This is a genomic window from Methylorubrum sp. Q1, assembly GCF_004683995.1.
Lineage (GTDB): Bacteria > Pseudomonadota > Alphaproteobacteria > Rhizobiales > Beijerinckiaceae > Methylobacterium.
The window spans coordinates 1-212,063 of record NZ_SRHQ01000006.1 but is presented as its reverse complement, the minus strand read 5'-3'; the positions used below and the strand labels follow the sequence as shown (position 1 = coordinate 212,063).

General features: G+C 69.2%; 194 protein-coding genes, 1 tRNA gene and 5 pseudogenes. 101 read left to right on the top strand and 99 right to left on the bottom strand.

Translation table 11 applies throughout. The features are described from left to right. Positions 1-128: 128 nt before the first annotated feature. From E4V01_RS08510 to E4V01_RS08495, 4 genes are all read right to left on the bottom strand, one after another. The gene (locus tag E4V01_RS08510) at positions 129-404 is read right to left on the bottom strand and encodes an RNA-binding S4 domain-containing protein (protein ID WP_135298052.1); all 276 of its coding nucleotides are present in this window, start codon (positions 402-404) and stop codon (positions 129-131) included. A 76-nt stretch (positions 405-480) separates the two neighbouring features. Next, positions 481-3,894 carry a helicase-related protein gene (locus tag E4V01_RS08505; RefSeq protein ID WP_135298051.1) on the bottom strand — a complete coding sequence of 1,138 codons (3,414 nt, stop codon included), beginning with the start codon at positions 3,892-3,894 and terminating at the stop codon, positions 481-483. 86 nt (positions 3,895-3,980) lie between these two features. Then, on the bottom strand, positions 3,981-4,268 hold the full coding sequence (locus E4V01_RS08500; protein ID WP_245517475.1) for a hypothetical protein: 288 nt from the start codon (positions 4,266-4,268) through the stop codon (positions 3,981-3,983). A gap of 198 nt (positions 4,269-4,466) precedes the next feature. Continuing rightward, positions 4,467-5,363: a DUF3108 domain-containing protein gene (locus E4V01_RS08495; RefSeq protein WP_060771667.1), complete on the bottom strand. Its 897-nt coding sequence runs from the start codon at positions 5,361-5,363 to the stop codon at positions 4,467-4,469. 264 nt (positions 5,364-5,627) lie between these two features. Between E4V01_RS08495 and E4V01_RS08490 the strand changes: the two genes are divergently transcribed. The 3 genes and pseudogenes from E4V01_RS08490 (at position 5,628) to E4V01_RS26135 (ending at position 7,726) form a co-directional block, all read left to right on the top strand. After that, positions 5,628-6,173 (top strand): heme NO-binding domain-containing protein, encoded by a 546-nt coding sequence (locus tag E4V01_RS08490; RefSeq protein ID WP_135298060.1) that lies wholly within the window; start codon positions 5,628-5,630, stop codon positions 6,171-6,173. A gap of 7 nt (positions 6,174-6,180) precedes the next feature. Continuing rightward, positions 6,181-6,834: pseudogene (locus tag E4V01_RS26140) on the top strand (diguanylate cyclase domain-containing protein); the annotation flags it as partial. Positions 6,835-6,955: 121 nt separating this feature from the next. Beyond that, entirely contained in the window at positions 6,956-7,726 is a 771-nt protein-coding gene (locus tag E4V01_RS26135) for an EAL domain-containing protein (RefSeq protein ID WP_245517474.1), read from the top strand. A gap of 95 nt (positions 7,727-7,821) precedes the next feature. Here the strand turns inward: E4V01_RS26135 and E4V01_RS08480 are convergent, their stop codons facing one another. From E4V01_RS08480 to otsB, 3 genes and pseudogenes are all read right to left on the bottom strand, one after another. Next, positions 7,822-8,823 (bottom strand): glucokinase, encoded by a 1,002-nt coding sequence (locus tag E4V01_RS08480; protein ID WP_135298049.1) that lies wholly within the window; start codon positions 8,821-8,823, stop codon positions 7,822-7,824. 939 nt (positions 8,824-9,762) lie between these two features. Further along, a pseudogene (locus E4V01_RS08475) lies at positions 9,763-10,024 on the bottom strand (IS110 family transposase); the annotation flags it as partial. A gap of 161 nt (positions 10,025-10,185) precedes the next feature. Further along, entirely contained in the window at positions 10,186-10,953 is a 768-nt protein-coding gene (gene otsB / locus E4V01_RS08470; RefSeq protein WP_060771672.1) for a trehalose-phosphatase, read from the bottom strand. Between the two features lie 86 nt (positions 10,954-11,039). Here otsB and E4V01_RS08465 point away from each other — a divergent pair, with 86 nt between their 5' ends. The 8 genes from E4V01_RS08465 to E4V01_RS08430 all read left to right on the top strand — a co-directional run bounded on the left by E4V01_RS08465 (position 11,040) and on the right by E4V01_RS08430 (position 22,258). Continuing rightward, positions 11,040-11,534, top strand: coding sequence for a DUF427 domain-containing protein (locus E4V01_RS08465; RefSeq protein ID WP_135298048.1), 495 nt, complete (start codon positions 11,040-11,042; stop codon positions 11,532-11,534). Positions 11,535-11,606: 72 nt separating this feature from the next. Further along, complete coding sequence (locus tag E4V01_RS08460; RefSeq protein WP_135298047.1) at positions 11,607-12,824, top strand: serine hydrolase; 1,218 nt, start codon at positions 11,607-11,609, stop codon at positions 12,822-12,824. A gap of 219 nt (positions 12,825-13,043) precedes the next feature. Next, entirely contained in the window at positions 13,044-14,972 is a 1,929-nt protein-coding gene (locus E4V01_RS08455) for a BCCT family transporter (RefSeq protein ID WP_371688514.1), read from the top strand. Positions 14,973-15,427: 455 nt separating this feature from the next. Further along, positions 15,428-15,901: a formate dehydrogenase subunit gamma gene (locus tag E4V01_RS08450; RefSeq protein WP_135298045.1), complete on the top strand. Its 474-nt coding sequence runs from the start codon at positions 15,428-15,430 to the stop codon at positions 15,899-15,901. Beyond that, positions 15,898-17,457, top strand: coding sequence for an NADH-quinone oxidoreductase subunit NuoF (locus E4V01_RS08445; protein WP_060771677.1), 1,560 nt, complete (start codon positions 15,898-15,900; stop codon positions 17,455-17,457). Before E4V01_RS08450 ends, E4V01_RS08445 begins: the two co-directional genes overlap by 4 nt. A 12-nt stretch (positions 17,458-17,469) precedes the next feature. After that, entirely contained in the window at positions 17,470-20,322 is a 2,853-nt protein-coding gene (gene fdhF, locus E4V01_RS08440) for a formate dehydrogenase subunit alpha (RefSeq protein ID WP_135298044.1), read from the top strand. 208 nt (positions 20,323-20,530) lie between these two features. Then, complete coding sequence (locus tag E4V01_RS08435) at positions 20,531-20,821, top strand: formate dehydrogenase subunit delta (RefSeq protein WP_135298043.1); 291 nt, start codon at positions 20,531-20,533, stop codon at positions 20,819-20,821. A 501-nt stretch (positions 20,822-21,322) separates the two neighbouring features. After that, on the top strand, positions 21,323-22,258 hold the full coding sequence (locus E4V01_RS08430) for a LysR family transcriptional regulator (protein ID WP_060772404.1): 936 nt from the start codon (positions 21,323-21,325) through the stop codon (positions 22,256-22,258). 72 nt (positions 22,259-22,330) lie between these two features. Here the strand turns inward: E4V01_RS08430 and E4V01_RS08425 are convergent, their stop codons facing one another. The 8 genes and pseudogenes from E4V01_RS08425 to E4V01_RS08390 form a co-directional block, all read right to left on the bottom strand. Further along, on the bottom strand, positions 22,331-22,777 hold the full coding sequence (locus E4V01_RS08425) for a hypothetical protein (protein WP_060771680.1): 447 nt from the start codon (positions 22,775-22,777) through the stop codon (positions 22,331-22,333). A gap of 67 nt (positions 22,778-22,844) precedes the next feature. Beyond that, the gene (gene obgE / locus E4V01_RS08420; protein WP_060771681.1) at positions 22,845-23,879 is read right to left on the bottom strand and encodes a GTPase ObgE; all 1,035 of its coding nucleotides are present in this window, start codon (positions 23,877-23,879) and stop codon (positions 22,845-22,847) included. Between the two features lie 36 nt (positions 23,880-23,915). Further along, positions 23,916-24,395, bottom strand: coding sequence for a hypothetical protein (locus E4V01_RS08415; RefSeq protein ID WP_135298042.1), 480 nt, complete (start codon positions 24,393-24,395; stop codon positions 23,916-23,918). Continuing rightward, complete coding sequence (locus E4V01_RS08410; RefSeq protein WP_135298041.1) at positions 24,392-24,991, bottom strand: GNAT family N-acetyltransferase; 600 nt, start codon at positions 24,989-24,991, stop codon at positions 24,392-24,394. Before E4V01_RS08410 ends, E4V01_RS08415 begins: the two co-directional genes overlap by 4 nt. Before the next feature lie 188 nt (positions 24,992-25,179). Further along, entirely contained in the window at positions 25,180-25,446 is a 267-nt protein-coding gene (rpmA, locus tag E4V01_RS08405; RefSeq protein ID WP_003603089.1) for a 50S ribosomal protein L27, read from the bottom strand. Positions 25,447-25,578: 132 nt separating this feature from the next. Beyond that, positions 25,579-25,887, bottom strand: a pseudogene (gene rplU / locus E4V01_RS08400) (50S ribosomal protein L21); the annotation flags it as partial. A gap of 263 nt (positions 25,888-26,150) precedes the next feature. Then, the gene (locus E4V01_RS08395) at positions 26,151-27,083 is read right to left on the bottom strand and encodes a pirin family protein (protein ID WP_135298040.1); all 933 of its coding nucleotides are present in this window, start codon (positions 27,081-27,083) and stop codon (positions 26,151-26,153) included. A gap of 46 nt (positions 27,084-27,129) precedes the next feature. Further along, positions 27,130-28,689 (bottom strand): helicase HerA-like domain-containing protein, encoded by a 1,560-nt coding sequence (locus E4V01_RS08390; RefSeq protein WP_135298039.1) that lies wholly within the window; start codon positions 28,687-28,689, stop codon positions 27,130-27,132. A 147-nt stretch (positions 28,690-28,836) separates the two neighbouring features. Between E4V01_RS08390 and E4V01_RS08385 the strand changes: the two genes are divergently transcribed. The 5 genes from E4V01_RS08385 (at position 28,837) to E4V01_RS08365 (ending at position 32,527) form a co-directional block, all read left to right on the top strand. Continuing rightward, on the top strand, positions 28,837-29,223 hold the full coding sequence (locus tag E4V01_RS08385) for a DUF2267 domain-containing protein (protein WP_135298038.1): 387 nt from the start codon (positions 28,837-28,839) through the stop codon (positions 29,221-29,223). 212 nt (positions 29,224-29,435) lie between these two features. After that, positions 29,436-30,434, top strand: a complete 999-nt coding sequence (locus E4V01_RS08380) for a GNAT family N-acetyltransferase (protein WP_135298037.1) — start codon at positions 29,436-29,438, stop codon at positions 30,432-30,434. 76 nt (positions 30,435-30,510) lie between these two features. Continuing rightward, positions 30,511-31,680, top strand: a complete 1,170-nt coding sequence (locus E4V01_RS08375) for an MFS transporter (RefSeq protein WP_135298036.1) — start codon at positions 30,511-30,513, stop codon at positions 31,678-31,680. Between the two features lie 101 nt (positions 31,681-31,781). Further along, a complete protein-coding gene (locus tag E4V01_RS08370) occupies positions 31,782-31,910 on the top strand; it encodes a hypothetical protein (RefSeq protein WP_060771687.1) in 129 nt (42 codons plus the stop codon). Between the two features lie 368 nt (positions 31,911-32,278). Next, a complete protein-coding gene (locus E4V01_RS08365) occupies positions 32,279-32,527 on the top strand; it encodes a hypothetical protein (protein ID WP_135298035.1) in 249 nt (82 codons plus the stop codon). A gap of 12 nt (positions 32,528-32,539) precedes the next feature. Here E4V01_RS08365 and E4V01_RS08360 read toward each other — a convergent pair whose 3' ends face one another. Next, the gene (locus tag E4V01_RS08360) at positions 32,540-33,733 is read right to left on the bottom strand and encodes a patatin-like phospholipase family protein (RefSeq protein ID WP_060772406.1); all 1,194 of its coding nucleotides are present in this window, start codon (positions 33,731-33,733) and stop codon (positions 32,540-32,542) included. Between the two features lie 354 nt (positions 33,734-34,087). Between E4V01_RS08360 and E4V01_RS08355 the strand changes: the two genes are divergently transcribed. The 5 genes from E4V01_RS08355 to E4V01_RS08335 all read left to right on the top strand — a co-directional run bounded on the left by E4V01_RS08355 (position 34,088) and on the right by E4V01_RS08335 (position 37,439). Continuing rightward, positions 34,088-34,639, top strand: a complete 552-nt coding sequence (locus tag E4V01_RS08355) for a helix-hairpin-helix domain-containing protein (RefSeq protein ID WP_060771689.1) — start codon at positions 34,088-34,090, stop codon at positions 34,637-34,639. 212 nt (positions 34,640-34,851) lie between these two features. Continuing rightward, positions 34,852-35,067 carry a hypothetical protein gene (locus E4V01_RS08350; protein WP_060771690.1) on the top strand — a complete coding sequence of 72 codons (216 nt, stop codon included), beginning with the start codon at positions 34,852-34,854 and terminating at the stop codon, positions 35,065-35,067. Next, positions 35,064-35,582: a DUF3016 domain-containing protein gene (locus tag E4V01_RS08345; RefSeq protein WP_135298034.1), complete on the top strand. Its 519-nt coding sequence runs from the start codon at positions 35,064-35,066 to the stop codon at positions 35,580-35,582. Before E4V01_RS08350 ends, E4V01_RS08345 begins: the two co-directional genes overlap by 4 nt. A gap of 76 nt (positions 35,583-35,658) precedes the next feature. After that, a complete protein-coding gene (locus E4V01_RS08340; protein ID WP_135298033.1) occupies positions 35,659-36,558 on the top strand; it encodes a diacylglycerol kinase family protein in 900 nt (299 codons plus the stop codon). Continuing rightward, the gene (locus E4V01_RS08335; RefSeq protein WP_135298032.1) at positions 36,555-37,439 is read left to right on the top strand and encodes a metallophosphoesterase; all 885 of its coding nucleotides are present in this window, start codon (positions 36,555-36,557) and stop codon (positions 37,437-37,439) included. The genes E4V01_RS08340 and E4V01_RS08335 overlap by 4 nt, the downstream gene beginning before the upstream one ends. Positions 37,440-37,462: 23 nt before the next feature. On the opposite strand, the gene E4V01_RS08330 is transcribed toward E4V01_RS08335, so the two are convergent. The 10 genes from E4V01_RS08330 to E4V01_RS08285 all read right to left on the bottom strand — a co-directional run bounded on the left by E4V01_RS08330 (position 37,463) and on the right by E4V01_RS08285 (position 51,687). After that, on the bottom strand, positions 37,463-38,923 hold the full coding sequence (locus E4V01_RS08330; RefSeq protein ID WP_135298031.1) for a sodium:solute symporter: 1,461 nt from the start codon (positions 38,921-38,923) through the stop codon (positions 37,463-37,465). Further along, positions 38,920-39,123 carry a DUF3311 domain-containing protein gene (locus tag E4V01_RS08325; RefSeq protein WP_135298030.1) on the bottom strand — a complete coding sequence of 68 codons (204 nt, stop codon included), beginning with the start codon at positions 39,121-39,123 and terminating at the stop codon, positions 38,920-38,922. The genes E4V01_RS08330 and E4V01_RS08325 overlap by 4 nt, the downstream gene beginning before the upstream one ends. Before the next feature lie 218 nt (positions 39,124-39,341). Continuing rightward, complete coding sequence (locus E4V01_RS08320; protein ID WP_135298029.1) at positions 39,342-41,384, bottom strand: ATP-binding protein; 2,043 nt, start codon at positions 41,382-41,384, stop codon at positions 39,342-39,344. A gap of 205 nt (positions 41,385-41,589) precedes the next feature. Next, entirely contained in the window at positions 41,590-42,039 is a 450-nt protein-coding gene (locus E4V01_RS08315; RefSeq protein ID WP_135298028.1) for a tellurite resistance TerB family protein, read from the bottom strand. Between the two features lie 76 nt (positions 42,040-42,115). Continuing rightward, positions 42,116-42,862 (bottom strand): nucleotidyltransferase family protein, encoded by a 747-nt coding sequence (locus tag E4V01_RS08310; RefSeq protein WP_060771697.1) that lies wholly within the window; start codon positions 42,860-42,862, stop codon positions 42,116-42,118. Between the two features lie 33 nt (positions 42,863-42,895). After that, the gene (gene tsaE / locus E4V01_RS08305) at positions 42,896-44,533 is read right to left on the bottom strand and encodes a tRNA (adenosine(37)-N6)-threonylcarbamoyltransferase complex ATPase subunit type 1 TsaE (protein ID WP_135298027.1); all 1,638 of its coding nucleotides are present in this window, start codon (positions 44,531-44,533) and stop codon (positions 42,896-42,898) included. Positions 44,534-44,687: 154 nt separating this feature from the next. Next, positions 44,688-47,231, bottom strand: coding sequence for a PAS domain-containing sensor histidine kinase (locus E4V01_RS08300; protein WP_135298026.1), 2,544 nt, complete (start codon positions 47,229-47,231; stop codon positions 44,688-44,690). 490 nt (positions 47,232-47,721) lie between these two features. Continuing rightward, positions 47,722-49,128 carry an adenosylhomocysteinase gene (ahcY, locus tag E4V01_RS08295; protein WP_060771700.1) on the bottom strand — a complete coding sequence of 469 codons (1,407 nt, stop codon included), beginning with the start codon at positions 49,126-49,128 and terminating at the stop codon, positions 47,722-47,724. A gap of 168 nt (positions 49,129-49,296) precedes the next feature. Next, entirely contained in the window at positions 49,297-50,919 is a 1,623-nt protein-coding gene (locus tag E4V01_RS08290; RefSeq protein ID WP_371688513.1) for an AMP-binding protein, read from the bottom strand. A gap of 156 nt (positions 50,920-51,075) precedes the next feature. After that, positions 51,076-51,687, bottom strand: a complete 612-nt coding sequence (locus E4V01_RS08285; protein ID WP_060771701.1) for a nitroreductase family protein — start codon at positions 51,685-51,687, stop codon at positions 51,076-51,078. Between the two features lie 244 nt (positions 51,688-51,931). On the opposite strand from E4V01_RS08285, the gene E4V01_RS08280 reads away from it, so the two are divergent. From E4V01_RS08280 to E4V01_RS08270, 3 genes are all read left to right on the top strand, one after another. Further along, on the top strand, positions 51,932-52,723 hold the full coding sequence (locus E4V01_RS08280; protein ID WP_135298024.1) for an enoyl-CoA hydratase: 792 nt from the start codon (positions 51,932-51,934) through the stop codon (positions 52,721-52,723). A gap of 204 nt (positions 52,724-52,927) precedes the next feature. After that, on the top strand, positions 52,928-53,704 hold the full coding sequence (locus E4V01_RS08275; RefSeq protein ID WP_135298023.1) for a hypothetical protein: 777 nt from the start codon (positions 52,928-52,930) through the stop codon (positions 53,702-53,704). 307 nt (positions 53,705-54,011) lie between these two features. Next, positions 54,012-54,806, top strand: coding sequence for an endonuclease/exonuclease/phosphatase family protein (locus E4V01_RS08270; protein ID WP_135298022.1), 795 nt, complete (start codon positions 54,012-54,014; stop codon positions 54,804-54,806). On the opposite strand, the gene E4V01_RS08265 is transcribed toward E4V01_RS08270, so the two are convergent. Continuing rightward, positions 54,697-56,133 carry a phospholipase D-like domain-containing protein gene (locus E4V01_RS08265; protein WP_135298021.1) on the bottom strand — a complete coding sequence of 479 codons (1,437 nt, stop codon included), beginning with the start codon at positions 56,131-56,133 and terminating at the stop codon, positions 54,697-54,699. The two genes, E4V01_RS08270 and E4V01_RS08265, sit on opposite strands and share 110 nt — an antisense overlap. Before the next feature lie 225 nt (positions 56,134-56,358). On the opposite strand from E4V01_RS08265, the gene addB reads away from it, so the two are divergent. Continuing rightward, positions 56,359-59,502, top strand: coding sequence for a double-strand break repair protein AddB (gene addB / locus E4V01_RS08260; protein ID WP_135298020.1), 3,144 nt, complete (start codon positions 56,359-56,361; stop codon positions 59,500-59,502). Then, a complete protein-coding gene (gene addA, locus E4V01_RS08255; RefSeq protein WP_245517473.1) occupies positions 59,499-63,014 on the top strand; it encodes a double-strand break repair helicase AddA in 3,516 nt (1,171 codons plus the stop codon). Before addB ends, addA begins: the two co-directional genes overlap by 4 nt. A gap of 123 nt (positions 63,015-63,137) precedes the next feature. Here addA and E4V01_RS08250 read toward each other — a convergent pair whose 3' ends face one another. Then, positions 63,138-64,424, bottom strand: coding sequence for a PQQ-dependent sugar dehydrogenase (locus E4V01_RS08250; RefSeq protein WP_135298019.1), 1,287 nt, complete (start codon positions 64,422-64,424; stop codon positions 63,138-63,140). Positions 64,425-64,775: 351 nt separating this feature from the next. Between E4V01_RS08250 and trxA the strand changes: the two genes are divergently transcribed. Beyond that, the gene (gene trxA, locus E4V01_RS08240) at positions 64,776-65,096 is read left to right on the top strand and encodes a thioredoxin (RefSeq protein WP_003603560.1); all 321 of its coding nucleotides are present in this window, start codon (positions 64,776-64,778) and stop codon (positions 65,094-65,096) included. A gap of 156 nt (positions 65,097-65,252) precedes the next feature. On the opposite strand, the gene E4V01_RS08235 is transcribed toward trxA, so the two are convergent. The 6 genes from E4V01_RS08235 to E4V01_RS08210 all read right to left on the bottom strand — a co-directional run bounded on the left by E4V01_RS08235 (position 65,253) and on the right by E4V01_RS08210 (position 71,389). After that, on the bottom strand, positions 65,253-66,143 hold the full coding sequence (locus tag E4V01_RS08235) for an outer membrane protein (protein ID WP_060771706.1): 891 nt from the start codon (positions 66,141-66,143) through the stop codon (positions 65,253-65,255). A 410-nt stretch (positions 66,144-66,553) separates the two neighbouring features. Continuing rightward, positions 66,554-67,879, bottom strand: coding sequence for a folylpolyglutamate synthase/dihydrofolate synthase family protein (locus tag E4V01_RS08230; protein ID WP_135298018.1), 1,326 nt, complete (start codon positions 67,877-67,879; stop codon positions 66,554-66,556). Between the two features lie 32 nt (positions 67,880-67,911). Beyond that, positions 67,912-68,835: an acetyl-CoA carboxylase, carboxyltransferase subunit beta gene (accD, locus tag E4V01_RS08225; RefSeq protein ID WP_060771708.1), complete on the bottom strand. Its 924-nt coding sequence runs from the start codon at positions 68,833-68,835 to the stop codon at positions 67,912-67,914. A 136-nt stretch (positions 68,836-68,971) separates the two neighbouring features. Then, on the bottom strand, positions 68,972-69,814 hold the full coding sequence (gene trpA / locus E4V01_RS08220) for a tryptophan synthase subunit alpha (protein ID WP_135298017.1): 843 nt from the start codon (positions 69,812-69,814) through the stop codon (positions 68,972-68,974). Between the two features lie 173 nt (positions 69,815-69,987). Further along, a complete protein-coding gene (gene nudC, locus E4V01_RS08215) occupies positions 69,988-70,959 on the bottom strand; it encodes an NAD(+) diphosphatase (protein WP_135298016.1) in 972 nt (323 codons plus the stop codon). A 10-nt stretch (positions 70,960-70,969) separates the two neighbouring features. After that, positions 70,970-71,389: an HIT domain-containing protein gene (locus E4V01_RS08210; RefSeq protein ID WP_060771711.1), complete on the bottom strand. Its 420-nt coding sequence runs from the start codon at positions 71,387-71,389 to the stop codon at positions 70,970-70,972. A 177-nt stretch (positions 71,390-71,566) separates the two neighbouring features. On the opposite strand from E4V01_RS08210, the gene E4V01_RS08205 reads away from it, so the two are divergent. Then, complete coding sequence (locus tag E4V01_RS08205; RefSeq protein ID WP_193763171.1) at positions 71,567-72,631, top strand: HD-GYP domain-containing protein; 1,065 nt, start codon at positions 71,567-71,569, stop codon at positions 72,629-72,631. Positions 72,632-72,669: 38 nt separating this feature from the next. Here the strand turns inward: E4V01_RS08205 and E4V01_RS08200 are convergent, their stop codons facing one another. After that, entirely contained in the window at positions 72,670-73,797 is a 1,128-nt protein-coding gene (locus tag E4V01_RS08200) for an FkbM family methyltransferase (RefSeq protein WP_135298014.1), read from the bottom strand. 440 nt (positions 73,798-74,237) lie between these two features. On the opposite strand from E4V01_RS08200, the gene E4V01_RS08195 reads away from it, so the two are divergent. Beyond that, on the top strand, positions 74,238-75,944 hold the full coding sequence (locus tag E4V01_RS08195; RefSeq protein ID WP_060771714.1) for a DEAD/DEAH box helicase: 1,707 nt from the start codon (positions 74,238-74,240) through the stop codon (positions 75,942-75,944). Positions 75,945-76,055: 111 nt separating this feature from the next. Here the strand turns inward: E4V01_RS08195 and E4V01_RS08190 are convergent, their stop codons facing one another. Continuing rightward, positions 76,056-76,874 (bottom strand): hypothetical protein, encoded by an 819-nt coding sequence (locus E4V01_RS08190; RefSeq protein WP_135298059.1) that lies wholly within the window; start codon positions 76,872-76,874, stop codon positions 76,056-76,058. 503 nt (positions 76,875-77,377) lie between these two features. Between E4V01_RS08190 and E4V01_RS08185 the strand changes: the two genes are divergently transcribed. From E4V01_RS08185 to E4V01_RS08165, 5 genes are all read left to right on the top strand, one after another. Next, positions 77,378-78,865, top strand: coding sequence for an ATP-binding protein (locus E4V01_RS08185; protein ID WP_135298013.1), 1,488 nt, complete (start codon positions 77,378-77,380; stop codon positions 78,863-78,865). 10 nt (positions 78,866-78,875) lie between these two features. After that, complete coding sequence (locus E4V01_RS08180) at positions 78,876-79,565, top strand: response regulator transcription factor (RefSeq protein WP_003605215.1); 690 nt, start codon at positions 78,876-78,878, stop codon at positions 79,563-79,565. A 9-nt stretch (positions 79,566-79,574) separates the two neighbouring features. Further along, positions 79,575-80,039 (top strand): hypothetical protein, encoded by a 465-nt coding sequence (locus E4V01_RS08175; protein WP_135298012.1) that lies wholly within the window; start codon positions 79,575-79,577, stop codon positions 80,037-80,039. A 39-nt stretch (positions 80,040-80,078) separates the two neighbouring features. Then, entirely contained in the window at positions 80,079-80,741 is a 663-nt protein-coding gene (locus tag E4V01_RS08170) for a TenA family protein (RefSeq protein ID WP_135298011.1), read from the top strand. 176 nt (positions 80,742-80,917) lie between these two features. Then, the gene (locus E4V01_RS08165) at positions 80,918-82,408 is read left to right on the top strand and encodes an amino acid permease (RefSeq protein WP_135298010.1); all 1,491 of its coding nucleotides are present in this window, start codon (positions 80,918-80,920) and stop codon (positions 82,406-82,408) included. A 528-nt stretch (positions 82,409-82,936) separates the two neighbouring features. On the opposite strand, the gene E4V01_RS08160 is transcribed toward E4V01_RS08165, so the two are convergent. The 3 genes from E4V01_RS08160 to E4V01_RS08150 form a co-directional block, all read right to left on the bottom strand. After that, a complete protein-coding gene (locus tag E4V01_RS08160) occupies positions 82,937-83,842 on the bottom strand; it encodes an MBL fold metallo-hydrolase (RefSeq protein ID WP_135298009.1) in 906 nt (301 codons plus the stop codon). 190 nt (positions 83,843-84,032) lie between these two features. After that, positions 84,033-85,223, bottom strand: a complete 1,191-nt coding sequence (locus E4V01_RS08155; protein WP_245517472.1) for a murein L,D-transpeptidase family protein — start codon at positions 85,221-85,223, stop codon at positions 84,033-84,035. A 125-nt stretch (positions 85,224-85,348) separates the two neighbouring features. Beyond that, positions 85,349-87,952 (bottom strand): ATP-binding cassette domain-containing protein, encoded by a 2,604-nt coding sequence (locus E4V01_RS08150; RefSeq protein WP_135298007.1) that lies wholly within the window; start codon positions 87,950-87,952, stop codon positions 85,349-85,351. 419 nt (positions 87,953-88,371) lie between these two features. On the opposite strand from E4V01_RS08150, the gene E4V01_RS08145 reads away from it, so the two are divergent. From E4V01_RS08145 to E4V01_RS08130, 4 genes are all read left to right on the top strand, one after another. Next, positions 88,372-90,312 carry a quinol:electron acceptor oxidoreductase subunit ActD gene (locus tag E4V01_RS08145; protein WP_135298006.1) on the top strand — a complete coding sequence of 647 codons (1,941 nt, stop codon included), beginning with the start codon at positions 88,372-88,374 and terminating at the stop codon, positions 90,310-90,312. Beyond that, a complete protein-coding gene (locus E4V01_RS08140) occupies positions 90,309-91,535 on the top strand; it encodes a hypothetical protein (protein ID WP_135298005.1) in 1,227 nt (408 codons plus the stop codon). The genes E4V01_RS08145 and E4V01_RS08140 overlap by 4 nt, the downstream gene beginning before the upstream one ends. A gap of 58 nt (positions 91,536-91,593) precedes the next feature. Next, entirely contained in the window at positions 91,594-92,415 is an 822-nt protein-coding gene (locus E4V01_RS08135; protein WP_135298004.1) for a class II glutamine amidotransferase, read from the top strand. A 247-nt stretch (positions 92,416-92,662) separates the two neighbouring features. Further along, complete coding sequence (locus tag E4V01_RS08130) at positions 92,663-93,397, top strand: sigma-70 family RNA polymerase sigma factor (protein WP_135298003.1); 735 nt, start codon at positions 92,663-92,665, stop codon at positions 93,395-93,397. A 243-nt stretch (positions 93,398-93,640) separates the two neighbouring features. Here the strand turns inward: E4V01_RS08130 and E4V01_RS08125 are convergent, their stop codons facing one another. From E4V01_RS08125 to E4V01_RS08115, 3 genes are all read right to left on the bottom strand, one after another. Next, positions 93,641-93,874: a hypothetical protein gene (locus tag E4V01_RS08125; RefSeq protein WP_135298002.1), complete on the bottom strand. Its 234-nt coding sequence runs from the start codon at positions 93,872-93,874 to the stop codon at positions 93,641-93,643. Between the two features lie 364 nt (positions 93,875-94,238). After that, positions 94,239-94,769, bottom strand: a complete 531-nt coding sequence (locus E4V01_RS08120) for a MucR family transcriptional regulator (RefSeq protein WP_135298001.1) — start codon at positions 94,767-94,769, stop codon at positions 94,239-94,241. A gap of 370 nt (positions 94,770-95,139) precedes the next feature. Continuing rightward, positions 95,140-95,538 (bottom strand): hypothetical protein, encoded by a 399-nt coding sequence (locus E4V01_RS08115; RefSeq protein WP_060771726.1) that lies wholly within the window; start codon positions 95,536-95,538, stop codon positions 95,140-95,142. A gap of 235 nt (positions 95,539-95,773) precedes the next feature. On the opposite strand from E4V01_RS08115, the gene E4V01_RS08110 reads away from it, so the two are divergent. Beyond that, positions 95,774-96,949 (top strand): VWA domain-containing protein, encoded by a 1,176-nt coding sequence (locus tag E4V01_RS08110; RefSeq protein ID WP_135298000.1) that lies wholly within the window; start codon positions 95,774-95,776, stop codon positions 96,947-96,949. A gap of 219 nt (positions 96,950-97,168) precedes the next feature. Here the strand turns inward: E4V01_RS08110 and E4V01_RS08105 are convergent, their stop codons facing one another. Next, the gene (locus E4V01_RS08105; RefSeq protein ID WP_003604694.1) at positions 97,169-97,489 is read right to left on the bottom strand and encodes a 2Fe-2S iron-sulfur cluster-binding protein; all 321 of its coding nucleotides are present in this window, start codon (positions 97,487-97,489) and stop codon (positions 97,169-97,171) included. Positions 97,490-97,702: 213 nt separating this feature from the next. Then, on the bottom strand, positions 97,703-98,047 hold the full coding sequence (locus E4V01_RS08100) for an Hpt domain-containing protein (protein ID WP_135297999.1): 345 nt from the start codon (positions 98,045-98,047) through the stop codon (positions 97,703-97,705). A gap of 361 nt (positions 98,048-98,408) precedes the next feature. Here E4V01_RS08100 and E4V01_RS08095 point away from each other — a divergent pair, with 361 nt between their 5' ends. Continuing rightward, positions 98,409-106,652: a hypothetical protein gene (locus E4V01_RS08095; protein WP_135297998.1), complete on the top strand. Its 8,244-nt coding sequence runs from the start codon at positions 98,409-98,411 to the stop codon at positions 106,650-106,652. Between the two features lie 154 nt (positions 106,653-106,806). Here E4V01_RS08095 and E4V01_RS08090 read toward each other — a convergent pair whose 3' ends face one another. From E4V01_RS08090 to thiE, 3 genes are all read right to left on the bottom strand, one after another. Further along, positions 106,807-107,436, bottom strand: coding sequence for a helix-turn-helix domain-containing protein (locus E4V01_RS08090; protein ID WP_060771728.1), 630 nt, complete (start codon positions 107,434-107,436; stop codon positions 106,807-106,809). A 176-nt stretch (positions 107,437-107,612) separates the two neighbouring features. Further along, positions 107,613-108,419 carry a bifunctional hydroxymethylpyrimidine kinase/phosphomethylpyrimidine kinase gene (gene thiD / locus E4V01_RS08085; protein ID WP_060771729.1) on the bottom strand — a complete coding sequence of 269 codons (807 nt, stop codon included), beginning with the start codon at positions 108,417-108,419 and terminating at the stop codon, positions 107,613-107,615. 231 nt (positions 108,420-108,650) lie between these two features. Continuing rightward, a complete protein-coding gene (gene thiE / locus E4V01_RS08080; protein ID WP_060771730.1) occupies positions 108,651-109,376 on the bottom strand; it encodes a thiamine phosphate synthase in 726 nt (241 codons plus the stop codon). 385 nt (positions 109,377-109,761) lie between these two features. Here thiE and E4V01_RS08075 point away from each other — a divergent pair, with 385 nt between their 5' ends. Further along, on the top strand, positions 109,762-110,766 hold the full coding sequence (locus E4V01_RS08075) for a hypothetical protein (RefSeq protein WP_245517471.1): 1,005 nt from the start codon (positions 109,762-109,764) through the stop codon (positions 110,764-110,766). A 59-nt stretch (positions 110,767-110,825) separates the two neighbouring features. Here the strand turns inward: E4V01_RS08075 and E4V01_RS08070 are convergent, their stop codons facing one another. From E4V01_RS08070 to argC, 3 genes are all read right to left on the bottom strand, one after another. After that, on the bottom strand, positions 110,826-111,101 hold the full coding sequence (locus E4V01_RS08070; RefSeq protein WP_135297997.1) for a hypothetical protein: 276 nt from the start codon (positions 111,099-111,101) through the stop codon (positions 110,826-110,828). A 384-nt stretch (positions 111,102-111,485) separates the two neighbouring features. Beyond that, the gene (locus E4V01_RS08065) at positions 111,486-112,016 is read right to left on the bottom strand and encodes a MucR family transcriptional regulator (RefSeq protein ID WP_135297996.1); all 531 of its coding nucleotides are present in this window, start codon (positions 112,014-112,016) and stop codon (positions 111,486-111,488) included. A 911-nt stretch (positions 112,017-112,927) separates the two neighbouring features. Beyond that, a complete protein-coding gene (argC, locus tag E4V01_RS08060; protein WP_135297995.1) occupies positions 112,928-113,872 on the bottom strand; it encodes an N-acetyl-gamma-glutamyl-phosphate reductase in 945 nt (314 codons plus the stop codon). A 255-nt stretch (positions 113,873-114,127) separates the two neighbouring features. Between argC and E4V01_RS08055 the strand changes: the two genes are divergently transcribed. Next, complete coding sequence (locus E4V01_RS08055) at positions 114,128-114,667, top strand: hypothetical protein (protein ID WP_060771735.1); 540 nt, start codon at positions 114,128-114,130, stop codon at positions 114,665-114,667. Positions 114,668-114,978: 311 nt separating this feature from the next. Here the strand turns inward: E4V01_RS08055 and E4V01_RS25635 are convergent, their stop codons facing one another. Next, entirely contained in the window at positions 114,979-115,149 is a 171-nt protein-coding gene (locus E4V01_RS25635; protein WP_193763169.1) for a hypothetical protein, read from the bottom strand. A gap of 77 nt (positions 115,150-115,226) precedes the next feature. Continuing rightward, on the bottom strand, positions 115,227-115,427 hold the full coding sequence (locus E4V01_RS08045; protein WP_060771736.1) for a hypothetical protein: 201 nt from the start codon (positions 115,425-115,427) through the stop codon (positions 115,227-115,229). A gap of 302 nt (positions 115,428-115,729) precedes the next feature. On the opposite strand from E4V01_RS08045, the gene E4V01_RS08040 reads away from it, so the two are divergent. From E4V01_RS08040 to E4V01_RS08025, 4 genes are all read left to right on the top strand, one after another. Next, positions 115,730-116,647, top strand: a complete 918-nt coding sequence (locus E4V01_RS08040) for a 50S ribosomal protein L11 methyltransferase (protein WP_135297994.1) — start codon at positions 115,730-115,732, stop codon at positions 116,645-116,647. A 171-nt stretch (positions 116,648-116,818) separates the two neighbouring features. Next, the gene (locus E4V01_RS08035) at positions 116,819-118,657 is read left to right on the top strand and encodes an aminopeptidase P family protein (protein ID WP_135297993.1); all 1,839 of its coding nucleotides are present in this window, start codon (positions 116,819-116,821) and stop codon (positions 118,655-118,657) included. Beyond that, positions 118,654-119,133: a low molecular weight protein-tyrosine-phosphatase gene (locus E4V01_RS08030; RefSeq protein WP_135297992.1), complete on the top strand. Its 480-nt coding sequence runs from the start codon at positions 118,654-118,656 to the stop codon at positions 119,131-119,133. The genes E4V01_RS08035 and E4V01_RS08030 overlap by 4 nt, the downstream gene beginning before the upstream one ends. Beyond that, positions 119,130-119,936: a fructosamine kinase family protein gene (locus E4V01_RS08025; protein ID WP_135297991.1), complete on the top strand. Its 807-nt coding sequence runs from the start codon at positions 119,130-119,132 to the stop codon at positions 119,934-119,936. The genes E4V01_RS08030 and E4V01_RS08025 overlap by 4 nt, the downstream gene beginning before the upstream one ends. Positions 119,937-119,971: 35 nt before the next feature. On the opposite strand, the gene E4V01_RS08020 is transcribed toward E4V01_RS08025, so the two are convergent. The 3 genes from E4V01_RS08020 to E4V01_RS08010 all read right to left on the bottom strand — a co-directional run bounded on the left by E4V01_RS08020 (position 119,972) and on the right by E4V01_RS08010 (position 123,167). Then, positions 119,972-120,355 (bottom strand): nuclear transport factor 2 family protein, encoded by a 384-nt coding sequence (locus tag E4V01_RS08020; RefSeq protein ID WP_135297990.1) that lies wholly within the window; start codon positions 120,353-120,355, stop codon positions 119,972-119,974. 95 nt (positions 120,356-120,450) lie between these two features. Beyond that, positions 120,451-122,565, bottom strand: a complete 2,115-nt coding sequence (locus E4V01_RS08015; RefSeq protein ID WP_060771741.1) for an ABC transporter ATP-binding protein/permease — start codon at positions 122,563-122,565, stop codon at positions 120,451-120,453. Between the two features lie 272 nt (positions 122,566-122,837). Further along, the gene (locus E4V01_RS08010) at positions 122,838-123,167 is read right to left on the bottom strand and encodes a hypothetical protein (RefSeq protein WP_135297989.1); all 330 of its coding nucleotides are present in this window, start codon (positions 123,165-123,167) and stop codon (positions 122,838-122,840) included. Positions 123,168-123,458: 291 nt separating this feature from the next. On the opposite strand from E4V01_RS08010, the gene E4V01_RS08005 reads away from it, so the two are divergent. Beyond that, positions 123,459-124,115: a hypothetical protein gene (locus E4V01_RS08005; protein WP_193763168.1), complete on the top strand. Its 657-nt coding sequence runs from the start codon at positions 123,459-123,461 to the stop codon at positions 124,113-124,115. A 7-nt stretch (positions 124,116-124,122) separates the two neighbouring features. Here the strand turns inward: E4V01_RS08005 and E4V01_RS08000 are convergent, their stop codons facing one another. Then, positions 124,123-125,043 (bottom strand): pyridoxamine 5'-phosphate oxidase family protein, encoded by a 921-nt coding sequence (locus E4V01_RS08000; protein ID WP_135297988.1) that lies wholly within the window; start codon positions 125,041-125,043, stop codon positions 124,123-124,125. Further along, positions 125,040-125,666 (bottom strand): glutathione S-transferase family protein, encoded by a 627-nt coding sequence (locus E4V01_RS07995; protein ID WP_135297987.1) that lies wholly within the window; start codon positions 125,664-125,666, stop codon positions 125,040-125,042. Before E4V01_RS07995 ends, E4V01_RS08000 begins: the two co-directional genes overlap by 4 nt. Before the next feature lie 144 nt (positions 125,667-125,810). Between E4V01_RS07995 and E4V01_RS07990 the strand changes: the two genes are divergently transcribed. Next, positions 125,811-126,716 (top strand): LysR family transcriptional regulator, encoded by a 906-nt coding sequence (locus E4V01_RS07990; protein WP_135297986.1) that lies wholly within the window; start codon positions 125,811-125,813, stop codon positions 126,714-126,716. 20 nt (positions 126,717-126,736) lie between these two features. Here the strand turns inward: E4V01_RS07990 and E4V01_RS07985 are convergent, their stop codons facing one another. The 8 genes from E4V01_RS07985 to E4V01_RS07950 form a co-directional block, all read right to left on the bottom strand. Continuing rightward, the gene (locus E4V01_RS07985; RefSeq protein ID WP_135297985.1) at positions 126,737-128,344 is read right to left on the bottom strand and encodes a sulfite reductase subunit alpha; all 1,608 of its coding nucleotides are present in this window, start codon (positions 128,342-128,344) and stop codon (positions 126,737-126,739) included. After that, positions 128,341-130,131 carry a NirA family protein gene (locus E4V01_RS07980; protein WP_135297984.1) on the bottom strand — a complete coding sequence of 597 codons (1,791 nt, stop codon included), beginning with the start codon at positions 130,129-130,131 and terminating at the stop codon, positions 128,341-128,343. Before E4V01_RS07980 ends, E4V01_RS07985 begins: the two co-directional genes overlap by 4 nt. Positions 130,132-130,142: 11 nt before the next feature. Next, the gene (locus E4V01_RS07975; protein WP_060771748.1) at positions 130,143-131,363 is read right to left on the bottom strand and encodes an NAD(P)/FAD-dependent oxidoreductase; all 1,221 of its coding nucleotides are present in this window, start codon (positions 131,361-131,363) and stop codon (positions 130,143-130,145) included. A gap of 25 nt (positions 131,364-131,388) precedes the next feature. Further along, positions 131,389-132,183, bottom strand: a complete 795-nt coding sequence (locus tag E4V01_RS07970) for an ABC transporter ATP-binding protein (RefSeq protein ID WP_135297983.1) — start codon at positions 132,181-132,183, stop codon at positions 131,389-131,391. Between the two features lie 12 nt (positions 132,184-132,195). Beyond that, positions 132,196-133,059: a nitrate ABC transporter permease gene (ntrB, locus tag E4V01_RS07965; protein WP_060771750.1), complete on the bottom strand. Its 864-nt coding sequence runs from the start codon at positions 133,057-133,059 to the stop codon at positions 132,196-132,198. Further along, positions 133,059-134,354: a CmpA/NrtA family ABC transporter substrate-binding protein gene (locus E4V01_RS07960; RefSeq protein ID WP_135297982.1), complete on the bottom strand. Its 1,296-nt coding sequence runs from the start codon at positions 134,352-134,354 to the stop codon at positions 133,059-133,061. The genes ntrB and E4V01_RS07960 overlap by 1 nt, the downstream gene beginning before the upstream one ends. 331 nt (positions 134,355-134,685) lie before the next feature. Next, positions 134,686-135,702 carry a CmpA/NrtA family ABC transporter substrate-binding protein gene (locus E4V01_RS07955; protein ID WP_135297981.1) on the bottom strand — a complete coding sequence of 339 codons (1,017 nt, stop codon included), beginning with the start codon at positions 135,700-135,702 and terminating at the stop codon, positions 134,686-134,688. Beyond that, positions 135,699-136,286 carry an ANTAR domain-containing response regulator gene (locus E4V01_RS07950; protein ID WP_003603356.1) on the bottom strand — a complete coding sequence of 196 codons (588 nt, stop codon included), beginning with the start codon at positions 136,284-136,286 and terminating at the stop codon, positions 135,699-135,701. Before E4V01_RS07950 ends, E4V01_RS07955 begins: the two co-directional genes overlap by 4 nt. Positions 136,287-136,522: 236 nt before the next feature. Here E4V01_RS07950 and E4V01_RS07945 point away from each other — a divergent pair, with 236 nt between their 5' ends. The 4 genes from E4V01_RS07945 (at position 136,523) to E4V01_RS07930 (ending at position 144,285) form a co-directional block, all read left to right on the top strand. After that, positions 136,523-137,149, top strand: a complete 627-nt coding sequence (locus E4V01_RS07945; protein WP_135297980.1) for a hypothetical protein — start codon at positions 136,523-136,525, stop codon at positions 137,147-137,149. Between the two features lie 219 nt (positions 137,150-137,368). Next, a complete protein-coding gene (locus tag E4V01_RS07940; protein WP_135297979.1) occupies positions 137,369-139,228 on the top strand; it encodes a glycoside hydrolase family 15 protein in 1,860 nt (619 codons plus the stop codon). Positions 139,229-139,278: 50 nt separating this feature from the next. After that, positions 139,279-141,354, top strand: coding sequence for a transketolase (tkt, locus tag E4V01_RS07935; protein ID WP_060771754.1), 2,076 nt, complete (start codon positions 139,279-139,281; stop codon positions 141,352-141,354). Between the two features lie 105 nt (positions 141,355-141,459). Beyond that, a complete protein-coding gene (locus tag E4V01_RS07930; RefSeq protein ID WP_135297978.1) occupies positions 141,460-144,285 on the top strand; it encodes a bifunctional transaldolase/phosoglucose isomerase in 2,826 nt (941 codons plus the stop codon). Between the two features lie 73 nt (positions 144,286-144,358). Here the strand turns inward: E4V01_RS07930 and E4V01_RS07925 are convergent, their stop codons facing one another. From E4V01_RS07925 to E4V01_RS07820, 23 genes and pseudogenes are all read right to left on the bottom strand, one after another. After that, positions 144,359-145,003, bottom strand: a complete 645-nt coding sequence (locus E4V01_RS07925; protein WP_060771756.1) for a DedA family protein — start codon at positions 145,001-145,003, stop codon at positions 144,359-144,361. A 420-nt stretch (positions 145,004-145,423) separates the two neighbouring features. Further along, a pseudogene (locus E4V01_RS07920) lies at positions 145,424-146,862 on the bottom strand (methyl-accepting chemotaxis protein). Between the two features lie 433 nt (positions 146,863-147,295). Continuing rightward, the gene (locus tag E4V01_RS07915) at positions 147,296-148,168 is read right to left on the bottom strand and encodes an MBL fold metallo-hydrolase (RefSeq protein WP_135297977.1); all 873 of its coding nucleotides are present in this window, start codon (positions 148,166-148,168) and stop codon (positions 147,296-147,298) included. An 82-nt stretch (positions 148,169-148,250) separates the two neighbouring features. Then, entirely contained in the window at positions 148,251-149,285 is a 1,035-nt protein-coding gene (locus E4V01_RS07910; RefSeq protein WP_135297976.1) for an SDR family oxidoreductase, read from the bottom strand. Positions 149,286-149,437: 152 nt separating this feature from the next. After that, positions 149,438-152,647, bottom strand: coding sequence for an efflux RND transporter permease subunit (locus E4V01_RS07905; RefSeq protein WP_060771758.1), 3,210 nt, complete (start codon positions 152,645-152,647; stop codon positions 149,438-149,440). Between the two features lie 150 nt (positions 152,648-152,797). Further along, positions 152,798-153,943 (bottom strand): efflux RND transporter periplasmic adaptor subunit, encoded by a 1,146-nt coding sequence (locus tag E4V01_RS07900; RefSeq protein ID WP_060771759.1) that lies wholly within the window; start codon positions 153,941-153,943, stop codon positions 152,798-152,800. A gap of 119 nt (positions 153,944-154,062) precedes the next feature. After that, positions 154,063-154,386, bottom strand: a complete 324-nt coding sequence (locus E4V01_RS07895; protein WP_135297975.1) for a rhodanese-like domain-containing protein — start codon at positions 154,384-154,386, stop codon at positions 154,063-154,065. Positions 154,387-154,434: 48 nt separating this feature from the next. Next, positions 154,435-155,805 (bottom strand): glycosyltransferase family 1 protein, encoded by a 1,371-nt coding sequence (locus tag E4V01_RS07890; RefSeq protein WP_135297974.1) that lies wholly within the window; start codon positions 155,803-155,805, stop codon positions 154,435-154,437. 92 nt (positions 155,806-155,897) lie between these two features. Continuing rightward, entirely contained in the window at positions 155,898-156,503 is a 606-nt protein-coding gene (locus tag E4V01_RS07885) for a hypothetical protein (RefSeq protein ID WP_245517469.1), read from the bottom strand. Positions 156,504-156,618: 115 nt separating this feature from the next. Next, positions 156,619-157,254, bottom strand: a complete 636-nt coding sequence (locus E4V01_RS07880; RefSeq protein WP_135297973.1) for an acyl-homoserine-lactone synthase — start codon at positions 157,252-157,254, stop codon at positions 156,619-156,621. 473 nt (positions 157,255-157,727) lie between these two features. Next, entirely contained in the window at positions 157,728-158,459 is a 732-nt protein-coding gene (locus tag E4V01_RS07875) for a LuxR family transcriptional regulator (protein WP_060771764.1), read from the bottom strand. A gap of 385 nt (positions 158,460-158,844) precedes the next feature. Beyond that, positions 158,845-160,032, bottom strand: coding sequence for a site-specific integrase (locus E4V01_RS07870; RefSeq protein ID WP_135297972.1), 1,188 nt, complete (start codon positions 160,030-160,032; stop codon positions 158,845-158,847). 20 nt (positions 160,033-160,052) lie between these two features. Beyond that, positions 160,053-160,232: pseudogene (locus E4V01_RS26675) on the bottom strand (helix-turn-helix domain-containing protein); the annotation flags it as partial. Between the two features lie 139 nt (positions 160,233-160,371). Further along, positions 160,372-160,740 (bottom strand): hypothetical protein, encoded by a 369-nt coding sequence (locus E4V01_RS25630; RefSeq protein ID WP_193763167.1) that lies wholly within the window; start codon positions 160,738-160,740, stop codon positions 160,372-160,374. Next, positions 160,740-161,477 (bottom strand): hypothetical protein, encoded by a 738-nt coding sequence (locus tag E4V01_RS07860; protein WP_135297970.1) that lies wholly within the window; start codon positions 161,475-161,477, stop codon positions 160,740-160,742. The genes E4V01_RS25630 and E4V01_RS07860 overlap by 1 nt, the downstream gene beginning before the upstream one ends. Beyond that, positions 161,474-161,701 (bottom strand): hypothetical protein, encoded by a 228-nt coding sequence (locus E4V01_RS07855; RefSeq protein ID WP_135297969.1) that lies wholly within the window; start codon positions 161,699-161,701, stop codon positions 161,474-161,476. Before E4V01_RS07855 ends, E4V01_RS07860 begins: the two co-directional genes overlap by 4 nt. After that, positions 161,691-162,092 (bottom strand): hypothetical protein, encoded by a 402-nt coding sequence (locus E4V01_RS07850; protein ID WP_135297968.1) that lies wholly within the window; start codon positions 162,090-162,092, stop codon positions 161,691-161,693. Before E4V01_RS07850 ends, E4V01_RS07855 begins: the two co-directional genes overlap by 11 nt. Beyond that, complete coding sequence (locus E4V01_RS07845) at positions 162,089-162,385, bottom strand: hypothetical protein (protein ID WP_135297967.1); 297 nt, start codon at positions 162,383-162,385, stop codon at positions 162,089-162,091. Before E4V01_RS07845 ends, E4V01_RS07850 begins: the two co-directional genes overlap by 4 nt. Further along, the gene (locus E4V01_RS25625) at positions 162,382-162,822 is read right to left on the bottom strand and encodes a hypothetical protein (RefSeq protein WP_193763166.1); all 441 of its coding nucleotides are present in this window, start codon (positions 162,820-162,822) and stop codon (positions 162,382-162,384) included. The genes E4V01_RS07845 and E4V01_RS25625 overlap by 4 nt, the downstream gene beginning before the upstream one ends. After that, a complete protein-coding gene (locus E4V01_RS07835) occupies positions 162,819-163,208 on the bottom strand; it encodes a hypothetical protein (protein ID WP_135297966.1) in 390 nt (129 codons plus the stop codon). Before E4V01_RS07835 ends, E4V01_RS25625 begins: the two co-directional genes overlap by 4 nt. After that, positions 163,205-163,510: a hypothetical protein gene (locus tag E4V01_RS07830; protein ID WP_135297965.1), complete on the bottom strand. Its 306-nt coding sequence runs from the start codon at positions 163,508-163,510 to the stop codon at positions 163,205-163,207. Before E4V01_RS07830 ends, E4V01_RS07835 begins: the two co-directional genes overlap by 4 nt. A 142-nt stretch (positions 163,511-163,652) precedes the next feature. Continuing rightward, positions 163,653-164,267, bottom strand: coding sequence for a helix-turn-helix domain-containing protein (locus tag E4V01_RS07825; RefSeq protein WP_193763165.1), 615 nt, complete (start codon positions 164,265-164,267; stop codon positions 163,653-163,655). Positions 164,268-164,797: 530 nt separating this feature from the next. Next, positions 164,798-165,079, bottom strand: a complete 282-nt coding sequence (locus tag E4V01_RS07820) for a hypothetical protein (RefSeq protein ID WP_135297963.1) — start codon at positions 165,077-165,079, stop codon at positions 164,798-164,800. Positions 165,080-165,237: 158 nt separating this feature from the next. Here E4V01_RS07820 and E4V01_RS07815 point away from each other — a divergent pair, with 158 nt between their 5' ends. From E4V01_RS07815 to E4V01_RS07785, 7 genes are all read left to right on the top strand, one after another. Beyond that, positions 165,238-165,420, top strand: coding sequence for a hypothetical protein (locus tag E4V01_RS07815; RefSeq protein WP_135297962.1), 183 nt, complete (start codon positions 165,238-165,240; stop codon positions 165,418-165,420). Then, the gene (locus E4V01_RS07810; protein WP_135297961.1) at positions 165,417-166,082 is read left to right on the top strand and encodes a hypothetical protein; all 666 of its coding nucleotides are present in this window, start codon (positions 165,417-165,419) and stop codon (positions 166,080-166,082) included. The genes E4V01_RS07815 and E4V01_RS07810 overlap by 4 nt, the downstream gene beginning before the upstream one ends. 11 nt (positions 166,083-166,093) lie before the next feature. Continuing rightward, positions 166,094-166,378: a hypothetical protein gene (locus tag E4V01_RS07805; protein ID WP_153227043.1), complete on the top strand. Its 285-nt coding sequence runs from the start codon at positions 166,094-166,096 to the stop codon at positions 166,376-166,378. A gap of 71 nt (positions 166,379-166,449) precedes the next feature. Next, positions 166,450-167,301, top strand: coding sequence for an MT-A70 family methyltransferase (locus E4V01_RS07800; RefSeq protein WP_245517467.1), 852 nt, complete (start codon positions 166,450-166,452; stop codon positions 167,299-167,301). A gap of 354 nt (positions 167,302-167,655) precedes the next feature. Next, complete coding sequence (locus E4V01_RS07795) at positions 167,656-168,702, top strand: helix-turn-helix domain-containing protein (protein WP_193763164.1); 1,047 nt, start codon at positions 167,656-167,658, stop codon at positions 168,700-168,702. A gap of 741 nt (positions 168,703-169,443) precedes the next feature. Next, the gene (locus E4V01_RS07790) at positions 169,444-169,722 is read left to right on the top strand and encodes a hypothetical protein (protein WP_135297958.1); all 279 of its coding nucleotides are present in this window, start codon (positions 169,444-169,446) and stop codon (positions 169,720-169,722) included. 203 nt (positions 169,723-169,925) lie between these two features. After that, positions 169,926-170,501, top strand: coding sequence for a hypothetical protein (locus E4V01_RS07785; RefSeq protein ID WP_135297957.1), 576 nt, complete (start codon positions 169,926-169,928; stop codon positions 170,499-170,501). 350 nt (positions 170,502-170,851) lie between these two features. Here E4V01_RS07785 and E4V01_RS07775 read toward each other — a convergent pair whose 3' ends face one another. Then, positions 170,852-171,112 (bottom strand): hypothetical protein, encoded by a 261-nt coding sequence (locus E4V01_RS07775; RefSeq protein WP_135297955.1) that lies wholly within the window; start codon positions 171,110-171,112, stop codon positions 170,852-170,854. Between the two features lie 507 nt (positions 171,113-171,619). Here E4V01_RS07775 and E4V01_RS07770 point away from each other — a divergent pair. The 6 genes from E4V01_RS07770 (at position 171,620) to E4V01_RS07745 (ending at position 174,860) form a co-directional block, all read left to right on the top strand. Beyond that, positions 171,620-171,883 carry a hypothetical protein gene (locus E4V01_RS07770; protein ID WP_135297954.1) on the top strand — a complete coding sequence of 88 codons (264 nt, stop codon included), beginning with the start codon at positions 171,620-171,622 and terminating at the stop codon, positions 171,881-171,883. Next, positions 171,880-172,140, top strand: a complete 261-nt coding sequence (locus E4V01_RS07765; protein ID WP_135297953.1) for a hypothetical protein — start codon at positions 171,880-171,882, stop codon at positions 172,138-172,140. The genes E4V01_RS07770 and E4V01_RS07765 overlap by 4 nt, the downstream gene beginning before the upstream one ends. An 85-nt stretch (positions 172,141-172,225) precedes the next feature. Next, a complete protein-coding gene (locus E4V01_RS07760; protein WP_135297952.1) occupies positions 172,226-173,191 on the top strand; it encodes a site-specific integrase in 966 nt (321 codons plus the stop codon). Positions 173,192-173,209: 18 nt separating this feature from the next. Continuing rightward, positions 173,210-173,431, top strand: a complete 222-nt coding sequence (locus E4V01_RS07755) for a hypothetical protein (RefSeq protein ID WP_135297951.1) — start codon at positions 173,210-173,212, stop codon at positions 173,429-173,431. After that, positions 173,428-173,853 (top strand): hypothetical protein, encoded by a 426-nt coding sequence (locus E4V01_RS07750; protein ID WP_135297950.1) that lies wholly within the window; start codon positions 173,428-173,430, stop codon positions 173,851-173,853. Before E4V01_RS07755 ends, E4V01_RS07750 begins: the two co-directional genes overlap by 4 nt. 155 nt (positions 173,854-174,008) lie before the next feature. Beyond that, on the top strand, positions 174,009-174,860 hold the full coding sequence (locus E4V01_RS07745) for a DNA methyltransferase (protein WP_135297949.1): 852 nt from the start codon (positions 174,009-174,011) through the stop codon (positions 174,858-174,860). Between the two features lie 374 nt (positions 174,861-175,234). Here the strand turns inward: E4V01_RS07745 and E4V01_RS26550 are convergent, their stop codons facing one another. Then, the gene (locus tag E4V01_RS26550; protein ID WP_256371249.1) at positions 175,235-175,363 is read right to left on the bottom strand and encodes a hypothetical protein; all 129 of its coding nucleotides are present in this window, start codon (positions 175,361-175,363) and stop codon (positions 175,235-175,237) included. Positions 175,364-175,526: 163 nt separating this feature from the next. On the opposite strand from E4V01_RS26550, the gene E4V01_RS07730 reads away from it, so the two are divergent. From E4V01_RS07730 to E4V01_RS07600, 27 genes are all read left to right on the top strand, one after another. Next, a complete protein-coding gene (locus E4V01_RS07730; protein ID WP_135297948.1) occupies positions 175,527-175,997 on the top strand; it encodes a hypothetical protein in 471 nt (156 codons plus the stop codon). Further along, positions 175,994-176,686, top strand: a complete 693-nt coding sequence (locus E4V01_RS25510; RefSeq protein ID WP_153227042.1) for an HNH endonuclease — start codon at positions 175,994-175,996, stop codon at positions 176,684-176,686. The genes E4V01_RS07730 and E4V01_RS25510 overlap by 4 nt, the downstream gene beginning before the upstream one ends. 79 nt (positions 176,687-176,765) lie before the next feature. Continuing rightward, the gene (locus E4V01_RS07720; RefSeq protein WP_135297946.1) at positions 176,766-177,221 is read left to right on the top strand and encodes a phage terminase small subunit P27 family; all 456 of its coding nucleotides are present in this window, start codon (positions 176,766-176,768) and stop codon (positions 177,219-177,221) included. A 15-nt stretch (positions 177,222-177,236) separates the two neighbouring features. Continuing rightward, positions 177,237-178,988 (top strand): terminase large subunit, encoded by a 1,752-nt coding sequence (locus E4V01_RS07715; RefSeq protein ID WP_135297945.1) that lies wholly within the window; start codon positions 177,237-177,239, stop codon positions 178,986-178,988. 9 nt (positions 178,989-178,997) lie between these two features. Beyond that, entirely contained in the window at positions 178,998-180,275 is a 1,278-nt protein-coding gene (locus E4V01_RS07710) for a phage portal protein (protein ID WP_135297944.1), read from the top strand. Further along, positions 180,250-181,032, top strand: coding sequence for a head maturation protease, ClpP-related (locus E4V01_RS07705; protein ID WP_135297943.1), 783 nt, complete (start codon positions 180,250-180,252; stop codon positions 181,030-181,032). Before E4V01_RS07710 ends, E4V01_RS07705 begins: the two co-directional genes overlap by 26 nt. Positions 181,033-181,108: 76 nt before the next feature. Further along, positions 181,109-182,362: a phage major capsid protein gene (locus E4V01_RS07700; RefSeq protein ID WP_135297942.1), complete on the top strand. Its 1,254-nt coding sequence runs from the start codon at positions 181,109-181,111 to the stop codon at positions 182,360-182,362. 67 nt (positions 182,363-182,429) lie between these two features. Next, the gene (locus E4V01_RS25620) at positions 182,430-182,717 is read left to right on the top strand and encodes a hypothetical protein (RefSeq protein ID WP_193763163.1); all 288 of its coding nucleotides are present in this window, start codon (positions 182,430-182,432) and stop codon (positions 182,715-182,717) included. Positions 182,718-182,762: 45 nt separating this feature from the next. After that, a complete protein-coding gene (locus E4V01_RS07690; RefSeq protein ID WP_135297941.1) occupies positions 182,763-183,413 on the top strand; it encodes a head-tail connector protein in 651 nt (216 codons plus the stop codon). 3 nt (positions 183,414-183,416) lie between these two features. Then, positions 183,417-183,746, top strand: a complete 330-nt coding sequence (locus E4V01_RS07685; RefSeq protein ID WP_135297940.1) for a head-tail adaptor protein — start codon at positions 183,417-183,419, stop codon at positions 183,744-183,746. Continuing rightward, positions 183,743-184,285: an HK97 gp10 family phage protein gene (locus E4V01_RS07680; protein WP_135297939.1), complete on the top strand. Its 543-nt coding sequence runs from the start codon at positions 183,743-183,745 to the stop codon at positions 184,283-184,285. The genes E4V01_RS07685 and E4V01_RS07680 overlap by 4 nt, the downstream gene beginning before the upstream one ends. After that, positions 184,282-184,686 (top strand): DUF3168 domain-containing protein, encoded by a 405-nt coding sequence (locus E4V01_RS07675; protein ID WP_135297938.1) that lies wholly within the window; start codon positions 184,282-184,284, stop codon positions 184,684-184,686. Before E4V01_RS07680 ends, E4V01_RS07675 begins: the two co-directional genes overlap by 4 nt. A 32-nt stretch (positions 184,687-184,718) precedes the next feature. Then, positions 184,719-185,168, top strand: a complete 450-nt coding sequence (locus E4V01_RS07670; RefSeq protein WP_135297937.1) for a phage tail tube protein — start codon at positions 184,719-184,721, stop codon at positions 185,166-185,168. Then, positions 185,168-185,566 carry a gene transfer agent family protein gene (locus tag E4V01_RS07665; protein WP_245517466.1) on the top strand — a complete coding sequence of 133 codons (399 nt, stop codon included), beginning with the start codon at positions 185,168-185,170 and terminating at the stop codon, positions 185,564-185,566. The genes E4V01_RS07670 and E4V01_RS07665 overlap by 1 nt, the downstream gene beginning before the upstream one ends. Next, positions 185,566-185,739, top strand: a complete 174-nt coding sequence (locus tag E4V01_RS25615; protein WP_210234744.1) for a hypothetical protein — start codon at positions 185,566-185,568, stop codon at positions 185,737-185,739. The genes E4V01_RS07665 and E4V01_RS25615 overlap by 1 nt, the downstream gene beginning before the upstream one ends. Positions 185,740-185,754: 15 nt before the next feature. Then, the gene (locus E4V01_RS07660; protein ID WP_135297935.1) at positions 185,755-188,028 is read left to right on the top strand and encodes a hypothetical protein; all 2,274 of its coding nucleotides are present in this window, start codon (positions 185,755-185,757) and stop codon (positions 188,026-188,028) included. A 15-nt stretch (positions 188,029-188,043) separates the two neighbouring features. Next, positions 188,044-188,415: a hypothetical protein gene (locus tag E4V01_RS07655; protein WP_135297934.1), complete on the top strand. Its 372-nt coding sequence runs from the start codon at positions 188,044-188,046 to the stop codon at positions 188,413-188,415. A 7-nt stretch (positions 188,416-188,422) separates the two neighbouring features. Next, positions 188,423-188,968, top strand: a complete 546-nt coding sequence (locus tag E4V01_RS07650; RefSeq protein WP_135297933.1) for a DUF1833 family protein — start codon at positions 188,423-188,425, stop codon at positions 188,966-188,968. Beyond that, positions 188,965-189,360: a glycoside hydrolase gene (locus E4V01_RS07645; protein ID WP_135297932.1), complete on the top strand. Its 396-nt coding sequence runs from the start codon at positions 188,965-188,967 to the stop codon at positions 189,358-189,360. Before E4V01_RS07650 ends, E4V01_RS07645 begins: the two co-directional genes overlap by 4 nt. A 3-nt stretch (positions 189,361-189,363) precedes the next feature. After that, positions 189,364-193,440, top strand: a complete 4,077-nt coding sequence (locus E4V01_RS07640; RefSeq protein ID WP_135297931.1) for a methyl-accepting chemotaxis protein — start codon at positions 189,364-189,366, stop codon at positions 193,438-193,440. A 12-nt stretch (positions 193,441-193,452) separates the two neighbouring features. Continuing rightward, entirely contained in the window at positions 193,453-193,761 is a 309-nt protein-coding gene (locus tag E4V01_RS07635) for a hypothetical protein (protein WP_135297930.1), read from the top strand. Further along, positions 193,758-194,003: a hypothetical protein gene (locus E4V01_RS07630; protein ID WP_135297929.1), complete on the top strand. Its 246-nt coding sequence runs from the start codon at positions 193,758-193,760 to the stop codon at positions 194,001-194,003. The genes E4V01_RS07635 and E4V01_RS07630 overlap by 4 nt, the downstream gene beginning before the upstream one ends. A 116-nt stretch (positions 194,004-194,119) precedes the next feature. Further along, a complete protein-coding gene (locus tag E4V01_RS07625) occupies positions 194,120-196,279 on the top strand; it encodes a hypothetical protein (RefSeq protein WP_135297928.1) in 2,160 nt (719 codons plus the stop codon). A 69-nt stretch (positions 196,280-196,348) separates the two neighbouring features. Beyond that, positions 196,349-197,149, top strand: coding sequence for a peptidoglycan-binding protein (locus E4V01_RS07620; protein WP_135297927.1), 801 nt, complete (start codon positions 196,349-196,351; stop codon positions 197,147-197,149). 54 nt (positions 197,150-197,203) lie between these two features. Beyond that, entirely contained in the window at positions 197,204-197,596 is a 393-nt protein-coding gene (locus E4V01_RS26130) for a hypothetical protein (protein WP_245517464.1), read from the top strand. Between the two features lie 53 nt (positions 197,597-197,649). Further along, positions 197,650-198,084, top strand: coding sequence for a hypothetical protein (locus tag E4V01_RS07605; protein WP_135297926.1), 435 nt, complete (start codon positions 197,650-197,652; stop codon positions 198,082-198,084). A gap of 231 nt (positions 198,085-198,315) precedes the next feature. Continuing rightward, positions 198,316-198,392 (top strand) — tRNA-Pro (locus E4V01_RS07600). 26 nt (positions 198,393-198,418) lie between these two features. Here E4V01_RS07600 and E4V01_RS26125 read toward each other — a convergent pair. The 7 genes from E4V01_RS26125 to E4V01_RS07575 all read right to left on the bottom strand — a co-directional run bounded on the left by E4V01_RS26125 (position 198,419) and on the right by E4V01_RS07575 (position 201,263). Beyond that, positions 198,419-198,613, bottom strand: a complete 195-nt coding sequence (locus tag E4V01_RS26125; RefSeq protein ID WP_245517463.1) for a hypothetical protein — start codon at positions 198,611-198,613, stop codon at positions 198,419-198,421. A 34-nt stretch (positions 198,614-198,647) separates the two neighbouring features. Then, positions 198,648-199,484 carry an integrase gene (locus E4V01_RS07595; protein ID WP_245517462.1) on the bottom strand — a complete coding sequence of 279 codons (837 nt, stop codon included), beginning with the start codon at positions 199,482-199,484 and terminating at the stop codon, positions 198,648-198,650. Continuing rightward, entirely contained in the window at positions 199,474-199,620 is a 147-nt protein-coding gene (locus E4V01_RS26120) for a hypothetical protein (protein WP_245517461.1), read from the bottom strand. The genes E4V01_RS07595 and E4V01_RS26120 overlap by 11 nt, the downstream gene beginning before the upstream one ends. A gap of 134 nt (positions 199,621-199,754) precedes the next feature. Next, entirely contained in the window at positions 199,755-200,261 is a 507-nt protein-coding gene (locus tag E4V01_RS25610) for a hypothetical protein (protein WP_060771765.1), read from the bottom strand. Continuing rightward, positions 200,254-200,679 carry a hypothetical protein gene (locus E4V01_RS07585; protein WP_135297925.1) on the bottom strand — a complete coding sequence of 142 codons (426 nt, stop codon included), beginning with the start codon at positions 200,677-200,679 and terminating at the stop codon, positions 200,254-200,256. The genes E4V01_RS25610 and E4V01_RS07585 overlap by 8 nt, the downstream gene beginning before the upstream one ends. A gap of 3 nt (positions 200,680-200,682) precedes the next feature. Next, positions 200,683-200,952, bottom strand: coding sequence for a hypothetical protein (locus E4V01_RS07580; RefSeq protein WP_135297924.1), 270 nt, complete (start codon positions 200,950-200,952; stop codon positions 200,683-200,685). Then, positions 200,949-201,263, bottom strand: a complete 315-nt coding sequence (locus E4V01_RS07575; RefSeq protein ID WP_060771768.1) for a hypothetical protein — start codon at positions 201,261-201,263, stop codon at positions 200,949-200,951. The genes E4V01_RS07580 and E4V01_RS07575 overlap by 4 nt, the downstream gene beginning before the upstream one ends. A gap of 122 nt (positions 201,264-201,385) precedes the next feature. Between E4V01_RS07575 and E4V01_RS07570 the strand changes: the two genes are divergently transcribed. From E4V01_RS07570 to E4V01_RS25600, 4 genes are all read left to right on the top strand, one after another. After that, complete coding sequence (locus tag E4V01_RS07570; RefSeq protein ID WP_135297923.1) at positions 201,386-201,820, top strand: hypothetical protein; 435 nt, start codon at positions 201,386-201,388, stop codon at positions 201,818-201,820. Beyond that, a complete protein-coding gene (locus E4V01_RS25605) occupies positions 201,817-201,984 on the top strand; it encodes a hypothetical protein (protein ID WP_158509760.1) in 168 nt (55 codons plus the stop codon). Before E4V01_RS07570 ends, E4V01_RS25605 begins: the two co-directional genes overlap by 4 nt. Before the next feature lie 2 nt (positions 201,985-201,986). Next, positions 201,987-202,676, top strand: coding sequence for a hypothetical protein (locus tag E4V01_RS07565; protein WP_135297922.1), 690 nt, complete (start codon positions 201,987-201,989; stop codon positions 202,674-202,676). Positions 202,677-202,933: 257 nt separating this feature from the next. Then, positions 202,934-204,763, top strand: coding sequence for a hypothetical protein (locus E4V01_RS25600; RefSeq protein WP_193763162.1), 1,830 nt, complete (start codon positions 202,934-202,936; stop codon positions 204,761-204,763). 321 nt (positions 204,764-205,084) lie between these two features. On the opposite strand, the gene E4V01_RS25595 is transcribed toward E4V01_RS25600, so the two are convergent. Next, a complete protein-coding gene (locus E4V01_RS25595; protein ID WP_193763161.1) occupies positions 205,085-205,249 on the bottom strand; it encodes a hypothetical protein in 165 nt (54 codons plus the stop codon). Between the two features lie 189 nt (positions 205,250-205,438). On the opposite strand from E4V01_RS25595, the gene E4V01_RS07555 reads away from it, so the two are divergent. Next, positions 205,439-208,084 (top strand): hypothetical protein, encoded by a 2,646-nt coding sequence (locus tag E4V01_RS07555; RefSeq protein WP_135297921.1) that lies wholly within the window; start codon positions 205,439-205,441, stop codon positions 208,082-208,084. Here E4V01_RS07555 and E4V01_RS07550 read toward each other — a convergent pair. Next, entirely contained in the window at positions 208,052-208,288 is a 237-nt protein-coding gene (locus tag E4V01_RS07550) for a hypothetical protein (RefSeq protein WP_135297920.1), read from the bottom strand. The two genes, E4V01_RS07555 and E4V01_RS07550, sit on opposite strands and share 33 nt — an antisense overlap. Before the next feature lie 155 nt (positions 208,289-208,443). On the opposite strand from E4V01_RS07550, the gene E4V01_RS07545 reads away from it, so the two are divergent. The 4 genes from E4V01_RS07545 to E4V01_RS07530 all read left to right on the top strand — a co-directional run. Further along, the gene (locus E4V01_RS07545; protein ID WP_135297919.1) at positions 208,444-209,670 is read left to right on the top strand and encodes a hypothetical protein; all 1,227 of its coding nucleotides are present in this window, start codon (positions 208,444-208,446) and stop codon (positions 209,668-209,670) included. 4 nt (positions 209,671-209,674) lie between these two features. Then, positions 209,675-210,061: a hypothetical protein gene (locus E4V01_RS07540; protein WP_135297918.1), complete on the top strand. Its 387-nt coding sequence runs from the start codon at positions 209,675-209,677 to the stop codon at positions 210,059-210,061. Between the two features lie 12 nt (positions 210,062-210,073). Next, positions 210,074-210,436 (top strand): hypothetical protein, encoded by a 363-nt coding sequence (locus tag E4V01_RS07535; RefSeq protein ID WP_135297917.1) that lies wholly within the window; start codon positions 210,074-210,076, stop codon positions 210,434-210,436. Between the two features lie 11 nt (positions 210,437-210,447). Then, the coding region (locus tag E4V01_RS07530; RefSeq protein WP_193763160.1) for a hypothetical protein at positions 210,448-212,063 on the top strand (1,616 nt) is incomplete at its 3' end.

Here is a 212,063-nt window from a genome sequence, read left to right as displayed (position 1 = left end):
GGCCATCGTGCAATCCTACCGCGGGACCGGCCATGAGCCGGGCGTAAAGGCGCGGACCGATTAGAGGCTTGTGCGACGATGATCAAGCGGCAGGTTTGCCGGGAGAGCGGATCGCGCCGAATGACGGGTCAGGAGGCGGCCTCGCCGACCGGTTCGTAAAGCCGCTGCGCCTCCGGGGCGCCGCCGCGGTGCTCGCCGAGATCGAGCACCCGCACCAGCATGGTCCCGTGGGGGGCGGCGACGGTGAGCACGTCGCCGCAATGGATGGCCTTGGCCGGCGCGTCGGCACGGATACCGTTCACGCGGACATGCCCGTCGCTCACCAGCCGCGCCGCCATCGAGCGGGTCCGCGCGAAGCGCGCGAACCACAGCCATTTGTCGAGGCGCTGGCGCCCCGCGCTCATCCGGCGGTCACGGCTGCCGGAACCGTCACGGCATCGGTGCGCCTTGAGACCGGCAACCGCTCGTCGGGCGGAAGCGTCAGCGCTTGCCCCCGTCCGATTCGAGCTTCGCCTTCAGCGCGGCGAGCGCTGCGAAGGGCGAATCGGGATCGGGCTGGCGCTCGCGGCGCGGCGGGCGCTGCTCCGCATTGGGGCGGCGGTTCTCGTCGCGGCGGTCGGGGCGGTTGCGGCCGCCCTGATGCTCCCGGCGAGGGCCGCCCTCGCCCTGGCCTTCCCGGCGGCTGTCGCCCCTGCCGTCGGCACGGGCCGGACGTCCGCCCTCCGGACGGTCCTCGCGGGGACGGCGCGGGCCGTCGCTACGACGACCCTCTTGGCGACCATCCTGTCGACCCTCTTGCCTTCCGTCCTGGCGCCCGTCCGGCCGTCCCTGGCCACGGCCGGGCCGCGGACCGGTGTGACGCTGCGGACGGTGCAGATGCCAGACCTCGACGGTCTCGGGCGCAGCCGGCTCGGCGGCAGCGGCGTCCGCCTCCGTGGAGGGCTCATCGGCCGGAATCGCCGAATCGGCCGCGTCCACCGCCTCGACCTCTCCGGTCGCCGCAGCCGCCTGCGCGGCGTCGGCGGTCTCGGCCGGCATCGGCGCGGCGGCTTCGGGAGCCGCGTCGGCCGTCTCGGCCTCGCTCGGTGCCGCTTCCTCGATCGGGTCAGCGGCTTCGACCGGTGCGTCGGCCGCCTCTTCCGAGGCGGGCTCGGCCTCGGCGGCGACCGTCTCGGCTTCGCCCCCGGCCTCGGACGTTGCCTCGGCAGGCGCCGTCTCGTCGCTCGGCTCGGCCGTGGCATCGACCTCGGTCGCGTCCTGCGAGGTCGCCTGAGCCGTCTCCTCGGCTGGCGTCTCCTCGCCCGATGTCGCCTCGGTCGCCGTCGCCTCGCTGGCGGTTTCTTGGACCGCCGTCTCCTGCGGCGCGGCCTCGACGGGGCGCGCGGCGGGCACGGTCGGTGCGGCGGCGACCAGCGGCACGGTGATGGCTGGGCCGGGACGGTTCTGCGCGACGTAGCCGAGGGACTTCAGGATCGAGGCGAAGTCCTCGCCCGAGCAGCCGACCAGCGAGGTCATGTTCACGGTCGCCACGAAGCCGTCGCCGTCCGCGGTGCCGGCCGGCGGCTCGCCCGGGGTCGTGCCGGGGCGGTAGGCGATGGCCGGGCGGATCAGGTCGGCGAGCCGCTCCAGGATATCGACGCGCACCGCCCGCTCGCCACAGACCCGGAAGCCGGCGGCGCGGTAGAGGCCCTTGGCGATGTTCGGATCGACCTTGATCGAGGTGCGGCCGGAACTGGCCAGATGCGCGATCTCGTCGAGGCCGGGCTGGTCGAGGCCGCCGTTCTTCAGCGCCCAGAGCTGGGCGGCGAGGGTGCGCGGGGCCGGCTTCAGCAGCGCGGGCAGGAAGATGTGGTAGGCGCCGAAGCGCACGCCGTGGCGGCGGAGATTCGCCCGCCCGTCCTGATCGAGGGTGCGCATCTCATGCGCCACCTTGGCCCGCTCCAGCACGCCGAGCGCCTCGACCACCTGGTAGCCGATGCCACGGGCGAGGCCCGTGAGGTCGGCCGCCGTCTCGATCTCCATCAGCGGCCCGAGCAGGCGCACGACGTGGGCGCGCAGCCATGCGGCCAGCCGCGTCTCGACCTTCTCGCGCGCGGCGCCGGACAGGCTGTCGTCGGCGATGAGGCGGATGCCAGGCTCGAACAGTTTGTCGCCCGGCGTCAGCTTGGCGACGGGATCGCCGGTCCAGCGGATGATGCCGTCGTGCGAGAGCACCAGCGCGGCGTCCGCGGCCGAGGCGAAGCGGTCGGCCCGCGCCTCGATCTCGCCGGCCAGCGCCTTGTCGGCGGCGGAGCGCAGGGTCTTGGCTTCGTGTCCCTCGGCCTGGGGGTCGGGCACGAATTGGAACCCGTGAAGACGGCCCACATGTTGACCCTCGACGGTGACGTCACCGCCGGAGGTGATTTCGGCTTCCAGCATCGTCTTCTCTCTCAAGCGCCGCATCAGGACGCTGGTGCGCCTATCGACGAAGCGGCTCGCGAGGCGCTCGTGCAGGGCGTCGGACAATCTGTCCTCTACCCGACGCGTCTCGCCCTGCCAATGCAGAGGATCGAGCAACCAGTCGGGCCTGTTTGCCACGAAGGTCCAGGTCCTCCCTTGCGCGATGCGCTGGGACAGGGCGTCGATGTCGCCGTCGGTGCGGTCGATCATCGCCACGTGGCGGGCGAACCAGTCGTTGGGGATGCGGCCCGCCATGCCGCGCATCAGGAAGCGGTAGAGCTGGGCCACGAGGTCGGCATGGGTCTGCGGATGGACCTTGCGATAGTCCGGCACACCGCAGGTGTCCCAGAGCCGGCGCACCGCCGCCGGGCCCTTGGCCATGTCGCGGATGTCGTCCTCGCGCATCAGGATTTCGAACGCCTGCTGGTCCTCGCCCATGGGCGCGCGGGTGAGGCCGGATTCGTGGGGATGTTCGTCGAGGCTCGCCTGCAGCCGTTCCAGCGAGGCGAATTCGAGGTCGGGGTTGCGCCATTGCAGCATGCGCACGGGTTCGAAGTCGTGCGTCTCCAGCGCCTCGATCATCTCCGGCTCGAAGGGCGGGCAGCGCCCCGTCGAGCCGTACGTGCCGTCGGCGATATGGCGTCCGGCGCGGCCGGCGATCTGGCCCATCTCGGCCGGGGACAGCTTGCGGAAGCGGGTGCCGTCGTATTTCCAGTTGGCGGCGAACGCCACGTGATCGACATCGAGGTTGAGCCCCATCCCGACCGCGTCGGTGGCGACGAGGTAATCGACGTCGCCCGATTGATAGAGTTCGACCTGGGCGTTGCGGGTGCGGGGCGAGAGCGCGCCGAGCACCACCGCCGCGCCGCCGCGCTGGCGCCGGATCAGCTCGGCGATGGCGTAGACCTCCTCGGCCGAGAAGGCGACGATCGCCGTGCGGTGCGGCAGCCGCGAGATCTTTTTTTCGCCCGCGAAGGTCAGGCTTGAGAGACGGGGGCGCGTCGTCGTCTGCACGCCGGGGATCAGCGCCTGCACCAGCGGCAGCATGGTCGAGGATCCGATCAGCAGCGTCTCCTCGCGGCCCCGCCGGTAGAGCAGGCGATCGGTGAAGACGTGGCCGCGGTCCATGTCGGCGGCGAGTTGGATCTCGTCGATCGCCACGAAGGCGACGTCGAGGTCGCGCGGCATCGCCTCGATGGTGCAGATCCAGTAGCGCGGCCGGTCCGGCTTGATCTTCTCCTCGCCGGTGATGAGGGCGACGTTCTCGGCGCCGACCTTGGCGACCACGCGCAGGTAGACTTCGCGGGCCAGGAGCCTGAGGGGCAGGCCGATCATGCCGGTCGGATGCAGAAGCATCCGCTCGATGGCCATGTGCGTCTTGCCCGTGTTGGTCGGGCCGAGCACCGCCGTGACCCCGCGCGCGCGGGCCTCGCGGTGAAGGGTGCGGAGCGTCATGCGGGGGCGGCGATCCCTACGGCGCTGAGGGCCGTCGGCGGAGCGGAGGGCAGCCGGGCGCTGGGCCCTGCATCGGAAGGCGGCCGCTAGCGGTACGGGGCGAGCCGCGGCGACCGTCCCTCATATGGGACGCCAGGGCCCTGCCCGCCAGCGGGGGCGCCGACGCCGGGATAGGCGTAGATGTCGATCCGGGGCTGCGGCTGCTGCGGCGTGAGGTCCGTGCAGAGGGTATCGGGCATCGCCGTGAGCGGGCCGCGGCGGGGGGCGCCGTGCTCGATCATCTGGGCGGTGGAGAACGCGTCGGGGCCGCAATCCGGCCCGGCCGTGAGGGGGCCGCCGGCCTGGGCGGCACCGGAGGAAAGAACAACCAGCACGATGCCGATGATTCGCAGATCGTTCCTGCGGCGTGGAGCGGCTGCGGACCGGCACATGGTTGAACCTCCCGACCGCATCGAAGCCTGCCCGATCCTTGCTCGATCCCGCCCGCACCCCTCACCTGAGGTGCCGTCGCGCCGGCCTCGAAGGATGAGGGCGTGAGCGGGATCGTTGCGCCGCATCCCGGTCCGAAAGCTTTAGCGCTGCGACAGGCTCGCATCGGCGACGGCGGCCGGTTGCGTCTCGCCGCCGCTGGCGGTCGCGGTGCCGGTCCGCGTCCAGCGGGTCGCCTCGATGATGTTGGTGCCGAGCGTGGTGCGCACGGCGATCCGCAGCGGCACCAGCACCCGGGTGCCCTCGACGGGTGCGAGCCAGACCGACATGTCGCGGTTGTCTTCCATGAACTTCACCCCCGGCCGGTCGGGCCGGTGGCCGGCGATGGCGACGTAGCGGGCGTTGCAGACCAGAACCGGCCCGCTGTAGCCGGGCTTTTCCACCTGCCGGGTCTCGCCGTAGCTCAAGACCACGTTGAAGCGGGTGGCGCCGTCGAAGACGGGAAGCGTGCGGTTACAGTTCTCGGGGTCGGTGAGGTCGGCGCGGGCGCGGGCCGGCATCATCAAGGCGCTCGCGGGATCGATCACGCCGCGCTTGGCCGCGGCGGTGACGGGCACCCGGTCGCCGGTATCGAGCAGCGGCGGGGTCACCTCGGCCTGGGTAACGTTGCCGTTGGCCAGCGCCATGCGCACGGCGATGCCCGAACTACTGGTACGGGTGGCGATCGAGAAGGCGCTCGGCAGCGGTGACGCGGCGATGCTGCCGGAGGACCGGGCCGAGCCCTGGCCGCCGGTGACCGCGCCGACGAGGCCTGTCAGCACCGCCGAGACATCCATGCGGTAGCGCGCGCCCTCGAAGGCCCCGGTGAGCTGGGCGTTGCCGATCGGAATACCGGCGAGGTTGACGCTGTAATCGACGGCGACGCCCGCGGGGGCCGCCTTGGCCCTGTGGGCCCGCGGCGCGGCCTGTGTCCCGGCCGGAAGGGCGAGCGCCCCGGCGAGAAGCAGGAGGTGGGCGCGAAGGATGGGCTTGGCGCGCATGGTCTGGACTCTGGGCGGCTCCACGCTCCCGCGCCGCTCGGGACGAGACGGCTGGGACGAGGAAGCTTAGCGCCTGCCATGGTTAACAGACCGTTCGGGCGGCGCCAGGGGGCTTTCGGCCGACGGTGCTCTCGGGCGAGCCGACGCACGCCCCACAACAGTCAAGGCACCAGCCTGACGGCAAACCGGTCGCTGCATGAACTTTAATGCGATCGTAACGCCTGTGGACGAGCATCTTTCATGGATCGGGCGCGGCGGGTTCGTATGAAGGGCGTCGTTTTTACGGAGTTCCTGGACTTCGTGTCCGGGGCGCTCGGTTCCGAGCTCGCCGACGACATCATCGATGACGCGGACGTCCCGAACGGCGGCGCTTACACGGCGGTCGGGACTTATCCGTATAGCGAGATGCAGGCCCTGGTGACCGCCCTGTCGCGCCGCACCGGCAGTTCCGTGCCGGACCTGCTGACGCTGTTCGGCCGGCATCTCTGCTTACGGTTCGTGGTGCGCTATCCCGAGTTCTTTACGGTGCAGACATCGCTGTTCGATTTCCTTGAAAGCGTCGACGCTTACATCCACCGCGAGGTTCACAAGCTGTACCCCGACGCCGAACTGCCGGTGTTCCGCCTCACCCGCCACGGCTCGGATGCGATCGATCTCGACTACGAGAGCTGCCGCCCTCTCGAAGCGCTGGCCGAGGGCATGATCCAGGGCGCGGCCGACCACTTCCGGCAGCCCGTCGCCGTCGCCAAGCTGAGGGTCGAGGACCCGGCCGGCCCCTTCGTGCGCTTCTCCATTAAGCACGCGGCCTGATGCCGTGATGCCGGGACCGAACGAAGGCCCGCCGGTCACGGCAAGCCCTGAAATCGACGAGCGCATCCGGCGCCTGGAGCGGCGCGTTGCCCGCGAGCGGAGTGCCCGCGCCGAGGCCGAGGCCCTCCTCGAAGCCAAGTCTCGCGAACTCTACGACCTCAACCAGCAACTCTTTCGCTTCGCCGCGGACCTGGAACTGCGGGTGGACGAACGCACGCGCGAACTGGCCCTGGCGCGCGAGCGCGCCGTGGCGCTGGCCGAGCGCGACCAGCTCACGGGTCTGGCCAACCGCACCCGCTTCGTCCGCGTCCTCGGCGCCGCCGTCGGCCGGGCCGGTCGCGGGACAGGCAGCGAGCGCTTCGCCCTGCTCCTGCTCGACCTCGACCGTTTCAAGGAGATCAACGACAGTCTGGGCCACGAGGCGGGAGACGTGTTCCTGCAGCATGTCGCCCGCCGCCTGAGCGGGGCCGTCGGCGAGGGGGCGGTGGCGGCGCGCCTGGGCGGCGACGAATTCGCGGCCATCGTTCCGCTCGGCCCCCGCAGCGATCTTGCCCGTCTCGGCGATGCCGTGGTGGCAGAGATCGGCCGGCCGGTCGCCTATCGCGGGCGGACGCTGGAGGCGTCCGCCTCGCTCGGGATCGCCGTCTTCCCCGACGATGCCGCGACGGGCCGCGACCTTCAGCGCTTCGCCGACATCGCCCTCTACCGCTCGAAGACGGCCCGGGCCGCCTGGACCCGGTTCGACGCGCGGATGGGCCGGGAGACCGAGGAGCGTCAGGCCCTTGGGGGCCGATCTCGGCGCGGCGATCCGCTCCGGCTCGATCGAGCCGTGGTTCCAGCCGATCGTCGACGGGGCGACCCACCGTCCCGTCGGAGCCGAGGCGCTGGCGCGATGGGTGCATCCGCGGCTCGGCTTCCTCGCCCCGGCCGCCTTTCTCGGTCTCGCCGAGGAGCGCGGACTGATGCAAGAACTGTTCGCAGGCATGATGCGCCGCGCCTGCCCGCCGGCGCGGGACTGGGTCCGGGCGGGGGCGATCCGCACCTTGTCGGTGAACCTCTCGCCAAGCCAGTTCAAGCTCGGCTCGGTCGCCGACGACGTCATCGCACTCCTCGACGAGCTCGACTTCCCGCCCGAGGCGCTGACCGTCGAAATCACCGAGGAGGTGCTGCTGAACGATCTCGATCGCGCACGGGTGCAGTTGGAGCGGCTCGCCGCCCACGGCGTGCGGATCGCGCTCGACGATTTCGGCGTCGGCTATTCCAACATCGGCTATCTCCGCCGACTGCCGATCCAGACGCTGAAGCTCGACCGGCTGCTCACCTTGGACGTGGCGCAGGAGCACGAGGCCCGCTGCATCCTCGGCGCGATCGTCCAGATCGCCCGCACCCTCGACCTGCGATTGGTGGCGGAGGGGGTGGAAGATCCCGGTCAGGCGCTCTGGCTCAGCCATCTCGGCTGCCGCCACCTCCAGGGCTACCTCTTCGGCCGGCCGATGCCGGCGGAGGCCTTTGCCGGCTATCTCGGCTTTGACGGGGCGCGGCGCATCGCCTGAGGCCAGCCGCGCCTGAGTGTCTCTCACAAAACGCCCGCCGCGCCGGCATCGCCAGAACGAGAACGGTCAGAGACCGGGCGTTTTGTGAGGCACTCTTACTTCTGCGGTGTCCAGGCATGCCCGTGATAGACGAAGCGTTCGCTCTCGCTCGCCAGGGCCGCGAGGCCGCTGAAGGCGGGGTCCTTCACGGTGATGACGCTGGTGGGGATGGTGCGCATCTGCTCGGCGAAGGGCGCTTTGCGCTCGAAGGCCTCGCGGAACGCGCCCTCCCGCAGGATGGAGACGATCCGCGGGGCGATGCCGCCGCCGATATACACTCCGCCGGTGGCAAGGAAGGTCAGCGCCAGATCCCCGCACACCCGGCCCAGGAGCTTGCCGAACAGTGCCAGCGCGGCATGCGCGTGCGGATCCTCGCCCGAGAGGCCGCTGCTCGTGATCTCGGCCGGGTCGCACAGCGAACCGTCGCCGCCCGCCCGCACCGCGCGGATCGCCGCGCAGAGCCGGGCGAGACCCGGACCGGAGAGCAGCGTCTCCACCGTGACCCGCCCCTCGACACGCTCGACCGCCGGCCAGATCTCGAACTCCTCCGCGTCGGTCGGCCCGAGATCGGTGTGGCCGGCCTCCGTCGAGACGATGGCGAGGCGGTCCTCGTAGGGGATCAGGGCGGCGGCGCCGAAACCGGTGCCCGGCCCGAGCACGAGGCGCGGCCCGCTCGCGTCACCGCAAGTCGGGCCGATCGGCGTGAGGTCGTCGGGCGCAATGCCGGCCGCGCCCGCGGCGACCGGCACGTAATCGTTGACGAGGGCGACCCGCGCGAGTCCGAAATCGCGGGCGATCGCGGCGGCGTCCACCAGCCAGTCGGCGTTGGTGAGCTGGACCGCCGGCGCATCGACCCGGCCCGCGATCGCCAGGATCGCCGAGCGCGGCGCGGGCCCGCCGCCCTGCGCCAGGGAGACCCGGATCGCAGCACTCGGATCGGGATGGCCGTGCGTCGCCTCGCGCGAGAGGAGACGGGGCGGCGCTCCCCGCGTTTCGATCAGGCCGAAGCGGGTATTGGTCCCGCCGATATCGCCGATCAGCACCGGGAATTCGAACATCCGCCTCTTGCCTCTCGTGGTGCTTTGTCGCGACCTTAACAGAGGGTTCTGTAACCAGCCCTCTGACGTCAAGCGGTGCCTCGCAGATCATCTGGCAGACTGCTTACACATTGTGCAGATAGCGAATATGCTAAAGTCCACGAGCGTGTGTGCCATAAAACTTATCCATGGCCCTACAGTGAGCCAGAGACCGCGGGCCTAGAAACTCAACGACTGTTTCAAAGTCAAAATCCCGATTGTCATCCGCATGCTGAAGGATTTCTAGAAATCCGGATCCCACTGCATCGCGATCTGGATGATTTTCGGCCAATGCCAGCTCACATATCTCAAACACTCGTCGCAGGGATTCTTGGTCGAGTGGGTTGGTTATAAGTGCCATTCCTAGAGATGAGGCCAGTATGGTACGCGGCGGCAGCTCGGGATGCCAGTGTAAATATTCTTCCTCGGCCGCACGCTTTAGGCTTGGCGCGACCTCTGCTATTGCGCGCAAGTGATCTGTGTCCATAATCGCTCCAAATTATGGCCGGCCATTCTCTAAGAAGAAAACTTCGAGCGCGGAAAGATGCTTGAATGGATTATCTCATAGGATTCTCTAATTTCGAAATGAATGATCCGACTTGGTTTCGCACCCACGGGACTCTTGGCTTCTGTCCGTGATCGGCACTGTGCCCACCACATGATCGCGTTCCGATGAGAGGCGAGCCCATATGCGACAGCGGACTTGGCTCAGAGGCCAGCACACCCGTCATTCCGGCTTCACCTCCCGCCCGTCCCCGTGAGGACGATCCTACGAGGCCGGGCGTATCCTGCCCCGATCCCTGCAGGTCGTGAGGTACCTATGTGGCGGTAGTGGCCGGAACCTCAACCGCGCTGAAGCGGAAGGTCGTGCCTTCCACCCCCAATCCGGTGCATCACCAACGCCATCTTGCGCGCCAGCGCCAGCGCCACCGTCGCGGCGCGAGCGTGGCGAGCATCCATGCACAAGACGTTGGGCACGCCGAGTTCGGTCATCTCCTCGCAGAGCCAGCGCGCCGGTCTTCAGGCCGATGCGAGCCAGCGGCAGGCCGAGGTCGCCGAGCCATGTCGCCAGCGTCTCCGATTCACTCGCGACCTTGGCCTCGCGGACGATCCTGCCGTACTCATCGACGACGCACACGGAGGTCTCGGTCAGCGAGACGTCGAGGCCGGTATAGTAGCGTATGAGCCTGCTCCCGGATGGTCGGTCGCGGGCTGATCCCCGGCAGATCGGATGGCACCTCGGGCAGCTTGCCACAATCCGCGACGCGGGGAAGGCTGGCGAAGGCCCGGTTCCCCGATCTGCGCCGGCCGTTCGGCAAGCGGTGAACGAAGCGGTGAACGATGTCAGGCGGCGGGCAGCGTGTCCGGGTCGATCGGCGCGCCCTCGGCCCAGGCGGTGATCAGCGCGCGCACATCCGCGGGCGTGGCGATGCGGCGGCCGGCCACGGTCTCTCCGTCGCCGATGCGCACGCTGAACCCGCCATCCGCGTTGACGGAGGCGAAGGCGATCTCGTCGGTGCGGTCGTCGCCGAGGAAGATCGCGCGCCGGCCGGTATAGGGTGCCGCTTCCAGGAAGGCGCGGATCGCGTGGCCCTTGGTGGCGTCGGCCGGCACGATCTCGCCGACCGCCTTGCCGAGCTGAAGCCGGTAGGCGGAGCCGAGATCGGCCGCCACCGCCTTCACGATGGTCTCGGCCGCCTGCGCATCGCCTGGCGTGGCGAGCCGCCAATGCACGGCGACCGAGGCGCCCTTGTCCTCGATCAGCACGGATTCGTAGCGGGCCGTCTCCGCGTGCAGCCGCTCGACGCCCGCGCGCAGGTCCGGATGATCCTCCGGCCGTCCGCCGCTCAGACGGCCGTCCACCCGGCGCTCGACGCCGTGCAGCCCGGCCACGTCGAATCGGGCAGGGCTCAGGAAGTCGTCGATCACCGTGACGGGCCGTCCGGTGACGATGGCGAGTGCCCCGCCGAGCCGCTCGCGCAGGCGCTCCAGGGCCGGCACGAGGCCGGGATCGACCTGCACCGCGTCGGGGCGCGGAGCGATCTCGACCAGGGTGCCGTCGAAATCGAGGAACAGCGCATAGTCTGCGGTTTGGCGTGCGGCTTCGCTCACGGCATCGTCCTTCTCTCGGGCTCTCGATGCGCTAGCATGAGGGCCGGTTGCGACAAACCAGTGATGCAACATCAACGGAGGCGCCCGTGCGGCCCATCCCCGTCCGCCCCGGTCCGGGGCAGGAAAGCGTCTGGGACTATCCCCGCCCGCCCCGGCTGGAGCCGGTGCCGGAGCGGCTGACCGTCATCCTCGGCGGCCGGACCATCGCCGCGACCACGGCCGGCTTCCGGGTGCTGGAGACGAGCCACCCGCCGACCTACTACGTTCCGCCCGGTGATATCGCCGAGGGCGTTCTCGGGCCTCCGCGCCGGGCCGGAATCTGCGAGTGGAAGGGCCGGGCCGTGCTGTTCGACGTGACGGGCGGCGGAGAACGGGCGCCGGGGGCGGCCTGGGCCTATCCCGACCCGACGCCGGGCTTCCGGCCCATCGCCGGCTACGTCGCCTTCTATGCCGGGCCGATGGATTCCTGCCTCGTCGGCGACGTGCGGGCCGAACCGCAGCCCGGCGGCTTCTACGGCGGTTGGATCACGCCGGGGCTCGTCGGCCCGTTCAAGGGTGGGCCCGGCACGATGGGCTGGTGAGGGTTTTCGGGCTGGCGCCGCCCTGTGCAAGGCCGCTAAACCGGCCGCGGACACGAACGTAAGGAGCCGCGCATGCAGGTCGAGACCGATCCCCGAGACGTCGGCCTCTGTCCCGACCGCCTCGAACGGATCGATGCCTGGATGCGGGGCTATGTCGAATCCGGGCGCCTCGCCGGCCTCTCGGTGAGCGTGCTACGGGGCGGCAAGACCGCCTTCTTCCGCGCCCACGGCCATGCCGACCTCGCGCGGGACAGGCCGTTTGCCGCCGACACCATCACCCGCATCTACTCGATGACGAAGCCGCTGACCTCGCTCGCGGTGCTGATGCTCTACGAGGAGGGCCGCTTCCAGCTCGACGATCCGGTCGCGCGCTTCCTGCCCGAATTCGCCGAGATGCGGGTGATGACCGGCGGCAACCGGGCCAAGATCGAGACCGAGCCGGCGCTCCGTGCCATCACGATCCGCGACCTCCTCACCCATACCAGCGGGTTGACCTACGGCTTCATGGAGGCGACCCTCGTCGACGCGCTCTACCGCCAGAACGAGATCGACTTTCAGACCTCGACCCTGCCGCTCGCCGACCTCGTGGCCAAGCTCGCGCAGCAGCCGCTGCTGGCCCAGCCGGGGGCGGAGTGGAACTACTCGGTCGCCACCGACGTCCTCGGCCATCTCGTGGCGGTGGTGTCGGGGATCGACTTTGCCGACTTCATGCGCACGCGCATCCTGCGCCCGCTCGGCATGGACGACACCGACTTCTTCGTGCCGGAGGAGAAGCACGGGCGCTTTGCGGCGAACTACGCCTTCGACCGCGCGGGCAAGCTGCGCCTCTACGACGACAGCGTCGGCAGCCGCTTCCTGGCGCCGCCGCCGCTGGCCTCGGGCGGGGGCGGGCTCGTCTCCACGGCCGCCGACTACCTGCGCTTCTGCCGGATGATCCTGAATCTCGGCGAACGCGACGGTGTGCGGCTCCTGGGCCGCAAGACCGTCGAACTCATGCTGATGAACCACCTGCCCGGCGATCTCGCCGCCATGGGCCAACCGCGCTTCGCCGAATCCTCCTATGCCGGCATCGGGTTCGGCCTCGGATTCTCGGTGATGCTCGATCCGGCCCGGGCCCAGATCCTCGGTACGCCGGGCGAGGTGTCCTGGGGCGGGGTGGCGAGCACCTCGTTCTGGATTGATCCGGACGAGGACATGGCGGTGCTGCTGCTCACCCAGCTCGTCCCCTCCTCCGCCCTGCCCCTCCGCCGGGAATTGCGGGTGCTGACCTACGCCGCCATCGAGAGCTGAAGGCTCTTCGCCGTCCCGGACGGGTCTCGGGAACGCAAGCGCGGCCATTAACATATGTCGATGTGCTTTTTGCCGGCATCGGAGCGGACCGCATCCGCTCCGATGCCGTGAGGCTGCCTGCGTCCGCCGCGACCGGATCGTTCGAAGACATCAAGGGAAGCCCGACCGGACATGAGCGATCTCACCGCGCAGAACTCTCTGGGCTCGAAAGGCCCGAGGATGCAGGTCAACCCACCGGTCTTCTTCATCTCGGCCGGGCTGACCCTGGCCTTCGCCGGCCTCAGCGCGCTGTTTCCCGCACAGGCCAAGTCGATCTTCGACACCCTGCAAGCGGGGATCGTGCACGAATTCGGCTGGTTCTACATCGCCGCCGTCGCCGGCTTCCTCGGCTTCGCGATCTTCCTGATGCTGAGCCGCTACGGCGACGTGAAGCTGGGGCCGGACGACAGCGAGCCCGATTACAGCTACCTGTCGTGGTTCGCGATGCTGTTCAGCGCCGGCATGGGCATCGGCCTGATCTTCTTCGGTGTGGCCGAGCCGCTCCAGCATTACGCCACGCCCCCCACGGGCGCGGGCAAGACCATCGAGGCCGCGCAGCGGGCGATGGTGCTGACCTTCTTCCATTGGGGCGTGCATGCCTGGGCGATCTACATCGTCGTGGGGCTGGCGCTGGCCTACTTCTCGTTCCGCCGTGGCTTGCCGCTCACGGTGCGCTCGGCCCTCCACCCCCTCATCGGCGACCGGATCAACGGTCCGATCGGGCACGCGATCGACATCTTCGCGGTGCTCGGCACGATCTTCGGCGTCGCGACCTCGCTCGGGCTCGGCGTGCTTCAGGTGAACGCCGGCTTCACCCACCTGTTCGGCTTGCCGAACAACGCGCTCGTGCAGATCGTCCTGATCGCCGCCATCACCGGCTGCGCCACGCTGTCGGTCGCCTCGGGGCTCGACCGGGGCGTGAAGGTCCTGTCCGAACTCAACATCATCCTCGCCGTCGTCCTGCTGGTCTTCGTGCTGGTCACCGGCTCGACGGTGTTCCTGCTCCAGGCCTTCGTCCAGAACGTCGGCGCCTATCTCGGCGCCGTGGTCGAGCGCACGCTCCAGACCTACGCCTACAGGCCCAACGAGTGGCTGGGCAGCTGGACGCTGTTCTACTGGGGCTGGTGGATCGCGTGGTCGCCCTTCGTCGGCATGTTCATCGCCCGCATCTCGCGTGGGCGAACCATCCGCGAATTCGTCACCGGCGTCCTGCTGGTGCCGGTGCTGTTCACCTTCTTCTGGATGACGGTGTTCGGCAACACGGCCATCGAGATGGACCGGTCCGGCGCCGTGGCGCTGACGGACATCGTCAAGGACAACATGCCCGTCACCCTGTTCGAGATGCTCGGGCACCTGCCGTTCGGCACCATCGCCTCGGGGCTGGCGACGCTGCTCGTGATCTTCTTCTTCGTCACCTCGGCGGATTCCGGGGCGCTGGTGATCGACATGATCACCTCGGGCGCGGCCGACAACCCGCCGCTCTGGCAGCGGGTGTTCTGGGCGATCAGCGGCGGCACCGTCGCCGCCGTCCTGCTGGTGGCGGGCGGGCTGGAGGCGCTCCAGACGGCGGCCATCGCCAGCGCCCTGCCCTTCTCCGTCGTGATGATCTTCATCTGCTACGGCCTGCTCCGCGCCCTCCAGATGGAGGGCCGCAGCGGTGGCCTCGATCTGTCCGCGGCCGCTGCCGCATCGGGCGGCCTGTCCTGGCAGGAGAGGCTGGCGGCCATCACCCATTCCTACCGGAAAGAGGATCTGAAGGCCTTCCTCGACGAGACGGTGGCGCCCGCCCTCGAAGCGGTGGCCGGGCAGATGCGCGAGAGCGGCTTGTCCCCCGAGGTGGTGCGGTCGGCCGAGCGCATCGATCTCATCGTTCCCTACGGCGACCGCGGCGCCTTCCGCTACGGCATCCGGGTGCGCGGGCTGCGGACGCCGAGCTTCGCCTGGGCCGAGAATCCGTCGTGGTCGTCGGACGAGCGGCACTATCGCGCCGTCGTCCAGACCTCCGAGGGCGACCGCCCGCACGATGTCACCGGCTATGGCCAGGAGCGGGTCATCGACGATCTCCTGAAGCGCTACGCGCAGTTCCGGGCGGTCCGGGGCGCGGCCTGAACCGACGGGTCCGATGGCCGAGGTCCGGTCCGTCGGTCCCGATCGGCATCGGTGCGGGGTGGGTCCCCACCGTGCCGCCCGCCTCGCAGCGCCGGGGAAACCGACGACCGCGACCCTCCGCGGGGTGCTTGAGACGCATATGGGGGCTGCGGGACGCTCACCGCCCCGGTTCGTCGTGCGTCGGCATTTCCAGCCCCGACGCCGCCCGTATCATCCGGCCGCAACGTCCGCACAAGCCGCTGATGCACACCGCGCCGAGCGACCCAAGCGTCCGGCGCGAGGAAAATTTCGCGTTGATTCAAAATAAATTTGAGATGGCATTGAGCGGATGACGCACTGCAAATGAGCCGTTTTGATCGAAAATTTTTGTCGATCCACGAGACTGCTTGATTGAACTTTAGTGCCGACCCTGTTTGGATCAAGCCTTAGAACAAAACCAAGTTGGGCAGGAAACGATGGTCAGTCCCGAGCCTTGGAACGCGACCCGCGCGGCTGCAATCGTCGCTGGGCTGCAATCCCTGGAAGGCGCGACTCTCCCTATATTGCATGCTCTGCAGGAGACATTCGGCTACGTCGACGCGCAGGCCGTGCCGATGATCGCCGACGCGCTGAACCTGTCGCGCGCCGAAGTGCATGGCTGCCTGACCTTCTATCACGACTTCCGGCGCGAACCGCCGTCCGGGCGCCACCACGTCAAGCTGTGCCGGGCCGAGGCCTGTCAGGCGATGGGCTCCGACCGGCTCCACGGCGAGATCCTCTCCCGCATGGGCTGCGACTGGCACGGTACCAGCGCCGACGGCGTGACCGTCGAGCCGGTCTACTGCCTCGGCCTGTGCGCCAACGCGCCCGCCGCCCTGGTCGATGACGAGCCGCTCGCTCGCCTCTCGGCCAAATCCCTCGACGCCGCCCTCAAGGAGGCCCGCGCGTGAGCATCACCCTCTACGTCCCGCAGGACGCGGTCGCCCTGGGGCTCGGCGCCAACCGCGTCGCCCGTGCAATCTTTGCTGGCGCCGAGCGGCGCGGTCTCGACGTGCGCATCGTCCGCACCGGCACCCGCGGCCTGCTCTGGCTCGAGCCGATGGTCGAGGTCGCCACGCCGGAGGGCCGCATCGCCTACGGCCCGGTGACCCCGGCCGATGTCGAGAGCCTGCTCGACGCGAACTTCGTCGAGGGCGGCGAGCATGCACTCCGCCTCGGAAAGCCGGAGGAAATTCCGTTCCTGGCCAAGCAGCATCGGCTGACCTTCCACCGCTGCGGCGTGGTCGATCCGGTTTCGGTCGAGGATTACCGGGCCCATGGCGGCTATCGCGGCCTGGAAGCCGCGCTGAAGCTCGATGCCGAGGGCGTCGTCGCCCAGGTGCGCGATTCGGGTCTGCGCGGGCGTGGCGGCGCCGGCTTCCCGGCGGGCATCAAGTGGAACACGGTGATGCTGGCCCAGTCGGACCAGAAATACGTGGTCTGCAACGCGGACGAAGGCGATTCCGGCACCTTCGCCGACCGGATCATGATGGAGGGCGACCCCTTCAACCTGATCGAGGGCATGACCATCGCCGCGGTCGCGACGGGTGCCACGCGGGGCTACATCTATTGCCGCTCGGAGTATCCTCAGGCGTTCCGGACGCTGCGCGACGCCATCGCCAACGGCGTGCGGGCGGGCGTGCTCGGCGACGACATCCTGGGGAGCGGCAAGAGCTTCCACCTCGAGGTTCGGCTGGGCGCCGGCGCCTATATCTGCGGCGAGGAGACCTCGCTGCTGGAGAGCCTTGAGGGCAAGCGCGGCATCGTCCGGGCCAAGCCGCCGATCCCGGCGCTGAAGGGCTTTCTCGGCAAGCCGACGCTCGTCAACAACGTGATGACCTTCACGGCCGTGCCCTACATCCTGGAGCACGGTGCCAAGGCTTATGCCGAGTACGGTATGGGCCGCTCGCTCGGCACCCTGCCGATCCAGCTCGCCGGCAACATCCGGCAGGGCGGCCTGATCGAGTACGCCTTCGGCATCACCATCCGTCAGGTGATCGAGGATTTCGGCGGCGGCACGGCCTCGGGCCGGCCGGTCCGGGCGGTGCAGGTCGGCGGTCCGCTCGGGGCCTACTTCCCCGACGATCTGCTCGACACGCCGCTGGATTACGAGGCGATGGCGGCCAAGAAGGGCCTCGTCGGCCACGGCGGCATCGTCGTGTTCGACGACACGGTGGATATGGCCAGGCAGGCGCGTTTCGCCTTCGAGTTCTGCGCCACCGAATCCTGCGGCAAGTGCACCCCCTGCCGCGTCGGCGCCACCCGCGGCGTCGAGACCATGGACAAGGTCATCTCCGGCATCCGCCCGGAGGCTAATCTCAAGCTCGTCGCCGATCTCTGCGAGATCATGACCGACGGCTCGCTCTGCGCCATGGGCGGCCTGACGCCCATGCCCGTGATGAGCGCCATCACCAACTTCCCCGAGGACTTTCGGCGCGCGGGCGATCTGCCCGTCGCGGCCGAGTGAGGAGGCCGTCGCATGACCCTCATCAAGGAAATCGACTACGGCACGCCAATCCGGCTCAACGAGCAGACGGTGACGCTGACCATCGACGGAGAGAGCGTGACGGTGCCCGCGGGCACCTCGGTCATGGCCGCCGCGATGCATATGGGCACCAAGATCCCGAAGCTCTGCGCCACGGATTCGCTGGAGCCGTTCGGCTCCTGCCGCATGTGCCTCGTGGAGATCGACGGCCGCCGCGGCACGCCCGCCTCCTGCACCACACCGGCCGAGAACGGCATGGTCGTGCACACCCAGACCGACAAGCTGCATCGCCTGCGCAAGGGCGTGATGGAGCTCTACATCTCCGACCACCCGCTCGACTGCTTGACCTGCGCCGCCAACGGCGATTGCGAGCTGCAAGATACTGCAGGTCAGGTCGGCCTGCGCGAGGTCCGCTACGGCTATGACGGCGACAATCACGTCAAGCCGGCCTCCGACCGCTACCTGCCCAAGGACGAGTCGAACCCCTACTTCACCTACGACCCGTCGAAGTGCATCGTCTGCAATCGCTGCGTCCGCGCCTGCGAGGAGACACAGGGCACCTTCGCACTGACCATCGAGGGCCGCGGCTTCGACAGTCGCGTGGCGGCGGGCCCGACCAACTTCATGCAGTCCGAATGCGTGTCCTGCGGCGCCTGCGTCCAGGCCTGCCCGACCGCGACGCTGCAGGAGAAGACGATCCACGAGTTCGGCCAGCCGGACCATTCCGAGGTCACGACCTGCGCCTATTGCGGCGTCGGCTGCGCCTTCAAGGCCGAGATGCAGGGCGACAAGGTCGTCCGCATGGTGCCCTACAAGGGCGGCAAGGCCAACGAAGGCCATTCCTGCGTCAAGGGCCGCTTCGCCTACGGCTACGCCACCCACAAGGACCGCATCACCAAGCCGATGATCCGCGAGAAGATCACGGATCCGTGGCGCGAGGTGTCGTGGGAGGAGGCGATCAACCACGCCGCCTCCGAGTTCAAGCGCATCCAGGCGACCTACGGCCGCGACTCGGTCGGCGGCATCACCTCGTCGCGCTGCACCAACGAGGAGGCCTACCTCGTCCAGAAGCTCGTGCGCGCTGCCTTCGGCAACAACAACGTCGATACCTGCGCCCGCGTCTGCCACTCGCCGACCGGCTACGGCCTGATGTCGACGCTCGGCACCTCCGCCGGCACGCAGGACTTCAAGTCGGTCGAGGAATCCGACGTGATCCTCGTCATCGGCGCCAACCCGACCGACGGCCACCCCGTCTTCGGCTCGCGGATGAAGAAGCGGCTGCGTGAAGGCGCCCGCCTCATCGTCGCCGATCCGCGCAAGATCGATCTGGTGAAGTCGCCCCACATCCGGGCCGACCATCACCTGCCGCTCAAGCCCGGTTCCAACGTCGCCTTCATCAACGCGTTTGCCCATGTCATCGTCACGGAAGGGCTGATCGCCGAGGACTATGTCCGCGAGCGCTGCGATCTGGCCGAGTTCGAGTCCTGGGCCCGGTTCATCGCCGAGGAGCGCAACTCGCCCGAGGCCGCGCAGGCGATCACCGGCGTCGATCCGCAGGAGATCCGCGCGGCGGCCCGGCTCTACGCCACCGGCGGCAAGGCCGCGATCTACTACGGGCTCGGCGTGACCGAGCACAGCCAGGGCTCGACCATGGTGATGGGCATGGCCAACATCGCCATGGCCACCGGAAATATCGGCATGGTGGGCGCCGGCGTGAACCCGCTGCGCGGCCAGAACAACGTGCAGGGCTCCTGCGACATGGGCTCGTTCCCGCACGAGCTGCCGGGCTACCGCCACGTCTCGGACGACGCCACCCGCGAGAGCTTCGAGGCGATCTGGGGGGCCAAGCTCGACAACGCGCCGGGCCTGCGCATCACCAACATGCTGGACGAGGCCGTCGGCGGCACCTTCAAGGGCATGTACATCCAGGGCGAGGACATCGCGCAGTCCGACCCCGACACCCATCACGTCACCTCCGGCCTCAAGGCCATGGAGTGCATCGTGATCCAGGATCTGTTCCTGAACGAGACCGCCAAGTACGCCCACGTCTTCCTGCCGGGCGCCTCCTTCCTCGAGAAGGACGGCACCTTCACCAACGCCGAGCGCCGCATCTCCCGCGTGCGCAAGGTGATGGCTCCGATGGGCGGCTACGGTGATTGGGAGGGCACGGTGCTGCTCGCCAACGCGCTGGGCTACAAGATGGAGTACACCCACCCGTCCGAGATCATGGACGAGATCGCGGCGCTCACCCCGAGCTTCGCCGGCGTCTCCTACGACAAGCTGGACGAGTTGGGCTCGATCCAGTGGCCCTGCAACGAGAAGGCGCCGCTCGGTACGCCGATGATGCACGTCGACCGGTTCGTGCGCGGCAAGGGCCGCTTCATGATCACGGAATACGTGCCCACCGACGAGCGGACCACGGGCAAGTTCCCGCTGATCCTCACCACGGGCCGCATCCTCTCGCAGTACAATGTCGGCGCGCAGACGCGGCGGACCGAGAACTCCCGCTGGCACGAAGAGGACGTGCTGGAGATCCACCCCTTCGACGCCGAGATGCGCGGCATCGTCGATGGCGACTTGGTGGCGTTGGAGAGCAGATCCGGTGATATCGCCCTGAAGGCCAAGGTGACCGAGCGGATGCAGCCGGGGATCGTCTACACGACCTTCCACCACGCCAAGACCGGCGCCAACGTCATCACCACCGACTACTCGGACTGGGCGACCAACTGCCCCGAATACAAGGTGACGGCGGTGCAGGTGCGGCGCACGAACCGGCCCTCCGACTGGCAAGCGAAGTTCTACGAGGAGGACTTCTCGCTGACGCGCATCGCCGAAGCGGCGGAATAGTCTTCCGACGGGGCGGGCTTTCGCCCGCCCCCCAGACGTCCGATCCTGTCCCTCATCCTGAGGTGCCGGAGCGAAGTGGAGGCCTCGAAAGGAGGGCTCCAGAACGCGCTATGATCCCTGGACCCCTCCTTCGAGGCCGCTCGCGCGGCACCTCAGGATGAGGGAGCGGGAGGGAGCGCTCTCCAATCAGACACAGCCGAGTGCGGGCATGAGCGCGACCAATCCCAACGACAAGCTGGTGCGGATGGCCAACCAGATCGCTCTGTTCTTCCGGTCCTACCCGGAGGAGGAAGCGGTCTCGGGCATCCACAAGCACATCGTGGCGTTCTGGACGCCGAAGATGCGCCGCGACCTCGAAGGCTACGCCCAAGAGGCCGGCGAGCGACTTGACGCGCTCGTCCATCGGGCGCTTCATGAGGAGCCGAATGTCGAGAGCCCGGTGCGTCCGGCCACCCGTAATCCGCAGCTCGTGGGCGAGGGTGCCAGCGACGCGGGTTGATGCCTGATCCTGCAGGATCCGAGCGGGCCCCGATCATCGCACCCGCACGGCATCCGGACGAAGCCGGGATGCTGCCCCGTTTCAAGCTCATCTCGAACGCGACGCCTCCCGTGCTGCACCTCCGTTTCGGAGGGCGGGGTCGCGTCGCCCTCGGCCGGCGCGGTGACGGAGCGGCACGCCTCGCCGATTGTTGAGAACTGGCTCAGCTGACGGATATGCTCCGATCTTGGCCTGGGCGCCGGTCGGCCTGCCGATCCTGTGGGGCATCTGGATTCGGCTTTCCAAAGCGCTGATCCTGTTCCGCTCAAGCCTCGTCCTGGATACCTGATCCAGGACGAGGCTTGAAGCTCTTGGTTTCGCATCATCTTTTTCCCGAAAACCGGCACCCACCTTTCGGGACGATGCTCCAAGGCAGGGTGTCAGGACGCGTGGTTGCTTGAGCGCGCCGCGCCCCCGGCCTACCGTCCGCCCCGCCCGCACCGCGCGGGCAGGACGGACACCGTGATCGACAAGCTCGAATTCCTCCTGGCGCTTGCCCGCGAACAGCATTTCGGGCGTGCCGCGGAGACCTGCGGCGTGACCCAGCAGACCCTCTCGGCGGGGGTGAAGAGTCTGGAGGACCGTTTCGGCGTGCGCTTGGTTCAGCGCGGCTCGCGCTTCCAGGGCTTCACGCCCGAGGGGGACCGGGTGCTGGTCTGGGGCCGCCGCATCGTCGGCGACGCCCGCGCCATGCAGGACGACGTGGCCGCGCTCCGCAGGGGTCTATCGGGCCATCTGCGGATCGCCGCGGTGCCGACGGCACTGCCGATGGTGGCCGCGCTGACCACCCCCTACCGGGCCCGCTACCCGAACGTGCGCTTCAGCGTCCTGTCCACGACCTCGGAAGAGATCTTCTCGCTGATCGACAACCTCGAGGCGGATGCGGGGCTGACCTATCTCGACAACGAGCCCCTCGGGCGCGTGATCTCCGTGCCGCTCTATACCGAGCATTACCAGCTCCTGACCGCGGCCGGCGGCCCTTACGACGACCGGGCCAGCGTCACCTGGGCGGAGCTGGCGAAGATCCCGCTCTGCCTGCTGACCCCCAACATGCAGAACCGCCGCATCATCGATCAGCAGATGAGGGCCGCGGGCGGCGAGCCGGCGCCGACGCTCGAATCCAATTCGATGGTCGTGCTGATGACCCATGTGCGCACCCTGCAATGGGCGAGCGTGATGCCGGCCATCCTCGCCGACGCGCTGGGGCCGACCGAGGGCCTCCGCGCGATCCCGATCGTGGAGCCGGACCTGCGCCATGCCATCGGCCTCGTCGCCCCGCGCCGCGATCCGGCGACACCCATGGTGACGGCCCTCGTCAACGTCGCCCGCGCCGTGGCCCGGACCCTCGACGGCGAGGATCCGGTCCCGTCGGTACTGCACGGGTCCGGTCCAAGCTGACATTCCGAGACCCCAAAGGGATCATCCCTTCGGCAGGGGGCGGGGCAGCGCCCCGCTTCAACGTCTGGCAGCTCAGGCGCCGGGGCGCTGGATCACGGCGCAGAGGGTGAGCGGACCCTGCTCCTTGCGCATGAAGGCGCAGGTGACGCGGGCGCCGTCCACCTCGACCGTGCTGTGGCGCTTGGCTTGCGCGCTCGCGCGGGCCTGCCGGGTGGCGTCCCGCAGCCGATCCGGTGCGATCCCCGTGACGGCATGGCCCGCCTGCACGAACAGCGTGTCGTAAGCCTCGGGCGGGGTCTCGCCCTTGTACTGCGCGCCGACGGAGGAGGCGTCGGCGCCTGCGCACGAGAGCGTCAGCGAGGTCTGCGGCCCGGCTTCGAACCGGGCGAAGTCGGCGCTCCGCTCGGCGACCGTCGCGCTCGTGGCCCGTTGCACCCGATCGATCAGATCGGTGCAGGAATCCTCCGCCATGGCGGGGGAGGCGGCGAGGGCGAAGAGGAGGGCGAGGGTGCTGCGCATGCATCCGATGTAGGGCAAACCGGCAAACCCCGTCGCCGGGTCGGGCTGAGGCGTAGCGCCGCTCCGCTTACGGGTGCCAGGGCTCGGCGGGCTCCGCCTCCGCTTCCTCTGCGCCCTGCGTATCGAGCTGCGCCTGGATCGCGCGCAAAGCCTCCTGCACCCCCTGCCCCGAGGCCGCCGAGAGCACCAGCGGCTTGCCGCCCGCCGCCCGCTTCAGCCGGGCGAGCTGCTGCTTGAGGGTTTCGGCATCGAGCGCATCCGCCTTCGAGAGGGCGACGATCTCGGGTTTGTCGGACAAGCCCTGGCCGTAGGCCTCCAATTCACGCCGCACCAGCTTGTAGGCCTTGCCGGCATGCTCGGTCGTGCCCTCCACGAGGTGGAGCAGAACCCGGCAGCGCTCGACATGGGCGAGGAACCGGTCGCCGAGGCCGACGCCCTCATGCGCGCCTTCGATCAGGCCGGGGATGTCCGCCAGAACGAACTCGCGCTCGTCCGAGCGCACCACGCCGAGGCCCGGATGGAGGGTGGTGAAGGGATAGTCGGCGATCTTCGGCTTGGCGGCGGTGACGGTCGCCAGGAAGGTCGATTTGCCCGCATTCGGCAGGCCGACGAGGCCGGCATCGGCGATGAGCTTGAGGCGCAGGATCAGCCACATCTCCTGGCCTTCCAGGCCGGGATTGGCGTGGCGCGGCGCCCGGTTCGTGGAAGTGGTGAAGTAGGCGTTGCCGAAGCCGCCATTGCCGCCCTTGGCGAGCCGCACCCGCTGGCCGACCTCGGTCATGTCGGCAATCAGCGTCTCGCCGTCCTCGGCGAAGACCTGCGTGCCCGCCGGCACCTGAAGCACCGCGTCGTCGCCCTTGGCGCCGTGGCAGTTCGAGCCCATGCCGTGCTCGCCCTTCTTCGCCTTGAAGTGCTGCCGGTAGCGGTAGTCGATCAGGGTGTTGAGGCCCTGCACGCACTCGATCCAGACATCGCCGCCCCGTCCGCCATCGCCGCCGTTCGGCCCGCCGAACTCGATGAACTTTTCCCGCCGGAACGAGACGCAGCCGGGACCGCCGTCGCCGGAGCGGACGTAGACCTTGGCTTCATCGAGGAATTTCACGGTGCTTCGCCTTGGATTCTGGACCGGGAGGGCCGGTCAGCTTTCTGTGCGACGGCACTGGCCGTCGAGATTGAGGTACTGGATGCTGCGCAGGCCCGCCTCGAACCATCCGCCGGCATCCGGCTGGCGGCCGTTGGCGCCGCCGTCGCCGTAGAGGTTGATCTGGATCGCGCCGTCGGGCGAGCGCAGGGTCGGCGCCTCGCCGTCCCGAGCATAGGTCCAGGTCGGCCGTTCGTCGAACAGGGTCTGAGACCCGTCCGCCTCCCGCTGGAACAGTTGCCCGTACGCGGTTCCGCCACCCGCCGGGCTGGCGAAGTAGAACCCGACCTTCGGGGTGCGGCCGGCGAAATTGTAGAACTCGCAGTAGAGCCGGGTTTCGCCCCGAGGTCTCGGGGCGGGCGCTGCCGCGGATTCGATCGGCGGCGGCGGCACCTCGCGGGTGATCGCGAAGATCAGGCTGCCGAGGGCGATCGCGGTGAGGCCGGCCCCGAGGCCGGCGACCGTCCGTGTCCTCATGCCGAGCGGCCTCCCACTGCCATCCCGCGCCGGTCGAGCCATGTCCCCCGGTCGAGCCGGAAATCGTAACTCGGAACGGCGCCGCCGCGTGCCTCGAAGACGGGCGCCGATTCCCCGGTGCGGCGGAACCCGCACTTCTCCAGCACGCGCTGCGAGCCGCGGTTCCCGATCATCGCGGCGGAGACGAGCGCCGGCTGCCCCGCATAGGCGAAGGCGGCGTCCACCAGCGCCAGCGCCGCCTCGGTCATCAGCCCCTCGCCCCAGAACGGCGTGCCGAGCCAGTAGCCGAGGCGCGGCTCGGGCTCGTCGGGCCGTCCGGTGACCGAGACCACGCCGATCAGGTTCGCGGGCGCCGCCCGTCGGCACAGGGCCATGATCAGCCCCTCCCCGGCCGTGTTCGCGGCGCGCGCCCGAATCACGAAGCTTTCCGCCTCGTGCAGCGGGAGCGGGCTCGGCAGCCGCGCGGTCATCCCGGCCACCGCGGGATCACCCGCGAGCCGGGAGACGGCCTCGGCGTCGCGGGCCATGGGCCAGCGCAGCCAGAGCCGTCGCGTCTCGATGCGGAAAACGTCGTCGCGGGTGAGATCGGGAAACATCGTGAGCCGGTCATGCGAGGGCGCGCGAGGGCGCCGTCCGGGACGACGAAGGGGGAGGATGGTGCCCCATCCTCCCCCGTGTTCCGATCCGCTCGAAGCTTCGCGTGAAGCCTTAGCGACTCGTCCGCCGGTTCGGTGTGGGACACCGGCGGGACGCTCGCTTCGTCGTCAGCGACAAGCGTCCGCCGTTACTCCGCGGCCTGGGCCAGCGGCACTACGGTTACGAAATCGCGGCCGCGCCGGGTCTCGAACTGCACCTTGCCCGGGACGAGGGCGAACAGGGTGTGGTCCTTGCCCATGCCGACATTCGTGCCGGGGTGCCACTTCGTGCCGCGCTGGCGCACGATGATGTTGCCCGGAATCACGGCCTCGGAACCGAACTTCTTGACGCCGAGGCGCCGGCCGGCGGAGTCGCGGCCGTTGCGGGATGAGCCGCCTGCTTTTTTGTGTGCCATGGGATTGCTCCGGAATTCTGCTGGATCTGCGTTCGGACGGGCGGCTGATTACTCAGCGGCGGCCGGGGCGGACTCGGCGGCCGGCTCGGCCTTCCGGGTCTTGCGCGGCTCGGCCTTCGAGGTCTTGCCGCCGGCGCTGATCTCGGTGATGCGCACGACCGTGAAGTCCTGACGGTGGCCGCGGCGGCGGCGCGAGTTCTGGCGACGGCGCTTCTTGAAGGCGATGACCTTCCGCGTGCGGCCGTGCTGGACGATCTCGCCCGTGACGCCGATGCCCGACAGGAGCGGGGTGCCGACCTGGGTGGCATCGCCGTCGGTGAACAGCAGCACGTCGCCGAAGGTGACGGCGGCGCCGGCCTCACCCTCGAGGGTGGCCACGGTGATGACGTCGTTGGCGGCAACGCGGTATTGCTTGCCGCCGGTCTTGATGACTGCGAACATCGTTGTCTCTCGTGTTCTCTGCCGACCTCCGGCGCCGTGAGGCGCCTGGGCCGTCTTCTTGTTCAGGTCATCCGCGCGGGTCAGGCTGGGCCGTGGGCGCACGAACGCGAAACGCGCGGACTTCGTCGAGGAAGCCGCGCGGTGCCGGCCGGATAGTCGGTGGCGGCCAGCGTGTCAATGCCGCTCGTATCGGCTCGTGACCGTCGCCCGTCGGCGAATCGCCCTGGCGCGGCGTCCCGGACGCGGTCAGGAGCGGGGCGCGTTCAGGGGAGCGGGATGAACTCGGCCCGGTCGTCCGGCGGCAGGTCGAACTGCCCCTCTCCCCAGGCCCCCCGCCGCCATTCCTCCTTGGCCGCCTCGATCTTCTCGCGGCTCGACGAGACGAAGTTCCACCAGATGTAGCGCGGACCGTTCAGGGTGGCGCCGCCGAGCGCCATCAGGCGGGCGCCGGACGGGCCGGCGGCCACGGTGATGCGGTCGCCGGGGCGGAACACCATCATGCGGCCGGCCTCGAACGCCTGTCCGGCGATGGAGACCGAGCCCTCGACCACGTAGAGCCCGCGGTCCTCGTGGTCGTCGGGCAGTGGGAAGCGCGTGCCGGGCGCGAGCACCACGTCGGCGTAGAAGGTGTCCGAGAAGACGTGGGCCGGCGCCCGCTCGCCGTAGGCGTGACCGAGGATGAGGCGCAGGCTCACGCCGCCGTCCTCGATCATGGGCAAGGCGGCCTTGCCGTGGTGCTCGAAGCTCGGCGCCGCGTCCTCGTGGCTCTCGGGCAGCGCGACCCAGGTCTGAATCCCGTAGAGGCTGTGGGGCGCCCGGCGGGTTTCCGGCGTCGTGCGCTCGGAATGCGTCACACCGCGGCCGGCGACCATCCAGTTCACGGCACCCGGCAGGATCGTCTGGTTCGTGCCCAGGCTGTCGCGATGCTGGAACTCGCCGCGATACAGGTAGGTGACGGTCGCGAGCCCGATATGCGGGTGCGGGCGCACATCGACGCCCTTGCCGGTGATGAACTCGGCCGGCCCCGCCTGATCGAAGAAGATGAAGGGGCCGACCGTCTGGCGCTTGGGTGCCGGAAGCGCCCGGCGCACCTCGAAGCCGCCGAGGTCGTGGGCGCGGGGAACGATCAGGGTTTCGATCGCGTCGATCCCGACGGCATTCGGGCATCCGGGTTCCAGGGCCGGGTTCCAGCTCATCCTCACCTCCTCGGTCTTGAGCCGGCCGGCGGCCGGCCCGTGATGGCTACCGCTTCGTCAGCCCGCCCAGCACGTTCCGCAGGATCGCGTCGCCCACCTCCGTGCCGACCTTGCGCGCCATGGAGCGGGCGGCATTGCCGATGACCTGCTCGGCCAGACCCGGCGGCGGGCGGCGGGTGCGCCCGGTTGCCTTGCCGGCCCCTTTGCCTTTGGGAGCCTCTTCGCCGCTGCCAAAGATCCCGCCGAGCCAGCCGCCCAGCATGCCCGAGAGCCCGCCTTCGCTCTGGCCCGCGGCCTCCGCCGGGGCGGAATCGAGGTGCTTGCGCTGGGACAGCATCTCGTAGGCGCTCTCGTTGTCGACCGCCTCGTCGTACTTTCCGCGCAGGGGGCTCTGCCCGATGATCGCGGCGCGCTCGGCCGGCGTCAGCGGCCCCACCCGCCCCTGCGGCGGCGCGATCAGCGCCCGCTCCACGATCGAGGGCGTGCCCTTGGCTTCCAGAAAACTCACCAGCGCCTCGCCGACGGCGAGTTCGGTGATCGCCTGGCCGACATCGAAGCCGGGGTTCTGGCGGAACGTCTCGGCGGCGGCGCGCACGGCGCGCTGGTCGCGGGGCGTGAAGGCGCGCAGCGCGTGCTGCACCCGGTTGCCGAGCTGGCCGAGCACCGTCTCGGGCACGTCGAGCGGGTTCTGCGTCACGAAGTAGACGCCCACGCCCTTGGAGCGGATCAGGCGCACCACCTGCTCCACCGCATCGAGCAGCGCCTTGGGCGCGTCGTTGAACAGCAGGTGCGCCTCGTCGAAGAAGAACACGAGCTTGGGCTTGTCGAGGTCGCCGACCTCGGGAAGCTGCTCGAACAGCTCGGAGAGCATCCACAGCAGGAACGAGGCGTAGAGGCGCGGCCGCTGCATCAGCTTGTCGGCGGCCAGGATGTTGACGAAGCCCCTGCCTTCCCGGTCGGTGCGCATGAAGTCTTCGAGGTTGAGCGCAGGCTCGCCGAGGAACTGGTCGGCGCCCTGGTTCTCCAGCACCAGCAGCGCCCGCTGGATCGCGCCGATCGAGGCGCTCGAGACGTTGCCGTAGGTGGCCGACAGTTCCTTCGCGTTCTCCGACAGGAAGGTGAGGAGCGCGCGCAGATCCTTGAGGTCGATCAGCGGCCATTGGTTCTCGTCGGCGACGCGGAAAGCGATGTTGAGCACGCCCTCCTGGATGTCGTTGAGTTCGAGCAGGCGGGCGAGCAGGAGCGGGCCCATCTCGGTGACGGTGCAGCGGATCGGGTGGCCCTGCTCGCCGAACACGTCCCAGAAGATCGTGGGGAAGCGGTCGGGCTCGTAGGCGATCCCGAGTTCCTCGGCGCGCTTCACGAAATGCGGCTTGGCCTCGCCCGCGGCGGCGAGCCCCGAGAGGTCGCCCTTGATGTCGGCGGCAAAGACCGGGACGCCCGCGTTGGAAAACCCCTCCGCCAGCACCTGCAGCGTCACGGTCTTGCCGGTGCCGGTGGCGCCCGCCACGAGGCCGTGGCGGTTCGCCAGCCGCAGGCTTAGCACCTCGGGCTTGGGTCGCGGCCCCGTGCTCCGGCCGACCAGAATCGTCCCTTCGCCCGCCATTTCCCGACCTCGTTCGAACCGTGACCGTCGTGGCCGACAGGGTATGGCGGGCCGCGCGCCCGATCCAGGGCCCCGGACACCGGCAACCCTTGATTTCGCCGCCGCCGCGTCGGACAGACGAAAAACCTGCCAGAGAGGAAGCGTTTCATGGAAGAGCTGATTGCCCGCGTTATCAATCGCACGGGCCTCGACGCCGCGACCGCCAAGACCGCGATCGGACACATCCTCGCCTTCCTGCAGAAGGAGGGGCCGGCCAACGAAGTGAGCCAGTTGATGGCCGCGCTTCCGGGCTCCGAGACGGCGATCGCCGAGGCCAATGCCGGCGAGGGCGGCGGCGGGCTGATGGGCATGCTCGGCGGCATGATGGGCGGCGGCGTGATGGCGCTCGGCCAGAAGCTGATCTCGGCCGGCGTGCCGATGAACCAGATGCAGCCGCTCGGCCACGAACTCTTCGCCTATGGCCGTGAGAAGGCCGGCGAGGACGTCATGGGTCCGATCGTCGGCTCGATCCCGGGCCTGAACCAGTTCGTCTGAGACGGCAGGATCTTGCCCTAAACCCTTGTGATCGTTAGCCGGTTTTCATTCGCCGGCTACCACGGGAACTTCGCGCGGAGCCTGGCAACGGCTTCGCGCAAGTCTCTGTCAAGGCACGCAGATCTCCGTCATAAAAGCGTGCGGCCTTCGTGATGTTGTCGCCGCGCAAGAGGACGCATCGCGCGGCCTCCCGCGACGGGATCGTGTCGATCATGCTGCCGAATTTTTCCCCGCGCGAGGCCACGGCCGCGTGGAAGGCCGGCTGGGAGACCAAGGTTCAGGCGCCTTTCGCCCGCTTCCGCCAGACCTTCGAAGGCGGCGATCTCGCCCTGCCCGGCGGGGCGCCGATCCTCCTGAAGAACAGGGCCAAGCGCCCTCTGCTCGAACCGGGGCTCGACCCCAGCCTCGGCCGGATCGGTGCGCTGGAAGTGCGGCTCGCCACCACCAAGTCTGAGATCCGCCGGGCGCAGCGCCTGCGCTACCGCGTGTTCTACGAGGAGATGTCGGCGGTGCCGACCGGCATGGCCGCGCTCAAGCGCCGCGATGTCGATGCCTACGACGCGATCTGCGACCACCTCCTCGTCATCGACCACGCCGCGACCGAGGCAAAGCCTTTCCGCAAGGCTCGCCCGAAAGTCGTCGGCACCTACCGGCTGCTGCGGCAGGACCGGGCGGAGGCGCATTTCGGCTTCTACTCCTCGGGCGAGTACGACCTCGCGCCGCTGCTGGAGCGCCATCCGGGCAAGCGCTTCCTCGAACTCGGCCGCTCCTGCGTGCTGAAGCCCTACCGCACCAAGCGCACCGTCGAACTCCTGTGGCACGGCATCTGGGCCTATGTGCAGCACCATCGCATCGACGCGATGCTGGGCTGCGCCAGCCTGGAGGGCACCGACCCGGAGCGTTTGGCGCTGCCCTTGAGCTTCCTCCACCACCACGCCCGCGCCCCCGAGGTGTGGCGGGCCCGCGCCCTGCCGGAGCGCTACGTCGCGATGGACCGGCTGGCGAAGGAGGCGGTGGATCCCAAGGCCGCGCTGACGGCGCTGCCGCCGCTGGTGAAGGGCTATCTCCGGGTCGGGGCGACCTTCGGCGATGGCGCGGTGGTGGACCGCCAGTTCGGCACCACCGACGTGCTCGTGGTGCTGCCGGTCTCAGGCATCGCCGCGCGCTATATCGGCCATTTCGGCGCGGGTGCGGATCGGCACGCCGCCTGACCGCGCCGGGTTGCGGGGCGGGGTGAAGCCGGTTCAGGCCAAGCGCCCTGCAGCCCTCACGCGTTGTTCGAAGGTCATGCCCGCCGTCTCCGCCCGTCCCTCCGATCGCGACCGCCTCGGCGCGATGGCCGCCGCGATCACCTGCGTGGCGGTGGTGGGCACGGGGCTCGGCCTGTCGATCCCGCTCTTGTCGCTGGAAATGGAGCGGATGGGCGCGTCGAGCGTCGTCATCGGCCTCAACACGGCGGTGGCGGGGTTCGCGGCGATCCTCACGGTGCCGTTCGTTCCGCGGCTCGCCGCGCGGGTCGGGGTGGTGCGCCTGCTGATCCTGGCGATCCTGCTCGGCGGCCTGTGCCTGTCGGCCTTCAAGCTGTTTCCGAACCTCGTCCTGTGGTTCCCGCTACGCTTCGTCTTCTCGACGACGATGGGCGTGCTGTTCGTCCTCTCCGAGTACTGGATCAACGACGCGGCGCCGCCCGAGCGGCGCGGGCTGGTGATGGGGATCTACGCCACCGTGCTCGCCATCGGCTTCGCCATCGGGCCGACCCTGCTCACGCTGCTCGGCACCGACGGCTTCGCGCCGTATCTCGCCGGTTCGGCCCTGTTCTTCCTCGGCCTCACCCCGCTGGTGCTGGCCCGCAACCTCTCGCCCGATCTCGGGCACGACAGGGGGGGCGGCATCCTGGCCTACTTGCGCCTCGCGCCGCTCGCCGTGCTGGCCGCGGCCCTCTACGGGGCGGTGGAGGCGGGCGCCTTCGCCATCCTGCCGCTCTATGGCCTGCGCATCGGCCTCGACGCGAAGATCTCCGCCGCCCTGGTCAGTGCGGTGGCGCTCGGCAACGTGCTATTCCAGATCCCGGTCGGCCTCCTCGCCGACCGGGTGGACCGCCGCCTCGTCCTCCTCGGCGCGAGCCTCGCGGGGGCGCTCGGGGCGGCCCTGATCCCGGCGGCTTCCGCCTCGCTGCCGCTGCTCTCCGCTCTGCTCTTCGTCTGGGGCGGGATCGTCGGCACGCTCTACACGGTGGGTCTCGCCCATCTCGGAGCCAGCTTGCGCGGGCCGGATCTGGCGGGCGCCAACGCCGCCTTCGTGATGCTCTACAATGCCGGGCTGATGCTCGGACCCCCGCTCATCGGCGGCGGCATGGACCTCCAGCCGCCGCAGGGCTTCGCCGTGGCCCTCAGCCTGCTCTTCGCGCTCTACGCCGTGCCGGTGGTCCGGAGTCTCGTTCGCGGAGGCGCGGGCTGAGGATCGCTTGCGAAGGGGCACGGAACGCCGCGGCGGCGGTGCTCGTTATCTCGTCGAAGCTGCACCGTTGCCCGTCCTCGCGACGTGAAGGAACCCGACCCATGAGCCTCATCGGACGCCTCGTCACCAAGCTCCTCGGCACCGACGACCGCGTCGTCGCCCGCGACGACCGCAATGCCGGATCGAGCTCCCCGATCGGCCGCCTCGTCACCAAAATCCTGCGCAAGTAGGGCGCTTTCCGGCGAAGTTGATGTCGGATACGGCTCCAGAGCATCGTCCCGAAAGGTGGTTGCCGGCTTTCGGAAAAAGGATGATGCGAAAACAAGAGCCTCAAGCATCGTCCTCGATCAGGTATCCAGGACGATGCTTGAGGTCTCGCTGCCAGGGCGTGAGCCAGGGGCCGGCGGCTTAAAAGGGCCGCGCGGCCCTTTTTCATGCCGGCTTCTCGCCGGTTGCCGGGATCGCAACCCTGGGGACCGGCCTGTGGGGTGGCCAAGGCGGGATGGGGCCTTTATGTCCCCGGCGCTTCTCGGTCTCGAATCCTCACAGGTAAAGGCTCGGGTTCACGCGACTGGACCGCGCGACCCGATCTGCGATCATGTCCTCATTGTACAACGGTGTCCCGGCCGTCCCATCCCCGGCGGTCGAAGTCGATGCGAGCCGAAGCTTGCCGACCTACATCGTCGGCCAGGATGGTCAGGGCCGCTGGGTCGCCCTCGAAAGCCACGGCCTCGGCGGCGGCTATTTCCGCAGCCGCGAGGCGGCGTTCCAGTACGCCGTCGGCGAGACCGGACGCCGTGCGGGCGCGGTGCGCCTCAGCGCCGAGCCGCTGCGTATCACCCTGTGACGCGGGCGGCTTTCAGCGCCCCGCCACCGCCTCCCGCACCACGTTCTTGACCAGCGGCGCCGCCGGCACGCTCGGCTGCCAGAACTGACCCGTGCGCCCGGCCTCGTAGCCGAACTGGTAGAGGCTGCGCATGTAGGCGGTGTCGAAGCCGCGCGCCGTCGTGGTCTGCGGCGCGCTCTCGTCGATGTAGGTCAGGTTGAAGCCCATCCCGTTGCGCCGGGCGAACACGTCGGTCGCCACCAGCGTCGCCCGCGAGCGGGCGCGGCTCGCGGTGGTGAAGGACTTCTCGACGATCGACAGGGTGTTGTTCTTGGTCACCTCGAATTCGGGTTCGAGGCGGCCGTTGATGACCACGTAGATGTCGGCCTTGCCCGCGTTGCGGAAGCGCCCGTCGCGCACCAGGAAGGATTGCGGGAGGGTGAAGACCGGCGTCACCACCGAGCCGTCCACGTGCATCTCCTGGAAGGCGCGGCCCTCGGCCTGCACGTCGAGAAGCTGGGGCGGGAACACCGCCGGAATGCTCGCCGAGGCAGTGAGCACGTCGGTGAACAGTGAGACTGCGTTGGGCGTGCCGCTCGCGGCGATGGCGCCCATGTTCCAGATCACGGCGCGCTGCGTGTCGAGGTTCGTCGTTACCACGAGCAGGCGGCGGCCCTTGGCGTGCTCCTCCGCGACCGCCTGCAGCAGCTCGGGCGTGACGTAGCGGGCAATCAGGTTGCGCAGCCGCCCGTCCCCGAACAGGCCGGAGCCGAACAGTACGTTGGCGATGCTCGGGCTCTGCACCAGCGAGTCGGCGACGCCGCTGGTGTAGATATCGGTGAGGTAGGGATCGTAGGCGGGACCGAGGAAGGCGAAGGGCGCGATCAGGGCACCGGTCGAGACGCCGGAGACGATGGTGAATTCCGGCCGCTTGCCCGAGGCAGTCCAGCCGTTGAGCACGCCCGCACCGTAGGCGCCGTCACCCCCGCCGCCCGAGAGCGCGAGATAGGTGAAGGCCTGGCGCTTCTTCTGCGGGCCGGCAGCCATCGCCACGAAATCGGCGGCGCCGGCATCGGCATAGGCCCGCACGCCGACCATGCCGGGCACGGTCGCGGCTTCCGCCTCGCTCTCCGTGTAGTTCGTCCGCGGCAGGGACGAGCAGGCCGCAGCCTGCCCGGCAACCGCCGCGGCGAGAAGCAGGCGTGACCAGCGGAAACCTTTTAGCATCGACATGACCCGAACAAGCCCGATGGAACAGGGCAAGCTTACACGAAACGAGCTTGGCCGTATTGCGTTCCCGCACGGGCACGTTGCGCCCAGACGCCGGCTGATGCCGTGCTGCCACAACATGAGCGAGGGGCATCGCGCAGGCTCGTGTCTCGATGCCCCCTCTTGCACGCGTTTGCTTGCGCCGGACTGTCGCGGCGGGCCGGTCGGTCGGCCCAAATGGCGGCGTGCCTAAATCTCTCGGATTTGTCATATGTTCGCGCCGTGCCAGCACGTTAGGATGCCAACGATGTCCGGAGCCGCGCACGAGACCCCGACCGCCTTCTGCGTCCGCGTTGCGGGCGGGCGGCGCTCATGCTGAGTGGATCGGCGATCCTGAGGGTTCTCCTCCTGATCCTGGCGGCGGCGGGCCTGGCCTGGATCATCCAGTCGGTCTGGCTGCACGGCCCGGATTCCGAGGCTGCTGCGCCGGCCGCCGCGACGGTGAAACCCGGCCGGCCGGCGGGCGCTGCATCGACGCCGCCCCCACCCGCGCCGGTGCGCGTGGTGAAGCCGGCCGAGCCGTCACCGGAGCCGCCCCGACCGGTCGCCGAGGCGCCGCCGCCGGCCCGACCCGCGTCCCCGCCGGCCGATCCCGCGCCGTCACCCGCCCCCGTCGCGCGGACGGCGCCGCCCGAGACGGACCCGGTGGCCGAGGCGGAGGAGAACGCTCCACCGGCCGCGGTCGCCCTGATCGACCTCAACACCGCCTCTCTTGCCGAGCTGAACGGCCTGAAGGGCGGCGGCGCCATCGGCCGGACGATCGTCCAACACCGTCCCTACGCCTCCGTCGATCAGCTTCTCAGCAAACGCGTCCTCAACCGCGCCACCTACCAGCGCATCAAGGATCAGGTCTCGGTGCGGTGACCGGGTTGATCAGGTTGCAGTGAGGTCGCCGCCGAAGGGCGCGCGTTTCGTGGAAAATCGCCGACCGTGAGACAACCAAGCGACAAGTGCGCTTTGGAAAAACCGGCGGATCGCCTTTCCGTCCACCGGACCCTGCATCCAACCCTGGCACAGCGCGCGCCGAGGCCCTAAACAGGGCAGACGTTCCCGTAAACGAAGGCCGAGGCCGCTCCATGCAAACGACATCCGGCGCACCGATCCTCCGCCAGGATCTGGGCGTCGAGGAGACGGCGGAATCCGACAACATCGTCCGTTGGGATGGTGAGCGGCTCTACGTCGAGCAGGATATCTACCACAACGGCCAGCTCGTTCACCGTAAGTACCGCCGCACCATCACCGAGCCGGTCGCCCGCGCCCTGCAATCGATCCTCAAGCGCTCGCAGCAATGAGGGCGGCGGCGCTCGGCCTGCTCGCAGTGCTGGCCGCCGCGCTGTCCATGCCCCTCGCCGTCTCGCCCGCGGCGGCGCAGGTGCGGGTGACCTTCGTCGCACCCGAGCGGTACACCGATGCCCAGAACCGCTTCGGCTCCGGCCTGTCGCCGCGGGTCGTGCTGGGCGAGATGCGCCGCCTGTTCGAGACGCTCGGCAACCCGGTTCTGGCGCCGGGCCAGACGCTGGACATCGCGGTGCTCGACATCGACCTCGCCGGGCTCGAACAGCCGAGCTTCGGCGCTGCCCAGGGCGTCCGGGTGGTGACCGACATCACCCCGCCCCGCTTCCGCCTGCGCTACGCCCTGAAGGAGCGCGGCCGCACGGTGCTGGCGGCGGAGGAGACCGTCAGCGACATCAACTTCCTGCTCCGCGCCAACCGCCTCTCGTCCGGTCAGACCTTCTTCTACGAGCGCGAGGTGCTGCGGGACTGGTTCCAGGCCCGCTTCGTGCAGCGCCGCCCGCCGCCGGGCTGATCCCGGTTTCGTCACACGCCCGACGCCCGAGTCTGTCATCCCCGCGCCGTCGGGACGCTGGGGAACGTCGGGAGACATGCGGATCGTTCTCGTCGCCAACGCCGCGTCGGGCGCCTTCGCCGCTGGCCTGACGCCGGACGCGATCCGTGCACGGCTGAGGACGGCGGGCCTCGACCTCCTACCGGAGCCCGACGACAGCCTGCCCCTGCCCGAGCGCCTGCGGGCGGCCCTGCGCATGGCGGGCGTCACGGCCGTGGCGGTGGCGGGCGGGGACGGCACGCTCAACTGCGCGGCCGGAATGCTCGCGGGCAGCGGCGTGGCGCTCGGCATCCTGCCCCTCGGCACCATGAACCTGCTGGCCAAGGATCTCGGCATCCCGCTCGACCTCGATGGGGCCATCGCGGTGCTCGCGGCGGGGCAGACCCGTGCCGTCGATGTCGGCCGCGTCAACGGGCACCCCTTCCTCATCAACTCGGTGCTCGGCATGCCCGCCCGCATGGTCCGCCACCGCGAGGCCTTTCGCGGGCGGCGTCTCGGCATCCCGGCGCTGCTCCGGCTCTCGGCAGCGGTGGTGCGCCATCTCGGTCCCTATCCGCGCCTCTCGGCGGTGCTCTCGGCCGGCGGGCGGCGGACACGGCTGCGCGTGCGCCTGCTCGCGGTGGTCAACAACGATTACGCCGAGGGCCTGGGAAAGATTCTGGAACGGAGCCAGGTCGATGGCGGTGAGTTGACGCTTTACATCGCCCGCCGGCTTTCGCCGTGGCGCCTCGCCCGGCTGGCGCTCGGGTTCGGGTTCGGTCGCTGGCGCGATGAGCCGGGCCTGGAGCGCCGCGCCGCGGCTCGCTTCGTCGTCTCCGCCCGGAGGCGCGCGTTACGGGTGATGAACGATGGAGAGGTTCGCTTGATCGCCCCGCCCCTGCGCTACCGCCTGATGCCCCGTGCCCTCACCGTGATCGTGCCGGAGCCGGTCCGGTGAGACGGGTCGCCCACATTTCCGACCTGCATTTCGGACGCACCGATCCGGCGGTGGTCGAGGCGCTCGTGGCCGAGCTGAACCGCGATCCGCCGGACCTGATCGTGGCATCCGGCGACTTCACGATGCGGGCGCGGCGCAAGGAATACGTCGCGGCGCGCGCCTTCCTCGACCGGCTGACCGCGCCCTGGATCGCGGTTCCGGGCAACCACGACATCGCCTATTTCAAGCTCTTCACCCGGTTCTTCCATCCGTTCGGACGCTACCGGCGCTTCATCGCGAAGGACACCGAACCAACCTTTCTCGACGACGAGATCGCGGTGGTCTGCCTCAACACGGTGCGGACCTGGGCGCCGGAGACGGATTGGTCTCAAGGGAAGATCACCCGGGCGCAGATCGCCCGCACCGAGGAGCGGCTGGCGGCGCTGCCGGGCCACGTCTTCCGGATCGTGGTCGGCCACCATCCGTTCATGCCGCCGCCTTGGGACGCGGAGGCCCGCCTCGTCGGGCGCGCCGACGAGGCGCTCGACGCCTTTCGCCGCCACAGCGTCGGGCTGACGCTCGCCGGTCATCTCCACCGCCATTATTCCCGCTTCGCCGAGGCACCCGAGACCGGCATCGAACCCGGCTCGGTGAGCGTGGATCGGGGTACGGCGCGGGCGGGCGGCGCGCGGCTGCTCGCCGTGCAAGCGGGCTCGGCCACCTCGACGCGGCTGCGCGGCAACGAGCCCAACGCCTATAACCGCATCGTCATCGAGGACGGGCGGGCCACCGTCACCGTGCGGGTCTGGACCGGGGCGGCCTTCGAAGATGTGCGGGAGGATGCTTCCGTGTCTGCTCCGGCGGAGGCGCGGGTGGATGAGGCGGAGCCGGCCGGGCGCTGACCGCCCGGCCTCGCCGCCTCCGCTCAGGACAAAGCCGTCTGCCGCGGGCGCTTGCCCGCAAGGCTGACGGCGAAAGCCACGGCGAGGTTGAGGGCGAGTGCCACCACGCCGATGTTGAGATCCTGCACCGGCCCCGGCAGGCCGGGGAAGAGCTTGGCCAGCGTGTAGCCGCCGACCACCGTGATCGCCACGGCGGTCACCCCCGCCAGGATGCCGGCCATCGCACCCGCCCGCGTGAGCGGGTTGTGGGTCCACAGACTGAAGAAGAAGGCCGGGAAGAGCTGCGTGACGACCGCGTAGCCGATCAGCAGGAGCTGCACGATGGTCTCACCGCCGTAGAGGGTGAAGCCGACGCAGGCGATCGCCAGCAGCGGCGCGATCCCCTTGGCGAGCTTACCCGTGGTCGCGTCGGTCGCGCTGCGCGCCAGCGGCCGGTAGAGGTTCTGCGCGATGAGGGTCGAGCCGGCGATCAGGATCATCGAACCCGGCACCAGGGCGGTCAGCACGCCGGTGGCGCCGATGACGCCGACGAACCAGGGTGGGAAGGTCTGGAGCGCGATTCTGAACAGCGAGAGATCGACGTCCGGCCCGGTCAGCCCCGGCACCTGCAGCACGGCCGCGAACCCCGCGAAGAACACGAACAGCAGCATGAGCTGGTAGAGCGGCAGGAACACCGCGTTGCGCCGGAACGTGCGCGCATCGCTCGCGGTGTAGATCGAGGCGAAGATGTGCGGGAACATCCAGCCGCCGAGCGCCGTGAGCACCGTGGTCGAGGCGAACCACGTCGCGCTCTGGCCCCGGTCCGGCAGCGCCAGGAAGCCGGGCTTGGCCGTATCGATCGCGGTGAACATCTCCCCGATGCCGCCGTAGTAGTGATACGGCAGGTAGACGCCTAAAAAGATCACCACGAACAGGATCATGAAATCCTTGAGCACGGCGGTCCAGGCCGAGCCGCGCACGCCGGAGACCATCACGTAGACGGTCAGCACTGCCGCGCCGATCCAGATCGCCAGCGTCTGCGAGATCGCGCCGTAGGAGGCGGTGGCGACGATGATGCCGAGCCCCTTGAGCTGGAGCACCATGTAGGGGACGAGCGCCACGATCCCGACCAGCGCGACCAGGATGCCGAGGCTGCGGCTGTCGTAGCGCGCCGCGAAATAATCGGGCTGCGAGAACAGGTTGCGCTCCTTGGCGAAGCGCCAGGCCGGCGGCAGGATCCAGTAGGAGATGACGTAGATCAGCGTCAGGTAGCAGAGGATGTAGTAGGTCGGCCCACCCTTGCCGTAGGCCCAGCCCGAGCCGCCGAGGAAGGTGAAGGTGGTGTAGATCTCGCCCGCCATCAGCAGGAAGACGAGCAGCGTGCCGAAGCCGCGCTTGCCCACGCTCCACTGCTCCATGTCCATGTCGTGGCCCGACCGTGCCCGCAGGCCCAGGCCGAGCGCCACGATGACGGCGAGCGCGATGATCGGAAGGGCCGCGTTCATGGCTCCTCCTCCGGTTCCCGGTTGGCGGGATCGGTGAGGTAGATCAGCCCCATGATCGCCGAGGTCGCCACGGTGCAGCCGACGAGCCATGCCAGCAGCAGCGGCATGCCGAGCACCAAGGGTTCGACCCGGTTGAGGACGAACGGCCCGGCCAGCATCCCGAGGGCGGGCAAGGCCGCGAGCCATCGGAGCTGCTTCATCGCCGGGCTCTCCCCGGCGATGGCTTGCGGAAATGTTGTCGCGTTTCGGTCATGCGCTTCCCGTTACGTGCCTCGGGAGCATGAGGCAGAATTCGCACCAGCGCGAGAGCTGCCGCGAGGGTCGGCACCGACTTTCCCCCCTCAAGCCGCTCCGCAGACCGCCGCTCAAGCGGCTTCTCTCTTAGGCGCCGCTCAGGCGGCCTCTCTCTTGGCGCCGCTCACGCGGCCTCCTGGCTGCGGTCCAGCAGAGCCGGCAGGGCGCGCAGGTTGAGCGGCTTGGGCAGGAAGCCGTCGAAGCCGGCCGCGGAGGCCGCGGCGACATCCTCGCGGCCGGTATTGGCGGTGAGCGCCACGAGGTGGAGCGGGGTCGCGCCGGTCTCGGCCTCGCGGGCGCGGAGGCGGCGGGCGGTCTCCAGGCCGTCGAGGCCGGGCATGCGGATGTCGATCAGCGCGAGGTCGAACGGCCCCTGCCCCTCCGCCGCTGCCAGAGCCTCGAGCCCGTCGCGGGCGTGGATCACCTGCGCGCCGAGCCGCTCCAGCGCCTTGGTGGCGAGCAGCGCGTTGATCGGGTTGTCCTCCGCCAGCAGCACGCGGCGGCCCGGGGCGGCGGTCTTGGTCGGTATGGGCTGGCTCGTGCCGGTCGTGGCCGTCGCGTCGGCCGTGCTGCGGGCCGGGGCGGGCCGCGGCTCCAGCAGGCGGTCGAACAGCGAGCGGGCGCGCACCGGCTTGATCAGGTAGCTATCGAAGCCCGCCGCATTCGGGGCTCCGAATTCCCGCCGGTCGAAGGGCGAGAGCAGGATCAGGCTGCAGCGTACGCCGCAGCGGGCAGCCTCGGCCGCGAGCCGCCGCACGGCGGTGTCGCCGAGGCTGCGGTCGGCGATGAGCGCGTCGAAGGCCACGCCCGACAGCGCATCGAGGCCGGCTTCCGCGCTGTTCACGACCACCGCCGCCGCCCCGGAGCGGCTGAGCCGCCGGGCCAGGAACGGCGCCTGATACGGCGAGGCCGCCACGATCAGCACCTTTCGCGGCGCGAGGCTCGGTGTCTCGGAACTCATGGCGCCCTCCGCCGCCGGCAGCGGCAGCACGACCCGGAACGCCGAGCCGCGTCCGACCGTCGAGCGCGCCTCGATCGTGCCGTTCATGCGCTCTACGAGGCGGCGGGTGATGGCGAGACCGAGGCCGGTGCCCTCGTGGCTCGCGCTGTCGTCGCCCTGCTCGAACTCCTCGAACAGGATCGGGATGCGCTCCTCCGGGATGCCCGGTCCGGTATCCTCGACCGTGAGGACGAAGCCCTCCCCCGACCGGGCGAGGCTGACGCCGACACCGCCGGTTTGCGTGAACTTGATGGCGTTGCCGGCCAGATTCACGAGGATCTGCCGCACCCGGTCGGCATCGCCGACGCGCAGGGCGGCGAAGTCGTCGGCGAGGTCGAGCGCGATTTCGAGGCCCTTGTCCTGCGCGCGCGGGGCCAGCAGCTCGACCACGCCCTCGACCAGAGCGGCGACGTCGAAGGGCTCGGCGGCCAGATCGAGGCGGCCGGCCTCGATCCGGGAGAAATCGAGGATGCCGTCGACGAGGCCGAGCAGCGCCTTGCCGCTGGTGCGGAACGCCTCGACATAGGTGCGCTGCTCGGGGTCGAGTTGGGTGTCGAGCAGAAGGTCGGCCATGCCCAGAATGCCGTTCAACGGCGTGCGCAGCTCGTGGCTGACGGTGGCGAGGAAGCGGGATTTGGCGACGTTGGCGGACTCCGCCCGGCTCTTCGCCTCGTCGAGGGAGCGCGCCGCCTCGATGCGCGCGGTGACGTCCTGGCCGGCCCGCAGCCAGTTCGGGCCGTCGGCGCTGCCGGCCGCCGGCATCTCGATGAAGGAGAACCAGCGCGGCACGCCGTCCACCGGCACCAGACGCTCCTCGACCACCCGCACGCCGTCGGCGCGCTGCTCGCTCGCGCCCCGCTCGATCACCTGCGGGCTCAGCGTCGAGCCGATCAGATCGAGCGGCTTCACGCCGAGGAGGGCCGCGAATCCCTCGCTGGCGAAGGTGATCCGCCCCTGCCCGTCCCGCTGCACCACGGCCTCGGTCGTGGCCTCGACCAGCACCCGGTAGCGCTCCTCGCTCTCGGCGATCTGCCAGAGCCGGTCCTGGAGCGCCTCCGTCATGTCGGACTCCGGCACGACGGGCTCGCGGCGGCGGAGCGACATCAGGATCGGCGCCAGCATCGCGGCCGCGATGCTCAGGCCCATCACGCTCACCGCAAGGGTCATCGGTTCCACGTCAGTCCCCCAAAGTCCGGCCGAGGCCGGAAGCCGGCTCGTCAGGGGAGCGACAGTGCCAGCCGCGCGTGAAGCGGCGCTTGAGAAAGAGGCTTAAGGGGGGATGAGCGGGATCGGTGGAGTTTTGCCGATCGGTGACCGCCGGGATTGCCCCTCGCCCCGCACGCGCGGGGAGAGGGGATGCTCGGACGCCCGATCACATCTCCGGGAAGCGCTTGAGCAGCCCGTCGCCGTCGAGGCCCAGAGCGGCGGCGACCTCGGACAGGGCCGCGCGCTCCTCGGGGCCGATGCCCTCGTGGTCGGCCACGTCCGTCGCGACGAGAAAGACGTTGCGGCGCTGCTCGTCCGGCCGCTCGGCGATCGCGCCGATCCGCACGAGGTTCTCGGCCCGGCCGGCGCGGGTGCGGGCGCGGCCGAGGGCCTCGTAGAGCGCGTGTTCCAGCATCAGGCTGTCGTAGCCCTTCTCGATGATCGGGTTCGCCCGGATGCCGGCGAGCGCCGTCTCGAACTCCTCGGTCATCAGCTCGCCGTCGGCGACCGCGACGTTGGCGCAGGCCGAGACCGCCGCCTGCATCAGCGTCTCGTCGCCGGCATAGGCCTTGAGGGTGGTGCGGAAGCGCTCGACCGCGTCGTGAAGAAGGCCCATGACCGAGACAAAAACCTCTTGAACGAAACCGTGACCGATAAACCGTGTCTCAGAGCCCCGACAACGGGGATGCCGGTCAAACGATCCGCGCGCTGTCCCGCACCCGCGCCTCGGCGGCTTGAATCGCCTCCGGCGTGCCGACATGCAGCCACTGTCCGTCAAGGCGCAGGCCCTGGAGCCGGTTGCGTTGGATCGCCCGGTCGAACAGCAGGGTGAGCGAGAACGACCCCTCTGGCGTGTCGGCGAACAGCTCTGGCTTCAGGATCGCCACGCCGGCATAGATGAAGGGCGCGACCTCGCGCTCGCCGCGCCAGCTCAGCCGGCCGTCGGAGTCCATGTAGAAATCGCCTGCCCCGTCGTAGCCGAGGCTCGTCGCGGTCGGGGCGACGAGGAGCAGGATGTCCGTCGTGTCGGGATCCCAGGCTTCGATCAGCCGGCCGAGATTGGGCCGCGGCCCCTCCAGCCAGAACGAATCCGAGTTGAACACCACGAAGGGCTCACCGTCGAAGAGGTCGAGCGCCTTCTTCACCCCGCCGCCGGTCTCCAACAGCGCGTCCCGCTCGTCGGAGACGACGATGGCCGGCGCGCCGGTGCGGTGAGAGAGATGGCCCTCCATCAGGTCGGCGAGCCAGTGGACGTTGACCACCGCCGTCTCGATGCCGCCAGCCGCTGCCCGGTCGAGGGCGTGGTCGATCAACGCCTTGCCGGCGACCGCGACGAGGGGCTTGGGCAGCGTCGCGGTGATCGGGCGCATGCGCTTGCCCAGCCCTGCCGCGAGCACGAAGGCGCGGGTGACGTTTTTGGGATTGGGTTCAGCGCTCATGCCGCCTCGACCGGTCCGGTTGAAAAGAAGCGTTCAGGACGCGGCGGGATCGGCGTCCGGCCGCGGGGCGACGAGGCTCGGCAGGTGCGTCTCGTGCCAGGCCCGCACCGAGGCCAGCGCCGGATGGGCGAGGTTGCGCGCGAGATAGCCCTCGATCCGCGGCAGGTGGGCGAGGTAGCCCGGCTTGCCGTCGCGCTTATCGAGACGGGCGAAAATGCCGAGGATCTTGGTGGCGCGCTGGGCCGCCAGCACCGCGTAGGCGCGGGCGAAGGCCTGCATGTCGAAGCCGATATCCCGGCCGCGGCGCTCCCGGATGTAGAGGCCGAGCAGGCGCAGCTCGAAATCGGCGCTGGCATCGACCCGCGCGTCCTGGAGGAGCGAGGCGACGTCGTAGGCCGGATGCCCCATCACCGCGTCCTGGAAGTCGATGACCCCGACACGCTCCAGCCCGGTCCGTTCGGGCAGCCAGATCAGGTTGGGCGAGTGGTAGTCGCGCAGGGTCCAGGTGGCGGGCTCGGCGATCAGGTCTTTCAGCGCGTCGGTCCACAGGTCGCGGAAGGCGCTGCGCGCCTCCGGTGACAGGGTCGTGCCGCGGATCGCGGGGGCGTACCACTCGGGCAGCAGTTCCGCCTCGAACAGCAGGGCTTCGAGGTCGTAGGGCGGAATGACGTGGTCGATCCCCTCGCTCACCGGCACGGCGCTGGGCAGATCGGTGGCGTGGAGCTTCGCCAGCAGCCGGACGGCTTCCGCGTAGCGCTCGGGGCGCGGCGTGCCGTTCTCGGTCACCGGCTCGGCGCCGAGATCCTCCAGGATCAGCAGGCCGGCATCGAGATTCTCGCCCAGGATCCTCGGCGCGGAGAAGCCGATCGCGCGCAGCGCCCGGTCCATGCCGACGAAGGCGTGGACGCTCTCGGCGAGCTTGACCACGGCGCTGTAGGGCTTCCCGTCCTTCACCGGCGGCCCGTCGGGGCGGGGCGGCGAGATCATCAGCACGGCGGTCTCGCCGCCCGGCTTCACCAGCCGCTCGTAGGCGCGCGACGAGGCATCGCCCTGCATCAGCACCCGGTCGGCCTCGTCCCATCCGCTGCGGGCGAGCAGGGCCCGGACGGCGCGGGCGCGTGTCAGCCGCTCCTGCATCTCGGGCGTGCCGTCGATCCGCACGAGGCGGGCCTCGTCGCCGAACTCGGCCCGCAGGGACAGCTCGACGGTGAGCGTCGGGTTGTCGCGCACGCCCAATCGCTCGGGCCACTCGACCAGGGTGATCGCGGTCTCGGAGAGTTCGTCGAAGCCGAGTTCCACCAGCTCGTCCGGGCCGCGCAGGCGGTAGAGGTCGGCGTGGATCACACTGCGGCCGGAGCGGGTCTCGTAGGGCTGGATCAGGGTGAAGGTCGGGCTCGGCACTTCGAGCCGAGGGTCGCCGGCCAACTCGCGGATCATCGCGCGGGCGAGCGTGGTCTTGCCCGCGCCGAGCCCGCCGGACAGGGCCACGAGGTCGCCGGGCCCGAGGATGCCGGCGAGGAAGGCGGCCATGTCCTCGGTCGCGCCCTCTTCGGGCAGCAACACCTCCCAGGCGGCGCGACGCGGCGCCGATGACGCTGGTTGCACCCGGTCCTCGCCCTGCGACGGGCCGGGCTGCGGGCGTCCCGCCATGCCGTCCGGATCCTCGCTCAACGCCCCAATCCTCCGCAACGCCGCGAACGGCCACCCCGATCAGGGTTAAGCCTCCGCCCTTCTAGCGGGGGATGTTTAACCATTTTTAGCCGCCGCGGTGAGCCCTGCCCCTTAGCGGCGGCCAACCGCATCCCGATCCCGTGAACGCCCGGTCCTACTCGGCGGCCTCGGCGAGCCCGCCATTGCCCGGCGGCGGCTCGACCGGGAACAGGCAGGTGACGCGCGTGCCCGTCCCCGGTGCCGAGTGGATCTCGACCCGTCCGCCGTGCAGCTCGACGAAGGAGCGCACGATCGAGAGGCCGAGGCCGACACCGCGATGCTTGGTGCCCAGCGTGTTGCTCTCGAACCGGTCGAACACCCGGTCGATGACCTCGGGTGCGATGCCGCGGCCGCGATCGGTCACCGTCAGCCGCAGCTCCCTCCCCTCGCGCCGCGCCTCGACGCGGACCTGCTGGCCGGGCGCGGAGAAGCCGACCGCGTTGGAGAGCAGGTTGAACAGGATCTGACGCACCCGCTTGCCGTCGGCGAACACGCTGCCGACACCCTCCGGCACGTCGAGGTCGAGGCCGATATCGGATTCCGCCAGCCGGTCCTCGATGCCGCGGACGGCGGCTTCCACGGTGGCGCGCACGTCGATCGTCTCACGCTGGAGTTCGAGCGAGCCGGCATCGATCGAGGCGAGGTCGAGGATGTCGTTGATGATGACGAGCAGCGCGGCCGACGAGCGCATGATGTGCTCGGAATATTCGCGCTGGCGCTCGTTCAGGGCGCCGACGGTCTCGTCGCCGAGGAGCTGGGTGAATCCGATGATGTTGGTCAGCGGCGAGCGCAGCTCGTAGGAGACGTGGTGGACGAAGGTGTCGCGCAGTTGCGAGGCGCGCTCCAGGGCGTCGTTCTTCTCGGTCAGGGCCCGCTCCACGTTGGCGCTTGCGGTGACGTCGATGAAGGTCAGCAGGGTCGCGCCGAGCGGCAGCGGCTGCGAGGAGCAATCGAGTACCGTGCCGTCGTTGATGTCGAGGCGGCAGCCATGGCCGCTGCGGGTCTCGGACAGGCCGGTGACCGATTGGCGGATGCCGGCCCAGGGGCTCTGGTCCGGCGTCAGCGCCCGGCAGGCGGCGATCACCGCATCGACATGCGGCTTGCCCGCCAGCGTCGCCGGGTTGAGGCGCCAGGTCGCGGCGAAGGCGCGGTTGGCCACCGTGAGGCGCCCGTCGGCGCCGAACACCGCCACCGGCTCCTTGAGGGCTTCCAGGGTCTCGGCCTGCTCCTTCATCAGCGCGTCGTAGCGCGAGGCGAGCTTCATGCTCTCCGAGACGTCGTGGTAGAGATAGGTCAGGCCGCCCTGCGGGTTAGGGTCGGCGACGACGCGCAGCGTCCGCCCGTCGGGCAGGTACCAGGGCGTGTCGGTGGGCTCGACCGCGCGGTAGGCGGCCAGGACGTCGGTCTTCCACGAACGGAAATCGGCCTGCTCGGGCAGTTTGCGCGCGGCGCGCAGGCGATCGAGGATCTCGCCGTCGAGCGGGCGGCCTTCGAGGAAGGCGGGGTCGAGATCCCACAGGCGCTGGTAGGCTGCGTTGTGGAAGATCAGGCGCTGGCGCGCGTCGAACATCGCCACCGCGGTCGGCAACTGGTCGAGGGTGCGGACGTTGGCGTCCATCTGCCGCTGCAGGTCGGCCCGCACGCTCTCCAGCTCCGAGACATCGACGGCGATGCCGACCCGGCCGGCTTCCAGCGTGCTCTCGCTGACATCGAGGGTCCGGCGCGCACCCGCCACCACCGCCGAGAGGCGCAAGGCCTGAGCGGGGAGGCCCGGCCGGCGCGCCTGCCGGACGATCTGTTCGCGGGCGCTCCGATCGAGCAGTTCGAGGCCGTGGCTCAGGGCGGCCTCGCGGCTCGGGGCCTCCACGGCAGTGGCGTAGGCCGCGTTGACGAAGGCGAGCGCCCCGTCCGGGCTCCGGTGCCAGATCGGCTGCGGCAGTGCGTCGAGCAGGCCCGCCAGCGCGGACAGGCCGCGCTTGGCCTCCTCCAGCGTGTGGCGCAGCTCGATCAGCTCGCGGCGCTCGTCGGTGGTCTCGCGCAGGCGCAGCAGCGCCCGCCCGCCGACCGCCTGACCCTGCGCCTCGATGTAGCGCCCGGCCAAGCTGCGCAGGTTCATCCGGAAGCCGGTGCCGCGCTCGCGCAGCGTCGCGACGGCGGAGTCGAGCAGCTGCGCGTCCTGCGGCGCGAGCCACGTGCCGAAGGCGAGCAGATGCCGGGAGCCGCCCTGAAGCCCGCGCGAATCCTGACTGCGAAGATCCTGATTCCGAAGATCTTGATTTCGAAGATCCTGGGCAAAGCCCGCATCGCCGACGATCGACGGCTCGCCGCGCCCGGCCCAGGCGACGAGAACCTGACGCTCGGAATGGAGCAGCATCTCGGCGCGGTCATGTGCGCCGCGAAGATGGGCGAGTTCGTCCTGAAGCGCGCGCTCCTTGCGCGTCCAGCCGACGCGCTCGCGCAGGTAGACCAGCGACAGGATGGTCGCGAACAGGATCAGGCCGAGGACGACGGCGAGGCCGGCAACGTTGTGCGTCTGCATCGTTCCCAGCATCGGCCTCGCTTCGATGGGCGGAGCGCCCTCGGCGAGTGCCGCGACCGGTGCCGCGACGACGAGGACGCCGACGCGCGACAGGGCGCGCGCCGCCCGTATCAGACCCATGTCCCGCCCCCACCCCAAACCCGGCACTCTCCGCAGGCCCTCGGGCCCACGCCTGGAAAGCTCCCGGACAGCACGGGGCAAACACCCGCTGCTGCGACCGGCTTGCCGCCGCCGCGCGGGCACCTGCTTCCGATGATTCGCGCCACTGTAACGCGGGGTCGATTCCGCCTGGAAGCGCCTTTGTGGCCCGGAGCCCGTCGGCCCTGCATTCCGGCGCCACACAGCACCCAAAAGCCACACCGCCGAAATCGGGACTTGACGAATTTTTAAGTCTTTCAGGGCGCCGGGTCACGGCCGAAATCTGACTCCGCGCGGCCGCGGCCACCGCGAAAACAGGTTCGCGGCGACCCCTGTCACTCGCTGCCCTTGAGGCGGATGTCGCCGAAACGCAAGGAAGCCCGGCCATGGGCCGGGCTTCCTTGCGAATCTTGAGCTGAGCGGCACCGGGGCCGCCGACTTCCTGCGCGGAAGCCGGAGGCCCGAAGACCGATCAGTAGCGGTAATGCTCGGGCTTGAACGGGCCGGTCTGCGACACGCCGATATAGGCGGCCTGATCGGGCCGGAGCTTGGAGAGCTTCACGCCGATCTTCTCGAGGTGCAGAGCCGCGACCTTCTCATCGAGGGCCTTGGGCAGGGTGTAGACCTGACGCTCGTACTTGCCGGGGTTCGTCCAGAGCTCGATCTGGGCGAGCGTCTGGTTGGTGAAGGAGGCCGACATCACGAAGGACGGGTGGCCCGTCGCGTTGCCGAGGTTCACCAGGCGGCCCTCCGAGAGGAGGATGATGCGGTGGCCGTCGGCGAACTCGATCTCGTCGACCTGCGGCTTGATGTTCTGCCACTTGAGGTTCTTCAGGCCGGCGACCTGAATCTCGTTGTCGAAGTGGCCGATGTTGCACACGATCGCGCGGTCCTTCATGGCCCGCATGTGCTCGATCGTGATGATGTCCTTGTTGCCCGTGGCGGTCACGAAGATGTCGGCGCGGGGCGCGGCGTCTTCCATCGTGACGACCTCGTAGCCTTCCATCGCCGCCTGCAGGGCGCAGATCGGATCGATCTCGGAGACGAGCACGCGGCAGCCGGCGTTGCGCAGCGAAGCGGCCGAGCCCTTGCCCACGTCGCCGAAGCCCGCGACCATGGCGACCTTGCCGGCCATCATGACGTCGGTGCCGCGGCGGATGCCGTCGACCAGCGACTCCTTGCAGCCGTAGAGGTTGTCGAACTTCGACTTGGTGACCGAGTCGTTCACGTTGATCGCCGGGAAGAGCAGCTTGCCCTCCTTGGCGAGGTTGTAGAGGCGGTGCACGCCCGTGGTGGTCTCCTCGGAGACGCCCTTGATCGAGTCGGCCAGACCCGCGAACCAGCCCTTCGGCTTCTCGGCGAGCTTCTTCTTCAGGAGCGCGAAGAAGACCTCCTCCTCCTCGGATTCCGGCTTGTCGAGGAAGGCGGTGTCGCCGTTCTCGGCGCGCAGGCCGAGGTGGACGAACATGGTGGCGTCGCCGCCGTCGTCGAGGATCATGTTCGGCATCGAGCCGTCATGCCAGTCGAACAGCTTGGAGGTGTAGTCCCAGTACTCGGTCAGGGTCTCGCCCTTCACGGCGAAGACCGGGATGCCGGCGGCGGCGATCGCGGCGGCGGCGTGGTCCTGGGTCGAGTAGATGTTGCACGACACCCAGCGGATGTCGGCGCCGAGCGCCTTCAGGGTCTCGATCAGCACCGCGGTCTGGATCGTCATGTGCAGCGAGCCGGCGATCTTGGCGCCCTTGAGCGGCTGGCTCGCACCGTACTCGGCGCGGGTCGACATCAGGCCGGGCATCTCGGTCTCGGCGATCGAGATTTCCTTGCGGCCGTAATCGGCCAGCCCGATGTCCTTGACGATGTAGTCGTTGGCAGCTGCCATCTCGGTATCCCTTTTCAGTCGTGGCCGGCGCGAAACGGCCAATCGTTCCGGCGCATCGGCCGGTTCACCCGGCCGGGTCGGCCATCCCTGTAGCAGGGCTCTCGCTAGGGAGCAATCAAGACATAAAGATGTCTTTATGCGTTTAATTCCAGGTTGAACGGGTGGGACTCAAGCCGACTCGTCCCGCAACTGCCGCCGGATGATCTTGCCGCTCGTCGTCATCGGCAGGGTGTCGCGAAACGCGAGCGCGCGCGGCACCTCGTGGGCGGAGAGCCGGGCCTTGGCGAAGGCGAGGATCTCGGCGGCCAGCGCGTCGGAGGGCGAGAAGCCCGCGCGCAGGGTGACGAAGGCCTTCACCGTCTCGGTACGCAGCGGGTCGGGCACGCCGACCGCGGCGGCGAGCGCCACCGCCGGATGGGCGCAGAGGCAGGCCTCGATCTCGGCCGGCCCGATCCGGTAGGCGGCCGAGGTGATGAGATCGTCCTCGCGGCCGATGAAGCGGATATAGCCGTCGGCGTCGCGCCGCGCCTGGTCGCCGGTCATCCACCAGCCGTCGCGGAATTTCTTGGCGGTCGCCTCGGGTTGGCGCCAGTAGCCGAGGAACAGCACCGGATCGGGCGCGCGCACGGCGATCTCGCCGGTCTCGTCCGCGTCCGCCTCGCTCCCATCCTCGCGCAGGACCGCGACGCGGTGGCCGGGCACCGGCTTGCCCGTGGCGCCGGCCCGCGCCACGCCGATCCGGGCGCTGGAGGCCAGAACGAGGTTGCACTCGGTCTGGCCATAGGCCTCGCCGATGGTGAGGCCGAGGGCGTCACGCGCCCATGCGAAGGTCTCGGCCCCGAGCGCCTCGCCGGCGGAGGCGATGTTGCGTAAGCGCGAGAGGTCGAATGTTTGGCGCGGATCGGCCACCCCGCGCAGCATGCGCAAAGCCGTCGGCGGCAGGAAGGCGTGGGTGACGCGCAGATCCGCCATCAGCCGGAACGCCGCTTCCGGCTCGAACCGCCCGTGGGGCCGGGCCACCACCGGCATGCCGAGGCGCAAGGACGGCATCAGCACGTTGAGCAGGCCCCCGGCCCAGGCCCAGTCGGAGGGCGTCCACATCAGCCCGGTTCCCTCGGGCGGGAAGCCGTGCATCACGCTCCAGCCCGGCAGGTGGCCGAGCAGGACCCGGTGGCCGTGTAGCGCCCCCTTGGCGAGGCCGGTCGTGCCGGAGGTGTAGATCATCAGGGCCGGATCGTCCGGCCCGGTCGCCCGTGTCGCGAACCCGTCCGCGGCGCTCTCCAGAACCGCGAAGAAATCCTCCGCCGCCTCCCCTGCCCCATCGACCGAGAGGATCGTGGCGAGATCCGGCAGGTCGGCGCGCAGCCGCTCCAGCTTGGCCAGCCCGGGCGCGTCGGTGACGACGGCGCAGGCGCCGGAATCGGCGAGGCGATGGTGCAGGGCCGCCTCACCGAACAGGCCGGCGAGCGGGAGTGCGATCGCCCCGAGCCGGTAGGCGGCGAAATGGGCCACCACCACCGCCGCAGATTGCGGCAGCAGTACCGCCACCCGGTCGCCCGGCCCGACGCCGCGCGCGGCCAGCGCCGCCGCGAGCCGCAGCGAATCGGAGCGCAGGCGGCCGTAGCTGACCGGCTCGGGCCGATCGTCCAGGCCGAGTACGAGGAGCGCGGTGCGGTCGGGCTCGCTCAGCGCCCAGCGGTCGCAGACATCGGCCGCGATGTTGTAGCGCTCCGGAATTTCCCAGCGGAAATCCCTGACGAGCGTCTCGTAGCGATCGGCCCGCTCCGGCACGGCCATGTCCTCGACCTTGGTCCTCGAACGTGCGGCGGCGCTCGGCCGGTGCCGCCTCGACCCCCCGGGCGCGCCGCATCCGGGCGCGTCCGGGTGTCTCTCATCCATCCCCGCGCAAGCCGGGACAATCCGCGTTCCGCACGCCGACGTGCGCGCTCAATCCTGGCGCTGCGGGAAGCCGCCGCGGAAGGCGAAATCGGTGATCGGGCGGCGGCCGTTCGGGCGCTCCTTGCCTCTCTGCTCCTCGCTCAGCTCCGCCCAGGGCGTGGCGCGTCCGACCCCGTAGGCCGCCTCGACCCGGTGGTGCTCGGGAACGTTCAGCACGGTGAGCGCCCGCTCCCGGTCGAAGCCGCCCATGCCGTGGACGTGCCAGCCCTGACGGTTGGCCTGGAGCGCGAAGGCGAGCGAGGCAGCGCCCGCATCGAGCGAGTGGCTGGCGGACGGCTTGAACTCGTCGCCGACCTTCATCCGCTCGCTGGAGACGAGGAAGACGAGGGCGCCGGTGCCCTCGGCCCATTTCTGGTTGCCGGGCACGAGGAGGTCGAAGAACGTCTGCCATTCGGGCGTGCCGCGCAGCCCGTAGAGGAAGCGCCAGGGCTGCGAATTGTAGGAGGAGGGCGACCAGCGCGCCGCCTCGAACATCCGCAGCAACTCGGCCTCCGGCACCGCCTCCCCGGTGAAGACGCGCGGCGACCAGCGCTCGGCGAAGATCGGCTCGATGGCGTGGTCGGGCTCGCGGGTGGTGGGGCGGGAGGTCTCGTCGGTCACCGGGGGCGGTCTCCAGGCTGGCAGGACTTTGGTGCGGCGCACGGTATGGCACCGCACAAGAGCGGGCTAGAGCGCATTCCGACGAAGTGGTCACCGGTTCGCCGCAAGAATGCGCGTCAGAACGCGGACCGAGCGACGCCGGCCTGATGCAAGGGGATCGGATACGGCTCTTGGGGGCGGCATTGCCGCGCTTGTCACGGCGCGCGAAAACAAGGTGGACGACATCGGCGCGACGAGGATGCTCATGGGCGAAACCGGCACGAACCCTCTCCTGCTGCGCGAGGACCGCGACGGCGTCGCCACCCTGACGCTCAACCGGCCGGGCGCCCGCAATGCGCTCTCCTTTGCCCTGCTCGAAGCCCTGCGCGCGACCTTCGCCGAACTCGCGGGTGACGACGCAGTGCGGGCCGTGGTGCTGGCGGCGGCGGGCCCCGCCTTCTGCGCCGGCCACGACCTCAAGGAGATGACCGGCGACCGCAGCGAACCCGACCGCGGCGCGAAACGGTTCGAAACGCTGTTCGCGCTGTGCTCGGACGTGATGATGGCGATCCCCGCCCTCCCCCAGCCGGTGATCGCGGCGGTGGAGGGTGTCGCGACCGCGGCCGGGTGCCAGCTCGTGGCCTCCTGCGATCTGGCCGTGGCCGGGGCGCAGGCGCGCTTTGCTACGCCGGGCGTGCAGATCGGCCTGTTCTGCTCGACGCCGATGGTGGCGCTCTCGCGCAACCTCTCGCGCAAGGCCGCGATGCGGATGCTGCTGACCGCCGACATGGCGGATGCGGCGGAGGCCCGGCGCCTCGGCCTCGTCAACGACGTGGTGGAGGCGGGTGGCGCTCTGGCCGCCGCGCAGGCGCTCGCCGCAGGGATCGCCGCGCGCAGCCCCGACACGGTGCGGGTCGGCAAGCGGGCCTTCTACGAGCAACTGGCGATGCCGCTGACGCAAGCCTACGCCCATGCCGGCCGGGTGATGACGGAGAACATGCTGGCGCGGGCGGCGGAGGAAGGGATCGAGGCTTTTCTCAACCGGAAACTGTGCTGAACGCGACAGGGCGGGTCTGTGGCGGGGCAGCGCTGGAGTTGTTAAAATCTTTTTCTAATCTGCATTTTTATATTGCCATAGGACTAATTTCGATATTTGTCTCCATTTTATCAGTGTCGGATGATTCGTGTGTTGTCTATCGTGTGTGCCACATGAGATTTTGCACACGGCTCAATGCGATCTCGGTGACACCAGGGGTTGACGGTGGAAGAAGCGAAGCTACCGATTTTTCAAACAATCAAGGCTTCCGCAGCAGACGTTTGTCGAATTATCGTCGAGCTTCCTCTTCACTGTTTGGCAATGTTGGTCATTGCGGCCCTCAACAGTGTGATGCAGCAGGGCCTGCTCAATCGGATCGCAGAGGATGGATCAACATTCGAGATAAATTTCTATGTGATTATATGTTCATTGCCGATATTAATCGTAAGTGCTCCAATATTTGTTGCTTTTCATAGGTTTATTATCGTCGGCGATAAGATGAGCTTCTCGGATATTTGGGGTGGGAGGGCGTTGGTCATAACCTACTGCGTAGTTTCACTGTGCGTTTCAATCGTGAATTGCCTAGGGAACCTCTTGAGGGATGTTTCAGGTCATCAGCTAGATAGTCCTTATGCATGGATGAGTCTTATTGTTGGTTTAGTTTTTAGCGTATCAATTATAGTATTCACAATAAGGATATCTTTAGTATATCCTGCTATTGCCGTTGATCGAGATGATGTTAGCTTAAGGTGGTCTTTGCGGAATACAAAAGGGATGTTTTGGCGCGTTTCTGCGAATTGTATTATATCAAGTTCTATATTTCTGCCATTCGTAGTTCTGGAGAGGCTGGCTTCAGGTTTCGGCTTCGGAATTTTATCGATTACAATCCTGACTTTGGGTGTATTCTTCGGGATGCTTCTTTATCCTGCCAATCTCTCCGAAATTTATCTGTGGTACAGTAGAAAAGGATTTGTCGATCCGGACGGTTATGTTTGTAAATAAATCAAGCTGCAACGGCTTAGCTGCAGGATTTAATCATGGTGTAGCAAGCATAACAAAAATAACAAACCTATGAGAAAGGGTCTGCTGGAACTTTCGATATTTCGCGTGTCGACCATCCCGCCTGGCTTGTTTGATTGCACCCTCCCCTGCATCACACGTTCTTCTATGCCCTCTCGTCCAAGAAATCGGGTCCAAGAGATCGGGGTGACGGCGCTGCGAACCCACGGCTCTGCCATGCATTGTGTCAGGCGGAGAATCGAACGTCCGCCGGCCCCACTGCTGACACGAGATCGCGCGAACCCGCCTCATGCTCCTGCGACGCAACGCTCCCGCGCTCCCCTTGCCTGGCCCCGATGGCAAGAAACCGGACTCCAAAAAAATCGTGAGCTGGAACCTGCTGCGCCGCACCGGCGCGGCGGTGGATTGCCTCGTGGCGTTGATCGAGCAGGAGCGGCCGGACTTCCTGCTGATGCAGGAGGCGACGAAGGAGATCGCGGCGCTGACCAAGCGGGTCGGCGGGGTCTATGCCTGGGCGCAGTTGCCCGGCCGCATCCACGGTCCGGCGATGTGGAGCCCGACGCCGTGGCCCAACCCACCCGAGATCGTCACCCTGCCGCCGGGTGTGCTGATCGACCGGGTCTGCCAAGTGCTCGACACCGGCGAGTTCGGCGTCGCCAACGTGCATCTCTCGCACGGGCAGGTGTTGAACCGGCGCCAGTTGCGGCGGATCGAGAGCCATCTGCCGCCGCGCGCGGCGGTGCTGGGCGACTACAACATCGTCGGCCCGGCCCTGCTGCCGGGTTTTCGGGATGTCGGCCCCCGGCGGCCGACCCATGCCATGGTCGATGTGCTGCCGCTGCGGCTCGACCGCTGCCTCGTGCGCGGGCTCGTCTGCCACGAGCGCATGGTCCTGCCCCGCGGCCTCTCCGACCATCACCCGATCGTGGTGCACCTCTCGCCCGCGCCGGAGGGGGCCGTGTCGGTCGGCCGGCTCAGAGGTATGGCAGAAGCAGTCGGACGGCTGCGTCGCGCAGGCGTACGGGGAGCGAGCGGGCGTCGAGGTCGGCCCGGCGCAGGGGGGTCTGAAACTTCGTCGCAATGAAGGCTTCGAGCGCCCGGGCCAGCGCCACGTCGTAGACCTCCACGTTCAGCTCGAAGTTCAGGCGGAAGCTGCGCGAATCCCAGTTCGCGCTGCCGATGAAACACCATTGCCCATCGATGGTCATCGCCTTCGAGTGATCGAAGGGCGGCTCGTCGATCCAGACCCGCACGCCGCTCTTCAGGAGCGGATCGATATGGCCGTGCGTCGCCCAATCGACGAAGCGATGGTCGCTCTTGCGCGGGATGGCGATATCGACCGCGATCCCCCGCGCCGCCGCGAGGCTCAGCGCGTTCAGCACGAGTTCGTTGGGCAGGAAATAAGGGGTCGTCAGCCGGATCGACTCCTTCGCGCAGGCGATCGCCTGGAGCACCACGGTCGCGATCTTCTCGATGTCGGCGTCCGGGCCGGAGGTGACGACGCGGGCGATGACCGCGCCGACCGGCGCCAGCCGCGGCAGCCACGCCTCGCCCTCCAACTCCTCGTCGCTGACGAACAGCCAGTCGGCGATGAAGGCCTGGGTCAGGTGCTCGACCACCGGGCCCTCGATCCGGAAATGCGTGTCGCGGATCGGAAAGTCCGGCTTCTCCGAGACCCGGTTGCCGTCGGAGATGTTGACGCCGCCGGTGAAGGCGACCTGCCCATCGACGATCAGCAGCTTCTTGTGCGTGCGCAGGTTCAGGAACGGCATCCGCCAGGGCAGGACGGAGTGCATGAACAGGCCGGCCGGCACCCCGAGCCGGCGCAGATGCCGCCACGCGGCGGGGAAGAAGTAGCCGCTGCCGATGCCGTCGAGGATCACGCGCACCTCGGCGCCGCGCTCCTGCGCGGCCTTCAACGCCGCGCAGAACGCCCGGCCGGTGTCGTCATCGCGAAAGATGTAGCTCGACAGGGCGACGCTGCGGCGCGCCTCGCCGATCGCCGCCAGCATCGCCGGATAGGCCTCGTCGCCGTTGCGGAGGAGCTCGAACCGGTTGCCCGCCACCGTCGGCAGGCCGGTGACCGCCTGCACCGCCAAGTCGAGGGCGTGGTAGGATTCGGGCACGTGGGCGGAGGGCTGCGGCGTCTCGTCGATGGTCTGCGAGGGGCGCCGCTTCAGCCGGCGGGCGCGCCGCTCCACCCGGTTGATGCCGAAGGTGAGGTAGAGCAGCGTCCCGAAGACCGGCGCCAGCCATGCCAGCCCGATCCAGCCGATCGCCGCGCCCACCACCCGCTTGCGCAGCAGCACGTGGACGCTGACGCCGAATGTGAGCACGAGGCCGATGGCCGCGACGATCTCGGTGCGGAGCGAGGCCGTCGTGCCGAGCCATCGAGTGAGGACTTCTTCCACCGGTCCGCCTGCTGCGCTGTCCTGTCGAGGAACGGCGCAGGAGATAAGCCAAGCCTGGTGTGACGAACAGGCAGCCCTCCACAAATCGCCGGTGCATGCTAGAACAAAGCTCGAACGGTGGGCGGAGCGGCCGGGGCCGGCACCTGCCTCTTTTCGAAAGCCTTTACCATCTCGCCATCAGATGGTCGGTCACGATCGCAGAGCGTCAGGTTCAAACCGTCGAGCATGTCCGCGAGCGCCGCCCCCCGCGTCTTCACGATTCCCCCCGGTGCGCCGTTCCTGCCGACGCTGGCGGACGCCCTCGTTTCGGGCCGCCTCGTCGGCGCGGTCGGCGGCGATCCCTTCGCGCTCGCCTCGGTGACGCTCTACCTGCCGACGCAGCGCGCGGTGCGCGCACTCTCGACCGTGCTGGCGCAACGCCTCGGCGGAGCGGCCCTGCTGCCGCGGATGATCCCGCTGGGTGAAGCGGACGAGGCGGAACTCGACCTCTCGTCCAACACGCTGCTGGAGACGCCGGAAGACCTGCTCTACCCCTCGATCCCCGCGCTGGAGCGCCGGCTGATCCTGGCCCGGCTCGTCCAGAAATGGGCGGAGACGGTGGACCGCGAACTCCTGCCCATCGACGACGAGGTGCCGTTCCTCGTGCCCTCCTCCCCGGCCGACGCGGTGGCGCTCGCCGCCGACCTCGAAGGGCTGATGGACGCCCTCACCGTCGAGGGCCTGCCCTGGAGCGAGATCGCCGCCGCGGTGGAGGCCGAGCATTCCCGCTATTTCCGCCTCACCCTCGACTTCCTGAAGATCGCCGCCGAGCACTGGCCCGACATCCTCGCCGCCCGCTCGCTCGCCGACCCAACCGCCCGCGCCCGCCGCCTCGTGCTCGCCGAGGCCGACCGGCTCTTCCGCGAGCGGCCGGGCGATCCGGTGATCGTGGCGGGCTCCACCGGCTCGGTACCCGCCACCGCCCGGCTGATCGCGGCCGTGGCCCGCCTGCCCCGCGGCGCGGTGGTGCTGCCGGGGCTCGATCTGCACCTCGATGCGGAGGGCTGGGAGGCGATCGACGGCGCCCGCGGCCAGCACGAGGAGATCGCCCACGGCCATCCGCAGGCGATCCTTCGCGCGCTCACCGGACCGAGGGGCTTTGCCGTCGAGCGCCGTGATGTCGAGACGCTGGGGGATCTCTCGCCCGGGGCGGTGGCGCGGGAAAAGCTGCTGTCGCAGGCCCTGCGCCCGGCCGAGACCACCGATGCCTGGGCCGGGCTCGACGCGGCCGAGCGGATCACCCTTGCACGGGAGGGCATGGCGGGCCTCGCGGTGGTCGAGGCGGCGGACGAGCGCGAGGAGGCGCTGGTCGCCGCGCTCGCCCTGCGCGAGACGTTGGAAACGCCCGGCGCCACCGCGGCGCTCGTCACGCCCGACCGAGGGCTGGCGCTGCGCGTCTCGGCCGAACTCGCCCGCTGGGGCATCGCGGCCGAGGATTCGGCGGGCTTGAGTCTGGCGCGCGCGCAGGCCGGGCGCTTCGCTCGGCTGGTCGCCGAACTCGCCGCCGAGGTAGCGCCGGCCCGCGTCGTCGCGCTCCTGGCTCACCCTTTCGTGCGGCTCGGGTTGACCCGCAGCGAGGTCGTGCGCGCGGCCGCGGCCCTCGAGATCGGCGGGTTGCGCGGCCCCGCCCCGATTCCGAAGAACAGTTTCGACGGAATGCGCGCGGCGGTGGCGCTGCAACGCAACGCCACCGAGCGGGTGCCGCGCGCCAAGAAGCGCCTGAAGCCGGTCGATTGGGATCTCGCCGAAGACATCCTGGACCGGCTGGAGATCGCGCTCGATGCGTTCCGCACCGACCTGCAGCCCGAGATCGGTAACCTCGTGGCGCTTGCCGCCGGGCATCGCGAGGCCTGCGAGCGGATGATGGGCGGGGCGGAGGAGGGCGACGCAGACGAGACCGACGATCCCTCCCTCGACACGCTCGATGGCCTGTTCGACGATCTCGAATCCGCCGAGCAGGAAGAGCTGCCGGGCCGGTTTTCCGATTACGCCGCCTTCTTCACCGCGCTCGCCCGCGACCGCACCGTCGCCTGCGCGCAGCGGAACGCGCATCCGCGCCTGCGCATCCTCGGGCCGCTCGAAGCGCGCCTGCTCTCCGTCGATCGCATCGTACTGGGCGGGCTCGACGAGGCGGTCTGGCCGGTGCGCCAGACCACCGATGCCTTCCTCAACCGGCCGATGCGCGGGGACGTGGGCCTGAGCCCGCCCGAGCGGCGGATCGGACAGGCCGCCCACGACTTCGTGCAGGGCCTGGGCACCCATGACGCCGTGGTCACCCGCGCGGCCAAGCGCGAGGGCTCGCCGACCGTGCCGTCGCGCTTCCTCCAGCGCCTGCGCGCCTTCGGCGGCGATGCGGTCTGGGCCGGCGCCATCGCCCGCGGCCAGCGCCTGCGCGGGCTCGCCGCGCGGCTCGATCGCGGCCGGGAGGCGCCGCCGCCGCGCCTCAAGCGCCCCGCGCCCAAGCCCGACCCGGCTCTGTTCCCGGAGCGCCTCAGCGTCACCGAGATCGAGACGCTGGTGCGCGACCCCTACTCGATCTACGCCCGGCATATCCTGGGCTTGGAGGCGCTGGAGCCGATCGCCGTGGTGCCGGGCGCGGCCGAGCGCGGCAGCCTGATCCACAAGGTCCTCGGCGATTTTTCCGCAGCCCATCCCGGTCCATTGCCGGCGGGCGCGGAGACCCTGCTCTACGCCATCGCGCTCGACGCCTTCGGCCCGCTTCAGGACCAGTACCCGGAACTCTACGCCGAGTGGTTTCCCCGCTACGAGCGCATGGCGGTCGCCTTCCTCGAATGGGAGGCGAACCAGCGCCAGGGCTTGCGCACGATCCATGCCGAGCGCTCGGGCAAGGTGACGATTCCCCTGGGCGAGCGAACCTTCAGCCTTTCTGCCCGGGCCGACCGGATCGAGGCCCGCGCCGACGGCAGCTACTGCATCGTCGATTTCAAGACCGGCACGCCGCCGAGCAACCGCACCGTCTTTGCCGGCTTCTCGCCCCAACTCACCCTGGAGGCGGCGATGCTGATGCACGGCGCCTTCGAGGGCCTTAAGGCCGCCGCCCCGCCGGACCTCCTCTACGTCCATGCCTCGGGCGGGCGCGAGCCGTTCCGGCCGATCCCGGTCAAGCCGCCGCCCGGCGATGCGCGGGCGGTGGCGGCGGTCGTCGAGGAGCACTGGCAGCGCCTGCGCGGATTGATCGCCCGCTACATGACCGGCGAGGCGGCCTACCTGTCGCGCCCCTATCCGCAATACGAGCGCGCCTACAACGAGTACGATCACCTCGCCCGCGTGCTCGAATGGTCGCTGGGCGGCGAAGGAGAAGCCGCGTGAACGCCCCGCTGACCGGCTTCACCGTCGATGACCTGACCAAGGCGGCCCAGCGCCGGGCCGCGGACCCGCGCCTCTCGGCCTGGGTCTCGGCCAATGCGGGCGCAGGCAAGACCAAGGTGCTCACCGACCGGGTGCTGCGCCTGCTCCTCGACGGCGCGCCGCCCGGCCGCATCCTCTGCCTCACCTTCACCAAGGCGGCGGCCGCCAACATGTCGATCCGCGTGTTCCAGCGCCTCGGGCGCTGGGTGACGCTGGACGACGCGGCGCTGACCGCGGAACTCACCGATCTCACCGGCGCGCGGCCTGCCCGCGACACCCTGCGGCTGGCCCGCCGCCTGTTCGCCCGCGCCGTCGAGACGCCGGGCGGCCTCAAGATCGAGACGCTGCACGCCCTGTGCGAGCGGCTGCTGCACATGTTCCCGTTCGAGGCCAACGTGCCGGCCCGCTTCGTCGTGCTCGACGACAACCAGTCGCGCGAAGCGTTCGAGATCGAGACCGACAACGTGCTCGCCGACGCGATCCTCGGCGGCAACCAGGCGCTCTCCGATGCGCTCGCGGTGGTCGGCGCGGAAGCCTCCGGCGACACCCTGCGCGACGCGATCCGCTCGGCCATGCGGACGCGGGCCCTGTTCTCCGACCACCGTGCCCTGGAGCCGGCACTCGCCCGCCTGCCGCGCGCCCTGGCGCTGCCGGACGGCGCCAGCGTCGAGTCCATCGAGGCGGAGATTCTGAGGGGCAGCAGCCTCGGCGACTGGCGCGAGATCGCGGGCCGGCTGCGCACCGGCAAGGCGACCGACGAGAAGCTCGCCGACGGGCTCGTGGAGGCGCACGCCGCCCTCGAAGCCGGCAAGGCGCTGGCGCCCTACCGTTCGGTCTTCTTCACCGACAAGGACGAGCCGCGTGCGGCCAAATCCTTCGGCACCAAGGCGGTGCCGGAGGACTTGAAGCAGGCGCTGCTCGACGAGCAGGCGCGCCTCGTCCCTCTGTTCGACAGCCTACGCGCCGCCCGCGCGCTCGCCCGGACGCAGGGCCTGTTTCGGCTCGCCGCCGAGATCCACCGTCGGGTCGAGGCGCAGAAGACCCGGCTCGGCGCCCTCGATTTCGACGACCTGATTCACAAGACCCTCGACCTGCTCTCGCGGGTCGGCGCCTCCTGGGTCCTGTACAAGCTCGACCGCGGCGTCGATCACGTCCTCGTGGACGAGGCGCAGGACACCAACCCGCAGCAATGGGAGATCCTGCGCACGCTCACCGCCGAGTTCGCGGCGGGCGAAGGCGCGCGCGGCCTCACCCGCACCCGCTTCGCCGTGGGCGATCCGAAGCAGTCGATCTACAGCTTCCAGGGCGCCGACCCGCGGGAGTTCGAGCTGACCCGCCGCGCTTGGGGCCGGGCGGCGGAAGGGGCCGGGCACGATTTCGCCGACGTTAGCCTGCGCCTCTCGTTCCGCACCGCGAGCCATGTGCTCGCGGCGGTCGATGCGGTGTTCGGCGTGCCGGAGCACTTCGCCGGCCTCTCGTTCGATGCGGGCGCGCCGGGCACGGTCCACGCCTCCGCCCGGGCCGGCGTGCCCGGCGCGGTCGAACTCTGGGGGATCGAGGAACCGGCGGAGGCCGACGAGCCCGATGCCTGGGCCGCCCCCGTCGATGCGCCGGAACCCAACGCGCCGGCCATCGTCGTCGCCCGCCGCATCGCCCGTGCGGTGAAGACCTGGACGACGAAGGGCGATGCCTGCGGCCGGATCTGGCGGCCCGGCGACGTGCTGATCCTCGTGCGCAAGCGCTCGGCGGCGTTCGAGGAGGTGATCCGGGCGATGAAGGGCCTCGGCGTGCCGGTGGCGGGCCAGGACCGGCTCGAGGTCGCGGGCCACATTGCCGTGCTCGATCTCGTCGCGGTCGGTCGCGCCGGGCTGCTGCCCGCCGACGACCTCACCCTCGCCACCGCCCTCAAGACGCCGCTCGTTGGGCTGACCGACGACGACCTCACCCGCATCTGCGCCCGCCGCCCCTTCGCCGAGACGCTGGAGGACGCGCTGACCCGCCACGCGGAGACCGGCGACGGGGCGGCGATCCGCGGCCTCTCGGCCCTGCGGCTGTGGATCCGGCTCGCGGCGGAGAACGGCCCGTTCGGCTTCTACGCCGCGTTGCTCGGGACCCATGGGGGGCGCAGCCGGCTGGTGGCGCGGCTCGGCGGCGAGGCGGGCGATGCCATCGACGTGTTCCTGGCTCAGGCCGCCGACGCCGAGAACGGGGGCGACGCCCCCTGCCTCGACGCCTTCCTCGCCGATTACATCGTTCGGCCCGGCCGCGGCCGAAGCGGCCTCTCGGTCAAGCGCGATCTGGAATCGGGCCGCGATGAGGTGCGGGTGATGACGGTCCACGGCGCCAAGGGCCTGGAGGCCCCGGTCGTCGTCGTCATCGACGGCTGCGAGCCGCTCGGCCGCAACGACCCGCCGCTCCTCGGCCTCGACCCCCCCGCCGACGGCCCGCTGCCGCCCGTCTGGACCGGCGGGCGCATGCAGGATTGCGCGGCGACGCTGGCCGCCCGCTCCGCCCTCCAGGCGCGGGCGCGCGAGGAGCACAACCGCCTGCTCTACGTCGCCATGACCCGGGCCGCCGACCACCTCGTCATCGCGCCCTATCGCGGCGCGACGCGGGAGACGCCGGCCTCGTGGTGCGAGATGGTCCGCCTCGGCCTGGAGCGGGGGCTGGGGGCCGGCGAGGCGGTCGAGACCGAGCACGGGCCGATCACGATCTGGCGCGACGGCTCCGGCGCTTCCCTCGCCCACGCTGCGGAGGACACGGCCTTGCCGGAACCCGAGACGGTGCCGGACTGGCTCTTCTCGGCCGCCGCACCGGAGGCCGAGGCCGCGCCGCCGCTGAGTCCGTCGGGCGCGCTTGGCGCGGCGGACGGTCAGCGCCAGCCCCGGCGCCGTCTCGGTGACGCCGAGGCGCGCCGCCGCGGCGCCCTGGTCCACGCGCTCCTCGAACACCTCCCGAGGATCGAGCCGGCCCGGCGCGGGGAAGCCGCCGACCGTTTCGCCCGCGCCCGCGCACCGGCCCTGGAGGAGGGAAAGCGCAAGGATCTCGTCCGCGCGGTCCTGCGGCTGATCGAGGCGCCCGACCTCGCGCCGCTGTTCTCAGGCCAAGCGCGCGCCGAGGTTGCGCTCTCGGGGCGGATCGTCGTGGATGGGATCGAGCGCGACGTCACCGGCCGCATCGACCGGCTCGTCGTGGAGGACGGCCGGGTGATCCTCTGCGACTTCAAGACCGGCCGCCCGCCCGCGGACGACGCGCCCCTGCCGGAGCGCGAGGCGGCTCAGGTCAGCCTCTACGCGCGGCTCGCCGCCGCGATCTGGCCCCAGCATGCGATCGTGGCCCTGCTGGTCTGGACCTCGGGGCCGGTGGTGCGGCGGGTGGAGGAAGCCCTGCCGGACAATGAACGTTGCCCGATGATCAAGCGCCGGGAGAGCATCGTCCCGAAAGGTGGTTTCCGGCTTTCGGAAAAAAGATGATGCGAAAACAAGAGTCTCAAGCATCGTCCTGGATCAGGTCTCCAGGACGATGGTTGAGCTGCCCATCCCCTCGCCCCGCTTGCGGGGAGAGGGGGAGTCCCTGCGAGATCCTTTACGTCAGCCTCAGCCGCCCTTCTTCGGCGTCAACTTGACGATCTGGCCGTCATCCTCGGTCACCGCGTAGACGGCGCCGTCGGGGCCGACCCGCACGTCGCGGACGCGGTGTTCCAGCGGGATGCGCTCCTCGGTGACGACCTTGTCGCCGTCGAGCTTGAGCGCGACGATCCCGGTGCTGACGAGGCCACCGATGAGAAACTGGTTCTTCCAGGCCGGGAACGCGTCCTTATCGTAGAGCGCCATGCCCGAGGGGCCGATCACCGGATCCCAGTAATAGACCGGCTGCACCGTGCCGCCGGCCTGGGTCTGGCCGTCGCCGATTTTCTCGCCGGAATACTCGATGCCGTAGGTGACCACAGGCCAGCCGTAGTTGAGGCCGGGCCGCGGGCGGTTCAGCTCGTCGCCGCCGCGGGGCCCGTGCTCCACCGTCCAGAGCCGGCCCTGGTTGTCCAGGGCGGCCGCTTGGACGTTGCGGTGGCCGTAGGACCAGATCTCGGGCTTGGCCTTTTCGCCGCCGGTGAAGGGGTTGTCCTTCGGGGCGCTGCCGTCGGTGTCGATGCGGAAGACCTTGCCGAGCCCGCTCGTCAGATCCTGCGCCTGCCCGCGGGTCTGCTTGTCGGAGCGCTCGCCCACCGTGACGAACAGCTTGCCGTCCGGCGCGAAGACGAGGCGCGAGCCGAAATGCTTGTCGCCGTCATAGGTCGGCATCTGGCGGAAGATGACCTTGACGTCCTCGAGCTTCGCCTTGCCGTCGCTCTCGACCAGCTTGGCCTTGGCGACCGTGGTGCCGTTGCCTTTGTCGCGCGGCTCGCTGTAGCTGAAGTAGATCGTGCGATCCGCGGCGAAGCTCGGGCTCAGCGCGATGTCGAGAAGACCGCCCTGCCCCTTCGGATCGACCTTCGGCACGCCCGCCACCGGTTGGCCCACCGTGCCGTCCTTGGCGATCAGGCGGATCTTGCCGGCCTTCTCGGTCACGATCATGCGCCCGTCGGGCAGGAACTCCATCGCCCAGGGGCTTTCCAGGCCCTTGGCCACGACGGCGGTCTCGAACTCGGTCTTCTGCGCGGGCTCCGGCGCACGGGTCTGGTTGGGCAGGAGCGGCTTGTACTCGGTGTTCGGCGCCTCCTTCTCGGCGATCGACGTGCCGGCACTCGGCGCGGCCGGCGCCTGGAAGGATTCACCCTCGATGCGGGGGGAGCGCGACTCCTGTCCGGCCGGCTGCTGAGCGAAGGCAGGGGCATCGAGGCCGAGGGCCGCAACGGTGGCGAGCAAGAGGGAAAGGGTGCGCGTCACGTCGATTGATCCTTGTGCGGGTCGCCGATCTTGCTCGCCAAATGGGGCGCAGGCGGCCCACGGCGAGGGTCGGGCCGCGCCAGGAGACGGACTCGCGACGCGGTTCGTCAGATGGCAAGGCGCTGGGCGAGGGCGCCGGCAAGCCGATCGGAGGGGGATTGCGGGGACGAACGCAGGCTTATCCATGTGGGTTCGGCGTGCCAGACCCGCGGCCGGGGCGGGATGCCTTGACCGGGCGGTCGGGCGTCGCCAATTCTCGCCTCACCGTGAGGCGCCGAACCCGCTCTCGGTGCCCTCTGCGCAGGGGCCTCCATGCACCCGCGTGGGACCCGCGTGTCGAAAGGACCTACGATGGCGACCGTGAAAGTGACCGATGCGAGCTTCGAGCAGGACGTTCTGCAGTCCGCCGAGCCCGTCGTAGTGGATTTTTGGGCGGAGTGGTGCGGCCCCTGCCGGCAGATCGGCCCGGCGCTGGAAGAGATCTCCGCCGATCTCCAGGGCAAGGTGAAAATCGTCAAGGTCAATGTCGATGAGAACCCCGGCATCGCCTCGACCTACGGCATCCGCTCGATTCCGACCCTGATGATCTTCAAGGACGGCAAGCTCGCCAGCCAGAAGGTCGGCGCTGCCCCCAAGGGCGATCTTTCGCGCTGGATCCAGGCGAGCGCCTGACCCGAACCGAATTCGGGCCGAACGACCCGAGACAGCCCGGCCGCGAGGCCGGGCTTTTTTCATGCCTTTTTCGCTCGCGACGGGCCCCGAAACGCAAGAAGCCCGGCCTTGCGGCCGGGCTCCCTGGTTTCGAGACCCTGTTATCGAAGGTTCGGCTTAGTAGCTGCCGAACTTGTAGTTCAGGCCGGCGCGGACGACGGCGAACTCGGTGTCGTTGCGGCGCGAGGGGCCGGAGACGACGACCACGCCCGGGTTGGCCGTGGTGATGACGGCGCCGGCGTTGTTCACCGCGAAGGCGCCGTTGAGGGCACCGCCGCCGCGATCGAGGTTCACGTACAGACCTTCGACCTTCAGCGTGACGGCCGAGGAGCGGAAGAAGTTCAGGAACGAGTCGGTCGGGAGAGCGTACTCGACACCACCACCCGCGGCGTAGCCGGTGCGGAAGTCGTCGGTGGAGCTGTTCGGCAGGCCGAACTGACGGCCGCCGCCGGCGCCGTAGGCGAAGCCGCCGGTGCCGTAGAACAGGACGCGGTCGAAGGCGTAGCCGAGGCGACCGCGGACGGTGCCGAAGAAGTCGAGGCTGGACAGGCCGTTCGGGTTGAACACCTGCTGAGCGGCGACGCCCGGGAAGGCCGGGTTGCTGTTCACGACCGAGAACTGGTTCCGGTTACGGCCGAAATCGACGTACTGAGCGTCGGCCTCGATACCGACGACGACGCCGGAACCCGGGGTGAACTGGTAGTTGTAGCCGATCTGACCACCGCCGACGAAGCCGTCGTTGCGGCTGTTGCCACCGAAGGCGATGACGGCGGTCTGGCCGGGACGCACGAGGCCGGTCAGGCTGTTCACGCCGACGACCGGAGCCGCACCGTTGTCCTCGACGCCGAAGCCGTAGCCGGCGTTGAAACCGGCGTAGAAACCGGTCCAGGTGAACACCGGGATGGGCGTGAAGACCGGCGGCGGAGCAGCGCGGCGCGGCAGGTCGGCGGCGGAGGCCGCCGCGGTCAGCGCCGTGAAGGCGGCGAGAGAGGTGAGAAGCTTTTTCACTTGTTGATCCCCAGCAGAAACCCGATCGCCAACAAGCTAGACCATTTCCCTGGCCTGAGATGTAGCGAACAGGCCACACCTACTGCGCCACAATCGACCCGACGAGCGGTTGCATCCGGTGCGCGGGGAGGCCGAAAGCAGGTTTGCGTCAAATCGGGCACTCGGGGATGCGCCGTTCGACGGGACGACGGGTCTACACCATCGCGTCCGTTGCCTGATTCGACAGGTCACGAGTCGGACGACGGACGTTCGATGAAGATCTTTTGCCGGCCGGCGGCAGAACCGGCGCCCGGCGTGACGCGCGAATCGCTTCCGGCTCGTGTGGTTTGTCGATCGATGGCCTCGCGGCGCGGATCTCCGGCCCTCGCGCCGTCCCGTCGAATGCCCGCTTCGATCAGGCGGACGCCGTGTCAGACCGGGATCGTGCCGTTGGCTTCGAGCACGGCGCCCGCCAGATAAAGCGAACCGCAGATGAGGACCCGCGGCGGGCGCTCGAAGACCGTGTCCGACAGAGCCGCCAGCGCCGCCTCGACGCTCGGAGCGACCTCGGCCGCGAGGCCGACCTCACGGGCGATTTCCGCCACTTCCTCGGCGGGCCGCGCGGCCATCTGGCCGGTGATCGGCACCGCCACGAGCGAACGGGCAAGGCCGACGAAGTTCTTCAGGAAGCCTTCGGCATCCTTGGTGCCGAGCAGCCCGACGATCAGGACCAGCGGCACGTCGCTGCGCTCGCCGAGATCGGCCATGGCGGCGGCGAGGATGCGCCCGCCATCGGCGTTGTGGCCGCCGTCGAGCCATAGCTCGGCATCCTTGGGCATCCGCTCGGCGAGCGCCCCGCGCACGAGGCGCTGGAGCCGGCCCGGCCAATCGACGTTGCGCAGGCCGGCTTCGAGGGCGACCGTGCCGATGTCGCCGAAGCCCGCCGCGCGCAGGGCCGCGATGGCGGTGCCGGCATTGGTGAGCTGGTGGCGCCCGGCCAGGCGCGGGCGAGGCAGATCGAACAGGTCGATCTCATCCTGGTAGACGAAGCGCCCGCTCTCTTCGTGCACGGAGAAATCCTGGTTGCCGATCCGCACCGGCACCGCGCCGACCCGCTCGGCCTGGCGACAGAGGACGGCATCGGCCCCGGCATAATCCTGGGCGGCGATCACCGCCGGGCAGCCGCGCTTGAAGATGCCGGCCTTCTCCATCGCCACGGCCTCGACGGTGTCGCCGAGATACTCGGCATGGTCGCGCCCGATCGGGGTGACCACGGCGCAGGCCGGCTGGTCGATGACGTTGGTGGCGTCGACCCGGCCGCCGAGGCCCACTTCCAGCAGCAGCACGTCGGCGGGGCATTCGGAGAACAGCAGCAGCGCGGCCGCGGTGGTGATCTCGAACACGGTGATCGGATCGCCCTTGTTGGCCGCCTCGCACCGGGCGAAGGCGTCGGCGAGCCGGTCTTCGGCGACGTAGTGGCCGCCACCGATGCCGCCGAGGCGGATGCGCTCATGGAAGCGCACGAGATGCGGCGAGGTGTAGACGTGCGCGGCCAGCCCGCCAGCCTCCAGGATCGCCCGCATGAAGGCGATGGTCGAGCCCTTGCCGTTGGTGCCGGCGACGTGAATCACCGGCGGCAGCCGCCGCTCGGGATGGTTCAGGCCCGCGAGCAGGCGCTCGATGCGACCGAGCGACAGGTCGATCGTGCGCGGATGCAGGGCGAGGAAGCGCGCCATCAACGCGTCGGAGGATTCCATCTCGCGTGGAGACCTTCTGTCGCGGATTGAGTTCAGGCCGCGTTCGACACGGGTTCGGGGGCGGTCGGCTCGCGGGCGGTGTCGGACTCGGGCGTCCGGCGCACGTCCATCAGCAAGCCGCAGAGCCGGCTGATCGTCTCTTTGAGCTGATGCCGGTGGACGACCTGATCGACCATGCCGTGCTCGCGCAGATACTCCGCCCGCTGGAAGCCGTCGGGCAGCTTCTCGCGGATCGTCTGCTCGATGACGCGGGGGCCGGCAAAGCAGATCAGCGCGCCGGGCTCGGCCAGATGCACGTCGCCGAGCATGGCGTAGGAGGCGGTGACGCCGCCGGTGGTCGGGTTCGTCAGCACCACGATGTAGGGCAGCCGCGCGGCTCTAAGCCGGCGCACGGCGACCGTGGTACGGGGCATCTGCATCAAGGAGAGGATACCCTCCTGCATCCGCGCGCCGCCGGAGGCCGCGAACAGCACGTAGGGGGTGCGCTTCTCGAGCGCGGTCTCGGCCCCGCGGACGAAGGCCTCGCCGCCGGCCATGCCCAGCGAGCCGGCCATGAAGCCGAATTCCTGAGCCGCGATCGTCATCGGCAGGCTGCCGACGCGGCCGAAGCCGATCTTGAAGGCGTCGGGCATGCCGGTCTTGGCCCGCGCCTCCTTGAGACGGTCGACGTAGCGCTTCTCGTCGCGGAACTTGAGCGGGTCGGCCGGCACCTCGGGCAGCGGCACGTCGATCCAGGTGCCCTCGTCGAACATCATCTTGAGACGCGCCGTGGCCGACATCTTGAGATGGTGTTCGGAGCCGGGAATGACCCAGTGGTTCTGCTCGACTTCCTTATGGAAGACCATCTGGCCCGTGTCGGGGCACTTGACCCAGAGGTTCTCCGGCGTCTCGCGCTTGAACAGCGTCTTGATCCGGGGCCGTACGACCTCCGAGATCCAGTTCATCGGCTCGACCATCGCGTCAGACTCCCTGTCCTACCGAGTTCTCTTGCCGCATCGATATCGGATCGCCGCCGCCTCGATCCCAGGGGGGATCTCCCCTCTCGGGAGGCTCCGGCAGGATACCCCCCGCGCGGCGGGCTTGCGGCGGCGTTCAGGCCCCGGACGGCGCCTTGGGGGCGCTGCGGACACCCTGCGCCAACTCGCGCACCAGGGAGGCGACGGCCTCCACCGTGCCGTTCCCGGCCCGGTCGCCGGGTTCGAGGCTGCGGGCCAGCGCATCGACGAGGGCCGAGCCCACCACCACGCCGTCGGCGCCGCGGGCAATCTCGGCAGCGTGCGCGCCGGTCTTCACGCCGAAGCCGACGACGACGGGCAGGGCGGTATGGGCCGCGATCCGGCTGACCGCCTGCGACACCCGGCCGAAATCGGGGGTCGCCGTCCCGGTCACGCCGGTGATCGACACGTAGTAGACGAAGCCCGCGGTGTTCGCGAGAACCGCCGGCAGGCGGGCCTCGTCCGTGGTCGGGGTCGCGAGGCGGATGAAGGCGAGCCCCTTCTCGAGCGCCGGCAGGCAGAGCTCCTCGTCCTCCTCCGGCGGCAGATCGACCACGATCAGACCGTCGATGCCGGCCGCCTGCGCATCCTCCAGGAAGTGGGGCACGCCGTAGGTATGGATCGGGTTGTAGTAGCCCATCAGAACCACGGGCGTCCGGTCGTCGCCCGCGCGGAAGCGGCGGACGAGAGCGAGGGTGCCGCGCAGATCCTGGCCGACTTTCAGCGCCCGCAGACCCGCCGCCTGGATCGCCGGCCCGTCGGCCATGGGATCGGTGAAGGGCAGGCCGAACTCGACGATGTCGGCCCCCGCCTTCGGCAGGGCTTCGAGCACCTTGAGCGAGGTCTCCGGATCGGGATCGCCCGCCATCACGTAGGTGACGAGGGCGGCACGTCCTTCCGCGCGGCAGCGGGCGAAGGCGGCATCGATGCGGGCGGTCATGGTTCTCGCTCCCGGCGGTACGTCCGGCCTTGAGGCCCGGGGGCACGGTTCCCCCGGAACCGGGCCGCCGCGCAGGGCCCGACTTCCCCGGCCAATTCCTCGGCCGATTTCCCGGCCAAGTGGGGGCGCCTACACCATCCGCTCGCGTCCGTGAAGCGCACGAGGCGCCGGGCTCACGCCTCCGGGTCCGGCACGGCCCCGACGGTGTCCTCGATGACGCCGTCGACCCAGTCGCGCAGCAGCAGGTGGGCGATGGCCGTCGGCGGCGGCACGGTCAGGGCCTCGGGATGGGTGCCCGCGATCATTCGCGCCACCTCGGCACGCGTGAACCAGCGCGCGTCATCCAGCTCGTCGGGATCGGTGCGGATGGCCTCCGACAGCCCCTCGGCCACGCAGCCGATCATCAGCGAGGCCGGGAACGGCCAGGGCTGCGAGGCGTGATAGGCGACGGCGCCGACCGCGACGCCGGTCTCCTCCCGCGTCTCGCGGCGCACGGCGTCCTCGACCGTCTCGCCGGGCTCGATGAAGCCGGCCAGGCAGGAATACATCCCCGGCTTGAAATGCCGGCCGCGCCCGAGCAGGCAGGTCTCGCCCCGCCGCACGAGCATGATCGCCACGGGATCGGTGCGCGGGAAGTGGTGCAGCCCGCAAGCCCCGCATTCCCGGCGGAAGCCGCTGGCGGCGATGGTGGTCGGGCTGCCGCAATTGGCGCAGAAGCGGTGCCGGGCATGCCAGGCCAGCACCGACTTGGCGGTGGCGATGAGCCCTTGTTCCTCGCGGGCCACCGCGCCCTCGGCGGCGAGCGCCCGCAGGTCGAGGGCGCGGTGGCCGGGCGCGGGGAAGAGGAGGGCTGCCTCCCCTGGGAGGGCGCCGGCGAAGACCGGCCGCCCCTCGACCCGTCCGAGGTAAATTTCCACGGCACGCTCGCCCGCCCGGCCGGCCTCGTCCGGCGTGAGCAGGGCCGTTCCGGTCTCCACCGGGGCGGCGCGCACGATCACCGTCTCGCCCGCCATCAGCACGAGGCGGGCATCCGGTCCGGCGTCCGTCAGGGCGGGGGCCGGGCCGAATTCGGCGGAGTGCCGCACGAGGCGGCTCGCGGCATAGGCGAGCGCGTCTCGGCCGGGTGGGTTGGGCGAGCCTGTCATCCGGGTCGCCTCACGCGGCCATGAACAGGGCGGCGGCCCGTTCGAGCAGGGCGGCGCGGGCATGCGGCGGATAGGGCTTGCGCTCGCCGACGCCCCAGACCGGCCCTGGCCAGGCCGGGTCCGAGCGGAACCGGGCCACGACGTGGATGTGAAGCTGCGCCACCACGTTGCCGAGGCTGGCGACGTTGACCTTGTCCGGCTGGGCGAGCGTCTGCATGACCCTGACCGCGATACGCGTTTCCTCGAAGGCGAGGCGCGCATCCTCTGGCGTGAGGTCGGTGAGTTCGTTCAAGCCCGGCCGCCGCGGCACCAGGATCAGCCACGGGAAGCGTGCATCGTCCATCAGCAGGACGGAGCAGAGGGCGAGATCGCCCACGGCATGGGTGTCGGCGGCAAGCCGCGGATCGAGGGGGAAGGCGTCGTCGTTCATGCCGGCAATCTAGCGCGCCGGCCCGAAAAGTGGGGCCCAGTTTCCGCGGTCGGCGCGGTCGCGCGAAGGTCGGTCACGCCGTGTCAAATTGCGGTTAACCATATTATGGCACGCAAAGGGGCAGCGATCGGGAGTCGGTGGGCGGCGGGCCGCGCCGGGATCGCCGTGGATGACGCGATGACGGGCGACGCGCAAGGAAGCGGGGAGCGAAGCCGGGACACGGTGGTCGCCATCGTAGCGGCGCGAACCCCGGCTCCCCTCGTCCTCGCTTTGCGCGGGCAGCCCTGCAGCGCCTGCATCCTCGCGGTCACGAGCCATGTGATCGACGACCTGATCGCCGAAGCCCCTGATGTGATCGTGCTGGAGGCCGAGCCCGAGCGCTTCGACGCCCCTGCCCTGATCCGTGCCCTGCGGGAGCAGCAGAGTCTCGCCCGCACCCCGGTCCTGCTGGTGGCCGGCGGCGACGCCCGGAACTTGCGCCGGATCGGCCGCGAGGCCGGCGCCACCGACACGCTGTCCAAGCCGTTCGACGCCCTGGAATTGCAGGACCGGGTCGGCGTTCTGATCGAACTCGCCCTGGCGCGCCGGGAGAGCGACGACCGGGCGCGCACCATGCGGCGCGACGCGGCACGGGCGGTGGCCGACGCTTCGGCGCGCGAGCGCGAACTGATCCGCCGCCTGATGCTGGCCGCCGAGTTCCGCGACGACCGGGCCGGCGACCATCTCACCCGCGTGGCCGGCTGCGTCATCGCGGTGGCCGAAGGACTCGGCCTGTCGTCGGCGGAGGCCGACGACGTGGCTTTGGCCTCGACCATGCACGACATCGGCAAGATCGCGGTCCCCGACCACATCCTGATGAAGGCCGGCCCCCTCACCCCCGACGAGTGGGAGGAGATGCGCCAGCACGCCCTGCGCGGCTACCACATGCTGCATGACAGCCCCTCGCGCCTGCTCCAGATTGCCGCCGAGATCGCGCTGACCCACCATGAGCGCTGGGACGGCACCGGTTACCCCCGCGGTCTCAAGGGCGAGGAGATTCCCCGCTCCGGCCGGATCGTCGCGGTGGCCGACGTGTTCGACGCGCTGATCTCCGCGCGCAGCTACAAGCCCGCCTGGTCCCTGGAGCGGGCGCGCGCCCATGTCGAGGCGGAGGCGGGCCGGCATTTCGACCCGGCCTGCGTCGCCGCCTTCCTCTCGCGCTGGGACGACATCGTCGCCCTGGTGGAGGAGCGGGCGGCGTAGGACGCGTTCGGCCGAGAAGAAGGCGGTCCGTAAGGGGGTTACGACGGGGTTGAGGCGTGCGCCGTCCCGGCGTCGGACAATTCGCTCTCGGCCGCTCCACCGTCGCCGGGCGCGGCGATGCAATAGAGAACCGTCTCGCCTTCCCCGACCGTGTAGTTCTGCAGGAAGAACCGGTAGCCGAGATTCAGGCTGGCGATGTAGTCGGGGATCTCGAAGTAGTCGCCCCAGCGGTGATAGACGGAGATCGCGAGCTTGGGACGGAAGGTGCGCAGCGTCGCCTCGGCGCCCCGAAGAGCTGGAAGCTCGTACCCTTCGATATCCATTTTGATGAAGTCGACCCGTGGGATCGTGCCCGTCGCGACGACGTCGTCGAGGCGCCTAACCGGCATGACATCCTCGTCCGCAAAGCCCGGGTCGCACAGTCCCTGGACCGGTAGGGCTTCGAGATTGTGATCGCTCAAGCCATGCTGGAAGACGGTCAGGTTCGAAAGATCGTTCTGCCGGATGTTGTGATGGACGATCCTCAGATGGGCTTCGAGGGGATCGAACGAGTAGACATGGCCGGTTTCGCCGACGGTTTCGGCGAAGTCGATGGCAGTGTCGCCGAAGCAGGCCCCCGCATCCACCACATGATCGCCGACTTCCGGCTGCACCCGCACGCCGCCGCGATCGAAAAAATACTGCCTCAGGAGGAACGTGAAGAAGATGTTGGCGTGGAGGCAGTCCACAGTGAGGGGGCGCTTTTCGCCCGGCAACAGAAAGTGGCAAAGGCCTGCGCCGCCGGGAAGGTCCGCGAAGGGCGAGGGCTCGACCGGAAGCGCCTCAGCTTGCCTTCGAGCCTCCCAATAGGCGGGCGTATTGCTGTCGAGCCGGACATGGCGGCATCCGAGCACGCGAAACAGAAGCAAGTCCACGAAGAGCTTGCGTGAGGCGTCATCTTCGAGACGGCCGTAGGATCGCGCCATCCCGTCCCAACTGCCCGTCAGGTACGCGAGAAAGCGCGCCCGCACCGCGTCGAACGCCTCTTGCCCGGCGGCGACTTCATACGGAGGGTAGGCGTGGTCGATATTGTCTTCTTCGGTCCGGCCCGAGGCGGCAATGAGCCTCTGGCAAACATGCAGGCGAAATGCATCGACATCGTCTGATCTGAGATCGGGCTCTGGCAACGTGTCTTCTCCGGTCGGAGGAAAATGCAATCGAGGGACGTGTTCGGTTGCGCTTGGCGCACCGGCTTCTCGCTCAGCGGATGGGACGTCGGGGCCGAGGATTCGAGAAGCGTCCGCCCTTGGATCGACTGGAAACCGATCGAGAAACCGCTTCCGATACAAGACCCCTCTTGTACATCTTGTATCGGCGACGACCGGCTCCGGTGCAAGCAAACGGCGCGATATCGTCACGAACCTTCAACGTGGGGCAATCCTCTGGAAAGGCCGGGGCATCCTCGCAGGTTCGTCCGCGTAATCCGCACCGTGCAACGCCGCTGCGCGGTGCAGGTAGTGGTCTCCGCGCTCAGTTGGCGTTAGACACAGCATCCGAATTCCGATCCGGCCATCTGCCGGTTCGCGTGTACCGGTGCGAATGCGCCGGTTCTTAAGGCGCATCTCCCTTGCCATTTCCGTCTCTGCCCTCCCCCCTGGCGCGGGCGCTCACCGAGCGCAACTATGCCGAGCCGACACCCGTCCAGCAGGCGGTGCTCGATGCCGTGCCCGAGCGCGACCTGCTCGTTTCAGCTCAGACTGGATCGGGCAAGACCGTCGCCTTCGGTCTCGCCATCGCCGGTACGCTGCTCGGCGACGACGAAACGCTGCCGCCGCCCGGCGCGCCGCTGGCCCTCGTCATCGCGCCGACCCGTGAGCTGGCTCTCCAGGTGCAGCGGGAGCTGACCTGGCTCTACGCGCAGACCGGCGCGCGGATCGTCCCTTGCGTCGGCGGAATGGATCCGCGCCGTGAGGCCCGCGCGCTGGAGGCCGGCGTCCATATCGTCGTCGGCACGCCGGGGCGCCTGCGCGACCACATGGAGCGCGGCCGGCTCGTCACCGAGGGGCTTCGCGCCGTCATCCTCGACGAGGCCGACGAGATGCTCGACATGGGCTTTCGCGAGGATCTCGAATTCATCCTGGCGTCGACCCCGAAGGACCGGCGCACCCTGCTGTTCTCGGCGACCCTGCCGAAGGCCATCGTCGCGCTCGCCGAGAGCTACCAGCGCGATGCCCTGCGCCTCGCGGTCGCCGGGGAGACCCGCGGCCATGCCGACATCGTCTACCGCGCGGTGCGCGTGATGCCGCGGGAAGTGGAGCACGCCGTCGTCAACATTCTGCGCTATGTCGATGCGCCGGTCGCGATCGTGTTCTGCAACACCCGTGACGGGGTGCGCCATCTCCAGGCCTCGCTGACCGAACGCGGCTTCTCGGCCGTGGCACTCTCGGGCGAACTCGGCCAAGGCGAGCGCAACGCCGCGCTCCAGGCCCTGCGCGACGGCCGCGCCCGCGTCTGCGTCGCCACCGACGTCGCCGCCCGCGGCATCGACCTGCCGGGGCTCGACCTCGTCATCCACGCCGACCTTCCGCACGATGCCGAGGTGATGCAGCACCGCTCCGGCCGCACAGGCCGCGCCGGCCGCAAGGGGACGAGCGTCGTGCTCGTGCCGCCGGCCCGGCGGCGGCGGGCCGAGCAGATGTTCGCCATCGCCAAGGTCAGCCCCGATTGGAGCGGCCCGCCGAACGCCGACGAAATCCGCATCCTCGACCGCGAGCGGATGATGTCCGATCCGCTGCTCGCCGAGCCCGAGACGGAGGAGGACCGCGAGTGGGAGCGGGAATGGGCCGAGGCGCTGATGGAGCGCTGCCCGCCCGAGCGACTCGCTGCGGCCTTCGCCCGGCTCTACCGCTCGCGCATCCCCGTTCCGGAGGAGGTGAGCGATCCGGCCTACGAGACGAGCCGGCGTCCGGATTCCCGCAGCGGTGTGCCGGTCGGCGCTTCGCGGGTCGGTGACGATGAGCCGGCGGCCTGGTTCCGGCTCAATCTCGGCCGCCGCGACCGGGCCGAGCCGCGCCGCCTTCTGCCGATGCTGACCCGCCGCGGGCAGATCGGGCGCGGCGATATCGGCTCCATCCGGATCTTCGACAACGAGACCACCTTCGAGGTCCGCGCCAGCGCAGCAGACGACTTCGCCGCGTCCTTCGCCCGGCGCGGACCGGCCGACGTCCGCGTCGAGCGGATGCAGGGGGATGGACCGGCCGCCGCCAAGGCACCGAAGAGCCCCCGCGCCCAGCGCCATCGCCGCGAGGCGACCAAAACCGGCCGCGGCGGCTAATCCGCCTCGCGACGGTGCCGGGGCACGAAAGCCGCCCCGGCCAAGATTTTGGGTGTGCGAACGTCATTGCTGCGCCCGGCTCGTTCGAGCCGGGCCGTTTCGCCGGCGGCCTTACTTGTCGCCGAGCAGGCCGCTCACGGCGGCATCCCAGCCTTCGCGGATCTGACGGCCGCCGGGAATCTTGACGCCGAGCAGTTCCGGCTCTTCCGCCGCGTCCTGCACCGGTCGCGCGGCAGGTGCTTGCGCCGAAGCGGTCTGCGTCGGCCGCGCTTCCGTGGCGCGGTTGCGGACGACGGGCGCGGGCTTCCGGCTGAGATCGGCCTTGGCGGTTTCAGCCTTGGCAGTTTCAGTTTTAACAGCGTCGGCCTTGGCGGAATCAGTCTTGGTTCTGGCCTCGACCTTGGCTTCGGTTTTGGCGATCTCGGGTTTCGTCTTCGCGGGCAGCGACACGAAACGCGCCGGCTGCTCCGTCTTCGCCTGCACCATCTCGCTCCGGCTCGGAGGCAGCGGCACCGTGACTTTGGCGGGGGCGACCGCTGCCGCCGTGCGGGTCGCGGCCGGAACCGTGGGGGCCGGCTCGATCTGCAGATTCGCCCGGGCCGGCGGCGCGACCTCCGGCGCTGCGGCCGCCGCCGACGCGGGTTCCGCGGCCGGCAGGTTGGCCCGGCGCGCTTCCGGCAACCCGATGGAGGCCGGCGCCAGTGCCGGAACGCCGTCCTTCAGGTCGGGCCATTGCGAGGCGACGGGTGTGATCCGCGCCGGCCGGCTCCTGGGATCGGCGAGATTGGAGAAGAACGCGAAAGCCCCCACGGCGAAGACGAGGAGGGCAGCGCTCCCGCCCGCGGCGCCGAGGATGACGGGCAGCCGGCGACGGGCCGGAGCCCTGCTCTCGGCCGGCCGGGTTTGGGACGGATGAATCGTCACCGACATGCGGTCGGCCTCTTGCACGTTGTAGCCCTGCAACAAGACGGCCTCGGCAATGCGGCGGCAAGATGTCCGGCGTCGCCTGTTGAGAATTCAGGCGCCGTCCACCCACACGAATCTGGCGGAAACTCCAGGGCGGCCGGACCTGATCGGGACAGGTGCGCCCCGGACAAGTCTCGCCCCGACGAGTTCTAGCGATCGACCTTAGCGGAGCCGGTTTAACGGAGCGTGTAAGCGGATCATGCGGTGCGCGGCCTGCCGTCCGGCGATTATTAAGAAAAACATCAGTGTGCCGCGCGACCCTGCGGCGCGGCCCCGGCATGGACATTCATCCGGCGATCGGCCACGGTGCCGCCGTGCCGAAAGAGTAGAAATCTGAGCCTTTTATCCGATGGCGGTTTGCCGAATGGTCCCGGATCCGGCCTGCTCCTGTCGGCGTATGGCGGACTGACCGACCGCGAGGGCCCGTGCCGATTCCCGCCGCGACGCAAGCTTCCCCGACGCCTCTGATGGCGCAAAGCGTGGCCGATCCCAACCTCGACAAGGCGCAGGATCGAGCCGACGGCACGGGGCTGCCGTTCTGGGCCGGCTGGCCGACGCGCACGCGGCTCATCCTGGTCGTGCTCGCCATCGACATCGCCGCCGCCCTCGCCTCCTGCGGCGTGATCGTGCTGACCGCGCGCAGCGCCGTGCAGGTCGAGATGGCGGCCGGTCTCGCCACCGTCGAGCCCTTGGTCGCCGATACCATCCGCTCCCTGCGCAGCCCGAGCCCCGAGAGCGTGCTCCATACGCTTGACCTGCGCTTTCAGGCCCTGCGCCACGTCCGCGTGACCATCCTCGATGCGGAGGGCAAGCGTGTCGGCTTCGGTCCCTCCGAGCAGGCGCGCGAGCAGCGGACGGCGCCGCGCTGGTTCGTCCGGCTGATCGCCCCCGAACCGCGCCAGCACGATCTGCCCATCGTCGTGAAGGGCGAGCGGATCGGCACCGCCGCGATCACGACCCAGCCCCTGGACGAGATCGAGGAAGTCTGGGGCTATGCCCGCTCGCTGGCCTTGGCCAGCCTGATCCTGAACCTCGCGGTGTTGGCTGCCCTCACCCTGGCGCTCGGGCGCATCCTGCGGCCGCTCGGGCGCCTGGCGGACGGGCTGAACCGGCTGGAGCGGCACGACTACACCGCCCATCTCGACCCGCCGGCCTCCCGCGAACTCGCGGTGATCGCCGAGCGCTTCAACCGCGTGGCCGGGGCGCTCTCCGACGCGCGGGCCGCCAACGGCCGCCTCAACCGTCAACTCCTGACGGCCCAGGACGACGAGCGCGCCCGCATCGCCCTCGAACTCCACGACGAGTTCGGCCCGTGCCTGTTCGCGCTGGAGGCGAACGCAGCCTCCGTCGCGCGGCTCGCCGCCGGCCCGGGCGAGATCGACCGCAGCCGGCTCGCGGCGCGGGCCGGCGATATCGGCAGCATCGTCGGCCAGGTTCAGGTCCTCAACCGCGACCTTCTCAACCGCCTGCGCCCGCACGGGCTCGGCGAGGTGCCGCTGACCGATTGCCTCAACCTGCTGCTCCGCGATTTCCGACGGCGCCATCCCGAGACCGCCTTCGATGGCGCGTTCGAGGGCTTGGCCCGCGGCTACGGCGACATCGTCGATCTCACCGTGTTCCGCTGCATTCAGGAGAGCAGCACCAACGCCGTACGCCACGGCGCCGCCCGCCATGTCCGAGCCCGCGCGGCGGAGGAGACCGACGCCGCCGGCCTGACGTTCCTGCGGGTGAGCGTCGAGGATGACGGCACCGGCATCGCGCCCGGCCACCGTGTCGGTCTCGGCCTGTCGGGGATGCGCGAGCGGGTCGAGGCGCTGGGCGGTCATTTCAGCCTCGACACGGCGTCTCTTGACAACACGGCCTCCGGAACCGTTGTCCGGATCACCCTCCCGATCGATCCCGAGCGCGACGGCAGCGAGGTTCCGCCTCCCCACGCCGCGCCGCAACCCAAGTGATGCGTGTACGATGAACGCGCCGGTCAGCAGCCCCATGATGAGAGCAGCGTCGAGCAAGGGCGCCGCCACCCCCGTCCTGGTCATCGATGATCACCCGATCGTCCTCCAGGGCTGTCGCCGTGTGCTGGAGGATGCCGGAATCGAGACCGTGGTCGAGGCGACCGGCGTCGTCTCCGGCTACCGCGCCTTCCACCGCCTGCGCCCGCCGGTGGTGATCTGCGACCTCACCTTCCAGGGCAGCGGGCTTGCCGGCCTTGCCCTGATCCGGCGCATGCGCGCCATCGAGCCCGAGACCCGCGTGCTCGTCTTCTCGATGCACAACGATCCCGTCATCGTCTCGCGGGCCCTGGAGGCCGGGGCGCTCGGCTACGTGCTCAAGGATCACGCCTCGAACGAGCTGTTCCAGGCCTTCGAGCGGGTGCGCGCGGGCGAGGTCTACCTCGACCGTCGGCTCGCCACCGAGGTCGCGATGCTGCGGGCCGACCCGCGCCGCACCCCGGAGACGCAGCTCACGCCGCGCGAGCAGCAGATCCTGGCGCGCCTCGCGCAGGGCAAGTCCTACGGCGCCATCGCCGCCGACCTCTCGGTCAGCTACAAGACCGTCACCAATGCCTGCTCGCAGATGCGCCAGAAGCTCAGGGTGCGCACGCTGGCCGAACTGATTCACGTCGCGGTGACCCAGGCCCAGCGGCAGGGTTGAGGGACCCTCATGGTTCGTACCATTCGTATTGCCGCGGTCTTGTGGGCGGGACTATGCGTTTCTGCCGCTCCAGTCCCGTGTCTTGCCGAAGCGTGGCCACGCGTGACGTTCCAAAACAATTGTCCGTTTGCCTTGGGTACAAGTTTCCAGAAGTGGTCGAAGGGAGAGGTTCTTCCGTTCGTGCTTTACGGCGCGTATCTCTTTAAATCGCCGAATGAATTATCCGCTTGGATTGACGTTTATTCACAGAAAGACACGAGAATATTTTTGGAAAATATACCTGAAAGCACTCGAGTTTCCAGGGAAAAATACAGTAATTTTATGGATAGAGCGCAAATAATTGAGCTGAAAAGCGGCGTTGATGTCGTGCCGCTCGAAGATATGTTGTTCGGTCCGTGCCCTGGAACGGTTCAAGGTCTTGTGCGGCACCCGCTCTACGGAGATGTTTATCTAGTCTATTTGGGAAGATTCTGATATTATAGTAAGTTTTTTCCTCCTATCAGAGCGGGCGGTATGCAGTTTTCATCTGAAGCCTGGGCCTGCAATCTCGCGGCCTTTGAGGCGATCCGCACGATGCCGTTCAACGCCGAACTGGCGGACGGCTCTCTGAGCGCTGAGCGCTTCCGCCGCTATATCGTGCAGGACGCGCATTACCTCATCGGCTTCGGCCGGGCGCTGGCGCTCGCCGCCGCCAAGGCGCCGCATCCCGACCGGATCGTGCAGTTCGCCCGCGGCGCCGAGACCGCCATCGTGGTCGAGCGCGCGCTGCATGGCGGCTTCTTCCAAGAATACGGCATCGATGCCGGCACGTTCGCGGCGACGCCCCTCTCCCCGGCTTGCGACCACTACGTCGCGTGGCTGATCGCGACGGCCTATGCCGAGCCCTACGAAGTCGTGCTCGGCGCGCTTCTGCCCTGTTTCTGGATCTACGCCGAGGTCGGCCGCGATATCTTCGCCCACGCCAAGCCCGACAATCCCTACCGCGCCTGGATCGACACCTATGCCGGCGAGGAGTTCGGCGAGGCGGTGGCCGCGATGATCGCCGCGACCGACGAGGCGGACGCCGCCGCCTCCCCGGCCCTGCGCGCCCGCATGCACGCGGCCTATACCCACGCGACCCGCCTCGAATACGCGTTCTGGGACGGCGCCTATCGGGATCTCACCTGGGCGCTCTGAGCCGGGATCGCGGCTACGGACCCCGGCCCGGCCGCTTCGCGTGTTAGCTTGGCCGGGTCCTTGCACCGCAATGTCGCCTGAGGCCGTTGCGCCCGCGTCGGTTTCACGATTCATCTGTGTGAGAATTCGGCCGCTCCGTCAGAGGAGTTCGGCCGGTACGAGGGGGTGGGGCAGACATGGCGTCAGGCTTGGCGAGTGACCTTTTCCGGATCAAGACGCTCGAACGGCTCAACGCCGACGCCGAATCCGGCGAGAACAAGCTGGAACGCCATCTCGGCCCCTGGAGCCTGATCGGCCTCGGCATCGGCGCGGTGATCGGGGCGGGCCTGTTCTCGCTCACCGGCATCGCCGCGGCCGAGCATGCCGGCCCGGCGGTGACGGTTTCCTTCGCCATCGCGGCGATCGGCTGCGCGCTCGCGGGCATGTGCTACAGCGAACTCGCCGGCATGATCCCGGTAGCGGGTTCGGCCTACACCTACACCTACGCCACGATGGGCGAGTTCATCGCCTGGATCATCGGCTGGGATCTCGTGCTCGAATACGCGGTCGGGGCGGCCACCGTCTCGGTGAGCTGGTCGCGCTACGTCGCCCGCTTCATGCGCGACACGCTGGGCATCAACCTGCCGGGCTCGCTCGTGCACTCCCCCTTCGAGACCTACCAGCTCGCCGACGGCACGCTGGCGCACGGCATCGTCAACGTGCCGGCGATTCTGATCGTGGTGGCGGCCTCGACCCTGCTCATGATCGGCATCCGCGAATCCGCCCGCGTCAACGGCGCGGTGGTGCTGCTCAAGCTCGCGGTGGTGGCGATCGTGATCGGGGTCGGCCTGTTCTACGTGAAGGCGCAGAACTACGACCCCTTCCTGCCGCCCAACACCGGCACCTTCGGCGAGTATGGCTGGAGCGGCGTGATGCGCGCGGCCGGCGTGGTGTTCTTCGCCTATGTCGGCTTCGATGCGGTTTCGACCGCGGCACAGGAGGCCAAGAACCCCCAGCGCAACATGATGATCGGCATCCTCGGCTCGCTGGCGATCTGCACGGTGCTCTACATCGCCTTTGCGGGTGTGCTGACCGGCCTTGTCCACTACGACGCCATGCGCGGCGACGCCGCCCCCGTGAACACGGCGATCGCCGCGACGCCGTTTCCGTGGCTGAAGAGCCTCGTCACCTTCGGCGTGATCTGCGGCTTCTCGACCGTGATCCTCGTGCTGCTGCTCGGCCAGAGCCGGGTATTCTACTCCATGTCGAAGGACCGGCTGCTGCCGGGCTTCTTCTCGGCGATCCATCCGAAGTGGAAGACGCCCTACCGCTCGAACCTGTTCTTCATGGTGTTCACGAGCACGCTCGGCGGCTTCCTGCCGATCTCGCAGCTCGGCCACATGACGAGCATCGGCACGCTGCTCGCCTTCATCCTCGTCTGCGCTGGCGTCGTCATCCTGCGCCGCACCCAGCCCGACGCGCCGCGCGCCTACCGCACCCCGCTGGTGCCGTTCGTGCCGATCCTCGGCGCGTTGTTCTGCCTCGGCATGATGCTCTCGCTCGATGGCGATACGTGGCTGCGCCTCATCATCTGGCTGGCGATCGGCCTCGTGATCTATTTCGCCTGGAGCCGCAAGCACAGCCGCATCGGCCGCGAGGAAGGGGCGAACGCGACCTCGGCTCTGTGAGTTCGAAGGTTCGTCTGCCTCGAACGGGGCCGTGAGAAGACAGAAAGCCCACCCGGCTCGCGCCGGGTGGGCTTTGTTTTATCCAGTCTTTGGAGATGCGGTTACGAAGCGCGGAAGGGGCCGATATGTCCTTGATTAGTCCGTGGGGCTGATCCTCTATCCTCTTGTTTTTGCATCATCCCGAAAGCCGGCAACCACCTTTCGGGATGATGCTCTAACAAGCGTCACCCGTCATCGACCGCCCCCAATTCGGGAGCCTTGACGGTCACGATGGCGTCGAAAGGCTCCACGACATCGGCGTCCCCGTGCTTCAGAGCCGCCGCGATGGCGCCTGACGTCCCGGCCGGCACGACCGTCCGAAGACGTGTGATCTTTGCGGAGCGTGACCCTGCTGAAACGTCCACGGATCGCGGACCGCTCTTGCGCAGACTGCTCGGGTCGGATCGGCCATCGGCATGATGGGAAGGGAGGACCGTATCGGACCGTTTGCGAAGCGTTCCCTGGGCTTCCGAGCGCTGCGCGGCCGCCTCAGGCCCGGCGTGCCAGTGTCAGCACCGGGGGTTCGGCGAGGCCGACGAGCGGCCGGCCCACCTCGATCGACTGCCGCTCGCGGGCGATGAAGGCGGTGGGCATCGCGGCCTGCATCTCGGCCTCGACCGAGCGCAACTCTACGTCCGAATGGCAGGGGTGCAGGTGGATGATGGCGAGCGCCTTGGCGCCCGCGCCCTTGGCCAGTTCCACGCCCTTCTGCCAGGTCGAGTGGCCCCAGCCCTTGCAGCAGGGATACTCGCCCTCCGTGAACATGCCGTCATAGACGAGGAGGTCGGCTCCCTCGACGAAGCGGCACAGGTCCGGATCGGGCCAGTTCACGCCGTGCTCGATGTCGCTGATGACACAGAGCCGCTTGCCACCGTGGTCGAAGCGGTAGCCGGTCGATCCCTGCGGGTGGTCGAGCAGAATCGTATCGACCCGGATGCCGTCGGCGAAGGTGAGCGGCTCGCCCGCCCGGAAGCCGTGATGCGCGAAGGAACAGGGCAGCACGTCGAGCGTGACGGGAAAGAGAGGGGGCGAGAACAGCCGGCCAAGGGCGTCCTCGGCGCTGGCTCCGTCGAGGTTGCCGCAATAGGTGTGAATCGTGCGGGTGTCGTCGAGAACCGCCGGTTTGAAGAACGGCAGACCCGCCGTGTGATCGAGATGCAGGTGGCTGAACAGCAGGTCGATATCCTGCGGCAGGCTCTCGCGGCAGTTGCGCCCGAAGGCGCCGAGGCCCGAGCCGGCATCGATCACGAACAGACGTTCCCCGCAGCGGACCTCCAGGCACGGCGTGTTGCCGCCGAACTCGGCGTTCTCCGGGCCGCTGACCGGCGTAGAGCCGCGGACGCCCCAGAAACGCAGGACGAGCGAATCGTCCTTGGCCGGATATGGCAGGGTCATGGATCGGTACCAATGCTCGGCCTCGGGCCGGGCTTTCTCTGTGGTAGTGGTGCCGCCGCACGCATCCGCGCTATGGATCCGCGGCTGTTCTTCGGCCCCTCTTCAGGATCCGAGTGTACAGTGTCGAGATGGGGGGCCGCCATTCGGGTTTGTGTGCGTGCTCGCACACGCCGTTTTGAGCGGCTCCAAGTCAGCGCTGGGCCAGCTTCTCAATCGAGGGTTGCAAAGGGGCAAGGTCGGGCGGCGGCAGCGCACGCTCGATCGCCGCGCGGGCGAGGCTCGGCCAGGTCTGCGCATAGCGCGTGACCGGTGCCGTGATGCGGGCGGTCGCGGCGGCGTAGGGCGGCACGAAACCCGCGGTCCGCACGGTGAGCGACGGGCTGTCCGTGCCGATCCAGGCCGCCCATACGGCGTCCGGCACGGGCGGCGGTGGCGGTGCCCTGCGGCGGGCGGGGATCAGCACGACCTCCTGGCCGGCATAAGCGAGCGCCTCCGGCCGGCTGATATCGCCCACCGGATGACCCTGAAGGATCCGGGCTGCCCAGAAGGCGTGCTGGCCGCCGTCGGAATAGGTCGTGCGCACGGCCGCCGCGCCCTCCTCCACCAAGGCGGCGATGCGGTCGGTCTCATCCTTGTGCAGGGCGGTGAAGGCCGCCTCCTTGGCCGGATCGCGCGAGGGCGCGAAGGTATAGCGGCCGCTCGCGACGCTCACGGCCGGCTCTTCGCCGGTCGCCTCGAAGCGGTCCGAGCCTTCCTTCAACTGGCGCCAGAAGGCGATGTTCGGGTCGGTCCGGTGCCGGGCCATGTTCGCGGCGGTCATTCGGAACGGGAAGGACTGGAACTGAAACGCGCCCTGCCCCCCGGCGAACGCCTCGCGGGCGATCGAGAACAGCTCGCCCGCCACCGCATCCGTCATGGCAAAGCAGCCCATCGACGAGCAGACGCCATGCACCATCACCGCCGAGCCGGTGGAGCCGTGCGCCCGGTCGTAGGCGTTGGGGTAGCCGACGTCGAAGGAGAGGTAGTAGCGCGAGTTCGGGTTCATCTGGCTTTTCGCCACCGTGTAGAACCCCTCCGGCGTCTGCCTGTCGCCGCTCTTGGTCTTCGGCCCGAGCTGCCCGGACCAGCGGCAGATCGGATAGGTCTTGATCGGCACGTAGCGCCCGGCGGCGTTGCGCTTCCAGACCTCGATCTCGGATTCCTTCTTGTAGGCCCGCAGCACGATCGGCGAGGCGGCGTTGGTGCCGCGTGCAGCCATCAGCGCCAGGGTTGCGGCCGGGATCGGCGCATTCGCCTTGTCGGCCCGGGCGAGCGTGTTCGACGCCGTAAGGATCGACAACCCGACAAGCCCCGGAATCAAGGTTCTGAGGAACGATCTCACAGAGCCTCGAGAGCGGTTCGGAGGAAGCATGCACCGTCTCGATCGCGGCCGACCGGCGGTGCCCGCGGGCGACGGAACCGGATCGTGCACAAGCTTTGGGGCGGTTTTGCGGGAAAGGGAAGCCCTCAGACGGCGACCGCCTCGGTTTCCTGCGGATCGCTCGTCACCACCGTGTTGCGCTCCACCCGCAGCACGGCGTCGAACGGCGACTGCCGGTTCAGGGTGTCTTCGTCGGGCAGGCAGACGATCAGCGCCGCCCCGGCGCGCAGCGCCCGCAGGCGCTCGATCCGGGCGGTGATCTCGTCGGGCTTGCGGTCGTCGAGGGAGAGGCCGACCACGAGGATGTCCGGACGGCGCACGAGGCAGCGCACGAACTCGATCGCCACCCGCTCGCGCGGGCCGATGGCGCCCTCCCCCAGGATCGCGCGCTGGCCCTGGCCCGCCACCGCCACGCCCGCCTCGATCCGCGCCGCGAGGCCGAGCCGGTAGACGGTGGGCTCCAGCCCCTGCTCGGCGAGCACCCGGCGCACCAGAGCGCGCACCCGCCCCTCGGCGCCCGCCTCGCCTTGGGTGATGCGCCCGAACAGCAGGTTCTCCTCCAGGCTCGCGGCGGCGGTGAGCCGGGAGGGATCGTAGAACTCGACCTTCTCGCGGTAGCGCGGCGGCAGCATCGCCGCGAAGGAGTGGCGGGCGGCGACCAGACGCTGCTCCAGTGCCTCGTCGATCAGGCCGAAGCGGTGGCGGGTCTCGCTGTAGCGGAGCGCCAGCCCGATCAGCCGCTCGCGGTCGCGGTGCCCGGCCGGTCCGCGCCGGAAGCCGCGGGACTCGGGCTGGCGCGCGACCAGATCCTCGAAATAGCCCCGCTCGGCCGCCGGAAACAGCGAGAAGGTCTCGAACAGCGGGTGATCGTCGGGCAGGTCGGCAAAGATCTCGACGGTGGAGCGCGCCACTTGGAGCCCGACTTCGACCAGGGTTCGCGTCAGATCCTCCGCTTCCAGCACCGCGCGCAGGTAGGGATGCGCCGCGAGCCGCGCTTGCGAGAAGGCCGGGCTCACCGCCTCGCCGAACAGGATGTTCTCGCCGATATCGGCCTGATGGTTGTAGCGGGCCGGATCGAACGGCTCGACGAGCCGGGCCATGCCCTCGCTCGCCAACGCCTCGCGCACCGCCCAGCGGGCCGCGACGACCGCCGCCGCCGTAGCGGGATCGTCCTCGGGATCGACGGAGGCCTCCAGGCCCCGCTCGTAAACGAAGGCGTCGAGCCCGGTGAGCTTGAGGATGGCGATGCGCTCGGCCAGCCCCGAGGCCTCACGGTCACCGCTGCGGGCACCGTAGAGCAGGTTCTGGCGCAGCGTCCCCTCGATCAGGATCGCCTCCGAGCCGGCCAGCGCGATCCGCCGGGCGCGCTCGGCGGAGTCGAAGGCGCGCAGATCGGTGCCGCCATAGGTGACGGCGCCGGCGGTGGGTTCGATCTGCCCGGCGAGCAGGGCGGCGAGCGCCCGTGATCCGCTGCCGCGCTGTCCCACGATCGCCACATGCGCCGGCATCGGCAGGGCGAGATCGACGCCCGTCAGCCGCTCGCCGCTGCCGGGATCGTAGGCGCCGACGCCCTTCGCGACCAGGGCGCCCGCCACCGGGAACGGCGCCGCTTTGCGCGATCGGTTCCCCGGCAGGCGGGGGCTCAGGGCGTCCAGCGTCTCGGCGATGGTGCGGAACAGCGGGGCCGCCGCCCGGTGCTGGCTCCACAGGCGCAGGCTGATCGCGACGAGGGTTGCCGCCAGGGCGAAGGCGCCGGCCGCGGCGACCAGCGCTCCGGGCAGGACGTTGTCGGCCTCCGTGGCCGCCTCGCCCTGCCACAGGGCGGTGGCCACGAGGAGGGCAGGCAGGATCACGACGAGCGCGAGCGCCGGGGCCCGCGCATAGGCGAGCCGAGCTTCCGCCCGCACCAGCGCGCTGCGCGCCGCCCGTGCGCGCAGCCCCAGGCGGCGACGCTCGAACGCCGCCGCCCCGTGGGCGCGCACCGCCGGCATCCGCCGGATCAGGTCGCGCAGGCCCGCCTCGGTCGCGGCGGTGTCGGCCTGGCGCAGGCTGCGCCGGGCGGCGGTGCGGCTGGCGAGCAGTACCCGCGCCAGCCCGACGGCGGCGAGCAACAGCGCGATCACCGGCACGAGGCGCGGAGCGGCGAGTTCCGCCATGACGAGGGCGAGGAGGATCGCAGCGAGCGTCAGGCCGGGCACGACGATGCCGACCGCCGCGAGCGGGCCCATCCGCGTCAGGGCCTGGCCGACGAGGCCGGGCAGCGCGCGGAGATCCTCGCGGGCACCGGGCGGCGAGGCGAGGATCGCCTCGGTGGCCCGCGCCCGCAGCCGCGCCGTGGCCCGGGCCTGGACGGAGAAGCAGAGATACGCGACCGCGGCCCCGAGGGCGGCCAGCAGCAGCGCTGCAGCGGCGAGCGAGGTCAGTGCGATCAGGGGAAGTTCCGTCGGGGGCAGGCTCCAGCCCTGGAACAGGATCGGCGCTTCGTCGCCGTGATGGCCCGGCAGAGGCAGGGCAATCCGCAGGAAGGGCAGGAAGTCCGGGCTGCTGCGGGTCAGCACCGAGATGAGGTCGCGCAGGCATAGCAGCACGAACAGCGCCAGCGGTCCGCCGAGGCCCACCGCCAGCCCGAGCGCCGCCGCGTGCCGGCGCGGCGACGAGGCCCAGGCGAACAGGACGGGATCACGCTCCATCGGCATTCCGGGCGCCCGGCCAAGCCTTGGCCGACGAATTCGCGGCGGGGGGGTGCGGCATCGGAGAACGGTTTCGGCGCTGTGAGGGACGATCCGGCGGGCAGGCGCGTGAGGAGGCCGTTACGGATCGTCCTCTTCGCACGGAAACGCCGCGGCGCAAGCCCGCGCGGCCGGCCCGCCGCATTGCATTCCCGCTGCGGCATTGCTCTTTGGTGCGGGAGAGCACATGGCGGGCGATCCGCGTTCGACTCTGCGGGCGGGGGGCCTGCCTTTCCCGCATTTCCGCGTCATCCCGTTCGGCCGCGCCTTGCCCCACCCTCCCTTCGGACGACACCGGATGGCCGTGCGAGACATATCATCGCCTGCCTTTATCCTTCAGGATCGAAGCCGCGTGCAGCCCGCGGCCGACCGTTGAGCCGATGGCCGAACACGCGTTTCCACCTGCCGCCGAACCCGTTCCCCTCTACGGCACGCCGGTGATCGGGGCCGAGGAGACGGTCTCGTCGATCGCCGCGGCGCTCGCGGGGAGTGTGCTCGCGCCCGCCGGCCGCCTCTGGCGGCTCGCCGTCGCCGGAACCCTCGTCCCGATCCTCGTCTGGGCCGGTCTGCGCTCGGCTGCACCCGCCGCGTTCGGTCCGGCCGGTGCCGCGTGGTGGATCGGGCTCGCCGCGGGTTGCCTGTTGATCTCGGGGCTGCTGCTGCTGGCGGGCGTGGCGTGGCGCTGCGGGATCGGCCGCCTGACACAGACCGCTGCCCTGCTCTGCGCAGGTCTCGCCGCGCTCCACCCGGTGCCGGTCCATCCGGTGAGCCTCGGGGCCCTGCTCCTGGCGAGCCTCGGCCTCTGGGCGGCGGCGCTCCTGCCGGATCTGGCGGTGCTGCGCGACGCCGCGGGGCCGGATTGCCGACGCGCCCGCCTCTACCGAACGCTGTCGGCCGGCTGGTGCGGCTCGGCGCTGCAATGGCTCGCCTGGGAGCGGGCCTGCCGGGGGTTCGGCCTGCTCGGCATTCTCGCGGCGGTGGCGGTGCTGATCGACCTCGCGCTCGCGGCCGCCCTTCGCACCGACCGGCACGACACCCTGCTTCCAGTCGCCCTGCTGGTCGAGGCGGTGCTCTCGGGCGCCGGGCTGATTGCGGCGCTCGCCATGACCCTGCGCCGAAGCCGTGGGCTCGACGGCCTCATCACCGGCCGGCACCTCGATATCCTGGGGCGGCTGCTGCTCGCCTTCGGCCTTGCCGCCCTCTATTGCCACGTCACCGAGATCGTCACCGCCCTTCTCTACGGCGACGCGGCCGAGCGGGCGCGGCTGACGCGCAGGCTCCTCGGCGACGAGGCGCCCGCCTTCTGGACACTCATGCTCGCCGGGCTTCTCCCCACGCAATTGTTCTGGATCCCCGCCATCCGCCGCAGCGCCCTCGCTCTCGGCCTGATCGGCGCCCTCGTCGCCATCGGTCTCGGTGCGGATCACGTGCTCGCCACGCGGATCGGGGCGACGGGGGCGGCCGTCGCGGATCTCCTGACCGCCGGGGTCGCGACCCTCGGATCCGCCGGGCTGTTCGTTCTCGGCCTGTTGCTTCTCTTTCGCCTCGTGCCGCCGGTCGGAATCGCCGAGACACGCCAACTCGCCCTCGCCCAGAACGCGCACGCCGCGCCGCGGGTGCCGGAGATCGCGCCGGACACCCGGCTGGGCCCGTTCGCCGTCCAGCCTCTTGCCAAATCCCCTCCCCAATCCCCTGTCCAGCCCCCTGGCCTCATCGCGATCTTCGCCTCGGAGGCCGGGCTGGCCGAGGCGGCGCGTGGGCTCTCGGGGCCCCGCGCGCCGCGCCTCGACGCCTTCGGCCCGGTGCCGACGCCGGAGGCCGGCGCCGCCCTTCGCCGGCGTGAGCGGAGCCTGAGCCGCCTCGCGCTGTTCGGGGCCTTTCTCGGATTTGCGGCCTTCCTCGCCATCTGCATCGTGGGATTTGGCGGGGATATGCCGGATGGGCCGGCGAGCGTGGCGGCGCTCCTCGCCCGGCCGTTCTCTTGGCCCAATCCCTGGCCCAATTCCTGGCCGACCGCTTGGCCAACGCCTTGGCCGGCCTCGTGGCCGTTATCCTGGGCCATGACGGCGGTGCCGGCTCTCTCCGCCGCGGCGGCGGGCGGAGTGCTCGGCCTTGCGGTCGCGCTCGTCTCCGCTGTGAGAGTCGGGCGGGCTGGCCGCGTCCCTCCCTCCGCCCTCTCCGGACATTTCGTCCTGACGATCGAGCCCTCCGGCGCTCCGTTCATTCCGGCCGCCCTCGCCCGTCGCCTGAACGCCCTGCCGGCGGATGCGGGACGTCCCCTCGCCCTCTACGGCCTCGCCGCAGGGGAGCCGCAGCGGTGAGTGCGGAGGAGAAGGGCGGCGCCGCCCGCAAGGCGACGGGGGCGAAATCCGCCAGCGCCTATTTCCGCGATCCGGCCCGCCGCCCGGCGGCGGCCTTCGCGGCGGGATTGGTCTGCCTCCTGCTGGCGCTCCACCATGCCGGAATGCCGCGGCTCGCGCCGTCCTATCTCGCCGCCTGGACCTGCCTCCTCGCGCTGCCGGCGGGTGCTCTGCCCGTCGTCATCATGATCGAGCGGGCGGATGCGTGGCGCCCGCAGCCCGAGACCGCGCTGCTGGAGACCCTGCGCGGCCTGCTGGTTCTGATGCCGGTGGCCGCGATCCTCGCTCTGCCGATCCCGGTGGCCGCCTTCCTCCTCTACCCGGCGCCGGAGGGCGCCGGGCCGGATGGGCCGTTCGCCCTGTTCGGGGCCGCGCCGCTCCTGGCCGCCCGCCTCGCCCTCTACTTCGCGCTCTGGACCGGTCTCGCCCTGCTCTTCGCCCGCCGCGGCGGCGAGCCCTGGGCCAAGGCCGGGCGGATCGACGACGGGCGCGCCGTGCTCGGCCTCGGCCTCCACACCGTGGTCGGCACGCTGGCCGCGGACGACCTCGTCATGTCGGTCGGAACCGATCCCGGCCTGCGCTTCCATGCCAGCGCCTTCGGCCTGCTGGTGTTGGCCGCGTGGTCGAGTCTGGCGCTCGCCGCCGCGATCCTCGTCGCGCCGCCCGATGCCGGGCCTGCCCGGCGCCGCCACGATCGGCTCACGCCGCTCGCCGTGCTGCTGCTCGTCTGGGCCGGCCTGCACGTCGTGCAGTTCCTGATGCTCGGCGCCGCCGCCGATCCGGGGGCCGCGGCGTGGTATCGGCTCCGCGCGGGCGTTTCCGGCCGCGCCCTGGCGCTGTCCGCCGCCGTCGTCGTGGGGCTAGCCGCCCTCCTGACCCTGCGTCCCGGCGAGAACCGCACGCGGCTGGTGGCGGCGCTCGCCGTCGCGGTCCATCTCGCCGAACTGTTCTGGTTCGTCACGCCCGCCTTCCGCGGCCACTTCCGCATCGGCCTCACCGACCTGTTGGCCCTCGCCGGAATGATCGGGCTCGCCCTGGGAGTGGCGCCCGCGGTCCGGCGCCTGATTCCGGGTCTCGCCGTCACTCCCGTCTGGCCGGGCCGCGAGCGCGCGCGAGGAAGACCGGGCGCGGCGGCGGGGGACAGGCAGCGCAAATCGGTTGTTCCTCCCCCCGAAGCTTCCTAGTTTCCCCTCCCCGCCCCCCGCCATCCCACCGCGCGCGACGCAGAAGACCCCGGCAACCATGTGCGAATTGCTCGGAATGAGCGCGAATGTGCCGACCGATATCCGCTTCTCCTTCGCGGCTTTGGCCCGGCGCGGCGGCGAGACCGGCCCGCATGCCGATGGCTGGGGCATCACCTTCTACGAGGGGCGCGGCTGCCGCTCCTTTCACGACCCCGAGCCCAGCGCCCGCTCCGAACTCGCCAAGCTTCTGCGCCGCTATCCGATCAAGAGCCGGATCGTCGTCGCGCATGTCCGCAAGGCCAATCGCGGGCGCGTGAGCCTGGAGAACACCCACCCCTTCTCCCGCGAGCTGTGGGGCCGGCGCTGGACCTTCGCCCATAACGGCCAGCTCAAGGGCGTGAAGCGGCTGCCGCTCGGTCGGTTCGAGCCGGTCGGCACCACCGACAGCGAACACGCCTTCTGCTGGATGCTGTCGCAGCTCCAGGAGCGCTTCCCCAAGCCGCCCCGCGCCGCGACCCTGGAGGCGGCCATTGCGGGTTACGCCCTCATCCTTTCGGAGCGCGGCGTGTTCAACATGCTGCTGTCCGACAGCCGCGTGCTCTACGCCCATTGCGGCAAGCGGCTCTGCTACCTCACCCGCCGGGCGCCGTTCGGCACGGCCACGCTGATCGATGAGGATTGGCGGGTCGATTTCGCTCAGGAAACCACCGAGACCGATATCGTCACCATGATCGCCACGCGGGCGCTGACCCGGGACGAGACCTGGACCGAACTGGAGCGCGGCGACACCCTCGTTCTCACCGACGGGGTGGTGCGGGTGCGGAAGGGCGCGACGCGGCGGCGCTCGCGTCCGATGCCGGAGATCCACGGCGCGGTCTGAGGGTGATCAATCGGCAAAAGCGGATTGGCCTGCCGATTTGCCGCATTCATACGACAGGATCGGCGAATCATCTCACTCTTCGGGCGACAGACTACCGTCTTGTGTGCAAGCGTGGCAGTATTTCACGTGGCGCGGGTGTGCGGGATCGGGCCGATGCGCTACAACTATGTTAAGGGCCGTGCCGGGGCCTGCCCTGCGTGCTGCCCTGCACCATCGTTGCCGAAACGTCCCGATCACGAAGAGCCCGATGCGTAACGATACCGAAGCGACCCTGGATCGTCCCGCGATGACAGACGGCCGTCCCAAACTTTCCGACTCGATCCGCAGCCATCTCGGCGATCATCTGCGCAGCGTGTACGACACGCTGGGGGCGGGCGAGGACACACCGTCCCGCTTCACCGAGCTGATCGGCAAGCTCGAAGCGGCCCTCAAGGCGCAGGGCGAGCGGATCGACCCCGAATTCCGCAACGGCTTGCTCTCCGCTGTGCCGTCCTTGCGTGCTTTTGCCCTGTCGCTGACCTCGAACCCGGCCCGCTCGGACGACCTCGTGCAGGACACCCTGCTCAAGGGCTGGCAGCACCGCGCCCGCTTCCAGCCGGGCACGAACCTCAACGCGTGGCTCTTCACGATCCTGCGCAACATCTTCTACTCGGATCACCGCAAGCGCGTGCGCGAGGTCGAGGATCAGGACGGATCCTACGCCGCCCGCCTCGCTACCGCGCCGCATCAGGGCGACCGGCTCGATGTCGAGGATCTGCAGACGGCGCTCGCCAAGCTGCCGCCGGACCAGCGCGAGGCCCTCGTGCTGGTGGGCGCCGAGGGCGTCTCCTACGAGGAGGCTGCGACCATCATGGGCTGCAAGGTCGGCACGGTGAAGAGCCGCGTCAGCCGCGCCCGCGGACGCCTCGCCGAACTCCTCGGGTATGACGAGGAGGATCTGACCTCCGACCGTCTCATCCAATCCGCGATGCCCGACGCCTGATTTTTAGCGCGAAGGACGCCGGAACCGTCGCGCCATCGAAAAGGTGGCGACGGATGCGGTAAAAGCCGGGCGGTTTGCCCGACGATGGGGGCCGGGTCCGACAACGGGACTCGGCGATCCGGCCCGCTCTTCGGTGTCGAACCCGCATCTGCTCCTGTGCCGTGGGTTATCGCACGCGTGACGCGGGATCGGCTGTCGCGTCATCTCGAGGTCTGGCCGACTGAAAGCCGGTCTGTCGGCACTTCACCGGCCGATCGAGACGGGGGCGCTGTCCGGAAACGAGTCCAAGACAGTGCTCGGGGTCTCAAATCTCGCAGCGTCACGTGCTGAAAGCCATCGGTTATCGTGCCGGGCGATGCTGTCGATGCCGTTTCGGAGGCGCGCCCGATTGTATTCACGGGCCGACATGACGCTTCTGATCGTGTCGGGATCGTGCGTGAGCGCGACGGTTTGAGCGACCTGGGTGAGGATCGGCATCTGCGCGGGCGTCCCGTCGCGAAAATCTGACGTCGGACGAAGCCAGCGGCGCTGAATGCGAGCGCCTCGCGGTCCTGTCTTGTTGGGAGCCCGCTTTCGCGCGATGCCGCTGGCCGCATCTGGGTGCGGTGCCTTATGGGCACGTCTGCCGTGGGCGGGAAACTATGGGCGGTGAGCGAGCGGGGCGCCTGTATGACGAGCCGTCGTTGCAGCCGATGCAAGCCGTCCGTGATGCCCTGAGGGCGTCGAGCCGGCCCGGCGGCCTCAACGATCGGCCAAAAATTCCACGGCTCGGACTACGTCGACGCGCCGTGTCGAAGCCGGCCGGCAGAGTCCGATGACTCCGCCGACACGGCATCGATCCTCAGGCGGCCTTGCGGCGCCCGCCGGTCTTGCGGCCTTCGGCGGCGGTCTTGCGGCGCGGCTCGGGGGCTGCTTCCGCCACCACCTCGTCGACCGGCTCCGCGGACTTCGCGGAGGATTTGCGGCGCTGCTGGCCGAGGCCGAGATCCTTGGCGAGCGCCGAGCGCGCGGCCGAATAGTTGGACGAGACCGTCGGATAGTCGGTCGGCAGGCCATAGCGACGGCGGTAGCTGTCGATGTCGAGGCCGTGCGTAGTCAGGTGCCGCTTGAGCGTCTTGTAAGGCTTGCCGTCGATGAAGGAGATCAGGGCATCCGGCGTGATCGACTTCTTGATCTGGGCCGGTGTCGCCCGCTCGACTTCTTCTTCCTTGGGCGCCTGCGGTGCCGACAGGGCGACCAAGGCAGCATGAACCTGAACAATCAAACCCGCGAGTTCGGCCGACGGTAGAGAGTTGTTTGAGACATAAGCCGAGACGAGATCGGCCGCGAGTTCGATACGGTCGTATTGCGAGACCTGATTTGTTTCCGACATTGTACCTGATCCTGTTTTCCCCTCGTTCTTGTGAGCTAAAAGGATTTGCAAAAGATTCAAGTCCGGTTCTAGCCATTTTCACGGAAAACGACTGCAAAATCGAGAAAAACCACGATCTGGCTGCTATTGCGAACGATCAGTCCGGATCAGACAGCAGTTTGGGATCTCTCCAGGTGGTGCGCGCAAGCTGAGGTTTGATCAATCACACGATGAAGGGCGCTTGATTCGTCCGTTCAACAAAGTGTGATAGGTCAGTCCGAGCTGACCGCCGGTCTCTGCAGGTCGAGCCGGCCGGCTTTCGTGGATGACGGCAGGTCCCGGATGGTTCGCCCCACCCTGACGGCCGAACTGTATCGGTCGGAGCCTGCTGTTACAGGCCCGGTAGCATGGCCTCATCGTCGCCGCGCTCGCTGGCGGAACGGCGTTGCCCGCTCGGCTGAGGAAGAGTGCAGCGATAGACCACCGCGTCAGGCGGTCCGAGGGCGGCGTTGAGCGGGACCGTGACGGTATCGCCGGAGAAGCGCCAGTGTCGTGTGCCGCGATCCCAGTAGAGCCACACGGTGGTTTCGTGGCCCTTCACGTCGAACACGGCGGCCTTCTTCGATATCGCCCGGAGGGTTCGCGGCTCGTAGAGGCCCTTGCGGCGATAAGCGGCGCGGGACTCCGCGTCCTGGCGATCGACGAAGGTGTTCTGGACGATCTGAAGGGTCGCTCCGGGTTTGCGGAGGAATTTCTTGAAATCGCTCAGGGATCGCAAGACCACGGGCATGGAGTCCTTCCAATCGTCAAGTCACGGACGCATCCTGCATTGTGCGAAGGCACCTTAGTTCCGCCGAGATGACGGTTATTCCTCACGCTCAAAGGTGGTGCCGGGCGATATCCACGGGAAAACGGCACTGTCCACAGGAGTCGAAGGCTCTCAAGCTCGGCTGTTCGACGCCTGCCGCTCGGCTCGAGCCCGGCATCGGCTTGACCTGCGGGCCGGGCTCGGGCGTTTAGGCCTCATGCTGCTCCAATTCTTCACGGGCCTGCGCGAGGCCCGCGTGCCGGTGTCCTTGCGCGAGTATCTCACGCTGCTCCAGGCGATGGAGAGCGACCTCGCGGACAAGCAGGTGGAGGAATTCTACTTCCTCGCCCGCACCGTGCTGGTGAAGGACGAGTCGAACCTCGATCGGTTCGACCGGGTGTTCGCCTCCGTCTTCAAGGGCCTGGAAACGCTGGGCGGGGCGGTCGAACCGGCTGCCATCCCCGAGGAATGGCTGCGCAAGCTCGCGGAGAAGCATCTCACCGAGAATGAGAAGGCCGAGTTGAGGGCGCTGGGCTGGGACAAGCTGTTCGAGACGTTGAAACAGCGCCTTGCCGAACAGAAGGAGCGTCATCAGGGCGGGTCGAAATGGATCGGAACCGGGGGCACCTCGCCCTTCGGCGCCTACGGCTACAATCCGGAGGGAATCCGCATCGGCCAGGACGGCAACCGCAACTTCCGTGCGGTCAAGGTCTGGGACCGACGCGAGTTCAGGGATCTCGACGATTCACGCGAACTCGGCACCCGATCGATGCGGGTGGCGCTCCGCCGCCTGCGCCGCTTCGCCCGCACGGGGGCGGCCGACGAACTCGACCTCGACGGCACCATCCGCGAGAGCGCCCGCAAGGGCTTCATCGACGTGAGGCTGCGCCCGGAGCGGCGCAACGCCGTGAAGGTGCTGCTCTTTCTCGATGTCGGCGGTTCGATGGACTGGCACGTGGAGCTGGCCGAGGAGCTGTTCTCGGCGGCGCGCTCCGAGTTCAAGCACTTCGCGCATTTCTACTTCCACAACTGCCCCTACGAGGCGGTGTGGACGAAAAATCATCGCCGCCACGATGAGCGTATCCCGCTCCTCGACGTGATCCGCACCTATCCCTGCGACTACCGCGTGGTGTTCGTGGGCGACGCCTCCATGAGTCCCTACGAGATCGCCCATCCCGGCGGTTCGGTGGAGCACTGGAACGAGGAGGCGGGCGAGGTCTGGCTCGGCCGTGTTCTCGATCATTTCCCGAAGGCGGTCTGGCTCAACCCGATTCCGGCCGAGCACTGGGCCCACACCCACTCGATCGGCATGGTCCGCCGGATCTTCGCGGACCGGATGTTCCCGCTGACGCTCGAAGGGTTGGACGGGGCAATGCGGGCGCTGCTGCGCTAAAGCGCTTTCCGACGACAGGGCAGCGACGAGGACGCCCGGCGGCGGGAGCCCGTCGAGGCTGCCGACCAGGACATGCTCGGGTTGGAACCGTGCCTCGGTGTGGTCGGCGCCGCAGAGCGAGAGGCCGAGCAGTAGCGTGTCCGGCATCGGGCGGCGTTCATCAGCAGGACGCGCGCGGCGCGTTCGCCCGGAGCGAGGCCGGCCCCGCGCGGCGTCGCCTCAGCCCTGGCGGGCCGGGGTCGTCACGATGAGGCCGTCGAGTTCCGGCGTCACGCGGATCTGGCAGCACAGGCGCGAGGTCGCGCGCACGTCCGAGGCGAAATCGAGCATGTCCTGCTCCATCGGCTCGGCCGGCCCGACCTTGTCGGCCCATTCCCCGTCCACATAGACATGGCAGGTGGCGCAGGCGCAGGCTCCGCCGCACTCGGCATCGATCCCCGGAACATTGTTGCGGATCGCCGTCTCCATGACGGTCGAGCCAACCTCGCCGTCGATCGTGCGGGCCGTGCCGGCGTGATCGACGAAGGTGATCTTGGGCATACCTTGCTCCGGGACGTGTCGGCGTCCGCCTGCGATCCTTCAGGGGCGGCGTGGCGCCTGCTTGCGGGCGGCGGAGTGAGAAAGCAAGCGGGAAGCCGACGCTTTTCCGTCGCGCCGCCGGTGCGGATGCCGCGCGTCCGATCGCCGAGCGGTGGGGACGATGCGGCGGCGGTCTTACGCCGCGGGCAGGGAGCGCGCCTGACAGGCGGCCGCTCACATCTCCCGGCCGCGGGCGGCGAGCGCCTCCAGCGTCTCGGCGACGGCGCTCCGCAACCCTTCGAGATCGGCCTCGCCGACGGTGCGATACCCGATTTCGACGGCCGTGCTCGCCTCGGCCACCTGCATCGCTCCGACGCCGAGCGCCGCACCCTTGAGCGTATGGGCGAGATCGGCGCGTTCCTCCGCCGGACGGCTCGCCTCCGCCATCGCGGGCAGGAGCCGGCGGCACTGATCCTCGAACAGGCTCAGCACTTCCCGGGCGAGGTCGGCATCGCCGAAGGTCTGCGCATCGAGGTGAGCGTGATCCAGCAGAGGGGCGAGCTTATTCTCGAGGTCCACGTCCGTCCTCATCGTCTGCTCGATCATCATTAGTGTGGGATGAAACGGCCACTCCATCCGCTCGGTTCTGGGAAAAAGCACTCGGCGCGGCGACCTGCCTGTGGGCGGCGCCGGCTATCCACAGCGCAGGGCGGCCCGGGGCGTACCCGTTTAAGGCTGCAAGCGTCAGAACTTGGGGCGAATGCCGGATCACGGGACCCGGCTTGGTAACCATTCCGTTAAGGTTTCTTGGGTGCGCCGGGCCGATCGGGTATCGGGGGCATCATCCGAGGGACTAAGATCCCGTGAGACGTCGGGTAAATCCGTCTCCATTGCGGAGGGCGCGAGCTCTGCAATGGACGGCGATGCGTACGAGGGTTGCATGGCCACCGAGAAGAAGCTGAAGGATCCGGCAGAGGCGGCCCTCTCCGCGATCGAGCAGGCTTTGAATCTGGACATTCCGGCGCCGGGCGACACCGCCCGCGTCGAGCCGCGGCTGCCCGATGTCGGCGACGGCGATCCGCTGGCCGATCCGTTCTCCGAGGCCGGGGGACGCCGCACCCCGACCCTCGACATCGATCCCTCCGCGTCCGATCTGCCGCTGCCCGAGCGGGGGCGCTCGCGCCGCGAGGGCGGGCTTCTGCCGCCCGACCGCTCGCTGGTCGCCAACGACGACCGCCAGAACATCGGAATCCTTCAGCAGACGCTCCGGGTGCGGCCCTCGCGCAAGCCGTACCTCGTCGCGGCCATCGCCTCGTTTCTGTGGCTCAACGGCCTCGTGGCGCTCGCCTGGAACCAATCCGGCGGCGATCTGAAGACGTTCATCACCGGGCTCACCGCGCTTCAGGCGGCGGTGGTGGCCACCGCCATTGCCGGGCCGATCGTGCTGTTCCTCATCACGGCGATGCTGGCCGTGCGCGCCCACGAGATGCGCCTCGTCGCCCGCGCCGTCGGCGAGGTCGCGATCCGGCTGGCCGAGCCGGAGAGCTTCTCGACCGACGCGGTGCTGACCATGTCGCAGACCGTTCGCCGTGAAGTCGCTGCCGTCGGCGACGGTGTGGAGCGGGCGCTGGCCCGCGCGGGCGAACTCGAAACGCTGGTGCGCGGCGAGATCTCGACCCTGGAGCGCGCCTATTCCGACAACGAAATCCGCATCCGCAGCCTCGTCGATGAGCTGATCGCCCAGCGTGAGTCCATCGTCGGCAGCGCCGACCGGGTGCGCGGGGCGATCGCCGGCTCGCACGAGAACCTGTCGAGCGAGCTGGAGGGCGCGGCCGAGCGCATCGTGGCCGCCATCAACGGCGCGGGCGAGCGGGTGACCGGGGCGCTCGACGCCCGCGGCACCGCGATCACCGAAGCGCTCGGCGAGGTCGGCGAACGGGTGGTCGGCAACGTCTCGACCCGCGGCGACGACCTCGTCCGCCAGCTCATCGCCACCAGCGAAGGCGTGCGCGGCGGCCTGGAAGAGATCGGCACCACCCTCACCAGCGCGCTGCAGCAGCGCGCCGACGAGGTGACGCAGGCGTTTGAGCGCACCGGCGGGGCGCTCACCCGCACGCTGGCCGACAATGCGGGCGCCGTCGCCCAATCCCTGTCCGAGACCGGCACCGGCCTGATCGAGGCGCTGGACCGCCAGGGCGGCGCCGTGCGCGAGACCTTCGAGCGCTCGACGAAGGGCCTCGAGGAGGCCTTCCTGTCGCGCGGGACCGAGCTGACCGAGCGCTTCGCCCAGACCGGCGGCGCGATCACCGCCCGCTTCGCCGAGACCGGCGAGGGGTTGAGCCGCACCTTCGCCGCCACCGGCGCGGCGATCTCCGAGGACATCGCCGTTCGCGGCGCCTCGCTGCGCACCGAGATCGAGGCCGCCGGCACCGGCGTCTCCGAGCTGATCGAGGGCCGCGGGCGCGACGCGCAGGCCGCCCTGGCGCTTGCCGCCGGCAGCGTCGCCGACGACTTCTCCACCCGCATCGACCGGGTCCGCGACGCGTTCCTGGCATCCGCCACCCGCGCGGCCGAGACCATGGACGGCCGCGGTCTCGAATTCGCCGCCCGCATCGAGGCGGCGGCGTCCCGCGTCGATGATGTCATCGCCGTCCAGGGCGGGGCGCTGGCCTCGAACCTCGACATGGCGGGCGATCGTGTCGTCGGGCTGATGACCGAGCGCGCGGCGCAGGCCGCCGCCACCGTCGAGCAGGCCCTGGCCGGGCTCGGCGCAACCTTCGCCGCGAATGCGAACGGCACCGCCGAGAGCCTGGGCGAGACCGTGGCCCGTCTGGGCCAGGATCTCGATGCCCGCACCGGCGCCGCCCAGGACGGCATCCGCCGCAACGCCGAGACCGCGGCCGCGTCCGTCGGCGCGAGCGTTGAAGCGCTGGAGCGCCGTCTGCGCGAGGCCGCCGAGGCCATGAGCGGCCTGCTCGCCGAGCGCGCCGTGGAATCGACCGCGCGGATGCTGCACGTTGCCGAGGAGACCTCGGGGGCCGCGCAGGCGCAGAGCGCCGTCGTCACCACCCGCTTCGCCGAAGCCGCGGCGGCGCTGCGCCGCGCGGCCGACGAGGCCGCCGCCGCTGTCGAGAGCCGTTCGGACGAGGTGGTGGGCCGGTTCCAGGCCGCCGCCGACCGCGTCGGGGGTGAGCTGGGCAGCCGTAGCGAGAGCGCGTCGCAGGCCCTTCATGCCGCGATCCAGAGGATGGCCGACGAGCTGTCGGCCCGCAGCGCCGAGGCGACCGGCGCCCTGGCGCTTGCCGCCGCCCATGCCGGTGGCGAGATCGGCAACCGCACCGACCAGTCGATGCACGCGCTTCAGGATCTCCTGCGGCAGGTGGCCGACGAGATCTCCGTGCGCGGCTCGGAGGCCAGCGTCGCCCTGTCGCTGGCGGCGGCTCAGGCCGGCGGCGAGATCGGCAGCCGTGCCGACCAGTCGGCGCAGGGCCTGCGCGACCTGTTGCGGCAGGTGCAGAACGAGATCGACGGCCGCAGCGCCGAGCTCACGGACGCGCTGGCGCGGACCGCCGAGCGGGTCGGCGGCGAAGTCGGTGCGCGCACCGAGGAATCGCTGCGGAGCCTGCATGAGACGCTCGGCCGGATCGGCGAGGAGCTGTCCGCCCGCGGCGCCGAGACCAGTGCGGCCCTGGCCCGCGCGGCCGAGCAGGCCGGCGGCGAGGTCAACAGCCGCACCGAGGCGTCGCTGCGCAGCCTGCGCGACGCCCTGGCCCAGATCGGCGACGAGCTGTCGGCCCGCAGCGCCGAGGCCACCGCTTCCCTCGCCCGTGCGGCCGAACAGGCCGGCGGCGAGGTCGGCGGCCGCACCGAGAGCGCCCTGGAGGCCCTGCGCGAGACGCTGCGCCGGCTCGGCGACGAGGTTGCCGCCCGCGGCGAGGCCACGACGCAGGCGCTGTCGCGCACCGCAGAGGGCGTCGGCAGCGAGCTGGAGACCCGTCTGGGAACCCTGGAGGACAGCTTCGGCCGCCACGGCCGCGGCGCCGCCGCGCTCATCGCCAGCCAGTCCGACGAGGCTCAGGCCCGCCTCGAAGGCGCCGGCCGCGAGGTCGTGCTCGCCATTGCCGGCCACGTATCGCAGGTCGGCGACACCCTGCACCGGAGCCATGCCGCCTTCGTCGAGACCGCCGACAGCCGCACCCGCGCGGTGGAGGAGGCTCTGGGCAACCGGCTCGCCGCCCTTCAGGAGACCATTGCCCGCGGCGACATCCTCGCCGACCGGATCGCCGGCAACGCGCAGACGCTCGGCGACACCCTGGATTCGCGCCTTACCGAGATCGACCGGATCATCGCCGTGCAGGGCAACGCCCTGGCCGATTCCCTGGCCGAGCGTGCCCGCCTCGCCAGCGAGACCGTCGAGGCCCGCATCGGCGAGATGGAATCCCTCTCGGCCCGCCGCGCCGCCGAGATCGGCGAGAGCTTCGCGGCCCTCGTCGGCCATGTCGACACGCGGCTGGGTGCCCGCGCCAACGCCCTCAACGAGGCGCTGGTGCTGCGCAGCTCCGAGATCGCCCGCACGCTGGATGAGGGCAACCGCATCCTCACTGACGCCCTCGACCGGCGCATCGAAGGCTCCGCGCAGGACATCGCGGCCCGCGGCCGCTCCGTGGGCGACGTTCTCGCCGCCCGCGCGGCCGAGATCGCCGAGCGGCTCGAGCGTACGACCCAGGATCTCGCCCGCCGCCTCGACGAGGGCGCCGAGCGCCTCGATACCGGCGTGGTCGCGCGCCTCGACGCCCTCAGCGGCACGCTGGAGGAGCGTACCCGCCACCTCGACGAGTCCTTCGGCATCCAGGCGCTCGAAGCGGTGCGCCTGATCGAGAGCCGCACCCGCACCATCGACGGCGAGCTGACCGGCCGCATCCGCGACCTCGTCGCCCTGCTGGAGCGCCGCAGCGGCCTCGCCGTCGAGGCGCTGGGCGGTCATGTCGAGGCCATCGCCCGCCTGTTCGACGAGCGGGCCGAGAGCCTCAACCACCTGTTCGACGAGCGCGGCGGCGCGCTCGCCGCCGACCTCGACCAGCGTGGCCGCGTGGCCGTCGAAGGGCTTGAGGGACGCCTCTCCGACATCACCCAGGCCCTGGAACAGGGCGGCGCTTCGCTCGGCGCCCTGCTCGACCGCCGCGGCACCGCCTTGCTCGCGACCCTGCGCGACCTCATGGGGCAGGTCGACGGCCTGCTCGGCGAAGGCACCGGCCGCCTCGGCCACGCCTTCGAGACCCAGGCCGGCGAGATCCGCACCCTGCTCGACAGCCGCGCGGACGATCTGCGCGGCCTGATGGAGGGCAGTGCCGGCCGCGTGCGCGGCGAGCTCGAATCGGGCCTCGGCGCCTTCGAGACGGTGCTGGAAGAGCGCCTGCGCACGGTGCGCGACCTGCTCGACGCCCGCAGCAACGAGATCCGCGACACCTTCGATCACCGCACCGACGATCTGCGCGGCCTGATGGAGGGCGGTGCCGGACGGGTGCGCAACGCGTTCGAGGCGAGCCTCGGCACCCTCGATACGACGCTCGAAGAGCGCATCCGCATGGTGCGCGAGCTGCTCGACAATCGCAGCGACGAGATCCGCAACACCCTCGACAGCCGTACCGGCGAGCTGCGCGGCCTCGTGGATGGCAGCGCCGGCCATGTCCGCGGCGAGTTCGAGACCGGGCTCGGCGCCTTGCGCGCCGCCCTGGAGGAGCCGGCCCGCACGGTGCAGGATCTCCTCGACAGCCGCGCGGGCGAGATCCGCGCCATGCTCGATGCCCGCAGCGACGATCTGCGCACGACCCTGGAGGAGCGGGCCCGCACGGTTCAGGACATCCTCGACCACCGCACGTCTGAAATCCGCGGGCTGCTCGACGGCCATGCCGGCCGCCTCGACGAGGGCTTCCAGGGCCGCATCCTGCCGCTTCAAACAGCGCTGACCGAGGGCGCGCGCCTGTTCGTCGAGACGCTGGAAGGCGGCATCGGCCGCGCGGCCGGCGAGGTCGATGCCCGCACACGGGGTCTCGCCCACCTGTTCGACGAGCGCCTCGGCGTTCTCGGCGACATCGTGGACGGGCGCGGCCAGCAGGTCGCGCAGACCGTCGAGAGGCGGTCGCAGGAGCTGCGCGCCCTGTTCGACGAGATCCACGCCACCCTCGGTGCCCTGGTCGATGAGCGCTCGACGGCGCTGACCGGACGTCTCGAGACCCAGACCCAGGCGCTGGCGACGGTGTTCGACGAGCGGATGCGGAGTCTCGACGGGCTCGTCGAGAGCCGCGGCGGTGAGTTCGCCCGGCTCGTGGAGAACCAGGCGGCCACCCTGTCGCAGACCGTCGAGGCCCGCAGCGAGGACTTCACCGCCCGCATCGACGCCCGCCTGCGCGCCTTCGCCACCGTGGTGGCGAACCGCGCCAACGCACTGGCCGATGCCTTCGACGAGCGCCAGGACGCTTACAGTGCGCAGATCGACGGAGGCACGGCCCGCATGGTCGCGACGCTCGATGAGCGCGCACGCCAGCACGCGGCCCAGTTCGAGACGGTCGAGGAGCGCCAGAAGACTGTCGCCGCCTTGATCGAAGAGGGGACCGCCCGGATCGCGGCGATGCTGGACGAGCGCGCCCGGCAGCAGGCCGCGTTCGCCGAGGCCTTCGACGGCCAGCGGGAATCCTATGCGAGCGTGATCGAGCAGGGCACCGCCCGCATGGTCGCCGCGCTCGAAGAACGGGCGCGCCGCCACGCCGCGCAGGCGGAGACGGTGGAGGAGCGTCAGCGGGACGTCGCGGCGCTGATCGAGGAGGGCACCGCCCGTATGGTTGCGGCTCTCGACGAGCGAGCCCAGCGGCAGGCCGCCTTCGCCGAGACCCTCGACGGGCAGCGGGATGCCTATGCGAGCGTGATCGAGGAGGGCACCGCCCGGATGGTCGCGGCTCTCGACGAGCGGGCCCAGCGGCAGGCCGCCCTCACCGAGGCGTTCGACGGGCAGCGGGACGCCTATGCCAGCCTGATCGAGCAGGGCACCGCCCGCATGGTCGCCGCACTGGAAGAACGGGCCCGCCGCCACGCGGTCCTGGCCGAGGCGTTCGACCGCCAGAAGGAGGCCTACGCGGCGCTCATCGACGGCGGCACCGCCCGGATGGTCGCGGCCCTGGACGAGCGTGCCGAACGGCAGGCCGCCCTGGCGGAGACCTTCGACGAGCGCCAGAACGCCTACGCGGCGCTCGTGGACGACGGCATCGCCCAGATGGGCCGGATGCTGGAGGAGCGCGCCCGCCGTCACGCGGCCGAGGTCCAGGCCCGCGCCGACGCGCTGGCCGAGACGATGGATCAGCGCAACGGCGCGCTGGCCCGCATGATCGACGGACCGGCCGCGGCCCTGGCCGACGCGCTGGCCGAGCGGGAGCAGGCCCTCGACCGGCTCATCGCCGACAAGGGTGCACCGCTGGTCGAGGCCCTGCGCGAGCGCACCGACGCTATCGTCGTCCGCACCGTCGAGTCGGCCAAGGCCCTGCGCGTCGCGCTGGACGAGGGCGCGGCGGCCTCCGCCGACACCGTCGCCCAGGCGCATGAGCGGGTCCGCCGCGACGTTGCCGGCTTCCTCAGCCGGATCGAGAACGCCAATGACGGGCTGAAGGAGCTCGTCGGCGGCGCCTCGGAGAACCTCGGTGCCATCGAGCAAGGCCTCGCGGCCCGCGTCGAGCAGATCCAGTCGGCCCTCGACCGGATCGCCGCCGACACGGCGCAGGCCTCCGACCGGGTCTCGACCCAGGTCGTGGCGCTCCGCGAAGCCTCGCAGGGGGCGCTCGCCCAGGCGTCGAGCCTCGCCGAGACCCTGGACACCCGCGGCAAGGCGCTGGTGGAGCGCACCGGCACCCATGTCGGCGCGCTCGAAGCCGCCGCCGGCAACTTGGAAGCGGTGGAGGGCCGGCTCGCCGAGAGCCTGTCGAGCCGGCAGGCCGTGGTCGAGGCGGTGCTGTCCCGCCTCGAAGAGCGCAGCCAGGCCATCGAGGCCCAGACCGGCCGCTTCGGCAGCGTGATCGAGGAGACGCTGCGTGCGGCCGAGGCCCGCGCCCGCGAACTCAGCGAGAGCGTCGCCCGCGTGGCCCGCGAGGCCGGGACCGCCGTGGCGGGCGACTTCGAGCGCCTGCGCAGCGGCGCGGACGCCGAGAGCGCCCGCACGGCGGAAGCGGTGCGTCGCGCCATCGAGGAGGCGTCCGCCAAGATGATGCAGAGCTTCGCCGCCGCTTCCGGCCAGTTCGGCGACTCGGTCACGCGGATGAACGCGATGGCCGCCGAGATCCGCCGCGAACTCGACGCCACCCGCGCCGACCTGCAGCGCGGCGTTCTCGACCTGCCCCGCGAGACGCAGGATGCCACGAGCGAGATGCGCCGCGTCGTGGCCGAACAGATCGACGCGCTGAACGAGCTGTCCGCCCTGGTGGCCCGCTCGAACCGCTCGGTCGATGTCGCCCAGCCGGCGGCGCAGGCCCGCGGAGCCGAGCAGCGCCGCACGGCCGAGGCCGGACGCGCGGTGTCGGCGGCCGCGCCCGCTCCGGTCTCCGTGCCCGCTCCGGTCTCCGCGCCTGCGCCGGTCCGCAATGCGGCCCCGACGGCGGGCCGGTCACAGCCGGCGGCTCCCGTGCGTCCGGCGAGCCCGGCCGCTGTCCCCGGTCCGGTCCAGGGGCGGCCCGGCACCCGCGACAACCGCGGCTGGCTGTCCGATCTCCTGACCCGCGCCTCGCTCGACGACGACGGCGCCGAGGCGGTCCCCGCCCCGGCTCCGGCCGCCGCGCCCGAGGCGAAGGGACCGGTGGAGCGGATCTCGCTCGATGCGATCTCGACCGACATCGCCCGGATGGTGGATCATCAGGCCTCGGTCGAGTTCTGGCAGCGCTACCGCCAGGGCGACACCAACCTGTTCGACGGCCGCCTCTACACCGTCCAGGGGCGCCAGACCTTCGAGCAGATCCAGCGCCGCTACCGGGCGGATGCCGAGTTCCGCCGCACGGTTGATCGCTATGTCGGCGAGTTCGAGCGTCTGCTCGGCGAGGTGACGAAGAACGACCGCGACACCAAGCGCGCGGACGCCTACCTCACCTCCGAGACGGGCAAGGTCTACACCATGCTCGCCCATGCCAGTGGCCGGTTCGACGAGGGCTGAGGCCGACAGGCGGATGAGGCGGGTTCGGTATCACCGAGCCCGCCGCAAGGCGCGATCGACCAGAGTGCCCCATGAAAAAGGCCCCCGTCGCTCGCCAGCGACGGGGGCCTTTTTCATAAAATGCCGCGCCCCCGAAGGAGCGGCGCGCGCCGGATCATTCCATCACGGCAGCCTTCATGATGACGACCATGGTCGCGCGGCCGGGCCCGTCGCCGAGGCAGCGGATGCTGTGGGGGCGGTCGCAGCGGTAGCGCAGGGTCTCCCCCGCATTGGCCCGCTGCACCTCGCCGGCCACATCCACCTCGAAGCTGCCCTCCAGCACCGACAGCGACTCGACCGAGCCGCGCTGGTGCGCGTCGGATTCGAGCACCCCGCCGGCATCGGCGGTCACGTCGTACCATTGCAGCCACTCGACGGTCTTGATCCAGCCGATGATGGCAAGGCGCACCCGGCCGTCGTCGGAGACCAGCCGCGGCGTGTCGGCGCGCGAGAAGCGCTCGATGAAGGGTTCCTCGTCGGAGGTGGCGAGCACCCGCTCGATCGACACGTCGAGCGCCTGGCTCAACCGCCAGATCGTCGCCAGCGTCGGATTGGTTTCGTTGCGCTCGATCTGGCTGATGATCGACTTCGCCACACCCGATTGCTCGGCGAGTTCGGAGAGAGAGAGATTGTAGGCCTTGCGCAGCCGTTGGATCGTCTTGCCGAGCTGGCCCGAAAGCACCTGGGCGCCACTGACGAGATCCTTCGGCCGTCCACGCTCGAGGCTTGCCGCTATGTCTTGCATCACGTCGGTCCGCTGAAAGTGCCCGACAAGCCGTTCACGCGCCGGAAACACCCTCGCGGGCAGATCGGATCACGAAATCTTGTGCGGGGCACCGAAAGGCGTTCCGTTATCCGAACGAGCGTTTGGTCTGTCAAACGCAAAAGCCGGAAAAGGGCTGATTCCGCTGAGCCCGGCGCCTATTGCCAGAGCGCGAAAAAGTGGTGGAGCGGGCCGTGGCCATGGCCGACCGGCACCGTGTCCGCCGCGCGGATCGCGCCTGTGACGTAGGTCTTTGCGCCCCCCACCGCCTCGGCGAGGCCCTGGCCGCGGGCGAGCCCCGCCGCCACCGCCGCCGAGAGGGTGCAGCCGGTGCCGTGGCTGTTGCGGGTCTCGATGCGCGGAGCCGCGAACCGGCGCAGGGTCCCGTCCGCGGCGATCAGGTGATCGACGCTCTCGCGGCCCTCGCCGTGGCCGCCCTTGATGATCACCGCCCGCGCGCCGCGCGCCAGCAGCCGCCGTCCCTGCGCCACGGCCTCGTTCTCGTGTCCCGCTTCCTCCTCGTCGAGCAGGGTCGCGGCTTCGGGCAGGTTGGGGGTGACGACGGTGGCCAGCGGCATCAACTCGATGCGCAGGATCTCGACGGCTTCCTGCGAGATCAGCCGGTCGCCGCTCGTGGCCACCATCACCGGGTCGAGCACCACCGGGATACCGGGCGCGTGCCGCCGCAGGCCCTCGGCCACCGCCCGGATGGTCTCGGGCCGCGAGAGCATGCCGATCTTCACCGCCCCGACCGCGAGGTCGGAGAACACCGAGTCGATCTGCGCGGCCACGAAATCGGCGGGCACGTCGTGGATCGCCTGCACCCCGCGGGTGTTCTGGGCCGTGAGCGCCGTGATGACGCTGGCGCCGTAGACGCGCAGGGCCGCGAAGGTCTTGAGGTCGGCCTGGATGCCGGCGCCCCCGCTCGAATCCGAGCCGGCGATAGTCAGGGCGATGGCGGTCATGGGCGTCTTCCCTCGTCTGTTTTTTTCGGTGGTCCGCTTCTTCTGGCCTTAAAGCATCGTCCTGGATACCTGATCCAAGGCGATGCTTTAGGCTCTTATTTTCGCATCATCTTTTTTACGAAAGCCGGCAACCACCTTGCGGGACGATGCTCTCGTGCCTCACAAAACTCCCGATGACCGATCGTCTCCGTTCCGGGCACGGCGGCGCAGCGGGCGTTTTGTGAGAGACACTTAACGCGTGCCCGTGCTTCCGCGCTGGCTCAGCGCCTCATCGACCCGTGCAAGCAGATCCCGCGCCTTGGCTTCAGTCGCACCGCCCTTGAACAGGGCGCCGATCAGCGCCACCCCGTCGGCACCGGCCCGGATGACGGAGGCGGTGTTGCTGGCGTCGATCCCGGCAATCGCGCCGAGCGGCAGGGACTGGCCGCGGGCGAGCCGGGCGCGGAACACGATCCGCTGCAACCCATCGAGCCCGACCGGCGGGTCGGGGTTGTCCTTGCTGGTGGTCGCGAACACGCCGCCGATGCAAGCGTAGTCGATGGGAAGCCGGTAGAGTTCGTCGGCCTGGGCGCCGGTCTTCACGGTGAGTCCGATAATGGCGCGCGGGCCGAGCAGGCGGCGTGCGTTCTCCGGGTGGAGATCCGACTGGCCGAGATGCACGCCCTCGACGCCGGCGGCCAGCGCGAGATCGACCCGGTCGTTGACGAGGAGCGGCGCACGGCCGGCGAGGGCCGCATGGATCGCCCGGATCCGTGCGAGGGCCGCACGGGCGTCGGTCATATCCTTGTCGCGGTACTGAAGCAGGGTGGCGCCACCGGCCACCGCCTCCGCTGCCAGGGTGGCAAGCGCGTTGGCATCGCCGCCCAGTACGCCGACATCGAGGATGCCGTAGAGGCGCAGGTCCACGGCGACGCCCGCCGACGGCCGGGACAAACCGAGTCCTGTTCCACTGCCCATGCCCGCTTCCTTCGATGAATTCGCCTTTCGATCTAGCAGGATCGGTCTGGCGCGGCGACCGTGCCGGCGACCGCCGCAGCACGCTCCTGCGGAATCCTGCAGATGGGGCCGCAGGGCCATCGCGCGAAGAACGCCGCGCGGAGCGGGCCTTTCAGGGCTTCGGTCTCGAAAGACATCGAGCGGAGCGGACGCGGAAGCCCGCGAAGGCGGGCGCCGGCGACCGAGGCCAGCAAAGAACCGGGGTTGATCCTCTTCGATTGCCAGGGATGAGGCCGGAGGTTCCGTTGACGGTGCCGGGGCCGATCCGGCAAGACCGGAATGCGGACCGGAACCGCTTCCACCGCCAACGGGATGCCCGAGGAGAGGGCTGAAGGCCGACGAACGCATGAGCACGGCCGAACTGGGTGTGATCGCCGCCACGGCGGACAAGGGGACGCGCGCCGCCAGCGCTTCCTCGGTGGGGCTCGTTGCCGTCATCGTCGCGGCGACGGACGGCGAGCCGCGCGCGCTCACCGTGCAGGTCGGGGGACAGGCCGAGGGGCGGGAGACCGCCCTGCCTGCCGGGCCGCTGGTGCCCGAGCACGCCACCCTGGAGCGAGGTCTTCGCGCCTGGGTCGAGCAGCAGACGCATCAGCGCCTCGGTTATGTCGAGCAGCTCTACACCTTCGGCGACCGCGACCGGGAGGGCGGGCAGCACGACGTGCACCTGCTCTCGGTGGCCTATCTCGCCCTGGTGCGCGAGCTGCGCCCGGCGGGCCTTGCGGAAGCCGCGTGGCGCAATTGGTACCGCTACCTGCCGTGGGAGGATTTCCGCGAGGGCCGGCCCCCGGCGCTTGCCGAGATCGAGCCGCGCCTGATGGCTTGGGTCGCCGCCGCCTCGGATCCGAAGCTCCGGCGCATGCGCGAGGACCGGGTCGGTCTCAGTTTCGGGATCGGCGGCGCCTGGAACGAGGAGCGGGTTCTGGAGCGCTACGAATTACTGTTCGAGGCCGGGCTTATCCCTGAAGCCAACGGCCAGAACGGCGCCGCCGTGCCCGACGACCTCGCAATCACCGGCCAGCCGATGGCCCACGACCATCGCCGGGTGCTTGCCACGGCAATCGGCCGCCTGCGCGGCAAGATCAAGTATCGCCCGGTGGTGTTCGAGTTGATGCCGCCGGCCTTCACCCTGCTTCAGCTTCAACGCACGGTCGAGGCGCTCTCGGGCACCCGGCTGCACAAGCAGAACTTCCGCCGCCTCGTGGCGCAGCAGGGACTCGTCGAGGAAACCGAGACGCTCACCAGCGGCAATGCCGGGCGCCCGGCCCGGCTGGTGCGCTTCCGCCGGGAGGTTCTCTTGGAGCGCCCCGCTCCCGGCGTTCGGCTCACCCCGACGCGGCGAACTTTGTGACGCTCGCCATCCGGCCTCCCACCTGAGGAAAGCCGGGATTCATCGTCCGGGAGGATGCGCTACCCCTCGAAGAGGCGACCGAACTGTTCGGGGCAGCCGGCGACGAGTGTCGGCGCCAGGGGAAGGTCGGCCCGGGTACACAGGCTGAATCCGTAATAGGGCGTCAAGAGCTCGATCTCGGGAACGCAGACCCAGACACGAACCACCGACCCATGCTCGACCACGCTGACGAGAAGCATTTGCCGCGTGCGGTCGAAGGAGACGGCCTGTTCGCGAAACAGAAGTTCGACCGAACGGATGTCATCGGTCGCGATCCGTTTATGTGCCCAAAGCATCGGCAAAACGCCCTCCAATTGGGCGTTTTGCCGGCTCGACACCGATCGATCAACCGATTTGAACGCAGGGCAGTCGGCAGTGCTGCCTACGGATTAAGCGTTTATCGAGATCGTCTGCTCGTCTTGGCGGCGCGTCACGCCCACGGCATCGCGATGCGGAGCGCGCGGAGGCCGCGCTGACGGAGTCGAGCGCAGCGCGGCTCCTCCGAGATCGACACCTCATCCCGGCGCCGGGCGCCATCGAACGCGGCGCGGGCCCGGCACCGCCGAGCCCGCCTCAACCAAGCAAATCCGCGCTTAGCCTAGTGTCTCTCAAAAGACTCCCGCCGTCCTGTCATCCCCAGAGCGAGAACGGCCAGAGACCGGCCGTTTTGTGAGGCACTCTTAAGCGTCCTTCTTGCGGCGCGGAGCGCGGCGCTTCTTCTCCACAGCGGGTTCCGGCTCGGCGGCCACCGGCTCGGGCGCCGCCACGACTTCCGCCTCCGGCTCAGCGATCCGGCGGCGCTGCTGACCCAGGCCCAGCGCACGCGCCAGTTCGGAGCGCTGCTCCGAGTAGCTCGCCGAGGTCATGGGGTAATCGTTGGGGAGGCCCCATTTCGCTCGATACTGTTCCGGCGAAAGACCACGCAGGGTGAGATGGCGGCGCAGCGTCTTGTAGGGCTTGCCGTCCTCGAAGCTGACCAGAAAGTCGTGGCTGATCGACTTGCGGATTTCCTGCGGCGTCGCCTTGGGCGGCCCGGTCTCGGCGGTGGGGCGGCCGCTCAGGCTGACCGACCGAATCGCTTCATGCACTTCTCCGAGAAGTTTCGGCAACTCGGCGCTCTGAACGTGATTATTGCTGACATAAGCAGACACGACATCGGCCGTGAGGGTAACGAGGCGGGCTGTCTCCGCATCCTGTTCACTGGTTTCCATGGCGCAATCTTCTATGAGGGGGCTTTAGCTCGAAGACGGTAAGCTCAGGACCGTGGCAGAGCAAGACATCGCGGATGAATTCGAGCGCAGTCAGGTCGAGAAGAACTGAGCGTAGCGTGTGTTTCTATGCAAATCGAATGGAAAAAACGCCGAGCCCGGCCTTCGGGAAAAAAGGATTGTGCCCACCTTGAGGGTGACGCTGACGATCTCAAAGAAATATTTCAAATGATAGAAAGTCTGCGGTCCATTTCAGAAAATGCCGACGTTTCAAAGAGTTGAGATTCCAGATGGTCACCGGATTTCCCCGCGGGCACGACAAAGTTGCCGGCTTTGTGCGACCGCGCCGGGCGCAGTGCGGAAGTCACGCTTTGATTGCGACGTCCTGCCGCAGGAGTGCGTATTTTCTGTGGATTGTCGGAGGTCGGACCGGTCCGCCCGGAAATATCCGGCACGCCAAAGCGTCTTGTGCCAGTTCTCAGCCGACGCGGTGGAGCCTTCACCGGCCAATTCCTAGAGGCCGATTGTCAAAAGACGGACGACAGCCGATGGCCCCTCCTGTCGATTGGCAGATGACTGGCGCTCGCTTCGGTGGCGCGCGCCTCTAGGCCAGCCTGACAATGTTTGTGAGGTGGACTGCCTGGCTCATCGCGTCGATCCATTTGGAGAGCGGATGTCTCCTCATGTGCGGCAGGGACTCGTTGCTCGTCCCGGACAGGCTCTGCACGATGAGCGACGCGCATGATGGATGTCGCTCCGGCCCCGAAAGGCGGCCGCCACCTTTCGCGGGGCGTCCGTCGACCATCCGGTCGGATATCGCTTTGCAGGCACCGTCCCGGCACACGCGGACTGCACGTGCCGGGCTTTCATCGAGCCCCTATCGAGAGCGTATCGGGGCTGAAGCGGCCCAGGGGTCAATCGAGCCCGAGCATGAGCCCGAGATTCTGCACGGCCGCGCCCGATGCGCCCTTGCCGAGGTTGTCGAGACGGCCGACCAGCACGGCTTGGCCGTGGCTGTCGGAGCCGAACACCCGCAGTTCGAGCCGGTCGGTGTCGTTGAGGGCCTCCGGTTCGAGGCGTTCGCGGTGGGCGCCCTCCTCCGCGCCGCGCACGACCTTCACCAGCGGGGTGCCCGCGTACCAATCGGCCAGCGCATCCTCCAGATCGCCCGGCTTCGGGCTGCCGGGAAGGGCGCCGAGATGCAGCGGGATGCTGACCAGCATCCCCTGCCGGAAGTTACCGACGGAGGGGATGAAGATCGGCCGCCGGGTGAGCCGGCTATAGGCTTCGATTTCCGGCAGGTGCTTGTGGCCGAAGCCGAGCCCGTAGAGCTGGAACGGGGCGCCCTCCCCGCGTTCGTAACTCTCGATCATGCTGCGGCCGCCACCGCTATAGCCGCTCACGGCATTGACGCTGACGGGATGATCCGACGGGATCAGGCCGCGTTCCACCAGCGGGCGCAGCAGCGCGATCGCCCCGGTCGGGTAACAGCCGGGATTGGCGACCCGGCGCGCGGCGCGGATCACCTCGGCCTGATCCGGCGTCATCTCGGCAAAGCCGTAGGCCCAGCCCGGCGCGATGCGATGGGCGGTGCTGGCATCGAGCAGCTTCGGGCCGCCTCCGGGCAGGCTGTCGGCGAGCGCCGCGGTCTCGCGGGAGGCGTCGTCGGGCAGGCAGAGCACGGCAAGGTCGACCTCTTCGAGGATCGCCCGCTTCACCCCCGCATCCTTGCGGCTCTCGATCGGAATGCTGACGAGGCGCACCCTTCCCTCGCGCTCCAGGCGCTCGCGGATGCCGAGACCGGTGGTGCCGACCTCTCCGTCGATGAACACCTTCGGGGCGCTGAGGCCGTCGGACATCGCAGATTCCTTAGCATCGGCCCCGATCCGGGCCGGTCTGACACAGGGTGTATTCAGCGCTCCCGGCCGCATCGGGCACGCTTGATGAGACGCTTCTCCGGTGGCGCGGAGGTGGAAGCTTCGTCTTCCCCTGTCAACGCCGCTCCGTCGCCGCTCGCGGTCGCGCCCCATCCTCCCGTGGACGGGAGCCGCGCGGCCGGAACTCACGATGACGCCTCCTGTTGACAGCCGAATGTCGCTCAGGAGGCGAAACCGATGTCAGGCACCGCCAAGAAGACCGATCCGAAGCTGTGGGAGAAGGTGAAAGAGGAGATCACCGAATCTTCCAAGGGCGGCAAGCCCGGCCAGTGGTCCGCCCGCAAGGCGCAGATGGCCACCAGCGAGTACAAGAAGGAGGGGGGTGGCTACGCCGGCAAGAAGTCCGACGACAACCACCTCAAGCAATGGACCGACGAGGAGTGGGACACCAAGTCGGGGAGGGAAAGCGGCAAGACCGGCGAGCGCTACCTGCCCAAGAAAGCGCGGGAGAAGCTGTCCGATACGGAATACAGCCGTTCGACCGCGAAGAAACGCGCCGATTCCGCGAGGGGCAAGCAGCACTCGAAGCAGCCCGCGGATGTGGCGAAGAAAGCGGCTTCTGCCCGCAAGACCGGCGGCAAGACCGGCAAGACGTCGGACAAGGGCGGAAACGCCGGCGCGACGAAGTCCGAACTGATGAAGCGGGCGCGCAAGCAGGACATTCCCGGCCGCTCGAAGATGACCAAGGGCGAGTTGGAGCGCGCGCTGACGACCTGATCGTTTTGCGAGCGATGAGGGATGGGAAGGTGCGAGATCCTCCCCGCCCCTCACGAGCGCTTCTCGGCCCCGGCCACGACGAAGCCCTGTCGTTCGCAGAGCGGACGCGCCGCAGGGCTTCGCGGGAAGCCAAGGAAGGACGCGGCGCGCCCGCTCGGCTCGCATCCTTGGTCGTGCCGGGCCGCCGTCGATACAGCAGGCCCGGCGCCGGCTCTGCCGGACGCGCGCCCGACACGCGCAACGCCGGCTTCCAGCCCGCGCGGGCGAGCGCCGTCATCGTCCGGGGATCGCGGAAGTCTCTCTCCCGGGGTTCAGTCGTCGGACGGGCCGGCCGCCGAGGGTTCGGGCTCGTCGGCAGTGAAGCCTTCGAGCCAATCCAGGCTCTCCTGCGAGCCCGCCTCGTAGGGATTGGCCGAATCGGGCCTGCCCATCGCCTTGGCGACTTTGCCCTCTTCGAAGATCTTGCTCGATACCACGACCATCGACCGATCCTTTCTCGATGTGGGCCAGGAGGTGCGGGACAGGAAGTGGCCGGGCGCGGCCGGAGTTCCCGCCGCCTTCAGGCGGCGGGCTCGGTCCCCCGCGCCGGCTTGGTCTCGGCGCGATGGAGCCGGCTCAGCAGCACCAGCAGCGAGCCCGGCAGCGGCGCTTCGAGCGTGTCCGATGCGAGGATGCCCGCGTTCGTGGCGCGGCGGCGGTCGGGGCGCGGCTCGCGCCTGACGACGACGGGGGAGCGAAGGCGGACGGATCTGGGTGTCATGACGCGATGGGAACTCGAAAAGCGCCTGATGAACGAGACGGAAAAACGCCTCGCGCAATGCCCGGCCATCGCGGCCGACGAGGCGCATGCGTGAGACGCTTTGGAGGATGAGAACGCTGCCTCGCCGATCCGGTTCCGGGGTTTTCGGCTAGGAATTAAACATCATGCCTGTGGATTAAGCATCTTTGGTCTTGCTTGTGCTGTTCTAGGTACGCGCTCCTGCTCGATTGCTCATGAACCGTGCGTCGAAGGGGTCGTGAAGCCCGTGGCCCTCGGCGCGCGCGGATGGTAGAGGGCGCCCCATGCTCGAAGGTCTGCCGCCGCACCGACCCACGCACGTCCTGCGCCTGATCACGGACGAGCCCTCCGCTCGTGCCATGACCGAACTGCTGGGCGAGATGTTCGACCCCATGGAGACGGCGGTGGCCGCCTTCGAGGTCGAAGAGACCGGCGCGTGGCGGTTGGAAGCCTATTTCTCCGAGGAGCCCGACGCGGAGATGATCCGCGACCTGATCCGACCGATGGTCGGCGAGCAGGCCGACGCGGCCCTCTTCGAGACCATCGACCAGCAGGATTGGGTGCGCGCCTCGCTCGAGGGACTGAAGCCGGTTCGGGCGGGCCGCTTCCTCGTCCATGGCGGCCATGACCGTCATCAGGTGCGGGGGAACGACCTCGCCATCGAGATCGAGGCGGCGCTTGCCTTCGGCACCGGCCATCACGGCACCACGCTCGGCTGCCTGCGGGCGCTGGTGGACGAATTGAAGCGGCGGCGGCCGGCCCATGTCCTCGATGTCGGCACCGGCACCGGCATCCTGGGATTTGCCGCCGCCAAGGTGCTTCGCACGCCCGTGGTGGCTGGCGACCTCGACCCGGAAGCGGTGACGACCGCCCGCGGCAATGCCCGCCTCAACGGCCTCGGGCCGTTCATGCGCTTCTATCACGCGCCGGGCGTGCGCCACGCCCTGGCGAACCGCCCGCGCGGCTTCGACGTGGTGTTCGCCAACATCCTGGCCCGCCCCCTCAAGCGGCTCGCACCTTCGCTCACCGCCGTGGTGGCCGATGACGGGGTGCTGATCCTCTCCGGCCTGATCGAACGCGATGTGCCGGGCGTGCTCTCGACCTACCGCCACCGCGGCTTCCATCTCGCCCGCTCCGGCGTCATCGAGGGCTGGGCGACGCTGGTGCTGCGCCGCGGCGGCGCGGCGGCGCGTCTGCGCTGAGGAGCGTGCTTTTTTGGGGCGTGAGCCCCGGAAAGCATCGAGCGGAGCGCAAGCCTAAGCCCGCGGAGGCGGGCGCCGGCGACTGCGGCCAGCCAAAGCCGGGGTGATCGCTTCGTTCGATCGGCATGGAGGAGGGTGTCGCGCGGGCATCCGACGCGGTAGGTTTCCGCCATGACGACGCCCCTGCCCCGCTTCCAGACCTTCGACGATCCGAGCCATGCCAAGGGGCCCGAGCGTATCGAAGCCCTGCGCGCGGCGCTCCGCGAGATCCGCGCCGACGGCTTCGTCGTGCCACGGGCCGACGAGCATCAGTCGGAATACGTGCCGGCCAACGCCGAGCGTCTCGCTTGGCTCACCGGCTTCACCGGGTCGGCCGGCCTCGCGCTGGTCCTGGCCGACGAGGCGGCCCTGTTCGTCGATGGCCGCTACACGCTCCAGGCGCCGGAGCAGGTCGATACCGGGATCATCACCGTGGTGCCCCTTGCCGAGGCGACGCCGGAGGCTTGGCTCGGCACCCACCTGAAGCCCGGCCAAACCCTCGCCTACGATCCCTGGCTTCTCACGCCCGACGGCGTGGCCCGCCTGGAGCGCGCCGCCATCAAGGCGGGGGCGTCCCTGCGCGCGGTGCCGGACAATCTCGTGGATGCGGTCTGGGCCGGGCGGCCCCGGGCACCGGCGGGCCGTGTCGCGGCCCATCCCGATGATCTTGCGGGCGAGACGCGCGGCGACAAGCTCGGCCGCATCCGCGCCGCGCTGGCGGAGAGCGGGATCGACACCCTGGTGATCTCCGATCCCCACAACCTCGCCTGGACCTTCAACCTGCGTGGGTCCGACATCGTGCACACGCCCCTGGCGCTCGGCTATGCGCTGTTGCCCCGCGAGGGGCGGGCTGCGCTCTACCTCACTTCGCCGCAGATCGACGCCGACCTGCGCGCCGCCCTCGAACCGCTGGCCGACCTTCGCCCGCGCAGCGCGTTCGACGAGGATCTCGCCGGGCTGTGCACCGGCGCCGCGCGCGTACGGATCGATTCGGCGACGGGGGCGGCGGCCCTCAAGGATCGCGTCGAGGCCGCCGGGGGCGTCGCCGATGTCGGCGCCGATCCGATCACCGCGATGAAGGCGGTCAAGAACGCGGCCGAGATCGCCGGCACCCGCGCCGCCCACCACCGCGACGGCCTTGCCGTGACGCGCTTCCTCGCTTGGCTCGACCGGGCCGCTGCCGATGGTGTGAGCGAGATCGCTGCCGTCGAGGCACTGGAGGGTTTCCGCAAGGAGGGCGGCCTGCTGCGCGACGTCTCCTTCCCGACCATTTCCGGCTCGGGCCCGAACGGTGCCATCGTCCATTACCGCGTCACCCGCGCCACCGACCGCACGGCGCAGCCCGGCGAACTCTTCCTGATCGATTCCGGGGCGCAATACGCCGACGGCACCACCGACATCACCCGCACCGTCGCCATCGGCACGCCGACGGACGAGATGCGCGACCGCTTCACCCGCGTGCTGAAGGGCCATATCGCCCTCGCCCGCGCCGTCTTTCCCGAGGGAACGACGGGCGCGCAGATCGATGCCTTCGCCCGGATGAGCCTGTGGGAGGCCGGGCTCGATTACGATCACGGCACCGGCCACGGCGTCGGCGCCTTCCTCTCGGTCCACGAGGGTCCGCAGCGCATCGCCAAGACCGGCACGGTGGCGTTGAAGCCCGGCATGATCCTCTCGAACGAGCCGGGCTATTACCGGAGCCGTGCCTACGGCATCCGCATCGAGAACCTGATCCTCGTCGAGCCGCGGACGATCCCCAGCGGCGACCGGACGATGCTCGGCTTCGAGACCCTGACGCTGGCACCGATCGACCGGCGGCTGATCGATCCGGCCGTGCTCGGTGCGCACGACGCGGCGTGGCTCGACGCCTACCACGCGCGGGTGCGTGAGGCCCTGTCGCCGGATCTCGACGGGCCGACGCGGGATTGGCTGGAAGGAGCGACGCGGCCGCTTGGAGAGGCCACGGCGTGACCGAGCCTTCCCGCTCCGCGATCCTGTTCGTGTGCCTGGGCAACATCTGCCGTTCGCCGCTGGCCGAGGCCGCCTTCCGGCAGGAGGCGGCGCGGATCGGTCTCGACGTCACGGTCGATTCCGCCGGGACCGGCGACTGGCACGTCGGCGAACCGCCGGACCCGCGCGCGATCGCGGTGGCGCGGGCGAACGGCGCCGATATCGCGGGCTATCGCGGACGTCAGGTCACGCCGGCCGATTTCGAGCGCTTCGATCACGTCGTCGCCCTGGACCTCGCCAACCTCGCGCGGCTGCAGGCCCTGCGGCCGGACGGGTCGCGGGCCGAGCTGAGCCTGCTCCTCGATCACGTGCCGGGCCGGGCGGGCGAGCCCGTGGCCGACCCCTATTACGGCGCGGAAGAGGGCTTCGACACCACCTGGGCCGATGTGACCGCAGGCGCCCGAGCCCTCGCCCGCCGGATCACGGGAGCGGAATGAAAGACCTCGCCCGGCACGCGGCGGATCTGCTCGGCGTTCCCCTTGCCGAGGCTCGGCCGATGGCGGGTGGCGACCTGTCCCAATGCGTTCGCCTGAGGCTGGAGGATGGGCGCGAGGCCGTGGCGAAGACCGGGCCGGCGCCGCGGGAAGAGGCCCGGATGCTCGCAGCCATCGCTGCGACCGGCGCCCCGGCGCCCGCCGTGCTGGCTGCGGACGCGACGGCGCTCGTCCTCGAATGCCTACCCGATACCGGTTCGGGGCCGGGCACCGACGGCGATCTCGGCCGGGTCGTCGCCCGCCTGCACGCCGCCGAGGGCGAGCGCTACGGCTGGCATGCCGATTACGCGTTCGGCTCCGTCGCCATCGAGAATGCCTGGGACGACGACTGGCCCGCCTTCTGGGGCGAGCGCCGCCTGCTCTGCCATGCCGGACACCTGCCCGCCCCACTGTTCCGGCGGATCGAGGCGCTGGCCCGCGACCTGGGAAACCGCCTTCCGGGACGCCCCCGCTCCGCCCTGCTCCACGGCGACCTATGGGGCGGCAATGTCCTCTATGCCGGCGAGCGGGTCTCGGGGCTGATCGATCCGGCCTGCTATCACGGCCATGCCGAGGTCGATCTGGCGATGCTGAGCCTGTTCGGGCGGCCCGGTCCGGCCTTCCGCGCGGCCTACGGAGCGCCCGAGCCCGGCGCCGCGGAGCGCGCGCCGATCTACAAGCTCTGGCCGGCCCTGGTGCATTGGCGCCTGTTCGGCGACGGCTTCCGCGGCATGGTGGCGGGGTTGCTGGACGCGGCCGGCGTCTGACCGGGCTTTCCTTCGATCCTCGACCGGACGCCGTCTCAGAACATCCCGTTCGAATGGGCGGAGTGTTCGGGCAGGATCTGCAGGACGTCCCAGTGCTCGACGATCCGGCCGCCTTCATCGAGCCGGAAGATGTCGATGGCCGCATAGTCGTGGTCGCCCGGCCAGTGCTGGAGGCAGTGCAGCACGACCAGATCGCCTTCGGCGACCGCCCGTTTCACCTCGACCCGCTTGCCCGGCCACTCGCGCGCCATGCGCTCGAAATAGGCGATGAAGCCGTCCTTGCCGTTCGCCACGTGCGGGTTGTGCTGGATGTAGTCCTCGCCGGCGTAACGCTCGATCGCCTCGCGCGGCCGGCTCTCGTTGAACATCAGTTCGTAGAAGGCGATGACGGTCGCCTTGTTCGTCGCGAGGTCGGTCATGCTGTCTCCGAGCGGGTGAACGGGCAAAGTCCAGCCGCAGCGCGGCCTCACGCCGTTCATCATGCCCGAGCGACGGTTCGCCGTCAGCGCGGCCCCTACTCCGCCGGAGCCGGCATCGGCGACAGGCGCGGCTCGAAGCGGCCGCCCTCCGTCGGCTTCATCTCGACGCGCCGGTCGTGATGCTTGTGCAGGGTCGAGCGGTGGCCGATCGAGACGATGGTCGTGCCGGGCATCGTCGCGCGCAGCGTCCGATAGATTTCGGCCTCGGTGTCCTCGTCGAGGGCGGCGGTCGATTCGTCGAGGAACAGCCAGTCGGGCTTGGCCAGGATCGCCCGCGCGATGGCGAGGCGCTGCTGCTCGCCGCCCGACAGGCGCCGGTCCCAGGTATCGACCTCGTCGAGCTTGTCCGCGAGCTGGGGAAGCTGGGCGGCGTTGAGCGCATCGCGGATCTCCTCGTCGGAGAACCGGTCGATCGGATTCGGATAGGCCACCGCGCCGCGCAGGGAACCGAGCGGGATATAGGGCCGCTGCGGCAGAACCAGCGCCGACTGTCCGGCCGGCACGTCGACCCGGCCCTTGCCGAACGGCCAGATCCCGGCGATCGCCCGGAACAGGGTCGACTTGCCCGAGCCGGAGGGGCCGGTGACCAGGGTCGCTCCGCCTTTCGGCAGTTCGAGCGCGCCCGCATGGACGATCTCGCGGCCATCGGGCAGCGCCAGCGTCAGGTCGCGGGCGGTCACGCCGCCGGCGGTCTCGTTGCCGTTGGCGAGGCCGTAGCCGGCGCCGGCCAGAGCCTCGGCCTGGGTCATCGCCCGCTTGAACGAGCCGAGACGGATGGTGTTCGCCTTGTAGGCGGCGAGGATGGTGTAGGACGTGATGAAGAAGTTCAGCGAGTTCTGGACGTTGCTGAACGCATTCGAGGTCTGCTGCAGGGCGCCGAGGGTGATCTTCTTGGCAAAGAAGGACGGCGCGGCGATGACGAGCGGGAAGATCGCGCTCAACTGGCGGTAGCTGAAGGTGAAAGCGATCAGCTTGATGCGCCGGAAGATGATGCCGACGTAGTTGTCGACGATGGCGTGGAACAGGGTGGAGAGGCGGGACGCCTCGGCCCGTTCGCCGCGCAGCAGGGCGATCTGCTCGGAATAGATGCGGTTGCGCGCCAGGGCGAAGCGGAAATCCGCCTCGACCTGCTCCTGCCGGTAGTCGAGGCCGATGAGCGGCTTGCCGATGAGGTGCGTGAGCCAAGTGCCGACCACGGCGTAGGCGATCACCAGCCACACGAGGAAGCCCGGGATCACGGCGTCGGTGAACGGCAGCACGAAGTCGCGCGAGAGCGTCCACAGGATGACGATGAAGGAGACGAGCTGCGCCGCCTGCGAGAGCAGCCGGGTCGAGAGGGTCGTGGTCTGGGCGATGAAGTTGTTGACGTCCGACTGGATGCGCTGATCCGGGTTGTCGGCGTGCTCGTCGACGAAGGGAATGCGGTAATGCGTGCCCTCCCCGAGCCAGCGCTCGTAGAGATTGTGAGTGAGCCAGGTGCGCCAGCGGAGCTGCAATCCGGCATCGACATAGATGTCGAACATGCCGATCACGACGTTGAGGATCGCCAGCGGCACGAAGATCCAGCCGAGCTGATACCAGAAGCTTGGTGCGTCGAACTCCTGCAGCGCGTTGTACATGTCGCGGTAGAAGAAGTTGAACCGCAGCGTCAGCGCCACGTCCGCGAAGCTGACGAAGATCGACAGCGCCACGAGGTTGCGGCCGATCTGGCCCTCGGTGCGGCCGAACCGGCGGAACATGCCGACTTCCCGGCTCGGAGTGTCGTGGCTGGCGAAATAGGGGTCGGCGATCAGGGTGATGTCGCGGATCGGCTTCCAGTGCGAGACGGCGAGCACGATGGCGGCGAACACCACGGAGCCGGTCGCGGCGAAATCCGGCGGCAGCAGCGCCGCGACGACGCCCGGCAGGGCGCCCATCGCCGCCAGGGTCTTGGCGCCCGCCAGCAGCAGGTAGCCGACGCCGTAGACCGAGATGAAAATCTTCAGGTAGGCCGAGAGGCTGTTCGAGGCGATGAGGATGCCCGCCATCGCGAAGCCGGCGAGCGAGACGTAGAGTGGCGGGCTCGGAATCCCCGGCATGGCCAGCAGCAGGAGGGCGACGAGTGCCGTCAGCACCGCCTGGATGCCGAGCCTGCTCTTCAATGCGGCCACGCGGGTCGTTCCTTCTCGCTGCACCGGCCCTGCCCATCCTCGTATCGAATGGCGCGCCGACGGACGGGTTCAATCGCCGAATGCGGCGGCCCTGGCTATCCGTCGTGGCGAGAACGTGGCGCGCAGCCGCGCCTGTCACGTGAATTTTCGGTCATGTCGAGAAGTGGGGCTGTCGCCAGTCAGTGCCGCACGCCGCCGGGTGCGACACCATGAACAAGTTTTCCGACGACTTTTGAAACGATGGCCGGGTGTGCCTCCCAGCCCCTCGGTCCTCAGTTCGCGTCCCAGTTCCAATCACCGTAATCCGGCTCGCGGCAGCGGTAGCCGATCGGGCATTGCGGGTTGTCGCGGGTCGGGACGAAACGCAGCTCGGCGATTTCCGTGAGTTCGCAGAAACTGCGGTCGCGCACGAAGCGCTCGGGCGGGCGCCCGCCGAAGCTGAGCGTCGCCGCGCCTTCCGCCTTCACCAGAGCCATCGCTTCCACGCAGGTCGGGCGCGCCGTCTGCGTGCGCGGCTGGGCCATGGCGGGAGCAAGGGCAAAGGGCGACAACAGCAGGGGCGCCAGTGCCGAGCCGAGAACGGCGAGGGTGACAGGTTTCATCACAGGGGTACGGTCGACGGCCGTTGCGGCCGCTAAGCTTGACCATGGCAGGTTCCGCTTGCGGCGGGAAGGGGTTGCCGTGCCTCTGCCGCAATCCCGGCGTCTATCGCGGAACGTGGGCCACGACGGCCTTGAGTCGTTTTAGGAAAAGTGCCGTGTGGTGCGGGCGGCCCGGGTCGACGATGCGGCCGGCCGCATGGCGCCGTTTTCTGAAACATCGTCTCGGACGCGAGAATGCTGATATCAGGAGCGCAAGCCGAAGAGGCGGCGAGAGGGGCGGCGGCAGAGCCGATGACGGCAGACGGTGCGCAGGAGGCCGGCGGGACCGATGTTGGGGCACGGGAGGTGACGTCCGCGGCCCTGTCGCGGCGTCTCGCGATCCCGGTGATCCTGGCCGCGGGCTGGGGCGCCCTGTTCGCTTATACACTGATCGTGCTCACCGATGACGGGTCCGTGGCGGCGCCCGCCGGTCAGATCCGATTCGCGGCGACCGACGGCATCGACGTCCCGGAGGTGCGGTTGCCCGAGCCGGAGCGGCCGGCCATGCCCACCGCCAACCCGCCGCGGGTGCTGACAGTCGCCGCGCCCGCACCACCGCTGGAGACGGTGGTCCCCCCCGCCGAGCCGCGGCCCGCCGCGCCGCTGGTGGAGCGCGCCGCCTTCGTCGGCATCTGGGGGCCGACCCCGGTGGCCTGTGGCCAGCGCCAGCGCCGCCGCGGTTTCCTGCCCGCCACGATCACCGAGGACGGCGCCAAGGCCGGGCGCACCATCTGCCGCTTCCGCAACAACCGCCGCGAGGGCAGCGCCTGGACCATGGCCGCCGATTGCAGCGAGCGCGGTCGCCGCTGGACCTCCCAGGTCCGCCTCCTCGTCGAGCATGACCGGCTCACCTGGACGAGCGGCAAGGGCCAGGCGAACTACATCCGCTGCGGGCGGAGATCCGACTGAGGCGCCGCTAGGCCGCCCGATGATCGATGAAGCGCCGCCCCAGCGCGCGAGCCCGAAACACGACCCGCTCCGGCACGAAGCGCCAAAGGCGCTCTGCGCCATCCATCCGTTCGTCCTCGTGCGGATCGAGCACGACTTCGGTGCGTCCGCTCATCTGCAGCAGATCGCCGGTCGCGAAATCCGGAAAGACCAGTCCCGCCCGCGGGTTCGCTAGCAGGTTGCCCAGCGTGTTGAAGAAGCGGTTGCCGGCATAGTCGGGCACCGTCAGGCTGCCATCCGCGCCGACCCGCACGAAGCCGGGCGGCCCTCCCCGGTGCGAGACATCGACCTGCCGCCGGCCCCCCGCATCCTCGACGAAGCTCGCCACGAAGAAGGTGTCGGCCGCCGCGATGAATCTCCGCGCCACCGGATCGAGCCCGTTCGACAGGACGGAGCGGGGCCGGGCCGCCTCCTCTCCGAGGCGGGGGCCTTCATGCCGACGATGGATGTATTGCGGGCAATTCCCGAAACTCTGCTCGACGCGGATCGCGAAGCCCTCCGGTCCCGTGCGCTCGACGCTTCCGTTCAGGCGGTTGCGGCGGCGCGTCGCCAGTTCGATGCCGAGCAGGGCCACGCCGTCGCCGTCCTCCAGCCCCGCCTCGGCGGGATCGTCCGGCTCGCGGCGCCCGTCCACTCTGAGCCGAAACGGGTCCGGCGCGTGGAGGAAGCCCGGTTCGCCCTCCCGCAACGTCGCCCAGGGGCAGCCCTCCCCATCCACGCTTCCCAGGACGGCGAAGGGCAAGAGCGGAAAGAACGCCCGGTGCTGCTCGGTCAGGTGATCGCGGATCACCCGCGGGCCGAGTTCGGCCATCCGGCCGGCCATGCCGACACGCTCTTGGATCGCCACCTCGCCCCGGTGCCAGGGGGAGGATGCGGCTTGCCCGTTCATGCGGAGTCTCCCGTCGCGTTCAGGCCGACCGGCGAGGCCGGGAGTGACACGAAGCCGGGCAACGCCTCGATGCGGGCGAGCCAGGCACGGACGTTTTCGTAAGGCGCGAGATCGACGTTCCCCTCGGGCGCCGCGGCGATGTAGCTGTAGAGCGCCACATCGGCGATGGTCGGACGGTCGGCGGCGAGCCAATCGCAGGACGACAGCTCCGCGTCGATCAGCGCCAGAATCCTGTGGGCGCGGGCGATCACCTCCCCCGTATCGAAGTTGGCGCCGAACAGCGTGACGAGGCGGGCGGCGCAGGGGCCGAAGGCGATCGGCCCGGCCGCGACGGAAAGCCAGCGCTGCACCCGCGCGGCTCCGGCCGCATCCTCCGGCAGCCAGTCGCTGCGCCCGAGCTTCTTTGCGAGATAGACGAGGATGGCGTTGGAATCCGGCACGATCGTCCCGTCGTCGTCGAGGACGGGGACCTGCCCGAACGGGTTGATCGCGAGGAAACCCGGCGATCGGTTCTGCCCCCCGGCAAAATCGACCTCGACGGTTTCATAGGGCTGGCCGACCAGCGACAGGAACAGGCGTGCCCGGTGGGCATGGCCCGAGAGCGTCAGGCTGTAGAGCTTCATCGCGTCGTCTCCTCCCGGCCCTGGGATCGGCCGCGAACTCGATCAAACTCCTTCTTCCTGGCGCAGTGAACCGGCATTGTCGGCATGCGACTGTTGCGTTGAGCGGAACAATCGCCACTCTGCTCCTCACGGGAAGGGGCTGTCATGGACCGGCTGCAGGGAATGCGGGTGTTCGTCCGGGTCGCCGAGAGCGGCGGCTTCGCCGGCGCGGCGCGCGCACTGGCCATGAGCCCGGCCGCGGTCACCCGCTCGGTGGCGGCGCTCGAAGCCGCGATCGGGGCACGGCTGTTCATCCGCACCACGCGCTCGGTGAAGCTCACCGAGGCGGGCGCGCGCTATCTGGAGGATTGCCGCCGCATCCTGTCCGAAGTCGCGGAAGCGGAGGCCGCCGCTGCGGGCTCGACCGCGACGCCGACCGGTGTCCTGACGCTGACGGCGCCGGTACAGTTCGGCCGGCTCTACGTGCTGCCGGTGGTGACCGATTATCTCGCGCGTCACCCTGCGGTGGCGGTCCGCGCCTTGTACCTCGACCGGATCGTCAACATGATCGAAGAGGGCATCGATGTCGGCGTGCGGATCGGGCATCTGGCCGATTCCGGGCTCACGGCGATCCGTGTCGGCAGCGTGCGACGGGTCGTCTGCGCCGCACCGAGCTATCTCGAGCGGCATGGCGTGCCCGAAACACCGCACGACCTGCGCGATCATGCGGTGGTCGGCTCGTCAAACCCCGGTGCCCTGCCGGAATGGCGGTTCGGGCCCGAGCGGCGCACTACGGTCAGCGTCCATCCCCGGCTCGTCTGCAACACGGTCGATGCGGCGCTGGCGGCGGCCCTCGACGGTTGGGGGATCGCGCGTCTGCTGTCCTATCAGGTCGCGCCGGCGGTGGCGGAAGGGCGCCTGCGCATCCTCCTCAGCGAGGACGAGGAGGCGCCGGTTCCGATCCACGTCGTCAGCCCCGAGGGACGGCGGGCGCCGGCCAAGACCCGCGCCTTTGTCGATCTCGCCGCGGCGCGGCTGCGCGCCGATCCACGGGTCAACCCGGCGACCTGAGGCAGTGGGAGGGGCCCCCCTCAGTACACGTCCGCCTGATAGCGCCCGCTCTTCTTCAGGGCGGCGAGGTAGGCCACGGCCTCGTCGGGGTTCTTGCCGCCGAACTGGGCGGCGACGTCGATGATCGCCCGCTCCACGTCCTTGGCCATGCGCTTGGCATCGCCGCAGACGTAGAAATGGGCGCCGCCCTCCAGCCATTTCCACAGCTCGGCGCCGTTCTCGCGCATCCGGTCCTGCACGTAGGTCTTTTCCGTGCCGTCGCGCGACCAAGCGAGCGAGAGGCGGGTCAGCACCTTGTCGTCCTTCAGGCCGTTCAGCTCGTCTTTGTAGAAGAAGTCGGTCGCCTGCCGCTGGTGGCCGTAGAACAGCCAGTTGCGGCCGGGCGCCTTCGTCGCCGCCCGCTCGCGCAGGAACGAGCGGAACGGCGCGACGCCGGTGCCGGGGCCGCACATGATCACGTCCTTGCCCGCATCCGCCGGCAGGCCGAAACCGTGCGCCTTCTGCAGGTAGATCCGGACCTTCGTCTGCTCCGGGAGACGCTCGCCCAGATGCGTGGAGGCGACGCCGAGGCGCAGGCGCGAGCGATGGTTGTAGCGCACCGCATCGACGGTGAGCGAAACCCGGCCCTCGTCCATCTTCGGCGAGGAGGAGATCGAGTAGAGCCGTGGCTGCAACTCGTCGAGCGCCTCCAGGAAGACCTCGGCATCGGGGCGCGCACCGGGGAATTTGTGGAGCGCGCCGAGCACGTCGAGATGCTGCGCATCGCCGTCCGGATCCTCGCCGGCCGCCAGCGCCTGCGCCTTCTTCCGGGCGGCACCCGAGGTGAGGAGCGAGAGGAGCTGGTAGAGGTTGTCCGGCGCGGCACCCAGGGAATACTCGGTCAGCAGCCGGTCGCGCAGGGTCTTGCCCGCGATCATCCGCTCGGGCCGCGTGCCGAGTTCCGCGATCACCGCATCGACCAGGGCCGGGGCGTTGGCGGGGAACAGGCCGAGGGAATCGCCCGCCTCGTAGGTGATCGGCGTGTCCCGCAGGTCGATCTCGATGTGCCAGGTCTCCTTCTCGCCGCCCGGCGCGTTGAGGCGCGTGCGCGAGAGGAAGGTCGCCTCCACCGGGTTCTCGCGGCAGAAGCCCAGCGGTCCGAGTTCCGGTTCCTTCTTCGGAGCGTCGCCCGCCTCCGCCTTCGGAGCGGAGGCCGCGCCGCCGGAGGCGCCGAACTCCTCGTCGAGCTTCTTGAGCATCCGGAGGGTCTCTTTGCCGCCGGGCTGGCAAAGGTTCAGCCGCTCCTCGCTCTTGAGGAAGATCGCGTTGGCGTAGTCCGCGCAGTTGTAGCCGCACTGCCCGCAATCCTGCTGGGCCATGGCGGCCATCAGCTTCTGCGGCTCGGAGCGGTCCTTGGCGATCGCCATCCGGTCGTTGATCGGCATCGACGGGTCGTGCCAGGGCGCGTCGTCGTTGTCGGCGAGCTTCGGACCCGTGGACGGCGCCTCGCCGGGGCCGAGCGCGGTGGCGCCTTCCACGGCAGGGCCGAGGAGCGCGGCGAAGTAGCCTGACAGCCAGGAGCGCTGGTCGGCGTTGAACGGGGCGCTTTCAGGGATGAGAACGAGCGGGGGCGCGACGTGCTGGGTCATGCGGCGGCCTTGAGGGCGGGTTGTTCTTCGGCGGCGTCGCGCAGGGCCTCGGGGCCGGTGCGCGCGGTGAAGGCCTGGAAGCTCTCCTCCGGGCCAAGGCGGCGGGCGAGATAGGCGTTGAGCAGCGCCTCGACGCGCGAGGGCACGTCGTCGGCCTTCACCGCCTTCCAGATCTCGGTGCCGATCTTCGGGTTTTCGGCAAATCCGCCGCCGACCACGACGTCGTAACCCTCGACGGTGTCGCCCTCCTCCGAGACGACGACCTTCGCGCCGATCAGGCCGATATCGCCGATGTAGTGCTGGGCGCAGGAATGGTGGCAGCCGGTGAGGTGCACGTTCACGGGCACGTCCAGCGCCGGCACGGTCCGCTCGACATGGTCGGCGATGACCATCGCGTGACCCTTGGTGTCGGCGGCGGCGAACTTGCAGCCGCGCGAGCCGGTGCAGGCGACGAGGCCGGAGCGGATGCCGGCGGCCTTCACCGTGAGCCCGAGCGCGAGCACCCGGGCCTCGACCTCGGCCACCTTCGCGTCCGGCACGCCGGAGAAGATGAAGTTCTGCCAGACCGTCATGCGGATCTGGCCGTCGCCGCATTCCGCGGCGATCTTCGCCAGCCCGCGCATCTCGTCGGTGGTCATCTTGCCGACGGGAAGCACCACGCCGACCCAGTTCAGACCGGGCTGGACCTGGGCATGAACGCCGACATGGCTGAAGCGGTCGGTCGGCCGGCGCGGCGCGACGTGGGCGGCGTCGACCCGGTCGAGCTTGCGCCCGAGCTTCTCCTCGACGGCGGCGATGTACTTGTCGACGCCCCAGGCGTCGAGGACGTACTTCATCCGGGCCTTGTTGCGGTTGGTCCGGTCGCCGTTCTCGATGAAGACCCGGATGATCGCGTCGGCCACAAGGTTGCAGTCCTCGGGCCTGAGGACGATTCCGGTGTCGCGGGCCAGATCCCTGTGGCCCGAGATGCCGCCGAGCACGAGGCGCATCCAGACGCCCGGCGCGACCGCGGCGCCCTCCAGCACCTCGATCGCCTGGAAGCCGATGTCGTTCGTCTCTTCGAGCGCCGGCATCACGCCGCCGCCGTCGAAGGAGACGTTGAACTTGCGCGGCAGACCGTAGAGCGAGCGGTCGTTCAGGATCCAGTTGTGCCAGGACTTGGTGAGCGGACGGGTGTCCAGCAGTTCCTGCGCGTCGATGCCGGCGGCGGGCGAGCCGGTGACGTTGCGGATGTTGTCGGCGCCCGCGCCCTGCGCGGTCAGGCCGAGATCGATCAGCCCGTCGAGGAAGGGCTGGGCGTGCTCGGGCGCGATCTCGCGCACCTGCAGGCCCGCGCGGGTGGTGACGTGGCTGTAGGCGCCGCCATGGGCGTCGGCGAGGTCGGCGAGACCGGCGAACTGCCAGTGGTGCAGGATGCCGTTCGGAACCCGGATCCGGCACATGTAGGAGGTCTGGGTCGGCGCGACCCAGAACATGCCGTGGTAGCGCCAGCGGAAATTGTCCTCGGGCTTGGGCTGCTTGCCTGTGGCGGCCTCCGCCTTCAGGCGGTTATGGCCGTCGAACGGGTTCTCGGCCCGTTTCCACTTCTCCTGGTCGCAGAGCTTGCCGCCCTCCTTCACGGTGCGGATCTGCGCCTTGATGTGGATCGCGTCCGGGCCCGTGGGCTCGGCGGGCGCGCTCGCCGGGGCTTGGCCCGCGGCGAGGCCGCCGGTCATCCGGGCCGCGGCGATGCCGGAGGCGAAGCCCTCCAGGTAGCGCTTCTGCTCGGCGTCGAATTCGTCTGCCATCGCTGCCTCACTCACGCTGCGAGGGTTTTCGGGGCCGGGCCGAACATCAGGTCGTCCCGGTCGTCAGGAGAGAGCGGCGCGCCGGAGCGGATCAGCTCCTTGCAGCGCGCCTGCTCGGCGATATCGCCGACAAACACCGCCCCCGCGAGGCGGCCATCGGCAATGATCAGCTTGCGGTAGAGGCCGGCGGCGGCATCGTGCATCACGACCGCCTCGGCGCCCTCGGGCGTATCGACCACGCCGGCGGAGAAGACCGGCAGGCCCGACACCTTCAGGCTCGTGGCAAGGGACGTGCCGGGATAGGCCGCCGCCTCGCCGAGAAGCGCCCGCGACAGCACTTCAGCCTGCTCGTAGGCGGGCTCGACGAGGCCGTACACGACGCCCCTGTGCTCGGCGCATTCGCCGAGCGCATGAATCGCCGGATCGGAGGTGGTCATCCGATCGTCCACCGTGATGCCGCGCCCGCAGGTCAGCCCGCAGGACTGCGCCAGGGCCGTCGAGGCGCGGATGCCGACCGACATCACCACGAGATCGGCCGCGATCACGCTGCCGTCCTTCATCCGCAGGCGTTCGACGCGTCCGTCGCCCTCGATCGCGGCGGTGTCGGCGGACAGCATCACCTTGACGCCGCGCGCCTCCATCGCCGTGCGCACGAGGCGGGCGGCGGCATGGTCGAGCTGGCGCTCCATCACCCGGTCCATGACGTGGATCAGCGTGGTGTCGACCCCGAGCCGGGCGAGCCCGACCGCGGCCTCCAGGCCCAGAAGCCCGCCGCCGATCACCACCGCCCTGGCATGCTCGACGGCGGCTTTGCGGATCGCCGCCACGTCGGCGAAGTCGCGGAAGGTGAGGACGCCGGGCAGGTCGATGCCGGGCAGCGGCAGCCGGATCGGCAGCGAGCCCACCGCCAGCACCAGCCGGTCGTAGGGCAGCACATGGGCGGAGCCGACCAGCGCGATGCGGTTCGCCCGGTCGATCTCGGTGACCGGTGCGCCGGTGACGAGGCGGATGCCGTGCTCCTCATACCAAGAAAGAGGACGGAAGCCGCAGGCCGCCTCGTCCACCTCGCCGCCGAGCAGCGAGGAGAGCAGCACCCGGTTATAGGCCGCCACCGGCTCGGCGCCGACCACCGTCACGTCGTAGCGGCCCGGCGCGCGCTCCGTCAGCCGCTCGAGGAAGCGGAGCGAGGCCATGCCGTTGCCGACGACGACGAGTCTGTCCCTCACGCTCATCAACCCGTGATCCCCCTTCACGAACTCAGGCGGCGAGACCGGGCTTGGCGTGGCGGGCGTAGAGGAATTCCAGCACCGCGGCGCGGGCGTGGACGTAGGTCGCGTCCTCCACGAGGTCGAGCCGGCGGCGGGGCCGCGCCAGCGGCACGGGCAGGATCTCGCCGATGGTCGCCGACGGCCCGTTCGTCATCATCACGATGCGGTCGGAGAGCAGCACCGCCTCGTCCACGTCGTGGGTGATCATGATGACGGTGTTCTTGAGCCGCTGCTGGATCTCCATGGTCTGGTCCTGGAGATGGGCGCGGGTCAGCGCGTCGAGCGCGCCGAAGGGCTCGTCCATGAGCAGCACGGTCGGCTCCATGGCCAGCGCCCGGGCGATGCCGACGCGCTGCTTCATGCCGCCCGAGATCTCGTTCGGGCGCTTCTCGGCGGCGTGCATCATGTTCACGAGCGCGAGGTTGTGCTCGATCCACTGCGTGCGCTCGGCGCGGGTCTTCTTACCCTTCGAGACCTTGTCGACGGCGAGCGCCACGTTCTCGCGCACGGTCAGCCAGGGCAGGAGCGAGTGGTTCTGGAACACCACCGCGCGGTCGGGGCCGGGGGCGTTCACTTCACGCCCGTCCAGCAGCACGCCGCCGGTCGAGGCCTTGAGCAGGCCGGCGACGATGTTGAGCACCGTCGACTTGCCGCAGCCGGAATGCCCGATGATCGAGACGAACTCGCCCTTGGCGATGTCGAGGTTCACGTCGCGCAGCACTTCCGACGCCTTGCCGCCGCGATGAAACGTGATGCCGACCTGGGAGAGGGAGAGATGAGCCATGTTCCTAGTCCCTCACGCTGCGCTGGTGCCGCGGGTCACGAGCACGCCGAGCCCGGCGACCATCCGGTCGAGGACGAAGCCGATGAGCCCGACATAGACGAGGGCGACGATGATCTCGGAGATGTGCGACGAGTTCCACGCATCCCAGATGAAGAAGCCGATCCCGACGCCGCCGATCAGCATCTCGGCCGCGACGATGGCGAGCCAGGACAGGCCGACGCCGATGCGAAGACCGGTGAAGATGTAGGGGGCCGCCGAGGGCAGCATGATCTTCACGAAGAACTCGATCGGGTTCAGCCGGATGACCGCGGCGACGTTGCGGTAGTCCTGCGGAATGTTGCGGATGCCGACCGCCGTGTTGATGATGATCGGCCAGATCGAGGTGATGAAGATCACGAAGATCGCGCTCGGCTGGCCGTCGCGGAAGGCGGCGAGCGAGAGCGGGAGCCACGCCAGCGGCGGAATCGTGCGCAGGATCTGGAAGATCGGGTCGAGCCCACGCATCGCCCAGTCGGACTGGCCGACCAGCGTGCCGAGCATCACACCGGCCACCACCGCCAGCGAGAAGCCGAGGGCCACGCGCTTCAGGCTCGCGGCGATATGCCAGAACAGACCCTTGTCGGTGCCGCCGTTGTCGTAGAACGGATCGACGATGATGTCCCAAGCCTCCGTCACCACCCGCGAGGGCGGCGGCAGGCCGGCGGTGGGGGAGGAGCACAGCACCTCCCACAGGAGCAGGAAGCCCGCCAGGACGACGAGCGGCGGCAGGACGCGGGCGGCGACGCCGCGCAGGCCCGCCAGAGTGATGAAGGGCCCGCGCGCCTTGACCGCGGCGCGGTCGCGGGCGGCGGTGCCGAGGGTTGCTCCAGTGGCCATCACGCGACCTTCTTGATCTCGAGGCTGTTGAGATACGCGGCGGGATTCTCGGGGTCGAAGACCTTGCCGTCGAAGAAGGTCTCCTTGCCCCGCGAGGTCGAGGCCGGGATCGCGATGCCGCCGAGCGCCTTGGCCGCGTCCTTCCACAGATCCTCGCGGTTCACCTTGGCGATGAGCGCCTTGGTGTCGGTGCCGCCCTCGAACTTGCCCCAGCGGATGTCCTCGGTGAGGAACCAGAGGTCATGGCTGTGGTAGGGATAGCCGGCGGCGCCGTTGTCCCAGTACTTCATCATCACCGGGCTCTTCTCGACGACGCGGCCGTTGCCGTAGTCGAACTTGCCCTTCATCCGGTCGATCACGTCGGCGACCGGCACGTTGATCCACTGGCGCTTGGCGACGATGGCGGCGAGCTCGTCCCAGTTCTCGGGCCGGTCGCACCACGCCTGGGCCTCCATCACCGCCATCATGAGCGCCTTGGCGGCGTTGGGATTCTTGTCGACCCAGGCGGCGCGGACCGCGAGCGATTTCTCGGGGTGGTCCTTCCACAATTCGCCGGTGGTGAGCGCGGTGTAGCCGATGCCCTGGCTGATGAGCTGCTTGTGCCAGGGCTCGCAGACGCAGAACACGTCCATCGTGCCGACCTTCATGTTCGCCACCATCTGCGGCGGCGGCACGACGATGGTCTCGATGTCCTTGTCGGGGTCGATGCCGCCGGCCGCGAGCCAGTAGCGGATCCACAGGTCGTGGGTGCCGCCGGGGAAGGTCATCGCCGCCTTCACGGCCTTTCCGGAGGCTTTCTTCTTGTCGATCGCGGCTTTGAAGACCTTCGGGTCGAGGCCGATCTTGTCGTCGGCGTATTCCTTGCCGACCGAGATGCACTGGCCGTTCAGGTTGAGCCGGCCGAGGATGTACATCGGCACCGGCACGTTGTTCTGCGTCACCCGGCCGGCCGAGATCAGGTACGGCATCGGCGTCAGGATGTGGGCGCCGTCGATGCCGTTGCCCTCGGAGCCGAGCACGAGGTTGTCGCGGGTCGTGCCCCAGCTCGCCTGCTTGAGCACCTCGGTCTCGGGCAGGCCGTACTTGGCGAAGATGCCCTTCTCCTTGGCCACGAAGAGCGGCGCCGCATCGGTCAGGGCGATGAAGCCGAGCTTGACCCCCTTCACCTCAGGCCCCGCAGCCTGCGCGAAGGCACCGGCCGGCAAGGCGGCGCGGGCGGCACCCGCGAGGGCGAGGGCAGCCGCCGCCCCCTTGAGGACGCCGCGGCGGGTCGTGTTGCCGTGATCGATGCTCATCCGCTCTTCGCTCCGGTGCGCTGTCTGCACATGGAAAAGGCCGCCGTCCGGGATCGCCAGCGCGATCGACATGCGTCGCGTGCGGGCAGTCCGGATCAGCGGCCTTGCTGACGTTGGGGGCGCGTCGTCGTTGGCGGGCCCGTACGACCACCCCTGCAGGAGCCGTGCCAATTGCGCGGAAGGGCGTGCCGCTTCTCGCGGACCTCTGGCATCACGGGTTTGCCGCGCTGCCCGCACTCAGCGGCGCCATGATTTCATGCACTGCACAAGAATGAGGCTGACGGTGCTGCGCGACGCAGCCCGAGCCGGTCATTGGCGGCTGAAAATGCGATCAGCCGCCGATGGCCGCGGCGAAGATGTCGGGCCGGTAGAGCGCTGCCGCCCGGTCCGCGGCGTCGTCGTCGGCGGCCACCTGCCCGCAGGCGGCCATCTGTGCCACCAGCCACCGGGCATGCTCCGGGTTCGGCCGGTGGGTCGCCGCGTCGAGGCGCAGATAGTCCGGGTTCGCCCGCTCGGTTCCGTCCCGATCCACGATCAGCGCGCCACGGAGTGTGCGCGCGACGAGCGCGGCATCCGCGTCGAGTCCTGCCCGTTCGGCGAGCAGGCGGCTCAGAGCCTCGCGGTTCTCGGGGGCGGCGCACCACAGCCCGGCCCGGTGGACGGCCCTGACCAGGGGGGCCGTGAATTCGGCCCCCTCCGCCGGCAGCGCCAGGACCTTCTCCGGGCAGTCGGGCGCGATCTCGCAGCCGAGTGCCGCGATCCGGCCGAGGCCCGCGGCGACCGCGACGCTGTTCCAGGGAGCGCCGACGCAGAAGCCGTCGATGCGCCCGTGCCGCAGTGCATCCACCGTCTCCGGCGGCGGCACCACGACCAGCCGCACCGTCGCGTCGAGGTCGAGCCCGCTCAAGCCCGCGAACAGGCGGAGCTGGTAGGAATGGCTGGAGAAGGGATGCACGGTGCCGATGACGAGCGGACGCCCCTCCCCGGCCCGCGCGCGGGCGACCTTTGAGAAAGCCGCGGCCACGTCACCGAGCCCGTCGCTCTCCGGCGCCATCGCCGCCCAGAGCGCGTTCGAGACGGCCACGGCGTTGCCGTTGAGGCCGAGCGCCATCGGCACGCTCAAATGGGCCTGCGGCCCCGAGAGACCGAGCGCGCTGGCGATGGCGAGCGGCCCGAGCATATGCGCGGCGTCGAGATGGCCCAGCGCCAGCCGGTCGCGCAGGGTCGCCCAGGAGGGCTCGCGCGCGAGTTCGATCTCAAGCCCCTCGGCCTGCGCGAAGCCCAGTTCCGCCGCCGCGATCACGGGGGCGGCGTCGGTGAGGGGGACGTATCCGAGTCTGATCCTCATCCGAGCAGATCCGCCGCGGTGACGATGGCGCGGGCGATGTCGACGATCTTGCGCTTCTCGTTCATCGCCTGCCGCCGCAAGAGCTTGTACGCCTCGTCCTCGCTCATGCCCTTGCGCGTCATCAGGATGCCCTTGGCGCGCTCGATCAGCTTGCGGTCGGCGAGTTCCGAGCGGGCTTCGTCGAGTTCGCGCTGGAGCCGGGCGAAGGCATTGAAACGCAGGATCGCGATGTCGAGGATCGGCCGGATCCGTTCCGAGCGCAGCCCGTCCACGACATAGGCCGAGATGCCCGCATCGACGGCCGCCTGCATCATGGTCTGGTCCGAGCGGTCCACGAACATCGCCACCGGCCGCTCGGCCTGCCGGGACAGGCCCGACATCTGCTCCAGCACGTCCCGGCTCGGGCTTTCCAGATGGACCACGATCACGTCGGGCTTCAAGCTCGCCACCCGCGCCTGGAGGTCCGGACCGTCCGCAAGCACGACGACGTTGCCGACGCCGGAGGCGCGAAGGCCCTCCTCCAGGATCGCTGCGCGGGCGCGGCTCGGATCGATCACGGCGACGGTGAGGCTGGTCTCGGTCATCGAGGGCCGGAGTGGTTCGATCCGTTCGAGGAAGGCATCGGTGAGGAAGGCGGTCGGTCTTGAATGAGGCGCGTGCGGAAGCGCCTGCCGTGAAAGGGGCGGACGCATCGCAGGCAAGCCGTATGCCCGCCCGATCGATAACGACGGTTACAAACCGACATCTCCCGGCCCCGGTTCTGCCGTAAACCGGGGCGCACACTCAAGCCGCTTGCGAATCTATCAGGAGGGGCCGGTTCATGCGCGTCGTCGATCCGCTGCGAAAGCCGGACGTGTCCGCGACCCCGCGCGCCGTGCTTCCCCCCTTGCTGCCGACCCTCGGCCTCGCCGTGGCCGCCGCCCTGCTGTCGCTCGTCTGCCGCGAGCCGGCCCAGGGACCGACGATGCCGCCGGTCGAATCGGTGCGGGCCGTGCCGGCCATGGCTGCGGCCCCCGGCTTCACCGTGTTCGATCCGGGCAAGGCCCTGCTCGCCGATGTCGAGGCGGGGCCGGCCAGCGAGGCCTTCGCCCGCCTCGTGCCCCTCGTCGCCGCAAGAGAGGCCGCGCCGCCGCAGGCCCGCCCCCCGCGCCTCGCCACCCGAACCGAGCGCCGGCGCGCCACCGCGAGCCGGATGGCGACGACGCAGCCCGCGAGCCCGGCGAAAGCCGCGTTCGAGCCGGTCGTCTCGGCACCCGCCGCCGTGGCGCGTGCGGAAGAATTGGCGCGCGCGGAGGAAGAGGGCGGCCGCTTCCTGCCCGCAGGCGCCCTCCCCTTCGCCGCCGTCGACGCGGTCTGGGATGCGGCCCGCACGGCCGGCTCCGGCGCGGCGACCGGCGTCACGAGCCTGAGCGGCTCGGTCGTCAGCCTCGTCTCGGAGCTGCGCTGAAACGGAGCGCGCCGCGCCGCGAAGCGCGGTCTTCACAATCATTAGCTCCGAAACCTTGCGAAGCGCGGCCGCTGCGCCACTTCGCGCGGGGCGGAACCGCGACCCCGTCCACCGCGTCGCCGACGCGGCGGCTTGATCGCGCGTGATGCTCTGCGAGTGAGGCCGAAGCCCGCGTTTCCCCCGCGTCGTTCGGCTCAGGGTGCGACGACGGAGGCCGGGATGGCGGGACGGATCGAGGATTACGCCCTGATCGGCGACGGGCGCACCGCGGCCCTGGTCGGCCGCGACGGCAGCATCGATTGGCTGTGCATGCCGCGCTTCGATGCTTCGGCCCTGTTCGCGAGCCTTCTCGGGACGGAGGAGCACGGCTTCTGGAAGCTCGCCCCGGTGGCGGAGGGCGCGCAGCATTCCTGGCGCTACCGCAGCGGCTCTCTGGTGCTGGAGACCACGCACAAGACCCATGAGGGCGAGGTCCGCGTCACCGACTTCATGCCCGTGGGCGATGGCAGCCACGTCATCCGCTTGGTCGAGGGCGTGCGCGGCCGGATGGCGATGCGGATGGAGTTGGCCGTGCGCTTCGATTACGGCTCGGCGGTGCCCTGGGTCTCGCGCAGCGAACTCGGGGATCTTCGCGCCATCTCCGGGCCGCACAAGGTGGTCCTGCGCACCAACGCGCCGATGCGCGGCTCCACCCACCAGACCACGGTCTCGGAATTCACGGTCTACAAGGGTGATGCGGTCCGCTTCGTGCTGAGCTACGGCGCCTCGCACGAGGACGATCCGCCGCCGATCGAGCCGCGCCGCTGGCTCGACGACACCAACCGGTTCTGGCGCGAGTGGTCGAGCCGCTGCACGCTTCAGACGCCCTGGGACGCCATCCTGCGCCGCTCCCTGTTGACGCTGAAGGCGCTGATCTACCAGCCGACCGGGGGGATCGTCGCCGCGCCCACTACGTCCCTGCCGGAAGAACTCGGCGGGGTGCGCAACTGGGACTACCGCTTCTGCTGGCTGCGCGACTCGACCTTCACGCTGCTGGCGCTGATGGATTCTGGCTACATCGAGGAGGCCCGCGCGTGGCGCGACTGGCTGACCCGCGCGGTGGCCGGCAACCCGGAGCAGGCGCACATCCTCTACGGCATCGCCGGCGAGCGGCTTCTGCCGGAGATCGAACTCGACTGGCTGCCCGGTTACGAGAACTCGCGGCCCGTGCGCGTCGGCAACGCGGCGATCGCGCAGTTCCAGCTCGACGTCTACGGGGAGTTGTTCGACGCCCTGTTCCAGGCCGGTGCCCGCGGCATGGGACAGAACAAGGAGGGCCTGCGCGTCGGCCAAGCGATCATCAAGCACCTCGAGACGGCGTGGCGCGCGCCCGATGAAGGCATCTGGGAGGTGCGCGGCGGGCGGCGCCACTTCGTCCATTCCAAGGTGATGGCCTGGGTCGCCTTCGACCGGGCGATCCGCAGCGTCGAGATGATGGGCGTGGACGATCTGCGCTCCGCCGAACCGCCGGTCGCGCACTGGAAGGCGATTCGCGACGAGATCCACGCCGAGGTCTGCGCGAAGGGGTTCGACCCGGAGCTGAACAGCTTCGTCCAATCCTACGGAAGCAAGGCGCTCGATGCGAGCCTGCTGCTGATCGCGCATATGGGCTTCCTGCCCCAGGACGATCCCCGCGTGGTCGGCACCGTGGCGGCCGTCGAATCGCATCTGATGCGCGAGGGCTTCATCCTGCGCTACGAGACGGAAGGCCAGACCGTCGACGGCCTGCCGGGCAACGAGGGCGCCTTCCTCCCCTGCAGCTTCTGGTACGCTGACAATCTGATCGGCCTCGGCCGCTGTGACGAGGCCCGCGACCTGATCGAGCGCCTGATCGGCGTCTGCACCGACCTCGGATTGGTCTCCGAAGAGTACGACGTGCGCGCGAAACGGCTGGTGGGGAACTTCCCTCAGGCGTTCACGCATGTTGCGCTCGTCAACACGATCCTCAATTACAGCCGCGCCACCGGTCCTGCGAAGGAACGGGGCAGCGGCACGGACGATTCCGAGTCGAGGGTAGGCGAATCCATCGCGGCGCAGTAGGCGCACTCCGTCAGACGGCGGGCGATGGAAGCGAGAAAGACGGTAACTCCATGAGCGGTGCAGACACGAGCCCGAAGGCGGCCCTGAGCCAGGGCGATAAGCTCGCGATCGACACGATCCGGACGCTCGCGATCGACGCGGTGCAGAAGGCCAATTCCGGACATGCCGGCGCGCCGATGGCGCTCGCGCCCGTCGCCTACACCCTGTGGAACCGGTATCTGCGCTACGATCCGGCCCATCCGCACTGGCCGAACCGCGACCGCTTCGTGCTCTCGGCGGGCCATGCCTCGATGCTGCTTTACGGGCTGCTGCATCTCGCCCGCGTCGCGGAGAGCGACGGCGGAAACGCCCCCGCCATCTCGCTGGACGACATCAAGAAATTCCGGCAGCTCGACAGCCGCACGCCGGGCCACCCGGAATACCACTTCACCACCGGCGTCGAGACCACCACCGGGCCCCTCGGCCAGGGCGTGGCGAATTCCGTCGGCATGGCGATGGGCGGCCGCTTCAAGGGCGAGCGCCTGAACCGGCCCGACCTGCCGCTGTTCGACTACAACGTCTACGCCATCTGCTCGGACGGCGACCTGATGGAGGGCGTCAGCCAGGAGGCCGCCTCGATCGCGGGCCATCTGCGCCTGTCGAACCTCTGCTGGATCTACGACAACAACACCATCACCATCGAGGGCCACACCGAACTCGCCTTCTCGGAAGAGGTCGCCGCGCGTTTCCTCGCCTATGGTTGGCAGGTGCTGCGGGTGGCCGACGCGAACGACACCCACGCCATCGCCTCGGCGCTCGAGACCTTCCTGCAATCGAGCGACCGCCCGACCCTGATCATCGTCAACTCGATCATCGGCTACGGCGCGCCGACCAAGCAGAACACCTCGAAGGCCCATTCCGACGCGCTCGGCCCCGACGAGGTGAAGGGCGCCAAGCGCGCCTATGGCTGGCCGGAGGATTCCGAGTTCCTCGTGCCGGACGGCGTCTACGACACCTTTGCCGAAGGCATCGGCAAGCGCGGCGCCGCGCTCTACAGTCAGTGGCAGGGCTTCTTCGAGGCCGCCAAGGCGGCGGATGCGGAGCATGCCGAGGATCTGTCGGCTTTCCTCGAAGGCCGCCTGCCCGAGGGCTGGGACCGGGACATCCCGGTCTTCGAGGCCGACGCCAAGGGGCTCGCGACGCGCGAATCCTCGGGCAAGGTGCTCAACGCCATCGCCCAGCACGTGCCGTTCCTCCTCGGCGGCTCGGCCGATCTGGCGCCGTCCAACAAGTCGAACCTCACTTTCGAGGGCGCGGGCTCGCTGACCCCGTTCGAGCCGGGCGGGCGCAACATCCATTTCGGCGTGCGCGAGCATGCCATGGGCTCGATCGTGAACGGGCTCGGGCTCGTGGGCCTGCGCGCCTACGGGGCGACCTTCCTCGTCTTCGCCGACTACATGCGCCCGCCGATCCGGCTCGCCTCGCTGATGGAACTGCCGATCTTCCACATCTTCACGCACGATTCGATCGGCGTGGGCGAGGACGGGCCGACCCACCAGCCGGTGGAGCAGATCCTCTCCCTGCGCTGCATCCCCGGCCTCGTGACCCTACGCCCGGCCGACGCCAACGAGGTGGCCGAGGCCTACCGGGTGATCTTCTCGCTGAAGGATCAGCCGGCGGTGCTGGCGCTCTCGCGCCAGCCGCTGCCGACCTTCGACCGCTCGAAATACGCCCCCGCCTCCGGTACCGCGAAGGGCGCCTACGTCCTCGCCGACTGCGAGGGCACGCCCGACGTGATCCTGATCGGCACGGGCTCCGAGGTGCAGCTCTGCGTCGGCGCCTACGAGACCCTGAAGGGCGAGGGCGTGAAGGCCCGCGTCGTCTCGATGCCGTCGTGGGAACTGTTCGAGCGCCAGGACGAGAGCTACCGCAACTCCGTCTTGCCGCCGGACGTGCTGGCGCGCGTGGCGGTCGAGCAGGGCAGCGTCATCGGCTGGGACCGCTACACCGGCTCCTCCGGCTCGATCATCGGCATGAGCACCTTCGGCGCCTCGGCCCCGATCAAGGATCTGCTCGGCAAGTTCGGCTTCACCGCCGATAAGGTGATCGAGGCCGCCCGCGCGCAGGTGGCCAAGCACAAGAAATAGGCTCGCAGATCAACCCTCCCCCGCGCAGGGGGAGGGTAACGCGCGGCTCCCCGCCCTATCTACAGGGTGACGGGACGCAAGAAGAACGACGCGAGGACGACCGAGATGAACGCGCTGAACGCCCTCTTCACCGAGCACGAGCAGGCGGTCTGGCTCGATTTCGTGGCCCGCGGCTTCATCGCCAAGGGTGAACTCCAGGCGCTGGTGGAGAAGGACGACCTGCGCGGCGTCACCTCCAACCCGGCGATCTTCGAGAAGGCGATCGGCCACTCGCCCGAGTACGACGACAGCCTCAAGGCCGTGCTGAGCCAGGGCGATGCCCGCGTCATCGATCTCTACGAGGGGCTCGCCATCGCCGACATCCAGGCGGCGGCCGACGTCCTGGCCCAAGTCTACGACACGAGCGACGGCGCAGACGGCTATGTCAGCCTCGAAGTCTCCCCCTACCTCGCCCTCGACACCGAAGAGACCCTGAACGAGGCCCGTCGCCTGCACGCGGCGGTCGGGCGCGACAACCTGATGGTGAAGGTGCCGGCCACCCCTGCCGGCCTGCCGGCGATCCGCCAGCTCACGGCGGAGGGCATCTCGGTCAATATCACGCTGCTGTTCTCGCAGAGCGTCTACGAGGAGGTCGCCCACGCCTTCATCGACGGGCTGACCGAGTTCGGTGCGAAGGGTGGTGACGTCTCGAAGGTCGCCTCCGTCGCGAGCTTCTTCATCAGCCGCATCGACAGCCTCGTCGACAAGCGGCTGGATGAGGTGGGCGGCTACGAGGATCTCAAGGGCAAGGTGGCCATCGCCAACGCCAAGCTCGCCTACCAGCGCTACAAGCGCATCTTTGCCGGGCCGAAATGGGAGGCGCTGGAGGCCAAGGGGGCGAAGGCGCAGCGCCTGCTCTGGGCTTCCACGGGCACCAAGAACAAGGCCTACTCGGACGTGCTCTATGTCGAAGAGCTGATCGGCAAAAACACCGTCAACACCATGCCGCCGGCCACCATGGACGCGTTCCGCGACCATGGCCGGGTGCGGGCATCGTTGGAGGAGAATATCGGCGAGGCCGAGACCGTGATGGCACGGTTGGCGGAAGCCGGCATCGACATCGAGGCGGTGGCGCGCCAACTCGTCGAGGAGGGCGTGGGGCTCTTCGTCGATGCCGCCGATGCCCTGCTCGGTGCGGTCGCGGGCAAGCGGGTGGCCCTGCTCGACCACCGGCTCGACGCGCAGACCTTCAAGTTCGACGAGCCGCTCCAGGCGGCGACCGACAAGGCGGTCGAGTCCTGGCGCGCGAGCGGCGCGATCCGCCGGCTCTGGGCGCACGATGCCACGGTCTGGACCGGCCGCGACGAGGGCAAGTGGCTCGGCTGGCTGCGCATCGTCGAGGACGAGCTGGAGCGGGTCGATCTCTACGAAAACTTTGCCGAAGAAGTCCGTGCCGAGGGCTTCACCGACGCGGTCGTGCTCGGCATGGGCGGCTCCAGCCTCGGCCCGGAGGTGATCTCCGCCACCTACGGCCACCGGGAGGGGTTCCCGAAGCTGCGCATCCTCGACTCGACCGACCCGGACGAGGTCCGCGCCGTCGAGGCCGCGGTGAATCTCGAGACGACCCTCTTCATCGTCGCCTCGAAGTCGGGCTCGACGCTCGAGCCCAACGTGTTCCGCGACTACTTCCTCGGCCGGATGAAGGACGTCGTCGGTGCCGACAAGGCCGGCCGGCATTTCGTCGCCGTGACCGATCCCGGCTCGGCGATGGAGAAGGCCGCCAACGACGACGGTTTCCGCAAGATCTTTCTTGGCGTGCCGCAGATCGGCGGGCGCTACTCCGTGCTCTCGGCCTTCGGTCTCGTCCCCGCGGCGGCGGCCGGCGTCGAGATCCGCGAGTTCCTCGACAGTGCCCGGATGATGGTCCGCTCCTGCGGGCCGGCAGTGCCGCCCGCCGCCAATCCCGGCGTGCGCCTCGGCGCGGCGATGGGCGTCGCGGCCAAGGAGTTCGGGCGCGACAAGATCACGATCATCGCGTCGCCCGGCATCGGCACCTTCGGCGCCTGGGCCGAGCAGCTCATCGCCGAGTCGACCGGCAAGGAAGGCGTCGGCATCATCCCCGTCGAGGGCGAGCCGGTCGGCGTTCCGGCCGTCTACGGCGACGACCGGCTGTTCGTGTACTTGCGTCTGACCAGCCAGGCCGATGCGCGCCAGGACGAGGCGGTGAAGATCCTGGAGAGCGAGGCGCAGCCGGTGGTGCGCATCGATCTCGACAAGGTCGAACAGCTCCCGCAGGAGTTCTTCCGCTTCGAGATCGCGACCGCGGTGGCGGGGGCGGTGCTCGGCATCAACCCGTTCGACCAGCCCGATGTCGAGGCGAGCAAGATCGAGACGAAGAAGCTGTTTGAAAGCGCCGAGGAGACCGGCGCCCTGCCGGCCGAGACGCCGATCTTCGAGGACGAGACGGTCGCGCTCTATGCCGATGCGGCCAACGCGGAGGCCCTGCGCCCCGGCGAGGGCTTCGAGGCGATCGTGGCCGCGCATCTGGCGCGGGTGAAGCCGTGCGACTACGTCGCCCTGCTCGCCTATGTCGAGCGCAACGAGGCGCATCACGCGGCGTTGCAGGAGGCCCGGCTCACGGTGCGGGACGCGCGGCAGGTCGCGACCTGCCTGGAATTCGGCCCGCGCTTCCTCCACTCGACGGGGCAGGCCTACAAGGGCGGTCCCGCTTCCGGCGTGTTCCTCCAGATCACCGCGGACCCCTCGGCCGATCTGCCGATCCCGGGACGCAAGCTCGGGTTCAAGACGGTGATCGCGGCCCAGGCGCGGGGCGATTTCGCCGTGCTGTCCGAGCGCAAGCGCCGGGCGCTGAGAATCCACCTCAAGGGCGGTGATGTCTCCGGCGGCGTGAAGCGCGTCGCCGCCGCGATCAAGGCGGCGGTCGCCGGCTAAGGCTTCACCCTCTCCCCGCAGGCGGGGAGAGGGGCTCGCATCGATTGCCGGCGCGATCTGACTTCGAAAAAGATCAGTGCGTCAGCGGGCCGGGGATCGCGGCTTCCGCCTTCACCAGCAGCCGCTCCTCGTGGCGCTTCATGAACAGCCAGAGCGCCAGTCCGCCGAAGACCACGAAGGCCAGCAGCGCGAGGCCGACAGGGCCGACGATGTGCTCGATCGAGCGGCCGCAGGCATAGGCGCCAAAGCCCATGATCCCGGCCCAGGCGACGCCGCCGAGGCCGTTGAACAGCATGAAGCGGCGCGCATCGAGCCGGTTCACGCCCGCCAGCACCGCCGCGTAGGCGCGCAGCATCGCGGTGAAACGGCCGAAGAACACGATCTTCCCGCCATGCTCCCGGAACAGATACTGGCCGAGCTTCAGCCGGCCGTGGTCGAGGGCGATGAGGTGGCCGTAGCGTAGAAGCAGCGGCATGCCCCAGCGGCGCCCGACCCAGTAGCCGACATTGTCGCCGAGGATCGCGGCCGCGGCCGCTGCGGCGACGATGAGGACGACGTTGAGGCTGCCCGTGCTGCCGGCATAGACGGCCGACGAGATCAGGATGGTCTCGCCCGGCATCGGCACGCCCGCGCTCTCCAGCGCGACGACGACGAAGACGGCAAGGTAGCCGTAATGGGCGATGAGGTCGGCGATCGGAAGTCCCTGAAGGAAGGACATGGAAGAGGGCGTCTCCGCGGATCGTTGCGCGGCGCAGTCTGGCCAGGAACGTGGCCGCAGCAGGGCGGTCCTTTCCTCCCCTTCAACCCGTCGGGTCCGTCTCCGAAGGGGGCTCAGCCGAAGCCGGGGCAAGGACGGCGCTTCCCCCGCCCGTGCCGGACTGGCAAAGGGCAGCGAAGTCGTCGTCCGGCAACGGCAGCAGCCGCGCGAGAGCGTCGGATACGCCGAATAGGACGGGATCCGCCGAAAGGCCGAAGCCGGGCGGGAGGAGGCGTGTGCTGTCGATCATGACGGGCTCGAACCGCCGAAGGGCGGACGTGACGATAAGCCCTTCAGCGGCACCCGGTTGCGTGGCCTGACCGATTGTCGTGACGGGCGGCACGTCGGCGTTGCGCTGTTCTCCCCGTCCGCGTCCCGTTCTCAGCTCGCCTTGAGGAACTTCTCGACGCTGGCGCCCAGGCCGGCGGAATGCGTCGCGAGATCCTCGGCGATGGTGCGGACCGAGTCGACGTGGCTGCCGGTGGCGTCCGCCGCCGAGGACACGCCGACGATGTTGCCGGACAGTCTCGTGCGTCGAGGCCGCCTGCTCCTCGACCGCGCTCGCCATGGCGAGGGTGAGCCCCGAGAGGTCCGTCACCGCCGCGGTGATCGTGCCGATGGCCTCGACCGCCTCGCCGGTGGCACTCTGGATCGCGGCGATCTGTCCGGAAATCTCGCCCGTCGCCTTCGCCGTCTGCTCGGCCAGCGCCTTCACCTCGGCGGCCACCACGGCGAAGCCGCGGCCGGCCGCGCCCGCGCGGGCCGCTTCGATGGTGGCGAGCAGGTTGGTCTGATCGGCGATCGAGCGGATCATCGCCACCACCGCATCGACCTTGCGCGCATTCTCGGCGAGTTGGCGCACCGTCAGATCGGTCGTCTCGGCCTGAGCCGCGATCCGCTGGGCGCGTTCGGACACGCTGCCGACCTGCCCCGAAATCTCCTGGATCGAGGCCGTCATCTGCGCCGAGCCCGCTGCCACCGAGGCCGCGCGCTGCCGGGCATCCTCGGCCGAGCGCGCCAGCTCCTCCGCCGAGGACCCCATCCGCTGCACCGCCTCGACCACCCGCGAGACGTCCGCCGACATCTGAACCTGCGCCGTGATCACGGACCACGTCACCATCGGACCGACATACTCGCCCTCGGGCCCGTGGATCGCCGAGACACGCAGATCGAGGGTCTCGGGGCCGACCCTGATCTTGGCCCGGTGCGGCAGGCGGCGGCTGTCGGCCAGCATCGTCCGCTGATGATGCGGGTGCTTGTGGAAGACGTCGAAGGAGCGGCCCATCATCTCCGAGACCTTGATCGGCAGATGCTCCTCGATGGTGGAGAGTGTCGTCACCGAGGTCTGGTTCAGATAGTTGATCTTGAACTCGTCCTTCGGGTCCACCGTCATGACGGCGACGGGCATACCGTCGATCATCGTCAGGAGCCGGCTCGCCTCGTTTTTCTCGGCGGTGATGTCGGTCGCGAACTTCATCACCCGCTCCGGCTTGCCGTCCGCCCCGAGCACCGGGTTGTAGGTCGCTTCGAGCCAGATCTTGCGTCCGGACTTGCCGAGACGGGGGAACTCGCCCGAGGCGTGCTTGCCGCTGCGCAGCGTCTCCCAGAAGGCGCGATACTCGGCGCTCTCGGCATAGGCGGCTTCGACGAAGAGGCGGTGATGCCGGCCCTTGATCTCGTCGAGTTCGTAGCCGATCGCGTCGAGGAAGTTCCGGTTCGCGTCCAGAACCGTGCCATCCATCGCGAACTCAATGGTCGCGATCGATCGATCGAGTGCATCGAGCTTCGCTTGGGCGTCACTTTTTGGGCTTACGGAACATCACAGAACCCCCGTGACGCCATCTTTCTCCGGCAGCCACGTCGCCCGAGCGATGTCGTCATTGATCGAAGGCGGACGTCGGCGACTTCGCGCGATGTCTTTACTTCGATCCTTATGTCTAGTGTTCATTTTCTGGGTAAATTATGAATTAAAATCTGCGATAGCGGACATTACAATCGACTTTAGGCTGCAATCTTGTTTCGCCATGCGCCGAACAGACCGCAGTTACGATATTGGCATATGATGTTTGCTTGCCGTTGCGTTGGCGATGCCCTCTTGCGCGTCCGCGTTGGGTTCGAAGAACGGTCGGCTTCGCTGCCACTTCGCCGGTGGCGGGCAGGAAGCGGCCTTCGGACGGCTCGCCCTCCCCTGAACGGGATGTGACGACGGTCTTCCGTCCAGCCCGGCCTTGCGAGCGTCGTCGTCAACGACGCTCAGTTGCCGCGGCGGAGATCGTCCAGGGGCACCGGTGCAGCGTGGGGCCGGCTGCCGAGCATCGCATCGATCAGCGCCACAACCTCGGCCCGGCCGACATTGGCGGCGGGCTCGAACGGGGTCCAGGTCTGGGTGAAATCGAGGCGCTCGAAGACGTCGCGATAGCGGCGCAGCTCGTTCACTGTGAGCGGCACGCCGCGCACGAAGGCCTTGTGTGCCGAGATCGTCAGCGCCTTGCGGACGTCGTTCGGGTCGAGCTCGAACTTGAGCGCGTCGCCGCAGAAACAGATCTTGCGCTTGCGGTCGAACAGCACGGCGTGGCCCTCGAAATGGCCGGCGGTGCGGTGCAGTTCCAATCCGGGAAGGGGTTCGAGGAAGTCGTCATAGGGCCAGGAGACCTGAAGCGCCGCACTCCAGATGAAGTCGGCCGCCGGCAGACACAGTTCCGGGTCGAAACGGTCCTGAAGCTGCACCAGCGCGCCGTAGGAATGCGGGTGCGAGGCCGAGAGCGCCTGCATGCCGCCGAGCCGCTCGATCTGGTCGAGCGCCGCCTCGCTGAAGACGGGGCAGGCTTCGAAGCCCATATTCCCGTTCTCGGTCCGGATCAGGTAGGCGCTCGGGCCGATGCCGGAAACCGGGTCGTTCCAGAAGCGCCAGACGCCCGGCTCCAGCTCTTCCCAGTGGCAGGGAAAGGCGTCTTGCGCCTCCCGCGTGGTGCGGAAGCGCCAGCCGTCCTGCGGCACGACGTGGCGGGCGTCGAGGCACATCGGGCAATGCGGCGGCGCCTCGAAGTGGCGCTGCCAGAACCCGCAATTGTCGCAGGTGTAGGCGGGCAGCTTCAGGGCGCCGGCGAAGGGCAGGTAACCGGGCACGGGCAAGTCCTCATGGGCGCCCGCGGGCGGGCCGGAGATCGGACGGTCCTACCCGCCCGATGCGGGTGAAGAAAGAGCCGGCTCAGACCCGTCCCAACAGACGCAGCGGCCCGCGCAGGGCCCGCGCCGCCAGGGCGGTTCCGAGCAGGGCGGCGCCCGCGACGCTGAGCACGAGGGCGTCGCGCTCCCGGCTCGTCCAGAACTCCGAGCGCGTCGTCTTGGCCCGCGCCCGCGCGTCGCCGTCGATCCGCGCCGGCCCCGGCACCGGGCCGTCGAGATTGCCGCGCCGGTCCGGGACCGGCCCGTCCTGCACCATGTCGTCCAGGCTCTCCGCCGCCTTGCGGTCGGCGTAGGAGGGCAGAAGCGCCTGGGCCGCCGCCATCATCAGCGAGGTTCGTCCGACCCAGACCTCGCGGGTCGGATGCTCGATCGCGTGGTGGATCGCCTCGGCGCAGAGGCGCGGATCGAACACGGGATCGGGCGCGCGCTGCCCGCGGCCGGTCCGGGTGCGGGTCCAGCCGAATTGCGGCGTGTTGACCGCCGGGAGGTAGACCACGCTGAGCGCGATGTGGCTGTCGGCGTGGATCAGTTCGGCGCGCAGGGAATCGGTGAAGCCGCTCACCGCGAACTTCGCCGCGCAGTAGGGCGCCTGCATCGGCGCCGCGCGGATCGCCAGCCCGGAGGAGACCTGCACGATCACGCCGCGGTCGCGCGGTTTCATGCGGCGCAGGGCCGCCAGGGTGCCGTGGACGGTGCCGAGATAGGTCGCCCCGGTCACGCTACGGTATTCCTCCGGCGTGATCCGTTCGGCCGGCCCGACGATCGTGGTCATGGCGTTGTTGATCCAGGCCCGGATCGGCCCGAGTTCCTGCTCGATCCGGTCGGCCGCCGCTTCGACCGCGGCGTCATCGGCCACGTCGGCGGGGATCGCCAGCACGCGTCCGCCCTCGCGGGCGAGCAGTGCCTCGGCTTCGGCCAGCCGGTCGGCGCCGCGCGCCAGGATCGCCACCGACCAGCCGCGCTGCGCAAGAAGCTGGGCCGTGGCGAGGCCGATCCCCGCGCTGCCGCCCGTCACGACGGCGACCCGCGCTGCGCCTCTTCGTCCCTGCCCTGCCACCGTCGCATCCTCCTCCGCGAAACCTGCCCGTCAATGCGCGCTGCGCGGGCGAAGTTGCGACGGAGGCGGAGCCTGCGACGTCGAATGCGAGAAGGCCCGCCGATCCGGAGATCGGCGGGCCTTCGCAGAGTTCGGTGCCGATGCGGGCAGGCTCAGCCGTGGGCCGGGGCGCCGTGCGGCTCGCGATGCCCGTCGTCGCCATGCGGATCCTTGCCGCGTTTCTTGCCGACCCAGATCACCGCCTTGCGGATCACCACGTAGAAGACCGGCGTCAGGAACAGGCCGAAGAAGGTCGCGCCGATCATCCCGAAGAACACCGCCGTCCCGAGGGCTTGGCGCATCTCGGCGCCGGGCCCCGTGGCGATCACCAGCGGCAGCACGCCGAGGATGAAGGCAAAGGCCGTCATCAGGATCGGGCGCAGGCGCAGGCGGCAGGCCTGGACCGCGGCGTCCACCGGGCCCTTGCGCTCGCTGTTCTCGATGTCGTGGGCGAACTCCACGATCAGGATCGCGTTCTTGGCGGCCAGACCGATGAGCACGATCAGTCCGATCTGGGTCAGGATGTTGTTGTCCTGCCCTCGCAACTGCACCCCGAACAAGGCGGCGAGCACGCCTGTCGGCACCACCAGCAGGATTGCCAGCGGCAGCGCCCAGGATTCGTACTGCGCGGCGAGCACGAGGAAGACCAGCAGCACGCCGAGCGCGAAGACGTAGATCGCGGTGTTGCCCGCCGCCTTCTGCTGGTAGGCGATCTCGGTCCAGTCGTAGGAGTACCCCTCGGGCAGGGCCCGCTTGGCGATCTCCTCCATGGTGTCGAGCGCCTGGCCGGTCGAGACGCCGGCCTGGGCCACGCCCTGCAGCGGCACCGAGTAGAACAGGTTGAACCGCTGCACGATCTGCGGGCCGGTGATCTCCCGGATCGTGGCGAGCGTGCCCATCGGCACCAGGGCGCCGGTGGAGGAACGGACCTTCAGCTGTTCGATGTCGCGCTGCGACATGCGGAAGGGCGCGTCGCCCTGCACACGCACCTGATAGATGCGGCCCAGCGTGTTGAAGTCGTTGACGTAGGCGCCGCCGAGCGCCGCCTGGACCGTCGCGAAGACGTTGGGCAGCGGCACGTTGAGCATGCGCGCGATGGTGCGGTCGATGTCGAGGTAGAGCTGCGGCGTGTCGTTGCCGAAGGTCGTGAAGACCCGCGTCACGTCCTTGCTCTGGTTGGCCTGTCCCATCACCTCGCCGGCCGCCGCGAGCAGCGGGCCGGTCTCCGAGGATTGGCGGCTCTCGATCTGCATCTTGAAGCCGCCGCCCTGGCCGAGGCCGCGCACCGGCGGGGGCGGGATGACGATGACCCGCGCCTCCTGGATGCCCGCGGTCGCCTTCATCACGTCGCCGGTGATCACCGCCGCGCTGCGGCCCTGCGCGGCCCGCTCCTTGGCGCCCTTGAGGGTGAGGAACATCACCGCCGCGTTGGTGGTGTTGGTGAAGGTGGCGCCGTCGAAGCCCGCGATGATGACGGTGTTGGTGATGCCGTCGATCTTGCGGGCGATGGCGGCGGCCTTGTTCACGACCTCCGTGGTCCGGTCGAGCGAGGCGCCCGACGGCAGCTGCACGACACCGATGAGGTAGCCCTGGTCCTGGTCCGGGATGAAGCCCGTGGGCGTCGTCCGGGCGAGGTGCAGCGTGCCGGCGATCACGCCCGCGTAGAGGATCAGCATCGCGATCAGGCCGATCGCCGTCCCGGTCAGGAAGCGGATGGTGTGGCCGTAGGCGTTCGAGAGCCAGTCGAAGGCGCGGTTGAACAGGCTCGCCAGCCAGTTGACGAAGCGCGTGAGGAAGAACTTCGGCGGCTTGTGCTCGTGGTGCGGCTTCAAGAGGATCTTGCAGAGCGCCGGCGACAGCGTCAGCGAGTTGAAGGCCGAGATGATGGTCGAGGCCGCGATGGTGAGCGCGAACTGCTTGTAAAACTGGCCCGAGATGCCGGGGATGAAGGCGGTCGGGATGAACACCGCCGAGAGCACCAGGGCGATGGCGATGACCGCGCCGCCCACCTCGTCCATGGTCTTGTGGGCGGCCTCGCCGGGAGAGAGCCCGTCGGCCATGTTACGCTCGACGTTCTCCACCACGACGATGGCGTCGTCGACCACGATGCCGATGGCGAGCACCAGCCCGAACAGGGTCAGGTTGTTGAGCGAGAAGCCGAGCGCGGCCATGACCGCGAAGGTGCCGACCAGCGACACGGGGATCGCGATCACCGGGATCAGCGCCGTGCGCCAGCTCTGGAGGAACACCAGCACCACGATGACGACGAGGAGGACCGCCTCGAACAGGGTCTTGTAGACCTCGTGGATCGATTCCTCGATGAACTCCGTCGGGTTGTAGGCGATGCGGTACTCGACGTCCGGCGGGAAGCGCTTCTTCAACTCCTCCATCGTCGCCTTGACCGATTCCGCGGCCTCGAGCGCGTTGGTGCCCGGCCGCTGGAAGGCGCCGATGCCGATCGCGGGGGTGTCGTTGAGGAAGGAGTTCGTCGTGTAGTCCTTCTGGCCCATCTCGACGCGAGCGATGTCGCGCACGCGCACAAGGCGCCCCTCGCTCGCCTTGACGATGACGTCGGCGAACTCCTCGGGCGACTGGAAGCGCCCCTGCGACTGTACGACAAGCTGGAAGGCGGCACCCGGCGCGGCGGGCGGCCCGTTGAGCTGGCCGGCGGCGACCTGGACGTTCTGCTCCTGCAGCGCGGAGATGATGTCGGTGGTGGTCAGGCCGTAGGCGGCCATCTTCTGCGGGTCGATCCAGACCCGCTCGGCGTACTCGTTGCCGCCGAAGACCGTGATGTCGCCGACGCCGTTGAGGCGCAGCATCTCGTCGCGGATGTTGAGGTAGATGTAGTTGGCCAGATAGTTCTGGTCGTAGGTGCGGTTCGGCGAGAGCAGGTGCACGACCAGCATCAGGTCGGGCGAGGCCTTGCGGACGGTGACGCCGAGGTTGCGCACGTCCGGCGGCAGGCGCGGCTGCGCCACCGAGATGCGGTTCTGGACCAGAACGTTGGCGATATCGAGGTTGGTGCCGACCTTGAAGGTCACGGTCAGCTGCATGGCGCCGTCGTTGGTCGACAACGACGTCATGTAGAGCATGTTGTCGACGCCGTTGATCTCCTGCTCCAGCGGCGTGGCGATCGTGGCCGCGACCGTCTCGGCGTTGGCGCCGGGGAAGGAGGCGCGCACCGTCACCGTCGGCGGGACGATCTCGGGATACTGCGCCACCGGTAGCGACAGGTAGGCGACGTAGCCGACGAGCAGGAAGACGATCGACGTCACGGAGGCGAAGATCGGCCTGTCGACGAAGAAGTGGGCGAAACGCATCGTTCAAACCTCTCGCCGCCGGGACGGGCGCGCTCGCGCCACCCCTCGCAGCTTGCCGTTTGCGTTCAGGCCGGCGCCCGGTTGGTCCGGAGGCGCCGGTGCTCGAATCTCTTGGTCCGCTCCGCGCCCGCCACCGCGGTCGGAGCGGCGTCAGTTCTTGGTCGGCGGCAGCTCGGTCTTCTCGGCCTTCACCTGGGCGCCCGGGCGCACCTTGGCGACGCCGTTGATCACCACGAGTTCGTCACCCTTCACGCCCTCGCGGATCACGCGGTAGCCGTCGACGATCGGCCCGAGCTTCACCGTCTTGGCCGCCACCTTGTCGCCCTCGCCGAGCACGTAGACGATGCGCTTGTCCTGGTTGGCCGAGACCGCCTCGTCGGGCAGCAGGACGCCCTGGTAGGGCTTGGTCGCCGGCATCGAGACGATGCCGAACAGGCCCGGCTTGATGAAGTTGTCCGAGTTCTCGACGGTGGCGCGCAGCAGCATCGTGCCGGTCTGGTTGTCGACGCGGTTGTCGACGAAGTCGAGCGTGCCCTTGCGGGTCGGCTTCGCCTCGCCGGACAGGGCGATCAGAACCGGGGCGCCCTTGCCGCGCTGCATCTGGCCCATGCCGATGCCGAGCGAGCCCTGGTACTTCAGGAACGAGCGCTCATCGACGGTGAAGCCGAAATAGACCGGATCGAGCGAGACGATCCGGGCCAGGATCGTCTGGTCGGTGCTGACGATGTTGCCCTCGGTGACGAGACGCTGGCTGATCCGCCCGTTGATCGGCGATTTCACTTCCGTGAAGTCGTAGTTGAGCTGCGCGTTGCGAAGCGCCGCTTCGGCGCTGTCCACGTCGGCCTGGGCGGTCTGCGAGGCCTGGCGGCGCTGGTCGGTGACCTGCTCGGAGATGTTGCCGCCGCGCGACAGCACCTGGGCGCGCTCCAGATCCGTCTGGGTGAAGGAGAGGCGCGCCTTGGCCGAGGTGAGCGCGGCCTGGGCCTGTTCCAGAGCCGCCTTGTAGGGGCGGCGGTCGATGATGAAGAGCGTCTCGCCCTTCTTCACGTTCGCACCGTCCTGGAACATGATCTTGTCGAGGTAGCCGGTCACGCGGGCGCGGACCTCGACGAATTCGATCGGGTCGAACCGGCCGGTATACTGGTCCTGCTCGACGATCTCCCGCACCACCGGCTTGGCCACGGTCACGCCGGGCGGGGGCGCGCCCGGCATCTGCGCGCCGGCCGGCCCGGCAGCCAGCAGCGCGGAGGCGATCAGCGGTGCGGCGAGGAGAAAAGGCCTAAGGCTACGCATCATTCGGTTCCCTGCATGGTGCGGCCTAGTCCCCACACCCTCGAATAGGGGGTGCGCTCCCGCACATGACGGTCCGTCGCGAAAGGGACCGTTCCGCGCCCTGCAATGCAGGCGTGACGTATCTACGATTCAACCGGCTCTCCCGCGGCGTACCAATCCTTGAAGGCGCCCGCGTAATGCTCGCTCACATCGAGGCCGGATTGCTGCGCGGCAGCGATCGCATGGACCGAGCGCACGCCCGAGGCGCAGGAGAAGACCGGCCGACGCCCGTCCGCCACGATCAGCGCCTTCAGCGCTTCGGGATCGAAGCTCGAGAGCGGATGCGAGATCGAACCGGGAATGCGCCCGCGGGCGAATTCATGATCTTCGCGCACATCGATGAGCAGCAGCGAGCCGTCCGCCAAGCCCTGCTTGACCGTCTCGCGGTCGAGGTCGACCACCTTCATCGCAACCGAACTTTCTAAGGGGAGGGAGCCGCCGCGGAAGGGGGCGGGTCAGATCGAGCTGGGATTTCTTAAGTCCTCTCGCCCGTGCGGCGCAACAGCGGCGGGCAGGTCGGCGATTGCGGCATCGACCCGCTCGAAATGCGCGGCCCAGCTCGGCGGTTCGTAGGTTGCGAGCCGTCCCGCCAGCTCCGTCCGCAACCGGGAGCCGGCTTCGCTCAAGGCCCGCACGGCCGCCGTCCAGCCCGGGCCGTCGAGCGGGTCGAGGAGATGGGCGAAACCGCCGCCGATCTCCCGGTGGACGGGGATGTCGGAGGCGACGACCGGCAGGCCGCTGGCGGCGGCCTCGACCACCGGCAGGCCGTAGCCTTCGATGAAGGAGGGCATCAGCAGGGCGGTGGCGCCGCGCATCAACCGCGCGAGGCCGTGGCTGGACAGGCCGACCACCTCGCTCACATGGGGGCGGATGGCCTCGCAGCGGTCGAGCATGTCGGCGACGTTCTCGATCTCCCAGCCGCGCCGGCCGATCAGGACGAGCCGCGGGATCGCCGCACCGGTCTCGGCGCCGTCGCGCCCGGCGAGATCGCGCCAGAGGTTGAGCAGCAGCAGGTGGTTCTTGCGCGGCTCGATGGTGCCGCAAACGAGGAAGGTCGGCCGCGCGAACTCCGGCAGGCACGCCTCGCCCGTGCCGCTCGAGAAGACGGGCTCGACGCCGAGGGGGACGACGGTGACCGGCTTCGGGCCCAGGCCCCGCTGCCGCGCGTAATCCGTGAAGCGGGCGCCGACATCACCCGAATTGACGAGAACGTGCGCGGCGTGGCGTGCCACGGTCTCCATCCGGATCGCATGGCGCTCGGCCTCGCCCGGCCGGCCGTATTCGGGGTGCGAGATCGGGATCAGGTCGTGGACGAAGAAAACCGGCCGCACGTCGCGCCGCGTGTAGAGCCAATCGAAGCGTTCGGGCCGGTCGAGCCGCAGGTGCGAGGTGTGCAGATAGATCGCTCCCTCGGGAAGGCGCTCGATGCCGCCCGAGCGCAGCACCCGCAAACCGGTTTCGGCCTGAAGGCGACGTCGATCGAGCCCTCCCTCCGCCCGGCGCTTCGCGGCCGTCGGCAACGGGCGGGCGTCGTCGGCAAGCGAGGCCGCGAGCGCCTGAAACACCGGATCGGCCTCGGCGGCGACGTCCTCGACCCAGCCCGCGGCGACCGCCTCGACGATGCCGCGCGCGGTCTCGCGGTCGAGGACGCGCGGGCCGAACGCCGTCGAGACGAGCCCGAAGCGCGTGCCCTCCGCGCCTCGGGACAGGATGTGCCGGGCATAGGCGAGATCGACCCGGTCGATGCCGGTGGGGCTGGCATGACGGAGCCGGGTGATGAGGCGGGTCAGGTCGATGGCGAGGCAGGCTTGCATGCCCGGCTGCATAGACCGGATTCCGTGATCCTGGCGACCGCTACCGGGCCATCGCCACGAGTCTTTGGCCACAGGTCTTTGGCCGCCGGCCTTTCGCCGCGGGACTAATGCTGTTGCCGATCCACGTCGCTGCTGCGGCTCGCGATCTCCCGGGCGATCTCGAGCAGGAGGACATCGACGAGCTGGCGCAGCCGGGGCTTGCCGCTGGCATCGATCGCACGGCGCGCCGCGATGATGAGTTCGGCAGCCTCGTCGACGGCATCGGCCGCGGCCGCGCTTTCCAGCTCGTGCAGGGTCCGTGCCTGCACGCCGGGATCGGCGGTGTCGATCAACTTCCCCTCCCCGCGCACGGGGTGCTGCCGCGCGTCCCGGTGAATCCGGCCGCGGCACAGAAGCCGGCGCTTGGGTCCGGAGAGTGACGGTACCCAGAGATCGACCGCGACGTCGTCCTCCTGCCCGGCGGCGTGGCGGACGTCGCCGAGGAAGCGGGCAGCCGCCGACGCATCGAGGCCGGCGGTCGCCCGCTCGCCGCGCAAGGGGTGCCCGGCGAGGCCGGCATCCCCCGCCATCAACTCGGCGGCTCCCTCGTCGAGGATGAAGCATCCGGTCGCCGGATCCCACTCCCAGGTTCCGGCGATACCAGGCGTCGTCATCGTTCCGGCGAGCCCCGGAGCTGTCGCGTAGCGGGCTTCACTGCGTCTGCGTTTCACGGTTCTACTCCCCGCGCACAATGCGTCAGGCCTGTGGTGTCTGCGTCCTGCCGTGGCGGCCGGATCGCGGTGCCGATGTCCGGCGACGGATGCGGCGCACCCGTCGCCGCGTCCGTCAGGAGGCGAGCCGGGCGAGGCTGGCCCGCGGCGGGGCCAGCACCGAGCGGATGTCGCTGCGCTTGATCTGGAGCTGGCGCAGCGAGCGGCCGTCGAAGGCCGCTTCGACCGCGACGATCTCCTCACCCTCGATCTCGTGAGGGAGGCCGAGGGGCATCGCGCGCAGGTGCAGTTGCAGGAGGCGCAGGATCCAGCTCGTCGGCATTTCGGAGATGAAGCTGGTGATCCCCCGCGGCAGTCCCCATTCGACGATGGCCGTCATCAGGGCCAGGGCCGTCGGGTTGAGCCGCCGGCCCGAGGTCCGCGCGCATTCCGCGACGCAGATGCGGCCCCATTCAACGATATGCGCGCCCGACGGTGCCGCCCCTTCGCAAAGCTGCGGCAACACCATCGGCAGCAGGTAGGGCCGGGTCGTCGGCAACAGGCGCGAGTAACCGATGACGGAATCGGTTTCGTCGAGGGCGAGGAGGTGGATGGCGTGCTCGTCGTCGAACTCGTCGATCTCGCGCCGGTCCGGGCGGGCGAGGTTGGACCAGCCCAGTTCTTCGACGAAGACACGGTGTCTCAGTCGGAAGGCCTGATCGAGCGCACCAGCATAGTCCTGCATGTTTTCAGCGGTCACGACATGGATCATCGGAACACCTCTTCAGAAACCTGAAGTGGTCGTCCCAAATTCAGTCGTGCCGCGGCACTACGAGAACCCGTAGGTTTTCGTTCGATCGGCGTTTTGCCGTTCGGGAATCAAGTCCGTCCGCGAGCGATTGCTCGAGCGCTCTCGCGAATCGCGCTGCCAATATCTCTATCTTGGATTGAATGTCCGGAACAATACAGAACGTGCCGACAGCCGGCGGCGAAACGGCTCATACCCACCGTCGTCATGATCGGTGACGCACGATCCTCCATCGCGTCCGCGCGCCGGCCGACGCCGTCGCCCCGTGCCGCGATCCGGATATCGGACCGGGCGCGATGCACCGGACATGCAATCGTGCATTGCCTTTTTTCGAAAGCACGCCGCACTCGGTACTTCGGTCGCGCCACGGCTCACCCTTTGGAGGGGGCTCTTTCGACCCGAGGTAGGCGGTTCGACGGGGACGCAGTCTGGTCCGCTCAGATGATCAGGCCGCGCCTGAACCCCTCGGCCACCGCTTGCGTCCGTGAGACGCAGCCGAGTTTCACCCGGGCGGAGCGCAGGTGGAAATCGACGCCGTGCCGCGAGATGCCCATCAACTCGCCGATCTCCCAATCGGTCTTGCCCTCGGCGACCCATTGCAGGCTCTCGCGCTCGCGCGGGGTCAGTCCCATTTTGCGTTCGCTGGGGCCATTGTCCATGAGCAGCGTCTGCCCGACCACGTAGGAGGCGAGCAGGGTGAGCATCCCGCGCTGTCCCGGGCTGATATCGAGCTGCCGGCCCGCGAAGGTGAGGCCGCCGCGCTCCTCCTCCAGCGTGGCGAGCGGCACGGTGAAGCCGTCGCCGAGGCCGAACTCGCCGGCCTCATTCATCACCTGCCGCGAGCGGGGGTCGAGCACGGCGGCCGGTTCGATCTCCGACCAGCGGAAGCCCGTCGTGCTCGACAGAGTCGCCTGCACGATCGGGTCAGTATACATATAGCCTTTCGAGAAGTAGAGCCGGTTCCACTCGTCGGAAGTATTTTCTAAAATAACATAATTCTTCTGTGTTCGCGCAGGCAGGCGTTTCAGCGGAATCATAGCCGAGATGACGTATTCGATGCCCAGCGCGTTGAGCCGCGGCATGATGGCCCGCAGGATATCCTCACGCGAATGCGCTCGATCGAGCGACTTCAGAATCTCCAACGTCAGGTCAAGTGATTTTCTAGACATGGCCCGGCAAAATCATCGCACTCTCATCACGATAAGTCGTTGGTACGTCTTTGAGAAGAGCGCTCATAAATTTCGTTGAAGTTGTCTTGCTGTTGCCTGCGCGGAATCACGACACAAGGGGCCGGCGCCCCCTCCCCGTCCGCCGTCCTGCGCGACACCGTGCGGCCAAGCAATGCGCTGAATCAAGTTTCGAGGGTCGGCGCGCGCTCGTGCACAGCTCGCCTCCGCGTGGTGGGGGAGCGCGCCTCGCGGTTCAGCGTCCGCGGAAGGGCTTGCGCTGTCCGAAACGGACCGCTATGAGCCGCGGGCCGTAAGGGCATCGGAGTGTAGCGCAGCCCGGTAGCGCACCTGTCTGGGGGATTGATAGTCTCTCCCGACAAACTCCTCATCTCATTACAGTTTTCGTCTTCTCCGCTTCTTCCGTGGTATTTTCCGTGGGACTCGCGGCTTCGAGAGCTGCTTGCGCGGCCCGCGCACGCTCTGATGCACGCTGCATCGCCTCCATCACATCGTCGTCCGTGACGTGGGCGTACTTCGTCGTCGTGCCGATGTCCTCGTGACGGAGGAGCCGCTGCACGATCTTGAGGTTGGCACCCGACCGCAGCAGGCGCGTGGCGGCCGTGTGCCGGTTGTCGTGGAAGCGGAAGTTCTCGATGTCGGCTTGCGGCAGCACCCGGCGGAAGGCGGTTTGCAGCCCGGATCGCGTCATTGGCAGGCGCTCGCCGCGTACCCGGCCTTCGCGCGTGCGGGCGACCTCGTAGGTGAAGACGGCATCCGGATGATGCCCGCGCAGGGGCCACAGCAACTCGCGCATGTCGGGTGTCAAAGGAATCGTCGCGATCTTCGAGCCCTTGCCGAGCACGGTGATCTGCCGCCCGCCGAAATCGACGTCTTCCCAACGCAGTCGCCAGACCTCCCCAAGCCGCAAGCCGGTCATGAGCACGAACCGGATCACCGGCTGATAATCGGGCCGCAGGGTCGCGAACAGCCGCGCCTCCTCTTCGTCCCGCAACTCGCGCACGCGCTCCCGCGGCTCGCGCAGGAGGTGGTCGCGCCATGAGATGTCCGCGACCGTCTCCTTCCATGTGCGTCGGGCACGGTTCAGGATCTTGCGCAGCGGCTCGGTGACGGTGCGGTTGACGGTTGCGTTCGAGACCAGGCGCGCGGGCTTCGCCGGCGTGCTCTTCTTCCGGTTCTGACCGGATCGCACCGCCTCACCACGCCGGATCGCAACGATGCCGGCGACGAGCTTGTCGTCGATCTCGGAAAGCCCGCGCTTGGGGCCGACGTGCTGCTTGAGCCACGCCAGGGACCACAGGGTATCATCCCCGCCCCCCGCGTGATGTTGCCCGACCTCGGTCCAGTAGCGCGAGGCGGCGACCTCAAACGTCATCGGCGCTGAGGCGCGCGACCGCTCTTCCTTCAGGGTCGAGCGGGCGGCCTCACGTTCCCGGTTCTCGATGCGCTCTGCCTCGCGGCGCGTCGTTGCGCCCGTAGAGCCTGAAAATCGACGACCTCGGAGCTTGAAGTCGTAGGACCACGTCTCCGCCCCGGGCCGCTTGTAGACGGACATTCAGTCCTCCGCTGGCGCTCGCGAAACCGAGCCAGATCCTCAGGGTCGAACATCTTACGGCGGCGCTTCAAGCCCAAACCGACGGCGATGTAGCTGATGAGCCCGTTGCTTACGAGCGAGTGGAGGGTTCGCTTCGAGACGCCGAGGTACTGCGCCGTCTGCTCGAAGTCGTAGAGCGGGCGTTCTCCGGTAGCACTCACGGCTTCCCGCCCTCCCCGCTCGATCCGCCGGTGAAGGTCCGTTCGGTGGCATCGCCGCCGGCGGCGAGAACCGCGCGGGCAAACAAGCGAGAGTCCGGTCGGTCCATGGACGGATCGACGGCGGGCGCGGGCGAAGCGCTCATTGCAGTGCCTCGCACATGAACAGATCGAGAGTGCCCTCGCCGAGCTTTCGCGCGCGCGTGGCTTTGGCGTTCTTGGTGCGGGACGCTTGGTCCCACCGGTTGTGGCAGAGCTGGCAGAGGGCCGCGAGGTTGGCCGGGTCGTTGTTGCCCGGATCTTGATCCAGGTGCGCGACCGTGAGGACGACGATCGATCCCGTATCCGGATGCCGCTCACCTTCTCGTGCAGGGCAGTTCGGCCGCTGTGGGGTGCCCTCGCAGCGGTTGCCCGAGCGCTGCAGGATCGGGGCGCGCACGCCCCGTTTCCACGCGATCGAGCGGATCGATCCGCCGGGATAGAGCTTCTGCCGTTCGCGGGAGATCGGCATCAGGCCTCTCCCGCTACGTTTCGGCGAGGAACCGCTCGCCGGCTTCCGTCAGCCACCGCCGCGCCTTGAAGCCCCGTCGGCATTGATCGACGAGGCCGGCGTGTCGCAGCGCCTCGTACCGCCGAGGGTCGATCAGCCTTCCCTGCTGCACCTGCCTCAGGGCGATCCGGGCGGCTTCGCTCCGCTGCTGCATCGGTTTCCTCCTGCTTGGGGGCGCGCCAGCTCTGCGACCATTCCGGGCCGAGCAGCCCGTCGCAGCTCGGGACGATCAGGCGCTGCTCGATGGCGCGGCGAGCGACGCCGGCCGGGATCGGCCGTCCGGAGGGGTGAAGGTCGAAGCGGCCGGACTCGGCGATCAGGATCTCGCCGGCGGCCAGGTGCTGCAGCAGTTCCAGGACCGGGCGGGCCGTGCGCTTCTTCGGCAGCGAGACGATGAACGGGATGGGGGCGGTCGCCTCGGCCGCGGGCGCCGGCGCGATCGCGCCCGCCCACTCGGCGTCGTTGGCGCTCCAGGCCCGCCGGCGGCGCTCGGTGAGGGCGCGCAGCTCGACCTCGGCAAGCCATTCGCCGAGCCGCTTGGCCGGGCCCGGCACGAAGTAGGTCCAGGGCTCGGCCGCGGCGCGCACCTTGCGGAAGGCGCGGCGCAGCGACAGGACGAGAGCGAGCTGCGGCGGCAGGCTCACGAGGTAGCCACCGGGCACGTCGGCCACGCCGATCGGGGGCGCGACGGAGATCACCGGCGCCCCTCCCCGATCGCGACCACGGGCGCGCGCAAGTACTCGACGTGGCGCGGGTCGCAGACGACGGGGAGGAAGCGGCCGTCCACCTTCACCCGAAGGCCGTTGTCGCCGGCGCGGCGCGGGGCGATGGTGCCGGCCTCACCGGTCTCCGTGAGGCGCACGCGGACGCCGAGGGCGCAGGGCGCGCCCGGGTAGCGCTGGCGGATCGAATCATAGACCATCGGCGGGCGCCTCCGGCTCGCCGGGCTCGAAGCTGGCGGTGACGGCGTCCGACAGATCGGCGAGGCGTAGGGCGATCGTTTCCTTGATCGCGGGCGCGGCGCCGGCGGCGAGCTGGTCACGGACGCAGCGCTCGAAGAGATCGAACGCGGCCTCGCCGGCGACGTCGAGGTCGCGCTCCGGGTGGAGCGGCCGGCGGCAGGGCAGGATCAGCACCGCCGGGGCGAGGACCGGCGCGGCGGTGTACTGATCGAGGCCGGGCGGGAACCCGACCTGCTCGAAGAAGTAGTGGATGCTGCCGAGGTCGATGCCGATGCCGACGACGGCCACATCGACGGCGCTCCAGCCTTCCCACCTCACAAGGTCGGCGACGAAGGCAGCCGGGCGGCTCACGACAGGATACCCCAGCCGTAGATGATGCCGGCGGTGACCACGCAGAACGCCACGATGTCCCGAAGGTGGCCGAGGCCGAGCGCCCACGGTTCCTCCGAGGCGGCGGCGACGACGAGCTGCGCCGTGCGCGACAGGACGAGGTCGATCGAGTCCTCGATGTCATCGAAGGGAAAATCGCCGTCCGCCTTCAGGGCGGCGATCGCGGCGTTCCGGCTCGCCCGTGCGGCGGCCGGCTTGCGGACGAGGCTCCGGGCCAGGGGCTCGACGGGCTTGATGCGGTCGCGCTGGATCACGAGGTCGGCTCCTGTTCGTCGGGGAAGGTTCGGAGGCAGGCCGCGACGGCGAGCCACAGGGCGTGCGCTTCGTCGTGCTCGAGGAGCGCGGTCTCGGCGCCGGCGGCCGACAGCGCCGCTGAGGCGCGGCTGGCGCGATCACGGGTGAGGATCAGGAGCGTGCCGGCGCCGAGATCGAGGCGCAGGGCCTCGGCGTCGCTCTCGCGAACCGGGCCGCGGCGGCGCGGCTTCGGTGTGTTCGCGGCGGCGTGGCGGGCGGCGTCCGCCGCGCCCATGGCCGACCGTGCATCCTCGACCAGTTCGGCGAAGAGATCCTCCGGCAGCACGTCGAGGATGTTCGTGACCGCCGGGATACCGCGCCGGCCAGCGCGGGCGTTGGCGATCGCGGTGGCGGCGGCGCGCACATCGGCCGAGAGAATGTCGGCGGCGTTGCTCATGACCGCACCTTCGGAATCGGATGAAGGGGGCCGCGCAGGTTTTCCGGCGGCGGAAAGCTGAACAGATCCTCGCCGCCTCGCCATTCGGCATGAAGGATCTGCTGAAAGCCCTTCAGGCGGTTCCAGGCCCCGCCCAGCCAGAGGCTGTGAGGCAGGCGCTCGCAGTTGAGCGCCCACATGGAAAGCTCGGTGAGATCCGCCTCGAACTGGCCTGCGCTAACGATCGGGCGGCGCCCGCCGAGACCGGAAGACGTCGGCCAACCATCGATCGCGGTGCCTTCATCACGGGACGGGTCGAACACCTGGCCAAACAGCGAGCGCAGCGGGTGGTCGAACCCGAGCACGATCCGGCAGTGATTGAAGTCGACGAGGACGTGCCGGCTCATGATCGCGCGGCGATCGGCGCGAGGGCATGGGCCGGATCGCCCAGCTCGGTGGCGTGGAGGAGCACGCGATCGCCGTTGTGGAAGTGGACGAGCACCACTTCCTGATCGAGCGGCAGGCGGTCGTAGGCAGCGCGGAAGGCGAAGCGGTGGGTGCGGGCGTCCTCGACGCCGCTTTCACTCCACGGCCGGCCGGTCACACGGTCGTACCAATCGACCACCTCGGGCGTGGTGCCGGCAAAGGAGCCGGACGCGACCGTTACCCGGCGGCCGGCATGGGGATGGGCGCTGTGATGAAACGACATTGCCAGGCTCCACCGCATGTGCGGCGGCGCAATAATTCCCCCAAACCGGGGGAAAATCAACCCCATATCGGGGGAATTGACCGTTGAGCTCGGCGGACTTCCAGGCCGCCGGTGAACGGCTCTCGGGGGATTAAGTCTCGTGCTACCTCGGCTTGAGCCACGTCATTAGCGCGCTCCAAGCGACCCGCTTATCTCGCAACGTTTCAAACCCCATCCCGACCAAATCGAACACATCCGGACTTGAGCCGGGATAAATCCGTCGAATGAGGATATCACCACCCTCAATTTGAACAAAGCAGAGCTTCTCTAAGTGCTCGCTTGGGACGCCAACTCGCTTTTCGTCATGATAAATGAAGTAATTCTCGATGGCGATACCCGGCACAGAGACCCCCTTGTCCACCAATAGGGCTACGGTCTCAGAAGTTGCATCATTTGGACGAGGCGCTACGCAGTTGATATCCCCGCTACTCGCGTAGTGCACAGTGCCGCCATGAGACACAGTTCCCACGACTGGGATTTCATGACTGGCAGAAATAATCTCGGAGAGGGCAACACCATAAATCTGAGCCGCCTGCGAAATACGATCCGCAGACAGGCGACGTTCGCCCGATTCGATCTTCTCGTAGCCCTTAGACGATAGACCGAACGCCTCGGCCGCGTCCTGGAGGCGCCAGCCGCGCCGCTTCCGTAGGATTTTGAGATTGTGCTGCATCACTGCAGGACTTTGCTCACAGGCCTGCGATGCGTCTTCCGACATGTTGGGGGGCAGCCCACTTGACTCGATCCCCCAAAGCGGGGGAGTTGGTGGCAGCAGGACTCGACTCATGAAACTTCGAGAATGGATGAGCGCGAACGACCATGACGACGCGACCTTCGCGGCGGCGGTCGCGTCTCGCCTTCCTCAAGGTGAAACGTGCTCGAAGAAAACAGTCGAGAAGTGGAGGTACGGCACTAGAACGCCGCGCCGCAAAGCTTTGTCGGTCATATCGCACATCACGGCGGGCTTAGTGACGCCCAATGACTTCGCAGACATTACCGAACGGGCTTCGACACCTGTTGCTCCATCGGCAACAGGCGCAGAGAAGGTAGCTTGATGCGCGCGACTCACCTCCCCCTTCTATTTAGCGGCTTGGGAGTCGCATTCGGCGCGGCGGCGGTCGCGGTCACTGCCGCGCACGCCTACCGGGATCATCGTCGGCGTCGGGCTTTCATCGCTGCCCTGCCGCGCATGATGAAAAGGTACGAGGACGACACGACGGAGGAACTCCGCCGCATGGTCTCGGGCGGTTAGATGCGCTGGCCTTCCTTGATCTCGGCAATCCGCTTGCGCAGTTCCAGCAGCCCCTCGGCGTGGCCCTTCGAATATGCATCCCGGGCTGCTTTGTGGAGCGCAACAGGCGGTTCGGCCTCCAACGATTGCAACACGGAAGCCAGCAATTCCGGATCTCTCCACCTCAGGTCGACCAGCAAGGTGCCGATGGCCCGGTGCATCACCTTCGAGCGCCCCTTCTCCATCCAGAATTGTCGCTCGAGCGTCGCGAGACGCTCTTCGAGTCCGTCGTCGTTCATGAATGTCTCCAGAGGCATGGGCGTCGGCGCGGGGAATCGGGTTGCCGCCCGATTCCCCACCCTCATAGCCTCCGGACATCTGCGCAGCCCCGCAATAGTCGCCGGGGGCGCGCGATGACCGAAGCCAGTCACCCGGGGCCCCTCCTGAAAGCGTTGTGATGCGTATCCCGGCCCTCGTCCTGGCTTTTGTGATCCTGATTGCGGCGCTGCCGCTGATCCTTCGACTCGATTCCGCCCTCCGGTCGCGCCAGCGCGGCCGCGCCCTCGTCGAGGCTGGACGCATCGCCCTGGCGGCAGCGGCCGCATCGGTGCTGTTCCTGATCGCGGCGAGGGCGCGATGAGCGAACCCGCCCCATCGTCCTGGTTCTCGGACCTCTATGCCGGCGTGGCCGACTATGCCGACGCCGCGCTGCGCGGCACGGCAGAGGCCGGCGAGGCGATGGGGGCGCAGCTCGCAGCGGCGCTCGCCCGGGTCCAGGCCCTGCCCGAGGAAGCCGCCGCGGCGGTGTCGGCGCTGACGGCCGCGCTCGATGCGGTGCTTCCGCCCGGGCATGATCCCCTCCTCGCGGCCCCTCGGCCGCCCGCGGAAGCGTGTCCGGCCAATTCCCGACCGGACGGCGGAATCGGGATGACGCCGCGGCCCGTTCCCCGGCGTCTCACGGTGCGGCCGGAGGCCTTCGCGCAGTTCATCCGCGCCCGGCACCCGCACAAGCCGGCCGAGCAATGCGCGGCGCTCACCGGGATTCCCTTCGACAGCGTCAACAAGATGCTGGTGCGGGAGAGCCTGCCCAACGGGCGCAACTTCCTGCTCTGCATCATCGCCTACGGGCCCGAGCTGCTGGCGGTGGTGATGCCCGACGCGGATGAGCGGTGGCTCGCCGGCGCGCGAATCCTCGCCGACCAAGCCCATCTCGAGAATGAGCTGGCGCGCGTCCGCGCCGCGATGGCCGAGAACACCGGGCGGTGGTCGTTCTGCGGGATCAGCTTCGGGGGGGCGCTATGAGCCCGCCCAAGATGTATCGGCCCCCCGCCCGCGAGCGGGAGATCCCGCGGTGTGCGTGCGGCTGCGGCGAGGATGGCTGCTTCGGCTTCCCCGGCCCGGTCTTCTACGCCCGCAAGCACTGGCCGGATGGTTTCGTCATCACCGACGAGCGCGGGCGGTTCACCGGCGAGAAGCCGGCGTTCCGCGCGGAGCCCCAAGCGGGCGCACCCCCGCCATCCGACCTGTTCGGCCTTACAGAACCCGCCCGGCGCCTGACGAACCGGCCCCCGGGCTTTACGGCGCGCCGCCGCACATGAGCGGCCGGCGGGATGCTCCCTCCCGCCAAGTCCAGACTCCGAATCCGAATCGATTCCTATCGGGCGTGATCATGCGTAACCGTGCGCCGTTGCTGAATCCGCGTGACATCGAACGGGTCCGGCGCGCGCTCGAGGCCGAGGAAGCCGAGGCGGCGACGGCGCGCATGAAAGCCGGCCGGACCCATGTGAAATTTCACCAGGGTTCGGGCCGCTCGCTGGACGTGATCGGGCGGCTCGCCGGCGTCTCCGGACGCACGGTCCAGAAGATCCGCGAGATCTACGCCGCGCACGCGGCCGACCCGGATCGGTACGCCAAGGTGGTCGCCGACATGGAGGCCTCGAGCAAGGTCGACGGCGCGCACCGGAAGATGCTTCGGCTCCAGGACGAGGCCCGCGTGGCGCGGCTGCGCCCGGTCGCGGGCCGATTCCTGACGCTCGCGTTCGACCCGCCTTGGGAGGACGAGAGCGTTTCGGAGGGGCAGCGCCCGCCCTACGCCACCATGAGCGTCGACGCGCTGCGCGCCATGCCGGTCCCGGCCTGGGGCCTGGACGAGGGGCACATCTACATCCACGCGCCCGGGCCGTTCCTCGCGATCGCGATCGAGCTGGCCGGCGCCTGGGGGTACGACTTCAAGACGGTGATCGGCTGGAAGAAGCCGCATTTCTCCATGGGCCGCTACTTCCGCACCATCGAGGAGTTCGTGGTGTTCGGAGTGCGCGGCGGCCTCATGGTCCGGCGCCAGGACCTGCCGAACCACTTCGCCGGCCCGGTGGGCGAGCACAGCGAGAAGCCCGAGGCGTTCTACGACCTCGTGCGCGCGGCGAGCTTCCCGCCCTACGGCGAGGGCTTCCAGCGCCAGGCGCGGCCGGACTTCACCAACCTCTACATCGAGTCGCCCTCGATGGCGGTGGCGGCGGAATGAGACCGCTCCTCCGCCTGCGCCCGCCCATCCGCGGGCCCCCTCACCTTCCCCGGAACGATGACCGCCGTCGCGCGCTGAATCGGCGAACTGCGCCCGCTTGCCCCCGGGCGGCGCACCTCCGATTCTGCGCAGCCTCTCGCTCGTGCCCTGTTCAAGGCCCCCCTTGGCAGGCGACCGGCGAAGCTTTGCCCGATCCGTCGGGCTCGGCCGGCGGTCTCCCCCTCCCCTCAATCAGCCCAACGCCGCGCGCGACCCGCGATTCCGGCGATGGGCTTTCGCGTGCCCGGAGCCGGACAGGCTTCGCGGCGCAACGCTCCCCCTTTGCCTGAAAGGGCCCGCCAAGAGGCGCCCACCATGTCGATCGAAGCGATTTCCTGGGTCATCAAACAAGACATCCCCGACGGCGTGGCCAAGCTCGTCGCCATGGTGCTGGCCGACTATGCCGACCGGCACACCGGGGAGGCGCACCCGAAGATCAAGCAGCTCGCGCAGGCCTGCTCGCAGTCGGAGCGATCGGTGCAGCGCAAGCTTCGGGTGCTCCAGGATCTCGACGTCATCACCATCCAGAACGGCCACTGCCCGAAGTCCGGGCGGCAGCGGGCCAACAGCTACATCCTGCATCTGCCGGACGTGGACGTGCCCGGGCGGAACGAACGCTCGGTGAGGGGTGACCAGAACGGCGCAGGATCGGGAAAGCCTAGCTTGAGGGGTGACTTTGGGACACCCCAAATTTCGGCCGAGGGGTGCCCGTCTGTCACCGGGGAGGGTGACAACGTTGTCACCGGGGAGGGTGACTCCCCTGTCACCCCCATAGAGAATCCGTCAGATTCAACCGTCAGAAAAGAATCCCCCCATCCCCCCGGTGGGGGGGCAGGCGTGGTTCAAAAACAATTCCGGGGTAATCCCCCATCGGCATCGGCCGAGCGCATCCTCCAAGCCGGGCGATCGCCACCAGGACGGCTTACGGGGCCGGCGGCCGAGCAATTCGCCCGGCTCTGGGCGGCCTTCCCCGAAGGCGGACGCCTGGATGCCGACCGCAGCATGGCCGAGCGGATCTTCGCCGCATTGCCTCCGGCCGATCGCGACCTCGCCGTGAGCGCGGCCGGAACCTACGCGGCGCACCTCGCCAAGCATCCGGGCCGCTCGGCAAAGGCGCTGCACACCTGGCTGCGCACCCGCCGATTCGAGAACGCTCGGCCCAGCGCACCGCCGGCCGCGGCGATCGCGGCGACCCGCGTGTTCGTCGAAGAGGGTACGCCGGCCTGGAACGCCTGGATGGCTTTCCGCCGGGCGCGGGGTGAGGGCCGGTGCGCGACGACGTCGAAGGCCGGCTACGTCAATTCAGGCTGGTACTTCCCGAGCGAATGGCCGGTAGCGGCCGACGGGGTGCGGGCGGCGTGAAGCGGAAGGGTCATCCGCCTTTCGCTCAGCTGGAGGGCCGCAGATGGTGAACACTTGTGGCCCGACTTTACATGATTAACGCCGGCATCCAATGAGTTGCTGCCCTTCACACCAGCCAAAATCCTAAAATCGTTCTACCCCTGCTCATATTTGAATCGATCTATAGATATAATTGTGACTATAAATCATTTTGGTTGAATTCATTTTTTCTATGTGCGAAAAATATATCGACTTTCTTCAAGTAAGATAAGTGTATTGTGGCGTCGCAATGATCGCATTGATATTTTGTAACTGTCGCAAACCACCTGCCAGTCTTTGCATGATGTGTTCCGCAGTACGGGCACGGATGTTCTAACAAGACTTTGTACAGAGCCGGAGACAGAGTCATAATATTTCCTGCAGCAATTCAAGATTGCTATCCGTGATTATTAGATAGATATTTTTGAAATAATTACAAGAAATTTCTAATAAACCTATGTTTTATTTTTGTGCGATCTAATTGACAATTATAGATCATAGTAATTTTTATATCTTTCGATACCGCATCGTGGCCCAAGCCAACTCTTTTGGAGTGAGGTTGGAGGTTCTGAGGCAAGGCTCTTTCGTTCCACAACGCCATCGCCGTGGACTGTGCTATCGCGCCTCACCGCTAACCCTTAATTCCCATTTACAACCTGTGACCGGGCAGTGGTGGGTGCATGTTGGGCGATGTCGCTGACAGAGGGGGAGGTCGCGCGATGGATGATCATGGCGCAGCAGGCCGACCGACGCTTTCCGAATCCATGGCATGACAAGCCGCTTCGGTGGCCGGATCGCTTCGTCGAAGATCCGGACCATAGGCGAGCGGTGAAGCTGTGGGTCTGGTGCGAGGCTAAAGGCGAGTCCTTCCGTGACGTGTGTGGCCGGCGCGGCCTGCCCTATACATCCGCGCTTCGCCACCGACAGGCCGCGATGCAGCGCATCACCATGCTGTTGAACCTTGAGCGGTCGCTGGAACGCGACAGTAACTTGGTGGTTTGAAGCGGCACCGTTTTAGACTCTTGACAGTGGTGCAACCGGGCTCGACGCCTCGCGTACAGGCAGCGACAGAGACTGCCCTGATAGGGGTGCTTTCGGTGTCCGGTCGTCGCAAGTCCAAGCCTGTTACGCTCGCCGGCAGGGCAGCGTTGAAGCAAGTTCCCACGCACACGCTTTCAGAGAACGGCCCGACGCCGGAACGGCTGATGCAAGCCGGTGTCACGGTGGCGATGCAGCTCGGCACCCGCCAGACACAGATCATCGGCAAGGCGTCGCCCTTCGGCATCGAGGGTGTGATCCGCCTCGCCTCGGCGCCGCTCGATCGTCTCCATTCCCGCGGGCGCCTGGATGACGACGGCGCGCGCAACAGCCAGCTCCACGATGCCGGCGACAAGCTCCGCAACCACTACTATCTCGGCGGCCTGTCCGGTTTTGCCGCGAATGACCTGAACAGCACCGGCGGCGGCCATCCGTCGAGCCGGGTGCCGATCTCCGAAACCATGGAGAGCAACCGGCGCACCCTACGGCTCGCCGAGGCCGCGATGCACGCGGGTGATTGGAAGGTGGTCAACGCCGTGGTTTGCCTCGAGGCGGATCTCGAAGAGGCAGGCCGGGCGGTCGGCTGCAACAACGTTCATGCCGCCAACGCGGTCGCCCTCGATCGCTTGCGCCGCGGACTCGGTGCGCTCGCCGAGCTGTGGGGCTACTCGCCGCCGCAGCGGCCGACGCCGGCGGCGCCCAGGGCCGGCAACGATACAACCTCTCCGGCCGCGGTCGCCTGAGCCCCCTGGAAGTTCACCAGATGGGGCGTCGCGCTGTGCTGCACGATGTGGAAGTGCGCGCGGTTGCCTGTCACGACCTCGGCCACGGCGTCGATCGCCTGCATCAGGTGCGAGATGGAGGCGTAGAGGGGATCCCGGATCGGGCCTCGCGTGTGCATCCTGACACATGCGGCCCGCAGCTTGCCGGCCTCCGCCAGGAAGGCTTGTTTCTCTCCCTCAGAGAGGAAGCGTTTCGAGCGGCGGCGGGACATGAGAACAAACGTAGCACGCAGCCGCGATTCCGACGAGCCTCGTTGAGTCAAACGGTCGGAAGCTCCTGAGCGGTCGACCCTCAACACATGGAACGCCGATTAAGGCAGTGGCTGGCCGCCCATGATCGCATCGACGCGATCAAGAGCATCCTGCGCGGTCTGGGCGCGCTCGTAGGATGCGGAGTCGAAGGCCCAGGCCTCGTGCGCCTCGACGCTCCCGTTCGCAGGGTAGACAGGCTCGGCGGACGGACATTCGTCGCGGATCCCTTTCAGACCGTCTGTGGCTTCGGTCAGGGCGCGTTCATGCAGGCCATCGGAACTCTCGCCGTCCTGTTCCGTGGTCGGATTGGTGAGGACCATGCTGCGTCTCCGACGGCGGGGATTCGCCGAGAGATTGAGGCTGCAATAACTATCAAAAGTTGTACAGCCTTTGGCCGGTGCGTTGGTTTGCAAAACGTCGGCATTTTGCACTGACCGCAGTCGTCATCCTGGCGGCGGCCCGCCGATCCTCTGGGCCCCCGTCCGCCACCAGAACCTGATGTAGGGCCGAGTGCGCTCGATCGCTGGTCCGATGTCCACAGAGAGTCGCAAGCAGCCCCTCACCATAGGTTCCAGGCAACATATGGCGAACTACGAGATGCCGCGATTGATCGTGGTATATCTCGATGGCAAACCGGGGCCTGCTGCGGCACGGTCCTCCTCACTTGAACCGGCTTACTCCGTCGCTTCGCGGATGTTGACGACTGCGCAGTCGAACCGATACAGTTCGGCCGACTGAGGAATTGCGCCCCGGGCCGGTAACGGTCGCGGGGCGTTTCCATTTCCAGCCCACGCGCTCGGCGCCCGGGCCAGCCCCCCAGCAGCATCATGATCGACCTCTCGGCTCTCGCCGGTGAGCTGGACGCGCTCGTGCGCGACGGCCAACGCATCCGCCTGGGCGACCGGAACTTCGAGAAGCCGCACGCCGACCTGGACGAGCTGCTCGGCCGGTTGCAGCAGCTCGCCGATCGCGCCCGTGTCGGAGTGATCGGTGCCGCCGTCGCTAACGACAGAAAGACCGTGCTGCCGGCTTCCGTCATCACCGGCCGCGGCCACATGATCATCTGCGCCACGCGAGGGCCACGGCGTTGAGCCGGGATCTTCGCGGCTTCGCCAACGAGCTGCGCCAGGATGCGGCGAAACTCCGCTCCATGGCTGGCGACCTCGATGCCCGGGCCGACGGGTTGTGCACCCTCGCCGAACACCAAGAACGCGACGCGGTCAGCCGCGAGCGGGCCAAGCGCGCGGCGATCGCGGCCTCGCTCGAAGCCGAGGGCCGGACCTTCCATCGCAGCCCGACCATCTGGGGGTCAGCTCGATGCGAAGATGCGGGGCAAATCAGCCCCTGAAATTCCGCCTCGGGCCGGCTCGGCGCCGATGAGCGCGGATGCACGATAACTGCCGTTCTAGTGCACCCGAACGGGGCCACATCGGATGCACGATAATCTTCCAGCCCCGATCACCGGCGGCGCGGTAGCACTCGCCGAGCTTCAGGACCTCGACCAAGCCGTCCGCGGGTTCGCGGCGGCGTCGAGGTCGGCCGCGACCCAGAAGGCCTACGCGAGCGACTGGCGCGATTTCGAGGCCTTCTGCACGAGCCACGGGCTCACGGCCTGCCCGGCGCTCGGCCTGACGGTCGCGCGCTACCTCACCCATCTGGCCGGGCTTGGCCGGAACGTCTCGACGATCAACCGGCGCACCGCCGCGATCGCGCTGGCGCATCGGATGCAGGGGCATGACAGCCCGACCGGGCGCGAGGACGTGCGCCAGGTCCTCGCCGGGATCCGCAACACCCTCGGGCGCCGGCCGAACAAGAAGAAGGCCCTCACGGTCGAGCTGATCGTCCAGGTCATCCGGAAGACGCGGGGCCAGGACCTAGCTGCGGTTCGCGACAGGGCGCTGATCCTGTTGGCGTTCGGCGCGGCGCTCCGGCGCTCCGAATTGGTCGCCCTCGACGTTCCGGACATCGAGCGCCACCGGAAGGGCCTCCTCATCCGACTCCAGCGCTCGAAGACGGACCAAACCGGCAAGGGCCAGACGGTTTCGGTGCCGGACGGCAAGCTGAAGGTGCCGGCCGCGGTCGATGCCTGGCTGAAGGCCTCCGGCATCACAGAGGGCGCGGTGTTCCGCGGCGCCGATCGCGGCAAGCTCTCGGCCGACCGGCTCAGCGCCGGCCAGTTCGCCCGCATCCTCAAGGCCCGGTGCGAGGCCGCTGGGCTCGATCCGAACGTCATCGGCGGTCACTCGACGCGCCGGGGCTTCGCCACATCCGCCGGCGACGCCGGCGCCGATCTCCGGCTCACCGCCCGGCAGATGCGGCACGCCAAGCTCGAAACGACCCTCGGCTACATCGAGGACGGCGAGCTGTTCAGGAACCACGCCGGCGACGGCTTCCTCTGACATCTCCGGGAATCGCCTGTGACACAGCGAGCCAACGCGCCGGCGACGAAGGTCGCCGGGGCGCACGTCGACGTGGGCGAGATGATCATCGCCAAGCGCCGGCTCCCCTGCATCTGCGAGCAACAGCACGAAGATGGGATGGCCCGCACAGTGGGCTACTCGACGTGCCGCGGCATCGTCATGGAGCGGGTGAAGTGCGAGGGCTGTCCCCGCACCTGGACGCGGGTCAACGTCCGGTGAGGCGCCAGCTCGCATGGCGCCAAGCCCGCAGCGACTTGCAGGCCGACCGCGCCACGCCTCCGGAGATCCGGGAAGAGCGCCTGCGGGGCTGGAACCTCGATCGACCCGGCTCGGTCAGTCTGAGCGCCTGGCGGGGCCGATCGGGGCGCCGCTACGTCGTCCAGGTGCACGAGCTGGACATCCATTGGCCCGTGCGCGCCGGCGCCGGGCTCGCCTTCGCCGTTGCGCGCGCGGCCGACGGGTTCGCCAGCATCATCGACGTCGCTCCGGACTCGGCAGGCCCAGCCTGGCGCGGCCGGGCCTGGGACGCCGGGGCGCGCGAGCTGCACGTTTACATCCTCGTCGACGACGAGGCGGGCCGCGCCGAGGTCGCTCTGGACCTGATGCCCGACGCTATCGCCAATCGGCCCGTTCGGGCCTAGACTGATCCTGCTCTGAAAAGAGGCGGGAGCCGAGGTGCTGCTACACCTCGAACCGCGTGGATGAGACCCACGCATGACCGCAGACAGCCGCTCCGGAAACGGATCGGCGATCACCCCGCCACCCCTCGAGGGGCTGGGGCACCCTGCACGAGGCCATGCGCGAAATCTATTCCACGGCGGCCACTGAGCCGCCGAACCTCGACGTGTCCGCTCCCGGCGCGTCGACCAGCCCCGTGTCGAGCGATCGGCACGGGGCTTTGCTTTCCGGCTTCCGGGAAGTCGTCCAGATCGGGTCGGCTACGCTGATCCGAGCTGACAGCCTCGACGTCCTCGAGCGGCTCGAACCGGGCTCGATCGGTGGGGTGCTATCCGATCCGCCCTATTCGAGCGGTGGACTGCACGCCGGCGATCGCGCGCGAGCACCGAGCCAGAAGTATCAGGGCAGCGAGCACCGGCACCTCCATGCCGACTTCGCCGGCGACAATCGTGATCAGCGGTCGTTCCTGGCCTGGTCGGGGCTGTGGATGAGCCGGGCCCGGCTCGCCATGCGGCCCGGGGCGATCCTCGGAGCGTTCACCGATTGGCGGCAGCTGCCCGTCACCACCGACGCCATCCAGGTCGCCGGTTTCGTCTGGCGGGGCATCGTGCCCTGGGACAAGACGGAGGCGGTGCGGCCGCAGCTCGGCCGGTACCGCAATCAGGCTGAGTACCTGGTGTGGGGCACCAACGGGCCGCGGCCGATGGCGGGGCCGATCGTACCCGGCGCCTTCCGCTACTCGGTGCCGAGACTGAAACGGCACATGGCGGCCAAGCCCGTCGAGCTGATGCGGGATCTCCTGCGCGTCATGGACGGTCCGATCCTGGATCCGTTCATGGGCTCGGCCTCGATCGGCGAGGCCTGCGCTGACCTGGGACTGCCGTACATCGGCGTTGAGGTCTCGGCCCACTACTTCGACGTCGCCTGTAAGCGGCTGGAAGAGCACGCTGCCGGTCGGTTGGCGGCCTGAGGGAAGCAACCTGCGATGCCGATGCGGCCACCCGTTCACATGGCCGCCGGCGCCAGGACGCCTGAGGAAGCGAAGGCAGCGTCCAAGCGATACCACGATGCACAGAGGCGCCGGGGAAGCCCCTGGCGCCTCTGGTACGGCCTCGCGGCATGGAGGGCGGCTCGGCTGGCTCAACTCTCAAAGCAGCCGCTATGTGAGCGCCACCTTGCTCGGGGCCACGTCGTCCCCGCGACTGTGGTCAACCACAGGAAGCCGCATCGCGGTGATTGGGGGCTGTTCGTCGATCCTGACAATCATGAGAGCGTCTGCGCTCCCTGTCATGACGGTGAGATCCAGCGCGAGGAGCGCGCGGCGGCCAAGACGGCGGCGATCCATCAGGGCTTGAGATAGCCCTTGGCGCGGAGGTGGTCGGCCAGGAGGCGGCGCACCGTCTCGGCCCGGTCGGGCTGGTCGGCCTGGTCCCTGGCCCACGCATCGAGAGCGTCGAGCAGCGGTCGATGCACGCGAGAGCGGACGACCTCGCTATCCACCTGCGGGCGACCACGACCCCGTTTCTTGAGCCCATCAATTGACATGAGCATTTTATATGCTCATAAAAAGCGGGCCGCAACGGTGCTTCCAACACCGCTACGGCCCTGACCACCACCGATCCTGTGGAGATCGACAATGGCTGACCGTGCCCATAGCACGGGTCGGCGAGCGCTGCTCGCTGGCCTCGGTGCAACGACACTCATGTACCTACCGGTCCACGCCAACGGCGTGCATCCGGACGTCGACCTGTTGGCACGCGCGCCCGAACTCGGGCGGCTCGCCCATGCGGAGGACGAAGCGATCGAGGTTGCATGGGCGCTCGAGGCGCGCGCTCACGAACTCGCCGACAGCCGCGCTGCCAAGCTGACGCGCGAATGGACGGCTGCACTGGCTGTCGCAGAGGACGAAGTCGGCTTCACCGCTGCCGAGGCGGCACTCGCCCGCGCGGCGCGGGCCGTGACGGAAGCTGCCAACGCACTTGTGCTCATCCCGGCGCGGACCCTTGAGGGCCTGTGCATGAAGGCGCGCTTTGCGGAGCACAGCGATGACCTCGGCGAGAGCATCGTGGATGACCTGATCGCCATCGGCCGAGCGATGACGGCGTGACCAGTACGATCACCATCCGCTGCTCACTATGCGGGAAGGACCATACGAAGCCGCTGACCAGGGGTCGGCGGCCTCGCTTCTGTGAGGAGTGCCGGCCGCTGCGAGGTCGGTTCTCGCCGTATCAGATCGAGCTCAAGGAGCAGCGCCGCGCAGAAGCAGCGAGCAAGAGGGCGCAGCTGCAGCGGTGCGAGCGATGCAGCGGGAGCTTCACCGGAAGACAGCGACGCTTCTGCTCCAAGGAATGCAGAGCCAAGTACCAAGTCGAGAAGCGCAATCCGTCACGCTATCAGCCTCGATCCTGTCCGGGCTGCGGGGCCGTGTTCACGCCGGGACATCGAGATCAGCGGCAGACGTACTGCTCAGAGGTCTGCCGCGCTCGGTTCCCCAACAACCGCGACAAGGGCAAGCGGCGCGCGCTGATGCGCTGCACCGCAGTCGAGCCAATCGATCCTATCGTCGTGTTCGAGCGTGATAGTTGGGTCTGTATCATCTGTGGCGTCAGCACGCCGCCGGAGTTGCGCGGCACGACCGATCCGCGCGCACCGGAACCGGATCATGACGTGCCTCTCGGTCGTGGTGGCACGCACACCTACGACAACATCAACTGCACCTGTCGAGCCTGCAATCAGGCTAAGGGGCTGATGACATTGGAAGAATATCGACGCACCCGGGGCGGGGTCGAAAGTTGACGGCGGTGCCGACAACGACCGGTATTCTAATAAATTTCTCGCCTGTGCAAAATGAAGACAAAAAGTTGAGGGTCCGGAGATGGCGGGTCGCAAGCGCAAACCGGATGCGCTGAAGCAACTCGCGGGTACGGCGCAGCCCTGCCGCATGAACCCTGATGCGCCGACGGCGAGCGAGGGTGAGGCCGAGGCGCCGGAATGGCTCAGTGAGCGCGGGGCGGAGATCTTCGACCAGCTCACCGCCATCATCGCCGGAATGGGGATCGCATCTCCCGACGATACGGCGATGTTGTCGATGCTGGCGTCCCGCCTCGAGGAGGTGGAGGTCTGCACCGCGGTGATCGAAGACCTGGGCCGGGTCTACACCTCGGAGACGAAGAGCGGGACCATGGTGCGCGGGCGGCCCGAGGTCGCCATGCGCAGCGAGGCGATGCGGCACGCGCAATCGCTGCTCTCCGAGTTCGGGCTGTCGCCGGCGGCGCGCTCGAAGGTCTCGGCCGTCACACCGCCCGAGTCCAACCCATTCAACGATCTTTGAGGCAGGCGCGAGTGCATGACGACGGGGTGCCCGCACGTCGCGGCTGCGCACGGCTATGCGCGCGGCGTGGTCGCCGGCACGATCCCGGCCTGCAAATGGATCGTGCTCGCCTGCCGTCGGCACCTCGACGATCTCGTCAAACAGTACGCCGATGGGTTCCCGTACCGCTTCGACGATCGGAAGGCCTCGAAGGTCTGCAAGTTCGTCCAGCTGATGCCCCACACCAAGGGGAAGTGGGCGCGCAAGGCCGAGCGGCTGAAGCTCGAACCCTGGCAGTTGTTCAAGACGGCCGCTCTGTTCGGATGGGTGCGCAAGGTCGATGGCCTGCGCCGCTACCGCAAGGCGTTCTTCCTCATTCCGCGGAAGAACGCGAAGAGCACCTGGGCCGCCGGCGTCGGGCTCTACATGTTCGCCGCCGACGGCGAGCACGGGTCGGAGGTGTATTCCGGCGCCACATCGGAGAAGCAGGCCTGGGAGGTGTTCCGCCCGGCCAAGCTGATGGCGCAGAAGACGCCGCAGCTCGTCTCTGCGTTCGGCATCTCGGTCAACGCCAAGAACCTGCACATCCTCGGCAACGGCTCGCGGTTCGAGCCGATGATCGGCACGCCGGGCGACGGCGCCTCGCCCTCGTGTTCGATCCACGACGAATACCACGAGCACGAGACCGACGTGCAGGTGGACACGATGGAAACCGGCATGGGCGCGCGCGAGCAGCCCTTGCTGGTCATCATCACCACCGCCGGCGACAACCTCGCCGGCCCCTGCTACGCGCTGCAGCTCGAAGCGCAGAAGGTGCTCGAAGGCGTCCTCGACGACCCCGAGCTGTTCTCGCTGATCTACACGGTCGATCCCGACGACGATTGGACGTCGGATCTGGCCCTGCGCAAGGCCAACCCGAACTTCGACGTTTCGGTCTCGGGCGAATACCTGCAGACCCGCCAGCGCGCGGCACGCAACAACGCCCGCAAGGCCGGCGTCTTCAAGACGAAGCACCTCAATGTGTGGGTGCAGTCGCGGGCGGCCTACTTCAACGTCCAGCGCTGGATGGAGAGCGCCCGGCCCGGGCTGAAGATCGAGGACTTCAAGGGCCAGCCCTGCCGGGTCGGCATGGACCTGGCATCCAAGGTCGATATCGCGGCTTTGGAGGTGATCTTCGAGCTATCTCGCTGCGATTGCCCGGCCGCTGCCGAACTGCGCGAGGCCGGGTTCCAGTACGCACGCTTCGGGCTCTACTTCCTGCCCGAGGCCGCGATCGAGGCGGGCGAGGCCGAGCACTACCGCGGCTGGCGCGACGCGCCCGAGAAGTGGATCACTCAGACCGACGGCGAGATGATCGACTACTTCGCGATCCTCGACGCGATCGCGGGCGAGCAGGGCGAGGACGGACAGCGACACGGCGGCCTGCGCGGGGACTACCAGCTCGAAGAGGTGGCGTTCGATCCGGCACAGGCGACCATGCTGGTGACGGCGCTGACGAACGAGGGAATCCCCTGCATCGAGGTCCGGCCGCTGGTACTGAATTTCAGCGAGCCGATGAAGCAGATGGACGGGTTGATCCGCTCGCGGGCGATCGCGCACGCGGCCGACCCCGTCTTCACGTGGATGCTGTCCAACGTTGTCGCCAAGCCCGACGCGAAGGACAACGTCTACCCGCGCAAAGAGCGCGCCGAGAACAAGATCGACGGCCCCGTTGCGCACATGATGGCGCTGGCCCGGCACATGTCGGGTGAGGAGCAGGGCCGCAGCAAGGGCTTCATCGACTATTGAGGAGGCCCGATGGCCTGGTCCCTGTTCGGTTGGGGCCGTAAGGCCGGCGCCGCCCCCGTCGAGGCATCGACGTCATTCGTCTCCTCCGACGCCGAAGCCTGGGACAGGATGCTCCCGGGCGGCCTCGGCGGCTCCATCTCGCCGGCGACGGCGATGCGCCACTCGGCGGTCTACCGGTGCGTGTCGATCCTGGCCTTCGCCTCGGCGATGCTGCCGCTGAAGACGTACCGCGAGCTGGACGACGGCGATCGCGAGGGCGACTCCAGACCGCCGGCGGCCGACCTGCTCCGCATCCGGCCCAACCCGCGAATGTCTCGCACCATGTGGGTGCGCTCGACGATCGCGCAGATGCTCCTGGAGGGCAACGGGGTCTCGTGGATCGAGCGACGCGCCTCGGGCGAACCCGTCGCGCTATGGCCGGTGCCGTTCCACCGGGTCCGGATCAGTCTCAACAACGACCGGCTCCGCTACGGCCTCACGCTCGACGACGGCCGCGCCATCGTCTGCGATCAGGACGACGTGCTCCACGTCCCCGGCTCGGCCGAGTGGGACGGGCTGAAGGCGAAGACGCCGATCCAGGCGATGGGGAGCGCGGTCGGGCTCGGCATCGAGGCGGACCGGTTCGCGCGCAAGTATTTCGAGAACGACGCCACGCCGTCGGGTTACGTCAGCTATCCCGCCGGCGCCAAGATCGGCGCCCCCGAGAAGGAAGAGTTCCGCGGCTACTGGCGCCGGACCTTCGGCGGCGAGGGGCGGCATTCCGGCCCGGCCGTCCTCGACCAGGGCGGCGAGTACAAGGTCATCCCGATCTCGGCGCAGGACGCCCAGCTCCTCGATACCCGCCGGTTCCAGATCGAGGACATCGCCCGCATCTTCGGTGTGCCGCGCTTCCTCCTCGGGATGGACGAAACGAGCTGGGGCTCGGGCATCGAGGCGCTCGGCATCGGCTTCGTGACCTACACCCTCGACCCGCACCTCTGCGCCATCGAGGACGAGGTCAACCACAAGCTCTACGGTCGCGGCCGTCCAGCTCGGCCGGGTCCGAACGCGGCCCGCTACCTCGCCGAGTTCGACCGGGATGTCCTCGTGCGCGGCAACATCGAGAGCCGGTTCAAGGCGTACCGTCTGGCCCTCGGCGGTTCGTCCGGCCCGGGCTGGATGACCGCCAACGAGGTGCGCCGCAAGCAGAACGACCGCGCGAGGCCCGAGGGCGACGTGCTCGCCACCTGGACCGGGCCGGCAAAGCAAGGACCGACCGACAATGAAGAAGCTGCTGCAGCTCCTTGAGGCCAACCGCGACCGCAGCAGCTTCCGCGTGAAGGCGGAAGAGGGCTCGGACGAGGCGACGATCTACGTCTACGGCGCGATCGGCGACTACTACGGCATCGACCCGCAGAGCTTCGTGCGCGAACTGGCGGCGGTCGAGGCCTCGACGATCCACCTCCGGATCAACAGCCCGGGCGGCGACGTGTTCGCGGCCAGGGCGATGAAGACGGCGCTCGAGCAACACGCGGCGAAGGTCGTCGCGCATATCGACGGGCTCGCGGCGTCGGCCGCGTCCTTCCTGATGCTCGCGGCCGACGAGATCGAGATCTCGGAGGGCGCCTTCGTCATGATCCATCAGCCGTGGACCTACGCCGTCGGCAGTGCCGACGAGCTGCGCGCCTCGGCGGCCGTCCTGGACAAGGTCGGCCTCGCGATCGTCGGCGACTACGTGCGCCGCACCGGCAAGAGCGAGGACGAGGTCCTGGCCTGGATGAAGGCCGAGACCTGGTTCACGGCGGACGAAGCGGTCGATAACGGCTTCTGCGATCGCAAGGCCGGCGAGACCGCCGAGCCCTCGGACCCGGAGCAGGACGAGCCCGACGAGGCGCCGGCCGAGCGCGATCCTGAGGCGCCGACGGCCAAGAACCTGTTCGATCTCTCGGCCTACCGCAACGCCCCGCGCGCCCTGAAGCAGCGCACGCTTACTCCCTTCGATGCGCTCGCCGCCGATCGGCAGCGTGCCGAAGCGCGCCTCGCCCTGATCGAGCGCGCCGCCTGAAACGCCGGCGCGCCGGCTCCGCAGCATCCCGAGACACAGCCGCCCGAGGGCGGCATTTTTTTTGGAGAACAGGACGATGACGCAGTCCATTCAGGCCCTGCGCGAAGAGCGCGCCGCCAAGGCCCGCGAGGCCCGCAACATTCTCGACACCAAGTCCGGCAAGGACTGGACCGACGCGGTCAAGAACCAGGTCGACGGCATCTACGCCGAGATCGATCGCCTCGACGATCAGATCGCGCGCCACGATCGCATCCTCACGATCGAAGACAGCCTGGAGCAGCGCGCCGGCGGCGTCTCCGCTCGCGACGGCCGCTCGATCGACGAGAACACCGCGATCCTGTCCCGCGAGAAGGCGATCTTCAACGCCTGGGCTCGCGCCGGTCACGAGGGCCTCGACGACGAGCAGCGCGCCCACGTGAAGGCGCGCCGTGACGAGGCCCAGCGCATCTACGGGGCGCAGTCCGTCGGGACCGGCTCGGCCGGCGGCTTCCTCGCCCCGCGCGACTTCTCGAACACCATGCTGGAGCGCATGGCCACGTTCGGCGGGATGCGCGAGGTCGCGCAGATCATCCAGACCGACTCCGGCAACGCGATCGATTACCCGACCGTCGACGAGACGGGCAACGAGGGCGAGATCGTCGGCGAGAGCGTCGCGGCCAGCGCCGGCGACATCACTTTCGGCACCCTCGACATCGGCGCCTTCAAGTACTCCTCGAAGGTGGTGGTGGTGCCGCTGGAGCTGCTGCAGGACAGTCGCATCGACATCGAGAGCTACGTCAACGTCGCCCTCGCCAACCGCATCGCCCGCGTCACCAACCGCCACTTCACCGTCGGCACCGGCGTGAACCAGCCGCGCGGCGCCGTGGTTGCGGCGGCCTCCGGCAAGGTCGGTCCCGCGGGCCAGCTCGCCAGCGTCACCTATGACGACCTGGTCGATCTGGAGCATTCGGTCGATCCGGCCTACCGGACCAACGGCCGCTACATGTTCCACGATCAGTCGCTGAAGGCGTTGAAGAAGCTGAAGGACAGCCAGGGCCGCCCGCTGTGGCGCCCGGGCGTGACCGGCGGCGATGCCAACGACATCCTCGGCTACGGCTACACCATCAACCAGCACATGCCGGTAATGGCGGCCTCCGCGAAGTCGATCCTGTTCGGCGACTTCAAGAAGTACCTGATCCGCGACGTGATGGCGGTGACGCTCTTCCGCTTCGCCGACAGCCGCTACCTCGAAAAGGGCCAGGTCGCCTTCCTGGCGTGGTCGCGGCACGACGGCGACCTGATCGACGCCTCGAACGACGCGCTGAAGACCTTCCAGCACGCCGCTTCCTGAGGCTCACCGCCGGGCGGTGCTGAACCCGCCCGGCCCCCCTCCACCATCGCAAAATCGGGGCCGGACCATGAAGATCCGCATGTTGACCGCCATGGCCGGCGACGTCTCCTACACGCACGGCGAAATCGTCACCGTCGAGGATCGCATCGGCGAGGCCTGGACCAAGGCAGGGATCGCCGAGGTGGCGCCCACAGCCGCGGCATCGGAGAAGGCCGCCAAGGATCTCCGCGTCCGCGTCGCCGAGCTGGAGACCGCGCTCGCCGACGCCGAGGCCGACCGCGATGCCCTGCGCATCCAGGTCGCCGCCCTCGCAGAGCAGAACGCCGCGCTGACTACCGGCGCCGAAAGCGCCTGATCGCCGTCCACGGCCCGCTCTGGCGATCCTACGGGTATTCCGGACATGTACCGCAACGCCTTCAGCAGCCGCCAGCCCGCGGCGCCGCTGGTTTATGTTCGCTTGACCCCGCCGACGGGCAGCGTTGTCGCCCTGTCCCGGGCTCGCGCGCATCTCCGCCTCGACCCGGCCGACGCCGATCCCTTGGAGATCGATCTCCTCGAGGCAGCGATCGCCGGCGCGGTCGGGCACCTGGACGGCCGCGGCCAGGGTACGCTCGGGCGGGCTTTGCTGACCCAGCGCTGGCAGGCGAGCGCCGATCGCCCGGCCGACGAGGCTGCCGGCAGAGTGCCGGGTTTCGTCCTCGAGCTACCTCCGCTCCGCGAGGTGGAGAAGGTCGAGAGGCGCATCGGGGGGCGATATCAGGAGGTGCCGGCCGACGCATGGGAGACCGTGCGCCTGCCGGCCGAGCGGGTCGCCGTCATCACCGCTGGCGGCGTGTCCTGGCCCGAGGCCGACGCCCACCCCGCCGCCTGGCGCATCACGTTCGCGGCCGGCTACGGCACCGGCGATGACGTGCCGGCTCCCATCCGCGCCGCGATCCTGCTGATGGTCGCGGATCTCTACGACAACCGGGACGGCAAGACGCAAGCGAACCTCGTCGATAACCCGACGGTCGAGCGTCTGCTCAATCCCTTCCGCGCCATCGGGGTTTGAGCCATGCAGGCGGGCCAACTCGACAAGCGCGTCACTTTCATGCGGCGCGAGCGGGTACCCGGCAAGCCGGAGGGGCGCGGCCCCTTCGCCGAGCTGCTGAAGGTCGCCTGCGCCTTCCGGCCGCTTTCGGGCCGGGCGCTCGCCGAGGCGGGCTCGCTCACCGACGCGATCGAGGGCAGCATCTGCGTGCGGGATACGGCCCGCACCCGCGGCCTCACCGTCGCCGATCGCGCCGTGATCGATGGCCGCGACATGGCGATCGAGTCGGTGCAGCCGTCCGACCGCTCGGGCTGGCTCTGGATCAAGGTGAGCCGCCGGAAGGCTTCGGCATGATCGGCGTCGGAGATCTCCTCTCCTACGGCAAGATCGGCTGGGGCGCCGTCAGCGGCGTCGATGCCTTCGCCAACGCTCTGGCGCAGTACAGCGTGAAGCTCGTGCTGCGCTCCAAAAGCATCGACGCGGAGGCGGCGGCCGACATCGTCGAGCGCGCGCAGGCCGCGGTCCCGCGGGACAGCGGCCGACTGTTCGGCGGCATCCAGGCGCAGCTCGCCGACGACGTCTGGACGGTCTCGGCGAGCGCGATCAACCCGCGCGGCCGGTTCGACATGGATTACGCCTTCCTCGTCGAGCACGGCACGCAGGCCGGCGTTCGGGGCGGCCGGCGGGGCGGCACCGTCCAGGTCGGCGGTCGCTCGCGCGCCGGCGCTTTCAACCCCGAGACCGGCCGGCGCTACCGCGTTGCGAATGCCAACCGGACATCGGCCCGCACCCACCCCGGCACCCAGCCGCAGCCGTACTTCTACCCCGCCGTCGACGCGGTGATGGAGGAGCGGGGCCAGCGCCAGGCCGAAACCCTGAACGAGCCGCTATGATCCCGGAACTCGCCCTTCGTGACGGCGTGATGGAGCTGCTGCGCGCCTCGCCCGAGGTCGCGGCCCTCGTCCAGGACAAGGTGTTCGACGGCGTCCCAAGCGATGACGGCGCCGCCGAGCTGCCGTGGATCGCCATGGGCCCGATCCGCACGCTGCCCGTCGATACCGGCTGTGGCTACGCCTGGCAGGTGACCGCGAAGGTGTTCGCGGAGTCGGCCGACTTCGACCGGACGCCGGCTTGGACGATCGCCCGGGCGGCGATCGCCGCGGTGGCGAAGGTGCAGCTCCCAGCCGACGACGGCTTTCTCGACGAGCTGAAGATCAACGGCGCCGGCGACGTGACCGACCCCGGCGCCATCAAAACCGTCTGGTTCGACGTCGCCTGCCTGATGGCTGGCTGATCCCCCTCCCCCCAACACCCCGGAGACTACGAATGTCCCAGCCCAAGCCCTTTGGGGGCAAGGATCTGCGCGTGATGCGCAAGACCGGCCCCACCGATGTCGCCCCGAAGTTCATGTGCACCGTCACCACCAAGGGTCTGACCAAGACCATGGAATACGACGACGCCACGACCCCGGATTGCGACAACCCCGATGCCGTGTGGGCACGCAGCTCGCTGGCGAAGGGCTCGGCCTGGTCGGTCAGCGTGTCGGGCGTGGCCGATCCGAAGAGCTATCGGCAGATGGAGGCCGACATGGACTCGGGCGTGCCGACCTACCTGCAGATCCAGTTGGCCAAGCCGGCCGCGGACGGCGGCGGCCACTGGGACGGCGCGGTGTTCTACGAGAACCTGCAGATCCAGTCCGACGCCGGCGGCGTCGTCAAGTACACCGGCCAGATGCGCGGCGAAGGCCGACTGGCCTGGACGGATGCGAGTGCTTGATGCGCACCGACACCTCCGCCACCGCGCTCCACGCCGACTTCGCCGGCCGCACGCTCAAGTTCGAGCTGCGCATCGGCGAGATCGGTGAGCTGGAGCGGCGCTGCAACGCCGGCATCGGCGAGATCATGGTGCGGCTCGCGGCACACCGGTTCTTCGCCCACGACATCGTCGAGACGATCCGGCTCGGGCTGATCGGCGGCGGCCTCTCGCAGGCCGATGCCGAGACGCTGATGCGCTGGAACGTGTTCGGCCGTCCCTTGGCCGAGAACCTGCAGCTCGCCGGCAGCATCCTCGAGGCAGCCGTCTCCGGGGTGCCGGCGCCGGGAAATCCGGCGGCGGAGGGGGCGAACGACGCAGCCCCGGAGACCTCTCCGTCTTCTATCGATCCGGCGGCATGATGGGGCTGACGCCCCGCCAGGTCGACGCGCTGACGCTGCCCGAGATGGCGGCGATGTTCGAAGGTTTCCGGCAATTCCACTCCGGAGCCAAGCCCGACGAAGAGCCCGAGGAGCCCAGCCTCGACGCCTTCTTCGCCGCCCGGGCCGAGGCCATGGCCGCCGGCAACCTCTGACAGCGGACCTCCCCCATGGCCGAACCGCTCCGCATCCGCTTCGCGACGGACCATTCCGCCGCGAAGTCGGGGATGCAGGATCTCGCCGCATCCGTCGTGGCGAACATGATCAAGGTCTCGGATGCCATGAACACGGGCATCCAGGCCAACGGCGGCTACGCGGCGACCTTCAAGACGCTGGCGAGCAACGTCGGCCGGGACGCCCTCACGGTGGCGAATGCCGGTCTCTCGACGGCGGCCAACACCAATCTCTCGATCGTTGCCGCCGCCAGCGCGATGGGGCGCGCCGCAGCCGAGACACGAACCGCCGGCGTCCTGATGACCGGGGTCTCGGCCGCGACGCGCGCACAGGCCTCCTTCGCGTTCGGCGTGGTGCGCAACGAGGCGGCCCAGACCATGCGGGTGCTCGCCGCCTCGCCGCTGGTGGTCGGCAGTGTCGTCGGCCTCACCGCGGCCGTGGCGGGGTTCGCGTTCGTCTCGTCTGCCATCGAGCAGGCGAACGCCCAGATCGAGCGGTTCATCGCGCTCGGCGACAACGCCAGCCGTGCCGGTGTCGGAGTGGAGTTCTGGCAGCGCTTCCTCGAAGGCGCCAAGTCGGCAAAGCTTGAAGTCGCCGAGGTCGAGGCGATGCTGAAGAGCGCCGGCAAGGCCGTCACCCCGCGCTTCGAGGAAGAGGACCCGATCAAGAAACGCCTCTCGGAGCTGTTCGACTCCGGCTACCTCGGAAACTACGAGGGCGAGGGCCTCGCGCAGTACCGCGCCGCCGGGAACAACGAGGAGCGGATCCGCGCCGCCCTGCAGGCGATGCGCGAGCTGATGAACCTCGGCGATCGCCTCGCCGCGATCGACCTGGGCGAGAAGCTGTTCGGCAGCGAGACGGCCGAACTGCTGCGCTCCGGTCGCCTCGATATCGAGGCGATCGCCTCGGCCCTCGACCGGCAGCGCGACGACCTGGTGAAGCAGGAAGAGGTCGATCGGGCGCAGGAGTTCCGCGACCGCCTGGATACGGCCTACAAGACGATCAGCGATTTCTTGCTCGTCTCGGTGGCGCTGGAAGGCAGCGGCCGGGTGATCCTGGACACCTGGCTCGGCATCGTCGAGGGCATCGCCGCAGCGACCAAGAACCTCGGCACCTTCTACAACAAGGTCCAAGACGTCCAGGCCGAGGGCGCCAGGGGGTTCTTCGGGAAGCTGTTCGGCGACAAAGCAGGCGCGGTCGCGGGCGTCCTGGCCGCGGATTATTTCGGGACGGTCAAAGATGCGGCGGTCGCGATGGCCGGCATCACGCAGGAAGGCCTGCGGGACCAAGCCTACGGCACCCGCACGCTGTACGACAAGCCGATCGGCCCGGAGCTGCCGCCGCCCCCGCCTGGTGCACTTCAGAACGTGCCGCTGCCCCCGCGCCGGCCGCTCGACATGGTGATCAATCCCGAAAAGTACGGGATCGGGGTGAAGCCCACCGGCTCGAAGGGCAGCGAGGGCGGCACCGACGCCGTCGAGACCTTCATCAACAGCCTGGAGAAGTCGGTGGCGGGGCTGAAGGCCGAGACCGAGGCCTTCAGCAAATCGAACGCCGAGAAGGCTGCAGCCATCAATCTGGCGAAGCTGCGCGAGACGGCCGAGCAACAGGGCATCACCCTCACCGAGGCGCAGATCGCGAAGACCAAGGCGGCCTCGGAGGCCGTCGCGACCTACAAGGACAAGCTCCAGGACCTGGAGCAGCAGGAGCGCCAGACCGCGGATGCGGCCCGGCACTTCGGCAACACGCTCTCCGACGCCCTCGGGGATGCGATCCTCGAAGGAAAGGGCCTGCAGAACATCCTCCTCGACGTGTCGAAGATGATGGTCCGCGGCGGCCTGCAGGCCCTCATGACGGGGCAAGGGCCGCTCGCTGGCCTGCTCGGCACGGCGCCGGCGGCCAGCCAGGGCGGCAACGCCGTCGGCGGTCTCGCCGGCATGGTTGCCTCCGTCTTCCGCGCCAACGGCGGCCCGGTGACGGCGGGCCGCCCCTACACCGTCGGCGAGATGGGGCAGGAGATCTTCGTCCCCGACTCCAACGGCCGCGTGGTGCCTATCGCCCGCGGCGGGTTCGGCGGCATGGGCAGCGGCACGGTGCAGATCATCGATCAACGCACCATGGCGGCCCCTGCTCCCGAGGTGCGCCGCAGCGCCGGCGGCGGGACCGAGATCCTGCTGCGCGATCTTGAGGGCGCGATCGGCAAGCGTGCCGCCCGCGGCCAGGGCGCCTTCGCCGGCGCCGTCAGCGGACCCGAGACCCGCAGGGGCTGAGCCAGAGGCCGAGCAATGGCAATCGCAGCATGGCCCCCGGGCCTGCCGGACCTTGTCGGTTTGGCGGCCTCTCTCGGCACGTCGCAGCTTTTCGAGCCGCCGAAGACGACCCCGATGGATGACGGGCCCGGCCGCACACGGACCCGCACCCTCACCAACGAGACGCCGCGCACCATCGTCCTGATGCTGAGCCGGGATCAGTTCCAGGTCTTCGCCCGGTTCGTCCGCCTCACGCTCAACAAGGGCGCCCGGCGCTTTACCGCGCCCGTGCGGCTCCCCTCCGGCCGGCTCGGCATCCGAACCTGCCGCATCGACGGTGCCGTATCCGAGCAGGATCTCGGCCCGCACAGCCGCGTGTCCTTCACCCTCCGCATCTACGATTGGTGAGCCGGTCATGACCCTGAAGGCGGCGCTCGCCGAGTCCTACGCCTCCGGCGACGAGGACGGCGTCACCATCACCGCGGCGCAGCTCGACCACGCGAGCTTCGACAAGCCCATCTTCGTCGTGACCGGCCTCGACACGGCCACGGGCGAACCGGCCGAGACCGTCGGCCTGCCGATCGATGAAGGCGGCGCCGCGGTTCCGCACACGCCTTGCGGCTTCACCTTCGTGCGCGCCGGCGCCGACCACGACGGCCCGACCGACGGCAAGGTCCAGATGGATAACGTCTCGGATCTGCTGCACGGGCACCTGAAGGGCGCGATCGGCTACAACGAGCCGATCCTGGTCACCTTCCGTCAGTACCGCGTCCTGCCCGGTGCCCTCGATGCGTTGACCGGGCCGGACGAGGTGATCGACGGCCTGCGCCTTGCCGTCGTCGATCTCACCGCCGACACGGCCGAGGGCACCCTGTCCTGGGAAGACGGGCGCGACGTCAACGTCCCAACGGGGCCGAACGCCTTCTTCGATCGCGCGAGCTACCCCGGACTGTTCTCGTGATCGAGCGGGCCGGTTTCCTCGCTGGTCTGCGCCGGCGGCCCTACGATCCCGTCACCTTCAACTGCTGGCACGCGGCGAGCCTGATCGAGCGCGAGCTGTTCGGCCGCGCCCTGCCGCTCGTCGAGATCGAGGGGATGGGCTTCCGCGATCGCGTGGAGGCCTTCCGCTCGCATCCGGAGCGCCGCACCTGGCGCGAGATCTCGGCGCCGATCGACGGCGCCTTCGTGCTGATGGGCCGCGCCCGTGGCCGCGAGCACCATTGCGGCGTCTGGCTCGCCGAGGGCGGCGGTCGGATCTGGCACGGCGACACCCCGCACGGCGTCATCGACGATTTCCCGCTCGAGCTGGCGCAGTCGCGCCGCTGGCGCCTCTCCTACCACTTCCCGGTCTGATCGATGACGCTCGTCGCCTTCAGCAACGTGGCGGGCCAGGCCCGCTGCGAACCGATCCGGCTGACCGGTCGCCGCCGGCGTCTCTCCACCATCGTGGCGCGTCACCGCCCGGTCGGCCGGCGCATTCTCGTGTCGGTGCACCGCAATGCGATCGGCGAGGCCTCCCTCGTCCCGAGCGACGCCACCGTCCGCCTGCGCGCGATGTGGAGCCGTACCCTCGTCGGCCCGCGCGACGTCGTCGTCATCACCATCCTGCCGCTCGGCGGCGGGGGGAGCAGCGGCGGCGGCGGCAAGAGCGCGCTCGGGATCGGGCTGGCGATCGCCTCGATCGCGCTGATCGCGATCGCGCCCTACGCGGCGCCGGCGCTGGCGGGCGCGGCGGTGTTCGGCGCCGGCGTCGGCGCCACCACGGGCACGCTCGCGACCGCGATCCAGGTCGGCATGGTGGTGGGCGGCGTGGCGCTCGGCGCCGCGGCGCAGCTCGCCAACGGTGCCGGCGCGAAGGCGAAGAACCGGACGCTGTACAGCGTGAGCGGCGGCGGGAATGTGCCGCGCCCGGGCGCGCGCAAGCCGCTGCTCTACGGGACATGCTGGTCGACGCCGCCGCTCTCGCAGCGGGACTTCTTCCGCTACGACGGCGACACGATGGTGCTGACCAAGCGGATGACGCTCGGCCTCGGCAAGTTCCAGGTGAACGCCATCCGCGCCGGCGAGTCGACGTTCTGGACCCGGCAGGACGGTCTCGTTCCGCCCTTCAACGTCGCCGGCAACGCCGTCGAGTTCCTGTACGAGACGCCCTCGCATCTCGCCGTCGGCGACGCGATTTCGAGCGGCGAGGTCGCGGGGCAGGAACTGCCGCGGCCGAACGGCAATCCGGCCGTCACCCCGTGGTTCCGGCTGCAGCCGCAGGGCGTGGTGGTCGATCAGGCGCTGCTGTCCTGGTCGTACCCGTCAGTGTCCCGCACGTCATCGGCCGGGCGCCAGGCCGCCGGCTTCGTCGGCGTCGTCTTCACCGCGCGCCGCATCGATCCGGTCACCGGCACGCCGATCGGCGCGCCGTTCGAGCTGCTGCGCGATGCCGTTGGGCCGGTTCTGAGCCCGAGTGCCGCCCTGCGCTTCACCAGGACGGTGCGCCTGCCGGCGGAGGGCGCCTATGAGGTCCAGGGGCAGAACCTCTACCCCGAGGCGGCCTTCGCCGAGAACAAGGCGACCTGGGACGAACTGGTCGGCATCGTCGACGACGTCCGCATCCGGCCGGTGACGACGGAGATCGTCATCCAGGTCCGCGCCGGCCCGGGGCTGTCCTTCGCGGCCTTCAGCGACGTCGGCGTCCTCGCGACCCGCATCCTCCCGGTGTGGAACGGGAACGCCTGGATCGAGCAGCCGACGCGCAAGGCGGTGTGGGCCGTCGCCGACCTCGTGCGCAACGAGTACGGCCTCGATAGGTCCGACGGCTTCGACGCCGCGAAGGCGCTCCACTACGCCGGCGAGCTGACGAAGGACGACACCTTCGACGGCGCCCTGCCGGAGGTCTCGTCCTATTGGGAGGCCGCCGGTACGGTGCTGCTGCCGGTGCGGGCCGATCCGGTGAAGGTCGGTGCGGTGCATTCGTTCGTGCGCGACGAGAGCCGCGCCGAGCCGCGCCACGTCCTCACCCGCCGGCAGATCGTGCGCGACTCCGGAAGCGCCAGCTTCCAGGTCCTCGGCGAGGGCGGCGACGTCATCGTCGAGTTCGACCGCGACGGCGATCCGAAGCGGCCGGACGAGGCACGCTTCAGCTACGGCGTCCCCTCGCGCACCCCGAAGCGCTACAAGGTGCCGGGTATCGTCGACGGCGACCATGCCTATCGCCATGCCAAATGGCTGGCCCTGGTGTCGGTGTTCCGCGGCGCCTCGCGCACCGTGGTCACCGAATGGGACGGGCGCCTGATCTACCCGGGCGACCACGTCCTCTGCGACCTGTGGTTCCTGAAGGGGCCGTCCGTCTTCGGCGTCGCCGGCGCGAACGGGAACGTGCTCGCTCTCGACTGCGACACGGATCTCGGGACCGAGTGGAAGCACGGCTCGATCCGGACCCGGCTCGGCCGCGAATGGGGCATCCTCCGGATGCGCGGCGCCGGGCCGCGCGCGATCGAGCTGCACCCCGCCGACCTGGCGGTGCTCGAGGCGCAGTTTCAGCAGACGCCCTATGGGCGGACCCGTCTCGCTCTGGCCGAAGTGCTCGCGCGCGATGGCCAGGATCCGACCACCATCGTCATCGGCGACCTCGAGGAGATCCAGGCGACCTACGTGGTGCGGGCGGCGATCCCGACGGATGCCGACCACGTCCGGATCGAGATGCTGTTCGACGACACCCGGATCTGGGCGCTGCTCGGTGAAGAGGTGTTCGGGCCGTTGCCGGTCGATCCGGACTCGCTGGCCGATCCGTTACAGCCGAAGATCCCGCTGCTGCGGGCCCGGTGCGAGCGCATCGAGACCGGCATCGAGGTGGTTTGGAGCCTCGTGCCGGCCAAGGGCGCGCGCTCCTACGCCGTGTGGCTGTCCTACGATGGTGGGGTGACGCGCGAGCCGCTGCACAACGGCCCCGGCATCGACGGCCGCGCCCCGATGCGGCAGTCGGACAGCATCGTCACGGTCATCGCCGTCGCCTACGGCGCCACCGGCCTCCCCGGCCCCGAGAAGTCGGCGACCTTCACCACCGTCGCGCCGGTCGTGCGCGGCGAGCTGGTGGACGTCGCGACCCTCCCGCCGATCGACTATTCGGGCCTGACGCAGGATGTCCGGACCCGGATCGAGAATGCCCTGACCACGGCGCAGAAGGGGGTTTCGACCGCGCAGGATGCCCTGACGAAGGCCCTCGCCAGCCTCGACAACGATGCAACCAATGCCTCCGCGATCATTGCGGAGCAGACCGCCAGGGTGAACCAAGACGGCGCGCTGGCCACGCGGATCGACGGCGTCGTTGCCAAGACCAACGATAACGCCGCAGCGATCACCTCGGAGCAAACGGCCCGCACCAATGCCGATGGCGCTCTCGCCCAGCGGATCGATGCCGTCGTCGCGAAGGCTGACAACGCCCTTGCCGGGGTCACGTCGGAGCAAACCGCTCGGGTCAACGCCGATGGCGCCCTCGGCCTGCGGATCGACGCGGTCACGGCAACGGCAAACAACGCACTCGCCGGCGTCACCTCGGAACAGACCGCCCGCATCAACGCCGATGGTGCCCTCGGCCAGCGGATCGATGCCGTCGTCGCGACAGCCAACAACGCCTTGGCCGGCGTCTCGGCCGAAACGACGGCGCGCATCAACGCTGATGGCGCTCTGGCAGGGCAGATCACGGCGGTGTCGGCTCGGACCGATGCCGGCACAGCGTCGGGCCGATCGTCGCTTCGGGTGAGTTCCGGGATTGCGGGCGTACAAGCCCGGTTCGAGACCTTGCTCGCCATCGAGACCGGCGGGCAGATCCGCGGGGCCGGCTATTACATCGACCTGATGCCGGATGGCAGCAGCCGCTTCGTCATCGACGCCAACGGTTTCTACATCACGTCCAACGGTCAAATCTCGCCGGCCTTTGCCTTTGACGGCTACACCCTGACCATCCCGAGCCTGCGAGTTACGCAGCAGGCCATCCTGCCAGGGGCGGCGACGGAGGTTCGATCTCTCGTCACCCCTGGAGAGGTTGATGGCGGTGGTTTCTCGAACGATTGGCGGGAAGTGCCGGGTACGGGCATGACGCTCTCGCCTGATGCGAATTGGGCCGCCTTTTTCAGCGGCACGGCCATTCTCAGCGTCACGGCACAGGGCAATGCAAACCTCTTCACTCAGACGAGACTTGCGGTAGCCATCGGGCTTGATGGCGTCCCCTATCAGGGCAGCTTCGCCGTTGCCGTTGCAGCCGCCGGTGGCAGCTCACCGCCCGTCGTTACCAACGACACGCCTATTCAGTCCGGCCCGGCCCTGTTCGAGATCCTGCCGGCCGGGACGCCGCGGCGCGTCTGCCTCCTTTACCAGCTTACCGGGCAGATCGGCTCCGGTCGTATCAAGTTCGGGCAGCTAAAACTCTCTGTCAGCAAGCGTTGAAGGGGCCTTTCCATGATCACCGTCACCGAAACCTCCAAGCGGACGCTCTCGTCTCCCGACGAGATCGCCGCCTTCCTCGAACAGCGCTTCGCGCAGATGCTGGCGTCGAGCCCGTTCAAGCCGGGCGAGGCCGTCCGCATCGCCGACCGCGCCGGCCTGCCGTCCGACCTCGGCGCCGGCGACGTCGGGATGATGCTCCTGGACGTGCCGGGGGCATGGTCGCACGTGCTGCTGCTCACCGCGGCCGGGATGCCGATCGTGGTCCAGGTGGCCAGCGCCAACCTCGCCAAGCGGGTCGCGGCCGAGGCCGTCGGCGCATGAGCGATCCCCGCCTCGCCCCCGCGCCGGCCCCGTCCATCGTCGAGATGGACGGCCGCCTCGCCGAGTTGGAGGCGCAGCGCGCCATGGCGCAGAACCGCTGCATCGTGCTCGCCGGCCGCAACGCCGAGCTGCTGGATCTGCTGAAGCTCCAGCGCGCCGAGAACGACCGTCTTACGCAGCTCATGAACGATCGCGACGGCAGCGACCCCGACTCGCCGATCGCGCCGGCGGCCGCCGCCTGAGACGAACCGGGCAGGCCTGAGCCGCCCACCCCCAACACCCGCAACCCTGACCGACCCCGCGCGTGGCTCACCGCCGCGCCGCGTCCGTTCGGCTGTCCGACGCGTGAGAGCCCTCCATGGCTGGCCTGCCGCAGTTCATCATCTCCACCCAGACGGATCCCTACTGGGAGATCCCGCTGTTCGACGCGGCCGGCAAGCCGCTGTCGGTCGAGGGGCGGGTCTTCGAGGCCTGGATTGCGCCGGCCACGGTCAAGGCGGGCGTGGCTGAGCCGGTCAAGGAGATCAAGGTTCTCACCTTTCAGGATGGGCTCAGCCTCGTCGCGCCGACCGACGGCAGCGGCGACCAAACGAAAAAGAACACGTTCGTGCATCAGGTCTCGCGTGCCTTCGCGCAAGCCAACTTCCCGCGCGGCGCGTTGACCGCCGACCTCTTGGAGGTGGTGGACGGGGCGCGCCGCATGTTCGCGCCGGTGCGGCTGTTCTACGGCGACCCCGCTGACATCCGCGACTTCATCGCCGACCGCCAGGGCATCACCTTCGGCCAGGGGCGGCAGGCGATCGTGACGCCTGTGGCCATTGCCGGTCAGGCGGGCCGGCGCGGCTCGGGCCTGCTCACCGGCACCCTGCCGCCGCAGCCCTCCGATGGCGAAGATGGCGACTACTGGGTGGTCGAGCGCGTCGATCAGGCGAACGTGATCTATGGCCCGAAGGAGGGTGGGGCGTGGCCGGCGCAGCCATCGTCCACGTTCGGCGTCGGCGGGATCGCGGACGTGCCGGGGCTTCCGAAGGCGATCGACGACAGGGCGGCGCGCGCAGCCAACCTGAGCGACCTGACCGACAAGGATCAGGCGCGCGAGACCATCCTGGCCGCGCGAAAGATCTTCCGGCAGACCGGAAGCGATTTCGACAGCACCCTTGAGGACGAGGCCGTCAGCCGTTTCCACACCGGACAATTCCAGACCAAGCGCGACGGCAGCGCGCGAGTCGAGGCCGCGCTCCTGAGGCAGTTCCGCGAGGCGCGGCCTTATGGTCGCCGCTTCGACCTGCTGGCGGGCACCTACCCCGTCTCAGAGCTGGAGTTCGATTGGCGCGGATTGGCCGGTGACTTCCCGGCCGACCGCCGCGGCGTGCCGATCCACGGCGAAGGCAGCCAGAACACCATCATCCGCTCTGCGGTGGCTGGGCAGTTCGCAGTGAGCCACATCGGCCCGGCGACCGTGTATTCTGGGATGTCGGATCAGTCCGTCGTGGGCGCTGTGCCGGAGGCAAACGGCATCAGCTTGTTCGGGCTTGCCTACTTCCCGCTTCGCCGGATGAATTTCGGCAAGCTGAACGTGGCCCTCCGGATGGAAAGCACGCTGTCAGGGCATCTCGACTCGCTGATGTTCTCTGATGTTCAGATCGGTGCCGAGATCCTGCCGCCGACGAAGGCGGGCGCCTACACCGACTTCAACATGATGCGGTGGACGAGCCCGCACTTCAAACAGTGCCACCAGTGGGCGATGAAGGGCGGCCCGTCGAGCACCATTCCGATGTTCGCCCCGGTGATCGAGGGCAACGGGACCATGTCCCGCGGCTCTCAGGGCGAGGCCATCTACGACCCCGCCAACGACACGGGCGCGATGAAGCTCACCTTCACGGGGGGCAACGGGCACGTCGGTCTCGTGATGTTCGCGCCCTACATCGAGGCGAACCTCGGCAAATGCGACATCGAGCTGATCAACACGAGTGATCGCCCCATCGTCCACGTGCTGATCGCGCCGTATTTCGGACGGCTGGACGGGGCGAGCTACACGCAACACAACCTGATCCTGACTGGAAAGCACAAGGTCATCATCATCGGCGGCGTCCACGAGCACCATCATAACTACGTGCCGAGCGCAGATCGGTCATACATCAAATACAACAAGACCGAGAGCCAAGTCGTCAACATTGGAACGGCGTGGGAAAGCGATATCGAGAGGGGCGACCTCTTCAATATCGAGGATAAGGTCGCGGAACTCGCCGCCAAGAAAGAAGCGGTCATCAACGTCACGGCGGCAGGCGTCGCTACGGGGCTTCCGACCGGATGGACTATGACCAAGGGCGGGCCCGGCCTTTACACAATCACTCACAACCTCGGGCGGTCTGACTATATTGTTTTGGCGCTTTCAAGAACTGGCTCAGACATCCGCGTCGATCACTCCTTCACGAATGACAACATCATCGTTTTCACGCTTGCAAACACAGCGAATTCATATGCGGACGCTGCGTTCAATGCCCTCGTGAAATACTAAACGCTCAACCCGCTCGCTGCGCCGCCCGGCCCGAGCCCAACACGCACCCCGACATCGGAGAATACCATCATGACCGTCGCCGAGATCCGGCGCGCGCTCTTGGCGCGCGGGTATGCCGTCGATGCCGCCGGCGGGCTGGGCGGTGCGATCCGCGCCTTCCAGCGCGATGCCGGGCTCGAACCCGACGGCGATGTCGGCCCGCTTACCCGGGCCGCCTTCGCCAAGCCGATCGCGGCGAGGCCGAGCGGCACGGTGGCGCCGATCGGCGGCATCGCCGGCCTCGTGACGGTCGCTCTGCTGCGGCGCTTCGAGCCATTCGCCCGTGCCGACATCCTGGCGGCGATCGCCGCCAGTGTGCCGGCGATCGAGGCGGCCGGGATCACCACGCCGAAGCGCCTGGCGCACTTCCTGGCGCAAGTCGCCCACGAGTCCGCCGGTCTCGCCCGCACCGAAGAGGCGCTGTCTTACTCGTCCGCGCGCATGGTGGAGGTGTGGCCGAGCCGATTCCCGACGGTTGCCGCCGCGGCGCCCTACGCCCGCAACCCGCAGGCGCTGGCGAACAAGGTCTATGGCGGGCGGCTCGGCAACCGCCTGCCGGGCGACGGCTGGCGCTACCGCGGCGGTGGCGGCCTCGGCACCACCGGCCGCGGGAACTACGCGGAGGCCGGCTTCGAGGCCGATCCGGACGCGCTGCGCCGTCCGGAGAACTTCCTGGCGCCGGCGCTGCTCTACTGGCGCACCCGCGGCTGCAACGCACTCGCCGATCGGGACGACGTCGTCGGCATCACGGTGAAGATCAACGGCGGGAAGAACGGCCTGGCCGACCGCCGCACGCGCCTGGCGGCGGCCGAGCGCGTCTTCATCGCCTGACCCGCTCCGAGCGCCGGCGGCTTCCGGCGCAACTCCCCTGTCGGAGATCTCCCCATGTCGAAGCTCTTCCTCGCCCCCGGCGTCGTCGCCGGGCTGCTCGCGCTCGCCGGTGCCCTATCCGCGGCCTTCGGCTACCCGCTCGCCGGCGCCATCCTGGCCGATCCCGGCACCGCGGTGAACGCCACCATGGTGGTCACCGGTATCGTCGGCCTCGTCGCCGGCATCCTCGGCGGCGTTCGCGGGACCGGTGTCCCGGCCCTGCCCGCCCCGGCCGTCGCCGCGGGCCTGTTCGCCCTGGTGAGCGCGCTCGCCAACGCGGCCGGATACCCGCTCGCCGGCGCGATGCTGTCGGACCCCGGCACCGCGTCGCAGGCGACCGCAGTGCTGACCGGCCTCGGCGCCGTCGTCGCCGGCATCCTGCCCGGCCTGCGCAAGTCCGCCGCGTGACCTGATCGCCGCCCGCCGCTCCCGGCGGGCGGTTCCCGCGCGCGGAGCTGACGATGCCCGCCTACCCGCCGCCCTCCCCGCCTGCCGTCCTGATCCGCGCCGGGCTCGATGCCATCGGCGCCGAGCTGGCGATGCGCCTTCCGCTCTCCGAACCGAGACACCGTGCCATGGCTTCGAGCAACGATCTTGTCCTCGACGCCTCGCAGTCCGAGCGCATCGCCGTCACGCTGGCGCGCCTCGACGAGCGGCAGAAAGCCATGCAGGATACGGCCGACGCTCGCCACGGGCAGCTCGTCGCCATGCTCGCCGAGTTCGTGCCGCGAGCGGAGATCGATGCGAAGCACGCCAACATCGGCGCCCGCATCGGCGCCATCGAGGATCGCGTGGGGAAGATCGAGGCGCGGACCTGGAAGGTGGTCGCCGGCATACTGTCGGCGGTTGGCACTGCCCTGGCCAGCGCGATCACGCTACACTTCCGGGGCGGTTAGCGACCATCACCCCCCTCGACCCGTTGACCGTATCGCGGCGCCCCCTGGCTTCGGCCAGGGGGCGTTTTTGCGTTTTGGCGATCGGAACGCTGTCGGAACATCTCGTGGGACATCCGTGGGACTTTCGGCGCACAACGCTGCACCTGTTCGCTCTTCGTTGCGCGATCGCCCGGAAAAGGGGTTGCGTCCGCCAGAGGGGAAAGCTAATAGCGCCAAGCCCTTTCGGGGCATCGGAGTGTAGCGCAGCCCGGTAGCGCACCTGTCTGGGGGACAGGGGGTCGTCGGTTCAAGTCCGGCCACTCCGACCATTACTTACCAACGACTTAGGGCCGGCTCAGCCGTTCGCCCCTCCGGCGTTTTGCAAGTTCCTGTTCCGGCGGTGTTCGTCGAGCTTCGCGATTGCCGACTCGGCCAGCGTCCGAGTTCGGGCAAGATAGCGGTCCAAAATCTTCTGGGCGTGCGCCTGCGAGTGGCCCGTGATGGTCGCGATCTCCGGCACCGTGCAGCCCGCCTCCGCCAGCACCGTCACCGCTGTCCCCCGCAGGTCGTGGAAGTGGAGATCGTCAGCGATTCTTCGCCGCCGCGAACGCCTCGCTCCACAACTCATGGAAATAACGCTTGCGCCAAGCGGTGCCGCGGGGCGCGACTAGGATCGTGGTGGCACGGCGCGGCGCCGCGTCGAGTGCCGCCTTCAAGGCGCGCGTCGCCGGCACGTAGACCAGCCGACGGCTTTTGCTCTGGCTGCGCACGGTCACCGCCGTGCCATCCCAAGCCGACCACGGCAGCGTCAGAAGATCGACCTGTCGCTGGCCGGTGTGGAGGGCCAGCATCATCGCCAGCCGGATCTCGGGTGAGGCGACCGCCTCGAACGCGGCGACATGCTCCGGCATCCAGATCACTTCGGCGCGGTTCGAGCGGTAGGCGCGCTCGAAGCTCGCGACCGGGTTGTGCCGGATGTGCCCCCGATCAACGCCCCATGCGAACACACGCGCCAGCCGTCCAAGCTTCGCGTCGGCCGCCTTGGGGTGCTTCTCGGCGAGATTGTCGTGCCACTTCAGGAAAGCCGGCCGGCTGCGCGGGTTCTCGACGATGGTCAGAAGCGTCGAGCCCCATCGCTCCTCGCATGCCTTCAGATCATAGGCGGCGCTCTCCCGCGTCTTTGCGGCAAGTTCGGTCCAGGCTCTCGATTCCCGGTACTGCCGGATCAGCCACTCGACGGTGCCCTCGCTGCGCGCCAGGGCCGTGTTGCGGACCGCGTCCTGAAACGAGCGGATGAACTCGGGCGTGCCGGGCTCGCCGACGAGCTTCGTGCCGGTGGCGCGGTGGTAGTGGTAGACCTTCTCCGTCCCGTCCGCGAGCTTCGCGCGGACGGTGTTGATGCCCCGCAGCCTAACTCGCATTTTCGGCCAGCCATTCGTCGATCGAAGTAGTGGCATCAGAAATCAGGCCCGAGCGGCGATCAAGCGCGCGGTCGATGGCGCGCCGGTCCCACCGATGCGTGCCGGCGATCGGCCCCGGCACGATCCCCTTGCGCACCCAGCCGTCGAACGCCTCGACCGTCTCGCAGCCGCAGTATTCCGCGGCCTGGGTCCGGGTCAGGCATCGAGGGGCGATGTTGGCCGGCAGTCTCGCCGAACCGCCCGCTCTTCCATGGGCGCCTGTCGCTGGCGCTACGCATCTCGGCCTCGTGCGGTGGTGGAAGGGGGTAGAGCGAGCGCAGCGCGCAGCATCTCCGCGGATCGCTGGTAGCGCAGCCCGTGCTCTGGAGGCGCCGTCGGCAGGGCCCGCGCTGGGTCGAGGTTGTCCTCGTTGTCGCTCAGCTTGACGATCATCGCGAGCCGGTCGCCGCTGGCGATGATGCCGGCGACGCATTCGAGGTACGGCTTGCCCGCGGGCCGGGTGAGCAATCCGACCGCCTGGACGACGGCCGGGTCGAAGCCGGCATCGAGAAGGTCGTCGGCGGTGGTGCTGGTGTCCTCGATCGTGTCGTGGAGCCAGCCGACCTGCTCGCACCATTCGGCGTGCTGGCTCGGTAGCCCCATCGCCTCGGCGTGCGCGCGGGCGCGGGCTGCAACCCGGCCAAGATGCCCGGTGTACGGCGCGCCGCCCTTGTCGACTTGGCCCGCATGGACCCGGCGAGCGAAGATCTCAGCGGCGAGGGTCGGCCAATCAGCCATGTGAGCCTCTATCCTTGGAGGGGGCCGGCAGTCGCAGCGGATCGCTCGGCATCTCACCTTTGTCGTAAGCGAGCTGTAGCGCCGGCTCGGCCCACTGGCCCATGGTGCGCCCGTTGGGCAGCACGACGTGGCTCAAGAAGGCCTGCTCGACCGTTTCGATGCCGTTCTCGATCGCCTCGCGCTTCGCCTTGATGGTGAGGAGCAGGGCGCGCCAGCGGGACCGGCGCACCTGGTCGTTCGCGTTGCCAGCGATCGGCACCACGATCTTGATGAGCCGGCCGGCGAGCATGAACATGACGATCGCCTCGAGGTAGTCGTCCATGGTGATGACGCGCGTCGCCTTCGCCGCCTTCAGCAGCTTCTCGATCTCGGCCCGGCTCTGCGCGATCGGCACCTTTGTGGTCTCAGCGTAGGCCATCGCTCAGCGATCCTCCGGCTTCACGAGATGCAGCTTCGACCGGCCGACAGGTTCGGACGGGTCCACGGGGACGAAGAATGCGTTCAACTCCTCCTCCGTGGTCACGCCGCCTCGGGCGTTGATCATGTCGCGGAGAAGGATGACCTTCGCGCCCGAGACCAAAGGCCCGCCAGACAGGACCGAGGCATCGCGCGCCAGCACCTCGTAAGTGCGCTTGTTGCGGGTGTCGCGGACGCGCTCGCGCAGGGGGACGGGATCGTGCTCCGTACTCATCGGGTCGGCTCTGCTTCGAGGGGTTGCGCGAGGCCGCTGCGGACCTTGGCATCATGGCGGGCGCGGAAGTGATCGACGGACTTGCCGAGGATCCGCGACAGCTCTCGGCGCTCGCACTCGTCGACCGAAAAGCCCTTTGCCGCGCAGTAGGCGAGCAAGGTCGTGCCGATGCCGCCGACCTCCTGGGGCGGTTGGCCGGGCTCCTTGCCGTAGACGTGCCCGATGATCTCGAAGAGCCGGGCTCGGCTGATCCCTTCGGCCTGCGTCAGCTCGGCGGCCTCCTCGAAGAACCGCTCGACGCGCTCAACCACACCGACAGCGCCCTCGCCCCAGCAGCGGACGACCCAATCGCGAACCTGCTCCTGGCGATCGTCGCGGCTGTTGGCGGCATACCGCGAGCCATCAGGCGAGCCGCTGGCGGGCCTCGCAGAGCGTGAAGGCCTTCGGGCGCTGGCTCTACGGCGACACGGCCGGCACCGGCCTGCTCGAGGTGAGCGAGAGCGCGTTCGGCGAGGACGGCGACCCGCTGCGCTTCCGTGCCGAGAGCTTGCCGGCACAGGGCTTCCCGGCGCGCCTCGCGATCCCGCGGGCGGATTTCGACTTCGCGCTCGGCGTGGGCGGTCTCTCCGCCGACCCGACGATCTCCGATCCTCGCGTGCTGATCTCGTGGTCCGACGATGGCGGCCGCACCTGGAGCAACCCGCTCTCCCGTCCGCTCGGACGCCAGGGCGAGAGCCGCACCCGCATCAATCTCCTGCGCACCGGCATGACAGGGCCGCAGGGCCGGATCTGGCGCGTCGACGTCTCAGATCCGGTTTACTGCGCCCTGCTCGGGGGCGCGATGGCAGTCGAGGCCCGCACCGAATGAGCACCGATCCCAAAAGCATCAAGCCTCCCGGCCTTCTCTCTGCGCAGGCGCCGGTCTCCGTCGGCCCGAACGGCGCGATCTCCGCCGAGTGGTTCAAGTTCATCGCCGGGCTGCTCGCCTACGCGGTGGCGCTCGAAGCCCGCATCGCCGCCCTGGAGGCCTGACCGTGGCAAGCATCTTCTCTGGCAAGGCCGGGCGTCAGGCCGCGATATGGGGCGCGCAGCAGCTTCAGCAGGGCGAGACCGAGGCGAAGGACGCCCTCGACCAGGGGCTCGGCTTCGCCAAGGACCAGTACGGCAAGGCCGCTGGCCTCTTCGAGAACCTCGCAGGTGATTACGCGGGCGGGTCCAAGCTTTATCAGGACGCCACCGGCGCCAACGGGACCGACGCCGCCACTGCGGCGCGCTCGGCCTTTACCGCGTCGCCCGGCTACACCTTCAACATGGACCAGGGGATGCAGGCCTTGAGCCGCGCCCGCGCGGTCAACGGTACGGTCGCTTCGGGCAACATGGATACGGACGCGATGAAGTTCGCCTCCGGCCTCGCCGCGCAGGACTGGAACAACTGGCTCGCGAACCTCGCGAACCTCGATACGAAGCGCTACGGCGCGGTCTCGGGGCAGGCCGGGGCGGAGACCGGCCTCGGGAACGTCGGCTTCCAGACCGGCGTGGCGAAGGCCGGGGTCTCGACCGACACGGCGAAGGGCCTGTCCACGGTCGGACAGCAGGTACTCATGGCCGGGCAGCAGGCGGCCGAGAACCTGCTCGCGGAGGGCGTCGGTGCGCTGTCGGGCAACCCTGCCGCGCTGAGCAACGTCGGCAAGAACCTCTCCTCCGCCTTCTCGATCTTCGGGTGACGCGATGAACGGTGCGACCGTCTTCCAGATGGTGTCGGGCCTCGGCGATGCGTTCGGCAGCGGCTATTCCGACGCCCGCAAGCAGGCGCAGGAGGACGAGGCTCCGACCCTGATCTCGAACCTGATGAACGCGTACAAGGGCGGCGGCGGTGCCGGCGAGCGGTCTCGGTGTGCCGACGGCCGCGCCCACGGCTCCTGTCGCGCCTTCCAGCACGCCCGCCGCCCTTCCGTCCTTCGCGGGCGGTGGCGGCGCTCCCATGCGCGTTCCGGACAGTGGCTGGGAGATCGAGACCCGCTTCGTCGACTCGCTGAAATCGGGCGGACTGACCAACCCCTACGGCCTCGCCGCGATGGCGGCGTATGCCGGGCGGGAGAGCGGCTACAAGCCCAGCAACATCACCGGCTCCTGGGCCGATCCGAGCGAGAGCGGCCAGCCCGGCACTTCGGGCGGCATCCTGTCGTGGCGCGGCGACCGGTTCGCGAACATGCGTCGCCTGACGGCCGGGGCGAAAGATCCGGTTGCGGCGCAGGCGACCTTCGCCCTGACGGAGAACCCGCAGCTGACGCTCGCCCTCCAGAACGCGAAGAGCCCGGAGGAGGCGAACCAGTTGATGGCGAACGCTTGGCGGTTCGCCGGCTTCAACCGGCCCGGCGGCGAGTTCGCGGCTCGGCTCGGCTCGACGCGCCTGTATCTTGCGCGTCTCGGCGGGGCACCGACGGCAGGGCCAACCTCGCCGCAGCGCTCGTCCGTCGCGGTCGCGGAGAACGAGGCCGACGTGCAGGCGATGGAGCGCGAGATGGGCATGGTTCCGTCGGCGCCGCGCCAGGTCGCCTCGGCTGAGCCCGACGCCGCCAACCTGCCCGCGGTCGGCGCGCAGCCGGCCGGCTTCGTCGTTCCGCAGGGCGGCGCGCCGGCCGCGCCGTCTCAGGCTTCCGGCGGCTTCCCCGGCGGCACGGCCACCCGCATGACGCCGGAGCTTCAGGGCGCCCTCAACGCGGCGTGGCGCAACCCGAACACCCGCGCGATGGCCGGGCATATCTTCGGGCAACTGCTCGAGGGTCAGGACAACGGCTGGGACATCAAGGAGATCAACGGGCAGAGTTCCTGGGTGAACACCCGAGACGGCCGAATCCTCCCCATCGGGCAGGCCAAGCGGAACACCGCGACCGTCGGCAACAGCCTCGTCGATACGGCGACGGGCGAGGTGCTGTACTCGGCTGCCGAGAAGCCGACCACCGTCTCGCCCGGCAGCGCCTTGGTGGGGCCGGATGGGCGCGTGGTCTATCAGGCGCCCAACGCCGACAGCGCCAAGCTTCAGAACGTGCCGGCTGGCACGACCCTCTTCGATCCGGTCACCCGCCAGCCGATTTACACCGCGCCGCGGGCAGAGCGGGATGAGGGCGACAAGGTCCGCGATCAGGTCGCCGCCCGTGAGCAGGAGGCGAAGCGGCTCGGGCTGGAGCCGGGCACGCCGAAGTTCGAGAGCTACGTGCTCACCAGCAAGATCGGCCACGACCAGGAGCTTTCGGCGACCGACAAGAAGGCGATCATGGAGGCCGAGGAGTCGGTGCTCTCCGCGCAGAACGCAATCGAGGCGCTGAACCAAGCCAAGGCGATCTCCCCGAAGGCCTATGTGGGGCCGACGGCCGGCATCCGCGGTTACGCGACGAGCTTGGTCGGCAGCGAAGCCGGCGAGGCGACTCAAGAGATGGAGAACATCGTCTCCACGAACGCGCTCGGGCAGTTGAAGGCGATCTTCGGCGGCAATCCGACCGAGGGTGAACGTAAGATCCTTCTCCAGATCCAGGGTTCGGCATCGCAGCCTGACGCGGTGCGCCAGAAGATCTTCGATCGCGGCATTGCGCTCGCGCAGCGCCGCCTCGAGTTCAACCAGCGGCGCGCTGAGGACCTGAAGGGCGGGACGTTCTATATGGCAGAGGGCAAGGACGCGCCGCGCGTCTCCGGCTCGCCACCGTCTCTGCCGGTGAAGGTGACGCCCTCCATGAAGCCGGAAGACATCGTGAAGCGCTTCCCGAGTGGGACGCGCCTGATCCTCCCTGATGGCTCGGAAGGAAGGGTGCCCTGATGGCCGATGACCTGTGGGCCGAGTTCCGCGTGAAGCCGACGGCGGCCCCTGAAGCCGCATCTGCGCCCGCCCCTACCCCCGCCGAGGATCAGTGGGCGGCGTTCCGGGCCAAGCCCGAGACGGCGCCTGCCCCCGAAAGGGTGAGCGGATCCGCTCCCGCGCCTGCTTCGCCGGCTCCTGCCGCCGGCAGCGAGGCCGCCGCGGTCGGTCGTGGTCTCCTCAACGATGTGCCCGTCGTTGGCCCTTATCTGCTCGGTGGCGTGAATCGCGCGGCGGCGGCGGTTCGGGCACTCCAGAACGGCACCACCTTCCCGGAAGAGCTCAAGAGCTCAAGAACGTCGAGGCGTTCGGCGAGGCCACGGCGAAGGAGAACCCTTGGTCGAGCACGGGCGGCGAGTTGGCTGGCGGCGTGATCGGCACGGCACCGCTCGTGGCCGCGGCACCGGCCGCGTTCGGCGTGTCGGGCGCCTCGCTCCCAGTGCGCATGCTGGCCTCGGCCGGCTCCGGCGCTGGCTTGGGCGGCGCCGACGCCGCCGTGCGCAGCGAGGGCGACCTGGGCTCAGCCGCGACGGGCGCGGTGATCGGTGGCGCCCTCGGCGGCGCGGGCCCCGCCGTCGCGCGGGCGTCGGCAAGGCGGTTCGGGCCTTCTCATCGCGCGGACGCAGCAACGGCATCGTGCAGGAGGCGCTTGAGGGGGTCAGTGAGAAGGACCTTGAGTCGGCGCAGTTCCTGATTGAGCAGGCCCGCGGCTTGCCGGGCGGTGGCGTCGCGCTGACGCTGGACGAGGCGTTGAACGCCGTCACCGGCGGGCAGGCCACGCGCGCCTCGCAACTCGCCCGCGTTGTCGGCAACTCCGGCGGCGAAGGCGGCCGGATCATGAACGAGTTCTATGCCGCGCGCCCGGCCTCGGTGGACAACGTCGGCAAGAGCGCTTTCGACCGGGTGGCCGCGCCGAACCTGAAGCCGACCGATGTGGGCTTCGACATCCAGGATGCCGCACGAGCCGGTGTCGCACAGACCCCCGAGGGGCAAGTCCTGAGTGCCGCACGCCGAGCACAGGCTCCAAGGATCACGTCGGAGCAGGCGGGGCAGGCGATCCAGACGGATCTCGGCGGCGTGCGGGCACTGCGTGAGGCGGCGCGCGACGCGCGGGCGAACGTCGATTACCGGTTGGCCCGTGAGGCGCCGGAGAACGTCGGGATCGAGCGCACGATCACCGTCGAGCGTCCCGGCGAACCGGTGATTACGCAGCCCGGCGGCGCGCCGCGCTTCAGCGAGGCGGCGCCGCGCCCGCTGGATCCGCCGCCGGTCGTCGAGGCCTCGGCCTCGGCGGGCGAGGAGAGCTTGGCCCGCTTCGTGGCCCGGCACGGGGGCCTGCGGCTCGACGGCGACGTGATCGCCACGGACCTCCACCGCTTCAACATCCCCGGCATCGGCAACGTCGCGCGCGTGGGCGGCAAGGGAATCGACAACTTCTGGCGCGAGCGCCTGATCGAGGCCGGCTACTTCCGCGCTGACCCAGACGGCGGCGCGGCGCGCGATATCTCCAGCGAGCTGCTGCGCAAGCTTCAGAACGAGCAGCGCGGGTATCCGAGTTCCCCCCTTGATGGCGGGCGGCAAGCCGCATCGGCACGGGGGCGGCAGGGTCAGGTGACGGACGAATACCGGGCGGCCCTGTCTCAGGCGGAGAGCCGCCTCGACGAGGCGCTGAGTAACGCCGGCGTGCCGCCCGAAACGCTGCACCCTGAGATCTGCAGCCGCGTCCTCGGCGGGCTGATGCGCGGCGAGCACATTGATCCGCTTGATGCCTACGAGCGCACCGTCGCGGCGATGGTCGAGCCGCCCGCCCCTTACGTGAAGAGCACGACCATCGCGGAGGAGATCCCGGACGTCCGCTTTGGGCAAGTCGACCCGCGCGGGGCAATCGAGGCGGTGACGGATCTGAACCGGACCGCCAAGGGCGATGTCCGTGGCTCGCTGAGCTCGTTCGGCCGTGACCTGCGCGGACCCGACGGCGATCTCGACCTGACCGTCGCGGGCAACCTGCGTGCCCGCGAACGCCAGGACATGCGGATCAAGCGCGCCGAGGAATTCGGCGACGCCACGAAGGTCCGCGACCTGACCATCGGACGCCGGGCGCTGGACGCCTCGCTGAAGCAGGTGCCCGAAGTGGCGACGGCGGACGCGAACTTCGCCAGGAACTCGGTACCGCTGGCCTCGTTCGAGCGCCCCAACGGCCCGCTGAACCGGATCACGGCGCGCGAGAACGTGCCCGGCGCGGAGCCCGGCCCCTTTCGCACGCCGGCCGAGCAGGTGCCCGAGGCGATCACCGGGCCGACGGCGCTGCGCGAGGCGCTGACGAACGGTGGCACGGCGACCCGCCAAGCGGCCGAGCGGCGGCTCTCCACCCAGATACTGGATGCTGCCACCGACGCGAGGGGCGACGTCTCGGCCGAAGCGCTGCGCAAGGCGATGCGTGAGAGCGCCGACGCACTCGACCAGATGCCGGCCCTGCGCGACCGGCTCTCACACCTCGTACTCGCTCGCGAGGGTATGGTTCGCGTCGAAGCCTCGCCGCTCGGCCGGATCGCCGAGCAGCCGAACGTGAAGAATGCCATCTCGGCGCTGTTCCCGGCCAATCCGCTCGCGAACTCGCAGGAAGAGATCCGCTCGGCCGTCCAAGCGCTCGCCCGCAACAATCCCCGGGCGGCGCGCGAGACGGTTCGGATTTACATGGAGACCGTCTTCAACGAGGCGACGGAGCAGGTGCGCGGCGTGGCCCGGCAGTACGGCGGCGCTGGCTTCGCTTCCGCCGTGCGCGGCAACGGCCAGCAGCGCCACAACCTTGAGGCGGCGATCCGCGCGCTGCCCGATGGTGACACGCTCTGGACTGGTCTCGACCGGATGATGACGACGCTGGAGGCGACCGGTTACCGGCCGCAGAAGGGGTCGGACACGGCGTTCAACCAAGCGATCCAGGCGCGCTTGAAGGAGGGCACCGGCACAGTCGGGCAGGCGATTAACGACGTGGTGTCCGGGGCGGCGGCAGGCGCGGCCGTCGGCGGTCCATCGGGCGCCCTCGGCGGTGCCGTCGTCGGGGGGCGCCGCGGTGGCGCGAAGGTGCTTCAGGAGAGTCGCGTCCGCCGGGACAGCGAGACGATCGCGCGCATCCTCACCGACCCGAAGGCCCTGTCGATGATCCGATCCCTGTCGCGCCAGGATCCCGGCAGCCGCAGCGCTGAGATCCTGACGAACAAGCTGCTTCAGATCGGAGGGCGCGGGGTGATCTCAGCGAGTCAGCCGTCGGAGCCGACGCGCTGACACATCGCGGCAGTGCTCGCGGATCGAGAAGGCGAGCGCCGGGACGGTGAAGGCCATCACGACCGCGAACACGGCGACTTCTCCGACCTTCGATGAGGCCCATTCGATCAGATCCGGCACCGTCGCATGCAGCCCGGCCCGTAGCGCGAGCATGATGGCGGTGAACAGGACGAAGCAGAGGGCGACTTCGAGGCGGCGCGGCATAGGCGGCACGGTAGCACGGCCGCACCGTGCCGCCAGCCATCCCCCCTTGACCCGACGGGCAAAACCCGCGAATTGATCACTGTGCCGCGCCTTACGCGCTGGCCCTGACCAAGCCCCGCCCCCGTGCGGGGCTTCGTCGTTTCAGGCTCCCCCACATGCTCAAACCGCTCGCCGCCGGGCTCGCCCTCGCGCTCGGCCTGATCTCGGCTGCCTCGGCCGCCGAGTCGTGGCCGAAGTCGCGCCAGCAGATCCTCGACGCGTCGGGTCGCCCCCTGCTCGTTCCGAGCGTGGCGTTTTTCGCTGCCGGTACCACGACGCCGCTCGCGGTCTACTCCGATCCCGCGCTGACGAAGCCTCTCGCCCAACCGGTCAAGGCGGACGGAACCGGCCGATTCCCGCGGGTCTACCTGCCGACGGCGCTCTATGCCGAGCGGGTCACCGGCCCCTACGGTGACGTGCTGTGGTTTGATGACGGTCTCGGCTACGTGCCCCCGACCACGGGTGGCGGCGGCGGTGGCGGCACGATTGATCCGACCGCGATCGCCGCGACCGGTGACGTGAAGTGGCGTATGGACGCCGGGATCATGCCGGGCTGGGTGCGGATGAACGGCCGGACGCTCGGCGGTGCCGGGTCAGGCGCGACCGAACTCGCCTCTGCCACCGCCTCGGCCGCATTCGCCTATCTATGGAACACCTTCCCCGACACAGTCGCCTCGGTCGTCGGCGGGCGCGGCACCTCGGCTTCGGGCGATTTCTCGGCCGGCAAGCAGATCGTCATCCCGACGATGCAGGGCCTTCTCGCCGGCGGCCTCGACGACATGGGTTCGAGCCCGGCCGGACGGCTCCAGACGATCACAGGGCTCACTCTGACCGCCGGCTCGACCACGGCTGCCGCCTTCAGCGCGAACCGCCTCGCCATCGGTATGACCGTCATCGCTCCCGGCATTTCCGCCGGCACCACGATCACGGACATCAACGGCAACATCCTCACGCTCTCCCAGCCCGCAGCCGCTGGCTCAAGCGGGAACGTGATCGGGGTGCGGTTCTCGGCGCTGGGCGATGCGCAGGCGCCCGGACAGATCGGCGGCGATTCCCTGATCAGCCTGTCCAACAAGAACTTGCCGGCGGCGCTGCCGGGCGGCTCCGTGACCGTCGATTACCCGGCCCATGCGTACATCACGCACGAAGAGCTTGCGACGGCCTCGCTGAGTACTTCGTCCGGCTCCTCGCCCGTGATCAATCTGCAAAAGGGCCTCAAGAACGATCTGACCGCCCCGCCGAATGCGAAGGTTTTCGGGTTCAGCATTTCGAACCCCGGTGGCGGACTGCCGGTCTCGAACCTCCCGCCGACCCGCCTCGGCACCTTCTATCTGAAGCTCTGACGCCATGCCGTCCTTCATGAACACGCTCGGCGCGGTCTCCCGTCGGGGGCAGTGGCGCTTCCGCCACGTTTTCCGCGCCGGAGACGCGCGGGGACGGCTCGACCTGACCGATGCCGGCCTGATCGACTTCTCGACCTGCTCCGATGTCGCGCTTGAGGTGACGCCCCGCGCGCCGCATCGCGGCGGTTGCGCCGGGCGGGAGCCGCTCCCGCTGCTGGCAGCCTCGCTCGCGTCCGGCACCCTGGTCGTCTCAAACCCGGGCCTCGTCGAAGCGGTATTCCCGGCAGGCTCGCTCAATGACGTCCCGCCCGGCCTCTACGATACGCGGGTCTTCGTCACCATCGGCCCGGAGACGGAAGAGGTCTTCTGCGAGCCGGTCGAGTTTGCCTGAGGAGGTCCCGCCATGCCGAGCTACCCGATCCGCCCGACGTTCCCGATCGATGTCCGCTCGCCCACCGGAACGGCGAAGATTGGCAGACAGGGCACGGCGGTGACCGTCGATGTCAGCGGCGACCAGATCGTCAACGCTCTGCCGCCGACATCAGGCCAGTTTTTCGGGGCGCTCGAAGCGGCATTCCCCGGCTCGACCGCCACGGTGCAGGCCTCCGTCCCCGCCGATGTGACGAGCGCGATTCATCGGGCCTACCAGACGACGGCCTTCGTCACGCCGGGCTGCGCGCTCCTCGTCTTCGTCCAGGCAACCCTCAATCTCAGCGACGCGCAGGTCTCGAGCCTGCTCGCCGCTGCCGCTCTCCAGCCGAAGTGAAAGGCCTTCACATGATCCGTTCGTTCCGCGCGGTCTTCGCCGCTCTCGCGGTGGCCGTCGGCTGCGTGGCCGCGGCCCCTGCCTCGGCACAGACCTATACGGTGCCCGAGATCGGCTTTCAGGACAGTGGGACGTGCCCGCAGCTCGCCATCCGTGACCGCGGCTCCAAGACGATGGTGCCGTTCGGATGCGTCCTATCCGGCGGCCTGGGGTTCCGATCCTTCCCTGCGATGCTGGCGGTGAATGGCGTGTCGCCGCTCGACGTGTCGCTTTCGAACCGCGGAGGCGCCAGCAACGGGACATACAAGAACCCGAACGCCGTGCGTATCGGGGCCGGCAACATGGTGTCCTTCTGCCCGGCCCTGTCGTGCCTGTCGGGGGACAATGATGCTTCCCCGACCAACGATCACCAGCGCGCGTCGCTCTTGGTCTCGTCGACCACGCAGGACGACGTCCATAGCCAAGAACAATCGTTCGCGGTGATCACCACCATTGATAAGGGCCGGTTGAAGACCTGGGCCCAAAATACGGCGTACACCGCTCGCGACAACGTCAAGAACGGAGAGAACGTCTATCGAGTGGCGGCCAACTGCACGTCATCCTCAACCGGCGGGGGGCCTACGTCTCTCGCCTCGTCCGGCATTGCCGATGGCTCGTGCTCGCTCGGCTGGATCAACTATGCCGGCCTCAACGCAAAGGCAGGTTCGTATTTCGAGACGAAAGTCGTTGATGGCGCTGGTTCTGCATGGGGCGCCGCATTCAACTATCACCTCGACACAAATCCCAATATCCAAAATGGGTTTTTTCCTGGCCTAGAAGTCGATTACGCTAACACGAGCGGTATCGACTGCCTTATCCCCACCGACTGTACTTCTGTTCGCGTCGGTATCGCAGGGAACGGCATGATCACCCATGGCATGCAGATCACCGGAGACGGCTTCACGCGGAACAGCACTCAGTACAATTCGATGCTATGGGCGCTCCGCATCAATGGCGAGCATGTCGCGCAAGAAGCTTCCATTGAGATCGACAGCCAATCGAAAGTCGGCATAGGCTTTGGAACCTCCGGCATCGGCACCAATACTCATTCGGTCGCGACGATCAAGGATGCGACCACGAGCCCGACCAGCATCGAGATCGCGGGGAGCCATACCGTCGGACTCAATTTGAGCGGCACGTTCAGTTCTTTCGCCCTCGCCTCCAACAATTTCCTGCTCTACGGCGACGGCTCGGTCCGGATGAGCAACAGCAACGCCTCCACGTCGGCAGCGACGGGGGCATTGCAGATTCCCAATGGCGGCTTGGGCGTCGGAGGGGCCGGAAACTTCGGAGGATCGCTGGCGGGCTCTTCGGTGAAGGCGACGGCAGGCGGCACGACCTATCAGGTGCTTGTCGATTACGACACGACTGCAGATGCTGGACGCATCCAATCAACGCATAATGGTGCGTTCAACACCGAGTTGCGACTTAACCCTGGCGGCGGCGCGGTCTCGATTGGCCCGAGCCTACTGCGAGAAACGTCCGCGCCGCCTTCCTCCTCGGGATCAGCCTGTGTCATCGGCACGAGAACCTGGGACGCAAGCTACGAGTATCGCTGCGTAGCCACCAATACATGGAAGAGGGCCGC

Excerpts from the sequence above, each read along its gene's own strand:
- E4V01_RS08510 (WP_135298052.1), bottom strand. The coding sequence starts at position 404 with ATGAGCGCGGGGCGCCAGCGCCTCGACAAATGGCTGTGGTTCGCGCGC.
- E4V01_RS08505 (WP_135298051.1), bottom strand. The coding sequence starts at position 3,894 with ATGACGCTCCGCACCCTTCACCGCGAGGCCCGCGCGCGCGGGGTCACG.
- E4V01_RS08495 (WP_060771667.1), bottom strand. The coding sequence starts at position 5,363 with ATGCGCGCCAAGCCCATCCTTCGCGCCCACCTCCTGCTTCTCGCCGGG.
- E4V01_RS08490 (WP_135298060.1), top strand. The coding sequence starts at position 5,628 with ATGAAGGGCGTCGTTTTTACGGAGTTCCTGGACTTCGTGTCCGGGGCG.
- E4V01_RS08480 (WP_135298049.1), bottom strand. The coding sequence starts at position 8,823 with ATGTTCGAATTCCCGGTGCTGATCGGCGATATCGGCGGGACCAATACC.
- E4V01_RS08460 (WP_135298047.1), top strand. The coding sequence starts at position 11,607 with ATGCAGGTCGAGACCGATCCCCGAGACGTCGGCCTCTGTCCCGACCGC.
- E4V01_RS08455 (WP_371688514.1), top strand. The coding sequence starts at position 13,044 with ATGCAGGTCAACCCACCGGTCTTCTTCATCTCGGCCGGGCTGACCCTG.
- E4V01_RS08450 (WP_135298045.1), top strand. The coding sequence starts at position 15,428 with ATGGTCAGTCCCGAGCCTTGGAACGCGACCCGCGCGGCTGCAATCGTC.
- fdhF (WP_135298044.1), top strand. The coding sequence starts at position 17,470 with ATGACCCTCATCAAGGAAATCGACTACGGCACGCCAATCCGGCTCAAC.
- E4V01_RS08435 (WP_135298043.1), top strand. The coding sequence starts at position 20,531 with ATGAGCGCGACCAATCCCAACGACAAGCTGGTGCGGATGGCCAACCAG.
- E4V01_RS08425 (WP_060771680.1), bottom strand. The coding sequence starts at position 22,777 with ATGCGCAGCACCCTCGCCCTCCTCTTCGCCCTCGCCGCCTCCCCCGCC.
- E4V01_RS08415 (WP_135298042.1), bottom strand. The coding sequence starts at position 24,395 with ATGAGGACACGGACGGTCGCCGGCCTCGGGGCCGGCCTCACCGCGATC.
- E4V01_RS08410 (WP_135298041.1), bottom strand. The coding sequence starts at position 24,991 with ATGTTTCCCGATCTCACCCGCGACGACGTTTTCCGCATCGAGACGCGA.
- rpmA (WP_003603089.1), bottom strand. The coding sequence starts at position 25,446 with ATGGCACACAAAAAAGCAGGCGGCTCATCCCGCAACGGCCGCGACTCC.
- E4V01_RS08395 (WP_135298040.1), bottom strand. The coding sequence starts at position 27,083 with ATGAGCTGGAACCCGGCCCTGGAACCCGGATGCCCGAATGCCGTCGGG.
- E4V01_RS08390 (WP_135298039.1), bottom strand. The coding sequence starts at position 28,689 with ATGGCGGGCGAAGGGACGATTCTGGTCGGCCGGAGCACGGGGCCGCGA.
- E4V01_RS08385 (WP_135298038.1), top strand. The coding sequence starts at position 28,837 with ATGGAAGAGCTGATTGCCCGCGTTATCAATCGCACGGGCCTCGACGCC.
- E4V01_RS08380 (WP_135298037.1), top strand. The coding sequence starts at position 29,436 with ATGCTGCCGAATTTTTCCCCGCGCGAGGCCACGGCCGCGTGGAAGGCC.
- E4V01_RS08375 (WP_135298036.1), top strand. The coding sequence starts at position 30,511 with ATGCCCGCCGTCTCCGCCCGTCCCTCCGATCGCGACCGCCTCGGCGCG.
- E4V01_RS08370 (WP_060771687.1), top strand. The coding sequence starts at position 31,782 with ATGAGCCTCATCGGACGCCTCGTCACCAAGCTCCTCGGCACCGACGAC.
- E4V01_RS08365 (WP_135298035.1), top strand. The coding sequence starts at position 32,279 with ATGTCCTCATTGTACAACGGTGTCCCGGCCGTCCCATCCCCGGCGGTC.
- E4V01_RS08360 (WP_060772406.1), bottom strand. The coding sequence starts at position 33,733 with ATGCTAAAAGGTTTCCGCTGGTCACGCCTGCTTCTCGCCGCGGCGGTT.
- E4V01_RS08355 (WP_060771689.1), top strand. The coding sequence starts at position 34,088 with ATGCTGAGTGGATCGGCGATCCTGAGGGTTCTCCTCCTGATCCTGGCG.
- E4V01_RS08350 (WP_060771690.1), top strand. The coding sequence starts at position 34,852 with ATGCAAACGACATCCGGCGCACCGATCCTCCGCCAGGATCTGGGCGTC.
- E4V01_RS08345 (WP_135298034.1), top strand. The coding sequence starts at position 35,064 with ATGAGGGCGGCGGCGCTCGGCCTGCTCGCAGTGCTGGCCGCCGCGCTG.
- E4V01_RS08340 (WP_135298033.1), top strand. The coding sequence starts at position 35,659 with ATGCGGATCGTTCTCGTCGCCAACGCCGCGTCGGGCGCCTTCGCCGCT.
- E4V01_RS08330 (WP_135298031.1), bottom strand. The coding sequence starts at position 38,923 with ATGAACGCGGCCCTTCCGATCATCGCGCTCGCCGTCATCGTGGCGCTC.
- E4V01_RS08325 (WP_135298030.1), bottom strand. The coding sequence starts at position 39,123 with ATGAAGCAGCTCCGATGGCTCGCGGCCTTGCCCGCCCTCGGGATGCTG.
- E4V01_RS08320 (WP_135298029.1), bottom strand. The coding sequence starts at position 41,384 with ATGACCCTTGCGGTGAGCGTGATGGGCCTGAGCATCGCGGCCGCGATG.
- E4V01_RS08315 (WP_135298028.1), bottom strand. The coding sequence starts at position 42,039 with ATGGGCCTTCTTCACGACGCGGTCGAGCGCTTCCGCACCACCCTCAAG.
- E4V01_RS08310 (WP_060771697.1), bottom strand. The coding sequence starts at position 42,862 with ATGAGCGCTGAACCCAATCCCAAAAACGTCACCCGCGCCTTCGTGCTC.
- E4V01_RS08300 (WP_135298026.1), bottom strand. The coding sequence starts at position 47,231 with ATGGGTCTGATACGGGCGGCGCGCGCCCTGTCGCGCGTCGGCGTCCTC.
- ahcY (WP_060771700.1), bottom strand. The coding sequence starts at position 49,128 with ATGGCAGCTGCCAACGACTACATCGTCAAGGACATCGGGCTGGCCGAT.
- E4V01_RS08280 (WP_135298024.1), top strand. The coding sequence starts at position 51,932 with ATGGGCGAAACCGGCACGAACCCTCTCCTGCTGCGCGAGGACCGCGAC.
- E4V01_RS08270 (WP_135298022.1), top strand. The coding sequence starts at position 54,012 with ATGCTCCTGCGACGCAACGCTCCCGCGCTCCCCTTGCCTGGCCCCGAT.
- addB (WP_135298020.1), top strand. The coding sequence starts at position 56,359 with ATGTCCGCGAGCGCCGCCCCCCGCGTCTTCACGATTCCCCCCGGTGCG.
- trxA (WP_003603560.1), top strand. The coding sequence starts at position 64,776 with ATGGCGACCGTGAAAGTGACCGATGCGAGCTTCGAGCAGGACGTTCTG.
- E4V01_RS08230 (WP_135298018.1), bottom strand. The coding sequence starts at position 67,879 with ATGGAATCCTCCGACGCGTTGATGGCGCGCTTCCTCGCCCTGCATCCG.
- accD (WP_060771708.1), bottom strand. The coding sequence starts at position 68,835 with ATGGTCGAGCCGATGAACTGGATCTCGGAGGTCGTACGGCCCCGGATC.
- trpA (WP_135298017.1), bottom strand. The coding sequence starts at position 69,814 with ATGACCGCCCGCATCGATGCCGCCTTCGCCCGCTGCCGCGCGGAAGGA.
- nudC (WP_135298016.1), bottom strand. The coding sequence starts at position 70,959 with ATGACAGGCTCGCCCAACCCACCCGGCCGAGACGCGCTCGCCTATGCC.
- E4V01_RS08210 (WP_060771711.1), bottom strand. The coding sequence starts at position 71,389 with ATGAACGACGACGCCTTCCCCCTCGATCCGCGGCTTGCCGCCGACACC.
- E4V01_RS08205 (WP_193763171.1), top strand. The coding sequence starts at position 71,567 with ATGACGGGCGACGCGCAAGGAAGCGGGGAGCGAAGCCGGGACACGGTG.
- E4V01_RS08190 (WP_135298059.1), bottom strand. The coding sequence starts at position 76,874 with ATGTCGGTGACGATTCATCCGTCCCAAACCCGGCCGGCCGAGAGCAGG.
- E4V01_RS08185 (WP_135298013.1), top strand. The coding sequence starts at position 77,378 with ATGGCGCAAAGCGTGGCCGATCCCAACCTCGACAAGGCGCAGGATCGA.
- E4V01_RS08180 (WP_003605215.1), top strand. The coding sequence starts at position 78,876 with ATGAACGCGCCGGTCAGCAGCCCCATGATGAGAGCAGCGTCGAGCAAG.
- E4V01_RS08175 (WP_135298012.1), top strand. The coding sequence starts at position 79,575 with ATGGTTCGTACCATTCGTATTGCCGCGGTCTTGTGGGCGGGACTATGC.
- E4V01_RS08170 (WP_135298011.1), top strand. The coding sequence starts at position 80,079 with ATGCAGTTTTCATCTGAAGCCTGGGCCTGCAATCTCGCGGCCTTTGAG.
- E4V01_RS08165 (WP_135298010.1), top strand. The coding sequence starts at position 80,918 with ATGGCGTCAGGCTTGGCGAGTGACCTTTTCCGGATCAAGACGCTCGAA.
- E4V01_RS08160 (WP_135298009.1), bottom strand. The coding sequence starts at position 83,842 with ATGACCCTGCCATATCCGGCCAAGGACGATTCGCTCGTCCTGCGTTTC.
- E4V01_RS08150 (WP_135298007.1), bottom strand. The coding sequence starts at position 87,952 with ATGGAGCGTGATCCCGTCCTGTTCGCCTGGGCCTCGTCGCCGCGCCGG.
- E4V01_RS08145 (WP_135298006.1), top strand. The coding sequence starts at position 88,372 with ATGGCCGAACACGCGTTTCCACCTGCCGCCGAACCCGTTCCCCTCTAC.
- E4V01_RS08135 (WP_135298004.1), top strand. The coding sequence starts at position 91,594 with ATGTGCGAATTGCTCGGAATGAGCGCGAATGTGCCGACCGATATCCGC.
- E4V01_RS08130 (WP_135298003.1), top strand. The coding sequence starts at position 92,663 with ATGCGTAACGATACCGAAGCGACCCTGGATCGTCCCGCGATGACAGAC.
- E4V01_RS08125 (WP_135298002.1), bottom strand. The coding sequence starts at position 93,874 with ATGCCGATCCTCACCCAGGTCGCTCAAACCGTCGCGCTCACGCACGAT.
- E4V01_RS08120 (WP_135298001.1), bottom strand. The coding sequence starts at position 94,769 with ATGTCGGAAACAAATCAGGTCTCGCAATACGACCGTATCGAACTCGCG.
- E4V01_RS08115 (WP_060771726.1), bottom strand. The coding sequence starts at position 95,538 with ATGCCCGTGGTCTTGCGATCCCTGAGCGATTTCAAGAAATTCCTCCGC.
- E4V01_RS08110 (WP_135298000.1), top strand. The coding sequence starts at position 95,774 with ATGCTGCTCCAATTCTTCACGGGCCTGCGCGAGGCCCGCGTGCCGGTG.
- E4V01_RS08105 (WP_003604694.1), bottom strand. The coding sequence starts at position 97,489 with ATGCCCAAGATCACCTTCGTCGATCACGCCGGCACGGCCCGCACGATC.
- E4V01_RS08095 (WP_135297998.1), top strand. The coding sequence starts at position 98,409 with ATGGCCACCGAGAAGAAGCTGAAGGATCCGGCAGAGGCGGCCCTCTCC.
- E4V01_RS08090 (WP_060771728.1), bottom strand. The coding sequence starts at position 107,436 with ATGCAAGACATAGCGGCAAGCCTCGAGCGTGGACGGCCGAAGGATCTC.
- thiD (WP_060771729.1), bottom strand. The coding sequence starts at position 108,419 with ATGACCGCCATCGCCCTGACTATCGCCGGCTCGGATTCGAGCGGGGGC.
- thiE (WP_060771730.1), bottom strand. The coding sequence starts at position 109,376 with ATGGGCAGTGGAACAGGACTCGGTTTGTCCCGGCCGTCGGCGGGCGTC.
- E4V01_RS08075 (WP_245517471.1), top strand. The coding sequence starts at position 109,762 with ATGAGCACGGCCGAACTGGGTGTGATCGCCGCCACGGCGGACAAGGGG.
- E4V01_RS08070 (WP_135297997.1), bottom strand. The coding sequence starts at position 111,101 with ATGCTTTGGGCACATAAACGGATCGCGACCGATGACATCCGTTCGGTC.
- E4V01_RS08065 (WP_135297996.1), bottom strand. The coding sequence starts at position 112,016 with ATGGAAACCAGTGAACAGGATGCGGAGACAGCCCGCCTCGTTACCCTC.
- argC (WP_135297995.1), bottom strand. The coding sequence starts at position 113,872 with ATGTCCGACGGCCTCAGCGCCCCGAAGGTGTTCATCGACGGAGAGGTC.
- E4V01_RS08055 (WP_060771735.1), top strand. The coding sequence starts at position 114,128 with ATGTCAGGCACCGCCAAGAAGACCGATCCGAAGCTGTGGGAGAAGGTG.
- E4V01_RS25635 (WP_193763169.1), bottom strand. The coding sequence starts at position 115,149 with ATGGTCGTGGTATCGAGCAAGATCTTCGAAGAGGGCAAAGTCGCCAAG.
- E4V01_RS08045 (WP_060771736.1), bottom strand. The coding sequence starts at position 115,427 with ATGACACCCAGATCCGTCCGCCTTCGCTCCCCCGTCGTCGTCAGGCGC.
- E4V01_RS08040 (WP_135297994.1), top strand. The coding sequence starts at position 115,730 with ATGCTCGAAGGTCTGCCGCCGCACCGACCCACGCACGTCCTGCGCCTG.
- E4V01_RS08035 (WP_135297993.1), top strand. The coding sequence starts at position 116,819 with ATGACGACGCCCCTGCCCCGCTTCCAGACCTTCGACGATCCGAGCCAT.
- E4V01_RS08025 (WP_135297991.1), top strand. The coding sequence starts at position 119,130 with ATGAAAGACCTCGCCCGGCACGCGGCGGATCTGCTCGGCGTTCCCCTT.
- E4V01_RS08020 (WP_135297990.1), bottom strand. The coding sequence starts at position 120,355 with ATGACCGACCTCGCGACGAACAAGGCGACCGTCATCGCCTTCTACGAA.
- E4V01_RS08010 (WP_135297989.1), bottom strand. The coding sequence starts at position 123,167 with ATGAAACCTGTCACCCTCGCCGTTCTCGGCTCGGCACTGGCGCCCCTG.
- E4V01_RS08005 (WP_193763168.1), top strand. The coding sequence starts at position 123,459 with ATGACGGCAGACGGTGCGCAGGAGGCCGGCGGGACCGATGTTGGGGCA.
- E4V01_RS08000 (WP_135297988.1), bottom strand. The coding sequence starts at position 125,043 with ATGAACGGGCAAGCCGCATCCTCCCCCTGGCACCGGGGCGAGGTGGCG.
- E4V01_RS07995 (WP_135297987.1), bottom strand. The coding sequence starts at position 125,666 with ATGAAGCTCTACAGCCTGACGCTCTCGGGCCATGCCCACCGGGCACGC.
- E4V01_RS07990 (WP_135297986.1), top strand. The coding sequence starts at position 125,811 with ATGGACCGGCTGCAGGGAATGCGGGTGTTCGTCCGGGTCGCCGAGAGC.
- E4V01_RS07985 (WP_135297985.1), bottom strand. The coding sequence starts at position 128,344 with ATGACCCAGCACGTCGCGCCCCCGCTCGTTCTCATCCCTGAAAGCGCC.
- E4V01_RS07980 (WP_135297984.1), bottom strand. The coding sequence starts at position 130,131 with ATGGCAGACGAATTCGACGCCGAGCAGAAGCGCTACCTGGAGGGCTTC.
- E4V01_RS07975 (WP_060771748.1), bottom strand. The coding sequence starts at position 131,363 with ATGAGCGTGAGGGACAGACTCGTCGTCGTCGGCAACGGCATGGCCTCG.
- E4V01_RS07970 (WP_135297983.1), bottom strand. The coding sequence starts at position 132,183 with ATGGCTCATCTCTCCCTCTCCCAGGTCGGCATCACGTTTCATCGCGGC.
- ntrB (WP_060771750.1), bottom strand. The coding sequence starts at position 133,059 with ATGGCCACTGGAGCAACCCTCGGCACCGCCGCCCGCGACCGCGCCGCG.
- E4V01_RS07960 (WP_135297982.1), bottom strand. The coding sequence starts at position 134,354 with ATGAGCATCGATCACGGCAACACGACCCGCCGCGGCGTCCTCAAGGGG.
- E4V01_RS07955 (WP_135297981.1), bottom strand. The coding sequence starts at position 135,702 with ATGAGGATCAGACTCGGATACGTCCCCCTCACCGACGCCGCCCCCGTG.
- E4V01_RS07950 (WP_003603356.1), bottom strand. The coding sequence starts at position 136,286 with ATGACCGAGACCAGCCTCACCGTCGCCGTGATCGATCCGAGCCGCGCC.
- E4V01_RS07945 (WP_135297980.1), top strand. The coding sequence starts at position 136,523 with ATGCGCGTCGTCGATCCGCTGCGAAAGCCGGACGTGTCCGCGACCCCG.
- E4V01_RS07940 (WP_135297979.1), top strand. The coding sequence starts at position 137,369 with ATGGCGGGACGGATCGAGGATTACGCCCTGATCGGCGACGGGCGCACC.
- tkt (WP_060771754.1), top strand. The coding sequence starts at position 139,279 with ATGAGCGGTGCAGACACGAGCCCGAAGGCGGCCCTGAGCCAGGGCGAT.
- E4V01_RS07930 (WP_135297978.1), top strand. The coding sequence starts at position 141,460 with ATGAACGCGCTGAACGCCCTCTTCACCGAGCACGAGCAGGCGGTCTGG.
- E4V01_RS07925 (WP_060771756.1), bottom strand. The coding sequence starts at position 145,003 with ATGTCCTTCCTTCAGGGACTTCCGATCGCCGACCTCATCGCCCATTAC.
- E4V01_RS07905 (WP_060771758.1), bottom strand. The coding sequence starts at position 152,647 with ATGCGTTTCGCCCACTTCTTCGTCGACAGGCCGATCTTCGCCTCCGTG.
- E4V01_RS07900 (WP_060771759.1), bottom strand. The coding sequence starts at position 153,943 with ATGATGCGTAGCCTTAGGCCTTTTCTCCTCGCCGCACCGCTGATCGCC.
- E4V01_RS07895 (WP_135297975.1), bottom strand. The coding sequence starts at position 154,386 with ATGAAGGTGGTCGACCTCGACCGCGAGACGGTCAAGCAGGGCTTGGCG.
- E4V01_RS07890 (WP_135297974.1), bottom strand. The coding sequence starts at position 155,805 with ATGCAGCCGGGCATGCAAGCCTGCCTCGCCATCGACCTGACCCGCCTC.
- E4V01_RS07880 (WP_135297973.1), bottom strand. The coding sequence starts at position 157,254 with ATGATCCATGTCGTGACCGCTGAAAACATGCAGGACTATGCTGGTGCG.
- E4V01_RS07875 (WP_060771764.1), bottom strand. The coding sequence starts at position 158,459 with ATGTCTAGAAAATCACTTGACCTGACGTTGGAGATTCTGAAGTCGCTC.
- E4V01_RS07870 (WP_135297972.1), bottom strand. The coding sequence starts at position 160,032 with ATGTCCGTCTACAAGCGGCCCGGGGCGGAGACGTGGTCCTACGACTTC.
- E4V01_RS25630 (WP_193763167.1), bottom strand. The coding sequence starts at position 160,740 with ATGCCGATCTCCCGCGAACGGCAGAAGCTCTATCCCGGCGGATCGATC.
- E4V01_RS07855 (WP_135297969.1), bottom strand. The coding sequence starts at position 161,701 with ATGGTCTATGATTCGATCCGCCAGCGCTACCCGGGCGCGCCCTGCGCC.
- E4V01_RS25625 (WP_193763166.1), bottom strand. The coding sequence starts at position 162,822 with ATGAGCAACGCCGCCGACATTCTCTCGGCCGATGTGCGCGCCGCCGCC.
- E4V01_RS07835 (WP_135297966.1), bottom strand. The coding sequence starts at position 163,208 with ATGAGCCGGCACGTCCTCGTCGACTTCAATCACTGCCGGATCGTGCTC.
- E4V01_RS07830 (WP_135297965.1), bottom strand. The coding sequence starts at position 163,510 with ATGTCGTTTCATCACAGCGCCCATCCCCATGCCGGCCGCCGGGTAACG.
- E4V01_RS07825 (WP_193763165.1), bottom strand. The coding sequence starts at position 164,267 with ATGTCGGAAGACGCATCGCAGGCCTGTGAGCAAAGTCCTGCAGTGATG.
- E4V01_RS07820 (WP_135297963.1), bottom strand. The coding sequence starts at position 165,079 with ATGAACGACGACGGACTCGAAGAGCGTCTCGCGACGCTCGAGCGACAA.
- E4V01_RS07815 (WP_135297962.1), top strand. The coding sequence starts at position 165,238 with ATGCGTATCCCGGCCCTCGTCCTGGCTTTTGTGATCCTGATTGCGGCG.
- E4V01_RS07810 (WP_135297961.1), top strand. The coding sequence starts at position 165,417 with ATGAGCGAACCCGCCCCATCGTCCTGGTTCTCGGACCTCTATGCCGGC.
- E4V01_RS07805 (WP_153227043.1), top strand. The coding sequence starts at position 166,094 with ATGTATCGGCCCCCCGCCCGCGAGCGGGAGATCCCGCGGTGTGCGTGC.
- E4V01_RS07800 (WP_245517467.1), top strand. The coding sequence starts at position 166,450 with ATGCGTAACCGTGCGCCGTTGCTGAATCCGCGTGACATCGAACGGGTC.
- E4V01_RS07795 (WP_193763164.1), top strand. The coding sequence starts at position 167,656 with ATGTCGATCGAAGCGATTTCCTGGGTCATCAAACAAGACATCCCCGAC.
- E4V01_RS07790 (WP_135297958.1), top strand. The coding sequence starts at position 169,444 with ATGATCATGGCGCAGCAGGCCGACCGACGCTTTCCGAATCCATGGCAT.
- E4V01_RS07785 (WP_135297957.1), top strand. The coding sequence starts at position 169,926 with ATGCAAGCCGGTGTCACGGTGGCGATGCAGCTCGGCACCCGCCAGACA.
- E4V01_RS07775 (WP_135297955.1), bottom strand. The coding sequence starts at position 171,112 with ATGGTCCTCACCAATCCGACCACGGAACAGGACGGCGAGAGTTCCGAT.
- E4V01_RS07770 (WP_135297954.1), top strand. The coding sequence starts at position 171,620 with ATGATCGACCTCTCGGCTCTCGCCGGTGAGCTGGACGCGCTCGTGCGC.
- E4V01_RS07760 (WP_135297952.1), top strand. The coding sequence starts at position 172,226 with ATGCACGATAATCTTCCAGCCCCGATCACCGGCGGCGCGGTAGCACTC.
- E4V01_RS07745 (WP_135297949.1), top strand. The coding sequence starts at position 174,009 with ATGCGCGAAATCTATTCCACGGCGGCCACTGAGCCGCCGAACCTCGAC.
- E4V01_RS07730 (WP_135297948.1), top strand. The coding sequence starts at position 175,527 with ATGGCTGACCGTGCCCATAGCACGGGTCGGCGAGCGCTGCTCGCTGGC.
- E4V01_RS07720 (WP_135297946.1), top strand. The coding sequence starts at position 176,766 with ATGGCGGGTCGCAAGCGCAAACCGGATGCGCTGAAGCAACTCGCGGGT.
- E4V01_RS07715 (WP_135297945.1), top strand. The coding sequence starts at position 177,237 with ATGACGACGGGGTGCCCGCACGTCGCGGCTGCGCACGGCTATGCGCGC.
- E4V01_RS07710 (WP_135297944.1), top strand. The coding sequence starts at position 178,998 with ATGGCCTGGTCCCTGTTCGGTTGGGGCCGTAAGGCCGGCGCCGCCCCC.
- E4V01_RS07705 (WP_135297943.1), top strand. The coding sequence starts at position 180,250 with ATGAAGAAGCTGCTGCAGCTCCTTGAGGCCAACCGCGACCGCAGCAGC.
- E4V01_RS07700 (WP_135297942.1), top strand. The coding sequence starts at position 181,109 with ATGACGCAGTCCATTCAGGCCCTGCGCGAAGAGCGCGCCGCCAAGGCC.
- E4V01_RS25620 (WP_193763163.1), top strand. The coding sequence starts at position 182,430 with ATGAAGATCCGCATGTTGACCGCCATGGCCGGCGACGTCTCCTACACG.
- E4V01_RS07690 (WP_135297941.1), top strand. The coding sequence starts at position 182,763 with ATGTACCGCAACGCCTTCAGCAGCCGCCAGCCCGCGGCGCCGCTGGTT.
- E4V01_RS07685 (WP_135297940.1), top strand. The coding sequence starts at position 183,417 with ATGCAGGCGGGCCAACTCGACAAGCGCGTCACTTTCATGCGGCGCGAG.
- E4V01_RS07680 (WP_135297939.1), top strand. The coding sequence starts at position 183,743 with ATGATCGGCGTCGGAGATCTCCTCTCCTACGGCAAGATCGGCTGGGGC.
- E4V01_RS07675 (WP_135297938.1), top strand. The coding sequence starts at position 184,282 with ATGATCCCGGAACTCGCCCTTCGTGACGGCGTGATGGAGCTGCTGCGC.
- E4V01_RS07670 (WP_135297937.1), top strand. The coding sequence starts at position 184,719 with ATGTCCCAGCCCAAGCCCTTTGGGGGCAAGGATCTGCGCGTGATGCGC.
- E4V01_RS07665 (WP_245517466.1), top strand. The coding sequence starts at position 185,168 with ATGCGCACCGACACCTCCGCCACCGCGCTCCACGCCGACTTCGCCGGC.
- E4V01_RS25615 (WP_210234744.1), top strand. The coding sequence starts at position 185,566 with ATGGGGCTGACGCCCCGCCAGGTCGACGCGCTGACGCTGCCCGAGATG.
- E4V01_RS07660 (WP_135297935.1), top strand. The coding sequence starts at position 185,755 with ATGGCCGAACCGCTCCGCATCCGCTTCGCGACGGACCATTCCGCCGCG.
- E4V01_RS07655 (WP_135297934.1), top strand. The coding sequence starts at position 188,044 with ATGGCAATCGCAGCATGGCCCCCGGGCCTGCCGGACCTTGTCGGTTTG.
- E4V01_RS07650 (WP_135297933.1), top strand. The coding sequence starts at position 188,423 with ATGACCCTGAAGGCGGCGCTCGCCGAGTCCTACGCCTCCGGCGACGAG.
- E4V01_RS07640 (WP_135297931.1), top strand. The coding sequence starts at position 189,364 with ATGACGCTCGTCGCCTTCAGCAACGTGGCGGGCCAGGCCCGCTGCGAA.
- E4V01_RS07635 (WP_135297930.1), top strand. The coding sequence starts at position 193,453 with ATGATCACCGTCACCGAAACCTCCAAGCGGACGCTCTCGTCTCCCGAC.
- E4V01_RS07630 (WP_135297929.1), top strand. The coding sequence starts at position 193,758 with ATGAGCGATCCCCGCCTCGCCCCCGCGCCGGCCCCGTCCATCGTCGAG.
- E4V01_RS07625 (WP_135297928.1), top strand. The coding sequence starts at position 194,120 with ATGGCTGGCCTGCCGCAGTTCATCATCTCCACCCAGACGGATCCCTAC.
- E4V01_RS07620 (WP_135297927.1), top strand. The coding sequence starts at position 196,349 with ATGACCGTCGCCGAGATCCGGCGCGCGCTCTTGGCGCGCGGGTATGCC.
- E4V01_RS26130 (WP_245517464.1), top strand. The coding sequence starts at position 197,204 with ATGTCGAAGCTCTTCCTCGCCCCCGGCGTCGTCGCCGGGCTGCTCGCG.
- E4V01_RS07605 (WP_135297926.1), top strand. The coding sequence starts at position 197,650 with ATGCCCGCCTACCCGCCGCCCTCCCCGCCTGCCGTCCTGATCCGCGCC.
- E4V01_RS07595 (WP_245517462.1), bottom strand. The coding sequence starts at position 199,484 with ATGCGAGTTAGGCTGCGGGGCATCAACACCGTCCGCGCGAAGCTCGCG.
- E4V01_RS25610 (WP_060771765.1), bottom strand. The coding sequence starts at position 200,261 with ATGGCTGATTGGCCGACCCTCGCCGCTGAGATCTTCGCTCGCCGGGTC.
- E4V01_RS07585 (WP_135297925.1), bottom strand. The coding sequence starts at position 200,679 with ATGGCCTACGCTGAGACCACAAAGGTGCCGATCGCGCAGAGCCGGGCC.
- E4V01_RS07580 (WP_135297924.1), bottom strand. The coding sequence starts at position 200,952 with ATGAGTACGGAGCACGATCCCGTCCCCCTGCGCGAGCGCGTCCGCGAC.
- E4V01_RS25605 (WP_158509760.1), top strand. The coding sequence starts at position 201,817 with ATGAGCACCGATCCCAAAAGCATCAAGCCTCCCGGCCTTCTCTCTGCG.
- E4V01_RS25600 (WP_193763162.1), top strand. The coding sequence starts at position 202,934 with ATGCGCGTTCCGGACAGTGGCTGGGAGATCGAGACCCGCTTCGTCGAC.
- E4V01_RS25595 (WP_193763161.1), bottom strand. The coding sequence starts at position 205,249 with ATGCGCACTGGGAGCGAGGCGCCCGACACGCCGAACGCGGCCGGTGCC.
- E4V01_RS07550 (WP_135297920.1), bottom strand. The coding sequence starts at position 208,288 with ATGCCGCGCCGCCTCGAAGTCGCCCTCTGCTTCGTCCTGTTCACCGCC.
- E4V01_RS07545 (WP_135297919.1), top strand. The coding sequence starts at position 208,444 with ATGCTCAAACCGCTCGCCGCCGGGCTCGCCCTCGCGCTCGGCCTGATC.
- E4V01_RS07540 (WP_135297918.1), top strand. The coding sequence starts at position 209,675 with ATGCCGTCCTTCATGAACACGCTCGGCGCGGTCTCCCGTCGGGGGCAG.
- E4V01_RS07535 (WP_135297917.1), top strand. The coding sequence starts at position 210,074 with ATGCCGAGCTACCCGATCCGCCCGACGTTCCCGATCGATGTCCGCTCG.